The following is a 228,343-nucleotide window of genomic DNA, read 5'->3' on the forward strand; positions in this document are numbered from 1 at the left end:
TCCACCCGGGCCGCGGGCGCTGCCGCAATACAGGTACCGCCCCGGCGGCAGAATGGCCTTGGCCCGGCCGGGCAGGGCGACGTCCACCGCCTCCGCCAGCCTGACGAGCAGAACGTAGGCGCCGGCGATGGGAGGGACCGTTTCCGCCGTGCGGTGGAACCGGGAAGTCTGCCTGGACATCATCACCGTCACTTCAGCGCGGCTGGCGTGAGGCGTCAACGGGAAGCCGCCGGTTTCTCCCTCGATCGGGGAATGCCGCGTCCCGATGACCTCCTTCATCTCCAGCTTTACCGACCGGGTGCGCTGCATTCGGCCGGTACTCCAGATAGGTTGGGCCCACCCCCTTCACCGCGGTATCGATTTCGTCGGTGGCGGCTGAAGGCCCTTCCGCTTCACACCGCGAACGGCCCGGCGTCAGCGTCGGCCGTTTCGTCTGGCGGTTGGGGCAGGCGCCCGGAGGAGAGGGAGAGGGCTTGACGGTGTTCGCGACGGGTTTCGGGGCTGGGGGGACAGGCTTCCGGCCTGCCCGTCGCGGAGACCCGCCATGCCCGACACCGTGCGAACCGTCCGTTCCGGCGCCGACCAGACCAGCCTCTACGCCGAGATCACCGCCCGAATCATCGCCGAACTGGAGGCCGGCCGACTGCCCTGGGTACAGCCCTGGGGAACCCCGGCCGCTGCCGCCCCGCTCGGCCTGCCCCGCAACGCCGCCACCGGCCGCGCCTACACGGGCGTGAATGTGCTCATCCTGTGGGGCGCTGTCGTCGCCCGGGGCTTCTCCGGCCAGAGCTGGCTTACCTTCCGTCAGGCCCTGGCTCGGGGCGGCCACGTCCGCAAAGGCGAACGCGGCACCACCGTCGTCTATGCCGACCGCTTCATCCCCGACGACGAACGCCGGCGCGCGCGGGATACCGGGGAAGAGCCACAGGCGATCACCTTCCTCAAGCGCTTCACGGTCTTCAATTGCGCCCAATGCGAGGACCTGCCCGACGGCATCGCCGTGGTGCCGCCGCCGATCCCGGAGGGGCTGATCCTGCCGCGGGCCGCGGCGCTGATCCAGGCCAGCGGCGTCGATGTCCGCATCGGCGGCACCCGCGCCTTCTATAGCCCCCAGCACGATTACGTGCAGGTGCCGCCTCCGCAGGCCTTCTTCGAGCCTGTCAACTGGCATCGCACCGTGCTGCACGAACTTGGTCACAGCACCGGTCACGCATCGCGGCTGAACCGTGACCTGTCTGGGGCCTTCGGCTCCCGCAAATACGCCTTCGAGGAGCTGGTTGCCGAAATTTCAGCCGCCTATCTCTGCGCTGCACTCGGCATCGTCCCTACCGTCCGTCACGCCGATTACGTTGGTGCGTGGTTGGACGTGCTGCGCGGGGACAATCACGCCATCGTCCGCGCCGCCAGCCAAGCCAGCAAGGTGGCCGACTACCTCCTCGGCTTCCTGCCCAAAACTGCTCCTGTGGCCGGTGACGAGCGGGAGTCCGTGTGATGGGCGCGCGCTCCTTATAGTGCCCGCCGCCCGAGCCGGCGTCGTCGTCGATCCGGTTGAGCGCCCTCAGCCACGGCTTCGGCGTCCAGTCCACCACCCTGGCCCTGATTGCGGCCCATGGCGCCGTTGGCCCGATGCCCGATTGCGCCGTCTTCGCTGACACCGGCTGGGAGCCACAGGCGGTCGACCGCCACCTCGCCCGGCTGATAGTCCTGGGGCGTGTTGCCCTTTCCGGTCCATGTCGTCTCGGCCGGCGACCTACGGGCCGACCTCCTGGCCGGACCGCGGGGGCAACGCCGGGCGTCCATCCCCGCCTACACCCGCACTGTCACCCCGCCCGGGACCGTGGTCCCGTTCGTCGGCGAGGACGGGTAGGGCGGAACCATTGTCGGCACGTGCGTTCTGCCGGCCGGCCGCGTCACCATCGGCATGATCCGCAGACAGTGCACCAGCACCTGCAAGGTCGTGCCGGTCCAGCGCAAGGTGCGCGAACTGGCCAGGATTGCCGGCTGGTGCTCGCCCACGATTCCGGTGGTGGAGGCGTGGCTGGGGATTTCGCTCGAGGAGGCGGCGCGCATGAAGCCGTCCACCGAGGGCTGGCAGGTCAACCGCTGGCCGCTGGTCGAACGGCGGATGACCCGGCGCGACTGCCTGCTCTGGCTGGCCCGGCACGGCTATCCGGAGCCGCCCCGCAGCGCCTGCATCGGCTGTCCCTTCCACTCCGACGCCCAATGGCGGCGGCTGCGCAACGGCGATCCCGACGCCTGGGCCGACGCCGTGGCGGTGGACCGCGCCATCTGCACCGGCTTTTGCGGCATCCGTGGCGAGGTCTATCTCCACCGCTCTGCCGTGCCGCTCGACGAGGCGGACCTGATGACCGAAGCCGACCGTGGCCAGCTCGATCTCTGGTCCAACGAATGCGAGGGCTTGTGTGGTGTGTAAGCTGCGCCGGTGCAGCGCCCTAATTGCCAATTCAGCGTGTCGATGAGAGGAGGCGGTAGCCGTAGGAGGTTTGCCGTGCGTTGCGGTTCGGCTATACCAGCGGCGGCTAGGAGGCTGAGAGGTCACATTCATGAATCCGATCATTGAAAAACTGGCACGCGAACACGCCGCGAGCTTTCGGCGCAACTTTCTCGAACTCTCTCGGGATTTGTTCGAGAATGGTACCACAGGTAAATTATATCATCCGGGAGAATTTGGCGGTTATAGGGAGCGCCTTCTTAAGCGCATGCTCCTATCGTTCCTGCCGTCTCACTTCGCATGCTCTGAGGGGGGTCGTGATCGGCCACACGTCGAAAGTTGATCCTGCGAGCCGCAGCACTCAATGCGATGTCATCGTCTACGATGAGAACGAAACGCCAAAGCTCGAAACTGGCGATCTGCGGCGGTTTTTCCCTGTAGAAACTGTCTACGGTGTCGGAGAGATAAAATCCGTTGTGGAGGCCAAGCGGTTTGAAGAAACTCTGGACAAGCTAAGTAAAGTTAAGCGCATGAGGGTCGACCCTCCTCCTATCGTCTATCCGACAAAGCCCACTCACATGGTTATGCAGTTCTTTCAGCTGCATCAGGCTTTTGTGGATGAGGGCTTTGACCGAAGGGCGGCGGCGCGCATGGCGTATGACGTGTTTGAGCATTCAACTCAAAATATCGTGACGTTCCTAGTGTGTGAGCGGATTGAATTTAATGGTGGCGATAACCTTAGCAGCTTGATGAAGCGGATTGTTTCAGCTTCGCCTGGAGGTGATGAGCAGTTCGCTATGAGGCACAATATGATTCTCAGTATTGAGGACGGCTATCAAAGTTATTTCCATGGCCATGGAATACCTACCACCTATCCGCGCGTTCTCAATGAAAAACTTGGAATGTCTGCGGCAACTGGAGTGCGCATCGTAGATGCGAATGACCGCAATGACCACATTATCGCATTCTTGGGGGACATCGCTTCCGCCCTTGGAAATGCGATGATTTTCCCATTCAATGTCAGCTCTTATATCAACGTTGAAGCGACCAACATTGGTTGGTAAAAGGCAGCTCGGCCGCGGTGGCATTGACCTGTTGGGCCATCGCGTCCTCAAAGCGACTCCAACGGCGGTGGTCTAGCCTTCCGCTGCACCAAGAATGTGGACGGACCGCTGTTTCTCCCCAAACGCTTCTGCCGCCCTGGGCGGGGTGATGCGTGTGGCGGTGCTCCCCGGCAAGTGGCCGTTCGAGGAGGACGGGGGAGCGCTGGTCGGTTGCAGAACCGTGCCCGGCATAAAGGGAAAGGGCGGTGGGGATCGGGCGACGGATGAGGAGGTTGGGAGAAAGGCTCCCAGCCGTCCGTCGCGGAGAACCCGACCATGGCCATGCCCAAGATCGTCCTCAACGCCTCGCGCGACATCCCCTTCAACAAGCTGGTGCTGTCCCAGGCCAACGTCCGCAAGGTCAAGGCCGGCGTCTCCATCGAGGAGCTCGCCGAGGACATCGCGCGGCGCACCCTGCTGCACAGCCTCGCCGTCCGCCCGGTGCTCGACGCCGAGGGCGCCGAGACCGGCGTCTTCGAGGTGCCGGTCGGTGGCCGCCGCTTCCGGGCGCTGGAGCTGCTGGTCAAGCAGAAGCGCATGAGCAAGACCCAGCCGGTGCCCTGCGTCGTGCGCACCGCCGGCCTCGCCGAGGAGGACTCGCTGGCCGAGAACGTCCAGCGGGCACCGCTGCACCCGCTCGACCAGTTCCGCGCCTTCCAGACCCTGCGCGAGGCCGGGCTGGGCGAGGAGGAGATCGCCGCCCGCTTCTTCGTCGCCCCCGCCGTGGTGAAGCAGCGCCTCAAGCTGGCCGCCGTCGCGCCGGCGCTGCTCGACGCCTATGCCGAGGACCGCATGACGCTGGAGCAGTTGATGGCCTTCACCGTCAGCGGCGACCATGCCCGCCAGGAGCAGGTGTGGGAGGCGTTGTCGCGAGCCTACAGCCGCGAACCCTACCAGATCCGCCGGCTGCTCACCGAGGGGGCGGTGCGGGCGTCGGACAAGCGGGCGCTGTTCGTCGGGGTGGAGGCCTACGAGGCGGCCGGCGGGGCGGTGATGCGCGACCTGTTCCAGCTCCAGCACGACGACGGCGGCTGGCTGCAGGACCCGGCGCTGCTCGACCGGCTGGTGGCGGAGAAGCTGGAGGCCGAAGCCGCCACGGTGCGGGCGGAGGGCTGGACGTGGGTGGAGGTGGCGCTGGCCTTCCCCTACGGCCACAGCCGTGGGCTGCGCCGTCTGACCGGTGAGCCGGTGCCGCTGAGCGAAGCGGAGCAGGCGACCTACGACGCGCTGCACGCCGAGTACGAGCGGCTGGAGGGGAGCGAGCCGGCACAAGCCGAGGAGCTGGACGCGGTGGCGCGGCGCCTCGCCGAGATTGACACGGAATTGCGGGCGCTGGAGGAGCGGCCGCTGGTCTACGAGACCGCTGAGGTGGCGCGGGCCGGAGTGTTCGTCAGCGTCGATGTCGAGGGTGGGCTCCAGGTGGATCGCGGCTACGTGCGGCCGGAGGACGATGCGCCGGTCGAGCCGGTGGTTCCGGCCGGTGGCGAGGAGACGTCCGCCGTCCCGGCCGGCGGCGGGGGCGGGGCGGTGGCCGCCCAGCCGGCCGCCATCGCCGGCGGTGCCAGCGTGTCGGGCCCGGTGCCGGTCGCCGATGCCGCGGCGTCGGAGGACGACGAGGGGCTGCGGCCCTTGCCCGAGCGGCTGCTGATCGAACTGAGCGTGCACCGCACGCTCGCCCTGCGCGACGCGCTGGCCAACGACCCCGACACCGCCTTCCTGGCGGCGCTGCACGCGTTGTGCCTGCGCACCTTCACCCAGCGCCCCGGCGCCTCCTGCCTGGAGCTGGAGCTGAAGAGCGCCGGCTTCGGGGTGCAGCCGCCCGACCTCGCCGCCAGCGCCGCGGCCCGGGCGATCGACGCCCGCCATCGCGCCTGGAGCGCCCAGCTGCCGAGCGAACCTGCCGCTCTGTGGGAGGCGCTGGTGGGGTTCGACGGCGACAGCCGGGCCGCCCTGTTCGCCCACTGCGTCTCTTTCGGCGTCAATGCCGTGCACGAGCCGTGGAACCGGGCGCCGCAGCGCGCCGCCCACGCCGACTTGCTGGCCGGGGCGGTCGGCCTCGACATGGCGGCGGCCGGCTGGACGGCGACGGTGGACAGCTACCTCGGCCGGGTGCCGAAGGCGCGCATCCTGGAGGCGGTGCGCGAGGCCCGCGGTCCGGAGCCGGCGCAGCTGATCGACCACCTGCGCAAGCCGGACATGGCCAAGGAGGCCGAGCGTCTGCTGGCCGGCAGCGGCTGGCTGCCCGAGCCGCTGCGCCGGCCGCTGGAGCCGGCGGTCGACGGCGATGCTGGTGCGGAGGGCGATGCGGAGGGCGGCGACGCCTCCCTGCCGGCCTTCCTGACCGGTGACGGGGAGAGCCCGGACGCCGGGGACGACGCGGACCGCACCGAGGCGGCGGCCGCGTGACGCGCAAACCGCGGAGCGGCTCCAGCCGCTCCGCCCCCGTCCCCGTCCCCGTTGCAGGAGGTTCGTCATGACCGAGCCCTTCGTTACAGCCCTGGCCGCCGATGTCCCGGTCCTGGTGATCACCGCCGAGGCCGTCGTCATCGTGATGCCGGCCGGCCAGGGAGCCGTTCTCTTCGACCCGGATGTCCCGCGGGAGCATGTCCTGTTGCGTCTGGCCGAGGAGGAGGTCCGGCAGGAGATCCGCACCGTGATCGAAGCCGACGGCACGCTGACCCGGCTGAGCCCGGAGATGGTCGGCGACGCCGAAATCCACGCCGCCTGCCGGGCTGTGGCTTCGAGCACCGACCTCGGCGAGGAGCGTGGCACCGCGCGGTTCCGGGCGGCGCTGGCCGCGATCCGCGTGGCGGAGCGCCGCCTCGGCGTTGCCCCCTGAGCCGGGCCCTCCGGACGGTCCGCCGTCTTGTCCACTGTCGAGCCCGGCCGTCGCGCCGGGCTCCTGTCTTATGGGAGACCCTCATGTCGATTCCCGATTTCGTGAAGGCGAATTTCGCGACGTTGCTGCGCGCCGCGGCGGCGGGCGATCTGGCGCTGGTGCAGGGCACCGACGCCCGCACCGGCGAGACCCGCTTCATTCTGTGCGCTGTCGGTCGGGACGGCGGACAGGTGGTGCTCACCCCCTTCGGGCATCTGGCCGATGGGAACCCCTACGAGCTTTACCACCCGCCGTTCGATCCCGGCGGCGGGGAGAGGGCGAGGGGGGCGGGGGCGGGCTGAGCCGGAGCGGATCGAGAGAGCGTCCGCCGGCCGCTGGTCTCCCCGCTCTCCCGGATACTCCGCCATGACCCTGACCGCCGATCTCCGAACCGATGCCGTCGCCCTCTGTCCTCCGGCCCCGGTGGACACCGCGGCGGCCCTGCTCGCCGCCGCGGAGCGGCTGCTGCCCGGCCTCGAACACGGCCGGGCCATCGACGCCGGCACGCTGCGCGCCGCGATGACCGCGGCGTTCGGCGGCTCCGACGCCGAGGGCGCCTGGAGCTGGAAGCTGGCCTACGACGCCGGCGAAGCGGCGCAGGTGCTGTTCCTGCGCCGCTTCGGCCCGACCATGCAGGCCCGCGCCGCCAGCCCGGCGGCGTTCCTGACCATGCTGGACCGGGTGGCGGCGCTGCTGCCCAGCCAGACACGCCGCTCCGAGGAGAGCCAAGCCCGGCAGCAGTTCTCCACGCCGCTGCCGCTGGCCGGCGTGGTGGCCGCCGCCGCTGCCCTCACCCCGGCCGACCGGGTGCTGGAGCCGTCCGCCGGCACGGGCCTGCTCGCCGTCTTCGCCGAACAGGCGGGGGCGGGTCTCGTCCTCAACGAACTGGCCGGGACCCGCGCCGGCCTGCTGGAGCGCCTGTTCCCCGGCGTGCCGGTGACCCGCCATGACGCGGCCAACATCCACGACCATCTCGACCCTGCGGTCCGGCCGACGGTGGTGCTGATGAACCCGCCCTTCTCGGCGCTGGCGGCGGTGGATGGCCGGGTGGCCGACGCCGCCCTCCGCCACCTCGCCTCGGCCTTGGCCCGCTTGGCCGAGGGCGGGCGCCTCGTCGCCGTTACCGGCGCCGGGCTGGCGCCCGGGCATCCGGCGTGGCGCGACGTCTTCGTGCGGTTGCAGGAGCGGGGCCGCGTCGTCTTCTCCGCCGTCATCGACGGGAAGGTCTACGCCCGCCACGGCACCACGGTGGACACCCGGCTGATCGTGATCGATCACGTGCCGGCGAATGACCCGGCGGTCTTCCCGGTTTCGCCGGGCACGGCCTCCGACGTTGCCACGCTGCTGGATTGGGTCCGGCGTGACGTTCCCCCGCGCGCTTCCGTTCCCGCCTCGGCAACGGCTCTGTTGCCCGTTCTGCCACGCACGGCGCTGGCGAGGCCGGCGCACCGGGTGGTCTCTGTGCCGACGGTGTGCACACCCGTGTCCGACCCGGCGGCCGTCGAACTGGCCTACGAACCGCTCGACTGGACGCCGGAGGCGGGAGCCCGCCTCACCGCCGCGCTCTACGAGCCCTACGCGCTCCAGTCCATCATGATCCCCGGCGCCCAGCCGCACCCGACGCCGCTGGTGCAGTCCGCCGCCATGGCCGCGGTCGCCCCGCCCAAGCCCCGCTACCGCCCGCACCTCCCCACCGCCCTGGTCACCGGCGGCGTGCTCTCCGACGCCCAGCTGGAAAGCGTCATCCTCGCCGGGGAGGCGCACGCCGGTCATCTCGCCGGCAGCTGGACCGTGGACGAGACCTTCGACGTCGTCTCGGCCGCCCCGGACGATGCCGCGGACGCGGTGTGCTTCCGCCGCGGCTGGTTCCTCGGCGACGGCACCGGCGCCGGCAAAGGCCGGCAGGTCGCCGGCATCCTGCTCGACAACTGGCTCAAGGGCCGCCAGCGGGCGCTGTGGATTTCCAAGTCTGACACTCTGATCGAGGACGCCCGGCGCGACTGGTCGGCCCTGGGCCAGGAGCCCCTGCTGGTCACCCCGCTGTCGCGCTTCCGTCCCGGAACGCCGATCACCCTGGAGCGCGGCGTTCTCTTCACCACCTACGCCACCATGCGCGGCGACGGCGGCGAAGGGGCCGTGCCGCGCGTCCGGCAGATCGTCGACTGGCTAGGCCGGGAGTTCGACGGGGTGATCGTCTTCGACGAGTCCCACGCCCTGCGCAACGCCGGTGGCACCGCCGGCTTCGGCCGCGATGGCGGTCCCGTCACCCCCTCGCAGCAGGGCCGTGCCGGCCTGCGCCTCCAGCACGCCTTGCCGGACGCCCGCGTGCTCTACGTCTCCGCCACCGGCGCCACCACCGTGCACAACCTCGCCTACGCCCAGCGCCTCGGCCTGTGGGGCGGGGCCGACTTCCCCTTCGCCAGCCGCGCCGAGTTCGTCCAGGCCATCGAGGCCGGCGGTGTGGCTGCCATGGAGGTGCTGGCCCGCGACCTCAAGGCCCTCGGCCTCTACGCCGCCCGCTCGCTGTCCTTCGAGGGGGTCCGCTACGAGATGGTCGCGCACCGGCTGACGCCGGGGCAGGTGGCGATCTACGACGCCTACGCCGCTGCTTTTCAAGTGATTCATACCAACTTGACCGCGGCGCTGGAAGCCGCCAACGTCACCGGGGCCGGTGGCACTCTGAACCGCGCTGCCAAGGCCGCTGCCCGCTCGGCCTTCGAGAGTGCCAAGCAAAGATTTTTCAACCATCTGATCTCGGCGATGAAAACGCCGACCGTGCTCAAGTCCATCGAACGTGACCTTGCCGCTGGTCACGCCGTGGTGGTGCAGATTGTCTCCACCGGCGAGGCATTGATGGAACGTCGTCTGTCCGACATCCCCATCGTGGAGTGGGGTGATTTGTCGATCGACGTCACACCGCGCGATCTCGTCCTCGAGTACCTCGCCCACTCCTTTCCGACCCAGCTGCACGAACCCTTCACCGATGCCGACGGCACCCTGTCGTCGCGTCCGGTGTGGCGGGACGGCCAGCCGGTGCCGTGCCGGGAAGCGGTGGAGCGGCGCGACCGCATGATCGAGCGGCTGGCGGCGCTGGAGCCGGTGCCGGGGGCGCTCGACCAGATCGTCCAGCGCTTCGGCGCCGCCATGGTGGCGGAGGTCACCGGCCGCTCGCGGCGCATCGTGCGCAAGACCGATCCCGGTGGGGACGAGCGGCTGGCGGTGGAGAGCCGCCCCGGCTCGGCCAACCTTGCCGAGACCCAAGCCTTCCTGGATGACGAGAAGCGCATCCTGGTCTTCTCCGACGCCGGCGGCACCGGCCGCAGCTACCACGCCGATCTCGGTGCCAAGAACCAGCGCTTGCGGGTGCACTACCTGCTGGAGGCGGGCTGGAAGGCCGACGCCGCCATCCAGGGGCTGGGCCGTTCCAATCGCACCAACCAGGCGCAGCCGCCGCTGTTCCGCCCGGTCGCCACCGACGTGCGGGCGGAGAAGCGCTTCCTGTCGACCATCGCCCGCCGGCTCGACACGCTGGGCGCCATCACCCGCGGCCAGCGCCAGACCGGCGGGCAGGGGCTGTTCCGCGCCGACGACAACCTGGAGTCCGTCTACGCCCGCGCCGCCCTGCGCCAGCTCTACGGTCTGCTGCACGCTGGCAAGGTCGAGGGCTGCACACTGGGCGAGTTCGAGGCGGCGACCGGCTTGGCGCTGTGTGACCGCGACGGCGGCCTGCGCGAGGAGTTGCCGCCGATCACCACCTTCCTCAACCGGCTGCTGGCGCTGACCATCGGCTTGCAGAACACGCTGTTCACCGTGTTCGAGCAGCTGCTTGCCGCGAAGATCGAAGGCGCTATCGCGTCCGGCACCTACGACCGCGGTGTCGAGACGCTGGTGGCCGACAGCTTCACGGTGACGAACCGGCGCACCCTCTACACCCACCCGGCGACCGGAGCGGAGACCCGGCTGTTCACCCTGGCGCGGCGCGATCGCAACCAGCCGCTGGGCCTGGAGGAGGCGCTGGAGAAAGGGGCCGGACCGCAAGCGCGGCTGCTGGTGAATGCCCTCTCCGGCCGGGCGGCGGTGGCGGTGCCCGCCGCCGGGTTGATGCTGGACGACGGCACGGTGGAGCGCCGGGTGCGGCTGCTGCGCCCGCTGGAACGTCTGACGGTGACGGTGGCCGAACTGGCGCAGAGCCACTGGTGCCCGGCCGAGCCGGAGGCCTTCGCTGCTGTCTGGGAGACGGAGGCCGCCGCGGTGCCGGAGTTCTCTACCACCACTCTGCACCTGGTGACCGGGCTGCTGCTGCCGGTGTGGCAGCGTCTGTCGGACACGAACCTGCGGGTGGTGCGGTTGCAGACCGACGATGGCGAGCGGATCATCGGCCGGGTGGTGGCGCCCGAGTCCCTGCCCGCGGTCGAGCGCAACTTCGGCGCCGGCGCCAGTGCCGTGCCGGTGCCGTCGGCGGAGCAGGCCTGGGCCTTGGTGCTGGAGGGGCGGGCGGTGCTGCATCTGGCCGACGGACTGCGGCTGCGCCGGGTCACGGTGATGGGCACCCACCGGATCGAGCTGTCGGGTTTCACCGAGGGCATGGTGGAGCGGCTGAAGGCGTTGGGGCTGATGTCCGAGATCATCGCCTGGACGCTGCGGCTGTTCGTGCCGGTGGGCGAGCGCGGACCGGCGGTGTTCGCCGCCCTGCTGGCCCGCCACCCGCTGCTGCGCGTCGTCGATCGGACGGTTCCGTGAGCGGCTAGTGTCGTGTCCGTGGCATCGGAGATGGCGCAACGCCTCGCGCGGGAGGCCGAGGCGGTGTGCCGCCACTACCTGCCGCACGGACGGCGGGAGGGGCGTTACTGGCGGGTCGGCGACGTCCACGGCACGCCGGGGGAGAGCCTCTACGTCCGGCTGCACGGGACCGCCGCGGGCCGATGGGCCGATCCCGCCGCCGGCGAACACGGCGACCTGCTCGACCTCATCGGGCTCAACCGCGGTCTCGGCCGGCTGGCTGAAGTCCTCGATGAGGCGCGGGCTTTTCTTAGCCTGCCGCGGGCGCCGCCGGTGTGGTACCGGGAACCCGCGGCCCCGGTGGGATCGCTGGAGGCCGCCTGCCGCCTGTTCGCCCGGTCTCGGCCGCTCGCCGGCACGCTGGCCGAGGCGTATCTGCGCAACCGCGGCATTCCGGATGTCCGGAAAGACGGCTCCCTGCGCTTCCAGCCGCGCTGCTGGTACCGCGACGCCGACGACCGGCTCGCCCGGGGGCCGGCGCTGATCGCCGCGGTCACCGCTCTGGACGGCCGCTTCACCGGCGTGCAGCGCACCTGGCTCGACCCGTCCGGCCGCGGCAAGGCGGCGATGCCGTCGCCGCGCCGGGCGCTGGGCCACCTGCTCGGCAACGGCGTCCGCTTCGGCGTGGCCCGCGACGTCCTGGCGGCGGGGGAGGGCGTCGAGACCGTGCTGGCGCTGCGCACCGCCCTGCCGGCCCTGCCCATGGTCGCCGCGCTGTCGGCCGGCCACCTCGCCGCCCTGCGCCTGCCGCCGACGCTGCGCCGCCTCTACGTCGCCCGCGACAACGACGCCGCCGGACGCCGGGCGGCCGAGCGCCTGGGGAGCCGCGCCGAGGCCCTCGGCATCGAGGCGCTGGTCCTGGCACCGGTGCTGGGCGACCTCAACGACGACCTGCTGGCGCACGGCGTGACGGCCCTGCGGGCGCACCTGCGGGCTCAGCTCGCCCCGGAGGATGTGGCGCGCTTCTGGGCCGGCCGTGACCGGTCATGGGGAGCCTGAGCCTTGGCGGATGGGCGCCGGTCGAGCCAGATCGGAGCCGCCTTTGACCGGCGGGAGGCCGCGGCCCCGGCCTTCCAGCGGGCGATCGGGCGGCAGCCGGGCCGGTTCCGCAACGGCGGCGGTCAACTTTCTTCCCCGGCCGGCAGAGCCGGCCTTCCTCGCGGGACAAGAAAGCCGCCCGCCGCCGTCCTCCGCTAACGCTGCGGCCCAAGAGGGTGCGGACCCGCCCCGTCCGCCGCTGGGGGATCGCCACGAAGGCCGCGGTGGGCGCGGCCGATCCTCCAGCCGAAGGGCAACCGCCATGATCACCGACGCTGCCGGGCTCCGCTACGCCTCCTCCCCCACCGACCACGCCCTGACCGAACTCCAGCTCTACGGCCACCGGCCCTTCGAGGACGATCCCGATCCCCGGCCGCTGCCCGACGAGACCGCCATCCGCGCTGCCCTGGCCGATGTCTTCGACGCCCTGGTCTCCACCCTGACCGACACCCGCCTCGAACCCGACCTGGCCGACCTGCTGTGGTCCACCGTCAACCTGTTCCACCGCGCCGCCGATCGCGTGCAGCGCGAGCTCGACGACAACGAGGACGCCCAGAAGCGCAGCCAGCGCGAACAGGACGGCTCGGAGATCCACTCGGTCGAACTCGAGCGCCTGCTGGCCGAGGGGCTGACGCTGATCGAGCGCCGCACCGCCATGGAGGCCTTCCGCGACCACGCCGCCGACCTGTTCGAGGTCCACACCGGCTCCGGCTGGCGACCGCGCGCCGGCTCGCTGGTCAGCCACCGCACCCTGACCGCGGCGCTGATCGACAGCCGCGACTTCCTCGCCGCCAGGCGGCGGGCCGAAACCGAGCCGCTGCTGCCGGCCGGCCCCCGCATCGCCTTCACCGGCGGGGCGGAGTGCAACGACCACCACCGCATCTGGGCGGTGCTCGACAAGGTGCGGGCCAAGCACCCCGACATGGTGCTGCTGCACGGCGGCAGCCCGAAGGGCGCCGAACGCATCGCCGCCTGCTGGGCCGAGCACCGCAAGGTGGTGCAGGTGCTGTTCCGTCCCGATTGGGCGCGCCACGCCAAGGCGGCCCCGTTCAAGCGCAACGACCGCCTGCTGGAGGCGCTGCCGATCGGCATCGTCGCCTTCCCCGGCTCGGGCATCGCCGCCAACCTCGCCGACAAGGCCCGGCACCTTGGCATCCCGGTCTGGCGCTTCGGCGATGGCGGCGCCTGAGCGCCGCCGTTCCGGCGATCCGCTTCGGCGGATCGCCGGCTTTCCGTAAATCCACCGTGTTTTACAGCTGGATCGGTGACTTCATACCGACAGTTTTCTTTGCCCCTCTTGCCGGAGAGCGACCGTCCGAAGGGCTATGGGCTAAGCGGAACAAGCGTGCTACGAACGGGGGGAAGCATGGCATTTCTTCGAATTTTGTACTTGTTCTGTTCGGTGCGGCGGATCAGACTCGCGATCCAGAGCTGAAGGGAGTGGATTAAACAATCATGGCGCGTCCATACGCGAGCGAGATGGCAAAACTGGCTGAGACGTTCACCTGGGCAGCCGGCGCCGATCTCCATCCGTTGCGTCAAGCGGTCCGCCTCGCTGGCTTGGCGCCGCTTCGTGCAATCGGTTCTGGCGGTTCTCTCACTGCTGCCCATGCGCTTGCTGGCCTGCATCAACGCTTTACGGGGCGCATTGCCGCGGTGGCCACGCCGCTCGAAGCCGCTGACGAGCCGCTCGATACGGGCGTGGCGACTTGGCTGTTGAGCGCTGGTGGCGGCAATGTTGACATCATCGCGGCGGCAAAGGCGCTCATCCAGCGTGAACCCCGCCAGATTGGAGTGCTATGCGGTCGCGACGACAGCCCGTTGGCAGAGCTCTGCCGTCAGCATCCCTTCGTCGATCTCCTGACTTACTCGCCTCCAGCCGGCAAAGACGGCTTTCTCGCCACCAATTCGCTTCTAGGCTTCGTGGCTCTCCTCACGCGGGCCTACGCTCTCGAGTTCGGCGCGGAAGCAGACTGGGAGGACACGGCCAAGCGTTTGCAAACATTGCTTCTGGAAGGCTCCGCTACACTCAAGTCGTGGGAGGCGGCCACGGCGCCATTGTGGGCGCGGCCCACGACATTGGTGCTATACGGCCCTACCGCCCGTGTCGGCGCCGTAGACCTGGAATCGAAGTTCACCGAGGCGGCAATCGGCAATTTGCAACTCGCCGATTACCGCAACTTCGCACATGGCCGGCACCATTGGCTGGCCAAACGGGGTGAGACGAGCGGCGTGCTTGCGTTTGTTACCGACTCCGACCGTGCGCTCGCCGAACGCACCCTCGACCTGATCCCGCCGGACATCCCTCTGGCGCGGATCGAACTGGCGGGTGGCCCCGGCGCGACGGCCTTGGCTTCGCTCGTGGCGGCCCTCCGGATCACCGGCTGGGCTGGGTTCACGCGCGGCATCGACCCCGGACGTCCCGGCGTTCCCGAATTTGGACGCAAGCTCTACAATCTTCCCTTGCCGCGTTCAGGGCGCAGCTCGGCAACGGCGCGTCTTACACCGAGGGAGTCGGCTGCCATTGTCCGGAAAGCGGGCGTCGATCTTGGCCAACTCGTCACCTCGGGTGAACTCGACCGGTGGCGTAGCGCGATCGTTACCTTCCGCTCCCGCTTGTGCGAAGCCAGCTTCGGCGGCATCGTTCTCGACTACGACGGCACCATCGTTGACACGCGCCATCGATTTGAGCCTGCGTCGGCGGAAATGTCCGCCGAACTTGTGCGCTTGGCAGAGGCAGGTGTCCGGATCGCCGTTGCGACCGGGCGCGGACGATCAGTCCGACATGATTTGCAACGCATTCTGCCACGCCCGCTCTGGTCTCAAATCCTCATCGGGTACTACAACGGAGCAGAGGTGGCGCCGCTGGACGACGACGAGGCGCCGAATGGGGCGGAGACCTCCTGTGCCTCGCTCCAGCCGCTTGTTGACGCTCTGCGCAGTCATCCGGAACTCGCCAAATGTGCCCGCCAAGAGAATCGGCCTTTCCAGATCACACTGGAGGCACTTCGAGTAATGCCAGAAAGCCGGCTTTGGGACTTGGCTCAACAGGTCATTCTTCTCGCCGATGCGAAAGGCGTCACCGTCACCCGCTCCAGCCATTCGATCGACATCGTCGCTGCGGGCGTTTCCAAGCAGAACGTTGTCCGGCGACTCCGCGAGGCGGTCGGGGATTCGCACATTCTCGCCATTGGTGACCGGGGCCGCTGGCCGGGGAACGATTACGAATTGCTGCGCGAACCGTTCGCGCTGAGCGTCGACGAAATCAGCGTCGATCCGGTTACGTGCTGGCACCTGGGTGAAGCGGGACAGCGTGGTCCTGCCGTAACGTTGGATTATCTGTCCGCGCTTGAGGTCGACGGTGGACATCTGCGGTTCGGTGAGGGGGCGTTGCGATGAATCAAGATCTCGGCCTCAAGGTGCTTGGCCAGATCATGAACTGGACCGACGACGTTGCGCGCCAGGAATTTCAGTGGCTGAGGCTGATGGCGCGTCTGAAGTACGACGGCTACCGTGACTTTCAGGCTGGTATGCGTTTCATTGAGAGTCTGGCCACTTGGCTCCAGCAATTCGCAGCGGATGAGCGCGATACGGCTTATGCTTTCGTACGCCAAACGCTGGTTTATATTGGTCCAGGTGAGATGCAGCGGCTGGTGGAACAATTCTATCCGCGTACGGTGCGCGATCGCATCATCCGCACCGTGGCCGCTGAACGCCGCATGCCGCACTACCGGGTTCTTGCCGATACGGATGCCCGTGCTGCGAGTGAACGCCTGCGTCGCCAAACTCTGTTTATGGGTTTGAGTGACGGCGCGCGGATCGACACCATCCGCCACGCTAATGCGGGTCTTCTCAGCAATGAGCAGCTTGTCCAAGGCACGCAGGTCGACACGGAGAAATGGAAGGATCTTCTAGACAACCTTCGCAAAGATCTTGCTGATGCGGAGGCAAGATTTCGGCTAATATATCTGGTTGATGATTTTGCTGGCACCGGAACTTCGTTTATCCGATATGACGAAGAAAAGTCAAAATGGAAAGGGAAACTGCTTCGTTTCAAAGATTCGGTTGAGAGCGCGACGGCAGCTTTGGGTGGAGAAAAGCTGTTCGAAGATGGTTGGGAGCTCTGTATTCATCACTATGTTGCTTCTTCGGCGGCCGAGGCGGCGATTGAAGAACGGTTGACCAAGACAATGGAGGTGTTCGGTACGGGGTGGGCGCGCGCCATGCATGCTTCCTTCGGCATGGTCCTTCCGCGGGATCTGCCGATCGATGCTGTGCCAGACCGTTACGCCGATTTCCTGAAGCTGACACAAAGCTATTACGATCCGAAAATTCGTACCAAGCACACCGACGTAGGGGGGGTGACCCACCTCGGCCTGGGGTACGGCGGTTGCGCACTTCCGCTCGTGCTCGACCACAACACGCCCAACAACGCCGTCGCACTGCTTTGGGCGGAGACGGATGGCGGCGACCGTGACGGCGTGATGGCTCCGGCGATGCGCCCGCTTTTTCGCCGTCGCCAACGGCACGCCTGAGGGGGAGATAGATGGTCAACCCTTTCGAAAAACGCGCGACCGAATATCTTCGCGACGACGAGGCCTTCCTCGCCGTGGTCACGCCCGAGCCCCTTTCGACCTTCTTCCAGAAGCCTGCGAAGGAGGGACGTCTTTACGACCGCTTGGCGATGGTGATCGGCACGCCCGGTAGCGGGAAAACCACCCTCGCACGGCTCTTCCAATTCACGACACTTCGAACCCTGCTGCGTAACCGCGGCATGACCAGCTACAAGCCTCTAATCGACACGCTGACCACCTGTGGGGCGATCGAAGACGAACGTCCGACGCTTATTGGTGGCCGGCTTCCGCTTGAGACCGAGTACCGGGAGTTTTGGGAATTTCCCTATCCCGAGGATCTCAAGACGGGCTTGATGATCGCGCTCCTCCAGGCACGCACCGTTCTGGCTTGGCTTCGTAACATTCAAGCCTCAGGTGTTCCGCTCGACCAAGTCAACATCGTGCCGCGCGCCGATTCGGACGCAGCCCTCACGGCCATCGGGGGCAAGGCGGGACCGGCACTTCTCGCCCGCGCTCGCGAGGTTGAACTCGCAATTTACCAAATCTCAGCAGCGTTGGTGCCGCCCGATGTCGAAGACATCGACAGTGAAGCAGCGGCGGTCTACCGTCCGTTCGACGTGATCGAGGCATTCCAGATCACCGACGGTGAGGATGAACTGCGGCTCCGCCCGCTTGTCATTTTCGACGACGCTCACAGCTTGCATCCAACCCAACTCAATGAGCTGCGGCGCTGGCTCGCGCGCCGCGAGCTGAAGGTTGCACGCTGGGTGCTGACCCGCCTCGATGCTCTGACGCCCAGTGATGTGCTCTTGGATCGGGTAGCCGGCGCTGAGGAACCTGGCCTCAAGCGTACCCGCGAAATTACCGTCATCCGGATGCAGAGCAACGAGGATCGTGCCAACCAGCGGCGGGCGTTCCGCAAGATGGCCAAAGATATGGCAGGCCGCTACCTGAGCCAAATGGAGGTGTTCAACCGGCGGCGCCTTCATAGCCTCGGTGATCTGTTGTCAACGACGCCCGAAGTGATCGCGCCGGGAAAGCGTGCGAAACTTGCCGAGTACGTTAACGTGCTCCAACGTCGATACAGCATTTCGGTGGAGCGTCGTCGTAGCCTTGAAAAAGAGGTCGATGACTATTTGGCCTCGGCTGATGAGAACGGCGAGGATCTGCGGCTCGGTATGCTGGCAATCCTATTCGAGCGCTACGCCAAGAGAATTCCGCAACGTAGCCTTTTCGAGGACAGCACGGATGACGTCGAACCCAACCGGCCACTGACAGCCGACGCCGGGGTTGCCGACGGTGCTCGCATTCACCTGCTGCACAAACATGATCGCCCCTACTTCTTCGGCATTGATGCCCTGTGCGACGCGAGCTCTGAGAATGCTGAACAGTTCCTTCAGCTTGCGGCTCGCCTCGTCTTGCAATCGGAAACTCAACTCGTCCGTCGTGGCAAGGACGCGATGTTGACCAGCGGCGTCCAGCACAAGCTCTTGCGCGAGCGAGCTTCTGAGATGGTGCTGCGGGATTGGGATTTCCCGCAGTCCCAACTCGTCCGGCGGCTGGCGAATGGGATCGCGGAAGAGTGCCTGAAAAAAAGTATGGAAGGAAACGCGTCGCTCGGCGGCGGGGCAACGGCTTTCGGCATTCCCCAGGAGGATTTCGACGCCATTCCCGAAACTCATCCGCATCTGGCGCGCGTGCTCCACTTCGGAGTCGCCTACAACGCCTTTGGACTGGTGCCCAACCATGGTACCAAGAAGCGCGTCTGGTGCCTGATCGAACTTGGTGGCGCTCTTCTGCTCCATCACGGGTTGACGCTGAAGCGAGGGGGTTTTCTCGAGCGTCGCAGTGAGGATCTTGTCCGCTTGCTCGGCGAGGTCTGAAATGGCACGCGATCGCCGCTGGGATCCCTGCGTTGCCCACCGTGGCAAAGAGGTGGACAGCTTCCTGTCGGATTATTTCACCCAACCGGAGCGGCTGGCGTTCCTCGTCGCGGGCGCTGGCTTCGACCCGCGCTCACGCGCCGTCGCGACCCGGCTGGCTGCGGCCGGTGCGCCGGTGCGCGCGCTATGGGTCCAGGAAAATCGGCCCAACCCGCACCAAGGGCAGGTGGAGCGAGCCACCACGAATACGGCAGAGTTGCTCGCCGCCTTCGCGGAACGGGAACTTGTCCCGGTTGAGATTTTTGGGTCGGACGGCGCCGTCGTTGGAGGGCGAAACATCATCAACGTCCTCAATCGGCAGAGCTTCGACAGCGTGACGGACGTGGTGGTTGATATAAGCGCACTGTCGGTTGGGACGAGCTTCCCGATCATCCGCTATTTCGTCGAACGGATCGGCCGCCGCAAGGGGCCGGCCAATCTCCATGTGTTTGTCGCCCATGACCCGCGCCTTGATTCGGACATTCGCTCCATCCCGAGTGATGCTCCCGGTTATGTCCATGGCTTCAAGGGCGGTTCAACGCTGTTCGCCGCCGCCGCCGCTGCACGACTTTGGCTGCCGCAGCTGGCGGCTGGACGCCGCAGCGCGCTCGGACGGCTCTACGACTTTGTCGAACCGCACGACACCTGCCCCATTCTTCCCTTTCCGGCGAGCGACCCTCGTCTGGGCGACGCTCTGGCAGCGGAATACCTGACCGAACTTGAAAGCACTTGGGCGGTGGACACGCGCAACATCGTGTACGCGGACGAGAGTGATCCGCTTGACCTTTACCGTACGATTCTCCGCCTGGACGACCTGCGCCAGCCTGTCTTCGCCGAAACCGGTGGCTCGATGCTGGTCCTTTCACCGCTCGGCAGCAAGGTGATGGCGCTCGGTGCGCTCATGGCAGCGCTGGAGCGCGATTTGCCCGTTGCTCACCTTGAACCGATCGGCTACGAAGTGGGGCCGGCGGTTCCGGTTGAGATTGTCGAACCAAATCTAGTTCATATTTGGCTAGAGGGTGATGTCTATCCCCAACCCCGGCCGTCGTTGGTGGCAGAAGGGAGGCCAAAACCATGACTTCTGTCGTGCAGCCTAAGATTTTCGGAGCCGGCCTCATCGCACTTGATTTGGTCATGGGGCCCGACCCTGAAACTCCTGTGCGCTCTTGGGCGGGTGGTACTTGCGGAAACGTGCTCTCTATCTTGGCTTACCTCGGCTGGGGCGCCTATCCGATTGCCCGGATGAACGGTGACCCGGCATCTGACCGCGTGCGTGCGGACATGGCGAGGTGGGGTGTTCACCTCGATTGGGCGAGCTGCGCACCGACGACCCACACCCCCATCATCGTCCAGCAGATTTCGCGCGGGCGGGATGGACGTCCCAAGCACCGTTTTTCGTGGTCCTGCCCCCATTGCGGTCAATGGTTGCCGGCTTTCAAGGCAATTACCTTAGCTGCGGTGGAAGCGGTCAAACCAGCACTCACTGGTGCGTCGGTGTTCTTCCTGGACCGCCTCTCTCGTGCCACCCTCACGCTCGCGGCTGAAGCATCTGCCCGTGGTGCAGTTGTGGTCTTCGAGCCTTCGGGTAAAGCGACTGACAAGCTCATGGTAGAGGCGATCGCATTGGCTCATGTCGTCAAATATGCCGACGAGCGGCTTGCGGGCGTTGACGGTGTTATGGCGGAGGGTTCGGCTACCCTGCTCGAGGTTCAGACGCTTGGAGAGCGTGGATTGAAATATCGCCACCGGCTCGGCGGGGAGCTCTCGAACTGGATCCACCTTGGGGCGGTTCGCGCGCCACGGCTCGCTGACACCTGCGGTTCTGGCGACTGGTGCACGGCTGGCCTCATCGCCAAGGCGGCCGTCGGGGGACAAGCAGGCCTCCGGCACGCAGGGCCGAGTGGCGTCGAGGCAGCGCTCCGTTACGGTCAAGCCCTCGCGGCCTGGAACTGTGGATTCGAAGGCGCTCGAGGGGGTATGTACATTGTCGAGCGGGATACATTTGAAGCGCAGATCTCCCGGCTGCTCAGAGGTGAAATCGATAGCCTTACAGACACGCCGGTGATGGTGGAGTCTACCCAGCCTATCGCTTGTCCCGCTTGCCCACCCATGCCATCCAAACCTCGTGCGTTAAAGGGGCTACGACCAGAACAAGCGGCCTGACGCAAACAGCTTGCTCCGTTAAACTCGTTTCCGTGCCATGGAGCGAGCTGTTTCCCCATTGCTATTCCTATATCGTCCGTGGCGCCGCTGGGGGCCTGACCGCTGTAAACGGTGTTTTCAAGCTAAAGCGGGTCCCGTCTGCCGAGTATCGTGGCAGGGCAGGAGTTCGCCGACCGGTAGGTCATGTCGCCGATATTAAATCGGCGCTGATGGGCACAAAAGTTCAAGTGAATCGTCAAGATAGCTGACGAAATATGGTGCCTCTTCACCATTCCAAGCGCCATCGGGGTGGGATGGCATCGAGTCCACCATGGCTTGAGCCAATGGTGACAGCTTCAATCGAGCGGTGCCCGCCGGCGCGTCGAGTAAGCCGACTTGCTCCTCGATCAAGGTCGGTACTTCGATCTGGAGATCGATTGGGCGCCGCACGCTTGTAAGCGTCGTCTAGAGGCTGCCTTGCGGGATCGGCGGGCTCTGTGCTGAAAGCTGGGTGTCGGCTGTGCGGGAGGGCATAGCCGGTTTGGCATCGTGGCAAGCAGCGTGGTTTGCACCGTGGCGGTCCAGCGTATTGAAGTCATCACCGGCGCCGGCGGACGGCGCGCCTACTCGGCCGAGGAGAAGATCCGCCTGGTCGGTGAAGCCCATGGCGGCCGCGGCGCGGTGGCGGCGGTGGCGCGCCGTCACGGCGTGTGCACCAGCCTGATCTACCGGTGGCGCCGGCAGCTCAAGAGCGGCGCACTGTCGGTCGAAGCGCCGGCGTTCGTGCCGGTGCGCATACTCGAGGCGCCGCCGTCCGCCAGCATCGTCGCTCCCACTCCTACGGCCGTGGCGGAACCAGCGCCCTCGGTCGAGCGCCGAACCGCGTTGGCCGAGGTGGTGCTCGCCAACGGTCGCGTGCTGCGCGTTGCCGAGGACATCGCCCCGGCCACGCTGCGCCGACTGGTCGGCGCGCTGGACGGCCTGTGATCTCGGTTCCCGCCGGTGTGCGGGTCTACCTGGCGATGGGCCCCACCGACATGCGCAAGGGCATGGACGGACTGGCCATGCTTGCCCAGGAAATCCTCAAGCAGGACCCGTTCGCCGGCCATTTGTTCGTCTTTCGCGGCCGGCAAGGTCACGTGGTGAAGGTTCTGTACTGGGATGGCCAGGGCTTCTGCCTGTTCACCAAGCGCCTGGAGAGGGGTCGCTTCGTATGGCCGATCAGCCGCGAGGGTGTGGCGGTGCTCACTCCGGCCCAACTGGCGATGCTCATCGAGGGCATGGATTGGCGCGCCCCGCAACGCACGTGGCGCCCGGAGATGGCGGGGTGAGTCCCGGCCGCCACGCTCGCCGCCGATCAGCACCGGGGCGGTGATCGATGCTCCGCCGTGGACCGCCGATCGGGTAGACTTCGGCCATGCCCGCCACCACCGAGCCGCCGCCCACCGACATCGAGACGCTGCGCGCGATCATCGCGGCGCAGGCCGCGGAGTTGGCGGCCGAGCGTCGGCGTCGCGAGGCCAGCGAGGCCGAATTGGCCGCCGCCAAGGCCGGCCTGGTGGCCAAGGCGCTGGAGGTGGAGAAGCTCAAGATCCAACTGGCCCGGCTGCGACGGATGCAATTCGGGCGTTCCTCCGAGAAGATCGACCGCGAGATCGACCAGCTCGAACTGGCGCTGGAGGATCTGGAGGCAGCCGCGGCGGCCGAAGGGATGCCGGCCGATCCCGCCGAGCCGCGGGCGCCCTCGCCGGAGAGCCGTGCCCAAGCCGGCCGGCGCAAGCTGCCGGAGCATCTGCCGCGCACCGAGATCGTGCACGCCCCGTTTGATGCCTGCCCATCCTGTGGCGGCGCCCTGCGCCAAGTGGGCGAGGATGTTCGCGAGGTTCTCATCGCCCGTCCATTGTGCCCATGCCGGGCAGGATGTTGACGTCCATTACCGCTGGCATCCGCTGCATGGCCGTCGCGTCCGGGTGATGTGGAGCGAGGCGCGCGCCATCGGCCGTCTGGTTTTCGTCGAGGCGGCACCCGGCATCATCACGGTGCTGCCGGAATGGATGCTGGACCCTGTCATCTGCGCTGGCATGGAACTCGGTACGCCGCGGATCGCGGTGGAAGCGCTCATCAACCTTCAGCGTCAGCTGAGCGACGGCGGATTCAGGCGAAGCTCTCCAGGCGATCCGATCATCGTCCCGGAGGAGCGACATGAAAATGCCGTCAGCATCAACACGACGGGTCAAGACCCGGCGCCAGTTCAGCATGGCCTTCGACACCGCAAGGCTGCGGACGATCAGCCCGGCCGACCGCGCCGCGGCGGTGGTGCAATTGGCCCTTCTCCTAATGGAAGCCGCAGGTGCCGGAACCGGGGAGCGTGACGATGGCGAACCCTGATCTCCTGCCGCCGTCGGTGCTCAAGCGCAAGGCCGTGGTCTACGTCCGCCAGTCCTCCCCGGCGCAGGTCCAGACCAACCTGGAGAGCAAGCGCCGGCAGTACGAACTCGTCGACGCGGCCAAGCGCCGTGGGTTCCTCCGGGTCGAGGTGATCGACGACGATCTGGGACGCTCGGCCAGCGGTACCACGGCGCGGCCCGGGTTCGAGCGGCTGGTGGCGTCGCTCTGTGCCGGTGAGATCGGCGCCGTGCTGTGCCTCGACGCCTCCCGGCTCGCCCGCAACGGCCGGGACTGGCACCACCTGCTCGAACTCTGCGGGCTCGTCGAGGCCAGGGTGATCGACCTCGACGGCGTCTACGATCCGGGGCGGCCGAACGATCGGCTGCTGCTGGGCATGAAGGGCAGCATGAGCGAGTTCGAGCTGGGAGTGCTGCGGACCCGGATGCTCGATGCCGCCCGCAGCAAGGCGCGGCGGGGCGAACTGCGCATCAGCGTGCCGATCGGCTATGTCTGGCACCGGGAGATCGGTCTGGGCTTCGATCCCGATCTGCGGGTCCAGGAAGCGATCCGCCTCGTCTTCGCCCGCTTCCGGGAGCTGGGCAGCGCGCGCCAGGTCCTGCTGTCGCTGGCAGCGGAAGGAGTCTGCTTTCCGCGGCCGTCCGACGGGAAGAGACTGATCAGCTTCGACTGGACGCCGATCCGCTACCGCAACGTCATCAGCGTGCTCAAGAACCCCTTCTATGCCGGCGCCTACGTTTACGGAAAGAGCCAGCACCGCACCGAAATCGTCGAAGGGCGGGCGCGGAAGAGCTATGGCCACGGCAAGCCGCTTGAAGAGTGGGAGGTTCTGCTGAAGGATCACCACGAGGCCTACGTGGACTGGGACGAGTTTGAGCGCAACCAGACGCTGCTCGCCGCCAACGCCTACGGCCGGGTCGGCGGCGCGAAGTCGGGACGCGGCGGGCGCGCCTTGCTGGTCGGCGTCCTGAACTGTGCGCGGTGCGGGCGGCGGCTGACGGTGTACTACCGTGGCCGCAGCCCGAGCCAAGCCGGCTATCGCTGCGACCGCCCGAACCAGATGCTCGGGCTGCCACGATGCCTTGGGTTCGGAAGTTCCCGGGTGGACGAGGCGGTCGCCGGCGAACTTTTGCGAGCCGTCGAGCCGATGGCGATCGAGGCCGCGCTGGAAGCTGAGCGGAGGCATATGGAGCACCAGACCGAACGACGGCGGATGGCGGAGCTGGATCTTCAGAAGGCGCGCTATGAGGCGACGCTTGCGGAACGGCGCTATGCCGCCTGCGATCCCGACAACCGGCTGATCGCCGCGCAGCTGGAAAAGAACTGGGAGGCGGCGCTTCAGCGTGTCGAGGCGTGCGAAGCGCGGATCGCGTCCGTGTCAGCTCCCGTTCCGGCTCCCGCGGCGCCGGACTTCGCCGGGCTGGCGGACGACCTGCAGGCCGCCTGGAACGCGCCGGGGGTGACCACCAGGGCGCGTCAACGGCTACTGCGGACGTTGATCGTCAACATCATCGCCGACGTCGACGAGGCGGCGCGCGAGGTCATCCTCACCATCCATTGGCGCGGGGGCCAACACTCGCAGCTGCGTCTCATCAAGCCGCAAACCGGGGAGCACGGTTGCCGAACGCCGGAGGAAGCGATGGCGGTGATCCGCAGCATGGCGACGCGCTGGTCGGATGCGGACATCGCCGCGCAGCTGAACCGGATGGGCATGCGCACCGGGCAGGGGAAATCCTGGACTGGGCACCGTGTCAGCTCGTTGCGCCGGGTCCATGGCATCCGCGCCTACCGGTCGGCCGAGAAGGATGGCGAATGGCTGACCCAGTACGAGGCCGCCGCAGCGCTCGGCATCTCGCGCCACCGCCTTGTCCGGCTCATCAATGCCGGGCTGATCGTCGCCGAGCAGGTCGTGCCCGGCGCTCCCTACCAGATCCGCGCCTCCGACCTTCGGGAGCAACGGGTTCTTACCGCTATCGGGCGGAAGGGAGAACCGTGTCGCCTCGCTTCCGAGGATCAACTTTCAATGTTTCCAGACACTTGAAGAAGAGGGGCATAATGAACGCATCATCGCCCTCACGCGCAAGAATGCTCTGTTCGCCGGCAGCGACGGTGGCGGCGAACACTGGGCGACCATCGCGTCGCTGGTGGAAACCTGCAAGCTCAGCGGTGTCGATCCGCAGGCCTGGTTCGCCGATGTCCTGACCAAACTCGCCAGCGGGCATCCGATCACCAGGCTCAATGAGCTGCTGCCCTGGAGCTATGCCCAGCAGGCCGAAACTGCTGTGGCCTGAAAACACCGCTTACCCTTCACCCGCAATGAGGACGGTTCTTTCGCGGGCACTATCAAGACGCTCACCCTCAACATCAAGGCCCGCTTCGTTCCTGTCGAAAGGGACAGCGAGAAATCTCCCGACCTGCGGGTGCTCTACGGCGGGATCGAAATCGGCGCTGGCTGGCGGAAGGCGGCCAAGGAGACCGGCCGGCCCTACCACTCGGTCAAGCTGGACGATCCGAGCTTCCCCGCCCCGATCTATGCCAGCTTGGTCGAGGTCGACGGCGCATACGCCCTCATCTGGTCCCGTTGAGGATTCAAGTGGATTGCAGCGCTCCGGTCTGGGCGCTGCAATCCCGTCTCAGATCGGTTCTTGGAGGACGTTGAAGGGAAAGGGCGACGCCATCCCCAACACGTCTATCCGTCTCTTCCGACCTCCCATCTTACCATGCCGGAGCGGCCCGCCTCGAGGACGAGCGGTCCCCCCAAAATGCTGGCGCATTTCGGCTCCCCCGCTCGCCGGCCCGGCCGGTCGCCTGGGGCGATCCTCGACCCGGCCCGATCCGGCATCGTCGGCGGCCTGCTGTCTTTCATTGACAGGAGGGAGCGATGCTGACCGTTGACCGCCAAATCCGCGAACTGCGTGCCGAACTGGAGGGCTGCGCCTTGACCCATCGGGAACGGACCCAGGCCCTGCTGGAGCTGAATGCGCTGATGGCTCGGCAGACGCAAATGGCCGCCGCCCTCGCGATTCGGGCTTCTGAGAGAGCAGCGCCCGACTGAGGCGCTGTTTCCATCCGAGTCAGCCGACCGGCGCGACACGCCGATAAACAACGTTTTCGGAAATCCGGATGTCCGCCATTGCGGATTTCCGGATCGGCCGGCTTCCGGCCGGGCACTATTGGTGGCGCCAACCGTTCAGATCCGAAGCGATGATGGTCCGGATGCGAAGGCATACCCATGTATGCTAAGGCTTGATATCATCATCGGGGCGCGGGATTGCGGCCAGTTCGGAGAGGTACGGGTGACCGGAAGGCAACGTCAGCAGATCGCCCGGCAGGACCGCCAGCGCCTTGGCCACCTTGCCGAGCGTGACCACCGTCGCCTTGTGCTCGGCTCGTTCGATCTGGCCGAGATAGCTGCGGTCGATGCCCGAACGGTGTGCGAGCTCCTCCTGCGAAAAGCCGCGTTCCCGCCGCAGGCGCCGGATGTTCGCGGCCAGTATGTCGGGCAGATCCTCCATCGCCAGGATGGAGCCTTATTGCGGGAAAGGTCTCCACGGGGTAGATCTCCCATTCGACCGCGCTCCCGTCTGCAGTCCGCAGCCGGTGCCGGACGCAGTGCTGGAGGAGCAGCATGAGCAAGCCGCGCATCGACGCGCCGGTGTTCGACGAGGCGCCGACCGGGGCGGACCTCACCGACTATGACCGCCTCCATCTGGTCACTTATCTGCGCCTGCTCGACGCGGCCGCCGACGGCGCCGATCCGGATGAAGTCGCCCGGATCGTGCTGCGCATCGACCCCGACGAGGAGCCCGAGCGCGCCCGGCGCGCCTATGACAGCCATCTCGACCGCGCCCGTTGGATGACCGAAAACGGCTACCGCCACTTGCTTGGTCCGAGTTAACCCGTCTTTGCCGTTCGGCCCGGTTGGGCTACAACGTCGTCTGCAACGTGCGGTTTCGCCAAAAAGATCAGCCATTTAAACACTCCAGCCGATCGGGGTGGTCTGGTGCCGCTTATCCCCTGATCGGCGCCACCAGCCTAGCGTTGGCGGGAACGATCCGCAACGTTGGCGCGTGGATGTGCATCCGTCCCTTCCCCTGTGATGAGACGGTTCGATGACGAACATGCGAGATTGGCGATCCGCTGCCGACTATGCCGACACGGTGACGCTGTCGGCGTCGGGCTGGGCCTGGGAGTTCCTGCGCCGCAACCCGGAGTACCGGGGCGAGGTGGGCAAGCCGTCCCCCAAGCCGAAGGACCGGGCCTCGCGCGGCCGGCGCTGGGGGTTGTTTTGTTGCCGAGGAGCCCGACCGGGAGGCCCATGAGGCCGCCTTGTTCTGGCTGCCCGACCTGCTGCCGGGCCTGGTGCGGCTGATTCCGGCTCCGTCCGGCTATCTGTCAGCACCCCAGGACGCCGACCCGATGGCCGGGCCGGGGCGCCGGTCGATGTTGCCGACGCCGGACGGCCTCTATGTGGTGATCGCCGACGGGCCGCGGGAGCGCCGGTTCCTGGTGCTGGCACCGGACCTGCCGGCGCCGGGCGTGCCGCTGTTGGCCACCGTCGCCTTCGACGCGCCGCTGGCGCCGCAGGTCGCCGGCATCGAGCGGCTGGGCCGAGCCTTGTCCGGTCCCGAGCCGCCGGCCGATCTCACCGCCTATCAGGCCGCCATGCTGCGCCAGGTTCTGCAGGGGCTCGACGCCGCGCTGGCCGGCGCCAGCCTGCGCGACACGGCGGCCGCCCTGTTTGGTGAGCGGCGGATGAGCGAGGACTGGTTCCGCTCCAGTCCGCTGCGCGATCGGGTCCGCTACCTGATCCGCCGCGGCCGGCAGCTGATGACCGGCGGTTACCGGGACCTGCTGGCCGGCCGGATCGGCCGTCTGCCGGGCGTGCCACCGCCAAGGGAAGGGCCGGGGGAATAACCGCACCCCGGCCTTTCCCCTCCTTGGCCCCGTCTTTCTTTCGCGAGCCTTCCGCCATCCTGCGCCGCCGTTCCCGGCGATGCGCTTGCGATCACGGAGGCCCGCCCATGTCCGATTCCGCCGGCGCTCTGCCGCCCCGCTTTCTGCGCACGCCCGAGGCCGGGCGGTTCCTTGGCCTGTCCGGCCGGACGCTGGAAAAGCACCGCGTCTACGGCACCGGGCCGCGCTACCGCAAGATCGGCGGACGCGTCGTCTATGCGCTGGACGATCTGAAGGCCTGGGCCGACCAGGGCCTGCGCACCTCGACCTCCGATCCCGGCGCCGGCACCGTGCGGCCGGCCCGCCGCTCGTGAGGGAGGCCGCCATGGACCGGCATTTCCTGTCGCCGCCCAAACCTCCGGCGCTGCGCGACATGGCCGACCTGATGGTCTGGCCGTGGTTCAGCCTGGCCAAGACGCCGCGCCGTCTGCCCATCGTCTTCGAACAGGGCGATGTCGCCATCCACGTCGAGCCCACCGGAGAGCTCGGCCTCGCCACCATCTGGGACGCCGACCTCCTGCTCTGGGCGGCCAGCCGCTGGACCGATACCCTCGACGCCGGGCGGACGCCGGACCGGCGACTGGAGGTGTCCCCTTATCGGCTTCTGCGCGACCTCGGCCGCGGCACCGGGCGTCACGACTACGCCTTGCTGCGCGCCGCTCTCAACCGGTTGGCGGCGACGCGGGTGGAAACCACGCTGCGTGCGGGCGATCCGAAGCGGCCGGCCCGCTTCCGCTGGCTGGAATGCTGGGAGCCGGGCAAGGACGGTGTCGTCCTGACCTTGCCGGACTGGCTGTTCGCCGCGGTGTGCGAGCGGCGGGTGCTGACGCTCGACCCCGGCTACCTCGGCCTCACTGGAGGGCTGGCGCGCTGGCTCTACCGGCTGGTACGCAAGATGGGCGGCCGCCAGCAGGGCGGCGGCGCCATCGGCCTGCGCCGGCTGCACGCCCGCAGCGGCAGTCCGGCCCGCTACGCCAACTTCGTCGTGGGCGTCCGGCGCATCGTCGCCGCCGGTCTGCCGGGCTACCGGCTGTCGATCGTGCGCACCGGCGGCGAGGACCGGCTGCTGTTCTCCCGGGAGTGCACCGCGGCGAACCTGTCCACGCCCGCCTGTGGACAAGGTGTGAACGCGGTCGGGACATCGCCTTCGGATCGTCTCGGGACATCGGCCCCCCCAGTCGCGGGAGAACGCGCACCCGACTCGGAGTCAACCCCTTGGCCCGCCTTGCCGATTCGCCCCTATAACATCTATAACTTAAACAATAACAGAATCATGGCAGCTGACTCCAAGACTCCTCTCCCTGTGGATAAGTCGCTGCGGGAAGGGGAGGCGGGGTCATGATCGTGGCTCTGCTGAACCAGAAGGGCGGCGTCGGCAAGACGACGCTCGCCACCCATCTCGCCGGGGAACTGGCCCGGCAGGGCTCCCGTGTGCTGCTGATCGACGCCGACCCTCAGGGCTCGGCACTGGACTGGGCCGAGCAGCGCAATCGCGAGGGGCTGCCCCGGCTGTTCGCGATGATCGGCCTGGCGCGGGAAACCTTGCACCGCGAGGTGCCCGACCTGGCCTCCGGCGTCGAGCATGTGGTGATCGACGGACCGCCGCGGGTGACGGCGCTGGTGCGCTCGGCGATCCTGGCGGCCGAGCAGGTGCTGATCCCGGTTCAGCCCAGTTCGTTCGACGCCTGGGCCTCAGCCGAGCTGCTGCGGCTGCTCGAGGAGGCCCGCGGCTGGAAGCCCGGCCTGTCGGCCCGTTTCGTCCTGAACCGCTGCATCGCCCGCACCCGGCTGCTGGCCGATGCGCGGCGTGAACTGGCCGCAGTGGTGCCGCCGGCGATGGCGGCCTCGGTCGGTCAGCGGGTCGCCTTCGCCCGTTGCGTCCGCTCCGGCCGGCTGGTCTTCGAGAGCGAACCGCAGTCCACCGCGGCCCGCGAGATCGCGGCGCTGGCCGCCGAGCTGCTCGAGCCCGTACAGCCGGAGACCGGGCGATGAGCGGCGGGCGGATCGGCTTCGGCGCTCGTCCCGTCGTGCCCGAGCCCACGCCGGACGCCTGGGTGCGGCGGGGCGAGGCGTCGCCGGCCAAGGCGGAACTCTACACCGCACGGCTGACGGTGGACATCACACCGGAGCTGCGCGGGCGGATCAAGATCGCCGCCTTCCGCCGCGGCGTGACCATGGCGGTGCTGTTGCGCGAGCTGCTGGAAACCAGCTTCGCCGGGGAGGAGCGGCCATGATCGCCGCCCTGGTCAACCTGATGCCCGGCGTCGGCAGGACCACGCTGGCGCTCAATCTGGCCGGCGAACTGGCGCTGCAGGGCAGGCGGGTGGTGGTGCTCGACGTCGATGGCGTTTCCGGCACCGGGGACTGGATCGCGCGGCGCCGGGCCAACGGGATGCCGGCCCTGTTCGACAGCGCCACGATTGCCGGCACCCAGCTGCGACATGGACTGGGAGGCTTTGCTGCCAGTTTCGACCATGTCCTGCTCGACACCCCGTCCCGTTCACCGGCTGCGCTGCGGTCCGTCCTGTCGGTCATCGAGACGGTGCTGATCCCGACGTGGCCAGACCGGAGGTCCCTCGGGCGCTGTGCCGCGACGATGCAGCTGGTCATCGAGGCGCTGGCGATGGAGCCGGCTCTCACGGCGTCGCTGGTGCTGAGCAAAGTACCCGATGGGCTGCGGGTCGAACCGGGCAGCGAGGCCACCGTGATGGGGCTGCGCCTGCCGGTCTCGGCGGCGGTGATCCGGCAGCGGCGGGTGTTCGCCGACAGCATGGACACTGGGCTGCTGGTGCCGGAACTCGAGATGGCGGGGCAGGCCGAGGCCGACATCCGCCACCTCGTCTCGGAAATTTTCGGGCTGGCGACGGCCGCAGTGACCGGCTGATCAAGGGGCCGACCGTCCTCTTGCGGCGGTCGGCGACCCTCTTCGCTCATCCGCGCGCAATGACAGGAAGACGGCCAAAGCCGGAAAGCTCCGGCGGGACTGCGTGGTGGTCTGGGAAGGGAAGGAAATCAACGGCCAGCAAGATAAAGGGGCGGTTCGTCGTCGGTCATGATCGTTGATGTTCTTCATGTTTCCCTGTGGACGCGCATCCTGAAACGAACATGGGCGAACACAGTCTCTGTTCTCCCGTCACTCCTTTGAAAACTGTCATGGAGGCCGCGTCCTGGCCCATCGTCGGCTCCAGTTTTGGTGGAGGAGCAGCGGCATGCGGGGACGCGGGTCCATCTTCGACGGCCTCTCGGCGGACGACGGCTTCCAGGCGCGGATGAAGGCGCTGGTCGACCGTGGCCGCGCGCTGGCCCGCGGCTACGTTCGCCGCTCCGAGCGCCGGGTCAAGGTCCGCGCCGCCTCGGCCGAGCACGGCGCCTATGCCCGCCCGGTCAACGTCAAGCTGCTCTACCACGACCGCGCCCGCGGCGCCTTTCCCAACTCGGTCGCCGTGCTGGCCAACTACCTCGCCAAGGACGGCCCGCTGTTCGATCGCGACCGCCCCGGCATCGACAAGGGCGAGGTGGCCGCCGCCTGGTCGGACGATCGCCGTGTCTTCCATGTCATCGTCAGCCCAAACGACGGCCACCGCATCGACGACATGGTCGCCTATGGCCGGGAGATCATGACCGCCTGGGAACGCCGGGTCGGCGAGCTGGAATGGGTGGCGGCGGTCGAGCGCAAGCCTGACATGGCTCACCCGGACGGCAACCGGCACCTGCACGTCATGATCCGCGGCGTGCAGGACGAGCGCGACCTCTACTTCGAGCGCGAGGTCGTCACCCACTGGTTCCGCCACGATGCGGTCGAGGTCACCACCCGGACGCTGGGCTGGATGGACGAGCGCGAGCGGCAGGCCTACGAGCGCCAGCTGGTCGAGATGCAGCGCTTGCGCGAGGAGCGTGGCCGTGAGGCCGGGCGCGACGGCCTGGACGAGCTGGGAGGGCGCGAGCTGTGACCCGCCTTTCCCGCGTCGCTGTTGCCTACGGCCTCGCCGTCTGGCTGTTGACCGTCCAGGCGGTCACTGAGCTGGTCGGTTGGCTCTTCGCCTGGCCGGCGGTCTTCGGCGGCCTGCGCATCGGCACCGTCGCGCTCTATTGGCCCGGCCAGTTCCTGACTTGGAGTGCCCTGCTGGCCCCCGGCCACCGCTGGATCGTCACCGTCGCCATCCTGGTCTGCATCGCCGGGGCCCTGGCGCTGGCGGTGCGCGCTGGGATCGTCTTGCGCGGCCACCAGGATCCTCGCTTCGGCGCCGGCCGTTGGGCCGGGGACGCCGACGTCCGCCGCAGCGGCCTGCTGTGACGGGGGCGGCGATGACAGACTCCTGCATCGTCCTCGGCGCCTGGAACGGCCGGCCCCTGCGCGAACGCACCCTTCAGCCGGTCCTGGTGATCGGCCCCACCGGCTCGGGGAAAACCACCACCACGGTGCTGCCCACCCTGTTCGCCGGCTGGCGGGAGAGCGCCGTCGTCTGGGACTTCAAGGGCGCCATGGCCGGCGATACGGGCGCGGCGCGCGAGCGCTTCGGCGACGTCATCGTGCTCGACATCGCCCGGCCCGGCGGCCCTCGCTACAACCCGTTGATGGCGGTGCGGCCGGGTGCGCATCTGGTGCCGGACTGCCAGCATGCTGCCCGCATCCTCACCGAGGGCGAAAAGGAGGGGCATTGGCGCAACGCCGCCTTCTCCTACCTCACCGGCGTCTTCGTCTATCTGCTGACCGCCGCGGCGGATGGCGAGAAATCGTTGGCCGGCGCCCGCCGGCACATCCTGCTCGGCGACGATGGGTTGACCCTGATGTTGGCCGAGGGGGTCCACCCCACCGCCCAGCGCGCCGCCCAGGAACTGTGGGACAAAAGCGTCGCCGCCGACGCCGAGCCGCCGGCGTCAGGGTTGGACGAGGAGGGCAGGAAGGACGCGCCGGCCCGGAAGGGCGGGCGGGGTGGGGCGGTCGACAAGAGCCTGCATTACCGCAAGTCGGTCTATGTCACCGCCTCGGTGCTGCTCGCCGAGTTCGAGGACTCTGTTCTCGACGTCCAGACCGCCGCCAGCGACTTCTCGATCTCCGACCTCGTGGCCGGCGAGCGGCCGGTGACGCTTTACATCGTCGCTCGGCCGATGGACGCCCGCCGCCTGCGCCGGGTCTTCACCCTGATCCTTACCCAGATGATCGATTTCCTCACCGTCGACCGGTCTCTGGCCGACGATGGACGGGCGCGGCGCTGGAGGCTGCTGGTGGCGTTGGACGAGTTCCTCCAGTTCCGCATGGCCGAGGCAGCGGAGTGGATCCGCTACGTCCGCGAATACGGCATCCGTCTGCTGCTGCTCGCCCAGAGCCTGGGCGAGGTGGAGGAGCGCTACGGCAAGGGCCTGACCGCCAACACACGGCTTGTCGTGTTCCGGCCGAATTCGTCGGACGAGGCGGAACGGATCAGCCGGATGGTGGGCGAGGCGATCGAGGAGGTGCCGACGCGCTCGACCTCGAAGGGCCTGCTCGACTTGGTGCCGACCGTCAGCCGCGGTGTGCGGGTGGACCGCCGGCCGGTGCTGCCGATGCACGCAGCGCTGGAGATGGACGGCAACGACCTGATCATCTTCGGCTACGGCAAGCCGATCCGCGGCATCCGTCTGCACCCCTACAGCGATCCGCAGTGGCGCGGCTTTTACGGGCCGCCGGTCCGAGGCTGGACGGCCCGGCCGGAGGCGAACCGCTGGTTCGGTGCGCTGGGCGGGCAGGGGGATGGAGCAACCGTCCCCTGGAAGCCGGAGCGTCCCGCCCGTCCGGCCCGTCGCAAGACCATCGTGTGAAGGGACGATCGCCATGAGCCGCGACACGGGCAACGCCCTAAATTCCGACGAGCTGCGCAAGCTCCGCCACGTCTCCGCCCGCATTCCCGAGGTGCTGGCCCGGCAGGTGGACATCATTCAGGAGCGCCACCGGCTCCGTCATTTCTCCGAGGCTATTACCCTGGTGATCGACCACGGCCTGTCGGCGCTCGCCCGCGCCCGGGTCGAAGAGGACCAGATCGAGGCCACCATCCTGCGCATCGAGGACATGATGGTGACCCAGCTCGCCCTGCTCAATGTCGGGCTCGAGGTCGATGCCGAGGCCGTGGCCGAGACCCGGACGGCGATCCTGGAGGAGTGGTCGCGCCGGGGTCGCCGCGGTGGGCCGACGTCATGAACGGGCCGGTCATCACCGAGGAAAGCCTCGACCGGCCGGCGCTGCTTCTGGCCTCGCTAGCGCGGCTGCGCGCGGCGCTGTTCGGCGACCTGCTGGCCCGCGACGACGTCGCCAACGTCCTGGTGCTGCCGCCGACCGGCGGGTCCAACCTGTGCCGGGTGGTGGTGAAGAACGGCCCGGTGCCGGAGTTTGTCCGCACCGTCGAGCCGGCCCAGGTGATGCGCTTCCTCGCCACGGTCGCCGGCTTTGCCCGCCGCGAGCTGCGCCGCGACCGTCCGACGCTGGACGCCGTGCTGCCGGTCACCGGCGAGCGCATCCACGCCGACATCCCGCCGGTGACGCCGGGACCGTCCTGCTCGATCCGCAAGCCCTACCGCGGCCGCATCACGCTCGACGAGTGGGCTGCGACCGGCGGCGCGACAACACTCCAGGTCGCCCTGATCCGCAAGCTGATCGCTGCCCGCCGCACGATGGTGATCGCCGGCGACGTCGACACCGGCAAGACGACGCTGCTGCGTGCCTGCCTGGAGGAGCCTGCCTTCCAGCAGGGTCTGCCCGCCGTCCTGCAGGATCCCTTCGAGTTCGAGCCGCCCTGTCCCTTCGCCTACGCGATGGTCGCCGATCCGCTGGCCGACCCGCCGGTGACGCTGGAGGCCCTGGTGGCCGGCGCGCTCCGGGTACCGATGACGCATCTGGTGCTGGGCGAGGTCCGCCGGGCCGAGGCGCACGCCATGGTGGTCGGCTGGACCACCGGGCATCCGGGGCTCTGCACTGTGCATGCCGGCTCGGCCTGGGACGCGCTCGACCGCGTCGCCCAGATGGTGGGCTTGGGCGGCATCGCGATGGACGCTCTGCAGATGCGCTGGATCGCCAAGGCTGTCCATGCCGTGGTGCATCTCGCCCGCCGTCCCGACGGGCGCCGCTTCGTGAACGAGATCGTCCGGGTCGAGGGCTACGACTCCGCCCGCGGCTTCCTCCTCCGCCCGCTGGGGGCGGGGGATTTCACCGGTGGAGGTGATGATGACGAGCAAGGGTACGTCATACCGGGCGCTCGCTCTGACGTTAACGTTGGCCGCGGTGAGCGGTCCGGCGCGGGCGCAGGTGATCGCCAACCTCGGCGCCGAGCTGCTGTCCTGGCAGGCGGTGTTTGACACCAACTTCGTGCCGATCGCGGTGACCGCCGGGCTGCTGCTGGCGCTGGTCGCCGCGATGTTCTCCCGCATCGCCGGGGTGGTGGTGTTCGTCTTCACCGTCGCCGGCGCCGCCGCCTACGGCGCGCGAGACGCCATCATCGCGTTGGCGGGAGGGTGAGCTGGACACCCTGCCGCCGGATGGCTGGGAGAAGCCGGTACGCCGCACCTCGGTGCGGCCGAACAAGATGCCGTTCGGCGTGCCGATCGAGCTGCTGGCGATCGCCCTCTGGCTGGCCGCCGAGCTGTGGCTGGCGCTCGGCGCCCTCCCCCAAGCGGTGGCGGGGTTCTTCGCCATCTTCCTCACCGCGCGCCACCTGACCCGCCGCGATCCCTGGTGGCTGGAGATCGTCCGCCAGGGCACCGCTGCCTGGCTGGCGCGCGTCCTCCGCACCCGCAGCGGATCGTTGGGCCGGTCCGCCTACAAAGCTCCCCGCTGATTGGAAAGCGCCGATCATGCTCGACCTGACCGCCTTCGACGACGGCTTCGACGCGTTGTCGCGCCACCTGCCCTGGGACTGCTTCGTCTGGCCGGGTGTCGTGCTGCTGGAGGAGGACGGGGCACTGATGGCCGTCGTCGAATATGGCGGCCGCGACCAGAGCGTGCAGGATCCGGTCGAGATCCAGCAGACCGCCATGGCCGCCGCCAATGTCCTGTTCCCCTTCACTGGCGGCTGGACCTTCCATTTCGAGATGCAGCGCCGCTGGGGCCGCGGCTACCCGTGCGGCACTGGCGTCCATTCGGTGGCCAGCCTGATCGACGCCGAACGCCGCGCGAGGCTCGACGCCGCTGGACGCCAACTGCGCTCGCGCACGTTTATCACCATCACCTTCACCCCCACCCACCGGCAGGCCCGCCGGTTGGCCGGCTGGTTCACCCGCAATCCGCCGGAGCGGTCCCGGCCGGACGTAATGCGCGACCATGTCGAGCCCTTCCGCCAGCTGGTGCTGCAGTTCGCCGGCCTGCTCGGCCGCGCGGTCGGCTGGGCCCGCATGCTCGACGACGATGCGGTGATGGCCTTCCTCCATTCCTGCGTCTCGCCGATCGAGCAGCCCCATGTCTCTGCCCCCGACATTCCCGGTTTCCCGATCAAGGCCAACCTCGTCGATGTCGGATTCCTCCCTGGCTCTTTCCCGGCCTGGACCAATGGCGCGGAACGCTGGCATGTCCGGGTCGTCGGCATCGGTGGCTATCCCAAGGCCAGCCACCCCGGCCTGCTCAACGCGCTCGACGCGCTGCCCTTTCCGGTCCGCTGGTCGGTGCGCTTCGAGGCGATGGACCATGTCCAGGCCCGCGGTGTCTTCGCCGCCCTGTGGCGCAAGCACGACGACACCTCCTACGACTGGCGCTCGGTGCTGCTGCGGGCCGTCGGCGGCTTCACCGCGCTGCGTCACGATCCGGTCGGTGTACTGGAAGCGCTGGAAGCCGAGGCCGCCCGGCTGGAGGCCGAGCAGGCCGGCACCAGCTCCGGCTGGATGACGCCCACCGCCATACTGTGGGGTTCATCCGTCGAGGAGGCCGAGGGCCGGAAGGAGGAGTTCGTCAAGACGCTGCGCTCGCTGGGCTTCACCGCGATTGAGGAGAGCTGGGGAGCCGAGCGCGCTTGGTACGGCACCTTGCCCGGCCATGTCCGCCCCAATCCGCGCAAGGTGCCGCTGACCCAGGTCCAGCTCGCCGACTTCCTGGTGCTGTCCGCGGTCTGGGGTGGGCCGGAACGCAACGCGCATCTGCGCTGCGACCCGCTGGCCCAACTGGAGGCCGAGGGCGGCACACCCTTGAGGATCGACCTGCACCAGGGGCCGGACGGGGCGGCGCTGGTGATCGGACCGCCGCGGACCGGCAAGTCCACCGTGCTGGCGTTCCTTGGCCACCAGTTCCTCGCCCGGGTGCCGGAGGGTCGGGTGGTGTGGATCGACGTCGACGCCACCGAGAGCACCAGCCTCGCCGCCACCTGGGCGGCCGGCGGCGAGTTCCTTTCTATGGGCTCGGGCGACCTTGCCTATGCCGATCTGGCGCTGCAGCCACTGGCCGATGTCGACACACCAGGCGGCTTTGCCTGGGGCCATGGCTTCATCATGGAGCTGCTTCGCATCCAGGGACTGCTGGTGCCGGGCGGGATCTCGGCGGCCGAGGCCGGCGACGCGGTGGATTCGGCGCTGCATTTGCTGGCGGCCTCGCCACCGGGGGAACGCACCTTGTCGCACCTCGCCCATCTGGTGCCCGACAATCTGGTGCGGGTGGCGCTGGAGCCCTATTGCCGCGGCGGCCCCTACGGCGATCTGGTCGATGCCGGCGAGGACCGGCTGCTGGGATCCTGTTGGACCACGGTGGACATCGGCGCGCTGATCGACCGCGGCGTTGGCGCCACCCCGGTGATCCAGGCGCTGTTCCGCCGCTTCTACCGGCTCTTCGCCGACGGCCGGCCGACCCTGTTCCTGGTCGACGAGGCCTTCAAGGCGCTGAAACACCAGCCGGCGGAGCTGGACGAACTGCGTCGGCGCGGGCCGAAGAAGAACGTCACGCTGGTGCTGGCCACCCACCAGCTCGACGACATCGAGGGCTCGGCCATCGCGGCGCTGCTGAAGACGATCCGCGTCCTGCTGCTGCTCGCCGATCCCAACGCCGCCAAGCGGGCGCTCTACCGTGACTGGGGGCTGAACCGGGCCGAGGCGGCGCTGGTGGCCGGGGCGATGCCGCGGCGCGACGTCTTCTTCAAGACGCCGGACGGCAGCCGGCTCGGCCAGCTCACCCTCGATCCGGTGGCGCTGGCGGTGTGTGGCTGTGGCGGGGCCACCCACCGCCGGGCCGCCTTCGAGACCATCGCCGAAGCCGGGCCTGCGGGTTTCGCCGCAGCTTGGCTGCGCCAGCACCGGCTGCATGAGGCGGCAGCCATCCTGGACCGCGCTGCAACCTGCGCTTCCCTGGGAGAAGCATCATGATCCTGCGTTTCCGAGCTGGCGCTTGTTCGGCCCTTGCCGCCCTTGCCCTGTTGGCCTCGACGGCGCTCACCATCACCCCATCGCCGGCCGCCGCCCAGATGTTCGGCGGTAGTGGGCTGGGAGGTTTGTTCGGTGGCAGTGGCGGCGGCTGCGGTGGAGAGAGCGACGGGCTGTTCGGCCTGATCGTGTCCGCGGCGGTCGGCTATTTCACCGGCGGGGTGGGCGGGGCCGCGATGGGCGCCGGCTCCAGTCTTGCCGGTGGCGGTCAGGGGCAGAGTCCGGGCTGCCCGATCGTCGAGAGCAAGCCGCTGATGGTCGAAGGGATGGTCCAGCGCCAGGAGGTCGAGATCATCGCCCAGACCGCGCATATGCTCACCCAGATCGACAACATGATCCGTATGCGCGCCCTGTCCGATCTCGACAGCGGTGGAGCGGTGGCTGCCCGTCTGGGCGAGACCCGCCGGGCCGCCGACGGCGTTGGCCGGGTCCAGTGGAGCCTCGACGGCGTCGACCGCCAGTTCACCGCCCTCTACCCGGACGTGTTGCCCAACGGTCTGGATGCGGAGGGGGTGGTTGCGCATCAGGCCGAGCAGGCCCGCCTCGCCCGCGATGCCAGCCGGGCCAGCAAGCGGGTGTCGGCCGATGTCGTCACCGGCATCGAAGCCTATCCGGAGCGGGCGCGCGACCTGATGGCGGCGCTGAAGGCCTGCGACGGCCAGACCTGTGCCATCGATGCCGGGGCTCAGGCGACCCTGCTCAACGCCGAGATGGCCGGCCAACTCCTCATGCTGCAGGCCGCTCATGGCCGCGCCCTCGAGGCTCAACTCGATTACGAGCAGGCCGCCGTCGAGCGCGCCCGTCAGCAGGCCATCCTCAGCTGGCGCGGCCTCGACACCTACGGTGCCCCTGGAAGCTGACCCCGGACATTGAACAGGGAGAGCTGAACCATGAGCCTCGCACGCATCGCTCTGATCTTCGCCGGCCTACTCCTGCTCAGCATTCTCGGCGCCGCCGTGCTGGTCGGGATGATGCTGACCGACGACGGCGCCTGGACCCGCGAGCGGCTGGAGCGCCTGTCGGACTGGCGCGGCATCGAGCGCTATCGCGCCGTGCCGCCCGGCCGGGAGTGACCGGCCATGGACGTCAGCGGCCTGTCGATCGCCCTGCACCAGCTGACCGCCATGGTGGTGACCGCTCTCGGTCTGCTCGGGCCGGACGCCCACCAAGCGCTCCGCCTGCTGATGATGCTATCCTACACCCTTGCCCTCTTGCTCTGGCTGTTCGAGGGCAAGCCGGCGGTGCACGGCCCCTTCCTGCGCATGCTGCTGAAATTCACCGTCATCGGTGCGCTGGTGGAGTGGTTTCCTGCGGGCTCGGCCGCCTTGATGCAGGCGGCGGCCCGGCAGGGTCTCAGCCTCGGCCCCGGTGCCCCCTTCGCCCTCGACGATCCCGGCTACATCGCCCATCTCGGCATCCAGGCGGTGATCCCGCTGATGCTGCGCGTCAAGGAGATGCTGGGGCCGGTCGATTTCTTCCTGAACTTCGTTGAGATCGTCATCTTCCTGCTGGCGGGCTTGGTGGTGATCGTCAGCTTCTGCATCCTGGCGATTCAGGTCTTCCTCGCCTTCCTGGAATACCGGCTGCTGTCGCTGGCCGCTTATCTCGCCATTCCCTTCGCGGTGCTGGGGCCGACCAGCTTCGTCGCCGAGCGCGCCATCGGCTACATCGCGGCGTCGGCCATGAAGCTGCTGGTGCTGGGCGCCATCATTGCCGTCTGTGGCGCCACCCTGACCAGCCTGACCTTCCAGGGCACGCCGACCCTGGCCCAGGCCTTCGGCGTGGCGGTGCTGGCCGCCGCCATCTTCGTGCTGGCGATCAAGGCACCGCGCGCCGCCGCCGGCCTGGTGAATGGCGGGCCGGTGATGGACGGCATGACGGCGCTGGCCGCCTTGTGGACCGCCGGCTGGCTCGGCGCCCGTAGCGTCGCCGGTGGAGCCGCCGCATCGAGCGGTGCTGCCGGCAGCGTACTGGCTGGGAGCACCACGGCCCTCGGCCTGCTGCGCACAGTGGCTGGTGGCGCTACCGCTTCGGTCGGCACCATGCCAGGCAGCCGATCCGGCTCGGTGGGCGGATCGGGCGGATCGGGCGGATCGGGGCGGCATTATCCGGCCGGGCACTTCGGTGGGGCAGGGGGAGGCGCCGGGCAGGGGAGCGCTCAGCGGTCAGGCGGCGGCTGGGACAAGCCGATGACCGAGGCCCAGCGCGGGCAGCTCGACCGTCTCTCTGCCGGCCGGACCTATCCTGCCGACCTCACCCGTGGGCAGGCCAGCCGCCTGATCGAGGAGTGGGGCGGTGAGGACTCCTGGCTTCGCGCTGGCGCCCGCAAGCCCAAACCCGACGCTCCGGAGAAGGGAGATCCATCATGAGGGAGCGCATCGTCAACGCCTACGATCCGCCGCCGGCCGGGGTGCCGGACAGCGCCCGCTACCTGGAGGCCATGACCTACCGCGCCAGCCGCGAGGCCAAGGCGCTGCGGCTGAAGCGCTGGTACCTTGGCCTGACCATCCTGAGCCTCGGCTGGGGCGGGCTGATGACCTGGGACAATCTGCGCGTCGCCGGCCAGTTGGTGGAGATCGCCCGGACAAAGCCGGTCTACCGGGTCGAGCAGGCGCTCGACGGTCACCAGAGCCTGCTGCTGCTCGACAGCACGCTCAGCGTCAGCAAGGGCGCGCGGATCAATGCGGTCAGTTGGTTCATCCGCTGGCAGCGCCAGATCGGCACCGACCCGGTGATGCTGGCCAGGGACCGCGCCGCGGCCCGCGCCCGCCTGACCGCCGGGGCCGAGAAGAAATGGGATGCCCTGGTGGCGGCCGATCTCGACCCGGCCGAGGGCTGGAGCCGCGACGTCGCCGACATCCGCGTGCAGGAGCGCGAGGCCGATCCGAAGACCGGCGCCTCCTCCTTCTATGTGGTGTGGACCGAGACGGTCTATCGCCGCTTCAAGCCGGAGAGCCGGGCGCTGATGAGCGCCGCGGTGGTGACGATGGATGGTGCGCCTCGTGACGGCGCACTCGACGGCGTGTCGATCTCCGGCTTTTCCCAGCCCAGCGGAACCCCGCTGGCGCTGGAGCCGCGCGACGCTGCGAAGGCGGCCCGGTCCGATCCGGCCGCGGCACCATCGACGCCGACCATTCCGCCCCTTCCGAGCCCTCCGACCCCATCGACGGAGTCCCGGCCATGACCCGCCTGTTTCCCTGGCTGGCCCTGCCGCTGCTGGCGGCCTGTGCCACCGAGCCGCCCTCGGTGCCGATTGCCGGGCCGCCCGATCCGCCTCGCATCTACACGATGGCCGATCTGCACGTCCCGCCGACGCAGATGCAGCGGGAACCGAAGGAGACGCTCGGCGCGCGGCCATCGCGGGCGCAGACCCGCAGTTGGGTGGGGCAGGCCAACGAAGCGGCCCTCGACCTGCCGACCGTGACCTGCTTCAAGGGCAAGAGCTGCGAATACTGGTACCAGCCCGACCAGCAATATCTCGTCTACATGGCCGAGGCGAACCAGACCTTGGTCTGCCTGAAGCCGGGCGAGGTGGTGCGCGACATCGTGGCGCCGGGCGCCCAGGTGTGGATTCCGCACCAGCCCTACAGCTTCGGCAAAGGCCGGCAGCGCACCGAATGCATCGCCTTCATGCCGCGGCGCGCCGGGATGAATCAGCAGATCTCGGTCTTCACCAACGAGCGCAAATACGACCTCAACGTCGAGACCCACAAGCGGGTTCATCACGTCGAGGTCCGGTGGCGCTATCCCGAGGACTGGCTGGCGGCGCTCAACGGTTCGCCGACCTTGGCCGGCGGCGCGGCCATGGAAGGGCGCGACCGGACCACCGAGCTGGCCTATCGCGACCGCCGCTGCACCTACACACTGGACGGCGACACGCCGCAATGGCGCCCGGTGCCGACGGCGGACGGGCAGCCGCCGGTGTGCGACGACAGCGAGGTGACGGTCATCAACTTCACACCCGGCGTACTCGGCGCCTACGGCGCTCCGGCGCTATGGCGTGTTGCCGAGGATGGCACTCGAACGCCTGTGCAGTATGGCAGGATGAACGCGACGTACCGCGTCGCCGGCATCCACGATCATCTTCTGCTGAGCCTCGGCGCCCAGGAGGTTCATATCCGGAGGAACCGGCCATGAGTGCGCCCGGTACCACGCCGTTGACGCCCGACCCACTGGAGCGCCGCCGGGTCATCGTCTCCGGCCCGCACCTCGTCCGCATCCTGCTGGTAAGCACCGCGGTGATTGGGGTGGGGCTGGTGGCCTACATGGTTGGCCGCGGCCAGGGAGAGGAGCCGGTGTCGAAGCAGCCGATCCTGTTCGACCATCGTCCGCCCAAGAGCATGCTGCCGAGCTACGCCGATCTGGCGCCACCCCCGCCGCCGGCTCCCCGCGTCGAGGTTCCGAAACCGGCCCCGGCACAACCAAAGCCGCAAATGCGTGGGCCGGCCAAGGAGGACGAGCTGCGCAAGAAAGCGCTTGAGGCTGGGGTAGGCGGATGGAGCCGCAAGGAACCAGGGGAGAGCGCCCCTGCCGGACGCCGGGAAGGGAGGGATTTTGCAGCCGCCGGTGGGGACTGCACCGTGCCGGCGGGAACGCCGTTCCCGCTGCAGACCATCAGCCGGGTCGTGACGGAGCAGGGCGGCGTGCTGACCGCCCAGGTGACGCAGGATGTTTGGGACGCCGGCTTCGCCTGCCTGGCGGTGCCCGCCGGATCGCTGGTGACGATGGAGGTTGGCAGCAGCGTCACCAAAGGTCAAAAGCGCATCGTGGTCGCTAAACCGATGATCACCCGGCCGTGGCCGCGCAATGACACCGTTCAACCGGCCGCCGCGGTAGTCGATGCGACCGGTGCCGGAGGCCTGCCGGGCTCGGTGGAGGTGCCCTGGGTTCAGACGGGTCTGCTGATCGGTGCCAGCGTAGCGGTGGACCTTGCCTCGGCGGCACTGACCGGAGGCGGCAGCCTGCTGGGCACCATCCTCGGTCGCAGCATGGAAAGTCCGCTGGATCGCGCGGCCAAGGACATGCTGGAGAGGGCGCCGGTGATCATGCTGGAGGCTGGCGAGCCGCTGCTGCTGGTGCTGCGCGGGGCCTTGCGGGCGGATGATTTCAGATCGTAACCAGGCGATCAGGAGGGATTGCTCGAGGCATCGTCAGTTCCGATTTCCTTGAGGGAGCGGGCGATGGTGAGAAAACGTTGCGCTGCCGGCGTAAGCCCCGAGGTTGGCCAGGTCGCGACAGTGGTCACCTTCAATGGGGGCGACAGAGGCCGGCTTACGATGCCTGGAATGGCGGCGAGAGCCGAGCTCAAGGCGGGTAGGGCCGTAATACCGAAGCCGGCAGCGACCAGCATAAGCCGGGTTTCCAGAAAGAAAACCGGTGAGGTGATGCTGATCGTGAGGCCGGCAATTCGACTGGCATTCAATAATGCGTGGCCGATCCCATCGTCGTCGTTGCAGCTGTCCAGGATCAGGGGAACATTCGCCAGCCGGCGGATGTCGATGATAGCGTCTGTGACGAGGGGATGGGTTGTTGGCAGCACGAGATGGATGTCTTCATCCCACAGGATCTCGGCATGCTCGACGTCAGCCGTCAGGGTGGAGGGCAACAAAGCGAGGTCGAGCAAGCCGTTGTTCAGCATCCATTGGTGACGTGGTCGCGGCACGTCGCTGACAGTCGCTTGGCCGGAGGTGGAAATTTTCCGAAAGCGGCTCAACGCATCTGTAAGCCTGATAGTGACGATGTCACGCGTGATCCCGAGACGCAGTGGAATGGCCGTACCGTCTTGAGCTTGTCGGGCGATTTGCACCGCTCGGTCGAGTGATGAGAGGATGTTCTGGGCTTCATTCAGGAACATCTCCCCAGCCTGGGTCAGGCGCGTTCCCGATGGACTCCGATCGACCAGAGATGTGCCGACATCGGCTTCCAACGAGCGGATCGACTGGCTGAGCGCTGGTTGTCGAAGCCGAAGCTGGCGTGCAGCCCGGTGAAGGCTGCCTGTCTCGGCCAACGTGATGAAGTGACGAAGATGACGTAGGTCCATTTTAGATCTTTGATTATTGAATGATTAACAAAAATCCGATATTCAGGGACTCCGTGGTGAAGATGAGGAGTATTTATTTCAGTCATTTTTCAGAAACGCGGGATGATGGAATGATATTCAAGCTTCCGTGATTTGGTCATATCGGCTTTCCAATCACCTGTTTTCTGGACCGAAACAACCCCTTCATCAGCAGTGCAGGAAGTTGTGCGGTCAGCGATAGTCCCAAAAGCTTGGCTGCTTGCCAACAGTCTTCGGGCTTGATGACCATAACGGCCGACATGGCTCCCATGATCTTGCCCTTAATGATTATGGCATCTCCCTCACGATGAATGGATTTGATGTCGATCATCTCCATTCCTTCCTTGCTGAATACCTTCATGATGCCCGCTCGCCTTATGAAATATTGCTGTTTGGAAAGAGTGGCGGTTGCTGGTGAACCGCCCCGCAACCGCCGTTTCGTCAGGCGGCGACGACCTTGTCGAAGTCGATGCCGAACTCTTCCATCAACAGCCGTGCGACGTTTCGGCCGGAAGCGGCGGTGACGCCGCCGCCGGGATGGGTGCTGGCTCCGCACAGGAAGAGCTGATCAACCGGCGACCGGTATTGGCCCCAGCCGGCCACGGGGCGGTTGCCGCCAATCTGCCAGGAATAGGAACCAAAATGAAGGATATCGGCGCCAATCATCGCGTTGTTGTGGCGCTCGATGTCCAGCGGCGTCATGAACGAGAAGCCGAGGATGTTGTCCTCGTCCATGTTGGTGGTCAGCGCCTTCAGATCGTTCAGAAAGCCCTGGGCGACCTCGTTGCCGATGTCGTCCCAGCGCTGCGGACCACCATCCTTCAGGTTGTACGGGCAGAAGGCGTACATGTTCAGCACCCGCTTGCCCTCTGGCGCGCGTCCGCCCTTATCGACCGAGTCCTGCGTCACATAGGCGACGAAGTCCCGCCGGGGATAGCCCCGCTCGAGATCTCGGAACGCTTTCTCGAATTCCTCGGCGTTGGAATGCGACCGCTCGACCCAGAAGAAATCATCGACCGCCGGTCCCACCTTGTACTTCGGAGCTTCCTTGAGGGCGACGTGCATGTTGAAGGGCTGGAAGCTGCTGGGCTTCAGCCCGCGGATCCGTGTCTCGAACCCATCGGGCAGCGCGACGCCGGGCACCATGTGCGGGAAGATCTGCTTGGCGTGGAGGTTCGTGACCACCGCGCGGGTTGCCAGGATTTCCTCGCCGCTCTCCAGAATGACGCCGGTCGCTTTCTGGCCGTCGAGCTTGATTTGCTTGATCGGGCTGCTGGTCCTGACCACGCCGCCGTGCGATTCGAGGCAGGCGCGCAAGGCGTCGGCGAACGCGCCCGACCCGCCGGCCGGCACACCCACTCCGTAGCGGTGCATAAAGGGCAGGATGATGTAAAAGCCGAAGCCGGTGCCGTTGTCGAACGGGTTGATCATGGCTTCCGATGCGTAGCGCGCCAAGGCGATCTTGACCTTGTCGTTCTCGAACCACTCGCCGATCAGATCCCAGGAACTGATGGACATGGTGCGCAGCAGTTCACGCCCCTCCGGGCTGCTGTCCATCAGCATGGTCTGGTGCCCGTAGCTGGGCGGCGTGTTGAACATCCCCGTGACCATCAGGTCGAGCGTCCTGAACACATGTTCGTTGAAGCGGCGATACGCGTCGGCGTCCTTGGCCGAGAATTTGGCGATGGACTGCGCCGTCTTCTCCAGGTCGGTGTAGAATTCGAGCGTGGAGCCGTCGTCATAGAAGATCGACGTCATCTTGTCCGGATTGAGATAATTCAACCCGAACGTCGACAACAGCTTCAGTTCGTCGTTCCGCAGCAGGGGGTTGGCCTGCAACAGCGTATGGGCGACGGAGCAGACGTCGTGCTTGAAGCCGGGGATGGTCAGTTCGCGGGTCATCACCCCGCCGCCGACCTTGTCGTTCTTCTCGACGACGCAGACCGTCAGGCCCGCCTTGGCCAGATAGCTGGCGGCGACCAAGCCGTTGTGCCCGCCGCCGGCAACGACGATGTCGTAGGTTTCAACCATCGGAATTTCCTCAGGAAAAATGTGTTCCGGACGTCCATGGCCGGACCGTCACGCTGGAAAGGGTTGGCGGCCTGTTCGAAGAACCCCGAACGGAGGCGCCGTTTCGGTCTTTACTGGAAATCCTCCAGCGGACGGACGCTCGGCCCCAGGATCGGGCCGGTCACCTCGTGCCCCCACAGGCTCAACCGCTCCGGGTTCAGTTCGAAGGGATCGCCCGGCCATGGCTCGAATTCATGGATGGCTTCCACCACGAAACCCGACGGCGTGAAATGATAGAAGGAGAGGTGCGGATCCTGGGTGTGCTGGCCCAGCGTCATCTGCATTTGGATCCCGCGCTTCTGCACGATGTCGTAGGTTTCGCCGAGATCGCGCAAGGTGGCGAAAAAAATGCCGATGTGCTGCAATCCCATAGAGCCCGGCCGCAGACCATAGGCGATGTCGTGGCTGGTCTTGTTGTTCAGCTTCGAGCGGAAGAAGCCGGTCTTGCCCTTGCCGGCACCCGCCCCATACCAGTGGAAGCCCATGACGTCGATCAGGAAGCTTTCCAGAGCGGGCGTGTATTCGGGGGTGATCACGACGATGTGACCGAGACCGCGCTCGTCGGCGACGAATCTGCGGTTGGGCAGGCCGGACACGAAGGAGTGCGGATCCCACTTCTGCCCGTAGAACAACTCGTGCTGGAAACCGACCGGATCCTTGAAGCGGATCAGTTCGCGCACACCGCGGAGTTTGCGGAGCGCCTCGTCGCCAACGGTGATCTCGACGCCGGCCGCCCGGAATTTTTCGACCGCGGCGTTGAACGCCACCCGGCCGACGGCTTCCCAGCCGATGTAGCTCACGCGATCGATCGGACCGGGGTGGATGGCGATGCGGTGACGGCGGTCGTCCATGCGCAGATACAGGGATTGCTCGTCCCCTTCCGGCGCGACGCCGACCCCCATGCCCAGCACGTTCGGCCCGTAATCCCGCCAGGCATCGATGTTCGGCGACTCGATGCCGATGTAGCCAACGCCGATGATGTCCATGTTTCGCCCCCTGGGATAGCTTTGACGTATTGGTTCGGGCGCGTTCCGCCGAGGGCACGGGCCGCGGCAGGCCGAAACGTCCGGCGGCCCGTGTCTGGTTCCGCAAGCCGAAGGCTCGCGGTTTCGGTGGAGTCCGGGAACCGCCGGTTCCCGAATGCGCGGGCTTCGGTCAGAGCGCCGATTCGGCGGCGGCGGCGGCGAACATCTTGTTGATGTCGCCGGAGGTGACCGGACCGTCCTTTCGGACCTGGGGAACCGCACCGCCAAGGCCGAGCATCGGCTCGGTCTTCACATGCTTGGCGCGGGCCTTGAGGGCGCCGACCGTGCAGTTCTCGCGCCCCAGGACGGAGAACGGGTCGTAGGAGAACTCCCGCATGACGTTCAGGTGGGTCACCTTGTCGATCGTGTCCTTGGACAGGTGCTTGAGGTCTTCCCACAGCAGTTCGGCGGAGTCCGGCCAGGTGCAGTCGGAATGCGGATAGTCGCATTCCCAGGCCACCATGTCCTCGCCGACGTCCTTCAGGTTGGCGAGGCCGAAGCGGTCCTCGATGAAGCAGGTGATGATGTGCTTGCGGAAGATGTCGCTCGGCATCTGCCCTTCGAAGTTCGACCCGGTCCAGGCGTTGTGATGGCGGTGGGTGAAGTCGGCGCGTTCGAGCAGGTAGGGGATCCAGCCGATGCCGCCCTCCGACAGGGCCATCTTCAGGTCCGGGTATTTCTTCCACATCGGCGCCCAGATCCAGTCGGCGGCGCTGTTGGCGATGGAGATCGGCATCGACGTGATCCAGGCGTCGATCGGCGACAGGTCCGAGGCGTGCTCCGCATGGTTGCCGGTGCCGATGTGGCAGCTGATGACCACCTGGTTGTCGGCGCAGACCTTCCACAGCGGGTCCCAGTAGTCGTCGTGGATCGACGGATAGCCGAGCTGGGCGGGGTTGTCGGAGAAGCTGATGGTGTGGACGCCCTGGGCGCTCAGGCGCTTGACCTCGGCGACGGCGGCCGGGATGTCCCACATCGGGACCAGGCACAGGGGGATGAAGCGTCCGGGCGCAGCGTTCGCCCAGTCGTGCAGGTGCCAGTCGTTGTAGGCCTGGATGGCGGCCAGCGCGACGTCGCGGTCGGGGTGGGCCTGGAACTTCTGGCCGGCGAAGCCGGGGAAGGTCGGGAAGCAGATCGAGCCGAGCACGCCGTTGGCGTCCATGTCCTCGACGCGTGCCTTGATGTCCCAGGTGCCGCGCCGCATGTGGTCGTAGCTCAGCGGTTCCATGCCGTATTCGGTCTTGGGGCGGCCGACCACGGCGTTGAGGCCCATGTAGCCCCATTTCTTGCCTTCGAACACCCAGACGTCGCGCTCGCCGATCCGCTCGATCTTCGGCTCGCGGCCCTTGAAGCGGGCCGGCATGTGGGGAGCGAAGGCGTTGGGCGGTTCGATCACATGGTCATCGACGCTGACGAGAATCATGTCTTCACGATTCATCGTGACGGTCCTTCCGACGGAGATTTTAAAAAATGGGAGGAGGCGTGAGCCGATCAGAGGAAGACGCCGAGATTCGGCATGCCGAGCGCGCTCTGGTCGAGGATGATCTCGCGGCGGGCCAGCTTGAAGCTTCCATCGACGCGGCGGACGAGGTCGCGGCGTTCGGCGCTCATCAGGTCGAACTGGTCGGCGTCGTAGCGGCTGCGGGTCATCAGGATGTAGCTCGACACCTCGAACTCGTCCGGGTTGGCCGTGCCGCTGACCAGAAGGTTGGTGATCAGGCGGCGGCAGCGTGAGGGCGGGTCTTCGGCATAGGCGCTCCGGGTGTTCATCAGACGCGCCACCCGCAGCTTGAGCGAGCCGATATCCTCTTCGAAGTGGAACATCGTGCGGACGATGGTCTTGTCGAATTCATGGGTCGGCCGGGTTTGCCGGAGCGGGGCGGTGTAGAGGATATCCTCGGCCAGCAGACCCACCCAGTCGTTCAGGCGGATCTGGTCGAGCAGCGCCGCTTCCTTGAACAGGAAGGTCTGCACCTCGTTGTAGACGGGGGAACCGATGGCGACGGGGTTGTCGAACCCCGCGATCGTGACGGTGGCGGAAGCGGTCATGGAGCCCATCCTTGATGGTCGGTCGATGCATGGGGCGGGAAGGCGGAGAGGGTCACCCGGCGTTCAGCATCAGGTCCCGCCATTGCAGCCACCAGTTCCACTGGGTGTCGTCCTTGGTGAAGCCTTCGTAGACTTCGGCCGGGCCGACCCACCAGGACGGGCGTTCCGGGTTGTGAATCGCCTGATACTTCAGCGTGATGTTGCGCGCCTGGGCGCCCTTGGCCAGGACCGCCTGATCGAGCCAGGGATCGGAATCGTCCTGTTCGATCATGCCCGACGTGCCGAGCATGCGGACGCCCATCTTCCGCATGGCGTCCTTCATCTCCTGCGGCGTGTCCTTTTCCGCCAGCAGCCAGTTGACGAACTCCATCTTGTCGACGCCGCGCGGCATGTAGGTGTGCACCGCGAACAGGCCGAGTGGCTTGCCGCCGGGCTGTGGCACATAGACATGTTCGATGATCAGGTTCGGGAAGATGTTGCCGACCTGGGGCGGCTGAAGCAGCAGCTGCTCGATCTGCTCCGTGCTCAGATGCCGCTCAAGCTCGGGGGCCATCGACGGGATGATGCCCGGCGGGGCGAGAATCTCCAGCCGTTCCGCCAGCGACAGGCTGGTGTCCTTGAGGGCGGCGCCGCGCTCGAACTTCTGCGCCATCGGCATGCAGCGCAGCGAATGGCCCAGCTTCGAGGTGACTTCGACGCCCAGCATGGAGGAGGTCAGGTCGCCGCTGCCGAACCCGGCGAGCTGGCCGAGCCACTCGTGCAGGGTGTAGGCGTGGAAGCCGTCCGACGCCGACTGTTCGGAGGCCGACTTCCAGTTGGCGCGCAGGACGAAGCGCTGCGGCGGACCCAGCGCCTCCAGCCCCTTGTCGGTGCGGTCGAACAGCATGTCGAAGTACCATTTCATCTCGCCGAGGAACTCGTCGAGCGAGGGGCCGTCGATGTTCCAGGTCGCGAAGATGAGGCCGCCATAGAGGGTGACGCGGGCCTTCTTCAGGCTCAGCTGCTTCTTGTCCAGAAGTTTGCCGTGCATCGTCTCGCCGCCGACCGGCGAGCCGATGAACGCGCCGTCCGGGCGGAAGGCCCAGCCATGATACGGGCAGCGGTGCGTCGGAGCGTTGCCGGCATCGGAACGGCACACCCGCATGGCACGGTGCGGACAGACGTTGAGGGTGACATGGATCTCACCGTCGCGGTCGCGCGCCACCAGGACCGAATCCTCGCCCAGCGCGCGGATCATGAAATCGTTGGGGTTCGGAATCTCGCTTTCATGGCCGAGGAGCTGCCACACCTTGCCGAAGATCCGCTCCATTTCGATCTGGTGGAGTTCCGCATCGGCCAGGGTTCGGACACGGACTTCCCGCGTGTCGACATCGATCAGGTCTTCGATGCGGGTGCCGTCCGACAGGCGCCTCTCAAAACTGCTCATTGACGTTCCTCCAGAATGTTCGATTTTCTCGTTGCCTGTCCCGGTTCTCAATCGACGGGCCGGGGCCTGTGGCCGGCAAAACGGCACCCCCGACAGGCATGGGGACGCAGCGCGCCGAACCCCTTGATCCAGGTGCGCAAACCGTCGGGCAGCCGATGCCCCGGCCCGAGGACAGGCGATCTCCGCTGCTGGTTTTTGATGCCCTGCCCACGCGGAAGCGCAGCCCCTGTGGCGCTCGACGTTTCCGCAAGGGAATTCAGTCAGGCACGAGGATCATCACCGTCCACGCGCCGTCTCCCTGGCTCGCCCCCGTTTTCCGTGCCGGATGGGGATCGATTTATTGAACACATTTCGATATTATGTTCAAAATGTTGGCGCGGTCAACAATGACCACAGCGGATGAAGAGGAGTTTCCTGCGACATTCTGGCGCATCCAGGCACGTGCGCCCACTGCCCCGCGCGTTGACGGAATCCCCGGCGACGGCGTTCCGCCTTGTCTTCTTGGACCCAGTCCAAAGGAGGCGTGATTTTCTGGCGTTCTTCAGGACGATGGGATAACCGATTGCATGGGAAGCGAATCAATGCCGGCGGTGGATGTGACGCACTCTCGCCCGGAACACGGCAAGCGGGAAACCCTCAAGCGGCTTTTGGCCGTGTCACGGCGGGAGTTCGCCGCCAAAGGCCTTGCGGGCGCGCGCGTCGATGTGATCGCGCAACAGGCTGGTGTCACCAAACAGCTCGTCTACCATTATTTCGGATCGAAGGAGGCGCTGTTCGCCAACGTCCTCGACGAGTCGTCCTTCGATGTCATGTCGGAGCTTCTTGCGCTGAACATCGATGACCTGCAACCGCCGGACGCCATTCTGTTTTTTCTGGACGCGATCTTCACGCGGTACAAGACCGACAAATGTCTCGGCTCTCTCGCCCAGGAGGGCATCCGCTATCACGAGAACCACAGCACACCCGCAAACAAGTTCATCGGGATGGCTCCGGCGCTGGTCGCCAAGCTGGACCTCGTTCTCAAGCGAGGGGCTCGACGGGGCGATTTCCAGCCCGGCATCGATGCCCGCCTGTTCCTTGCAACGGCGGCGCTGATCACGTCGGGCGGCTTCACCAACCGCTATTCGGTTTCATCCATCGTCGGATTCTGCACGACCTCCGAGGAGGGAATGGCGGCGTGGCACCGTCACGCCGCCGACTTCATCATGGCGGCGATCCGCGCCCGTTAACGGCGTGCCGCGCGACACATCGACAGGAGACAACATGAGTGGTCGTTTGACAGGGAAAGTCGCGCTGATCACCGGAACCGGTGGCGGTCAGGGACGGGAGGCGGCGCTGCGCTTCGCGGCGGAAGGGGCGATGGTGGTCGGCTGCGACATCGACGCCGCGGCGAACGAACGGACGATCGCGCTCGTCCGCGACGCCGGCGGGCGGATGGGCGGAACGGCGCCGGTCGATCTCGGCGATCCGGACGACGCGCGGCACTGGGTCGAGCGGGCGGCCGACGAGCATGGCCGGATCGACATCCTCTACAACAACGCCTCGGCCGCCCGATTCGGCACGGTCGCCGAGCTTTCGGTCGAGGATTGGCGTTTCACCATCCGCAACGAGTTGGACCTTGTCTTCCACACCACCAAATTCGCTTGGCCATTCCTGGCGGGGCAGGGCGGCGTGATCATCAACATCGCCTCGGTCGCCGGGTGGGGCGGCAGCGCCCATGCCGGCCTCGTCGCGCATGCCGCGACCAAGGGAGCGGTGGTGGCGCTCACCCGGCAGCTTGCGCTCGAAGGGGCGCCCAAGGGCATCCGCGCCGTCAGCATCAGCCCCGGCTTCATCCTGACGCCCGGAACGGCCAAGGTGCTGGAAAATCCGGCCGTCCTGAAGGGGATCCTCGACCACATCCCGTTGAACCGGCCTGGCCAGCCGGTCGAGGTCGTCGGGTTGGCGCTGTTTCTCGCGTCCGACGATGCGTCCTACATCACGGGGGCCGATTTCGTCGTGGATGGCGGAATGATGGCGTCCTGACCGTCGGCGCGCCCCGGCCAGGCCGGGGCGTCCGTTCCCGCTCAGAACAGCCCGCTGTAGGCGCCGCCGTCCATCTGGAGGCTCTGGCCGGTGATGTAGCCGGCGTGGACGGAGCATAGAAACGCACAGGCCGCGCCGAATTCTTCCGGTCTGCCGAGGCGCCGGGCCGGGATCTCGCGGATGATGCGCTCCCTTGCCTCGCCGTCCGTGATGGACTTGGCGCGGGCGAGCCGTTGCGTCATGAAGCGGATGCGGTCGGTGTCGAATTTTTCCGGCATCAGGCTGTTGATGGTCACGTTGTCGCGCGCCACGTCGCGGGACAACGCCTTGCTGAAGGCGGTCAGCCCGGTGCGTGCCGCCGCCGACAGGCCCATCGCCGCCTGGGGCGATTTGACCATCGCCGACGTGATGTTGACGATCCGCCCGAAACCCCGCGCCCGCATGCCGGGCAGCACGGCGCGGATCAGCAGCGTTCCAGCCAGCATGTTGCTTTCCAGCGCCGCCATCCAGGCGGCGTGATCCCAATCCTCGAGCGTGCCCGGCGCGGGGCCGGCGTTGTTGTTGACGAGGATGTCCGGCTCCGGACAGGCGGCCAGCAGCGCCGCGCGCCCGGCGTCGGTCGCGACGTCGGCCAGGACGGTGCGGGGGCGCTGGCCGGTGGCGGCGCAAATCTCGTCCTCGGCGCTGGACAGGTGGGCTTCGGTCAGGCCGTTGATCACGAGCTGGACGCCTTCCCGGGCCAACGCCAGCGCGCACGCCCGGCCGAGACCGCGGGAGGAGGCGCAGACGATCGCCCGTCGTCCGGACAGGCCAAGATCCATGGGGTCGAACCTCTCTATCTTGCGGGTGCCGGTTCCGAAGGATCGAAATCGATCTCCACCTCGACACCGTTCGGATCTAGGAAAAAAAGCTGCCACGTGCGGAAGGGCTTCGGCGCGCGGACGAGCCGGTGAGCGATGCCTCGGGAGCCGATCCACTCAACCGTACCGATCAGATCCTGTCCCCAAAACGCCATGTGGTCCAGCACGCCCCTGCGGGGGGTCGGCATGTCCGCCTCGCGAACTTCGATCACGTGGAGCAGCGCCTTGCCGTTGGCGTAGAGCCACAGGCCGGGGACCGGAAAGTCGGGCCGAGGGCCGGAAACCAGTCCCAGGCCTTGATAGAAATAGCGTGTCGCGGGCAGGTCCGCGGTCACGATCGTGAAGTGGTCCATGGTCTGGATGATGGACATGTCCAAACCCTCTTGTCCGTTGATGTCGGGATTTTTCCCGGTTTTCAGGGCGAAAGCGGAGGCCGGCGCCCGTCGGTCGGCTTAACCATTCCGAGAACGTCGCGGAAAAAACGAGCGGCATGGCACAGCGTCAGGCTGCATCGGCGAAGCAGGGTGCCCCCCTGTTCATCGCCTCGATCGACAACGTGACGATGGAGACGAACCGTAGTCAGCGGCTTTGGTCGTGTCAATGTCAGACTGTTGTTCTGATTATAGAATTCTTTGATGCCCCTGGGAGAGTTCGATGACGACGGAGCAGCCTGTCACGCCGCTCGTCCGGCTGCGACCGGGGCATGCAACCACACTTCGCGCGTGGTCATTGCTCAAGTCCTGAATGTTTACCGCACAAACTAAACGGTTGACGGCGACGCAGCCTAATGTTAGACATCAATGCACTTTGTGTCTAAAAAACCTCCCACCCAAAAATCAGGCAGGCAGGAAACTATGCCCACGCAGAATCTGGAAAAACGGACAAACGTATCATCCGACGTCAGCGCCGCGTTTTCCAGCGTGAGCGCCAGTTTCGCGGTCGGGCTGGACGACCCCTATCCCTTGTATCGGGAGCTTCGGCGGACCTCTCCGGTCATGGAGGGGGATCTGATGGCGAAATTCGGCGTTCCCTCTGTCCATGGCGGAATGGAGGATCGCCCGGCCTTCACCCTGTTCCGCTACGCGGACGCCATGGCCGTCTTGCGCGATTCCGCGACCTATTCGAATTCCCTGATCGGGAAAGGGCTGGCGCCGCTCGTCGGCGACTTCGCACTCACCGCCATGGATGGGGAGGAGCACCGCAAGATGCGGGGGCTGCTTCAGCCCTGTTTTTCCCACGACATTCTGAAAAAGTGGAAGGAGGAGCTTCTCGCTCCGGTCATCCGCAACCAGCTCGTCGCTCCGCTGGCCAAGCGCGCCGGCTGTGACCTGATCGACGATTTCGGCATCGCCTTCCCGATCCGTGTGGTCTACGAGGTTCTCGGCGTGATGACGGATCCCGAGACGGCCGAACAATATTCCTCCTGGGGCCTCCAGATCCTGGCATCCCTGCGGAATTTGAAAGATCCCGAGGTCCGCAGGAACGCGATGGAGCTGTCGCAGAAGCTCTACGACGCGATCCGGGCGACTGTGGAACACCGCCGCGCCGCCGGGGCCACCGGTCACGATCTCATCAGCAGCCTGATCCGGGCCGAGTTCGAGGGGCGTCGGCTGAACGACCACGAGGTCACGAATTTCGTCCGCATGCTGATGCCGGCGGCGACCGAAACCACGACGCGGACCTTCGGCAGCCTGATGGTTCTGCTTCTGGAGCGTCCGGCGCTTCTGGAGCGGGTTCGCCGCGACCGCAGCCTGTTGATGCGCGCCATCGACGAAGCGGTGCGTTTCGAGCCGGTCGCCTCCTGGAAGAACCGGCTGGTGACGCGCGACGTCGAGATTCGCGGCGTCAAGATTCCCGCCGGCTCCTTCCTGTCGATCGCGGTCGGTTCGGCCAACCGCGACGAGGACGTCTTCACCGACAGCGAGACCTTCAATATCGACCGGCCGACCAAGCTGTCCTTCGGCTTCGGCTTCGGGCCGCACATGTGCCTGGGCCTGTTCCTGGCGAAGGCCGAGATCGAGGTCGCCGTGAACGCCATCCTGGATATGTGCCCGGACATCCGCTTTGATCCGGACAAGCCGGCCGCCAAGATCCGCGGCATGCATCTGCGCGGTCCGGACAGCGTTCATGTGACCTGGGGCTGATCACTTTCAGGGCTTCGCCGCCGCCGGCCGACCGGCGCGACCGTGCGAAAGACAGGATCGTGGCGATGACGCCGGCCGCCTTCGGGACGGTCCAGGCGCGCCATGCCTGAGGAAACCACCAAAGAAAGAGGCAAGGAGAGTTGGTTATGACGACCGATGTTGCTGCGCAGAAATCCACCCTTCGCGTGGTTGCCGATCGCGGCTCGTGCTGCGGCTATGGGGTGTGCGCGGAGATCTGCCCGGAGGTCTACAAGTTGGACGAGGCCGGCCTGATCGTTCTCGACAGCGATCTGGTGCCGCCCGGACTGGAGGAGAAGGCGAGGGAAGGGGCTGAATCCTGCCCGCAGGCCGCGCTGCGTCTCGAACTGATCGAGGTTTGACAGCACCGCCGCTTCTGACCGGGGACGCAAAGGCCGGGGCTGCAAGCGTCCCGTCCTTTGTTGCCCTTCCTTCGTTGGATGCCCCATTCCCGACCGAACGCAACCGAGGGCTGTTTCCAAGCCCCGGAAGGAGCCGTTCCATGGCCGCCACATCCCGTGCCGAACGCTGGAAACTGGCCTGTCTGGCAAGCCTCAGCCTGCCGCTGGCGATGCTCGGATTGCCGCTGGTCGTGACCCTGCCGGAATACTACAGCAACGCCTTGGGCCTCGACCTTGCCGGCGTCGGCATGATCGTCATGGCGGGCCGCATCTTCGACATCATCCTGGATCCGTTTCTCGGTGGCTTGATGGACCGCACGCGCTCGCGCTGGGGCCGGTTCAAGCCTTGGCTGTTCGTCGGCGCTCCCCTGTTGATTCTGTCCACGGCGATGCTGTTCTTCGCCCGGCCCGGGGTCGGGCTTCTCTATCTGGGCGTCTGGCTGTTCCTCGTGTATGTCGGCTGGTCGATCCTGTCCCTCGTGCAACTCGCCATGGCCGCCGGCCTGGGCAGCGGAGTCGCGGATCGTGCCCGGGTTTACGGGTCCTTGCAGGCCGCCTTCTTTCTCGGCATCACCCTGGTGCTGACGCTGCCGCTGTTCCTTGGCAAGAACCACGCGAACGACGCGGCGGCCACGGTGACGTCGATGGGCTGGCTGATCATCGGCGTCACCATCCCGGCAAGCGTCCTGGTCGCGACGCTGCTTCCCAACGGCTTGCCGCGGTCCGCGCCGCATTCCGGCATCCAGGCCATCGGGGCGGTGATCGGACGGAAGTCGGTCTTCCGGCTGGTCGCCGCCGACCTGCTGTTCGGGCTGGGCTTCGGGTTGGCATCGACGCTGATGATCTTCTATTTCACCGGCGTGAAGCACATCGACCGCAGCGCCATCGGCCTTTTGTTGATCGGTCAGATGCTGACGGGCATCGCGGCGACGCCGCTGATCACCCGGCTGGCGCGCGCGGTGGGCAAACGGGTGGCGCTGTCCTTGTGCGGCGTGGTCGCGGCGGCGGTCTGTCCGTTCCTGCTGCTGCTGCCGGAAGGCGACGTGACGGTCGCGGCGCTGGCGATGGCGGCCTGGGGCGTCCCCTATGGCGGGGTGGTGCTGCTGCCGCGCGCCATGATGGCCGATGCGGCGGACGAGGTCCGCCTGAGCACGAACGCCGACCACACCGGCATGCTGTTCGCGCTGCTCATCAGCAGTTGGAAGATGGGGGCGGCGCTGTCGGTCGGGCTGTCCTTCGTGGCCCTGGACCTGATCGGCTTCAGACCGGCGCTGGGGACGGGGAATACTGCGGAGGCCCTGCTGGGGTTAAAGGGGCTGTTCGCCGGCCTTCCGGCCTTCCTGTTCCTCGCCGGAACGCTCTTCGCCTGGGCCAATCCGCTGACCGAAGCCGCCTATCTCGAAATCCGCGGCCTGCTGGAAGCGCGCGAGCGTGCCGAACGGACCGCCGCGTCGGCGTGAGGCACGGCGCACCGGGGCGCCGCTTGAGAAAAACACTCCGATCAAGGGAGCTGAAAACATGGACATCATCGGTATCGGCTATGTCGGGCTTGAATCGCCGAACATCGACGCTTGGCGCGACTACGGGCCGAACGTGCTGGGGTTGGGCGTCCGCCCGGCCCGCGACGAGGATTCGCAGTCGCTTTATCTGCGGATGGACGACCGCTGCCACCGGATCGCCATCCACCCCGGTCCCATCGATCGCCTGACCTATATCGGCTGGGAAGCGCAGGGGCGCCTGGCCTTCAACGCGGCAGTCGACAAGCTTCAGGCAGAGGGCGTGGAGTTCAGCCGCGGCGACGACGCGCTGTGCAAGCTGCGGGGCGTCCGCGAGCTGGTGCGCTTCATGGATCCGGTCGGTTTCCAGCACGAGCTGTTCTACGCGCAGAAATGGGACCCCCATTCCTTCGTGCCGGGCATCCACGGCCGGCGCTTCATCGCAGACGAGCGCGGCCTCGGCCATGTCGTTCTGATCACACCGGAATACACAGCCGAACTGGAGGATTTCCTGATCCGGATCATGGGATTCCATTGGTACGGGTCGGGCGCCGGCAAGGGCAGGACTGGGTTCTTCCGCTCGAAACTGAACAGCAAGACCAGCCACGACATCGCCTATGGGTTGCGGCCGGGCTACAGGGGCCTGCAGCACATCGGCATGTTCATGGCGACGCTGCGGGACGTCGGCCAGACGTATGACATCGTGCGCAAGCGGAACCTTCCGATGCAGATGACGCTGGGCCAGCACACCCAGGATCCCCACGTGTCTTTCTATCACTTCACGCCGTCGGGCTTCGCCGTCGAATGCATCGCGGAGTTCGAGCCGTGGCCCGGCGACCCGTTCGAGCTGAACTGCGACCGGTTGAGCCTGTGGGGGCACGAGATGGTCGGCCCTATCCTCGGTCCCAGCGTCCGCCCGGTCGAGGATTTCGTCTGAGTCGGGACGCGGGCCAATACCAGGAATTGCTGGTGCTTTCAGCAGTTGTGAGCTTGCATATTTTGAACATTTATGGCATTTATGCCTAGCAATAGACGGGGCGCACAGCGTGGTGCGCGAATGCCAACCGGTTGGAGGAGCGCGAAAGTGACAGACGTGATGACGCGAACGAAGGATCGTCTTGCCGATGGAACGCGGATCGACGAACTGATCGACGTGGAAAGGCGGGAGGTCCAGATCCGAACGCTGTCCGATCACGAGCTTTACGACCTGGAAATGGAGCGCATCTTCGGCAAGGCTTGGCTGCTGCTGGGCCATGAGACCGAAATTCCCAATCCCAACGACTTCGTGCTGCGGTCGATGGGCGAGGATCAGGTCATCGTCGCCCGTGCCCGCGACGGTGAGATCCATGTCTCGCTGAACGTCTGTCCGCACCGCGGCATGCGGGTCTGCCGTTCCGATTCCGGCAACCTGCCGGTCCACCGCTGCGTCTATCACGGCTGGGCCTTCCGCCCGGACGGTGCGTTCATCGGCTCGCCGGTGGAACGCGAGAAGATGCACGGCGAGATCCGGACCAAGGCCGAACTGTCGTTGAAGAAGGCGCGGGTGACGGTCTATGGCGGTCTGATCTTCGCGACCTGGGACCAGGACGGCCCGTCGTTCGAGGAGTTCCTCGGCGACATGAAGTGGTATTACGACATGCTGTTCTGCCGCACCGACAGGGGGTTGGAGGTGCTGGGGCCGCCGCAGCGCTTCGTCCTCGACGCGAACTGGAAGGCGGCCTCGGAACAATCGGCGTCGGACGGCTTCCACACGCTGACCCTGCACCAGTGGCTGGGCGAGATCGCCGGCTTCGGTAATGGCGACCTGACCACCTCGATGTATGGGGTGGAGGTGACGTCGCGGCTCGGTCACTCGCTGCGCTGCACGCATCTGGCCAAGAAGTTCGAGCAGGTCGCCGGCGCCCGCGCGTCGGAGCTGACGGTCGAGGAGCGTCTGGCGATGTTCCCGCCGCCTGGCATCAGCAAGGAGATGGTTCCGGAGCTGATGCGCAATCTGAAGCCCGACCAGCTGAAGCTGCTGACCACCACCCCGCCGCAGGTCGGCAACCTCTTCCCCAACATGCTGATCGCCTTCGTCTATGTTCCGCAGGCGGACGGCACGGTGCTGGGGCTGATCGCGGTCCACGCCTATGTGCCGCGCGGTCCGGGCCGGATGGAGTTCGTCAACTGGCTCCTGGCCGAGAAGGACACGCCGGAGCCTCTCAAGCAGGCCATGCTGCGCGAGTCGATCCACATGTTCGGCACCTCGGGGATGATCGAGCAGGACGATTCCGACACGTGGCCGGAAATGACCCAGGTGGCGCGCGGATCGCAGAGCCGGAAGGTCACGCTGAAATATCAGGCGATCAACACGGTCGGTCGACCGGCCGATTGGCCCGGCCCGGCGGAAGCCTATGACGGCTTCACCAAGGACGACACCCAGTGGAACTGGTGGCTGGCCTACCGCGACCACATGGTCAGCGCCGACTGACGCCGCTCGAGCCTGTCAACGGACAGGCCGCTCAAGGGAGAACCGCTTATGACTGGGAACACCGCCGTCGCCACGGCGACGGCCGATGCCGGAACGGCCCGCCGCGTTCCGGTCGGCTCCGCCATCTACAACGGGATCGTCGAATTCCTGTACGACGAGGCGTGGTTGCTCGACCAGATCGATCTGGTCGCGTGGGGCAGGATGCTGGCAACCGATCTGATCTACACGGTGCCGCTGCGGCAGACGATGCCGCTGTCGCAGCAGGCGGCGACCATCGTCCGCACCACCGCGCATTACCACGACGATTACCGGTCGATCAGCACGCGCATCGCCCGCCTGACCCGGACCAAAAGCGCCTGGGCGGAGGACCCCCCCTCGCGCACCCGCCGTCTGGTGACGAACATCCGCGTGACCGAAACCGCGCAGGCGGATGAATTTGCGGTCTCCAGCTACCTGCTGATGACCCGCAGCCGCTGCGAGAGTCCGGATTATCACCTGCTCAGCGGCGAGCGCCGCGACGTGGTGCGCAAGACTGACGATGGTTTCAAGCTGGCGCGGCGCGAGGTGATCCTGGAACAGTCCGTGCTCGGCATGCCGAACCTCGCCGTCTTTCTCTGAGGCGCAAGCCGGCTTTCGAAAGCGGCTTTTGAAAGCACAGGCGGAAGCGCGTCCGGAACCGCCTCCCGCCGCACCAGCGGTGCGCTCGACCTGCCGACGGTTCGGCCGGGCTGCCCCGCCGTTACGATCCGGCGATTGTCCATATCCAGGCGAAACGCCTGCCCCATACCCTGCTTCGAGGAGCGCCCAATGACTCGCGATGACATGATTCTTGTCAGCGTCGATGACCACGTGATCGAGCCGCCCAACGCCTTTGCCCGCCACATGCCGGCCCGCTTCAAGGGACGCGAGCCGAAGACGCAGCAAATCGGCGGCCGCGACGTCTGGATGTTCGAAGGCAAGGCCTGGGGCTATATGGGCCTGAATTCGGTCGTCGGCCGGCCGAAGGAAGAATACGGCATGGAGCCGCTGAGCTACGAGCACATGCGGCGCGGCACCTGGGACATCAAGGCGCGCGTCGAGGACATGGACGCCAACGGCGTGCTCGGCTCGATCTGTTTCCCGACCTTCCCCGGCTTCGCCGGCCAGAAGTTCCAGGCTCATCCCGACCGTGACATCGCGCTGGCCGCCATCCAGGCCTACAACGACTGGCACCTGCACGACTGGGCGAACGCCGCGCCCGGACGCTTCATCCCGCTGTGCCTGGTCCCGATGTGGGACATCCCGGCCGCCGTCGCCGAAGTCAAGCGGCTGAGCGCACAGGGCGTTCATGCCATGAGCTTTTCCGACAACCCGGCACTGCTCGGCTATCCGTCGATCCACGACGACTACTGGGATCCTCTGTGGAAGGTCTGCGCCGACAACCAGGTGGTCATCTGCTGCCACATCGGCACCGGCGCCCATGCGGAGCACGCCTCGGATCTGTCGCCGATCGACGCCTGGATCACGTCGATGCCGATCTCCATTTCCAACAGCGCCGCCGACTGGATCTGGGCGCCGATGTGGAAGAAGTATCCGGACCTGAAGATGGCCCTGTCGGAGGGCGGCATCGGCTGGATCCCCTACCTGCTCGAACGCGCCGACTTCACCCACCGCCATCACAACGCCTGGACCGGGTCGAACTTCGAAGGGCAGATGCCGAGCGACATCTTCCGCAAACACATCATCACCTGCTTCATCGAGGACCGCTTCGGGCTCGACAACCTGAAATACATCGGCGAGGACATGGTGACGTGGGAATGCGACTATCCGCATTCCGACTGCACCTGGCCGGAATCGGCGGACATCCTGTGGAACGACGTCAAGCATCTCCCGGAGGAGACGATCCACAAGATCACGCATCTGAACACGATGCGGGAGTTCTCCTACGACCCGTTCTCCATCCTGGGGCGCGAGAACTGCACGGTCGGTGCGCTCAAGGCCCGCGCCAAGCATGTGAACACCCTGCCGCTGCTCGGTCTCGGCGGCGCCAAGCCGGTGACGTCGGGCAAGGGGCCGGTGACGTCGGGGGACATCCAGAAGATGTTCCAGGCCGCCGCTGCGGAGTCGGCGCTCTGATCCGATAACGCTCCGGGCTGTGCGCGGTGGCGGCTTTTCCGGGCGATCAGGAAAGCCGGCGCCGCGCGGCCGTTGGCCCGTTTCCAGGAAGCGAGACGTGACGTTGCGCACCGTTCTCATCACCGGCGGGGCCCTGCGGGTCGGCCGGGAACTGTCTCTGCAACTGGCCGCCGATGGATGGCATGTGCTTGTCCACTGCCGGCGGTCCCGTGCCGAGGCCGACGCGGTCGTCCGCCTGATCGAACAGGGCGGCGGTGTCGCCGACGTGTTGTGCGCGGACCTGGAGCGGTTGGACGAGGTCGAGCGCTTGGCCGTCGATGCCGGGGAGGCGGCCACGCGGCGCGGGTCGCGCCTGACGGCGCTCATCAACAACGCGTCCCTGTTCGACTACGACACGCTGGATCGCATGACGGCCGACAGTTGGGGCCGCCACATCGACGTGAATCTGCGCGCCCCGATCTTCCTGACCCGGTGTTTCGCCGCCGCCGTGGCCGATGGCGACGACGGCTGCGTCATCAACATTCTCGACAACCGCATCGCGGCGCCGAACCCGGATTATTTTTCCTACGGCGTCGCCAAGCTCGGGCTGTCCGCCGCGACGGGAACCTTGGCGTTGGCGCTGGCGCCCAGGCTGCGGGTGTGCGGAATCGCTCCCGGCATCACGTTGGTCAGCGGCGGCCAGACCGCCGAGGAGTTCAGGATGGCGCACCGGGCCAACCCGATGCGGCGTGGCTGCACGGTGGACCAGATCGCCATGGCCGTGCGCTTCATTCTCGGCGCGCCGTCGCTGACCGGCCAGACCATCGTGATCGACGGTGGGCAATCGCTGGCGAATCCCGGCCGGGACGTCGCGTTCCTCGCCGACTGACGACAAGGATGACGAGGCTATGGACCAAATTCCCGGAACCCGGCGCATGGCATCGGCGGAACCCTTCGCGATCCGGCGCCATACCCTGTCCCTGGTCGATTTCGAACTGTTGGCGTCGATCGGCGTCCACCCGTTCGAGAAGCGGAACCCGCAAAGGCTTTTGATCTCGGTGAGCCTCACCCTCGATCCGGCGCATCAGGTCCGCAACGACGACATCGTCACCGCCGTCGACTACGACTTTCTGCGGACCGGCATCCGTGCGCTGATCGAGAGCCGGCATTACCATCTTCAGGAAACCCTGGTTCACGACATTCTGGTGCTGTGTTCCGGCCGCCCGGAAATCACCGGCGCGGTCGTGTCGTCGCGGAAACCCGACGTCTATCCCGACTGCGCCAGCGTCGGATACGAGGCGGCGGCGGAATACCGCAGGGCAGGGGCTTAAGAAATTCTGAAATAAGAAGATAATTCCGAATACAGAAAATCTGTTGACAGACTGCTGGCATTCCAAGCATCTTGACGACACTGAACACCCCCCGTCCCCCATTCGTCCTACCGAGATGAGGGTGGACGTGGCGCAGCGCGCGTCTCCGCGCCCGCCTCTGGAAAGCCCCTCCATTCAAAGGACCGAAAGCCGCTCATGGGACCGATCGAAACCTGGAGCGTTGGAGAGCAGGACACGGTCATCGCCGCTCTCGACCGCGCCGTCGCCAAGCATCCGGACCGTATCCTTCTGGATTTCGGCGGGGAGATGCACAGCTATGGCGCGGTGGACCGGCTCAGCACCCGGTTCGCGCACGCGCTGGCCGGGCTGGGTGTGCGGGACGGTGATACGGTCGTCACCATGCTCGACAACAACATCGACGCGGTCGTCGCGTGGCTGGCGATCAACAAGCTCCGCGCCGTCAGCGTGCCGATCAACACGGCGCTGCGCGGCGCCTTCCTGCGCCACCAGATCCACGACGCCGGCGCCGCCATCGTCCTGTGCGAACCCGATTACCTGCCTCGCATCGCGGCGGTGGCCGGAGAACTGCCGGACGTCAAACTCATCCTGCAACGCGGAGCCGTGGACTCCGGCGTTCCCTGCGCGAAGCCGGTGCTGCCGCTCGACGCCCATCGGGGGACGGACGACACGCCCTTGGACCGGAAGCCGGAGCCAGGGGATCTCGCTTGCCTGATCTACACCTCCGGCACCACCGGCCCGTCCAAGGGCTGCATGCTCAGCTACAATTACATGTGCAACCTCGCGCGTCTCCAACTGCGGGCGGGGCCGGCGACGGCCGAGGACATCACCTTCACGCCGCTGCCGCTGTTCCATCTGAACGCGATTTCCGTCGGCATCATCTCCAACATCCTGGTCGGCGCGCGGGTCGCCATCGCGCCGCGCTTCTCGGTGTCGAACTTCTGGCCGGAAATCCGGCGGTCGGGCGCCACCATCGCGTCGATCCTGGGGTCGATGGGGCAGTTGATCGCGCAGGCCGACGACAGCGACGACATGCGCGCCTGTTTCGGCCAGATCCATACGGTGCGTGGCAACCCCTTCACCGAGGAGGTCAAGGAGATCTGGCGCACGCGTTTCGGCGCGCGACAGGTCGGCGGCAATGGGTACGGCCTTACGGAAGCCTCCGTGGTGACGTCGCTGCCTGGCGGGGCCTACGCGGCTCCCGGTTCGTCGGGCACCCGCATTCCCGATTTCGACGTCCGCATCGTCGATGACCAGGACCGCGAACTGCCGCCCGGCGTTCCGGGCGAGGTCATCATCAGGCCGCTGCGCCCCAACATCATGTTCATGGGGTATTGGCGCCGTCCGGAAGACACGCTGAAGATCATGCGGAACCTGTGGCTGCATTCCGGCGACATCGGCAAGTTCGACGCGGACGGCTTCTTCTACTTCGTCGATCGCAAGAAGGATTACCTGCGGCGGCGCGGCGAGAACATCTCCAGCTTCGAGATGGAAGCGGCCTTCTCCGCCCACCCCGACCTGCTGGAGGTGGCGGTGCATGCCGTCCCGTCGCCCAAGGGCGAGGACGACGTCAAGGTCACCGCGATCCGCCGACCAGACTCGGCGCTGACCGAAGAGGCGTTGTTCCACTGGTGCGTGGACAAGATCCCCTATTACGCCATCCCGCGCTACATCGAGTTCCGCAACGCGCTGCCGAAGAACCCGCAGGGGCGCGTGCTGAAATATGAACTGCGCGACGATGGCAAGACGCCGGCAACCTGGGATTTGGAAGAGACCAACATCAAGGTCGCCAAGCGCTGAAGACGATCATTGACACCATGTCCGACGAACAGGGGCTGCACCCATGCGTCTGGTAACCTACACCCACAGCGGCATGAAGCCCCGCGCCGGCGCGCTGGTAGATGGGGACCGTTTCGTCCTCGACCTCGCTGGCGCCGACCGCGCCCTTTACGGCGGGGACAATGCTGATTTCTTGAGCCTGCTGGCACTGATCGAAGCCGGCGACGACGCGTTCGACCGCGCCGCCGACATCGTGAAGCGGGCCCCCGACGCCGCGTTGACGCCCCGTGCCGCCGTGGCGCTGCTGGCGCCGCTGCAACCGCCGCCGCAGATGCGCGACTGCATGTGCTTCGAAACCCATATCCGCCAGAGCTACGCGGCGGCCCGCCAGATTCGTGCGCGGGCCAAAGGCCAGGCACCGATGGAGACCGGAGAAAGCCCGCTGGAACAGCGGATTTTGAAGCTGTTCGACCAGCAGCCGCTGTACTACAAGGGCAACCGCTTCTCGGTCATCGGCACCGACCAGGACGTGTTGTGGCCATCCTATTCCAATGCACTCGATTTCGAGCTGGAGTTCGGCTGCTACATCAAGAGGGCCGCAAAGGACGTGCCGAAGGACAAGGCGCGTGACTTCATCTTCGGTTACACGATCTTCAACGATTTCAGCGCCCGCGACACCCAGTCGGTCGAAATGGCCGGGCAACTCGGCCCGGCGAAGAGCAAGGATTTCGACACCGGCAGCGCCATGGGGCCGTGTCTGGTGACGGCCGACGAGCTTTCCGACCCCTACGCGCTGGAGATGATTGCGCGGGTCGACGGTGAGGAATGGGGTCGCGGCAACAGCGCCTCCATGCGCTGGACCTTCGAGGATCTCATCGCCTTCATCTCGCGCTCCGAAACCCTGCATCCGGGCGAATTCCTCGGGTCTGGAACGGTCGGCAACGGCTGCGGGCTGGAGCACCTGCGCTTCCTGAAACCCGGTAACATCGTGGAGCTCGAGGTCGAGGGCATCGGCCTCCTGCGCAACCGTGTTGTCCGGCCCTGAGGCGGGCGCCCGTCAGCGAACAGCACAAGGAACAGGTCATGTTTGAAATGCTTCTCAGCGGCGACCTGATGGTCCACGACCCGGACGACATGGCCGCGCGCATCGTCTCCAAGCTAGGTGTCCACGGCCATCCGAACTGGCGCCAAGGCTTCGGCAACCATCCCTATGTCGCCCATTTCCTGCGAGTCCACAAATCGTTGGCGGTGTCGCCTACACGAATCGAGCCGCAGGGCCATCTCGACCGGCCGAACCAGGGTGACCCCTTCTTCCCGGTGTTCCTGAAGAGCCTGGAGGAGTTCCAAGGGCCGTTCCGCCCGATCAAGACCCACGCGACGGTGCTCGTCGCCCGCGATTTCGGCGCGGTGGTCGAGCGGCTGGCGCGGCGCAAGGCGCCCTTCCGTCTGGCCCAGATCACTCCGGAAATGCCCTTCGACCGGCTCTGGGTCGGCTGCACGCCGGAGCGTCCCGGCTACGAACCATCGGTCGATGGCGGGCTGTGCATCGAGGTGATGCCGCTGGAGCCGTTGCAGATGCCGGCCGACACCTTTCTGACGCCGCCGCCGCTGCCGCGCGATCCCAAGCCGGGCGACATGGTGCGGGTTGTCAATCGGGGTTTCCTGGTGCGCGACCTTGACGACACGCTGCGCCGTCTGTCGGCCAATTTGAATTGGGAACCGATGGGGCCGGTCGAGACCCTGACGGCCAGCGGCTACCGTCGCGCCCGAATGGGATTCGCCCTTACGCACAGCGCGACATTCGATATCATCGAGCCGACCCGCTGGGACAGCGAAACCGGCCGCTACCTGCACAATTGGGGACCGGGCCCCTACCACATCCGCGTGTCGGTCACCGGGCTGGACGCCAAGGCCGAGGATTTGCGGGCGCGTGACACCCGCTTCACGCTGGATGAACATTCCGACGCGGTCGACGGCCCGCTGCTGCGCGTCGATCCGGCCGAGTTCGGCGGGGCGATCTTCGAATTCGTCGAGCACCGGAACTGAGCGCGCCGCCGAGGCGGCGCGCATCATTCCCTCCTATCAATCCCTCATCGGGGGCGGGGCCAGAGCGCGGTCACCATCCGTGTCGTCCGTTCCAGGAAGTCCTGATAATTGCCGGTGGACGGCACGATCAGTTCGCTCAGCATGTAGCGGATCAGCAACTCCGACAGCAGGTCGCGGTCCAGCGTCACGCCGGTTGCTGCCTCCCAGTCGGTGAAGGTGCTGTCCAACACATGCTGGGTGCGCTTGATCGACTGTTCGAAGTTCTGCCGGAAATCCTTGACCGAGAAGACCGGCTCGATCTCGAACAGGCGGCGGGCGTTGTCGGCGTTCAGATACACCCAGACGCAGCGCAGATAGGCGGCGAAGCGCTCGGACGGATCGACTGAGGATTCCAGGACCTCGCCGACCTTGCGTTCGAATTTCTCGCGCATGTGGCGGCTGAAGCCTTCGAGCAGTTCCTCCTTCGAACTGAAATAGCGATAGAAGGTGCCGCGCGCGATGTCCGCTTCCTCGCAGACAGCGCGCACCGAGAGTTCCGTCGAGCCTTCGCGCAAGACCATCTGTTCGATGGTTTCAAGAATCTTCTGAATGGTTTCGGCTGGTCTCGGGTCCCAGCGCTTTCCTCGAATGACCGGCATGCAATCGCCCTTTGGATTGAGACCTGACGCGGCGCGTGGCTGGCTGGCGCATCCGATGTCCGATGCGCCTAGCGAATGACGAGCGGCGACATCGATATCACCGCGCGAAGGGTATTGACAATCGGCTTGACGGATCGTCGGCATGCGACTTCACGACATGATAATTCTGAAATTAGAATATCATTCTTCCATCAAAAAAAGATTGTGAACGTTTTCGCCTCTGTTGTACAACATTGCTGATAGAACGGATTGTAGGTCTCTGGCAACAGTATCGACGCCGACGATTTCAAAAGCGTGAGCGGCGCGAGGCGCGAGGCGCGCACGACGCCGGGGACCTGGGTCAACAAGCAACAATGACTCGAAACCGACGGGGGGAACGTGACACATCCACAACGGTCCTGCACCTATGCCGGGCGGACAGCCGCCGGCCTTGGCGTTGCCATGCTGCTTCTGGGGGCGGCGAGCGCGAGTGCCTTTGAAATTCCCACCGACAACTCTGATCTGCGGATCCGCTTCGACAACACGGTCCGCTATAATCTGGGTGTCCGCGCCGAAGGCATCGATTCCCGCATCGCCAACAACCCGAACTACGACGAATCCGATCGCAAGTTCGGCCGTGGCGACGTCATCACCAACCGCCTGGACATCTTGTCGGAGTTCGACGTCGCCTTTCGCGAACGCTACGGCCTGCGGGTGACGGGGGCCTTCTGGTACGACAACGCCTATCATGACACCGACGTCAATCCGAATCCGGCCCTGCGCGGCTATGTCAGCGGTTACAACGGCAATCGCTACAACAGCGACGTGCGCCGTTATTATCGCGGCCCGTCGGGCGAACTGCTGGATGCCTTTGTGTATGGCCGCGTCGATGCCGGGACGGTGCCGGTCGATGTGAAGATCGGCCGCCACGTCATCTATTGGGGCGAAGGATTGTTGTTCGGCGCCCATGCCATCAGCTATTCCCAGGCGCCGCTCGACGGTCGCAAGGCAGTGTCCAGCCCCGGTATCGAGACCAAGGAGGTCTTCCTGCCGGTCGGCCAAGTGTCGGCCAAGGCGCAGTTGTCGCCAAACCTGTCGATCGCCGGCCAGTTCTTCCTGGAATGGGATCCGACCCGCGTTCCGGCGGGCGGAACCTATCTGGCGCCGGCCGACTTTCTGCTCGGCGACCGGCTGGCCGTCGGCGGGAATCGATCGATTCCCCGGATCGGCGATCTGGAGCCGCACAACATCGGCAATTGGGGCGTTAACGCCCGCTACAACATCGAATCCATCGATTCGACGGTCGGTGCCTATTACCGAGCGTTCGACGACTACACGCCGTGGGGACCGCAAACGCTGCCCACCGGCTACCGGTTCGTCTACGCCAAGGACACCAAGCTGATCGGCCTCAGCTTCAACACCATCGGCCTGGGCGGTGCCAGCATCGGTACGGAGGTGTCGTACCGTCACAATGCCGCGCTCAACAGCGCGTCGATCAGCGCGGTGGACAACCAGGGTGCGCGTGGAAACACGTGGCACGCGGTGGCCAACGCTGTTTGGCTGCTCGACAGCAGCCCGGTCTACGACACCGGCAACCTCGTCGTCGAACTAGCCTACAGCCGCCTGGGCGAGGTCACCCACAATGCCAGCCTATACAAGGGCAGGGGATATGGCGGCTGTGTCGGGCTGAGCGCTGCCGACGGCTGTTCGACGCGCGATTACGTGGGCATCGCGGCGAACTTCACGCCGCAATGGCTCCAGGTCTTTCCGTCCACCGATCTCGACCTGCCGATGACGATCAATTACGGCCTGCGCGGGAACGCGCCCACCGCCGGCGGCGGCAACGAGGGCGTGCTGACCTGGTCGGTTGGCGCCAAGCTGACCTACCAACAACGTCACGAAGTGACCCTGCGCTACACCGATCAGCACGCTGACGGCAAATACGCCAACAACGCGCTGATTGGCGGCAACGGAAGCCCGCAGTTGAACGATCGCGGCTACGTGTCGCTCACCTACAAGACGTCCTTCTGAGAACGTGCGCGGACGCGCGTCGATATGGACCGGCAACGGTGGAGGTTGGGAATGAAATCGGCACGAGCACGGGCCTTGTCATGGACGCTCGGCATGACCCTTGCGGCGATGCTTCCGCAGGCGGCCGTGTCGGCAGCCTTCCAGGATCCCCTCGACGTTCCGGCGGCGGTCGACGTCGCGAGCCTGACATCACGAATCTTCGCGGTGGCCGGCGGACCGGAGCGGCTGTTCGCGGTGGGTGCGCAGGGGACGATCCTGGCGTCGGACGACCAGGGTGCGCGATGGGAGCAAATCCCGTCTCCTGTCAGCTCCGATCTGACCGCCATCACCTTCGCGACCAAGGCCGATGGGTTCATCGTCGGTCATGACAGCGTGTTGATGCGCAGCCGCGACGCCGGCCGGAGCTGGACCCGGCAGTTCGATGTCCGGACGCTGAACCAAGCCATGCTCGACCACTACCGCAAGCTTCCGGCCGGGGAAGCGGACGGCGAGGCGATCCGCCAATGGATCGCGGAGCTGGAACAGCGCGTCGCCAGCGGTGCGCCGCTTCCCTTCTTCGACGTGTGGTTCGCCGATTCCCGGCTGGGTTTCGCAATCGGGGCCTTCAACCTGCTGCTCGTCACTGAAGATGGCGGCGAGCACTGGACCCCCTGGATGGAACGGACGGAAAACCCGCGTGGCGCCCATCTCTACGCGGTGCGCGGAACGCCTGGACCGGACGGCGAGGTCTACATCGCCGGTGAACTCGGTCTTCTGATGCGGTTTGACCGGGCGTCGCGGCGCTTCGTCGCGGTCCCGACGCCCTATGAGGGCACGTATTTCTCGATGGCGGTCGATGGCGACACGCTGGTGGTGGCGGGGCTGCGCGGCAACGCATTCCTCAGCCGCGACCGGGGACGGGCCTGGACCCGACTCGACACTCGCACGACGGCGTCCATCGCGGCGGTCTCCCGGATGGAGGGCGGACGCTTCGCCCTGCTGGCGCAGAACGGCGGTGTTCTGGTGGCCGACCGCGACGGCAGGATCACTCCGGCGGGGGCGCCCCTAGGGCGATCGTCCTATGCGCTGGCGGTCGCCGCCGGCGGAGCGGTCGCCATCGGCACCGACGCCGGCGTGAAGCGGGTCGCCGTCGCGGCACCGACTCCCTGAACGGGGCATCGGCCCTCCGCACCAAATTCGCAAAGGAAAGCCTGTGGCAGCGCAAGCACAAGACATGGCACCGATGCCGGTGATCGGCGATCCGGCCCAGTTCGACCGCCGGTCGGGAAATCTGGTCGAGCGCGCGGTGTTCAATAACCGCGCCCTGTTCGTCGCGCTGTGCGCCCTGGTGACGGCGCTGTTCGCGTGGCAAGCCTACGGCCTGCGCCTGAACGCCAGCTACGAGAAGGTCATCCCTACCGCGCATCCCTACATCGGGAACTACCAGACCTACCGCGCGGACCTGCCAAACCTCGGCAATACGGTCCGCATTGTGGTGGAGAACACGCGCGGCGATATCTTTGACCCGGCCTATCTCAAGGATCTGCAACGGATCAACGACACCGTCTATCTGATGCCGGGCGTTGATCGATCCTGGATGAAATCGCTGTGGATGCCAATCGTCCGCTGGCGCGAGGTGACGGAAACCGGGATCAACGGCGGGCCGGTGATGCCCGCCGACTACAGCGGTTCGCCCGAGAGCATCGCCAAGCTGCGCCAGAACCTGGCGCGCGCTGGCGTGATGGGTTCGCTGGTCGCCAACGACCTGAAATCGACGATGATCGTGGTGCCGCTGCTCGGCGACGACCCGAAGACCGGCGAGCAGCTCGACTACCGCGCCTTCTCGCGCGCGCTGGAGGACAAGGTCCGGGCCCTGCAGAACGACGGAACGCGGGTCCACATCGTCGGCTTCGCCAAGCTGATCGGCGATCTGATCGACGGCGTCGCCGAAGTGATGGGCTATTTCGCTGTCTCGGTCGCCATCGCGGCGGTTATCATCTTCCTCTACAACCGCTGCATCCGCAGCACGGTGGTCGTGCTGGCCTGTTCGATGGTCGCGGTGGTGTGGCAACTGGGGGCGATCACCGCGCTCGGTTATTCGCTGAACCCTTACTCGGTGCTGGTGCCGTTCCTGGTCTTCGCCATCGGCGTTTCGCATGGCGCGCAGAAGATGAACGGCATCATGCAGGATGTCGGGCGGGGCACGCACCGCTATGTCGCCGCGCGCTTCACCTTCCGGCGGCTGTTCCTGGCCGGGTTCACCGCCCTGCTCGCCGACGTCGTCGGCTTCGCGGTGCTGCTGGTGATCGATATTCCGGTTATCAAGGAACTGGCCCTGATGGCGAGCCTCGGCGTCGGCATGCTGATCATGACCAACCTGCTGCTGCTGCCGGTGATCCTGTCCTATTCCGGTGTCGGCGCCGCTGCCGCCCAGCGCAGCCTGCGCGAGGATTCGAAGGTCGATGAAAGCAGCGGCAAGGGGTTCTGGGAGTGGCTGGTGCGCTTCACCGACCGGCGCTGGGCGGCAGGCACGCTGGCGGCCGCGCTGGCGCTGACCGTCGCCGGCTACGCCGTCAGCCTGAACCTGAAGATCGGCGATCTCGATCCCGGCGCTCCGGAACTGCGCGCCAATTCCCGCTACAACAAAGACAACGCCTACATCACGTCCCACTACAACCTGTCCAGCGATCAGTTGGCGGTCATTGTGGTGACGCCGGTGGAGGGCTGCCGGATGTTCCCGACCTTGGTCGACATTGGCCGGCTGGAGCGCAAGCTCGCCCAGTTGCCGGGCGTCCAGCGGGTCGAATCGCTGGCGGGAACGACGGCGATGATCACCTCGGCGTTGTTCGAGGCCGGCGGCAAATGGACGACCATCAGCCGCGACCAGACCATCACCGACAATGCGATGAGCGCCGCAATCGCGGTCGACCCCTCGGCGGTCAACGCCAACTGCTCGGTGACGCCGGTCGTCGCCTATCTGTCCGACCACAAGGCCGAAACGCTGGAGCGCGCGATCAAGGCGGTCGAGGACTTCGCCGCCACCCACAATCGCGACGGCGTATCGTTCCTGCCGGTGGCCGGCAGCGCCGGCATCGAGGCGGTAACCAACATCGTCGTGCACGACGCCAACCGGATCATGCTGCTCTACGTCTACGCGGCCGTGCTGGTGCTGTGCTTCGTCACCTTCCGCAGCTGGCGGGCGGTGGTCGTGGCGGTGGTGCCGCTGGTGATGACCTCGGTGCTGTGCGAGGCGCTGATGGTCGTGCTGGGCATCGGGGTGAAGGTGGCGACGTTGCCAGTGGTGGCGCTCGGCGTCGGCATCGGCGTCGATTACGCGCTGTATTTGCTGAGCGTCCAGATTGCTCTTCAGCGCGCCGGGCTGCCCTTGGCCGAGGCGTACCGCCGGGCGTTGCGCTTCACCGGTCGGGTGGTCGGGCTGATCGGCGTGACTCTGGCCGCCGGGGTCGGCGTCTGGGCTTTGTCGCCGATCAAATTCCAGGCCGACATGGGCATCCTGCTGACCTTCATGTTCCTGTGGAACATGGTCGGGGCGCTGGTGCTGATCCCGGCGCTCTCGCATTTCCTGATGCGTGGGAAGAAGGAGCGGGACGAGACCGCGCGCCGGGCGGCTGCCGCCAAGACCACCAAGACCGAAGGCGCCGCCGTGTTGCGCTCGGACGAAGCATCCGCCGGAGCCGACTGATCGGTCGGCGGCGCTATGAAACGGGCATCGCGGGGTGAGGAAAGCAAGGCTGACGGACAACGATCTCGCCGGACCGGCGGCCACGCACCAACCGCGCCAGAACAATCAAGACATGGGAGAAATGGTGATGACGATGAAGCATTGGCTGGCCGGAGCGTCGCTCCTGGTCCTCGCGGGTTCGCCGGCCCTGGCGGCGGTCACGCCCCAGGAGGCCGCCAAGCTCGGCGGTGAACTGACCGAGTTCGGCGCAACGAAGGCGGGCAACGCCGACGGCTCGATCCCCGCCTACACTGGCGGATTGACCAAGGCGCCGGCCTCCTACGCCAAAGGGAGCTTCAAGTGGACCGACCCTTTCGCGTCCGACAAGCCGATCCTGCGCATCGATGCCAAGAACGTCGATCAATACGCCGGCAAGCTGTCCGCCGGTACGGTCAAGATGATCAAGGACAACGCCGACTATTTTCTGAATGTGTTCCAGAGCCGACGCACGGTGGCCTATCCCGACACGGTGCTGAAGGCGACGGTGCGCAACGCCACCAGTTGCAAGACGCTGAACAATGGCTTGGCATTGGACGTCAAATGCCGGGGCGGCATCCCGTTCCCGATCCCGAAGGACGGCTACGAGGTGATGTGGAACAAGTCATTGGCCTATCATCCGCCAATGACCCAGCGTGCGCAGGCCTATGTCATGGACCGTTCGGGCAGCAAGTTCATGACGTCGGAGGTGCAGACCTACGTCGAACTCGCCTATTACAATGACGAGCGGTCGGACCCCAACGCCTATCAGATCCTATTCTCTCGCACGATGGCCCCGGCGCGCAAGGCCGGAGAGGCGACGGGCTACACCGATTACCTCGACCCGATGGAGAGGAGCCGTCGAGCCTGGAGCTACACGGTCGGCCAGCGTCGTGTTCGTCTTGCGCCTGAATTCGCTTATGATACGCCGGTGTCGACGCTAGGCGGCGTGATGCTGTACGACGAAATCTTTCTGTTCAACGGTGCGATGGACCGTTTCGACTACAAACTGGTCGGCAAGAAGGAGATGTACGTCCCTTACAACGCCTACAAGACGGCGTTCGACTGCCCGGCCGACACGTTGATCCAGCCCGGTCACCTGAACCCCGCCTGCGAGCGGTGGGAACTGCACCGCATGTGGGTGGTGGAGGCGACGTTGAAGCCCAGCTACCGCCACGCCTACAGTAAACGCACCTACTACATCGACGAAGACACCTATCAAGCCGGGATGTTCGACGCCTACGACCAGAGCGGTACCCTGTACCGGGGCGGCTACAATTACGCGCTCCAGTTCTACGACCCGGTGGCGCCCGGTTCGCCGGGCTATTCGGTGTTCGACTTCGTCAAGGGAACCTACATGTTCCAGGGCATGTCCACCGGCTTCAACGAGCCGTTCAAGTTCATCGCCCCGATCCCCGAGAACCAGATCTCGCCGGAAGCCATCGCCGCCTCCAACGCCCGCTGACCGGCTGGGCGGGCCGGGGGCGGGAACCCTCCGTTCCGGCCCGGCACCGCCTTTCGGGGAAGGACCGAAGACAGATGAAGATTGATCTTGCCGGCAAACGCGTGCTGGTCACCGGCGCCTCGCGCGGCATCGGGCGGGCCATCGCCACCGGCTTCGCCGCCGAGGGCGCGCGGGTCGCCATCTGCGCCCGCACCGATACCGCGATCCAGGCGGCAGCGGACGATCTGCGCGGCCGGACCGACCATGTGCTGGCGCGTTCCGTCGATGTCGGCGACACCGCGCAGGTTCAGGATTTCGTCCGCGCGATCGCCGACGCCTGGGGCGGCGTTGACGTGCTGGTCAACAACGCCGGCCAGGGGCGCGGCGGCAACATCGACACGCTGGCCCCGGAAGGGATCCTCGAGCACGCCAACCTGCTTCAGGTCGCCCATTTCCGTGTCGCCCAGGCCGTCGTGCCGTACATGCGCAAGCAGCGCTGGGGCCGCATCATCGACATCAGCGCCGTCGCCGGCACCGTGCCGACGCCCGACGGCATTCCGTCGGTCGTCAACCGCGCTGCCTGCATCGCGCTGTCGCGCTCGCTCGGCATGGCGCTGGCCAAGGACAACATCCTGGTCAACAGTCTCAACATGGGATGGATCGACACCGGGCAGTGGGACCGCCATCACAAGGAGATGGGGCCGGGCGTCAGCCGCGCCGAGTTCGACGCGATGGTGACCAAGGTCGTTCCGATTGGCCGTTTCGGCAAACCGGAGGACGTCGTCGGCATCGCCCTGTTCCTTGCGAGCGACCATGCCGGCTTCATCACCGGCGCGTCCATCGACATCGCTGGCGGGATGTCCGGGCAGATCGCCTATTACCCCACTTTGAAGCGCGACATGATCGAGATGGGACGCCAGCGCATGGATGCCCAGGGGGTGGATGCCCAGGGCATGGCTCCGGGCGCTTGAGCCGACCGGTCATCGTAGCTTAGTTAGAAAGGAGCACCATTCATGGCACTCAATCTGAAGGGCGCCAACGTCGTCGTCACGGGCGGCACCGGAGCCTTGGGCCGCGCCGTGGTTGCGCGGCTGGTCGAATCCGGCGCGGTCTGCCACATCCCCAATCTGGTGGCCGAGGAACTGACCGGCTTCACCGGATCGGAAAGCGGCCCGATCCGCATCGTCGAAGGGGTAGATCTGACCGATGAGGACGCCGTCACCCGCTTCTACGCCGGGCTGCCGCCGCTGTGGGCGTCGGTTCATGTCGCCGGCGGCTTCGACATGTCGTCCCTGCTGGACACGTCGGCGGCGGCCTTTGAGCAGCAAATCCGCATGAACACGCTGACCTGCTTCCTGTGCACGCGCGAGGCCGTCCGTTCGATCCGCCGCCGGTCCGGCGCGCCGGGAGGCCGCATCGTCAACGTCGCGGCACGGCCGGCGCTGGAGCCGCGCAGCGGCGCCGGCATGGCCGCCTACACCGTGTCCAAGGCGGGGGTCGCCGCCCTGACGCAGGCGTTGGGTGAGGAACTGGCCGCCGATGCCATCCTGGTCAACGCGGTGGCTCCGTCGATCATCGACACCCCCGCCAACCGCGCCGCCATGCCGGATGCCGACCACGACCGCTGGCCCAAGTCGGAGGACATCGCCGCGGTCATCGCCTTCCTCGCGTCGCCGGAGAATCGCACGGCGCGCAGCGGTGTCGTCTCGGTCTACGGACGATCCTGAGGGACGGGGATTCGCTTGTTTACAAGGCTGTGACCGCTTCGCATAATCCCGCCGAGAACAGCGAAGGGCGATGAGCCACCGATTATGGCGGATAAAAAGAACAAAACGATCAATGATCGGGATGAGGATCGCCAGGGCACGAAGTCCGGAACAGAAGACGCCGACAGTTCCTCCCGAAGCAAGCAGGTCATCGTTCGGCCTGTCGTCAACGCGATCCGAATTCTGAAATACTTGAGCGACAGCGGGCAGCCGCGCCGCGCGGCGCAGGTCGCCAAAGACCTGTCGATCAACACCAGCACCTGCTTCAACATCCTGCGCACGCTGGTGGCGGAGGATGTGCTCGAGTTCGATCCCCTGTCCAAAAGCTACACGGTCGGCTTCGGCATCGTCAAAATAGCCGAGCGCGTGATGTCGGAGGGCGAGCGGGTGTCCGCCGCGCGTCCCCACCTGAAGGAACTGGCCGAGCGGTTCGGCGTGACCGTAACGCTGTGGCGCCGGATCGGCGGCGATCGCATTGCCCAGGTCGCCGTTGAATACTGCACTCGCGACACCCGCATCCAGGTGTCGCCGGGGCGTCGCGGTCCGATGCTGATGGGGGCGACCGGGCGGTTGCTGGCGACCCAGATCGGCAAGAGCAAGGCCGAGGTGGAAAGCGCCTTCGCGTCCATCCGTTGGGCGCGGCCCCTCGACTTCGACCGCTATTGGGACGAGGCTGAGACCGCCGCGAAACGCGGCTGGGCGCTGGACGACGGTTTCTTCTATGGCGGCACGACGAACATCGCGGCGGCCGTACTCGACCCATCGGGCGCCTTCGCCTTCTCGATCGTCGCCACCATGTTCCGGGGTCAGTACGACGACCCCACCATCGCCCGGATGGGCGATGAGCTGAAAGCGTTGGGGCAGCGTTTGACCTCGGTACTCTACTGAGTTTCGGGTGGCGGTCCCCCCAGGGCACCGCCACCGTTTCCTTCAACAATCCGCTTGATCCCCTTGTCCAACCACGAGGCTGTGCGGCGCGCCGAGCGCGCGGCGTGGCGGCGGTTGCCCTTTGTCCGGTCGATCCGCCCTTGGATTTTCCGCATTCAGAATTTCATTCTGATAGAAGAAAAACTCTTGCGCCGTGCTTTCGGTTCGAATTACCGTGATGCTGACAATCAACAGGCCGAGCGACTCCCGCCGAGGAGCCGACGCCGTGGATCCCGGCCGCCATCCAGTGCCGCGCCCGGCATTCCCGCGTCGCTCGGGACCGTGACTTTTCCGGAGATCCACCCATGGGGGCCGAACAGACTTTGACCAGCGAAGACGCGGTTACCATCGAGCGAAAGGGCGCGGTCGCCATCGTCACGCTGAATCGGCCCGACGCCATCAACGCGCTGAACGACGCACTGCGGGCCGGGCTGACACGGGCCTTCCGGGACGCCGAGACCGATCCGGAAATCCGTGTCGTCCTGCTGCGCGCGGCGGGCGACCGGGGTTTTTGCGTGGGCGCCGACATCAAGGAATTCCGTGCGCCGGCCTCGCTGGTGGCGGCACGGCGCGGCGACAGCGAGCGGGCCTACATCGACGCCATCGGCCGCACCACCAAGCCGACCATCGCCGCCATTCATGGCTTCTGCCTGGGCGGCGGCTTCGAAATTGCGCTGGCCTGCGATGTGCGGATCGCCTGCGACGACGCGGTGTTCGGCCTGCCGGAACTCAACCTCGCCCTCATTCCCGGATCCGGTGGAACCCAGCGTCTGCCACGCCTGATCGGGGTTGGGCGGGCGCTCGACCTCATGCTGACCGGCCGGCGCTTCGCCGCTGCCGAGGCGTTGCAATTGGGCGTCGTCACCCGGCTGGCTCCGTCGCGGGACGCTCTGTTCGAGCAGGCGCTGGCATTGGCCGAGGACATTGCCGGCAAGTCGCCGACCGCCGCCGCCTATCTCAAGGAGGCCGTCCTGTCCGGCGCCGATCTGGATTTGCGGGACGGCCTGATTCTGGAACGCAACCTCTTCACGCTGCTGATGTCCACCGAGGACCGGCTCCAGGCCGCCGCCGCCTTCCGCGAAAAGCGCAAGCCCGTCTTCACCGGCCAATAAACCCAGGTACACAATCCAATGAACGCAAACAAGATCCTCGTCGTCGGCGCCGGGCTGATGGGCCGTGGCATCGTCCACGCCTTTGCGGTGCGCGGCCATCCGGTCACCCTGTTCGACGTCAGCCGGGAGGCCATCGACGCCACGCTGGCCGACATCCGCACGGTCACCGGCGAGGCCGTCAAGATCGGCAAGCTGACCGAAGAGGCCGCCGCCCGCACGCTGGACCTGATCACTCCCGGCACCGACCTCGTCGAAAGCGCCCGTGGCGCCGATCTGGTGGTGGAAACCGCGTCGGAGCGGCTGTCGGTCAAGATCGACATCATCCAGGCCATCGACCCGGTGTTGGCGGGGGATGCCATCATCACCACCAACACCTCGGCGCTCAGCATCACCGAGATCGCGGCGGCCTCCGCCAACCCGGCCCGCGTCGCCGGCATGCATTTCTTCAACCCCGTCCACAAGATGAAACTGGTCGAGATCGTCCGTGGGATCGCCACCGCCGACAGCGTCGTCGAGCGGCTGAAGGCATGGTCGGACGCCATCGGCAAGACCTCCATCGTCGTCAACGAGGCCCCCGGCTTCACCACCAGCCGCATGTCGGCGATGCTCGGCAACGAGGCCATGCACATGCTGGAATCCGGCGTGGCGACCGCCGAGGACATCGACACCGCGCTGCGTCTGGGGCTTGGCCACCCGATGGGGCCGCTGGAACTGGGCGACATGACCGGCTGGGATACCCGGCTGGCCGTGCTGCAATACTTGCATCAGTCGCTGGGCGAGAAGTTCCGCCCCTGTCCGCTGATCACCAAGATGGTCAAGTCGGGCCGCACCGGCCGCAAGGTCGGCCATGGCGTCTACCGATACGAGAACGGGGTGAAGATCCCCGGTTCCGGCCTGAGGAGCGCCTGATCATGCGGGATGTCGTGATCGTCGAGGCCGTCCGCACGCCGATGGGACGTTTTCGCGGGGCGCTGGCCCCCGTGCGCGCCGACCATCTGGGCGCGGTGATTCTCCAGGCGCTGGTCGAGCGCGCCGGCATCGGACCGGAGCTGGTGGACGACGTGGTGTTCGGCTGCGTCACCCAGGTCGGCGAGCAATCGACCAACCCAGCGCGCACCGCGCTGCTGTCCGCCGGCTGGCCGGCCCGCATTCCCGGCATGACTGTGGACCGCAAATGCGGCTCGTCGGAGGCCGCCGTCCACGCGGCCGTCGGCTCCATCGCGTCGGGCGAATTCGACGTCGTCGTGGCCGGCGGCGTCGAGAGCATGAGCCGGGTGCCGATGGGCGGCAACCGCGACGTCCATGGCGAGCCGTTCGGCTGGAAGCTGCTGGACGCGTATCCGCAGGTGCCGCAGGGCGAAGCCGCCGAGCGCATTAGCGACACCTGGGATCTGACGCGCGACGAACTCGACGATTACGCCATCTCCAGCCACCGCCGCGCCGCCGCCGCCGCCGATGCGGGGTGGTTCGACCGCGAGATTGTCCCCGTTGCCGTGGACGCATGGCGCGAGCGTTCCACCCCCGAGGGTTTCCCGCTGTTCAGCCGCGACGAGACGATCCGCCGCGACACCAGTCGTGACAAGCTCGGTACGCTGAAGACGGTGTTCCGGCCCGAGGGCCGCGTCACCGCCGGCAACTCCTCGCAGATCGCCGATGGCGCGGCGGCGCTGCTGCTGATGGCGGCGGAGGTCGCCAAGGCGCATGGGTTGAAGCCGCGCGCCCGGCTGCGGGCGATGACCACGGTCGGGGCGGACCCGACGCTGATGCTGACCGGTCCCATCCCGGCGACCCGGCGCCTGCTCGACCGCAGCGGGTTGTCGCTGTCCGACATCGCCCTGTTCGAGGTGAACGAGGCCTTCGCTCCGGTGCCGCTGGTCTGGATGCGCGAGTTCGGGATCGGGCATGACCGGGTCAACGTGAACGGCGGGGCCATCGCGCTCGGCCATCCGCTGGGCGGCAGCGGCGCCCGGCTGCTAACCACACTGTTGCACGAGTTGGAGCGGCGCGACGCCCGCTTCGGCTTGCAGACCATGTGCTGCGCCGGCGGCCTGGGCACCGGGACCATCCTGGAACGGCTCGGCTGAACGAGACGACCACTTATTGGGGGACGGCATGACGAGCGACACCAGCCGCATTCTGGTCGACACCGCGCAGCGTTTCTTCGCCGACCGCATCACGCCCGAGGCGTTGCACCGCGCCGACACGGGCGAGTGGCTGGCCGACATCTGGGCGGCGGCCGACGACCTTGGCCTGCCGCTGGCCCTGGTGCCCGAGGAGGCCGGCGGCTTCGGCGTGGACATGGTGGACGCGCTGGGGCTGATCCGCATCGCGGGCGCCGCCGCCGCGCCGCTTCCGCTGGCCGAGACGATGCTGGCCTCCTGGCTGCTCGCCAAGGCCGGGCTGGAACTGATCGCCGGACCGGCGAGCGTCGCGCCGGTGCTGGCGGACGACCGGCTGGATCTGACCCGTGAGGGCAGCGGCTGGCGGCTGACCGGCAGCGCGCACCGCGTTCCCTGGGGCCGCGTCGCCGCCGGGATTGCGGTGATCGCCGAGCATGACGGCGTACCGCACGTTGCGCGCATCGATGCCGGAGGTTGGACCATGGAAAACGCCACCAACCTTGCCGGAGAGCCACGCGACACCCTGTGTTTCGACGTCCGGCTCGACGCCGCGAGCGTCGCGCCCGCGCCCGACGGCATCGACGGCGCGGCCCTGCGCGCCGTTGGCGCCACGATGCGCAGCCTTGCCTTGGCCGGAGCCATCGACCGGGTGCTGGCGCTGACCACGCGCTACGCGGGCGAACGCGTGCAGTTCGGCCGGACGCTCGGCAAGTTCCAGGCGGTCCAGCAGTCGCTGGCCGTGCTGGCCGGGCAGGCCGCCGCCGCCGGGGCGGCTGCGGACGCCGCCGCCGAGGTGGTCGCCGAAGGTTTCCGCCCCTTGCCCATCGCCGCCGCCAAGGTCCGCTGCGGCGAGGCGGCAGGCATCGCCGCGTCCATCGCCCACCAGGTGCATGGCGCCATCGGCTTCACGCAGGAGCATAGCCTGCATCACCTCACCCGCCGCCTGTGGGCGTGGCGCGAGGAGTTCGGCAACGAGGCGGTCTGGAGCCGGATCATCGGCCGCCACGTCGCGGCTGCGGGCGCCGACGGTCTGTGGCCGCTCGTCACCGCCGCCTGAGAAGCGAGACCATCATGCACAACATCGTGTTTCCCCCGCCGCCCGTCACCGCCCGCACCGAGGCGTTGCGCGCGGAGGTCCGCGACTTCCTGAAAACCGAACTGGCCGACCGGCCGCCGCGCCTGCGCGCCGATTCCTGGAACGGCTTCGACGCCGGCTTCAGCCGTAAGATGGGGGAGCGCGGCTGGATCGGCATGACCTGGCCCACGCGTTACGGCGGTCACGAGCGCAGCGCATTGGAACGCTACGTGGTGTTGGAGGAGGTGCTGGCCGCCGGCGCGCCGGTGGCGGCCCACTGGATCGCCGACCGCCAGAGCGGCCCGCTGCTGCTGAAGAACGGCACCGAGGAGCAGCGCCAGCGTATCCTGCCACGCATCGCCGCCGGCGACTGCACCTTCTGCATCGGCATGAGCGAGCCGGACTCGGGGTCGGACCTCGCCGCCGTGCGCACCCGCGCGGTGCCGGTCCAAGGGGGCGGGGGTGGCGGCTGGCGGGTCAACGGCACCAAGCTGTGGACGACCTACGCCCACCATGCCCATTACATGATCCTGTTCTGCCGCACCGATGGCGGAACCGAGGACCGGCAGGGCGGCACCAGCCAGTTCCTGGTCGATCTCAAGACCCCCGGCATCACCATCCGCCCGGTTCTCGACATGACCGGCGCGCATCACTTCAACGAGGTGGTCTTCGAGGACGCGCTCCTGCCGGACGACGCCCTGATCGGCCAGCGTGGCGAAGGCTGGGCGCAGGTGATGGGCGAACTCGCCTACGAGCGCAGCGGGCCGGAGCGTTTCCTGTCTTCGATGACGCTGCTGACCGAATTGGTGCGGGCGCTGGGCGACGCGCCGTCCGATCAGGCGGCGATGGCGGTGGGGCGGCTCACCGCGCATCTGCTGGTGCTGCGGCGGCTGTCGCGCTCGGTGGCGGGAATGCTGGAAAACGGCGAGAACCCCGCGTTGCAGGCGGCGTTGGTCAAGGATTTGGGGGCGCTGTTCGAGCAGGAGATCCCCGAGATCGCCCGCCAACTGGTCAATGCTGAACCAGATCTCCAGGCGACGCGGGAATTCTCCGCCGTGTTGGCCAAGCTGGTGATGAACGCCCCGTCCTTTTCGTTGCGCGGCGGCACGCGGGAAATCCTGCGCGGCATCATCGCGCGGGGCTTGGGCCTGCGCTGATCCGACGAAACATCCCGAAAATGGCCCAAGGATTGGGAGACACACAAACCATGACCGACCCGGTTCTGTACGAACAGGACGGCGGCATCGTCACGCTGACGCTGAACCGGCCCGACCTGCGCAATCCCATTTCGGAACCCGAGATGGTGGATGCGCTGGAGGTGGCCCTGATCCGGCTCGACCGCGATCCCGACGTGCGCGTCGCCATCCTCACCGGGGCGGGCAGCGCCTTTTCCTCCGGTGGCAATCTGAAGACGATGCGGGTGGGCGGCGGCCTGAACGATGCGCTGCCGGCCCGCACCCGGTCGAATTACCGTCACGGCATCCAGCGGCTGCCGCTGGTCTTCGAACGGTTGGAGGTGCCGGTCATCGCCGCCGTCAATGGTCCGGCCATAGGCGCCGGCTGTGATTTGGCCTGCATGTGCGACCTGCGCATCGCCGCCGAAAGCGCCCGCTTCGCGGAGAGCTTCGTCAAGGTCGGGCTGGTGCCGGGCGATGGCGGGGCGTGGCTGTTACCGCGTGTCGTCGGCTTTTCCAAGGCGTGCGAGATGGCGCTGACGGGCGACGTGATCGACGCCGCCGAAGCGCTGGCCTGCGGGCTGGTGTCGAAACTGGTTCCCGACGACGACCTGCTGGCCGCCGCCCGTGCGCTGGCCGACCGCATAGCCGTGAATCCGCGCCACGCGGTGCGGATGACCAAGCGCCTGATGACCGAGGGCCGCACCGTCGGGTTGGCGACGCTGCTGGAGATGTCGGCGGCGATGCAGGCGCTGGCCCATGCCACCGCCGACCATGCCGAGGCCGTCGAGGCGCTCCTGCGCAAGCGTAAGCCGGTCTTTACCGGCGCGTGACAACACCGGGACGTGACTATAGCTTGGTCGATTTTTAAGACACAAATTGGCATATTGACTAACAATTGGAATTAGAACAATCTGTGTGGGTGACGGTCTTACGCTGGCCCCACCGGCGGTGAAGTCCCCCCGTTCCAATCGATGCGTTCGTGCAACGCCGGATCGCACACGCCCGACGCCGTGACAGCGCCTTTGTGCGGGCGGCGTCGGTGACCCACGACACACGCAGGGAAGACACTGATGCTGATCGATCTTCATGCCCATGCGCCGCTGCCGGGCTATTACAACCAGCACCCGCATTGGGGGCCGTTCTTCGAGCCGTGCGACGACGGCGACATCCGGTTGCGCGTGGGCAAATGGGTCCTGACCCTCGGCTCGCCCGAGCGCCGCGCCGCCGTCCGGGCCGGCAAGAAGCTGGATCTGCAAGAGTATTTCGCGCGCTGGGCCGATCCGAACGTCCGCCTTGCCGGGATGGACGCCGCCGGCCAGGACGCGCAGGTGCTGTCGGTACCGTCGCACTGCTACATGTACTGGACCGAGCCGGAATTCTCGGTGTCTTACGCCCGCAAGGTGAACGACACGCTGGCCGAATACTGTGCCGGTGCGCCGGGCCGCCTATTCTTCTGGGCGCACGCCCCGCTGAACGCGCCCGAGGCCGCCGCCGTCGAAATCCGCCGCGCTGTCACCGAACTGGGGGCCGTCGGCATCAGCGCCGGTGGTTCGAACTTTGGCGGGCTGGAGTTCGACTCGCCGGAGCTCGACGTGGTGTGGAAGACCATGGTCGACCTCGACCTGCCGATCTTCGTCCATGGCTACAACCAGTCTGTGACCTGGGGCGACAAGGCCAACGAGGACCGCTACGAGACGACAGCCATCGTCGGCATGAACTACGATGAAACCAAATGCTTCTGGTATCTGGTCTGCGGCGGCGTACTCGACCGCTTCCCCGATCTGAAGATCTACATTACCCACGCGGGCGGCTTCGTGCCGTTCCAGCTCGGCCGTTTGGAGCAGACGATCCAGAACCTGGACGTCGTCCACAACAAGAAGCCGATGCGCGAATACATGAAGAATTTCTGGTTCGATCCTGAACTGCACGAACTGCCGATGCGTCAGGCGCTGATCGACGTCGTCGGTGCCGACCAGCTCGTCTACGGCACCAATTTCGGCGGCAGCGACGCGATCCGCCACGACCTGACCCAAGGTCTACGGGTATCGCCGGAGGATCTGGACAAGATCCGCTACAAGAACGCCTGCAAGCTGCTGCACCTCGACCCGGCCAAGCTCGGCCGCGCCAAGGTCGCCGCCTGATGCGGATCGCCCGGTGCACCGACGGGGGCGCCCCGTTCTGGGCCGTCGTCGATAGGACGGGAGACACTGTCCGCCCGTTCCTTGGGGCCTTCGCCGAATGGGCGCCCGCCGTGACCCGTGGCGAGGGCGAGGCGACGCTCCGTTTCACCGGTGAGGTCCGCAAGCTGTCGGATGTGCGGCTGCTGCCGCCCATTGAGAAGACCAACAAGGTCGTGGTGGCCGGAGCCAATTACCGCAAGCATCTGGTTGAGTTCGGCGTCGCCCCGCCGGCGCGCCCGGTGGCCTTCCTGAAGGCCTACGGCGCGCTGATCGGCGCGGCGGACCCCATACGCTACCCGCCGGTGACCCGCGAACTCGATTACGAGGTCGAGCTGGTCGCGGTGGTCGGCGCCGAGCGCATCGACCCGGCCGACCCGTTCGCCGGTCTTCTGGGCTACACGGTGGGCAACGACGTCAGCGCCCGTGATGAGCAGAGGGCCGGACCACCCGGCATTGGCATGGATCTGTTCTCGGCGAAGAGCCAGGACCAGACCACCGGGCTTGGCCCCTGGATCGTCACCCGCGACGAGTTTCCCGCCGGTCAGCCCAGGCTGCGGCTTGGGCTGACGGTCAACGGCGCGGTGCGGCAGGACGGCACGACCGCCGACATGACGTGGACGGTGGGCGAGCTGCTGGCCTTCATCGACGCGCGGGTCGGCTTCGACTGCGGCGACGTCCTGTTCACCGGCACGCCCGAAGGCGTCGCGCAAGGAACCGGCAACTACCTTCAGCCAGGCGACGTGGTCGAGGCAACGGTGGAGGGGATCGGCACCCTCCGCAATGTGGTGGGTGACCGTCCGGTGTGAGGCGCGTCCCGCGCCGGTCCGCGGTTCGGGGAACGACTGGCAGCAAACTTGTCACCGCTCCCGGCGTCCGGTCCCCAGTCCGGACGCCCCCGGCTCCGTTCGGCGCCACGGGGGCATGACCGGGCGTCCCAGGTGCGGGTCTTCGGAAACGCGGCCTGGGACGCCCATCCTTTTTGCGCCGAACCGGATATTGGAGACGGATCATGCTTCAGGACGACAAGACGATCGTGATCGTCGGGGCCGGGCAGGCCGGCGGCACCGCCGCCGCGACGCTGCGGCAATACGGATTCAAGGGCAAAGTCGTTTTGATCGGGGACGAGCCGCTGCTTCCCTACCAGCGCCCCCCGCTGTCCAAGACCTATTTGAAGACCGATCTGTCGCCCGATGCGCTGAAACTGCGCGCGCAGAGCTTCTACGACGAGGCCGGGATCGAACTGCGGCTGGGCCGATCGGTCACCGCCATCGACGCCAAGGCCAGGACGGTCGCGCTGGCTGATGGCGAAACGCTGGCCTACGACATCCTGATACTGGCGACGGGGTCTCTGGTCCGCAAGCTCGACGTGCCGGGCGCCGGTCTCGCCGGGCTGTTCGAACTGCGCAGCCAGGCCGACGCGGATCGGCTGAAGCCGGCGGTGCGCAGCGCCAAACGCATCGCCATCGTCGGCGCCGGCTATGTCGGGTTGGAGGTTGCCGCGTCCGCCCGCGCGCTTGGCGCCGAGGTGGTGGTGGTGGAGCGTGAAAGCCGAGTGCTCGCTCGCGTCGCCAGCGCCGCGTTGTCCGGCTTCGTCGATGCCTATCACCGAGGCCGGGGCGTCGAGATCCTGACCGGCGCGTCGGTCGCCGCCTTCCTGGGCGACGGGCAAGGCCAGGGGGAGGGCAAAGAGGAGGGGAAGGTGCGGGCGCTGCAACTCGCCGATGGCCGCATCGTCGCGTGTGACGCGGTGGTGGTCGGCGTCGGCGCGCTGCCCTGCGACGCGCTGGCCCGGTCGGCTGGTCTGGTCTGCGACGACGGCGTGCGCGTCGATGAGCAGGCCCGCACCTCCGATCCGGCGATCTATGCCATCGGCGACATGACCTCGCGTCCGCTGGCGCTGTATGACGGGCGGCGCGTGCGGTTGGAAAGCGTGCCGAACGCGCTGGAGCAGGCCAAGCAAGCCGCCGCGTCGATCACCGGCGCGGCAGCGCCGCCGCCCGAAATTCCGTGGTTCTGGTCCGATCAGTACGATCTGAAGCTCCAGATGGCCGGGCTCGGCGTTGGCATCGACCGCACGATCACGCGCGGCTCGCCCGAGACGGGGAAATTCGCGCTCTATCACATGTCCGGCGACCGGGTGGCGGTGGTGGAATCGGTCAACCTGCCTATCGAGTTCATCACCGCGAAGACGCTGCTGACGACCAAGCGCCGCATCGACACCGACGCGCTGGCCGACATCGCGGTTCCGATCAAGTCGGACCGGATCTTCGTCGCGGACGCCCCGGTTGTCTGAGGGCGGCGATCCTTGCGTGATCGCGCTGTGCGGCGGCTGCCGGCCGTCCGGTCGTTGCCGTCTCGGCATCACGCGGATGACGATGGGCGACGACGGCGTCGCGTCGGCGGCGCTGCGCTGCGACGCGGCCAATCAGGGCGGCCCGATGGTCGCGCATGGCGGCTGGACCGCCGCCGTGTTCGACGACGTGCTGGGCCGGATTCCCGGCTTTCTCGGCACCATGGCGGTGACCGCGAGCCTGACCGTCGATTTCCTCAAGCCCGTGCCGGTCGAGCGCGATCTGGTGGCGCGCGCCTGGATGGAGGCGCGGGACGGCCGACGTCTGCGTCTGGCCGGGGTGCTGCACCTTGCCGCCGGCATGGCCGAACTCGCCAGGGCTCAAGGGGTCTGGATCGAGCGGCGCCCCGATCACTTCGACCGCCATCGGCGCTGGCTGCGGGATCAGACCGGCTGACCCGGCCTTGAAAAAAACCGGTAGGGAGAAGACGAGATGAGTTTCGGCCGGTATCTCCCATCGCTTCACATGGGAATTCGCGGAAAGCTGTTCATCGCCTTCAGCGTGGTGGCGGTCCTGACGACATTGGCCAGCGGCGTCGGTCTGTGGACGATGACCGCCATTCACGGGCGCATGCTGCAAATCAGCGAGCAGGATCTTCCCTCGGTGGTCCTGGCTCAGCAGCTTCAGGCCGACGCCAGCGCCGTGGTCGCCCAGGCCCCGGTGCTCGACAGCGTCACTAACCCGAACGAACTGTCCGATCGGGCCGAGGATCTCAAGGCGCAGATGGGGCTGCTGTCGCAGACGGTGCAGGAGCTGACGCCGCTGCGCCCCGGCGATGAGAGTCTCGCCTTTCTGAAGGAGGTCAGCGCCAAGATGACCACGCTTCAGAACGCCCAGATCCAGGCGGTGTCGGAACGATTGGCGATCCGCAAGACGCGCGACGCGGCGCTCCGCGACATCGACCTGGAGCAGGCGGCCTTCGCTGTCCTGTGCCAGCCCATCGTCGATGGCCTGCGCGCCACCGTCGAGCGCCGGGGCGCCGGGTCGGGCGAGGCGGGTGGAACGGTGGCCGGCGAGTTGGTCGCGTTGATGGCCGGTCTGGAACTGATGCAGGCCGGCAACCGCATGGGAAGCTTGGCAGCGGAGGCGTCGAAAGCGTCGAGCCTGCCCCAGCTCGACGCGTTGCGGATGGATTTCACGCGGCTGGTCGAGCGGCTGCCCTCCCTTGTCGCCCGGCTTCCCGTGGACGACGCGGCGCTGCTGGATCCGCATCTGCGGATTCTGGCCGAACTCGGCCTCGGTCCCCAGGGGCTGTTCGCGCGATCGGGGGAGGAGCTTGCGGCGGCGACCGCCAGTTGGACCGCGTTGAACGACAACCGGTCGCTGTCGGACGAGCTTCGCCGCGAGGCCTCCCGTCTGGTCCACAAGGTCCGGGCGGAAAGCGCCGAGCTGGTGGAGGAGGCCAGCACCGGAATTGAGCGCGGCCGTCGCACGCTGATCGCCATCGGGGCGGCGAGCGTCATCGGCACGATCCTGATGACATGGCTGTATGTCGGGCATGTCGTGGTCAACCGGCTGTCGCGGCTGTCGCAGGCGATGCGGTCGGTTGCGGAGGGCGATCTGAACGCCGCCATCCCAGTCGATGGCCATGACGAGATCACCGAGATGGGGCGTGCGCTGGAGGTATTTCAGATGAACGCGCGCGCCGCGGCCGAAACCGACCAGCGCGCCGAGCAGGAGCGCGCGCGTCTGGCCGGCGAACGCCGTCAAGCCTTTATCGGCCTTGCCGGACAGTTCGAGACGACCTTCAAGGCGGCAGTGGACCGTTTCGCGCGTTCAGCCTCGAACATGCATTCGACGGCGGAGATCATGGCCCAGTTCGCCGGGCAGGCGAAGCGGGAAGCCGCGTCGGCGTCGGTGGCCACGCACAGCGCCACGCACAGCGTCCAGACGGTGGCCTCGGCGGCCGAGCAGCTCACGTCCTCGATTTCCGAGATCACCCGTCAGGTTCGGGAGTCCGCGCGCATCGCCGGGGAGGCGGTGAGCGACGCGCGCGCGACCGACGCGACCGCGCGCAGCCTGAACGACGCCGCCGGCCGCATCGGCGAGGTGGTACGCTTGATCGGCGAGATCGCCGCCCAGACCAATCTGCTGGCGCTGAACGCCACCATCGAGGCGGCGCGCGCCGGGGAGGCGGGCAAGAGCTTCGCCGTCGTGGCGCATGAGGTGAAGCTGCTGGCGACCCAGACCGCGCAGGCGACCGACGAGATCGGGACGCAGATCGCCGCGATGCAACTCGTCACCGCCAAGACGGTGGAAGCCATTCGCAAGATCGGCGGCACCATCGCGTCGATCGACGGCATCACCGGTTCCATCGCGTCCGCGGTCGAACAGCAGGGCGCGGCGACGCAGGAGATCGCCCGCAACATCGTCCAGGCGGCTGATGGAACGTACCGCATGTTGTCCAGCATAGATGCGATCACCACCGCCGCGACTGAAACCGGCGAAGCGGCGGGACGGGTGGTCGATGCGTCGGCCGAGATGTCCAGCGAAGCCAGGGCGCTGTCCGCGGAGGTCTCGAACTTCCTCGGCGTGGTGCGGGCGGGCTGACGCCGCGAACCGCCGGGCATCACGGGCCGGACGCCACCGGAGAGACCCCGTGTGGCGTCCGGGACTTTCAGTGGGAGACCAGCAACGGCACGGTCGAGCGGGTCAGCAGATTTCCGGTGGTGCTGCCGACCATCGCTTCGCGCAGGCGCGACCGGCCGAAACCACCCATGACGATCAAATCGGCGCCCGTCGCCTCGACCCGCGCCAGGATGGATCCGCTGACGCCATAGGCATCCTCCAGCACCAGAAGCTTCACCGTCGCCGCCACCCCGTGCTGGGCGAGGAAATCGACCAGCTCGCGGCCCGGCCCTGATTCGGCGGTCGGAGCCGGTGCTTTCACCACGATGATCACTACCTCGACCGCCGAGGCGGTCCGCAGGATCGGCAAGGCGTCGTGGACGGCGCGGACCGCTTCCCGGCTGGCGTTCCAGGCGACCACGACGCGTTGTCCCAGGGTTTCCACCGATGGCCGTTCCGGCACCATCAGCACGGGCACGCCGGCCTCCAGCACGATCTGGCCGCTGATCCGTCGTCCGCCGGGTTGGCCGATGTCGGACGGGCCGACCACCGCCAGATCGGTGCAGCGGGCGTGGGCGATCACGGTCTGCGCGGCGTCTCCGCCAGCGTCCAGCCAACGTTGCCGGGCCTCGGCAGGCTGGCCGTGGCGGATGAACAGGTTCTTGGCCAGTGCGGCGGACTCGTCGGCGGCCTTGGTCAACGCATCGTTCAGGGCGGGCCCGGCGAAGGATTGCGCCAGGACGGGAATATCCAGGGCCGGCCGCACATGAAGGCCGGTCAACCGCGCGCCGTGGGCGGCGGCCAGTCGGGCGGCCATCGCGATGCGGCCGGCGGTACCGTCCCCGCCATCGACGTGAACCAGGATGTCGTTGAAGGGCATGGCGTGTCTCCCGAGCGCGGCCGTCAGGCCTTTGCCAGTTCCGTTTCGATCGCGGTGATGACCAGCGTATCGTCCGGCGTCACGTCGGGGGCGAAGCGGCCCGCCACCGTGCCGTCGCGGGCGATCAGGAACTTCTCGAAATTCCAGAGGATGCCGGGTTCGGGGTTGGTCTTGATGCCGTAGCCTTCCAGCTTCTGGCGAAAGCCGCTTTCGGGCTTGGAGATCGCCGTCGGATGGGCGGCGATCAGGGCGCGGTACAACGGGTGCTGCTCCTCGCCGGTCACCGCGACCTTGGCGAACATCGGGAAATCGACGCTGAAGTTGGTCCGGCAGAACTGCTCGATCTCCGCGTTCGTGCCGGGTTCCTGCGCGCCGAAGTCGTTGGCGGGGAAACCGAGTACGGCGAAGCCACGGTCACGGTAGCGTTCGTGCAGAGCCTCCAGCGCGGCGTATTGCGGCGTCAGTCCGCATTTGGAGGCGACGTTGACGATCAGCAGCACCGAATCCTTGTGGTCAGCGAGTGTTGCGCTCTCGCCGGTGATGCGGGTCAGCGGAATGTCCTGGAGGGGCGTGGTCATGGGTGTCTCCGGTCAGGGGGAGGTTCCCGGCGGCTCGTAAATGTGGCCGTCATCGGGCGATGGACGAAAGGGTCGGGGGATGAGAAGTCGGCCGGACTATCGACCGATGGATCGGCATCGCCCGTGGATGGCGGCGTGCCGATGAGGCGATCATCCGATCAATCGGTGGGAAACGCAATCGTCGGATTTGGTTTGTGCGCTTCAGCCGGTTTCCCGTGCCGTTGCGTCGAAGTCCCGGCGCGCGTCCTCGATCGCCGGACGGTGCGCCTGCGCCCATTGTGACAGGGCGCGCAACGGCGCGATCAATGAGTGCCCCAACGCGGTCAGCTCATACTCGACGCGTGGTGGAACCGTGGGGAAGACCGTTCGCTTGACCAATCCGTCGCGCTCCAGCCCGCGCAGCGTCAAGGTCAGCATCCGTTGCGACACGCCGCCTCCCCGGCGGAGCAGGGCGTTGAACCGCATCGGCCCGTCGGACAGGATGCCCACCACCATCACCGTCCATTTGTCGCCGACCCGGTCGAGGATTTCGGCCAGCGCGCGGCAGTCGCCGTGGTTGTCGGTTCCGGCAGGCACAGACGTGTTCCCTGGTGACAAAGTCATGCCTCCTTGCGGGGGATCCACCGCCTTCCCATGATGGCGGCAGGCACAAAAAGTGCCCTTGGCGGCAGTGTGCGCCGCCGGTTGGCGCACGGCACCGGGAAAACGCCTCTCCCACTGAAACCCACCCGCCAAAACTCCCCTTTGAAAGGATGTCATCGTGAAGATCGGCGTCAGCGGCGCAAGCGGCAAACTCGGCTCGGCGACCATCGCCGCGTTGCAAGGTCTGGCCTCCGGACACGGCATCGTCGGCATTTCGCGAACCCCCGAAGCGCTTCCTTCAACGGTCGAGGCGCGGTTCGGCGACTACGACCAGCCCGATTCTCTGGCCTCGGCCTACGCCGGGCTCGATCGGCTGCTGATCATTCCGACGACCGACATGCGGCCCGGACAGCGGACCATCCAGCATCTCGCCGCCGTCGATGCGGCGGTCGCCGCCGGGGTCGGGCATGTGAGCCTGATGTCGTCGGCCGGCACCCGGCGGGCGAAGGAGCCGGACATCTGGGGCTGCTATTTCCCGGCGGAGCAGCGCCTGATGCGGACGGCCGGCGCCTGGAGCATCCTGCGCATGAATTTCTACGCCGAAGCCTTCGTCCAGGAGGTTCGTTCGGCGCTCGACCGTGGAGCCATCGCCGGCATCGGCGACGGGCGGGTGGGCTATGTCTCGCGCGACGATCTCGCACGGGCCGCCGCCGGCCTGTTGACCGGGGACGGGCATGACGGCGCCATCTACACCGGCACCGGCCCGGAGAGCCTGTCGGGGACGGAGCGGGCGGCCATCGCCGGCGCGGTGGCCGGGCGGTCCCTGCGTTATGTCGAACTGACGGAAGAGGCGTTCCGTTCCACGATGGCGCAGGCCGGGTTGCCGCCGCCCATCGTCGCGGTGGTAGTCAGCATCCGAACCCGTTTTGCCATGGGCGGTTTCGACATCGTCACCGGGGACATCGAGCGTTTATCGGGTCGGCGACCCCGATCGTTGCGGGATGTGTTGAGCGACGCGTTCTCCGAGACGGACAAAAATTCTGAATAAAGAAATTAGTTCTGATATCGGAAAGTCCTTGACCTCAGCGATGGGATCGGCACAATCGGGGTCCATCCTGCGGCGCGTGGCGGCGGCTCTCTGTCCGCTTCCACCCGCGCCATGATTGGGGATCCCCATGCCAAGGAAGCTTCCGCTTCTCAATCCTGAGAACACGGCGTTCTGGACGGGCGGTGCCGACGGGGAATTGCGCATCGCTCATTGCGACGCCTGCGGCACCCTGTTCCATCCGCCGACGCCGGTCTGTCCCGCCTGCGCCAGCCTCGACGTCGGGCACAAGCCGGTGTCGGGACGCGCGCGCGTCGTCACCTTCACGGTCAACCATCAGGCCTGGACGCCTGAGCTGGCGGAACCCTACGTCATCGCCATCGTCGAGATCGTGGAACAGGCGGGGGTCCGTTTCCTGACCAACATCGTTGGTTGCCCGGTGGACCGGGTGCGCATCGGCATGCCGGTGCGCGTCACCTTCGAACCGATCGATGACGTATGGATTCCTCTGTTCGTGGCGGACGAATGATGTTTGACCGTGTCTTCGAAAAGGATGTCGCCATCACCGGCATCGGCCAGTCGGAGGTCGCCCGCCCCTCGTCCAAATCGGCCATGCGGCTGACGGTCGAGGCGTGCATGGAAGCGATCGGCGACGCCGGCCTGACCCGCGACGACATCGATGGCGTGGCCTGCTGGCCCGGCGACAACAACAACGGCGACAGTTTCTCGCCGGTCGGCACGGCGGCGATCAAGAGTGCGCTCGGGCTGAAGCTCAACTGGTATGGCGCCGGGTACGAAGGCCCCGGCCCGCTCGCCGGGGTGATCCAGGGGGCGATGGCCATCGCCACCGGGTTGGCGCGGCATGTCCTGGTCTTCCGCACGATCACCGAGGCGACCGGCCGCGCCAGGTCGCGCACGGCGAATGCCCTGACGAACAAGTCGGCCGGGCGCGACGGAACCTATTATTGGCAGTGGTACACGCCCTTCAACGTGCTGTCGGCGATCAACCTCGCGGCCATGTACGCCCAGCGCCATTTTCACGATTACGGCACGACGGCGGAACAGTTGGCGCAGATCGCACTGACCTGTCGCCGGCACGCCGCGCTGAATCCCAAAGCCGTCTACCGCGCGCCGATGACGATGGACGATTACTTCGCGTCGCGTCTGGTGTCGACGCCGTTGCGGGTCTTCGACTGCGATGTCCATTGCGACGCGTCGACCGCGCTGGTTCTGTCCCGCCGCGACGCGGCGAAGGACCAGCCGAACCCGCCGATCCGCATCGATGCCATCGGTTCCGCCATCCACAGCCCGCACGCCTGGGATCAGGTCGATCTGTCCGCCATGATCACGCAGGAGGTCGGCCGGATGATGTGGAACCGCACCGACCTGACGCCCGCCGATGTGGACACCGCGCAGCTTTACGACGGCTTCAGCATCCTGACCCTGATGTGGTTGGAAGGGCTGGGGTTCTGTCCGCGCGGCGAGGGCGGGCGCTTCATCGAGAACGGAACCTGCATCGGTCTGGACGGCGACTTGCCGCTCAACACCAATGGCGGCCAGCTGTCGGGCGGGCGCACCCATGGCCTGGGTTATGTCCACGAAGCCTGTGCGCAGCTGTGGGGCCGGGCGGGTGGTCGCCAGTTGGCCGATCCCCGCGTCGCCGTCGCGGCGGCGGGCGGGGGTCCGCTGGGCGGAAGCCTGCTGCTGGTGCGGGACTGAGTCGCGCGGCGGATCCGGCGGCGATTGCTGGGGTCTAATATTGTACGTTATGCGGAAAAGTGTTGATTTTTTCGCGGCGGACTGACGTCATTCAAGAAAGATTTCCTGGGAGGACGTGGTGGCTGAAACCATGCGGCAGAGCGGCGGTTCCCTTCTCAACGGCAAGGTCGCCTTGGTCACCGGGGCGGGTGGCGGCATCGGCCGCGGTGTGGCGCGGCGCCTCGTGCGCGAAGGCGCCGTCGTCGTGGTGGCCGAGATCGACGAGGCCAGCGGCGCCCGCACCGCCGGGGAATTGCGCGCGGAGTTGGGTGGCGACGCGGTCTTTATCCGCACCGACGTCACCCGAAAAGAGGATGTGCTGGCGGCGGTGCAGACGGCGGTCGACCGCTTCGGCGGTCTCGACGTGCTGGTCAACAACGCCTTCGCTCCGACACCGGAAGTCCTGTTCGAGCAGAAAACCGACGAGATGCTGCAAAGCTGCCTGAATTCGGGCATCTGGGCGGCGTGGTGGGCGATGCGCGCGGCCCTGCCGCATTTCAAGGCGCGCGGCGGCGGGCAGGTGGTCAACTTCTATTCGATCGACGCCCAGGTCGGCGCCTGGATGCACGCGGACTACAACATCGTCAAATCCGCGCTGCTCGGCCTGACCCGCAGCGCCGCCGCCGAATGGGGGCGCTTCAACATCCGCGTCAATGCCATCGCGCCGACCGCCGCCGGGGCGGTGTTCGAACGGATGTGCCGGGAAATCCCCGGCTTCCGCGAGGCTTCGGCCGCGCGCAAACCCCTGGGGCGGCCCGGCGATCCCGAGGACGACATCGGCCCCGTCGTCGTCTTCCTGGCGTCGGAGATGTCGCGCTACGTCACCGGCGAACTCATCAACGTCGATGGCGGTCTTCATCTTCCCGGCTACCAGTCGCGGCCGGGCAACCTCGCCGAACTCGAACAGCAGCAACGCTAACGGCCCAGCGGCCTGGATGCCGGGAATCCGCCGCACCTTGCGGCGGAGACGCCCGGATTTTACCCGGGTTCCGCCGACCTATCCGCGCCGGCCCAGTGGAGAGCACGCATGCGCACGATCTTCCGCGACGACCACGAGATCTTCCGCGATCAGGTCCGCCGCTTCATCGACAAGGAAGTCGTCCCCCATCACGCCGCGTGGGAAGCCGATGGCATCGTTCCCAAGGATCTGTGGCGCAAGGCCGGGGCCGAGGGCCTGCTCTGCGTAACGATCCCGGAGGAGTATGGTGGTCCGGGCGGCGATTTCGGCCACTCCGCCGTTCTCATCGAGGAGTTGGCGCGGGCGAACGCCACCGCAGTCGGCTTCACCACCCATTCCGACATCACCGCCCCCTACATCCTGGCCTACGGCACCGAGGAGCAGAAACGGCGCTGGCTGCCGCGCATGGCGAGCGGCGACTTGATCGCCGCCATCGGCATGTCCGAACCGGGCACCGGCAGCGACCTGCGCGCGATGCGCACCAGCGCGGCCCGGTCCGGCGACGACTACATCGTCAACGGCCAGAAGACCTTCATCACCAACGGAATGAACGCCGGGCTCGTGGTGACGGCGGCCAAGCTGTCGTCTAACAGCAAGGATCTGACCCTGCTGTGCGTCGAGGAGGGCATGGTCGGCTTTGCCAAGGGGCGGAAGCTGGAAAAGATCGGCCTGCGCGGTCAGGACACCTGCGAGCTGTTCTACGACGGGGTCAGGGTTCCGGCGGCGAACCGGCTGGGTGAGGACAATCAGGGCTTCACATACCTGACCCACCAGCTTGCCAAGGAGCGGCTGATCATCGCCATCCGCGCGGCGGCCTCGGTGGAGGCGCTGCTGGAGGAGACCGTCGCCTACACCCGTGACCGCAAGGCGTTCGGCAAAACGGTGTTCGATTTCCAGAACACGCGCTTCAAGCTGGCCGAGGTCAAGGCCAACGCCACCATGCTGCGGGTCTTCGTCGATCATTGCCTGGGCCTGCTGCTGAACGGCGACTTGACTGCCGACCTGGCGGCGATGGCGAAGCTGCTGGGCGCCGAGATGCAGAACCGCCTGCTGGACGAGATGCTCCAGCTGCACGGCGGCTACGGCTTCATGAGCGAGTACAAGGTCAGCCGCGCCTGGGTCGATGCCCGCGTCGCCCGCATCTACGGCGGCACGTCCGAAATCATGAAGGAAATCATCGCGCGCACGCTGTGAGGCGGGCCAAGCGCGCGGTGGCGACGGAGGGGATGAAAAGATGACGACTGGCAAGCTTGACGGCAGGGTGGCGATCGTCACCGGCTCGGGCGGCGGCTTGGGCGCGGAATGCGCGCGGGTCCTGGCCGGCCACGGCGCCCGCGTCGCCGTCGCGGACATCAACGCGGACGCGGCCGAGCGGGTCGCCGGAGAAATCGTGCAAGCGGGCGGGCAGGCGATGGCCGTGCGTGTCGACGTGTCGTTGGAAGACGACGTGTCGGCGATGGCCGCTACAGTCATCGATCGGTTCGGCCGTATCGACATCCTGCACAACAACGCGGCCGCGCTCGATGTCCAACAGCGCCAGCGCGACCGCGACATCTGCAACCTGGACATGGCCGCCTTCGACCGGGCCATCGCCGTCAATCTGCGCGGCGCCGTGCTGTGCAGCAAGCACTGCATCCCGGACATGCTGACGCGGAGCCGCGGCTCCGTAATATTCGCGACCTCCGGGCTGGGAGTGCAGGGCGATCTGTCACTGACCGGCTACGCCGCGTCGAAGGCGGCGCTCATCATGCTGCCGCGCGTCATCGCGGCCCAATACGGCAAGCAGGGGATCCGCGCCAACGCCGTGCAGATCGGTCTTGCTCCGGCGGAGAACGCCCATGGGTCGATGCCGGCCGAGCTGCTCGACATCCTGCGCGACAACCATATGACGCCGGAGTTGGGAACGCCACGGCAGATCGCTGACGTCGTCGCCTTCCTGGCGTCGGATGAGTCCTCTTTCGTCACCGGCACCACGCTGGTCGCCGACGGTGGCTTCGGTTGCCACACGCCGTCGCTGGTCGCCATGCGCTCCTTCTTTCAGAAGGCTGGCAAGACCGGCATGTGATCGGACCGGATTCGGGCGGTCGGCCGAACAGTTCATCTCGGACGGACGCATCCTCCCGCGACCGTCTTCCTTGGGCGGCCCGGTCCTGCGGGCCGGTCCGCCCATTTTTCGAGACCATCACGCCATGACCCAAGATTCCCTGTCGCTGCCCTCCCTGACGTTGGAAGACAAATACGCCGTGGAAAGCGGCCGGGTGTACCTGACCGGCACCCAGGCCCTGGTGCGCCTGCCGATGATGCAGCGCCAGCGCGACACGGCATCCGGTCTGGACACCGCCTGTTTCATCTCAGGCTATCGCGGGTCGCCGCTGGGCGGTCTCGACCAGAATTTGTGGAGCGCCCGCAAGTTTCTGGACAAGAACCACATTCACTTCCAGCCGGGTGTCAACGAGGAACTCGGTGCCACGGCCGTCTGGGGCAGCCAGCAGGTCGGGCTGTTCGAGGGGGCCAGGCACGACGGCGTCTTTGCGATGTGGTACGGCAAGGGGCCGGGGGTTGATCGTTCCGGCGACGCGTTGCGCCACGGCAATTTCGCCGGCTCGTCTCGCCATGGCGGGGTGCTGGTGCTGGCCGGCGACGATCACGCCTGCAAATCCTCCTCGGTGCCGCACCAGTCCGAGCACGCTTTCGTCCACGCGATGATTCCCGTGCTGAATCCCGCCGGCGTGCAGGAGATCCTGGATTACGGCCTGATCGGCTGGGCGATGAGCCGCTGGTCCGGCTGCTGGGTCGCCATGAAGACCATCGCCGAGACGGTGGACAGCTCGGCGTCCGTGCATGTCGATCCGCATCGGATCGACCCGGTCATCCCCACCGATTTTCCGCTTCCGCCCGGCGGGTTGAACATCCGTTGGCCCGATCCGCCGCTGGAGCAGGAACACCGGCTGATGAAGCACAAGCTGTACGCCGCCCTGGCGTTCGCCCGTGCCAACAATCTGGATCGTGTGGTGATCGACAGCCCGCGCCCGCGATTCGGCATCGTCACCACCGGGAAAAGCTATCTCGACGTTCGCCAGGCTCTTGATGAGCTGGGCATCTCGGAGGCGATGGCCGCCGACTGGGGCATCACCGTCTACAAGGTGGGCATGCCCTGGCCGCTGGAGCGCGAGGGCGTGCGCCGCTTCGCCGAAGGGCTAGAGGAGATCGTTGTCGTCGAGGAAAAGCGTGCGCTGATCGAGAACCAGCTGAAGGAACAGCTCTACAACTGGAACCCCGACGTCCGTCCGCGCGTGGTCGGCAAGTTCGACGAAGGCGCCGACTGGATTCTTCCCTCGGCCGGTGAACTCTCACCCGCGCGGATCGCCGTGGTGATCGGACGCCGTCTGCTGCGTTTCCTGGACCATGACGGGATCCGACAGCGTGTCGATTTCCTCGACGCCCGCGAAACGCAAGGGGTGCAACGGGCACGCGTCGATCGCAAGCCGACCTTCTGCTCCGGCTGTCCGCACAACAGCTCCACCGTGGTACCTGAGGGCAGCCGGGCGCTGGCCGGCATCGGTTGCCATTATCTGGCAATGGGGCTGGACCGCAAGACGGACACCTTCACCCAGATGGGGGGCGAGGGGGTGCCGTGGGTGGGCCAAGCCCCCTTCACCGAGGAAACGCATGTCTTCGCCAACCTCGGTGACGGCACCTATTACCACTCCGGCAGCCTGGCGGTGCGGCAGGCCATCGCCGCCGGAGTCAACATCACCTACAAGATCCTGTTCAACGACGCCGTCGCCATGACCGGCGGGCAGCCGATCGACGGCACGCTGACCGTGTCGATGATCGCCAGGGAGCTTGCGGCGGAGGGTGCCGCGCGCATCGTGGTGGTCTCCGACGAGCCGGAAAAATACGGCAACGGCGGTGATCTGCCTCCCTTCACCGGGGTGCGGCATCGTGACGATCTCGACGCGGTGCAGCGCGAGCTGCGGGGGGTGCCCGGCGTCTCCATCCTGATCTACGACCAGACCTGCGCCACGGAGAAACGCCGCCGGCGCAAGCGTGGCACGATGGCCGACCCGCCCAAGCGCGTCGTCATCAACGAACTGGTTTGCGAAGCGTGCGGCGACTGCTCGGTGCAATCGAACTGCATGTCGGTGGTGCCGGTGGAGACCGAGTTCGGCCGCAAGCGCCAGATCGACCAATCCACCTGCAACAAGGATTTCTCCTGCGTGAAGGGATTCTGCCCCAGCTTCGTTACAATCCATGGGGGCACGCTGCGCAAGCCCCAACCGCTGGCGAAGGATGCGGTCGATATCTCCGCCTTGCCCGAACCGGTCCTGCCCTCCGTTGATCGGCCCTGGGGGATCTACGTCACCGGCGTCGGCGGCACCGGGGTGGTGACGCTGGGCGCGCTGCTGGGCCTGGCCGCCCACATCGAGGGCAAGGGCGTCAGCGTTCTCGACATCACCGGCATGGCGCAGAAGGGCGGGGCAGTCACCAGTCACATTCGCATCGGCCACACGCCGGAAGATTTGCACGCCGTCCGCATCGCCGCCGGTGGCGCCGACGCGATCATCGGCTGCGACATCGTGGTGGCCGCCGCCGGGGATTGCCTATCGAAGATTCGGCCGGGACGGACCCGCGCGGTCATCAACAGCCACGAGGCCGTCACCGCCGAGTTCGCGCGGCAGCGCGATTTCAAGGTTCCGGTGCAGGACCTCGTCGGTGACATCGATATGGCGATGGCGGGCGGCTCGCTCGCCCTGGTCGATGCGACGCGGCTCGCCACCGCCCTGCTGGGCGACAGCATCGCCGCCAACCCGTTCATGCTCGGCTTCGCGTGGCAGAGTGGGCTGGTTCCGCTGTCGGCCGCGGCGCTTCTGAAGGCCATCGCGGTCAACGGCGTCGCCGTGTCGATGAACACCACCGCCTTTCACCTGGGCCGGTTCGCCGCGCATGACCCGGCGGCGGTGGAGGCTCTCGCCCATCGGCCGCAAGCGGTCGGAACGCCGACGGCCATTGCCGATCTGCGCCGCCGCTCGGGCGGGTTGGAAGAGGTGATCCAGCGGCGCGCCCGTTTCCTCACCGATTATCAAGACGCCGCCTACGCCGCGCGATATTCCGCGTTCGTCGACCGGGTCCGCGACGCCGAACGCCGCGCCGCACCGGGAAAAACCAGCCTGACCGAGGCGGTCGCGCGCAACCTCGTCACGCTGCTCGCCTACAAGGACGAGTACGAGGTGGCGCGCCTTTACGCCCACTCCGGGTTCGTCGAGCGCATCGCCGAGATGTTCGAAGGCGACTACCGGCTGGAGTTCAACCTCGCGCCGCCGTTCCTCGATCATGGCGTGCCGGCGGGCGAGAGACCGAGGAAGCGGACCTATGGACCGTGGATGCTGAGCGTCTTCAAACTGCTGGCGCGGATGAAGGGGCTGCGTGGCACGCCCTTCGACCCGTTCGGCTGGACGCCGGAGCGGCGGATGGAGCGCCGGTTGATCGCCGAATACGAGACGACGATCCGCGACGTGCTGCGCACCCTAACCCGTGACAACCACGCGATTGCGGTGGAGATCGCCTCCCTGCCGTCGGACATGCGCGGCTATGGCCCGGTCAAGGACGCGAGCGTTGCCAAGGCCAGGGAACGCCTGTCCGAACTGATCCAGTCCTACCGGGACGGCGACGTCAGCGTCATTGCGGCGGAATAAGAGAGCGTTGGAGATCGCATCATGAAGATCCTCGTGCCCGTGAAGCGGGTGATCGACTATAACGTCAAGATCCTTTTGAAGGCGGATGGAACGGGCGTCGAGACCGCCAACGTGAAGATGAGCATGAACCCCTTCGACGAGATCGCCGTCGAGGAAGCGGTTCGTCTCAAGGAAGCCGGCAAGGCGACCGAGATCGTCGCCGTGTCGGTCGGCCCGTCCGGGTGCCAGGAAACGCTGCGTACCGCTCTGGCGATGGGCGCCGACCGCGCCATCCTGGTGCAGACCGACACCGAAACCCAGCCGTTGGCGGTTGCCAAGATTCTCAAGGCGCTGGTCGATAAGGAAGGCCCGACGCTGGTCATCCTGGGCAAGCAGGCGATCGATGACGACTGCAACCAGACCGGCCAGATGCTGGCGGCGTTGCTGGGCTGGGGCCAGGGCACCTTCGCCTCCGACGTTGCGTTGGGCGATGGCTCGGTCACCGTGATCCGCGAGATCGACGGCGGGTTGGAGACGGTGGAGCTGAAACTGCCGGCCATCGTCACCGCCGACCTGCGGCTGAACGAGCCGCGCTACGCCTCGCTGCCCAACATCATGAAGGCGAAGAAGAAGCCGCTGGAGACCGTCACTCCGGCCGCGCTCGGCGTCGACGTGGCACCGCGGCTGACGACGCTGAAGGTGGTCGAACCGGCCAAGCGCAAGGCCGGCGTCAAGGTGCCGGATGTCGCCACACTGGTGGACAAGCTGAAAAACGAAGCGCGGGTGATCTGACCATGACGATCCTCATTCTGGCCGAACATGACAACGCCATACTGAAGCCGGCGACGTTGAACACCGTCACCGCCGCCGCCAAGATCGGTGGCGACATCCATGTGCTGGTCGCCGGCAAGGGCGCGCAGGGCGTCGCGGAGGCCGCATCGAAAATCGTCGGTGTGTCGAAGGTGCTGCTGGTCGACGATGCGGCCTACGAGCATGCGCTGGCCGAACCGCTGGCGGCCTTTCTGGTCGAGATCGGCCGGAATTACAGCCATATCCTCGCTCCGGCGACCTCGGTCGGCAAGAATGTGCTGCCACGCGTTGCGGCCCTGCTGGACGTGGCGGCGGTCTCGGACATCACCGGCGTGGTCTCGGAGGATATCTTCGAGCGGCCGATCTACGCCGGCAACGCCATCGCTACCGTCCAGTCGCGGGACGGGGTCAAGGTTGTCACCGTCCGCACTACCGCCTTCGAAGCGGCGGGTCCGGGTGGCTCCGCCCCGGTGGAGACGGTGAGTGCGACGGGGAACCCCGGCCTGTCCTCCTTCGTTTCGGCCGAGCTGTCCAAGTCGGAACGTCCGGAACTGACCTCGGCCCGCATTGTCATTTCCGGCGGGCGTGGCATGCAGTCGGGCGACAACTTCCACCTGCTGGAAGCCATCGCCGACAAGCTGGGCGCCGCCGTCGGAGCGAGTCGAGCGGCGGTAGACGCCGGTTTCGTGCCGAACGACTACCAGGTCGGCCAGACCGGCAAGATCGTCGCGCCGGAGCTGTATATCGCCGTCGGCATCTCCGGTGCCATCCAGCATCTGGCGGGCATGAAGGACAGCAAGGTCATCGTCGCGATCAACAAGGACGAGGAGGCAGCGATCTTTCAGGTCGCGGATTACGGCCTCGTCACCGACCTGTTCAAAGCCCTGCCGGAGTTGGCGGAGGCGCTGTAAGGCACGTCTGCGTAAGGCACGTCTGCCGCTCCGGCGCTTCCCGGCCGGCGCGGACCCTGGGCCGGGCGATCGTGATGGCGCCCGGCCCTTTTTCGACCAAGGATGATGTTTGTCATGCTGACCTTCGACGATTGCGTGGCCCTTGCCGACGGCGATTTCGCTTCCACCCCCGCGTTGCGCGAGATCGGGACCATTCCCGCCCTGCGCCTTATCGCGCGCGCCGACGTCGACGCCGGCGCACGGCCGTTCCGCGCATCGGGGCCGAGCCGTTGGGCGGATGACGAGACCTGATGCCGTGATGCCGCCGATGGTTCCGTTCCTTTCGGCCGGCTTTGCGCGCCTCACGCCAAACCTTCGGGGGGCGGTGTGGATGATCGCGTCGGCCGTCTGCTTCACGGTCATGACGGTTCTGGTGAAGCGGCTGGCCGGCTATTCGCCGCCGCTCCAGCTGTTCTTCAGCCAGCTTGCCGTCGTGATCGGGTTGACGCCGACGTTGATCCGTAAGCCGGGAGTCCTGGGATCAGGGCAATTTATGCTGCTGTTCGGGCGGGCGATGACGGCGGTCGCCGGGGTTCTGCTCTCCTACTATTCCTTTCAGGAATTGCCGCTCGCCGACGCCAACGCATTGTCCTTCACCCGCGCCTTGTGGATGGCGCCGCTCGGCGTCGTCCTGCTGGGGGAGCGGGTCGGGCCGGGGCGGGCCGCCGCCTTGATCGCCGGATTCATCGGGGTTCTGGTGGTCGTCAACCCGTCCGCCCAGACTGAGGTCGGTTGGCCCCACGCCGCCGCCATCGGGTCGGCCCTGCTCTTCGCGTTGACGGTCGTCAGCATCAAGCTGCTGGCCAAGCAGCACGGCACCTTCAGCCTTCTGTGCTGGTCGTCGATCCTCGGTTTCCTGCTGTCGATCCCGCCGGCCATCCTGGTCTGGACATGGCCGACGCCGGGCGACGCGGCTCTCTTCGTCGTCATGGGCGCGGCCAGCGTCGGGGCGCAGGCCTGTTACATCAAGGGGATGACCTGCGGCAACTCCGTGGCCCTGGCGCCGCTCGACTATCTGCGCCTGATCTTCGCGGTGATCATCGGCGTCTGCTTCTTCAACGAGGTGCCGACCCTGTCGATGGTGGCGGGTGGCGCTCTCATCATCGTGTCGACCGTCTCCATCACGCTGTGGGAAGCGCGGACGCGCTCCGGCCATCCTTAAGGGACGGTCAAGGAATGCCGAGACGCCCGTTCCGCCGCTGAGGCAGCAGGATGCGCTGCGGCCCCACGCTGTTCCGCAGGACGCCGATCCCCTCGATCTCGGCCTCGATGCAATCGCCCGGCCGCAGGAAGCGCCCGTCCTCCAGCCCCACGCCGCAGGTCGAACCGGTAAACAGCAGATCGCCGGAGCGCAACGCGACCCTGGCGTCCACGAAGTTCAGCAGTTCCGCCAACGGAAAGATCATGTTGCGGGTGTTGTCGCGCTGCCGGGTTTCCCCGTTGATGCGCAGGGTCATGTCGCGCTCCGGCTGGCCTGGGCCGCCGAACGTGTCGAGCGTCGCGATCCAGGGGCCGATCGGCGCGGTGCGGTCGAGCGCCTTCTGGGTGAACAGATCCAGGCTGCCGAGCGCCTTTCCGGCATCCCGCGCGCTGACGTCATTCCCGATGGTGTAGCCGAGCAGGCATTCCGTCGCGTCCTCCTCGTCGGCGAGGCGGCGGGCGACCACCGCGACCAGTTCGATCTCATAATCGAGCTGACGGGTGACCGCCGGATACTGGATGACGCCGCCGGGATCCACCAGCGCGGAGTCCGGCTTGAGATAGGCGATAGTGTGGGGTGGAGCCTCCTTGCGGCCAAGGCGGGTCAGATGGGTCAGGTAGTTCAGCCCGACGCCGAACACGCGGGCCGAGGGATCGACCGGAGCCAGCAACTGCACGTCGGCTAGATCGATGCCTGCGGTGTCGAGGTCGAGAGCGTCGATGCCGTCGCTGGTCAGCCTGGGCGCCCAGCGTGAGAATGGAGCGCGGATGCGCCGGACCCGACCTTCGTCGGCATCGACCAACGCCCAGCCACAGCGCTCGTCGGCCTCGCGAATGCGTGCGATCTTCATGCATTGCCTCTGGTCCGGGGGGAGGTCCAAGCTCGTGGACGGTCCGGCAAAGGGCTTCGACTACCGGTCAAAGGGATGCGGACGCCATAATTTAGCAAAGCGAAGACATGTCCGTCAGCAGTCGATGCGCTGGAAAGCGTCCCTTCGTTTGACTCCAGGTCAAACGAAGGGACGCGCCAGAATTTGCGGGGTTGTGCGACAGTCGGTGGGTTCCAGGATTCGGCGGTGATCGCGGAAAACCGATCCTTCACCGTGCCGGTTCCGGTGATCCGGGGCCGCCGCCACCCGCTTGCACAACCATCCCCGCAGGGCTTTCTTGGGAGGAGCCGGTTCGATGAAACGGTTCGATGCCGCGCCGGAGCGCGGTGATTTCGCTTTCCAGCAACTGGTCGGGCCACAAAAGGTGACGGGGGCCTCGCTGAACGGCCTGCGTGGCTTCTTCGGCCTCGCTCTCAGCAAGAGCATGCCGTTCGGATCGGTCCGCGACGCCGACGGCACGATCTTCTCCTTCGTCCGCTCGGTCATGGCGCCGACCGGGACGCCGAACCCGACCCGTTTCTTCTACCTTTCGACCGAGATCGACGGGCGGAACATCCGCCTCGATCGCGAGCGGATGGCCCGGCAGGCGCTGACCCCGACGCCGGTGCAGTCCTTCGACGGCGAGACCGTGACCTGGACCAGCCAGCCGGGCGAGGCCGGCAACCCATGGACGCTCAACGCGTCCGGCACCGAATTGTCCTGGCGCGAGGAGGGGCTGTTCGACCTGCGCGGGCCGCTGCTCGGCACCGGGATGCAATGGTATCTGCCCGGCGTCGATTGGGGAACCTTCTACGCCTCGCAGCTCTACGACCTCGCCGGGACCTGCCAGGGGCGGCCGGTCAAGGGGATCGTGGCGCTCGATCAGGTCTACATGGCCGAGGGCGGCGCCATCCACCTCCAAAAGGATTTGATCGTCAACAACAAGAAGCACGTCCTCTGGTGGACCTTCGCGACGGTCTACAAGGACGGCAGCTTCGACGCCGGGTCGCTGATGGTCGGCCATGACCACCTCGGCTACGCCATTCTGATGGACCAGACGGGCAGGGTTCGCTGCACCACGGACATCGAGGGGTCGGTCACCCACAGGCCCGGCAGCTACTTCGCCGAAACGGTGCGCGTCACCGTCGACGGGTCGGAGGAGTGGGAATTCCTGCCCGACCCGAAGGGCGAGATGATCGATTTCGTCGGTGGCTTCCCGATCACGGCCCAGCAGGAGGGGCGCTGGCGCCGGGTCGGCGACACCCGCGAGCCCGACCGCTGGGTCGCCTGGGGCGAGTCCGATCGGCGCAACGGCAGCGCCCGCAACGTGCCGGGCCTGGATCTGTAAAAACAAGACGAGCGACGAAGGGATTGGAACGGTTATGGATGCCGACGAACGCGATGTCATCGCGCATTTCCTGCATGGGCAGATCGCTTGCTGGAACGCCAAGGACCGGGATGGCTTCTTCGCGCATTACCGCGCGGTGGCGCCGAACGGCCTGACCATTGAGTATGCCGGCCAGCCGCCGCGCGACGATGCGTGGCAAGCGCTCGACGCGATGTGGACCAGCCAGAGCGCCCGGATCGACATCGAGGTCGTGGCCACCATCGTCAACGGCCGCGAAGCGGCGTGCCATCACCGCAACCGGGTGATCGGCGGCGATGTCGCGATTCCGACGATCGAACTGTACCGGTTCGGCAGCGGAACGCTGTCCATCCGCTATTTCATCGGGGTCTGACGGAATGTTTTCTTTCATGGAATTGTGCGACGGGTGGAAGCGATGACGGCTTACGGTGCAGGTATCGATTACGACGTGATCATCGTCGGTGGGGGGCACAACGGTCTTTCGGCGGGGTGCTACCTGGCGGCGGACGGCAAGAGGGTGCTGGTGGTGGAGGCGCTGCCCAACATCGGCGGCATGGCCTCGTCCTCCTACGCCATTCCCGAGGCGCCGAACCATCTGGTGCACCCTTGCGCTCTGGATTTGCTGTCCTGGCGGGCGCACACGGTCGGCGACGAACTGGAGCTGGAGCGTTACGGCTTCAAGCAGAAGGAGCTGTCACCCTCCTACGTCTATCTGCATCCGGACGGCCAGTCCCTGGTGCTGTGGCGCGACTACAAGAAGACGGTGGAGGAAATCCGCCGCTATTCGCCGCACGACGCGGACGCCTATCTGGAGTTCATGGAGGTCGTCAACGCCCTGCTCGACATCGTGCATCCGATGATGCGGGTCGATCCGGCGCAACCGAACCTGCTGACCAAGCTGGGCGCCCTCCGGGCGCTGCGCCGCCATCGCAGGCTGAAGCCGGACATCGTCGCGCTGGCGACCGGCTCGGCCTATCAGGTGGCCAGGGAGCGTTTCGAGCATCCGGTGACCATCTCGGCGCTGACCTGCCTGACCGGCGCCGCCGGGCCGGTGCTGGCGGACGGCAGCGGGCTGTATTATTCGATTCTGGGGTTCCTGCACCGTTTCGGCATCGGCCGCTCGATGGGCGGCATGCAGATGCTGACCAACGCCATGCTGGCCCGCTTCAAGGATTTTAAGGGTGAGGTGATGACCAGCGCGCCCGTCGAGGAGATCATCGTCCGCGACGGGCGCGCCACGGGCGTTCGCCTGAAGGATGGCCGGACCGTCACCGCCCGCGCGGTGGTGTCCACCTGCCATCCGAAGATGACGTTCGACATGGTCACCCCCGGCTCCATCGCGCGCAAGCTGATGACCCGCGTCGCGATGGTGCCGTCGAACGCCCATGGCGCGTCGCCCCTGCGGGTCGATCTGGCGCTGAACGGCGAGATTTCCCTGCCCAGGCATCAGGCAATGCGGAGCGACGGGCTGAACCTGCGCGGGCCGGTTCTGCTGGTCGGCACCGACGAGGCGGTGCTGGAGAATTTCGCCGCGGCCGCCCGCGGTCAGGTTCCCAAGCTTCCCTACATGTGGATCGCCACCCCCAGCGCCGCCGATCCGTCGCAGGCACCGGCTGGTCAGGACGTCGTGTATCTTTACCCGCCGGCGATGCCGGTGTCCCCGGACGGAGGGTGGGACGCCGTGCGCGAAACGGCGGTATCGCGGACCATCGCCCATGCGGGTGATTATATCGACGGGTTGGAGCGCATGGAGATCGGCCGCCGGGTCGAAACCTCGCCGGAGTTGGCCAAGCGGCTGAACGTCCTGAACGGTTGCGTCCTGCACCTTGACGTTTCGATCCTCCGATCCAGCGTCTTGCGTCCGGCCGCCGGGCTGGGGGGCGAGACTCTTCCGGTGGCGGGCCTGTTCTTCGGCGGTGCCGGAATCCATCCGGGCGGCGGCGTCACTGGGATGCCGGGCAAGATCGCCGCCGGTCGGGTCAAGCGCTTCCTCGGCCGGTGACATCGCCGTTGACGTGGCCGGGACAATGGCTTGGCGGGATCGGCTGTCCTTCCTGGGAAAAGTGACGGCACTGGACATGCCGAGGATCGGCTCCTCGGCATTCTTCCCGTCAGCGAATTTTTACCGGCGAAGCCGGCGTTGCCGGGGCCAGCGTTACCGGGGAATGGCGGCGGTGATCTTTGCGTGCGGCCCGGCGGTCTGCGCAGCCCAGGCTTCGTTGGCCTGGTCGAAGCGGTAATCGGCGTAATCGACGGTTATGGCCTGTTCACGGGCGATGACCAGCAGGCGTTCCCATATCGCGCGCCGGTCGGCGGGGGGACGCTGTCCCGTGCCGATGCAGGACAGGGAGCGGAACAGCAGATCCGCGATGTCCAGCTTGACCTCCCGCCCGGCTCCGGTGCCGATGGTGAAGATCCGCGCACCCCAGCGTGTCGCCTTCAGAGCGGCCAGCATGGGTGTCCCGCAGACGAGGTCGAGCACCACGTCGAAGCCTTCCCCCGCCTCGGCCTTCAGCGCGGCGACGTCATCCTCGCCGCCCAGACGGACGGCCGCGTCGGCGATTCCGCGCTCCACCAGCCGGGCCAGCGCCCGCTCGTTGCGGGCGGCGGCGACCACGCGCCCGGCGCCAAGGTGGCGAGCCAGTTGCAAGGCGATCTGCCCCAGCGTGCCGGTGGCCCCCAGGACGAGGACGCGCTCGCCCTTTTGGATGTTTGCCTGTTCCAGGGGAACCAGCGCGCCGGTTCCGGCGATGCCCATCACGATCGCCAGCTTGTCGTCGACCCCGTCGGGAACCTCCCACACCTCCTCGGTCGGAACGAGGGTGCGCTCCGCCCAGGCGCCATAGGGCTGCACCGACCGCTCACCGAAATAGACCCGCCGGCCATCGGCGGTGCGGCCGACCCCCTCGCCACGGATGACGCAGGGATATTGGATGCCGAGGCGGTAGGCGCCCAGCACGTCCCAGCCGCCAAGCCCGACGGTATCGACGTCGATCAGGACCGCACCGTCGCGGGGCTGGGGTTCCGGGAACTCGGCGATGACAGGGGCGACGCCCCGCTCCGTGATGACGGCTGCGCGCATTTGGCGACTCCTCTGTTGGATGCCCCGGCGTGGTTCGAGAGGCGCGTCGGTCAGAGTCAGATCGGGGCCTGTTCGGCTCCAGACACGTGGCTCCAGCCTGCGAGGCTAATTTTTTGAACAATATTTTTATATATGTACAATATTGTGCCTCATGTCAAGCGAATGGAGGAGCGTTGGAGCTGATCTTGCCCCGGATCGGTGGTTCTTGCGCACTTTTCGTGATGCCGGTGGCACCCAACGCCAGGGATGATCACATGAGGTGAACATCGCACCAGATTCAGTTCACCGTGACCAAGCGCCTCCTCCCAATGATCCCCAATGGTCTCTGTGTCGAGCATGTTCTGCCGGAGCCGGACCGCATCACCATCTTCGTCCGCCCCCGACACTCATCAAGTCCCTTGCCCGCGTTGCCACGCGCCTTCGTCGCGGGTGCACAGCCGCTATGAGCGCCGGTTGGCCGATTTGCCATGGCAAGGCCGGCCGGCAATTCGGTTCTTCAAAGTTTTGTGTGGATGATCGGAGCGTGTTTCACCTTTTGATGTTCGCGTCAGGCGTAACCGAGGACGCGAGCGCGCAGCAGATCGAAGCCGGCCCGGCCATACATCGTGCGCTTGATCGCCTTCAGCCGGTTGACTTGGCCCTCGACCTGACCGCTGCTCCACGGCTCGCTCAGGGCGGCGCACACCGCGTTCTCGTCGCGGCGGATCCCGGCGGCCAACGATGACAGCGCGCTGATCTCTGCCTCGCGCAGCCAGCCATCGAATGGGGCGGGCACCTTGCCCTTCACCTTCTCGCAGAAGCGGGTGATGAGATCGGCGGCCGTCGTGATCGACGGCGAGCGCTCCCGCAACGCCTGGACAAAGCGGCAGTCCTCGTCGGTCATCCTGTCGGGATCGCCCGCCTGGAGGCGCCGACGCTGGACCACGCCAACATCCGCGGTTCGCGGTACTTTCATTAGGAGCCCACCATACTTTCCCATCCCACCTTCGACCAGCTCAGCGACCTGGGTCTGCACGGCATGGCCAAGGCGCTGCGCGAGATGCAGGCCAACCGCGAGGCCAGCACCCTCAGCCATGAGGAATGGCTGGGTGTGCTGCTCGATCACGAGGTGACGCTGCGCCGGCAGAAACGTTTCGAAGCACGCGCCAAGAGCGCCCGGCTGCGCCATCCCGCCGTGATCGAGGATGTTGATTTCCGAGCGCCGCGTGGGTTGGACCGCGCGCTGTTCCAGAAGCTGGCGGCCTGCCGATGGATCCACGATCACCAGAACGTGATCATCACCGGGCCGACCGGCATCGGCAAATCCTGGCTGGCCTGCGCGCTTGGCCACCGTGCCTACTGCGAGAACCTATCGGTACTCTACCAGCGGATGCCTCGGCTGTTCGAGAGCCTGGCCCTGGCACACGGCGACGGCCGTTATGCCCGCCTGATGCGCGGCTTCGCCCGAGTGCGGCTTCTCATCCTGGACGATTGGGGACCAGAGCCACTGAACGCAGAGCAACGCCGCGACCTGCTCGAGATCGTAGAGGACCGCTACAACGCCGGCTCTGTGCTGATCACCAGCCAAATCCCCGCGGACCGCTGGCACGAACTCGTCGGGGACCCAACCGTTTCATAATGCCTTCCTCCTTGACGGGGTGGTGCGTCGAACCAGAGTACGGAGTTCCGGGATGCGCTCCTCCTCGAGCATAATCTGCCAGGGCAGGCCCTTGGCGAGCTGATGCCCGGACAGACGGCCACACTTCAGCCACTTCAAGATAGTCTGGGCCGTTACTCCGAGCACTTTGGCTGCGCCCTGGATTGAGTAGCTGCCATCCGGCCAACGGACGGGATTGGCCTCGGCCCCATTGATCTTCACCGTCGCGATGCCCCACCGCTTGCGCAGCAGGAAAACGAGCCCATGGTCGAACGTCGTTCCACGGCTCGACAGGAACCCTTCTGCATTCAAAGTCTCGGCGATTTCTCCGTCCATCTTACCCGCGGCGTTCAAAGCGCGTACGCGGCCTTCCAACTCCTCGATCTCGGCATAGCAGTCGTAGGAGTGCACGGTCCGCCGCAGATCATGTTCGCTGACGGCCCCGGTTTGCCAAACGAGGCGGATCAACACTCGGCCGGGAACCTGTTTCTGGTCGAGGATGGCTTCCTGGATGATCAAGCGCACGATACGCTTGCGGTCCGCAGCCGTGGTCGTCTGCGCGTGCCATACGGCCGAGAGATTCGCCCCGACCGCCAGGATCTCGGTGCGTTCGGCATCGCTCAGGGCCAAGGGTTGCTCCCGGTACCAGTGCTCGTACTCCGTCTCTACCTGCTCAACGGCGCGCAGCCGCTCCTCCCAGGCCCGTTCCAAGGACCGGGCGACCAGCCGGTTTTCCGGTTCGACCGCGTCGTATTGTCGACGAGCACGCTCCGCCTCGTACCGAGCCCGTTCACGCCGGAGGGCCCATTGCCGCTCCAATAGACGGGCTTCCTCGTCAAGGGTGCTCAGCGCGGCAATGGCCAGGGCCACCCGGTCGGGCGTGAGCGCTTCCAGCACAAGACGTTCGATTTCGGCATCGACCGCCAGGGCACGGACTTCCTGACACATCGGAGCCCCACTCTGATGTTTGTCGGCGCCGCAGCGATACACCGGATACTCGCCGTGGGGGCCGGAGTATCCCAGTCCCATCCGACGCCCACACCGTCCGCACACGGCGATCCCTTGCAGCAGAGCCATGCCCTTGCGAGGCACGCCCCGGTGTCCAGCGCTGTAGCGGTTGATGTTGTCCGACAGCCGTTTCTGGTTGGCCATGAACTCCTCCCAACCGATGTAGCCGGGGTGAGCCTCCAACAGGCACACCGGCCATGCGTCCGGCGGCCGCGTCACCGTTCCACTGCGCGGCACTCCGGCCCGCCGACGGCCCGGGTCCTGGAAGTGGCGGCCGTAAACGTAGGCGCCGGCGTAAGACGGGTTCTTCAGGATGTTGAGCACCCGGCTGCTGTCAGCTGGCTGCCACACCACCGCGTGCGGCGCGGGGCCCCGCAACGGGCGTACCGGCACCAACAAGCCGGCGCGCTGCAGCGCCCGCATAACCGCATGGGCGCTCCCCAGATCACGGAAGAGATGAAACACCAAGTTCAGGCGCGCCTGAACCTCCTCGTCGGGATTGAGGACAATCATGCCGCCGCGGTCCTCGGCCAATCCGGCTGGCAGCGGCTGGCGCAACTCGCCACGTTCCGCCTTCTGGCGTTCACCTTGGTGGAGCCGGATCTTGATCTGGTGTAGTTCCGCCTCGCTCATGATACCGGACAGGCCCAGCAGCAGCCGGTCGTGGTAGGCGGCCGGGTCGAACAGCCGTTCGCCATCGGCGATCAGCACGCCGAAGAGGCCGCACAGTTCGATGAGCTGGTACCAGTCACGGTTATTGCGGGCCAAGCGAGAGGCGTCCAGGCTGAGCACGAGGCCGGCGTGGCCAAGGCCGATCTCGGCGATCAGCTTCTGAAAGCCCTGCCGACCGTCGCTGCTTGCGCCGGAACAGCCGAGATCCTCATCGATGACCTGGACCCGCTCCCGCGGCCAACCAAGATGAAGGGCGCGGTCGACCAACCGGTACTGCAGCTCAGTGCTCTCTTGGTGCTGGCGGACTTGCCCGACCGATGACTGCCGCACATAAATGAAGGCCAGCTTGGCACGATGCGCCGTGGTGACCAGGTCCTCATGGGGAAGCGTCGCGGTCAGCATGATGCACCTTTGGAACGCTGGGAGTATCCGGCCTGTGCATCCGAGCCATCATGCCGGCGTACACCGCAGCGATTGTCCGGCGCGTGTCCGGTGGCAGTGCCGACCACAGCGTCGTTGGTGTCGCCGAGGGCTTCGGCGGCAGATTGGCTTGGGGCCGGGGCGCCGAAGCGATGTGGCTCATCGGCGACCTCCTCTCTCGAAACCTTCAACAGCGCCCGCAGGCATTCGGCCAAGGGCAGCAGCGTCCGCACGGTGATGCGTGCATCACCCCGGTCGGCCGGCATGCACTCCACTGCTTCCAAGACCGAGACAAGATCGGTAGCCGCCCGGTGAACGTGCCGGTGTCGCCCGTCGGGGAGAACGACAGTTACCCAGTCCGGACCACGGGGCGACGGTTCCGCTACGACTTCAAGGCGTTGACCGTAAAGGGAATGTCGCCGATCCACGATCGTGACCTCAGTCACCAGCCGATCAACAACTGTGGCAGCCTGCGATGATTGGGGATCCGACTCTCGGGGACGCGATCTTGGACCGCATTCTTCACAACGCCTACCGCATCGACCTCACCGGAGACTCAATGCGCAAGCAGCGACGCCAGCCAGCCCTGGCCGACGGAGAGGAACGAGACCGCCGGGCGCCCCCCGGAGCTCCACAGGCACCTTCCAGGCAAGCCGGCCGCTCTCCAGCGTGATGAGGCGCGCTCACGACCGGCTTGCCCGGGGCCCTCCTGTGGATTGCGGGGACGCCCTCCACCTCGACATGAGCATGGCGGCTTGACCCGACGACATGCTCATGCGACACGAAAAACGCCTCGCGGGGATACGCCACCCCGGCCGCTTTCCTTCGGAACCCTGGCCGGCTTCAGTTTGGAACAGTGGCCGCCTTCAAATCGGAATACCCGGCCGGCGTCATCGGAATCTGCAGGCGGATCCTGCCGCCGGCGCCGGGTTCCCCAATCCCGCACGACGCTGTACTGTCTGGGAAACCCGCGCTCCTGGAGTTCCCGCCACGGCGCTCCGGCAACCCGCCTGCCAGCGATCCTCCAGATAACCATGGTACGGATTGAGAATGCTGGTGCCGCGGTCGGCATGCTGCCATGTCGGCGCCTCCGGGCGGGCGATCCCGACAGGATGACCGACGAGGACTGCCGCTTTGTCCAGGCGTTGCGGGAGCGCTCGCCGTCGATCGCGACGGCCGCCGATCTCATCACCCGCTTCTGCGAGATGGTAAAGGGCAAGGCGCCCGCCCCCTTCGATGGCTGGCTGCGTGAAGCAGAGATCAGCGCGCTGTCACCGTTCGCCGCCGGGATCCGCCGCGACGAGGACGCGGTGCGCGCCGCCCTGAGCGAGCCGTGGAGCAGCGGTCAGGTCGAGGGCCAAGTCAACCGGCTGAAGGTGATCAAGCGCACGATGTATGGCCGGGCCGGCTTTGATCTGCTGCGCGCTCGCGTTCTCGGTCACGCCTGACGCGAACATCAAAAGGTGAAACACGCTCCGGTCATCCACACAAAACTTGGAAGAGCCCAGCGTTGCAGGCCGATGCACACAATCACGACCTCAACCCACCCAAAGGTCCGCGATCGGTGCAGTCAAACCGGTGCATCAGCCAGGGACATGGGGCGATTTGGACGAAGGCGAAACTTGCGCCGGCGGTTTCGCTGCGAAGTGGATTGGTCCAGTGCGTCAGCGATGACGGCGGAGATTTGATTGGCTGCGGTTAAGACGGGATCATGTCCCAGATGGGCGTAACGCTGCGTGGTTGTTGGTTGGGTGTGCCCAAGAATCTTCCCAATGACCAGAAGACTGCTTCCGTTGGCGGCTCCGACGCTGGCGAAGCTATGTCGAAGATCATGCAATCGAACATCGGGCAGACCGGCTGCGGTGCGGATCTTCTCCCAGGTCCGGTCGATGTTGACCAACTGTCCATGTTGCCCTTTGCCAGAGATGACGTATTGAACGCCAGACCGGCGTTGGAGCTTGGTCAGGATATCGAGTGCGGCCCGTCCCAACGGTACAATCTTTGCGCCGGTTTTGCTGTCGGGCAGACGCAAGCAGGAGTGGGCGACATCCACGCAGTCCCAGGTCAGGCTCAGAATTTCGGATTTCCGGCAACCTGTCAGCAGCAGGAGGCGAATGGCGGCGATAAGATATGGGTTGGCCCCCTCCTGTTCGAACGCGATCAGTGTCTTGCCAAGTCGGCCTATTTCCTCGGCGGTCAGAAAACGTTCCAGCTTTCTGACATTGAATGTCTTGATTCCGGCCGCGGGATTGTCGGAGCGGAGCGCCCGAGCCATGGCGAAGGCGAACATCGCTCTCAGCAGGATCACGGTTTGCGACGCAGCGCCCTTTCCGCCGGTTGCGCGGCTGCCACCCTTGCTGGAGCGGTGTGGGCTGGCAGTCTTTCCAGCCGCCACGTCGCGCAACAGGCGCTCGATATCACCCCGGGTGATATCCCCGGCTTTTCTTTTTCCCAGCAGGGGCTTGATGTGCCACGTGATCCGTCCCTGGTCGGCCCGGATGGTCGAGGGCTTCTTTGTTGTGCATCCTTCCGCTATGTACAGATCGCACAGCTCTGACACCGTCAATTCCCGCCGCCTGTCCGCCTTCCGGGCGGCAGGATCGTCGCCGAGATCCACCGTGGCCAGCACGCGACGGGCTTCCTGGCGCGCCTGCTCAGGTGTCCAGGGTGATCCATGCCGCCCGATTGTGATGCGGCGGGTTGGCATGCCGCGTCCGCCGGCGCGGTATTGCACGAGATATGTCTTCGTCCCCGATGGCGTAACTTTCAATCCGAAGCCGCTCAGCTCGCTGTCCCACAGATAAAAATCCCGCGCTTCAGGCGTCGCATCGTCGACAGCCCGCTTGGTGATCCGTGTCGATGGCATGGTCGCCCCTCCCGGAATATCGTCCTATATAAATGGGACTCCAGTAAGCACCCAGTAAGCACGGTGGAGTGAATGGCGGGATATTCTGGCGATGATCAGCGCAAGCTGACAAGTGAAAATACGTGGTATTACAATGCGTTGTCGTGCCGTCGCGTATGGTGTCGCAGCAAAGCGCACGCAGTTCTTGCGGACTCTGACTCCGCCAGCCTAGGTTCGAATCCTAGTCCCCCAACCAACTCTTGATCTTCCTCGACAATCTCCGCCCGGCCGGGAAGCGGTGGACCAATGGTCCACAGTCCTGGTCCACATCCCTCTGGTTTCGGGGCTGGGGCGTGACGGCGAATCTGAGGCTCAAGGGCACCACCTACCACTACAGGCGGCGAGTTCCGCCACCGTTAACACAATATTTCGGACGCTCGGAAATACTGCTGACCCTGGGCACGGGCTCCGCGCGCGAGGCGGCGGCGCGGGCTCGGGCCGTCAACGTCGAGATCGACAAGGTTATCCGGGCCGTGACCACCAAGCCGAACTCCCTGGCCGTCGAGCACATTGCACTCATCCTCCGGCGTCTGCGGGCTGAACCGCCTTGGGCTTCGCCGACCCGTGCGGAGTTGCTCGCCGAGTACAGGACGGGCGACGCCGCGACCATCGACCGCGTGTTCGCCCTCGGAACCGACGCGATCTTCTCGCTACCGCCGGAAGATCGACAGCGTGTTCTCGACCATCTCGAGCGGCTGCTCGACGGCGTCGCGATCGTCTCCTCCGAGGCGGGGACGGCTGCGGCACGGCTCGGCGCTGACGTGGCGACGCTCCGCGCCGCGACCGCTGAGACGCTCGCGGCGCAAGCTCAGCGGCGCGCGGATCTCGCCACGATGGCGATGGCGTTGCAGCAGAGACCTGCGGCTGCACCAGCCGTCACCCCCGCCGCGTCCCAGTCCCCCGAGTTCTCGGAGCACGAGCGGGCCTTCCTCGATTGGAAGCGCACCCAGAAGGGATGGACCGCGCAGAGTGGCGCGCAAGCCGAAGCGACGTTCCGACTTGCGCGAGAACTCATTGGTGACAAGCCGGTGAAGAACTACACCCGGCAGGACGCTGGGTTGCTGTATGACGAATTGCTGCGCCTCCCGTCCTCCCATGGGAAGGGGGCGGCCAAGGGCAAAGCGATCCCCGCCCGAGATGCCATCGCTCGTGCCGACGCGATCGAAAAGGGGGGAACGGCAGTACCGCGCGTTCAACTCAAGACGGTCAAACGACACTTTTCTGCACTCCTCCAATATTGGAAGTGGCTGCACCAGCGCGGCCATGTAGATGAACTGATTTGGAGCGGATTTGATTTCCCAGGAACCAAATCATCTAAAAAGAAACGTGATATATGGTCACCGGATGATATGAAGAAGTTGTTTTCTTCCACGTGGTGGGCGGTCGATCAGCCACGTGATACAGCGCGATGGTGGGCGCCTTTGATAGCGCTCTACAGCGGCATGCGGCTCGAGGAGATCTGCCGCCTGCGGCCCATCGACGTCGAGACGATGAAAGGCGCGGCGTGCTTCCTACTGCGTGAGCACCCCGACGGCTGGTCGCCGAAGACGGAGGCGGGCGAGCGAACGGTGCCAGTGCACCCCTTCTTGGTCGAACTTGGCTTTCTGCGATTGGTGGAGCAGCGGCGCCGGGAGGATGCTCCGCGGCTGTTCCCCGAACTCCGTGCTACGGGGCGCGACGGCAAGCTCGGGCAGGCTCTCGGCCGAGACTTTGGTCGCCTGAAGACCGGCCTCGGTGTAGGACCGAAGACGGTCTTCCACAGCTTCAGACACACGTTCAGGACGGTCTTGGAGTCCGCCGACCTTGAGGAAAGGTGGATCGACTCTGTCATGGGGCATGAGGATTCCCGGCGGTCGGAAGGAGGCCGGACGTATGCCAAGGGCGTGACCCTGGAGCGGCTGGCTCAGGTCGTCGCGGCCTTCGAAGCGCCGGTGGACCTGAGCCATATGCGGGGGAGCCGCCGCACTTGAGCTCCCCAGCCTGGAACCTGTAGCTCACCGGCGTCCACCCAGGTGCGTCGATGGGCGAGGACCAGCCGCAGGCGCTCCGCCGCCCTCCGGCCTCGGCTCCGCTTCCGGCTCGTCCGGCGGCGGCACCAACAGCCCCAACGGAGGCCCCGAAGCAACGCGCCCGGCGCCGGGCCATGACTGGAGCGCGTCCGCCCCGGCTCGACGGTAGCGTGCCAGCAGGCCGCGCCGATCCACCTCTGTCACCCCCTCCAGCGCCCTCGCCATAAGCTCGGCCTCTTCCGGCAATACGACGTTGGTGAGGGCTATCAGGCGGCGATCTAGATTCCACCCCTCAGCCAGCCCGGCGCCCCCACCGAGCTTCCAATTGAGGTAGGACAACAGGTCCTCCGTCTCCGCCCGCAGCGACGGGCCAAACTTCACCTCTCGCGGCAGGGCAGCGGCCAGCCGCGGGACTTCCGCCGCCAGCCGGAGCACCGTCTCAGGCTGCGTGAGCCAAGCGTCATGCGGGCGCGCCATGGCTCGGGAGGACAGGCTCCCGACGAGCCACGCCGCAGCCGTCCAGAAGGGCTGCATTTCTGGACCGGCCAAGACCTCCCGCACGATCGAGTCCGGCAAAGGCTCCCCGTCGCCACGTTTGGAGGGCCACCGGATACGCTGCTTCCCTGACCGGCGGCGTGCCCGCTTCGCTTGCGCGAACCTGATGGCTGCCAGATCCTCCAGTGTAGGAGGACGCACGAGCCGCAGCCGCAGCCACGCTATGAGTTCGCCGACCGGCATGTGATCGGGAGGCAGATCGTCGTCGTCATCGTACATGTTCAGCCCTCGTGCGTGATTTGGATCCCGACGGTGCCCCTGGCCGTGGCAAGGGAGAGCCCGTGTTCGGCCCGCCGGAGCGGCGGCCCATAGGGGGCCGTCCTTGACGCCGACCGAGGACCGTGGCGCCCGCATTGGCAGACGAGATCAACGCGGGCGAGGCGCGGCCTTGCCGCGTTGACGCCTGCCGACGCGCAGCGGCGAGCAGCAAGGCCGCCCTGGGGGCCGCGCCTGAGTAGTGGGGGGGGGTCACCGTCGTCCGAGAGCAGGCCCCGGCCGGGGCGAGACGCCGATCTTGGCGTCGTGGTTCAGGTCGGTGGCGTTCGCTTTCGCCTGCCGCTCGAGGCGCTCGCGCTCCTCCCGGCGCCGCTGCTCCTCGAGCTTGCGCTGCCCCTCGCGGACGAGGCGCTCGACGTCGCCTCGGCGGGCAGCGTCTTGCGCGGCCGGGTCGCCCGACCTTGCCGCCCGCAGCCCGGCCTCGAGGGCGTCGAGGCGCTGCTGGTCGCGCCGGTTGGCCTCGCGGTTCGCCTGCGCCCGGCGCGGCGCGACCGTCTCGGCCTGGTGGCAGGCGTCGCAGTAGTCCTCGCGCGCGGCGTCGTACCGGTCGATGGCCTCCCCCAACTGGCGCTCGAGATCGCGGCGCTCGTGGGCACCTCGGCCCACGCCGAGCCGGTCCAGCAGGCCGCGCGGCCGCTCGTCAAGCGTGCGCCGGAGCTCCTCGACGCGGCGCTGCGCTAGGTCGAGGACCTGCCCAGGGCCATCGAGCATGCTTGATGCGACATGGCGCGGGTCCGGCGGCCGTGACGCGATCTGCGCGCGCAGCCGCGCGAACTCTGCGGCGAACCGCTCCCGGGACGACGGGCCAACTGGCCACGTCGGGATCTGCGCCGGTGCGGGCGGCGCCGTGAGCCGCTGCGCGCGCCGGGTCAGCGCGGCGAGGCGGGCGGGCGGGTCGGGGCGGCCAGTAGCTCCTTGAGCTTCTCCACCGTTCACGACTTCCGGCCGCCGGTGTTGCTCGTGCCCGTGCCCGCCATGCTGTCCTCCTGCCTTGTGCTCCGGGTTCGCGGCAGCCTCCTTGGCCCGGTGGCGCTTTTCCGCAGCCGCCCACGCCCGCATGAATTTCCCGGCGGCGTCCATGTCGTTCGGGTCGAAATCGAGCACCTCGGCCTCGACCGCCGACGTATCAGCCTTAGCCTCGCCGCCGCCCGCGCCACCGGCTGGACGCTTCGGCGCCGCCGGGGCCGGAGCGGTACCCTCGCCACCGGCGGGATTTGCCGTCATCGCCTGCGCGGGCATTTCGCCAGTGCCATTTTCGACCGGCGATACCGGCTCCGGGGCGCTGGCATCCTGAACTGGTGCCTGTACTGCCTCGGGCGCGGCCTTTGTGTCTGGCGTCTCTGGCCTGTCTGCACTGTCGATGGCCGGTGCGCTTGCGCTGGCGTCCTGACGGGCTTTGACGCTGGCGATGGGCTCAGCCGGAGCCTCCGGGAGGTTCGCCAGCCGGTCCTCGGCATGGCGGCCGCCGAGGCGGGGCAGGTCGAGGCCCTCGAGGCGCTTCGCAACCTCGTCCGCCCGGATCCGCTCGCCGGTCTCCTCTTTCGCGGCCTTGCCGAGGACGCGACCGAAGGCATGGACGTTGCCGGTGGCGTCAACGAGGATTGCCGCGCGGTCGCCCTGGGCGAGGCGCAGCCCGCGCTCCTCGAGGGCCGCGCGCAGGCTGCGGCCGTCGTCCGAGGCCCGCCAAGCCGCAAGCGCGGCCGCGCCGACGGCCCGAGGGTCCACGCCGGTGCGCTCTGCCTGCTGACGCTGCTCGGGCGTGGTCTTGGCCTCGGGGCGCCGTCGGTCGAGCAGGCCCGCCTCGCGCATGGCCTCGGCGATGTCGGCCCGGCCCTCGCGCTCCAGCGCGGCCGCTACGGCGCGGTTGTGGGCGCCGGGGACGAAGGGCAGCCCGGCCTCGTGCTCGGCGATCCGGCCGAGCTTCTCGCGCCGGGCGAAGTCGTGGTCGAGCCGGATCGCGGTGCCGTCCGGGCGCACCCGCAGGTACTCGCGGTGCTCGTGGGTGCGCCCGCCCTTGGTGTGGAACTGCGACGCGAAGGGCGCCCGCTCGAGGCCGAACTCCCGCTCGAACCGCTGCCAATAGCGCTCGCGCTGCGCGTCGGTCCACTCGTGGTCGGGGTGCGGGTCGAGGTGGACATGATAGAGCGGCTGCCGGGTCCGGGCGTGGCTGCCGAGCTCGGTGAGCTCCGCGACTTGGTCGCGGATCGTGTCGGTCACGAGTCCGCGCGACGGCCCCATGCGGACCTCCTCGTTGGCCTCGGCGTTCGCGACGTGCGCACCGAGAGCGCGGCCGCCCGCTCCTCTGGTGGCGCCCGAGATCATCCGCGGTCCTCCTCGAGGAGCGCCTTCTTCAGGGCGTCGAGGTCAAGTGCGGCCGCGCGGACGCCGGGGAGCACGGCCTCGACGGCGGCATGCAGGTCCGCGTGACCGGCCTCGCGGGTGCGGACGGCCGCCTGCACAAGCCCCCCGGCGAGCTCACCGACGGCCTCACGCAGGCGGACGACCTCGACGACATGCTGCGGCGCTGGGGGTCGGGCCTTGCGGTAGGCCCGCACCGGCGCGGCCAACTCCGGCCGGGCGCGCGTGGCCTCGGCCGCCAGCCGCCGCAGGTAGGCGGCCGCCGTGAGGTCGGCCTCCTCGGCGGCGTTGGCAACGCGCATGGCGAGATCCGCAGGCAGGCGCACCAGCACCGCTCCCGCCATCTTCCGCCGCTCGCTGCCACGCTGCCCCGGCATGTGCCGTCCTCCGAAGGTGGGTCGCAGGGAGGCGCCAGCCTCCCCGTGGGGTCCACGGGGCGAAGCCCCTGGCCAGCTACCCGTGGAGCGCCTGGCGGGCGCGGATACGGGTATGGCTGGCTTCTTCCGAGAGTAGGCTCGAAGAATGCAAGACAGCGGGATATCAGCAGCGGGAGTGGGACCACCCCCCTTGGTGCGGACGGTCAGATGGCGGCGAGGAAATCACCTGCCGTTTGGCATCTCATCCCAGGTTCTTCCATCAATGATGCGACCGCTACGTTTCTTGACGACTCCGCCCCACTGCTTGAAATGGAAAGCAACTCTTGCGGCTATGCACTGGTCACGAATGGAGCGCACCCAATCTGGATCCATGGGCCGGGCGCCGGGGCCGCTCTCGCCTCCCACAATCACCCAGTCGATGCCATCGAGATTCAGATCGTGAAAGGGACCAAGGAGTGGCTCCAGGCTGAGGAACCGCGTCTTGGCGCCCGTCCTTCGTAGCCGGTCAACCCGCCAAGCATAGTCCGCATTCTCTACGCTGACCCCCATCCAGACGTTCCGGGGCCAAGGAAGCTCCGATGACAGTTCTAGCAGCCGGTCTGCGCGTTTGGTGAGCACTTGGTACGTATGCTGGGGCGTGGCGGACATCGTGGCAAACACGCGCCGGATCGCCTCGGGCGGCACGTCCTCATGAAAGAGGTCCGACATGCTGTTCACGAAGACCAGCCGCCCGGCCTTCCAAGTCCGTGGTTCGTCTAGGGCGGCATCTACAACGTTGATCCGGCCGGTCCACTTCGCCCGGCCGCCGGATTTTCGAGTTGTTCCTTGGTACTTGTCCTGGCCCATGGCGGCAAGCCGCGCGGCCATGCGCATGGCGTAGCAGTTTGTGCAACCGGGTGACAGGATCGTGCACCCCGCGATCGGATTCCATGTCACCTCGGTCCACTCAATGGACGACCTGCTCGCCACTCGCATCCTCCTCAGGGGAACTTCACCTTCACGTGTTCGGGGAAGGTGACCTCCCCCTTGATGACCCGCCGATTCTTCGCCGGGGGGTCCGCAGTGATGCGACCGTCCGCCTCAAGGCGCCGAAGGGCTGCCTTGTAATTCTTCGGAACGAACGGCGTGTCAACATGATGCTCGGCATGCACCTCCCCCATGGTCAGCGTCCGACCCGCGAACCTCTTCACGAGGTCGTCTGCCAAACCGTCGAGCGGGCGCGACAACGAGAACAGAAGAGGATATTTGGCGTCGGCCGGAGCGTACGTGAACGACGGTACACCTTGATCCGCGGTCGAGCTTTCCCCTGCCATGATGTCCTTCATGATCTCGTACCCGCGGATGTTCTTCGACACGAACACGAGGTAGTGAGAGGTCCGGTCGCCCGCCTCTCGCTTGAACCGGAAGGGCAGCACGTACCTGCCGCCCATTTCCTTCAAGGCGCTCGAGAGTTCGTTCAGGATGAACGCATCGCGTTCGCCCGGCTCCATCTCGGCCAGTGCCTTCCGCAACTTGTCGGCCCTCTCCTGACCGAAGAGTGCATCCATGTGGTGGGCGACCTTGTCGTTGGCCAGCCCCATGTTGATTCGGTTGTAATTGAAGAAGAATACACAATCGCAACCCCAGTCCTTGATGACTGCGTTCACGATCTTCAGGGAAAGCCCCTTGTAGCCGAAGGGGTCGATGAATGAGAAGGTAGGGGCAAGGCGGACCCCGCTCAGCGCCTTCTCTAGCTCCTCGCCGACGACAGCGTTGAGCACGGTTGGCAACTTCTTCAGCTTCTCGACACCGGACAGGACGGCGATTTCGTTTCTGAGCGTATCGGTGTTGTTGCTGTCCCCATCGTTGAAGATCGCCACCAGCTTCGGACCGATCTTGGGGTTCGCGATCGCCTTCTCCAGGATGAGCAGGGGCGTTGATGCGGAGCCGTCGCGGTAACGCCCTGGGCCAGCGTAGAGGTCGATGTAGACGATCTTGTCGCCGCCATACCGGGCTTGGGTGGCAACGATGACGTTGCTCCAGGCGTCGAAGTACTTCTGGACGATGCGAGCCTTGACTTCGGACTGATCCGACCGCTCCTCAAAAAACTTCTGTGCGAGCATCTGCCACCATGGAAGTTGGAGTCAGGGCGCCGCATACTAACGTATGCGTGTAGCAATGCGACGATAGATAGGGTTTTAATTGTATTCGAGCAACAATGCTGCGTAAAGGTCGTTCCTCATGGCCATCGCGCCGGAGCGCCCCTCGCGCCTCTCCGTCACCACGTTGCAAAACGATTTCCTTCTGCAACAGAACCTTGACCCAGGCGGATCAACGGGTTCATCGTTGCAGAAGGCTGTTGCAAAATTGGGGGGCGGAATGGGTCGGCTGCTGGGGTACGCGCGCGTCTCGACCGACGATCAGGACATGGCCTTGCAGACGGACGCGCTGCGTGCGGCTGGCGTCACCGACGAGGACATGTTCACGGACCATGGCGTCAGCGGCGCCCAAGCCGCCCGGCCGGGGTTGGACCGGTTGCTGTCGGCCGCCAGGACCGGGGACACCATTGTGTGCTGGCGCTTGGATCGCGTCGGGCGCTCCGTCGTCCACCTCGCGACGTTGGCCGAGGATCTGAGGGCGCGTGGGGTGGGTCTGCGGAGCTTGACCGACGGCGTGGACACCTCTACGGCAACCGGGAGGTTGGTCTACGGGCTGTTGTCAACATTGGCCGAGTTCGAGCGCGAGACGATCCGCGAACGGGTCAAGGCGGGCATGCAGGCCGCCAAGAAGCGCGGTGTCAGCGTTGGCCGGAGGAAGGCTTTGACCTCGACGCAAGCGGAGCACGCCCGCGCGCTCCGGGCCGAAGGGCGGTCGTGCGCCGAGGTTGCAGCCCTGCTCGGCGTGGATCGCACCACCGTGTGGAGGGCGACAAAGTCGTGACCCGTCCTTCCCTTCGCCTACTGAAGGGAATTTACCGACATCCCGTTGTGGTTTCGATGGTATTGCGACGGCTACCAGGGCACCGCGTCGTCGTCATGCGATGGCGGCGGGTGCCTCGGCGGGCTGATGGTCAGGGTCGGCCGGGGCTGGACCGGCTGATGGACGAACGAGGATTCGGGAGTAGCCGTCGTAAACGATGATGTCGCCAGCGCGGCGCGGGCTGCCGTTACGGCCGCGTCCAGATCGTAACGGCGGGCAAGTTCTTGCCATGAGCCGCGCCACCCACGCACAACAGCGACGGGCCGAAGCTCGTCGCCGATCCAGGCCGTCCGGAGGGCGAGGACACACGGTCCGGCCGCAGCCCAAGCGGCGTCTCGGCGGCGCTGCGGGCGCGCAGACACGACGGGGCGCAGGGCCACCCGACCATCTTCGTCGGCGTGGGGACGAACTCCGTTGAGCCGGAGTTCGGCTGCGAACCGGCGGAGTGGCCCGAGAGGCTGCCAACGGTGCAGCGGGGAAGGCCGGTAGACCTGCCGAACATACTCCGCGAGGTGATCGTCATCGAACGCCTCGACGTAGCGCTCCGTCGACTCCCGGAGGTAGGCCGCCAACGCTGCGGCGCTCCCCTCCGTCTCCGTTGGCGCCGGATCCTGCATGGCCTCGCGCTCTTCATCATCCGAGATCCAGGCGGACCAGCCCGCACGCACGAAATACCGGATGAGACGGGCGGTGACCTCGGACACGTCGTCGCCGTCGATCTGGACGGCGACATGAAAATGCAGGTCGATAGTCGATCCGCGTTCAGTCGGCCGATGGTGCGTCGCGCGGGCGAGCGGGATCACCCCAGGCCACCGCGCAACATACTCGAGAGCACGAGCGACGCGGCGGCCGTGGTCAAGGTGAGCCTCGCGCAGGCTGTTCACCGGGACCGGACCACCCAGCGGTCGAAGGCGGAGTTGCATCACCCGCCGGGGCCGGTGCTCCACGACGTAGGCGGCGAGCAGACCGTGGGCCTCCGCCTGCTCCTTGGCTACATGGGACCGAAACACGCACCAACGCGGGAGCTCGTCACGGGTCGCGACATGCTCGCCCTGCGTCGCGAGATCAACCAGCATGACCGGCGGCCGGTTCATGGTCGCGAGGCCATGGGCCTGAAGACGGCGCCGCGTTTCCCGGTCACGCTCGCGCGTCTCCTGCGCCTGCGCCGTCTGTGCGGACGAACGACGGCGCCCTGCCCCCAGGAAGTCGAGAGGGCTGACGGAAGGGATTTGCGAGTAACAGGCAAATTTGTTGACAGACTGGCCCGAGTGATCCCGGCGGCTGCTGATTGGCAGGTTCCGCCGGGCGGGCAACGCGGGCCTATCCCGTCATGGGACGGCCCTTGAACATTTCGCGTGCGTGCGTCATGATTCTTGGGCGAATGAATGAGAACCGCCCCGGAGGCCCTGCAAGGCCGATGATGGGGCGGTTTTCATTGTGCGCATGCCGAGTCTGGTCCCGTCAAGCGCAGCCGCGACGCGGTCCTCGGCAGTCACTCGGCGGGCGCCGCCTGATCCTCCGCTTCCCGATCGTGTTGGCCACGGCTCCCGTGCGGGAGGCCGTGACCGCGCCGTTCATGGCGTCCTCACCCGGCGAGCGACGGGGTCTTGACTGGTCCACCGCCTTGGTCCACAAACTTGCCCCAGGCGGCGGTTGTCAACTTTCAAGCTGTTGATTTAGTTGGGGTGCCTCGGGCGGGTACCGTATCCTAGTCCCCCAACCAACCTTTCCAAACGGCCAGCACTTTCAGGAACTTACGGGCAGCGCGCACCCCGCAACGCCGGGCGTGTGCGAAACTGACTCGCAATGCTGTCGCACATCGCGCACCCCGGCCGACCTGGAGTGACCGAGCGTGGCGAAGCTGGCCCACCTCTCTCTGCGTTCCAGAATCTGGTATTGGCGGCGACGCTGCCCGCGCGCTCTTCCCTGCGGTGATCATCGGACGACATACGAGATGTCGCTCAGGACGGGCGACCGACGCACGGCCATTCGACGGGCTCTTGCGCTCGATCTCGCGTTGGAAGAGGTCATGCTTATGGAAGCGCCGCCGTCTGCTCTCACCGTCCGCACGCTGCTGGTCAACCTGCGCAACGAGCTGGTGCTTGAGGGCGAGATGGAGCGCGCGTCGCGCCCGACGGCACCCAGCGCCGCATTGGGAGCGCTCCCGGCGGCACTGGTGGCAGGCGCGGGTGACACTTCCCTTTCCGAGTTGATGGCCGCCAGTGAGTTGCCTCATGTACCGGACGAGGATCTCGTCGAGGATCATCCTCTCGGTCGGCACTCTCCCATCGACGCACAAGCGAACTGCGTAGCCTTCGCATCGCGCAGCACTCCTCCGGCTGATCTCGCCACCCCGGCCCTGCGCGCTGTCTACTTCAAAGGATTGTCCCGTTACATGGCCCGGGCGGCCCAGCGGAACGACCTCGACTTGGAGGGCCTAACAAAACGGGATTTGGGCTGTTGGGAGGGGCATGGCTGGACCTCTCGTCTCCGACGCCCTGTGGGCGCTGATTGAACCGCTGCTCCCTCCGGAGCCGCCCAAGCCGAAGGGCGGGCGACCCCGGCTGGACAACCGCGCGGCGCTGACCGGCATCCTGTTTGTACTGCGCTCCGGCATTCCCTGGGAATTGCTGCCGGTGGAGATGGGCTGCGGCTCAGGCATGACATGCTGGCGCCGGCTGCACGAATGGCACCAAGCCGGTGTCTGGGAACGCCTGCACCGTGTCCTCTTGGATCGGCTGGGCTATGCCAACGCCATCAACTGGGAGCGAGCCGCCGTGGACAGCGCCGCGGTCCCGGCAAAAAGCAACCGTGTCGCCAAATGGCGGGACATGAACCGGCCGTGCTCCGGGTCAAGGCTCACGCTGGCGCGTGCCCGCCCTTCGGGCGGCGGTGGCCTTGACCCGTCCGCGCGTCCGGTTCCTTTGGCTTGGCATACGGTCGGCGCCGGGCGCCGACCATCGGCAGCTTAGGTGGGCGCCTCCTTCCAGGGCTGATTGTGGGCGAGCATGGCATTGAGGCGAACGATCAGCTTGCGCATACAGGCCGTCAGAGCAACTTTAGGCGGCTTTCCCCTGGCAACCATCTGCGAATAGAAGCGGGCCAGAACGCCCTTTGACCGACCTGTGGTCGCTTGCAAAGCGGCCATGTATAGGACCCGGCGCACGTCCGACCGACCGCCGGCAATCCGGCGTTTCCCGTGCCGCTGACCGCTATCATCAGGATAAGGAGCGACGCCGAGCAGGGCGGCAGCTTGACGGCCCGAGATCCGCCCCAACTCGGGCAGCAGCGTGGCAACGGCGACAGCGGTGATGGGACCGACACCAGGAGCGGACGCCAACACCTGTACACTCTGTGCCAGACCGCTATGCGCCTGGACGCGTTGCGCAATCTGGGCGTCAAGATCGGCAATGGCCACCCGCAAGGCCTCCACGGCCGGATAGACAAGTGCTCTGGCCTCGTCTGGAAGCCGAACCAAAGCTTTTTCGATATCGGCCCGCTTATCGACAAGAAGGCGCCGCGTCCGGACCAGATCGGCTACAGCTTCGCGTTCCGGTTCAACTGGTTGAGGCGGAAGGCTATGCAGCTGAGCTGTGAATTCTGCGATCATCGCGGCATCGATAGCATCGGTCTTTGCCCGCTGTCCGACTGCCTTGGCAAAATGGCGGACCCGCGCTGGATCGAGCACATGAACGCTTGCTCCGGCCGCTCTGAGCTCATTGCGGAGCGGTCGTTCATACCCACCAGTGGCTTCAAGCCCGACGATCCTCACATCGTGCGCCCCAAACCACGCGATCAACTCCTGCCGCCCCTCCGGATGGTTTCCTCCGTGCCATCGGGCTCCACCAGGAAACACGGCAGCATCAAGACAGGCTTTGCCCACATCGACACCGCCAAAGGCGTGGATCTGTGTCATCCTTGTCTTCCTTCCTTGTGGTACGGGCTGACGAGCCCATGCAACCGTTCGGACTTCAAGGAAGGCTGGTCGCCCACATGCTTTTTGCCGGCCTTTTCGCCTGGGGGGCATCGGGGTCGACCAACCCGGACGGCCGTAGCCAGCGTGCCGTCCGGGTTCCATTCTAACGGCTTCACAAGACACAAGGGGGGCGAAGCGACCGGGCCGAACCCGACGGACCGTGGCAAGCCGGGTTCCAAGCGCCACATCCTCGTTGATGCCAACGGCATCCCGCTGGCCGTGAGGATTTCTCCAGCCAACCGGCATGACAGCAAGTTGTTGGAGGAAGTCGTCGATGCCGTGCCGGCAATCCGGCAATGCGCGGGTCGCCCACGACGACGCCCAACCAAGTTGCACGCCGACAAGGGCTATGATTTCGCCTTCTGCCGGCGGGCGTTGCGACGGCGGGCCATCATTCCGCGCATCGCCCGCCGCGGCATCGAGAACAGCGAGCGCCTGGGCCGACACCGTTGGGTCGTCGAAATAGTCTTTACGCAATAAGCAAAAGCGGACGTGCTCGCTGTCGGGGCTGGTGGGCAGCACATAGCGGATTTCGATGTCGGCATCGGTGACGACGACGCGGTCGATCAGCAGCATCACCAGCTGCCGGCGCTGTTCGAAAGTGGCCCCTGCAAGCCCATGCTGCACGCGCATGCGGAACGCCTCCAGTGAAGTCGCCACGCCGGCAAGGTGTTGCTGGCGCTCCGCGTCGTTGCGCAGCAGTTCCTCCTGGCCGGCCAGGGCGTGCATGCGCTGCTCGAGGTCGCGCCGCCGCCGCTCATACTCATCGAGTGGGATGACCGCCCGCAGATAGGCGTCGGTAAGCCGCTCGACTTGCTGGCCGAGATGCCCTTGGGCTCGGCGCAGCGTCTCGCGACGGGCCAGCAGTTCCTGGGGCAGCCACGCCCCGCCGTGGGCACGCGCGACGGCCGCGGCGAGAGGCTCCGGCTCCCCCATCAGGGCGCACAGATCGGTCCAAACCAATTCGTCGAGTTGGCCTGCGGGGATATGGCGTGCCGGGCAGCCTGTGGCCCGGTGGGAATAGACGCTGTGTGCTTTGCCGTTGCAGAGGTAGTAGAAGTTCCGTCCGTTGGCCGCACGCGCGGTGCAGGCAAGACCGCAATGCCCGCAGCTCACCAGCGCGCGCAGAAGGTACTGATGAACGGTGTTGTTGCGCCGCGAGAAGGCGCGGTTGGTCGCCAACTTCGCCTGTACTTCGTCGAAGTGCGTTTGGCTCACCACGGCGGGCACCTGCCCGACCAGAAGCCACGTGTCGGCCGGTTGCGGCACCGCCGTGCCGTGCGGCCGGCCCAGCGGATGCGTGGCCGAGCGGCGGTGCGTGGGCGAGCGATAATGGGTGCGTTGCGCATAGACCTGCCCCGTGTAAGTCGGGTTGCGCAGGATTCCCCGGATCGTCGGGCATGACCAACGTGGCTTGCCCGAGGGAGTGGGCACGCCGCGCGCATTGAGATGCAAGGCGAGCTGCATCAGCGAGGTGCCCGGTTCGCGGTACATGGCGAACAGCTCGGCCACAACGGCGACCTCGGCCGGATCTGTTGTGACGCCATGCGGGTCACGCGGTCGATCCGGATCCATGCGATAGCCGTAGGGTGCATACGTCCAGGGCAGCAGCAGGCCGGCGCGCAGCTTGGCCAGCCGGCCGCGCCGCATACGCTCGGCAATCAGCGTCCGCTCGTATTCGGCCACCGCTCCCCGGATTTGCAGCAGCAAATGGTCATGCGGGTCGTCGCTCATCGGCCGGTCCAGGAACTCAGCGGCGCAGCCAAGACGCGCCCATTCCTCCAACAGCACCATCTGGTGCACGTAATTGCGCGCCAGCCGGTCCGGCGCGGTGACGAGCACACGGTCACACTCGCGGCTCTTCACGGCATCGCGCAGACGATCGAGCCCTGGACGCGCCAATGTGGCCCCGCTGTAGCCATCGTCGCGGAACACATGGGCTGGGTCGAGAACCCAGCCCTCAGCCGTGTTCGCGTGCACATGCGCCCTCAGACGCTCGAGTTGCTGCTCAATGGTCTGGTGGTCGACTTGGTGGCTGGTCGACACACGGCCGTAGATCGCTACCCGCATGACACACCTCCGGCAGGATTGGGGACGCCGGCGCCGACGTCGGCGCGGTCGTAGTCGTCGCCCACTGCAGGAGGAGCCGGTAGGCCCGGTCCCAGCGCTGCTGCCCGCTGGGCAGCGACACACCGGTGCGCCGGACATTCCAAGGACGCTGCCTTTGCCGCTGCATCCGTCCCTCCCTGGTGAGTGACCTCACCGAAGAGTTGGGACACGCCGGCTTCCCGTAGCCTACCCCGTGCGCGCGGCCAGCTCAGCTGAAGCCGCTCCGTGCGCGTCAGGCAAAACTTGTCATTTGTGATTAGACCATTGAGCGTACCTTGGCCTGGTTTGCCCGCTTCCGCCGCCTCGCCGTCCGATACGAGCGGCGCGCCGACATCTTCACCGCCTTCCACCAAATCGCCGCCAGCCTCATCTGCTGGCGCTTCGTCCAGAGATGGTTCTGTTAGGCGCTCTTGGCCGATGGTGTCGTGGAACGCCTGCTTGCCGAGCACGCCCCTGGCGCGCTGGTTGACGACGCCGTGAAGAGGCTGCTTCGGCGGTGTGCGCTGCGCACCTTGTCCGAAGTGCATGCAATCAACGCCTGCCACGAACGCGGCGAATACCAACTCTCTCCCTGTGCCGATCCAGCCTTGGACATTCCGCTGGGACCGGTTCCCAATTTCCCTTCCCCGACGCCGAGCGTTCAGGCGCCTGAGGTGAGCGCGCGCCCCGAAAAGCCGGTCAAGTTGCTGTCGGAGGCCTACGCCGATTATGAGCGATTTATGATGTCCGGCCTTGCCGAAGGAGGCCGTTGGAGGAACCAGACGCAGCGCCAGAACGCGATGACGATACGTCTGTTTACGGAGCTTGTCGGAGACCGTCCCATTCACACCTACAAAAAAGGCGACGCGAAGTCGTTCAAAGCTGCGTTGCAGCTTCTTCCGGCCATGCATGGCCGTTCACCACAATGGCGCATGTCCACGTCCGAAGCGGTGGAACGCGTGAAAGCCCTTATGGCTGCTGGACAGGCTCTGCCCAACTGTTTGAGTGTAAAGACAATCAAACGACATATGTCGGCACTCTCTGGTCTTTACGCTTGGCTTGACGAGAATGCCGACGAGTACGGCTTCGAAGGAGATAATCCCGTCCAGGGGCACACTTACGGCAAGTCGAAGACCAAGCGCGGCATGTGGGATAGCAGCGATCTGCAGGAACTGTTCGCGACGCCGATCTGGACCGGCTGCGATCCGTCGCGGCGCGCCAAACCAGGGGCAGCGATCATTTTCAGCGCCTACTACTGGTTCCCACTGATCGCCACCTACCACGGCCTGCGCCAAGAGGAAATCGCTCAACTCCGCGCTGTCGACATCCAGCAAGAGGACGGCGTTTGGATCATGAATATTCATGATGAGAGAGACAACAAGGTCAAGAACGAGGCGGCAGAACGCCACGTGCCAATCCATAAGAAGCTGATTGATTTGGGATTTCTGGAATACGTCGCCGCCTTTCGCGCCAAGAGCGACGATCATCTTTGGCCCACTTTGAAGCGGAGCGGCCCTGATGGAAAGTACGCCCACTACTATACGCAACGCTTCACATCCTACTGCCGCCAGACGAAAATGTACGACCCGACGCGTCCGTTTCATGCCATGCGCGCCTCCTTCCGGACGTTCCTTGAGGAAACGGAAGCGAAGTCAGCCCATATCTCAAAGCTGATCGGCCACAGCCTGAACGGGACGCTTAGGCGCGAGGTCGTGTCCCATTGGGTGGTGTAGCAACCGTGTTCAGCGAGGAAAGTTCGTGAACCGGGCGTGCTCCGCGTCAAGGCTCGCGCTGGCGCGCGCCCGCCCTTTGGGCGGCGGCGGCCTTGACCCGTCCGCGCTCCCGGTTCGTTTGGTTTGGCATGCGGTCGGCGACGAGCGCCGACCTTCGGCACTCTCAGGCGGGGTTGGCCTCCCAGGTTGCGCCTTTGGCCAGCATGGCGTTGAGGCGGACGACCAGTTTGCGTGCGCAGGCGGTCAAGGCGAGCTTGGATGGCTTTTTGCGCTGGATCAGGCTGTTGTAGAAATCCGCGATGGCGCCCTTTGTGTTGGTGGCGGCGGAAAGCGCCGCCAGATAGAGGGCGCGCCGAACATCGGCACGCCCGCCAGCGATATGGCGGTGTCCCCGCATCTTTCCGCTGTCGTGATCGAAGGGCGCAACACCGACGAGGGCTGCAATCTTTCGACCCGACGTCCTTCCCAATTCAGGCAGCAGGGCGGCTAGAGTTGCCGCCGTCACGGGACCAACCCCTGGCGCGGTCTGGAGGGCCTGGATCGTCTGTGAGAGGACCGGCTGAGCTTTGGCCGCCTGACAAATGGCCGCGTCCAATGCATCAACCTCGCGAGCCAGATATTCGACGGCACGGGATAGCGCCTCCTGCGCCGCAACCGGGGCATGAGCGATGCTCTTGTGCAGATCGGCCCGCTTGTCGACGAGTAGGCGACGCGCCTTGATCAGGCCGGCCAATTCCTCGCGAACGGGATCGTCGGGAAGCGAGGGAACACTCGTCTGGCTGGCGGTAAACTCAGCGATTACTGCGGCGTCGAGGCTATCGTTCTTGGCCCGCCGCCCCTTCGCTTTAGCGAAAAAGCGTACCCGCGCCGGATCAAAAACCCGGACCGAGACACCAGCCGTCCGCAGGGCATCACGGATCGGCCGCTCATAGCCGCCGCTGGCTTCCAGGCCGGCCACGGTTACATTTCGTTCAGTGAACCATGCCACCACCTCCTGGTGCCCCTGGGGAGAATTGACCACCCGGAGCGGGGCCACGCCAGGAAAGATGTCAATATCCAGAAAGTCCTTGCCGCAATCGATGCCGGCCACCCGCGTTTGTTCAGACATCCTCGTGATCCTTCCTTGTGGTGCGAGCTCAGGCTCACGCAACCGTTCGGACTTCAAGGAAGGTTGGTCGCCCTCAAGCTACACCACGGCTTTCCTGCCAAGGAGCTGGCGGGGTCGGCCAACCTGGGCGGTTGGTCGTCGCCAGCCGCCCAGGTCTCAATATGGAATCGCGCGACACACAAGGAGCTGTGGGGAACCGGCCCGCCGTAGCGCCCTTTCCTGGCTGGGGTAGGCGGGCCGGTTATCCACAGCGGGCGGTCATCGTGGTTCTTCGGTAAAGTCTGGTCACCACAACACAACCTTGAACGGGAATGACCACGATGACCGATGAGATGATGGCGCTTCGCGCGATGCTTGAAAAGGGCGCGGATGCCGATGTTCTGCGGGAGATGATCGGCTTTGCCGCTGAGCGCTTGATGGAACTGGAGGTGCAGGGCCTGACCGGCGCCGGACATGGCGAACGCTCGGCCGAGCGGCTGTTCCAGCGCAACGGCGATCGGGATCGCGACTGGGAAACCCGGGCCGGCACCGTCGAGCTGCGCATTCCCAAGCTGCGCAAAGGTTCCTACTTCCCCGGCTTTCTGGAGCCGCGGCGGATGGCCGAGAAGGCGCTCACCGCGGTGATCCAGGAGGCCTGCATCCAGGGCATCTCGACCCGCTCGGTGGACGATCTGGTCCAGGCCATGGGGATGTCGGGTATCTCCAAGAGCCAGGTCAGCCGGCTGTGCGAGGAGATGGGCATGGACATCGGCCCGTCGGAGGCCGAGACCTTCTGGATCGAGTTCCTGCGTAAGCTGAAACGCCGGGGGCTGAATGGCGTCAAGCTGGTGATCTCCGACGCCTATGGCGGCATCAAGGCCGCCGTCACCCGTGTTTTCCAGGCGACGTGGCAACGCTGCCGGGTGCATTTCTCCGGGACCGCGCTTGCCCATGCCGGCAAGAGCGGCCGGCGCGTCGTCGCCGCCTTCATCGCCACTGCTTTCGCGCAGGATGATGCGGCATCTGCACGCACACAGTGGCGGCAAATGGCCGATCAAGTCCGGGCCAAGCTGCCGAAGCTGGCCGCCCTGATGGACGAGGCGGAAGAAGACGTTCTGGCTTACATGACCTTTGCCAAGGAGCATCGGGCCAAGCTCCACTCGACCAACCCGATTGAACGACTCAACGGCGAGATCAAGCGGCGCACCGAGGTCGTGGGTATATTTCCCAACGAGGAAGCGATTACACGCCTCATTGGTGCCATCCTCTTGGAACAGAACGACGAATGGGCTGTCCAGAGGGCACGCTATATGACGCTGGAAACCATCGCACCTCTCGGCGATGATCCCCTCGTCAGCCTGCCCGCCGTGGCCGCCTGACAATCCCGGCCAGACCAGCCGGAGACCATGTAGTCGCCGCCACGCCCAGTACCGCGCCCTTCCTTGTGGAAGAGGGCGATCCTGTCCTCGTCGAACGCATAACGGCGGCGAGCCATGGCACCTCCGGGGTACGGCTACCTCTTTCGATGGTGCGCCGAATCCCCAGACGGTGCAAGGTCATTCAGGATGACACTTTGTTCTCAAGTATGACGGTTTATTCTTCAGTATGAGACATTATTCTCCGTGAACAACCGGCATTGCGAACGGCTGTCCCTTTACTCCACCGTCACGCTCTTCGCCAAATTCCGCGGCTGGTCAACGTCGGTCCCCTTCAGCACCGCGGTGTGATAGGCCAGCAGCTGCACCGGGATGGCGTACAGCAGCGGCGCCACCAGCGGGTCGCAGGCCGGCAGTTCGACCGACCAGCGGACCTTGTCCTTCAGCTTGTCGATGCCCTTGCGGTCGGCCAGCAGCAGCACCTTGCCGGAGCGGGCGCAGACCTCCTGCACGTTCGACACCACCTTCTCGAACAGGGCGTCGGACGGCACCAGCACGATCACCGGGACATTGTCGTCGATCAGCGCGATGGGGCCGTGCTTCAGTTCGCCGGCAGCGTAGCCTTCGGCGTGGATGTAGCTGATCTCCTTCAGCTTCAGCGCGCCTTCCAGGGCCAGCGGGTACATGGCGCCGCGGCCGAGATAGAGCACGTCGCGCGCCTCCGACACCTCCTGCGCCAGCTCCTTCAGCCGCTCGTCATGGGCCAGCACGTCGGCGGCGCGGGCGGGGACTTCGCGCAGGGCGTGGGCGATCTGCTGCATCCGCTCCTGGTCGATGGCGCCGCGGGCGCGGCCGACGGTGACGGCAAGGCAGGCCAGCGTGGTCAGCTGGGTGGTGAAGGCCTTGGTCGAGGCGACGCCGATCTCCGGACCCGCCATGGTGTAGAGAACGGCGTCGGATTCGCGCGCGATGGTGCTTTCCGGCGCATTGACGATCGACAGGATCTTCTGGCCCTGGCGCTTGCAGTACCGCAGCGCCTCCAGCGTATCCAGCGTCTCGCCCGACTGCGAGATGAACAGCGCGATGCCGCCCGGCGGCAGCGGCGCCTCGCGATAGCGGAACTCCGAGGCGATGTCGACCTCGACCGGGATGCGGGCCAGCGTCTCGAACCAGTATTTGGCGACGAAGCCGGCGTAATAGGCGGTGCCGCAGGCGACGATGGTCAGCTTGGATGCGCCGGCCAGATCGAAGGGGAAGTCCGGCAGCGAGAAGGCGCCGGTTTCCGGGTTGATGTAGGCGTTCAGCGTGTCGCCGATGACCTGCGGCTGCTCGTAGATTTCCTTGAGCATGTAGTGCCGGTAGCCGTCCTTGCCGATCAGGGCGCCGGACACCGCCGTGGTCTTCACCGGACGCTCCACCACCGCATCCGAAGCGTCGTGGACGATGGCGGCGGTGCGGCTGACCTCGACCCAGTCGCCGTCCTCCAGATAGCAGATGCGGTTGGTCAGCGGCGCCAGGGCGAAAGCGTCGGAGGCCAGATACATCTCGCCGTCGCCATAGCCGACGGCCAGCGGCGTGCCGTGGCGGGCGCCGATCATCAGCTCATGTTCGCCGGCGAAGATCAGCACCAGGGCGAAGGCGCCGGTGAAGCGCTTGAAGGCGGCGGCCGACGCCTGGACCGGCGTCATGCCGTGCTGGTCCAGGTAATAGGTGACGAGGTGGACGATCACCTCGGTGTCGGTGGCGCTTTCGAAGACGTAGCCGTGGCCGGTCAGTTCGTCCTTCAGCTCCTGGTAATTCTCGATGATACCGTTGTGGACGACGGCAACGCGCTTGGTGGCGTGCGGGTGGGCGTTGTTCTCCGTCGGGCCGCCATGGGTGGCCCAGCGGGTGTGGCCGATGCCGACGGTGCCGGACAGCGGCTGGTCGCGCAGCTTCATGTCCAGATTGCTCAGCTTGCCCTCGGCGCGGCGGCGCTCGATGTGGCCGTTCACCAGGGTGGCGACGCCCGCGCTGTCATAGCCGCGGTATTCCAGCCGGCGCAGGCCTTCCACCAGCCGGGGGGACGCGTCGTGAATGCCGTTGATGCCGATGATGCCGCACATGGACCTGATGCTCCTGAAAAGATGCCGACCGGAGAGAAGACCCGAACCGACCTTACGCCTTTTTCGCTTTCTCGTTTTGCTTCCGTTCGCGGAAGCGCTTTGCCCAGCCGGCGTACAGCTTCTGGCTGCCGCGGGCGACGGCCAGGGCGTCGGCCTCCACCGCCATCGTCACCACGCTGCCGGCGCCGACGATGGCGCCGTCGCCGATGACGACCGGAGCGACCAGCGCGCTGTTGGAGCCGATGAAGGCCCCGGCGCCGATCTCCGTCCGGCTCTTGGTGAAGCCGTCGTAATTGCAGGTGATGGTGCCGGCGCCGATGTTGGCCTTGGCGCCGACGCGGGCGTCGCCGATGTAGGTCAGGTGGTTGGCCTTGGCCCCGGCCTCGATCACCGCGTTCTTCACCTCGACGAAGTTGCCGATGTGGACGTCCGGACCGATCTCCGCACCCGGACGCAGGCGGGCATAGGGGCCGATGACGGCGCCGCTGTCGATGCGCACGCCTTCCAGATGGCAGTAGGGCTTGATCTCCACCCGGTCGCCAACCGTCACGCCGGCGCCGAAGAAGCAGCCGGGCCCCACCACCACGTCGCGGCCCAGTTTGGTGTCGACGCTGAGGAAGGTGCTGTCGGGGTCGATCAGGGTGGCGCCATTGTCCATCGCCGCCTTGCGCAGGCGGCGCTGCAGCAGCTTCTCCACCTCCGCCAGTTCGGCGCGGGAATTGACGCCGACCACCTCGGCCGGGGCGGCCTCCACCACGGCGCAGGCCATGCCGGCGCGCCGCGCGATCTGGACCACGTCGGTCAGGTAATATTCCGACTTGGCGTTGTCGTTGCCGACGCTGCCGATCAGGTCGAACATGCGGGCACCGTCGAACGCCATCAGCCCGGCGTTGCACAGGGTGACCGCGCGCTCCTCCTCGCTGGCGTCGAGATACTCGACGATCTTCTCCAGACCGCCGCGGGCGTTCAGGATCAGCCGGCCATAGGCGCCGGGGTCGTCGGGGCGCATGCCCAGCACGACCACCGCCGGGTCGGCCGCCTGCCGGCGCGCCTGGACCAGCGCGCGCAGCGTGTCCGGCGTGACCAGCGGCGTGTCGCCGTACAGCACGATGACGTCGCCGGTGAAGCCTTCCAGCAGGCCGAAGGCGGCGCGCACGGCATCGGCGGTGCCGCGCTGCTCATGCTGGACCGCGGTGGGGTAGGGGGCGACGGCGGCGGCCACGCTGTCCATGCCGGGGCCGACCACGACCACCACATGGTCGGGATCGAGCGTCTTCACCGCGGCCAGCACATGCCCGACCATCGGCCGGCCGGCAACCCGGTGCAGCACCTTGGGCAGATCGGATTTCATGCGCGTGCCCTTGCCGGCGGCGAGGATCACGCAGGCGAGCGGACGATTGGCCATGGTGGTGTTCCTGGTCGGACCTTGTGTGGAGGGGGAAACCGGTCGCAAAAGGCGTTGTACTTGAGCCGGGAAAGGTTAAGACATCACTGCCGGAATGGACGAGGCTTCTTCCGGAGTGGGCGCCGCACCATCGGCAATTCCGAAGGTGGTGTGCCACAGCACGCCGGAAAATCCCAAGTCAACTTTTGTTTCAATCTGCAATAAACGAATGTTTCCAAAGGGTTGCCTGCCCAACATCCTATGTTTTCCGTCGGTGGTCATCCAGCGTCGCGATGGCGTCATTCGTCCTTTGCCAGCGGTTCGCCCGACATGTGCAGATTTCGAGTTTTTTCAGTGACATGTGTCCGGTGATGGCCGCGATCTCCAGAGCCGGACAGCCGGCCTCCGCCGGCAGTGAGGCAGAGGCTTTCCGCAAGCCATGGAGAACCTAAGCCTTCACCTCCAGATGAGCTTTGATGGCCAGACATGCGGCGATGAAAAATCCAGTTCTGTTCCAGGGATGTCCGGAAGCGGGGGTTGACCAGTATTGTTACGGAGGTAGCGTTTCTCTTCCACTCCGTCAACTCGACCTTTAGGTCCGCTTGGCACGGTACCCACAGCCGGGTACCGGTCTTATTCTGGGTAACCTGGATCGCCGAGCCGTCATAATCATCCCACCGCATCGTAACGAGGTCCAATGACCTCTGGCCGGTGTGAAGCGCCGGAACCACGGCGCGGCGCATAAGCTCCTCGACGTTGGCGATGGCGAAATCGACCGCCCGGTCCGGGCACCATTCCCATTCGCCGAACTGCAGCCGTTCGGCACCGGCCGAGTTCTCTTCGCCCGGCCGGTAACCGGATGCCCCTCATTGGCGACCCTGCGCCTTTACCCGATGCGCCCCCGGGATGCGCGGGACTTGCTGAAATCCATGACGCCATCGTCCTTGCCGGACCCCGTGCTTCTGCCACCGCCTGCGACCAGATCAAGCTCGTGGTCGGACAACTCTCGACCATCTCCGGCGTCTGCGACCTCTGCCCGGAAGCCTTGGTCGTCTTCGATCAGCCGCATGGGCACCGGCAGGGCGACGCCGAAATGCTTCAGCACAGCGGCGTTCAGGTCGGCTTTGGCTTCGGCACGAAATTCCGGGTCCTGCTCCAGCTTCTGCAATGCCGCGCCAACCGCATCGGCACCGTACGTCTCGACCAGATCGATATTGTTCATGTCCGCTCCCAATACAGATACTTACATTAGAGAGGCCTATTGGAGGCTCATGTGTCACCGTGCCAATAAGACGGCGTAATTGCGGGAGAGCAAGATAAAATAGTTTGCTGTAGATGTCCCGCCATATTCATGCTTGAACCGACGCACGTTCTAGGCTCGGGTGGTGTGTGATTGCAGCGCTGCCGCCAAATATTTCAATCCGCTGCGCGATCAGCCATTCATGCCATCCCGGCTGCGGATTTTTCGCAATCGAAGGAAGGTCGCTACCCGTAGCTGTATGCTTCCGGTTCCCCATTCTCCGTCGGCCCACCTGCGTCGGATCGCTTTTTTCAATGGCGGTTTGTCTGTATCGGCGCAAATCGCCGAAGGACTGGCGGGATACCGGTCATGGGCAGCTTGACGTGAACGAAAGATTGGTGCGCCTGCTTTGCGAGCTGTTCTCATAAGCGGAAAATTAACTGAGGGCGGAGTAGAATAATCGCACCGTCCGGAATTTGGTAACCGCTGCGATGATCTCCGCACGAACTCCAGGAAACTTCGATCATGCCACGGGCGATGCTCGTCGCCTGAACGTGGTCGGCCTGCTTTTTTCCGCTATGGTTGTGTTGACCATTGCGTTCGTGCTGTTCATGGCGCTGGAGACGGCGCGCCGGATCGACATGACCACGGCGGAGCGGACGAAGGACGAGATCGCCGACGCCGTCGCGGATCTCGGTGCCGCAATGGGGAAGAAGGCCGAGGAATACAGCCTGTGGAACGACGCCGTCGACCATCTGGTCGTCGGCTACGACCCCGTCTGGGCCAACGCCAATGTCGGCCCCTATGCCGAGCGGCTGTGGGGTCTAGACCGTTCCTATGCCTGGAACGGCCGTGACGGGCTGATCTACGCGTCGAAGGACGGCGCCCTGCGCGACGACATGGACGCGGCGACCGGCGAGGCCGCCGATCTGCGGCCGGTGCTGGCGGCGGCGCGCGCCGCCGGAAAGCCGGTCAGCGGCATCGTCCATATCGGGCAAATCCCCTTCGTCTTCGGCGCGCGGGTGATCGCGTACGAAGACGGGCATGATCCCCTGCCGCCGAACCCAGACCGGCCGGTCCAGGTCTTCATGACCCGGCTCGAGTCGGAACTGGCGAAGCTGGCAAGCTCGCGCCGGATCGCCGATCTGCACGTGGCCGAGGCCGGCGGGCCGGCTCCGGCGGCTGTCGTCAGCCTGCCGCTGGAGAGCATCGCCGGGCAGCAGTTCGGCGTGCTGACCTGGACGCCGGAGCAGCCCGGCCGCACCCTGGTTCGCGAGACGGCGCCCTATGCCGGCGGCTTCGCGCTGGCGCTGCTGGCCCTGCTGTTCCTGTTCCAGCGCGTGCTGCAACGGTTGAAGCGGCAGGAACCGCTGCGCCTCAGCGAGGCCCGGCTGGCCCAGTCGCAGCGGGTCGCAAAGCTGGCCTACACGGTCCATCTGCCCGAAGACCTGCTGGAGGTCTCGGCCAATTTCCGCGAGCTGGTCGGGCTCGAACGGGTCGATCCGGGCGACGGAAGCGAGCGGCTCACCGTCGGTCAGCTTCTCGACCGGGTGGTGCCGGAACAGCGGCCGGACGTGCAGGACGCCTATCGCCGGGCCTGGGCCGAGAATGCGCGGTTCGACATCGAATACCGCGTCGCCCGGCCGGGCGGCGATCATCTGGACCTTCAGGAGGTCGGGGAGCCCTTCCACGACGCCGACGGTCGCGTGCTGGGGCTGATCACCGCCATCCAGGACGTCACCGCGCGCCGCCGTGCGGAGGAGACGATCCGCCATCAGGCCAATTACGACGCGCTGACCGGGCTTCCCAACCGGCCGCTGTTCTATGACCGGCTGCGCCATGCGCTGCGGCGGGCGGCGCGCGACCGGACCTGCATGGCGCTGCTGTTCATCGACCTGAACCGCTTCAAGTGGGTCAACGATACGCTGGGCCACCAGACCGGCGACGTGCTTCTGCGCGAGGCGGCGCAGCGGATGGCGGCCTGCGTCCGCGGGTCGGAGACCATCGCCCGGATCGGCGGCGACGAGTTCACCGTCATCCTGTCGCAGGTCGGCGACCGGGCGGAGGCGGAAACGGTGGCCCGCCGCCTGCTCGAATGCCTGGGCGAGCCCTTCCACATCGCCGGCCAGACGCTGCACATCTCGGCCAGCATCGGCGTCACCTTCGCACCGGAGCAGGGGAGCGACCCCGAACTTTTGGTGAAGAACGCCGATGTCGCCATGTACCACGCCAAGCGGCAGGGGACGGCCAACTGGACCTTCTACGATCAGGCGATGGACGCCGACGCGCTCGACCACCTGCGGATGGAGAACCAGCTGCATGAGGCGGTGGCCAAGGGCCAGCTGGGGCTGTTCCTCCAACCGGTGGTGGAGGTCGGCAGCGGCCTGCTGGCCGGCGCGCAGGCGGAGGTGCGCTGGAACCATCCCGACCGCGGCCTGCTGGCCCCCACCGACTACCTGCATCTGGCCGAGGCGAACGGTCTGATCCTGCAGATCGGCGCATGGCTGCTCGATGCCGGTTGCCGGCAATTGGCGGGCTGGCGCGACCGCGGCGCCGCGGGCTTGCGGCTGACCGTGCCGGTGTCCACCCTGCAGCTCAAGCATTCCGACTTCGGCGATCAGGTCGCCGGCTGCCTCGCCCGTCATGGGGCGTCGCCGGACCGGCTGATCCTGGAACTGCCGGAGGCCGCCATGCTGGCGCCGTCGGCGGAGATGACGCGGACCATGCAGTCGCTCAAGACGCTGGGTGTCACCTTCTCCGTCAGCGGCTTCGGCACCGGCTATGCGTCGCTCGGCCATCTGCGGCGGCTTCCGGTGGAATTCCTGAAGATCGACCGGGGCATCCTGCTGGACATGATCCGCAGCCCGGCCAACCGGGAGACGCTGCGCGCCATCGTGGCGCTGGCCCGCAGCATGAACCTGACGGTGATCGCCGAAGGCATGGAGACGGGAGAGCAGCAACTCCTGGCCGGCGAGGTCCGCTGCGGCTTCGCGCAGGGGGGCGTTCCTCGGCCGGCCCATCCCGGCCGAGGAGTTTGATCCGGTAACGGCGGTTCCCGCCGAAGCAACAGGCGAGTCGCTGTGTTCGGTGGTCGAGGAGAGCTGACAAGCCCCGAGGTGCCTGCTTTCGCGCCTTTCGGGCCGCTCCGCCGGGCGTCTTCGGCGCGTCGGCACCCGAAAGCCGGTTCCGATCAGGCAACCTCCCGAACAATACGCCGCATTTGCGACAAATCCTCGCGCATCCCGCTAGGATGTTCGCAATAAGCATATTAGGATAATCACACGAAGACAGATGCCTGAAGGTCGGCAACCCGACGGTTCGAAGGGGGGCGGCAGGTGGAGGAACCCAGCGCCACGGCGACGATCGCAACCGCCCTCGCGGGCGGTGTCGGGCTGCTGGCGCTGGTGACGCTCGTTTACGGGACGATCCTCTATCGGCTGGGGGAACGGCCCCGGATGCGGCAGCTTTGTCTGGGGCTGCTGTTCGGCATCGGCGGCGTGGCCGCCATGCTGCAGTCGGTTCCCATCTCTCCCGGGGTTTTTCTGGACGTGAAGGCGGTGCCGGTCGCGCTGGCCGCTCCCTTCGGTGGACCGCTGGCCGCCATGCTGGCCGCCGGGATGGTGTCGGCGGCGCGCATCGCGATCGGCGGCGCCGGAACGATTCCGGGGGTGGTCGGCATCCTGGTGGCCGGTTCCGTCGGGCTGCTGCTGCAGCGGCTGGTGCCTGCTGCGGAGTGGCGGAATTCACGGCCGCTGTTTATCCTCGGCCCGGTTGCGTCCCTCCACTCCCTCAGCATCTTCGTGCTGCCGTGGGAGGTTGCGCTGCCGGTCTTCGTCGATGGCGGGATCCCCATCGCGCTGTTCACGGCGGCGGGCATCCTGCTGCTGGGCACGATGCTGGCGCGCGAGCGCCGCCGCGTCGACACCGAGCATATGCTGCGCAACGCGGCCTTGAGCGACCCGCTGACCGGGCTGGCGAACCGACGCGCCTTCTTCGCCTCCATCGACCGGGCCGTGGCCAGCGCGCTGCGCCACGACACGCCCGTGTCGCTGCTGATGCTCGACATCGACCATTTCAAGCAGGTGAACGACAGCCGCGGCCACGATGCCGGTGACGCCGTGCTGGTGTCGCTCAGCCGCCTGCTCCAGTGCAGCGTGCGGCAGAGCGACCTCGTCGCCCGTTTCGGCGGCGAGGAATTCGCCATCCTGCTTCCCAACGCGCCGGGCGACGGGGCATTCCTGCTCGCCGAACGCCTGCGCCGCGCCGTTCGCGATATGAGCATCCCGCAGGACGGCGCGATCCTGCATGTGACCGTCAGCATCGGCCTGTCGACCCTGGCCCCCGACATCGGCCGGGCCGACGCCATGATCAAGGCGGCCGACATGGCGCTCTACCGTGCCCAGCAGGGCGGCCGGGACCGCGTCTGCCGCCATGCCGATGCCGGCGTGAAGAGGCCGGAACCGGTATCCTGAGCGGAGCTTTACAGCAGGGGGATGTCGCTGCCGCCGTTGACGATATCGACGGTGCCGGAGATCAGGTTCTCGGCGTAGAGCGCCTCGAGGTCGATGCCGCCGGTGGGGCGCACCGGGCGGATGGCGCGGATCCAGCCGGCGATCGCCTGTTCCTGGCGGCGGCGGATCGCTTCGGCCTCCTCCACCGTCACCGCCTGGAAGGACAGGCCGTCGCCGGGGCGCAGGCGGCCGGCGCGGGCCAAGTCGGCGGAGATCACCGTGGCGATCTTGGCATAGCCGCCGGCGGTCTGGTGGTCGTTCAGCAGTAGGATCGGCTGCCCGTTGCCCGGCACCTGGAGGGAGCCGGTGACCAGCCCGTCCGACGGGATGTCGGCGCTGCCCAGATGCGCCAGCGCCGGCCCCTCCAGTCGCAGGCCCATGCGGTCGGCCTGTTTGCCGACGCGGTAGGTTGCCGACAGGAAGGTCTCCACAGCGTCCTCGGTGAAGCGGTCCTCCTGCGGTCCAAGCACGACGCGCAACGGGCCGGCGCCGTAATCCGGCGGTTGCGGCACTTCGACGTCCGGCCCGTCCGGGGCGGCCTCAAAGGCCAGCGGCAGCCGGTCGCCCTCGGCCAGCGGCCGGCCGCCGAGCGGGCCGATGCCGGCGCGCACGTAGGTGGACAGGCTGTCCATCACCGGCGCCAGCGCGAAGCCGCCGGCCACAGCCAGATAGGCGACGGACGCCCCGTCCACCGCGCCCAGCCGCAGAACGTCGCCCTGCCGCAGGGTGTGGCTGCGGTGCGGGGCCAGCGGTTGCGGGGCGTCGCCCTCGCGCTCCAGCGTCAGGGCCAGCGGGCCGACGGCGGCGATGCGGACGGCGGGCGCATCCACCCGCAGGGCAGGGCCGAGCAGGGCGATCTCCAGCCCCGCCATGCCCTGCGGATTGCCGACCAGCGCATTGGCCAGCCGCAGAGCCACCGGGTCGAGCGCGCCGGCCACCGGCATGCCCAGCTCCTGATAGCCGAAGCGGCCCAGATCCTGGACTGTGGTGAAGGGGCAGGGGCGGATGACGGTGAGGAAGCCGCTCATCACGCGGCCCTCAGGCTTGCGGGGTCGAAGCGGCCGGCGCTTGCCGCCTCGGCAATCCGGTCGAAGGCCGCGCGGTCCACCGCCTCGAAGCGCACGCGGTCGCCGGCGGCCAGCAGCACCGGATCGGGCCGGCCGCCGTCATAGAGCGGCACCGGGCAGCGGCCGATCAGATGCCAGCCGCCGGGGCTTTCCCAAGGGTAGACAGTGGTCAGCCGCCCGGCGATGGCGACGGAGCCGGCCGGCACCCGCACCCGCGGTTCCGTCCGGCGCGGCCGTTCCAGCTCGGCCGGCAGGTCGCCCATGTAGCCGAAGCCCGGCATGAAACCCAGCATATAGACGAAATACTCCACCGAGCCGTGCAACGCCGCCACCTGCTCCGCCGTCAGACCGATCCCGTCGCACAGCTCCGCCAGATCGTGGCCGAGGTCGGGGTCGTAGCAGACCGGCAGGCGCCACAGCCGCCCCTCCGCCGGGGCGGCGTCGCTGCCGGCCAGCGCCGCCTCGACCGCCGCCTGCATCTCGCGCCGGCCGGTCGCGACGGGATCATAGACCACCAGCAGCGAGCGGAAGGTCGGCACCGTCTCCACCAGGCCCGGCGGCGGCGCGGCCTTCAGCCGGGCGTGCAGGGCCATGACGCGGGCGTTGGTCGCCCGGTCGATGGTCTCGCCGAACTCGACGTTGAAGGCGGTGTCGCCGCAACTGGTGAAGCGGACCTCCACGCTGTCGCTCCTCACCCGATCATTTTCGACGGCAGCCAGGTGACCAGCCCGGGGAACACCCACAGCAGGACCACCATCACCACCATCAGCAGGAAGAAGGGCAGGCTGGCCTTGCCGATGGTGAAGATGTCCTTGCCGGTCATCGACTGCAGCACGAACAGGTTGAAGCCCACCGGCGGGGTGATCTGCGCCATCTCCACCACGATGATGATGTAGATGCCGAACCACAGAAGGTCGATCCCCGCCTGCTGCACCATCGGTAGGATGACTGAGGTCGTCAGCACCACCATGGAAATGCCGTCGAGGAAGCAGCCCATCACGATGAAGAAGAGGGTCAGCGCCACAAGCAGCGCCGCCGGCGACAGCTGCATGGTGGTGATCCATTCCGCCAGCAGGCGCGGGATGCCGGTATAGCCCATCGCCACCGTCAGGAACGCCGCACCCGCCAGGATGAAACCGATCATGCAGGAGGTGTGGGCGGCGCCGAACAGGCTGTCGCGGAAGGTCGTCCAGTTCAGCGTGCCGGTCACCAGCGCCAGCACCAGGGAGCCCAGCACGCCGATGCCGGCCGCCTCCGTCGGGGTGGCGATGCCGACATAGATGGAGCCCAGAACCGCCGCGATCAGCAGCATGACCGGGATCAGTGCGCCGGTGTCGCGGATCTTCTCGGCAAAGCCCTGTGCGGCCTCCGGCGGCGGCACCCGGCCGGGATTCAGCAGCGACCAGCCGCCGACATAGGCCATGAACAGGCCGGTCAGCACGATGCCGGGAATGACGCCGGCGATGAACAGCCGGGCGATCGACACGTCGGCGGCGACGCCATAGACGATCATGATGATCGACGGCGGGATCAGCAGCCCCAGCGTGCCGGCCCCGGCCAGCGAGCCCAGCGTCATCATCGGGTCGTAGCCGCGCCGGTTCAGCTCCGGAATCGTCATGCGGCCGATGGTGGCGGCGGTGGCGGCCGAGGAGCCGGACACCGCGGCGAAGATCGAGCAGCCGATGATGTTCACATGCATCAGCCGGCCGGGCAGCCAGCCGGTCCAGGGCGCCAGCCCCTTGAACATGTCGGACGAGATGCGGGTGCGGAACAGGATCTCGCCCATCCAGATGAACAGCGGCAATGCCGTCAGCGTCCAGGAGGTGCTTGCGCCCCAGACATTGGTCGCCATCACCATGCCCACCGGCCGCGCGGTGAACAGCGCCATGGCGACGAAGCCGACGCCGGCCAGCGCCAGCGCCACCCAAACGCCGGCCCCCAGCATCAGGAACATCGTCACCACGACGACGATGGATGCGGTCGTCTCGTCCATCGCTCAGCCCTCGCTCTGCATGCCGGCATGCTGGTAGGAGGCGTCGCGCCCCTGCAGCACGGCCAGCAGATCGTCGATCAATGCTACGACCAGCACCACCAGGCCCGCCGCCATCAGCGCCTGCGGGATCCACAGCGGGATCGGCAGGACGCCCTGGCTGAGGTCGCCGAAATCATAGGAATCATAGGTCATGCGCACCCAGTACCAGGCGAAATAGGTGCTGAGCGCGGTGGCGAAGCCCAGGCACAGCAGTTCCAGCGCCCGGCGCGGGCCGCCGCGGAGCCGGTCCACCAGCACGCCGACGCGGATATGGGCGCCGCGGCGCAGCGCAGGTCCCAGCATCAGGAAGAAGGACGCGGCCATGCAGTAGCCCGCCAGTTCGTCGGCGCCCGGCACCATGCGGTCGAACAGGCGGCTCGCCACCTGGGTGACGATCAGGACGGCGATGGCGGCGAGCGAAACCGCGCCCAGAATCTCGGCGGTTCGGTAAAGGATGGACAGTGCGGTGCGCATGGCGCAACCACCTCCTGCGGTCGGTCTTGGCGGACGGGGGGCGGATGGGGGGCGGAACGGGCGTCGGAAAGCGGGATGCCCGGCCGGCCGCCCTTGCTGCTGGCTGCCGGCCGGGTCCCCTATGCTTTGCCTGCGGCCTTACTTGCGATAGGCGGCGACGATGGCCTCGCCGTCGGCGCCGGCGGCCTTGATCCATTCCTCGGTCATCGTCTTGCCGATGGCGGACAGGCCTTCCTTCAGCTTCTCGGATGGCGGCAGCACCTTCATGCCGTTGTCCGACATGGTCTTGTTCAGCTCGGCCGTCTTCTTCTCCCAATCGGCCCAACCCTTGGCCTCGGCCTTGGCCGCGGCGTCCTGGATCGCCTTCTGGGTGTTGGCGTCCAGACCCTTCCACACCTCGGAATTGATGAACACCATGTTGCGCGGCAGCCAGGCCTGGACGTCGTAATAGACCTTCACGAAGTCCCAGGCCTTGGTGTCGACGCCGGTGGCGGCGGAGGTGATCATGGCGGTGACGATGCCGGTGCCGAAGGCCTGCGCGACCTCCGCCGCCTCGATCTTCACCGGGATGGCGCCGGACAGCTCGGCGATGCGGGTGGTCGCCGGGTTGTAGGCGCGGAACTTCTGGCCCTTCAGCCCCTCGACCGACTGGATCTCGTCCTTCACATACAGGCCCTGCGGCGGCCACGGAATCGAATAGAGCAGTTTCAGGCGCTGGCGCTCCAGCTTCTTCTCAAGGAAGGTCTTGGAGACGTCGTACAGCTTGTGCGCGGCCTTGAAGTCGGTGGCGAGGAAGGGCACGGAATCGAGACCGTAGAGCGGATCCTCGTTCGCCCAGGAGCTGATCAGCACCTCGCCCAGCTGGGCCTGACCGGACTGGACCGCGCGCTTGATCTCCGGATGGCGGATCAGCGAGCCGTTGGTGTGGACGGTGATGTTGACCTTGCCGTTGGTGGCCGCCTTCACGTCGTCGGCGAACTGCTTCACCACGACGGTGTGCAGGTTCGTGTCCGGATAGGGGGTCGGCATGTCCCAGGTCTCGGCCGCGGCGGCCAGCGGCCCGGCGGCGACGACGCCCAGACCCAGCAGGCCGGCGACCACCGGACCGGCGATCCGGCGGGTGAGACGGGATTGCAGCGTGTCAGCGGTCATGATGTTCGGAAGCTCCCTGATTGTTGGCCGAAACGGCAGCCGCCGGCCTTCCGGCCGGTCGGGCGGGAGCGGAAAGCGCAATTCCGGAACGGTCATGTCCCGGAACGGTGGCCCCCCGATCCCGCCCTTATACGGAACCCAAAGGTTCACCGTTCCGCGCCGTCCGTCAAACGTCCTGTGAGGGAGGCGGAAAAATTCAGCTCTGTCCGCAGCTTATCGGCGAGAAAGCCCTTGCCGGTCAGTTGATGCCGGTCAGTAGATCAGCTCGTTCTCGCCGCTGCCTTCGGCCAGGACCAGCTCGCCGCGGGCGGCAAGGTCCTTCGCCAGCTGCACCATGTACATCTGCGCCTCGTCCACGTCGCGCACGCGCACCGGACCCATCGCCGCCATGTCCTCGCGCAGGATCTTCGCCGCACGCTCGGACATGTTGGAGAAGAACAGGTCCTTCAGCGACTCCGACGCGCCCTTCAGCGCGGTGCCCAGCTTCTGCTTGTCCACCGTGCGCAGCATGGTCTGGACGCCGGTGGGGTCGAGCTTCGACAGGTCTTCGAAGGTGAACATCAGCGACTTGATGCGCTCGGCGCTGTCGCGGTTGCGTTCCTCCAGCGCTGCCATGAAGCGGTGCTCGGTGGTGCGGTCCAGCCCGTTGAAGATCTCCGCCAGCATCTCGTGGCTGTCGCGCCGGCTGGTGCGGGCGAGGTTGGTCATGAACTCGGTGCGCAGCGTGCGCTCCACGTCATCCAGAACCTCCTTCTGCACCGCCTCCATGCGCAGCATGCGCATGATGACTTCCATCGCGAAGCTTTCCGGCAACTGCGCCAGCACGCGGCCGGCATGGTCGGAGCGGATCTTCGACAGGACGACTGCGACGGTCTGCGGATATTCGTTCTTCAGGTAGTTGGACAGCACCGATTCGTTCACGTTGGTCAGCTTGTCCCACATGGTGCGGCCGGCCGGACCACGGATGTCCTCCATGATCTGGTCGACCTTGTCCTTCGGCAGGGTCTTCAGCAGCAGCCGCTCGGTCGAATCGAAGGAGCCGACGACGGTGCCGCTCGACGACATCTGCTCGGCGAATTCGACGAACAGGCGCTCGATCAGGTTGGCCGACACCGTGCCCAGGTTCGCCATCACCTGGGACAGCTCCTTGATCTCCTCGTCGTCCATCAGCGAGAACAGCTTGGACGAATGCTCCTCGCCCAGCGCCAGCATCATGATGGCGGCCTTTTCCGGGCCGGTGAGGGTCCGGTAGTCCTCACGAACCTTCTGAGCCATTGCTACCCTTCATGATGCGCGGTTCCGATGATGCGCGATCATTGCGGCAAACATCGTTAACAAACGATAAGGAACACGCTAGGGACGTTGCGAAAGGGCAGGTCCGGAACCGAATCCGGGCGGGGCGGTTGGAGGGTGCAGCCCCAACCTCCCGCGCGAAAGGTGGCGTCCATGCCTGCCCGTGCCGCCCTTCTGCTGCCCTGTCTCGGGGCCGTCCTGTCGGCAATGCTGCCGGGCTCCGCCCTGGCGGAACGGGCGGTGACGACGGAGGGATCCGACTGCCGGGTGTGGGACCAGTATCCCGACCGGCGCAAGACGATCCGCTGGTCCGGGGCATGCCCCGGCGGCTGGGGGAATGGTCCCGGCGTGCTGAGCTGGTCCTACGACGGCCGCTATGACGGGCAGGTGGAGGGCACGCTGGTCGACGGTCGGCTGGAAGGGCGGGCGCGCGTGACCTGGCGCGACGGACGCCGCCTAGACGGAAACTTCCGCGACGGGCTGGTCTCCGGGCAGGCGACCCATGTCTGGCCCGACGGGCGCGTTTATGAGGGGGAGTGGAAGGACGACCGCCGCACCGGCTTCGGCACGCTCACCTTTCCCAGTGGAAACAAGTATGTCGGCCGCTTCCACCGCAACCGACCGACCGGGCCGGGCGAGTTCGTGACGGCCGATGGAGGGCGCTACCGGGCACGGATCGATGCCGGCGGCAAAGTCAGTGCCGACGCCCCGCTGGACCGCCGGCCGCAATCGGCCGAGGCCCCGTCTGCCGCGGAGCCCGACCCCGCTTCGCCGCCGTCCCGAGCGGGCCGGCCGCAGAAGCTGGAAGAGTGGCTGAACCAGCCGGATCAGGTCCTTCGAGAGCGGTCGCGGTAAGGGGCAATCTCCCTCTTCCCCCCCGGACTCCGGCCCACCGCATACGCCACTATGTGAAAATGGATTTACAGGAATATGCCGATCCTGTAACTCTATCGACATAGAAGGCGGCGCTGACGCTGCGAAGGGGGAGCGGGGGATGGAGCCACCCATTCAGACGGGATCGCTGCTGATCCGCATGCAGAATTGCCAGCAGCAGCTTCCGGCGGCGCTTGCCAAGGTCGGGGCCTGGGCGCTGGCCTATCCCTTCCGCACCGCGACGCTGAAGATCGGCGAACTGGCGGCGGCGGCCGAGGTCTCCGTCGCGTCGGTCAACCGCTATGCCCGCTTCCTCGGCTATGACGGCTATCCGGAATTCCGCGAGGATCTGCTGCGCGCCTTCGAATCCACCTTCGCGCCGGTGGAAAAGCTGCGCGTCGCCGTGCAGCGCGACACCTCGAATGCCGAGATCATGCGGGAATCGCTGGCCAGCGACGCCGTCAACATCACCCGCACCATGGATCTGCTGCAGCCGGAGCAGTGCGAGGCGGCGATCCGCCTGATCCGCGATGCCGGCCGCGTCGTGGCGCTTGGCCTCGGCGACAGCGCCTATCTCGCGCTGTTCCTGACCGACGTGCTGGAGCCCTATGTCGACAATGTCCACGAAGCCATCGAGTTCGCGGGCACCGAGCGCACCATCCGCCGGCTGATGACGATGAAGCCCGGCGATCTGGTGATCGCCATCACCTCGCCGCGCTATTCGCGCCGGACCATCGAGCATCTGCAGCTGTGCCGGGAGCGCGGGGCGAAGGCCATTGCGCTGACCGACGCGCCGGACAGCCCGATCGTTCCGCTGGCCGACGTCACCCTGCTGGCCGGGGCCGACCATGGCGTGCGCCACAGCTCCCCCACCGGGCTGATGGCGCTGATCGTGGCGCTGGGCACCGCGCTGTCGCGCTCCCGCCCCGACAGCGTCCATCAGGCCGCCGACATGGCCGAACGCATCCTGCCCTACTTGCACGTCGTGCCGAAAAGCAAGCAGCCGACGGATTGAGCCGGGCTTTCCCTTCCACGCGACAAAGAAGCCGAAAAGCGATGACGATCTCCTATTGGAACGGGCGTTACCTGCCGCTGGACGAGGTCCATGTGTCGCCGCTGGACCGCGGTTTCCTGTTCGCCGACGGCCTCTATGAGGTGACCGCCGCCTACAATGGCCGCCTGTTCGAGCCGGAGGCGCACGTCGCCCGCCTGCAGCGCGGCATGTCGGAACTGCGCATCGACTGCGCCCTGTCGGCCGGCGATTGGCTGGCGATCATGGAGCGGCTGGCCACGGAGTCCGGCATCGACGGCGACCTGACCGTCTACCTGCAGGTCACCCGCGGCGCAGCATCCAGCCGCGGCCATGCCTTCCCGGCCGGCGTCACCCCGTCGGTGTTCGGCATGGCCAGCCCGCTGAAGCGCCCGCCCGCCTCCTGGCGCGACCAGGGCGTCGCCGCCATCACCATCCCCGACATCCGCTGGGGCCGCTGCGACCTGAAGACGGTGGCGCTGCTCGGCAGCGTGCTGGCGCAGCAGGCGGCGACAGACGCCGGGGTGGTCGATGCGCTGCAACTGCGCGACGGCAAGGTGACCGAGGGCGCCGCCACCAACATCTTCGTGGTCAAGGACGGCGTCATCGCCACGCCGCTCAAGGACAACCGCATCCTGGAGGGCATCACCCGCATCGTCGTCCTACGGCTGGCCGCCGAGGCCGGCCTGCGGCTGGAGGAGCGCGACATCCCGGCGGCGGAGCTTGAGTCCGCCGACGAGATCTGGATCGCCAGCACCACCAAGGAGATCACCCCCGTCACCAGCCTGAACGGCAAGCCGGTCGGCAGCGGCGCGCCGGGCATGGTTTGGCGCCGCATCTTCGCGCTGTTCGCCGAAAGGCTCGGGCGATGAGCAGCGCTGCGGCTGCCGCAAAAGCGGTCGACACCGCGCCGGCCCTGCTGTCGGTGGAGGGGCTGAGCGTCGCCTTCGACGGCGAGCATGGCCCCGTGCGCGTGGTCGACGACGTCAGCTTCACCGTGGCGCCGGGCGAGACGGTTGCCATCGTCGGCGAGTCCGGCTCCGGCAAGTCGGTGACCTCGCTGGCGCTGATGCGGCTGGTCGATTATGCCGGTGGCCGCATCGTCGGCGGGCGCATCCGCTTCAAGGGCCGCGACGGGCGCGAACGCGACCTCGCCGGCCCGCCGGCCGAGGCGCTGACCGACATGCGCGGCAACGACATCGCCATGGTCTTCCAGGAGCCGATGACGTCGCTGAACCCGGTCTTCACCATCGGCGACCAGATCGCCGAGGCGGTGATGCTGCACCAGGGTCTCGACCGCAAGGCGGCGCGGGCGGAAGCCCTGCGCATGCTGGAGAAGGTCCGGATTCCCGAACCGGCCCGGCTGCTCGACCGTCACCCGCACCAACTGTCGGGCGGCATGCGCCAGCGCGTGATGATCGCCATGGCGCTGTCCTGCCGGCCGTCGCTGCTGATCGCCGACGAGCCGACCACGGCGCTGGACGTCACCATCCAGGCGCAGATCCTGCGGCTGATCCGCCTGCTGCAGGACGAGATGGGGATGGGCGTCATCTTCATCACCCACGACATGGGCGTGGTGGCGGAGGTGGCCGACCGGGTCGTCGTGATGTGGCGTGGCCGAAAGGTGGAGGAGGGGCCTGTCGAGCGCATCTTCCAGGCGCCCCAGCACCCCTACACCAAGGCGCTGCTGTCCGCCGTGCCGAAGCTGGGCGCGCTGCGCGGCCAGGATCTGCCGATCCGCTTTCCCCTGCTGGTCGTGGACGAGGCCAAGGCGGAGGCCACGCCGCCGGCCCCGCCGGTGCAGGACACCGTGCGCGCCACCGACGCGCCGCTCTTGGAGGTGCGCGATCTCACCACCCGCTTCGACGTGCGCAAGGGCATCTTCGGCTCGCTGAAGGCCCGCGTCCATGCGGTGGAGAAGGTCAGCTTCGCCGTCCGTCCGGGCGAGACGCTGGCCCTGGTCGGCGAGTCCGGCTGCGGCAAGTCGACCACCGGCCGCACCATCATGGGACTGCAATCGGCCACCTCCGGCACCATCCGCTTCGACGGCACCGACACCGCGACGCTGGATTCCAACGGACAGGCCAAGCTGAAGGAAAAGATCCAGTACATCTTCCAGGATCCCTTCGCCTCGCTGAACCCGCGCATGACCGTCGGCTTCAGCGTCGCCGAGCCGATGCTGGTCCATGACTATGTGCCGACGGCAAAGCCCGGCCTGTCGCGCCGCCGCGCCATCGAGGAGCGGGTCGCCGAACTGCTGACCCAGGTCGGCCTGAAGCCGGAACACGCGCGCCGCTATCCCCACGAATTCTCCGGCGGCCAGCGCCAGCGCATCTGCATCGCCCGCGCGTTGGCCTGCGACCCCAAGCTGATCATCGCCGACGAGGCGGTGGCGGCGCTCGACGTGTCGATCCAGGCGCAGATCGTCAATCTGCTGATGGAACTGCAGGCGAAACGCGGCCTGTCCTACCTGTTCATCAGCCACGACATGGCGGTGGTGGAGCGGGTCAGCCACCGCGTCGCGGTGATGTATCTCGGCCAGATCGTCGAACTCGGCCCCCGCCGGGCCGTGTTCGAGAACCCGCAGCACCCCTACACCCGCCGCCTGATGGCGGCGGTGCCGATCGCCGATCCCAGCCGCCGCACCCGCGACCTGCGGCTTCTGACCGGCGAGATCCCCAGCCCGATCCGCAACCTCGGCGACGAGCCGCTGGTCCAGCCCCTGGTGCCGGTCGGCGAAGATCATTTCGTCGCGCGCCACGCCGTGGGCGGCGATTTCTGAACCAAAAAACAGGGAGTTCTCACGTGAAGCGTTTTGCCCTTCCCCTGCTGGCCGGCCTGCTCGCCGGCACCGCGCTGGCCGGTCCGGCCTTCGCCGCCAAGGATCTGGTCGTCGGCATCCCCGACAACATCACCACGCTGGACCCGGCCGACATCAACGACACCCTGTCGCAGTCGGCCAGCCGCACGATGATGCAGGGCCTGTTCGGCTTCGACAAGGACATGAAGCTGGTGCCGCTGCTGGCCGAGAGCTTCGAAGTCAACGACACCGCCACCGAATACACCTATCACCTGCGCAAGGGCGTCACCTTCCATGACGGCACGCCCTTCAACGCCCAGGCGGTGAAGACCAATTTCGACCGCCTGTCCAACCCGGCCAACCGGCTGAAGCGCCAGAGCCTGCTGGCGATGCTGGCCGAGACGGTGGTGGTCGACGACTACACCGTCAAGCTGAAGCTGTCGCAGCCCTTCGGCGCGCTGAACAACAACCTCGCCCATCCCGGCGCCATGATCCACAGCCCGAAGGCGCTGGAGACCTTCGGGAAGGAGATCGGCCGCCATCCGGTCGGCACCGGCCCCTACAAGTTCGTCAGCTGGGAAGCGGATACGCTGAAGGTCGAGAAGAACGACAAGTACTGGAAGCAGGGCCTGCCGAAGATCGACCACGTCACGCTGAAGAGCGTGCCGGAGAACGGCAGCCGCATCGCCATGCTCCAGACCAACGAGGCGCAGTTCATCTATCCGCTGCCGCCCGAAATGGTGAAGATGGTGGAGGCCAACACCCAGTTGGAGGTCATCGACGCCCCGTCGATCATCGCCCGCTATGTGGCGATGAACACCATGAAGAAGCCGTTCAACGACCCGCGCGTCCGTCAGGCGCTGAACTACGCCATCGACAAGAACGCCTACGCGAAGGTGGTCTATCGCGGCTATGCCGGGCCGCTGGATTCGGCGATCCCGTCCAAGCTCGGCTTCCACGTCACCCAGCCGAACCAGTACACCTACGACCTCGCCAAGGCGAAGGCTCTGCTGGCCGAAGCCGGCTATCCGAACGGCTTCGAGGCCGAGATGTTCGGCCGCAACAGCACCAACTTCATCCGCGGCATGCAGTTCGTCCAGCAGCAGCTGTCGCAGATCGGCGTCAAGCTGACCGTCACCCCGCTGGAGGCCGGCGTCGAGACCGCCCGCGTCTGGGGCGTCGAGAAGCCGGAGGATGCCACGGTGCAGATGCAGTATGGCGGCTGGTCGGCCTCGACCGGCGACGCCGACTGGGGCCTGCGCCCGCTGCTGTGGGGCAAGGGCTTCCCGCCGAAGTTCTTCAACGTCGCATATTATAAGAACGACACGGTCGATGCGGCCATCGAGACCGGCATCGGCACCGCCGATACCGCCAAGCGCGCCGAGGCCTACCGCGTCGCCCAGGAACAGATCTGGAAGGACGCGCCGTGGATCTTCCTCGGCGTCGAGAACCTGCTGGCCGGCAAGTCGAAGAAGCTGACCGGCTTCTACTACGTCGCCGACGGCGGCCTGCAGATGGAAGAGGCCGATCTGCAGTGATGTGAGTGTGGCGCCAGTCGTCATTGCGGCTGGCGCCGCATTGCCCCCTCCCTAACCCTCCCCCACCTGCGGTGGGAGAGGGAACTTCGCCGCTCTACCACTTGCCCCCTCTCTCGCGATCGGACCGGCCTTCGGCCGGCCGAGAGCGGGGGAGGGTTGGGGAGGGGGCATTCGAAGCCGACACCCCACCCAGGCCCTCCACCAGGACCTCCGCCCCATGCTGAAATATCTCGTCGGCCGTCTTGCCGGCATCCTGCCGGTTCTGCTGGTGATTTCCGTCTTCGTCTTCGGCTTTGTCCATCTGCTGCCGGGCGATCCGGCGCGGCTGGTCGCCGGGCCGGATGCGACGCAGCGGGACGTCGAACTGGTGCGCCAGGATCTCGGCCTCGACCAGCCGCTGTGGGTGCAGTATGGCCGTTTCCTCGGCAATGCGGTGCAGGGCGAGTTCGGGCGGTCGATGAAGTCGAAGCGGCCGGTGTCGCAGGAGATCGGCGAACGCTTCATGCCGACCTTCTACCTCACCGTGGTCGCCATGGTCTGGGCGACGCTGGCCGGGCTGCTGATCGGCGTCGCATCGGCGACGAAGCGCGGGCGCTGGCAGGACCATGTCGGCATGGTGGTCGCCGTGTCGGGCATCGCCTTCCCGTCCTTCTGGCTCGGTCTGCTGATGATCGACCTGTTCTCGGTCAAGCTCGGCTGGCTGCCGACCAGCGGATACGGCACCTGGCAGCATTTCGTCATGCCGTCGCTGACGCTCGGCCTCGGCGTCGCCGCGGTGATGGCGCGCTTCACCCGCTCCGCCTTCATCGAGATCGCGCGCGAGGATTACGTCCGCACCGCGCGGGCCAAGGGCGTTCCGGCCCGGCTGGTGGTGTGGAAGCACACGCTGCGCAACGCGCTGATCCCGATCATCACCATGGTCGGCCTGCAGTTCGGCTTCCTGCTCGGCGGGTCGATCGTGGTGGAGACGGTGTTCTCCTGGCCGGGGCTGGGCCGGCTGCTGGTGGATAGCGTCAATTACCGCGACTACACCGTCATCCAGGCCGAGATCCTGCTGTTCTCGCTGGAGTTCATCATCATCAACCTGCTGGTCGACGTGCTGTACGCCCTCGCCAACCCCGAGATTCGCTACTCATGACCACGACAGACGCAACCGGCGTGGCCGCCGGCCAAGATACGGGCCACGAAGCCGTCCGTTCGCCGCTGCGCGAGTTCTGGCGCAAGTTCCGGCGCAACCGCACCGCCATGGCCGCCGGAATCTGTCTGCTGGCGCTGGCGCTGGCGGCGGCGGCGGCACCCTGGATCGCGCCGTTCGATCCGGCGGCCTTCGATTACGACCGCATCCTTGAAGGCCCGTCCATCGACCATTGGGCCGGCACCGACGCCTATGGCCGCGACATCTTCAGCCGCATCCTGTGGGGTGCGCGCATCTCGCTGTCGGTCGGTCTGCTGTCGGTGCTGCTGGGCGGGGCGGCCGGCGTGGCGCTGGGGCTGATCGCCGGCTTCCGCGGCGGCTGGATCGACAGCCTCATCATGCGCATCTGCGACGTGCTGCTGGCCTTCCCCGGAATCCTGCTCGCCATCGGCATCGTCGCCATCCTGGGGCCGGGCATCGAGAACGTCATCTATGCGGTGGCGATCTTCAGCGTGCCGGTCTTCGCCCGCCTCGTGCGCGGCAGCACGCTATCCTTGAAGCGCGCGGTCTATGTCGATGCCGCCCGCGCCATCGGCGTGCGCGACCGGCTGCTGATGGTCCGCCACATCCTGCCGGGCACGCTGCCCAGCGTGATCGTCTATGTCTCCATGCGCATCGGCACCTCGATCCTGACGGCGGCGAGCCTCAGCTTCATCGGTCTCGGCGCCCAGCCGCCCAGCCCGGAATGGGGCGCCATGCTGGCCGACGGGCGCAGCTACATCGGCGTCGCCAGCCATGTCACCTTCTATCCCGGCCTCGCCATCTTCCTGACGGTGCTGGCCTTCAACCTGCTCGGCGACGGACTGCGCGATGCCCTCGACCCCAAACTGCGCTGAGCCGGCCAAGCGCGCGCGGGCCTTCGGGCTCGCCTGCGGCCGGCTGACGCCGGGGCCGCGCAACGCCATCACCGATGTTCCGGGCGTGCGCGTCGGCCATGTCACATTGGATGAGGGCGCCGTCCAGACCGGCGTCACCGCCATCCTGCCCCATGCCGGCAACCTCTACCGCGACAAGCCCGTCGCGGCGGCGGAGGTGCTGAACGGCTTCGGCAAGAGCGTCGGGCTGATGCAGGTGGAGGAACTCGGCGCGCTGGAAACGCCGATCCTGCTGACCAACACCCTGTCGGTCGGCACCGTGTCCACCGCCCTGGTCCGCCACGCCATCGCGGCCAACCCCGACATCGGCCGCACCACCGCCACGGTCAATCCGGTGGTGATGGAGTGCAATGACGGCCCGCTGAACGACATCCAGGCGCTGGCGGTGACCGAGGCGCATGCCGCCGCCGCCCTTGCCGCTGCCCTTACCGAGCCCGACGGCGCTGAGGTCGCTGTCGGATCGGTCGGCGCCGGGCGCGGCATGTCCTGCTTCGGCTTCAAGGGCGGCATCGGCACCTCCTCGCGCCGCCTCAAGCTGGACGGCAAACGCCATCATCTGGGCGTGCTGGTGCTGGCGAATTTCGGCCGGCCGGGGGAGCTGCGCCTGCCCGACGGCCGCCGCATCGCCCCGCAGGTGAGGGACGATGCGCCGGAGAAGGGCTCCGTCATCGTCATCGCCGCCACCGACGTGCCGCTCGACCATCGCCAGCTGCGCCGGGTGATCCGCCGCGCCGGGGTGGGGCTGGCACGGGTGGGGTCCTTCTGGGGCCATGGCAGCGGCGACATCGCGCTGGGCTTCACCACCGCCAACCGCATCGACCATGACGAACGGGCCGACATCGTTGCCCTGCGCATGCTGAACGAGCGCCGCATCGACAGCCTGTTCGAGGCGATGGCCGACGCGACGCAGGAGGCCGTCCTCGACGCGCTGGCCGCCGCCACGCCGGTGATCGGCCGCGACGGCGCCACCCGGCCCTGCCTGTCGGAAGCACTCACCTCCGGGAGCACAGAGTGAAGATCTACATCTCCGCCGACATCGAAGGGGTGGCCGGCGTCGTCTCCCAGCAGCAGGTGACGCCGGGCAACCCCGAATACGAGCGCGCCCGCCGCCTGATGACCGCCGAGGTCAATGCCGCCATCGAAGGCGCGCTTGAAGCCGGGGCGAGCGAAATCCTGGTCAACGACAGCCACGGCCCGATGGTCAACCTGCTGCCGGACGAGCTTCACCCGGCCGCCGAGCTGATCCTGGGCCGCCCCAAGCCGATCGGCATGTTCGCCGGGCTGGAGCCCGACGCCGCGGGCGTCATGTGCGTCGGCTTCCACACCTCCGCGCGCCAATACGGCATCCTCGCCCACACCACCAACAGCTTCGCCTTCGGCCGCGTCCGGGTGAACGGGCTGGAGTTGGGGGAGGCCGGCAATTACGGCGCCTATGCCGGCGAGATCGGCGTGCCGGTGATCCTGCTGAGCGGCGACGACCGCTTCGCCGCCGAGATGGAACCGCTGTTCCCGGCGTCCGAGCGCGTGGTGGTCAAGAAGGCGCTCGGCCAGCGCGCCGCCCGCTCCGTCGCGCCCACGGTCGCCCGTGACCGCATCCGCGCGGCGGCAACCCACGCCGTCCGCCGGGCCTCCAACATCCCGCCTTTCCGCGTCCCGCCACAGAGCGAAGGCGCGCCTTACCGGCTGGAGATTGAGATGACCAGCCCGGCGCTGGCCGATCTGGCCTCGCTGATCCCGGTGTCGGACCGCCTCGACCCCGTCACCATCCGCCTGCCGGCCGCCAGCATGGCCGCCGTTCTCGGCTGGATCAACACCCTGTCGGCCATGTCGGCCACACTGCGCTGAGACCCGCAACCATGCCCTTCACCCACCCGCAGCCCTTCGCGCTGGCCGTCCATGGCGGCGCCGGCACCATCAAGCGCAGTGCCCTGACCCCGGCCCTGACCGAGGGCTATCACGCCGGCCTGCGCCGTGCGCTCGCCGCCGGGCACGAGGTGCTGGCCGACGGCGGCAGCGCGCTGGATGCCGTCACATCCGCCGTGATGGCGCTGGAGGACGAGCCGCTGTTCAACGCCGGCCGCGGCGCCGTCTTCACCGCCGAGGGCAAGCAGGAGATGGACGCTGCCATCATGGACGGCCGCGACCGCGCCGCCGGTGCGGTGGCCGGCCTGTTCGGCCCGCGCAACCCCATCCTGGCCGCCCGCGCGGTGATGGAGCACACGGAGCATGTCCTGCTGATCGGCGAGGGCGCGCTGGATCTCTGCCGCCGCCAGGGTCTGGCGATGGAGGACGCCCCCTATTTCTTCACCCAGCCGCGCTGGGACGCCCTCCAGGCCGAACTGGAACGCCGCCGCTCCGGCGCCCCCGACGATGGAGACGAGCAGCGCCGCCACGGCACCGTCGGCGCCGTTGCCCGCGACCGCGACGGCAACCTCGCCGCGGCGACCTCGACCGGCGGCATGACCGCCAAGGCCAAGGGCCGCGTCGGCGACAGCCCGGTGTTCGGCGCCGGCACCTTCGCCGACAACATCACCTGCGCCGTTTCCGCCACCGGCCACGGCGAGCATTTCATTCGCCGCTGCGCCGCCCACGAGATCGACGCCCGCATGCGCTGGGCCGGCCAGAGCCTGGAGCGCGCCGCCGGCGACGTGGTGGACGAACTGGGCGTGATCGGCGGCTCCGGCGGCCTGATCGCCATCGACCGCGACGGCCGGGTGGCGCTGCCCTTCAACTGCTCCGGCATGTACCGCGGCGCCATCGGGCCGGAGGGGCTGCCGATGACGGCGATCCACCGCGAGGAGTTCCGCATCGGCTGACATTCCGACGGGAAAGTCCCCTTTCCCCCGCTGGACAGCCGGGAGCCGGCGTCCCACGTTGCTGCTTCTCCAGTGCAAAGCCCGGAACGGAGGATGACGGCATGCGTGCGATGGTGATTTCGCGGTTCGGCGGTCCCGACGTGTTCGAACTCCAGGACCGGCCGCGTCCGGTCGCGGGACCGGGCGAGTTGCTGGTGCGGGTGGTGGCGTCGGGCACCAACCCGGTGGACGCCAAGATCAGGCAGGCCGGCAGCTGGGCCGGGATCCCCTTTCCGGCGGTGCTGGGCTACGACGTGTCGGGCGTGGTGGAGGAGGTCGGTCCCGGCGTGACCGGCTTCAAGGCCGGCGACGAGGTGTTCTACACGCCGGAGATCTTCGGCAACCCCAACGGCAGCTATGCCGAGTACACCGTCGCCGTCGCGTCCATCGTCGCGCACAAGCCGCCCGGCCTCAGCCACATCGAGGCGGCGGGCATCCCGCTGGCCGGCGGCACGGCGTGGGAGGCCATCGTCCGCCGTCTGGCGGTGCGGCCGGGCGAGACGGTGCTGATCCATGGCGGGGCCGGCGGAGTCGGCAGCTTCGCCATCCAGTTCGCCAAGGCGGCCGGCGCCCGCGTGCTCGCCACTGCCAGCAAGGCCAACCACGAGGCGATGCGCGATCTCGGCGCCGACGTGACGCTTGATTACCGCGACACGGACGTGATGGACCAGATCCTGCGCGAGGCGGGCGGGGCGGGGGTGGACGCCGCCTTCGACACCGCCGGCGGCAATGTGCCGATGAGCACCCATGTGACCCGCCCCTTCGGCCGCATCGCCACCATCCTGCCGCCGACCGGTGACCTCGACGCGCTCTATGTGAAGAACCAGACCCTCTACGGCACCTTCCTGACCCGCGAGGGCGCCCGCCTGCGCGAGATGGCGCCGCTGTTCGAGCGCGGGCAGGCCAGGGTGATCGTCGACGAAGTCCTGCCGCTGGAGCAGGTCGGCAAGGCGCATGAACGGCTCGATTCCGGCCACGGCCGCGGTAAGATCATCCTCCAACTGGGCGCCTGACGCCCGGACGAGGCAGTCGAGGGGCGGTGGCCGTGTATATCTGGCTGATCGGGCTGCATGTCGCCGCGGTGACGGTGTGGATCGCGGGCATGTCCGTCGCCGCCATCCTGATCAGCGCCCTGGATCCCGTGACCGCCGCCGAGCCGGGACCGGCCCGCGTCCTCCGCGCCGCCTTGCGCTGGGACCGCCGCGTGACCTCCCCGGCGATGGGGTTCGCCTGGATTCTCGGGCCCGCACTGGTGGTGATCGGCGGCTGGGGCTTCGAGCCGTGGCTGGTGGCGAAGGTCGCCATCGTCATCGCCCTCTCCGCTCTGCACGGCAAGCTCGCCGCCGCACTGCGCCGGATGGCCGAACAGGATCCCGCTTCCGCTGTCCACCCGGTTTCCCCGCTGCTGCGGTTCTCCCCGCTGGCGGTGATCGCCGGGGTCATCGCCATCGTGACGCTGGTGGTGGTGAAGCCTTATTGAACACGGTATGGTGTCGGACCGGGAGGATTCCAGCGCGAAAGGACACGCCATGGCCGTCGCCAAGACCACGATCTGCCTCTGGTACGACAAGGACGCCGAGTCCGCCGCCCGCTTCTACGCCGAGACCTTCCCCGACAGTGCCGTGCTCGCCGTCCACCGCGCCCCCGCCGACTACCCGTCCGGCAAGGCGGGCGACGTGCTGACGGTCGAGTTCACCGTCGCCGGCATCCCCTGCCTCGGCCTGAACGGCGGCCCGGCCTTCACCCACAGCGAGGCCTTCTCGTTCCAGATCGCCACCGACGACCAGGAAGAGACCGACCGCTATTGGACCGCCATCGTCGGCAACGGCGGCCAGGAGAGCGCCTGCGGCTGGTGCAAGGACCGCTGGGGCATCTCCTGGCAGATCACGCCGCGCGTGCTGACCGATGCGCTGGCGGCGGGTGGGGACGAGGCGAAGCGGGCGTTCGAGGCGATGATGGGGATGACGAAGATCGACGTGGCGGCGATCGAGGCGGCGCGGCGGGGGTGAGGGGGCTGTGGGGATGCGGTGGAGGTGTGTCGGTTTGTGACCCGAAGCGGACGGTTCACGACGGGTGGATGGGTTCGTCGAGAACAGAGGCGCTAACATGATCGCACTCGGTGTTCCGTGACTTTTTTCGACGTTGAACGGCTTCAATTTAAAGTCAGCCTGTCATTGAGCGCGTGTTGCTGTACCCGACCTATTCGAGATCGGGTACACCTTTTCAAAAGACCCTTAGACCTGCCGCAAGCCACCGTCGACGCACAGTTCAGCACCGGCGATGTAGCTTGCGTCATCGCTCAATAAGAACAAGGCGGCCGCAGCCACTTCTGAAGGCCGTGCCATACGACCCATCGGAATCGGAGCGACAATTGCCGCGCGGGTGTCTTCCGCAACAGCAGCCATCATCTCCGTATCCGTGGGGCCGGGTGCAACGACGTTGACCCGAATACCTTTGGGTGCGAGTTCTGCCGTCCAAGTTCTGGCGTAGGATCGAACGGCCGCTTTGGTTGCGCAGTAGGTTCCATAACCCGAGTAGCCCGCGCTCCCGGCTATGGACCCGACGAGGACGACCGAGCTGCCTTCTGTCATTGCGGGGAGCGCTGCCTGGAGGCCGAACACCATCCCTCGGACGTTGACGCCAAAATGGCGGTCGAAGTGGCCCGGAGTTATTTCGGCGATCTGCGAAGGCTCGGAAAGACCTGCATTCAGAACGAGCGCGTCAATACGACCGCATTCTTTTCGAACTTTCTCAACAGCCTCCACCAAATCTTCCGGAGAGCTTGCGTCAGCGGTAATGCCGACCGTGCCATTGCCGATGCCTCTGGCTGCCTTTTCAGCATCTTCACCTCTACGACTGGTGATGAAGACATTTGCTCCTTCGGCAGAAAGCCGCTCAGCAATCGCTAGGCCGATACCCTTTGCGCCACCGACGACCAAAGCCACTTTGTTATTCATTCGAGCCATCGTAAGTCCTTTCACTGAACGGTCTCGACATGATATGCGCTGTATACCTGATATCAATTACGCACCTGGAATAGCCTAGATATGGACCAGTATACCGACCTGGAGGCACTTTCTCATCGCGCGCTTTGCGACATGGCGCAGGTTCGTCCGGTGCTCGACAAGATCGCTGACAAATGGACGATCCTGATACTGACAGTGATCTGTCCGAAACCTGCGCGGTTCAACGAACTCAAGCGGCGTCTCGATGGGATCACTCACAAGGCTCTGGCCGATGCTTTGAAGAGGCTTGAGCGGAACGGCCTTGTGACGAGAACCGTACTCCCAACACAGCCAATTGGCGTGGAATATGCGATCACTCCACTAGGCCATTCACTGCGGGAGCCGTTTGAAGCGTTGTGCTTGTGGGCAAAGGCCAACGGCGACAAGATCGAGGCAGCCACGCTGAGCTATGACAACACGGCAAATCGTCGTTGACGGCTTCCCTGTGTCCGCTCCTGGCGCATAACAGACTCTCCCTCCGCTCCCATATCATCCCGAATGCACGCCACCGAGTGCTCCGGTGCTCTCTCCGGTAGCCTTTGCACCACCGGTTTCGCGCAGGGCAGCGTCGCAACCTTGCGCCCCACCTCCTGTTTGCTGGGTCTTCACCCAGACCCACAAGGAGTCCTTCATGCCCAGCACCCCCGAGTCCCGCACCCCGGAATCCACCACCGACCGCACCGAAGACCGCAAGTCCGGTCAGGCCCAGGTGCCGAAGCCGCCCTCCCGTGCCGAGGTCGAGGAGATCAGCCGTTCGCAGGAGTATCTAACCGACGACTGGACCGGCGACGGCGGCAAGCCGGACGGGTCCGGCCGCTCTCCGGCGTGAACGGCGGCGGGGCGGACCCTTCCGGGGCCCGAACGGCGTACATCCTCCGCCCTCAGGCTTACGCTGTCTGAGAGGTGGACGAATCAGGGAACTTGCCGTCCGCCCTCCTGTCGAAGGAAGTCCCCTTCCGAAGCCGGAGTGACCGGGATGCGCAATCTCCTTCCAGCCCTGATGCTCGCGACCGCTCTGATGCCCGCCGCCGCCGGCGCGCAGGTCATCGATGCCGGCGACGCCGCCTGCCGGCCGGGCGACAGCGGGTGTGCGCGGTTCGTCGGGGACGTGAAGGGGGGAACGCCGAAACGCGGCGGCGCCAAGCAGCCGGTCGTCATCGGCGCGTCGGTCTACATGCTGACGCCCTGGCAGGCGGAGCGGGAGCGCCGCTGTCTGGCCCTGGCCGGCTGGGCCGAGGCACGCGGGGAGGGGGCCGACGCCATGGCGGCGGTGATGTGGGTGGTCGCCAACCGCGCCTCCTCGGCCGACCAACCGTCGCTGCCCTGCCGGGTCGTCGTCGCCGCCGGCCAGTTCGAACCCTTCGCGGTGCCGCCGGTCGAGCCGAAGACGCGGGAAAAGCACGGCAAACAGGCGAAGCAGCGGGAGAAGGCCGCCGAACAGGCGAAGCTCGCCGCCGACCCGCGTGTCGAGGCGCGGCGCATCCTGGCGGAGATCCACCGGCAGGCCCGCGTCATCCGGGCGGGCGGCATGCCGTCCTGGCCGAAGCCGCGCCTCGCCCCCGACCAGGACGCTCTGCGCATCGCGCGGGGGCTGGCCTGGAGGCTGAACGACGACGATCTGCCCGATCCCACCGCCCGCGCCTCGCTGTTCTACAGCCCACCGACGCAGGCGGCGCTCCGCCGCCAGAAGCCGGACTGGGCCGAGGCGCGGCTGCACACCGCCTCCATCGGCGGCCATGCCTTCTACCGCTATCCCGCCCCGCCGGCCGATGCGCCCACCAACACGCCTGCCGATCCGATCGCCACGCTGGTGGCGGAAATCAGCGAATAATTGACGGAATTTTCCGGGTCTACGTAGAGTAAGGCGCCGCCCGTTCAGAAATACCGGAATGTCCGCTAACTCTCTGAAATTGCGGATAGGTTTCCGGTATTTTCCACCATACGGAAAGCCGCTTCGCGAATTGCTGCAGATCAATCGCCGTGGTCTGTCGATCTCCTAGGCTGTGCTTGTCGAACGACATCATAGCCAACGATTTCGAAGGGGAGAGAAACCATGAAGGCAGTCGATCTCATGACGCCGCGCGTCATCACCATCGGCCCGGATGCGACCATCGCCGATGCCGCCCGCAAGATGCTGGAAAACAACATCAGCGGCATGCCCGTAGTCGATGCGGCCGGCAAGGTGGTGGGGATCATCAGCGAAGGCGACCTGCTGCGCCGGGTGGAGCTGGGGACGGAGCGTCATCGCTCCTGGTGGCTCGGCATGGTGTCGGGCGGCACCCTTCCGGCGGAGGACTTCATCAAGTCGCACGCCCGCAAGGTCGCCGACGTGATGACCAGCCACGTCACCACGGTGGACGAGAACGCCACGCCGGAGGACGTCGTGCGCCTGATGGAGACGCGGCGGATCAAGCGCGTGCCGGTGGTGCGCCATGGCGCCCTGGTCGGCATCGTCAGCCGCGCCAACCTGCTGCGCGCGCTGGCCAGCGTCGCCCCGGACACCCCGGCCGCCGCGCCCGACGACCGCGCGCTGAGGGAGCGGGTTGCCGCCGCCGTCAGGGAGGTATCCTGGGATTCGCGCTCGCACGACGCCATCGTCGTCCGCAACGGGGTGGTCCAGCTCTGGGGTTTCGCCAGCAGCGGATCCCAGCGCGACGCCGTCCGCGTTGCGGCCGAAAGCGTCCCCGGCGTCAAGGCGGTGGAGAACAACATCCAGGTCGTCGACGCGGCGGAAAGCGGCGCCTGGGGGCTGTGATCCCGATGCCGGGGCGGGTTTCCGGCATTCAAATCCGCCCCGGCAGCCTCGCTCCGACCAGATGGGTCGCCTGCGCGCCATACTCATAGACGGCTTCCCGCATCGCCCGGCCCGACACCGTCTCGACGGGCGTGCCGGGAAGCGGCATCTCCGCCTCCGGCAGCTTGCCGGTGACATGCTCGGCGAGGCAGCGGCCGAGCACGGTGCCGGGGGCGATGCCGCGTCCGTTGTAGCCGCTGAAGGCGATGACGTTGCGGTCCAGCCGGTGGAAGCGGGGCAGGTTGTCGCTGGTCATGCCGATCTGCCCGTACCATTCCGCCTCGAACCGGACGGGTCCGAGCTGCGGGAACAATGCCGCCAGCGACCGCTGCGCCCAGGCCTGGTGCACCGCCGTCCCGGTCCCGCGCAACGCGCCGACGCTGCCGAACACCAGCCGGCCCTGCCGGTCGAAGCGGTAGGAACTCAATACCGACTTGGTGTCCCACACCCCCTGGCGTTCCGGCAGGATGGCCTTTTGCATGGCGTCGGACAGCGGCTCCGTCGCCAGGTTGAAATAGGGCAGGTGGACCTGCTCGGTGCGCAGTTGCGCCCAGGGGCCGGTGCTGTAGGCGTCGGTGGCGACCAGAACCCAGTCGGCGGTGACCGACCCGGTCTGCGTCTTCACCTCCCATTTGTCCCCGGTTTGGTTCGCCGAGTGGACGGGGCTGCCGGTGAAGATGCGCGCACCCGCGGCGATCGCCGCCGTCGCCAGCCCGCGCGCATAGGCCAGCGGCTGGATGGTGCCGGCGCGCAGATCCAGCAGAGAGCCGGTGTAGGCCCCGGTGCCGACCTTCGCCGCCGTTTCCTTCGCATCCAGCAGGCGGACGGGGGCGCCACGCTTCTGCCAGATCGCCGCCCGCTGTTCCAGTTCGCGCAGGCCCGCCGGTCCGACGCCGCAATGGAGCGTGCCGGCGCGCTCGTCCTCGCAGGCGATGCCGTGTCTGGTGATGAGGTCGAAGACATAACGGGGCGCATTGCCCAGCAGCTCGATCAACCGCTCGCCATAGACCGGGCCCAGGGTGCTGACCAGCTGGTCCGGCATCACCCACATGCCGGCATTGACCAGCCCGACATTGCGACCGGCACCGCCGAAGCCGATCTCCACCGCCTCCACCACCACGGCGTCGACGCCGCTTTCGGCCAGATGCAGCGCGGCCGACAGGCCGGTGTAGCCGGCACCGACGATCACCACGTCGGCCCGGACGCTGCCGGCCAGCGCCGTGGTCGGCGGTGCCGCCGGTGCGGTGCGTTCCCAAAGCCCGTGCGACCGCGGATCGTTCTGCATCCCCTGTGATCCTCTGTATGCGAGTTGCTTTTGCTTTTGTACGCCCGTCATTCCCGGCGGGAAACACCGTCCCCACCGCATCCATGGGCGGAATGGGCCGCCGCAGCCCCCGGACAGCTGGGATGATTGACTTCTCTACCTCCTTCGGCCAAGTGATGTTTGTTCAACCGGTCATTCCGCACGGGAATGAGATGCCCCGAGGCTGAGATGCAGAGCCCGCGCCGCTTCCTTCCCTCCCTTGCCCTGCTCTCGGCCTTCGAGGCGGCGGCGCGCACCGGCAGCATCACCGCCGCGGCCAGGGAGCTGTCCCTGACCCAGAGCGCGGTCAGCCGCCAGATCAAGGCGCTGGAGGAACTGCTGGAGGTCGAGCTGTTCCACCGCGAACGGCAGACCATCCGCCTGACCGCCGGCGGCGAGTATTACGTGCGCGAGGTCCGCGACGCGCTGCGCAAGATCAGCACCGCCTCGCTGAACCTGCGCGCCAACCCGTTCGGCGGCACGCTCAGCATCGCCATCCTGCCGACCTTCGGCACGCGCTGGCTGGCGCCGCGGCTGCCGAACTTCCTGGCCGACAATCCCGGCATCACCATCAATCTGGTGACGCGGATGGCGCCCTTCGACTTCCGGCTGGACCCGGTGGATGCGGCGATCCATTTCGGTCGGCCGGACTGGCCGGGCGGGGAGATGGCGCTGCTGCGCCGCGAGACCGTCATCCCCGCCTGCAGCCGGGGCTTGCGCGACCGCTTCGACTTCCGGCAGCCGGCAGACCTGCGGCTCGCCCCGCTGCTGCATCTGACCAGCCGCCCCGACGCGTGGGAACGCTGGCTGACCCTGCACGGCACCCCCGCCGACGGTGTGCACGGCATGCTGTTCGACCAGTTCGCCACGGCGTCCCAGGCGGCCGGCGCCGGGCTGGGCGTCGCCTTGCTGCCGCTGTTCCTGATCGAGGAGGAATTGCGGTCGGGACAGCTGGTGCCGGCGCTCGACCTGCCGATGGAGAGCGAATTCGCCTATTACCTCGTCTGGCCGGCGGAACGGGCCGGCTATCCGCCGCTCGCCGCCTTCCGCGACTGGATCCTGGCGGAGACGGCCGACTGCCGCAATTCTGCCGGATCATGAGCTTTGGTCATGAAGTCGGGAAAAACAATCGCAATCCAGCGCGGCAGATCGTTGCTATAGCAGAGGTTTGGAGGGGACCGCACGGGTCCGGCAAGCCAACGCGAGCGAGATTTGGAATGAGCGTCCAGACGATCACCAGTGCAGATGCGATCCGCACCCTGTTCTCTACCGCCATGTCGGAGATGTATCGGACCGAGGTTCCGGCCTATCAGACGCTCGTCGAACTGGTGGAGGAGGTGAACGCGGCGGTGCTGGCCGCCGACCCGACCGAACGCCACCGGCTGGAGTCCGCCGGCGGCCTTGCCCGCATCACGGAGGAGCGCCACGGCGCCATCCGCCTCGGCACCGCGGAAGAGCTTTCGACCATGCGCCGGCTGTTCGCGGTGATGGGCATGTACCCGGTCGGCTATTACGACCTGTCGGAGGCCGGCGTCCCCGTCCATTCCACCGCCTTCCGCCCGGTGGACGGGGAGGCGCTGAGCCGCAACCCCTTCCGCGTCTTCACCTCGCTGCTGCGCCTCGACCTGATCGCCGACGCCGATCTGCGGCGGGAGGCGGAACAGGTGCTGGCCGGCCGCAGCATCTTCACTCCCGGCTGCCTCGCTCTGATCGAAAAGGCCGAGGCCGAGGGCGGGCTTGACGAGGAGGATGCCGACCGCTTCGTCGCCGATGCGCTGGAGACCTTCCGCTGGCACAGCCGGGCCAACGTGCCGCTGGACCTCTACAACCGCCTGCACGACGCCCACCGGCTGATCGCCGACGTGGTGTCCTTCAAGGGACCGCACATCAACCACCTGACGCCGCGCACGCTGGATATCGACGCGGTCCAGCGCCTGATGCCGGAAAAGGGCATCGCGCCCAAGGCGGTGGTGGAAGGCCCGCCGACCCGCCGCTGCCCGATCCTGCTGCGCCAGACCTCCTTCAAGGCGCTGAGCGAGCCGGTCGATTTCCGCGACGGTGATGGAGACGGCTGGCGTTCGGGTGTCCACACCGCCCGCTTCGGCGAGATCGAACAGCGCGGTATCGCCCTGACGCCGAAGGGGCGGGCGCTGTACGACACGCTGCTGCAGGACTCCCGCCGTCTCGTCGCCCCGGCCGCCGACGGCTCCAACGCCGCGCAGTATATGGCGGCCCTGCAGGAGGTCTTCGCCCCCTTCCCCGACAGCTGGGACGAGATCCGCCGCCAGGGGCTCGGCTACTTCGCCTATTCGCTGACCGAGGCGGGGCGCAGCAACCCGCCGGCTCCGGGCGCCGATCTGGAAACGCTGATCGAAACCGGCCTCGTCCGTTTCGATCCGGTGGTCTACGAGGATTTCCTGCCGGTCAGTGCCGCCGGAATCTTCCAGTCCAACCTGGGCGACGAGGCGAAGCAGGACTTCACCGCCAGCCCGAACCAGCAGCGCTTCGAATCTGACCTCGGCGCCCCGGTGCTGAACCCGTTCGACCTCTATGCGGAGATCGAACGGGCCTCCATCGCTGCCTGCGTCGCGGCGAAATAGGTCAGGCGGACATGGCGGCGGGCCGGAAGGCGCCCGCCGCCAGCCAGTCCTCGAACGCCGCAGGCGCCAGCGGCCGGGAAATCAGATAGCCCTGGCCGAAATCGCAGCCGTGCAGGCGCAGCCAGTCGTAGGCCTCCGCCGTCTCCACCCCCTCGGCGACGACGAGATAGCCCAGGTCGTGGGCAAGCTCGATGGTGGAGCGGACCATGATCTGGTCGCTGCGCTCCGCGGCGATGGAGCGGATGAAGCGCTGGTCGATCTTCACCGCCGTCGCCGGTATGTCCTTCAGATAGGACAGGGCGCTCTGCCCCGTGCCGAAATCGTCGATCTCGACGGCGATGCCCAGATTGCGCAGCCGGTGGAGCTGGCGGTCGACCTCCGCCCGGTCGGTCATCAGGGCGCTTTCCGTCACCTCGAAATCGATCCAGTCCGCCCGCACGCCATGGCGGTCCAGCATCGCCGCCACCCGGTCGGCGAAATCGCCGGTGCCGAGATCCAGCATCGAGATGTTGATCGACACCGGCAGGGCGATGCCGCGCCGGCGCCAGTGCGAGACCTGCCCCAGCACCGCCGCGATCACCCATTCGGTCAGCGGGCGCACCAGCGCCGTGCGTTCGGCCAGCGGCACGAATTCGGCCGGCGAGATCGGCCCCAGTGCCGGATGGGTCCAGCGCAGCAGCGCTTCCGCCCCGATGCAGCGGTCGGTGCGCAGATCGACCTTGGGCTGATAGGCGATGTGCAACTGGTCCTGCGCGCCCATCGCCTCGGTCAGGCTGCGCAGCAGCAGGAAGGCGCGATGGGCGGCACGGTCCTGCTCCTCGTCATAGGCGCACCAGGGCTTCTGCTCCTCCAGCGACTGGTGGGCGGCGCTGGTGGCCGCGCGCAGCAACTCGACGCCGCCCGGCGGGCTGTCCGACCGGTGGACGAAGCCGATGCCGGAGGAGGTGGCGATCGGCACGCCCTGATACTGGAAAGGGCTGCGGATGGCCGTGCTGATGCGGTGGAGCGTGGAGGCAAGCTCGCCGTCCGCCGCGTCATGGCCCGCCAGGATGCAGGTGAAGCGGGCCGGCGACACATGGTAGAGCCGCGTCCGCTCCGGCAGGCTGGCGGCGATGCGGCGGGCGCAATCGACCTCGAACGCATCGGCGCAGACCTGCCCCAGCACGCGGGTCAGTTCGGCATATTGCTGGGACGCCGCGGTGTCGATCACCACCGCCGTTTCCCGGAAATCCGCCGGTTCGGCCATCGTGGCATCGGCCGGCAAGGCATCAACATCGGCCAGGAAGCGGAAGCGGTTCGACAGCGCGGTGACGGGATGCAGATAGCCCACCGCGCGCCGTGCCTCGATATGCGCCATCGTCATCGCCGACAGGTCGCGCAGCGCCTCCTCCTCCTCCGGAGTCAGGGCGGCGCGCGGCTGGTCATCGATGACGCAGATGGTGCCCAGCGCCAGCCCGTCGGCCGTCCGCAACGGCGCCCCGGCATAGAAGCGGATGTTGGGGTCGCCGGTGACCAGCGGGTTGCCGGCGAACCGCTCGTCCTGCCGGGCGTCGGTGACCACCAACAGCGAGTCGGACTCCAGCGCATGGGCGCAGAAGGCATGGTCGCGCGGGGTCTCCTGCACCGGCAGCCCGATCCGCGACTTGAACCACTGCCGGTCGCGGTCCACCAGCGAGATCAGCGCGACCGGCACCTTCAGCAGCTTTGCCGCCAGCCGGGTGATCTGGTCGAAGGCCGGTTCCGCCGGGGTGTCGAGCAGTTCGTACCGCTGCAACGCCGCAAGGCGGTCGTCCTCGCGGGCCGGGATCGGCGGCAGGGCCGAAGCGGGTGTCATGGGGAGGGTCATTCTGGTCCGGGCAATATCGTCTTCAATCAATTCCGGCACCGATCCTGCCGTCAAATCCGTCAATGAGCCAGTGAGAATGGTGCAACGCAGCATAAAGACAACCTGCCGTCCTCAATCTTCCTGTCTTTCGTTCTGGCGTCGCTCGATCGCCGCCAGTGCCGTCACCGTCAGCTGGGCCAGCACCATGCGGTCCACCATGCCGAAGCTGCGCGGCACCGTGTCGATCAGGCAGACGGAGCCGAGCGCCAGCCCGTCCCGGTTGATGATCGGCGCGCCGGCATAGAAGCGGATGTGCGGCTCGCCCAACACCAGCGGATTGTTCTGGAAACGCGGGTCGAGGGCGGCATCCTCCACCACCATCGGCAGGCTCTGGCGGATGGTGAAGCGGCAGAAGGCGACGTCGCGCGGGGTCTCCTGCACCTCCAGGCCGCGGCGCGCCTTGAACCATTGGCGGTCCGCATCCAGCAGCGACACCAGCGCGATGGGCACGCGGAAATGGTCGCAGGCCCAGCAGACCAGATCGTCGAAGGCCGGTTCCGGATCGCTGTCCAGCAATCCCGTGCGCCGCAGCGCCTCCAGCCTTGCCGCCTCGTCGTCGATGGGGACCGCGCCGCGCGGGATGGTGCCGGGAGCGACCTCCCGCGCGGTGCCGCCGGCGCCGGTCTCCGTCAGAAATGTCATGGGCTGGGGCTCCGCAAAGCGAATCTTGGTGCTGCCTTCTTTCTACGTATGGGGGCAGATTTGGATTTGCCGGTTGGGAATTATTTGCTGCCGCGTCGTCCTATGACGGAACGAAGAAAGCCGGCCGGACCCCCGTGGGATCCGGCCGGCTCCTGTCCATCCATCCTTGCAGGCTACGCGCTATTCCCCCGCCGGCGGCGACAGCGCACCATCCGCCGTCTCGTCCGCGGTCTTGGGCGTCCGCCGGCTCATGCCGCGCAGGACGGCGGCGACGCCCATCGCCAGCAGCGCCATCGCTCCCACCACGTTGGTTTGTACCGCCCCGCCATAGACATAGCTGGTGAGGTACAGCGCCGCGATGCCGACTGTCATGGCGGTGACCGGCAGGCCGAAGCGCAGGAACGAGACGAAGGGCATGTGGTGGCCGTCCTTTTCCAGCAGCCCGATGGTGGTGACGTTGGCGCTGGCGCCGATCAGGGTGCCGTTGCCGCCCAGGCAGGCGCCGAGCGCCAGAGACCACCACAGCACGTTGGTGGTCGTCTGCAGGTCCGTGCCGCCCAGCCCGGCCGCCGTGAACTCCGTGGCGAAGGAGGCGGCCAGCACCCGGACGATGGCGGCGGCGGCGATGGTGTAGGGGATGTTGTCGACCACCGCCGACACCACCGCGCTGAACACCAGGATCAGCAGGGCCGCGGTCAGCAGCTTCGCCTGCAGCCCCATGCCGAAGCCGACGGAGACCGCCTGCACCAGATCCTGCAGCTTGGCCGCGGCGGCGGCGATCAGGCCGGTATGCTCGGCCGAGCTGATGGCCATGAACAGGAAGATGAAGAAGCCCAGCGTCAGCCACTCGATCCCATGTTCGAAGCCGTGGGTGAACAGATGCTCCGCCTTCTTGGGCCCCAGTGGGCCGCGCAGGATGATGTGCCGTCCGGCCATGGTCAGCACCGCGCCGGCGAAGGCGACGACGCCGACCGGCAGATGGGTGATGCTGTGGGTGAAGAAGCCGAGGAAGGTCAGCCCGACCACGCCCAGGGTCCAGGACAGCACCTTCGGGTCCTGCAGTTCCACCGTTTCGGCATCTCCGTCGGACTCGGCATGGGCGCCGGCCAGATCCCTGCGGTACCAGAAGGCGCTGAAGGCGCAGAGCGCGACGATCATGAAGATCACCGGCACGGCCAGGAAATAGATGAAGTCCATGAAGGGCAGGCCGGCCGCCACCCCGACGATGACGTTGGGCGGGTCGCCGATCAGCGTCGCCGTACCGCCGATGTTGGCGGCCATCACCATCGGCATCGCCAGCGCCCACACCGACACCCGCAGGCTGCGCGCCGCCTTCGACACCACCGGCGCCATGAACAGCACGGTGGTGACATTGTCGGCGAAGGCCGACAGCACCGCCGTCGCCACGATGACCGTGTTCGCCAGCAGCTTCGACCGGCCGCGTGCCCAGGTCACCATGCGGGCGTTCAGCCAGTCGAAGACCCGCGTGCCGATCAGCACCGACACGATCGCCATCATGCTGCCCAGCAGGAAGATGACGTTCCAGTCGACCGCGCGCACCGCCGTGTCGAAATCCATGATGTGCAGCGGGGTCGCCGCCGAGACCATCAGCATCACGGCGACGACGGCGCCGGCCGCCAGCGTCTTGTGGAAGGTCTCGGCGATCAGCGTGGCGAACAGCGCCGCCAGCAGCAGCCCGACGGCGATCTGGGCGCCGCCGTCCGTCGAATAGGCGAAATGACCGTGACCGGTATCGGCCAGGGCGGCGGTCGCCGGCAGCAGGACCAGTGCCCCGGCCAGGGCTGCGGAGATCTTGTTCGGCATGATCTTGTCTCCTTGCCTGGATTTCTCCCCGAACTGGTGTCGGGGACCGGTATCCAGGAACCGGCAGTCGGGAAAAGAAGGGTGGAAAGCGGTTTCCGGAAATTTCACTGCGCGAACATACGCGGCAGGAACAGCGAGATCGAGGGGATGTAGGTGACAAGCGCCAGGGCGACGACGCAGGCGACGTAGAAGGGCCAGATCGTCCGCACCGCCTGCATGATCGGGATGCGCCCCACCGCGCAGCCGACGAACAGCACCGATCCCACCGGCGGCGTGCAGAGGCCGATGCCGAGGTTCAGCACCAGCACGACGCCGAAATGCACCGGGTCCATGCCGAAGGCGGTGATGACCGGCAGGAAGATCGGCGTGGTGATGATGATCAGCGGCGACATGTCCATGAAGCAGCCCAGAACCATCAGCACGACGTTGATCAGCAGGAAGATGACATAGGGATTGTCGCTGATCCCCTGCATCAGGTTGACCATGGCGGTCGGCACCTGCAGCAGGGCCAGCAGCCAGCCGAAGGAGGCGGCGGCGCCGATGACCAGCAGCACCATCGCCGTTGTGCGCACCGCGCCCATGGTGGCGGCGACGAAGTCCGACCAGCTCATGCTGCGGTAGATCACCAGCGTCACCAGCAGGGCGTAGCCGACCGCGATCATCGAGCTTTCGGTGGCGGTGAAGATGCCCGACCGCACGCCGCCGACGATGATGCCGATCAGGGCAAGGCCCGGCACCGCGTTGATGAAGATGTTGCGTACCGCGGCCCAGCCGGGGAAGGTCTCCGCCGGGTAGTTGCGTTTGCGCGCCACGTAATAGGCGGCGATCATCAGCATGGCAGCGAGCAGCAGGCCCGGCAGGATGCCGGCGGTGAACAGGTCGGCGATGGAGATCGAACCGCCGGCCGAGATCGAGTAGATGATCATGTTGTGGCTGGGCGGGATCATCAGCGCGATGATCGCCGAGGTGACGGTGATGTTGACCGCATAGTCCACATCATAGCCGCGCTTCTGCATCTGCGGGATCATCAGCCCGCCGACCGCCGAGGCGTCGGCCACCGCCGAACCGGACACGCCGCCGAAGAAGGTGGAGGCGGTGACGTTGACCAGCCCCAGCCCGCCGCGGAAATGGCCGACCATGGCCGCCGCCAGCCGCACCAGCTTTTCGGCGATGGCGCCGCGCACCATCAGCTCGCCGGCATAGATGAAGAAGGGGATGGCCATCAGGGCGAACACGTTCATGCCCGACGCCATGCGCTGGAAGACGATCAGCGGCGGCATGCCCATATAGACGATGGTCGCCAGCGACGAGATGCCGAGCACGAAGGCGATCGGCACGCCCAGGAACAGCAGCACCACGAAGGTGCCGAAGAGGACGGTGAGTTCCATGGCCGAATTCCTTGTACGAGCGGGACCGCCCGCCCGATTGCGTTCAGACGACCGGCGGCCTTAGTCGGCCGGCTGTTCCAGGGCGCAGACCGGCTCGGCAGCCTGCGAATGAGGCTGGGCATGCGCCTGGGCCAGCGCCTCGGCCCCGGCCTGGGACCGGCGCTCGACCAGCAGGTGCAGCGTGCGCTCAATCGAGAACAGGACGATCAGCCCGCCCGACAGCATCACCGGCAGGTAGTTAAAGCCTTCCGGCAGGTCCAGCACCGGGATGGTCGCCCCCCAGGTGCCGATCACCAGTTCCGATCCATACCAGGCCATGGCGGCGCCGAAGCAGCCGACGACGGCGAAGCTGGCGATGTCCATGCCGACGCGGACGATCTCCGGCACGATGTCGCGGATCAGGTCGAGCCCGAGGTGGAAGCGCTCGCGAACCCCCACGGCGGCGACCAGCAGGATGAACCAGAGCATCAGCAGCAGCGACAGCGGCTCGGTCCAGGACGGGCTGTCGTTCAGGATGAAGCGGCCCCAGACCTGCCAGCCGACGGCGGCGGTCATCAGGACCAGCCCCGTGCCGCCGACCCACAGGGCGATGCCGGCCAGGACGTCGAGAAGTCTGGAAAGGGCGTGGAGCGCGGTTTTCATGGTGGTCTCCGCACGAAAATTGCCGCGCCGGAACCGGTCCGGCGCGGCGGGTCAGGCGTTACTGGACGGCGCGGATGCGGGCGACGAGGTCCTTCATCTTCGGATCGGCGACATGCTTGGCATAGACCGGTTCGACCGCCTTCTGGAATTCGGCCTTGTCGACGGTCGTGACCTCGACGCCGGCCTTGCGGACGATCTCTTCCGATTCCTTCTCCTTGGCCTGCCACAGCTCGCGCATCTTGATGACCGAGGCCTTGGCCGCCTTGCGGACGACCTGTTGATCGTCCTTGGACAGCTTGTCGAAGCTGCGCTTGGACATCACCAGCGCTTCCGGCGTGATGGTGTGTTCGGTCAGCGACATGTATTTCGCGACCTCATAGTGGTGGCTGCTCTGATAGCTCGGCCAGTTGTTCTCCGCGCCATCGACGACGCCGGTCTGCAGGCCGCTGTAGACCTCGCCGTAGGGCATCGGGGTCGGGTTGCCGCCCATCGCCTTGACCAGATCGATGAACAGGTCGGACTGCTGGACGCGCAGCTTCAGACCCTTCAGGTCGGCCAGCGTCTTGATCGGGCGCTTGCTGTTGTAGAAGCTGCGTGCACCGGAGTCGTAGAAGGCCAGGCCGACCATGCCGTGCGCTTCGAAGGCCTTCAGGATCTCGTCGCCGATCGGGCCGTCCATCACCTTGTGCATGTGATCGACCGAGCGGAACAGGAAGGGCAGCCCGGCGATCCGGGTTTCCGGCACCACGTTGTTCAGCGGCGCCATGCTGATGCGGTTCATGTCGATGACGCCGAACTGCGTCTGCTGGATGGTGTCCTTCTCGTCGCCCAGCTGGCCCGAGGGGAAGATCTTGATGGCGATGCGGCCGTTGGTCTCCTTGGCGATCAGCTCTCCCATGTACTTCACCGCCTCGACCGTCGGATAGCCGTCGGGGTGGATTTCGGCCGAACGCAGCGTGACCTGCTGGGCGTTCGCGACCGCAAGGGTGGCGACGATCGCCACGGCGGTGGAGGCCAGGAGCTTGACGATGGACTTCATGGTCGATTCCTCGGTTCTTGATTCGCGGTGCCGCCGTCCGATGGCGGTGCGGGCGGCTCTCCCCTTGGGCCGGCTGCCCGGAGCGGCCGCTTCCGAAGCCGTCGAGGAATTATACTAATATATCAAGCGAGGGTGGCAAAACGGGAACTGGGGCGGAATTGCGCCGGTGCCAAAATGTCGCATGTGTTGTGAACAGATGGCGCGAGCGATGGCGATGAACGACCATGGCAGTATGGCTATAAAATAGCGCTGAGATAGCCAAGAGGATGGCGCCGTTCTCTGAGAGTTACTTACAACTCGTCATCAGACCTCTCTGATAAACACAGAGACTGGCGTCCCTATGTTTCCACAATGAATTTAAGGCCCCGACCCAATTGTCGCTCTGCACCATGCCGGCCTCGCTGTGCTGCGTGTTTGCCGGATCAAAGCCCCACCGGGGGCATGGCTGTTCTGCGGACGCTTCGGTCGGCTTTCTGCCGCTGCGGTGCAACGTAATGGGGGGATGCGGTGTTTCGCGCTGGGGAGCCGCGCCGCTCCCGCGCGACAACGACCGGGCCCCAACCGATTGCCCGGCATTTCGGTCAGGAGCGTCACACCATGCCGGATGACCAGCAGCAGAGGGACGTCGTCACACTTGCGGATCAGGATGCCGGCCGCAGCGAACGCAGGCAGCCGGCCGCCGATGACGGCGGCAATGGCAAGAAGCCCGGATTCATCCGGCGCCATCCGCTGGCGATCATCGTCGGGCTGGTGGTGATCGCCCTGCTGGCGGTCGCCGGCTATATCTACTGGCAGCGCAACATCCATCCCTATGAATCGACCGACGACGCCTTCATCGACACCCGCCAGTTCCCCATCGCGCCCAAGGTTTCCGGCTATGTGACGGAGGTGGCGGTCGGTGACAACCAGCATGTGAAGACCGGCGACCTGCTGTTCCGCATCGACCCGCGCGACTACCAGACCGCGCTGGAGCAGGCGCAGGCGCAGATCGCCTCCGCCCAGGCCGCGATCACCGGCTATGACGCGCAGATCGCCGCCCAGCGCGCCCAGATCGATCAGGCCAGGGCGGAGGTTTCGCAGGCGGAGGCGGCGGTCGGCTTCGCCAAGGAGGATGCGGCGCGCTATCGCGACCTGCAGTCCCGCGGCGCCGGGACGGTGCAGCAGGCGCAGCAGTCGACCGCCAACCTGCAGGAACAGCAGGCCAAGCTGACCAGCGCCAACGCCGCGGTGATCGCCGCCGAACGGCAGGTCGGCGCGCTCCAGGCCCAGCGCAGCAGCGCCGAAGCCGATCTGGTGCGCGCCAAGGCGCAGTTGGACCAGGCGAAGCTGAACCTGTCCTACACCACCGTCACCGCGGCGCAGCCGGGCCGGGTGGTGCAGCTGAGCGGGGCGGTCGGCCAGTTCGCCCAGGCCGGCCAGAGCCTCGCCATCTTCGTGCCCGACGACATCTGGGTCACCGCCAATTTCAAGGAAACCCAGATCACCGACATGCGCCCCGGCCAGCCGGTGGACATCCGCATCGACGCCTATCCCGACCAAAAGGTCACCGGCCATGTCGACAGCGTGCAGCCCGGCTCCGGCACCGCCTTCTCCCTGCTGCCGGCCCAGAACGCTACCGGCAATTATGTGAAGGTGGTGCAGCGCATCCCCGTGAAGATCGTCGTCGACCAATGGCCGGACGGCGTCTCCATCGGCCCCGGCATGTCGGTGGTGCCGCGGGTGACGGTGCGATGAGCGCCGCGGCGGAAGGCGCCGGTGCCGGCGGCTTCGATGCGTCGCAGAGTGCCGCCGGCGGACGCAATCCCTGGCTGATCGCCGTGGTGGTCTCCATCGCCACCTTCATGGAGGTGCTGGACACCACCATCGCCAACGTCGCCCTGCGCTACATCTCCGGCACGCTGGCGGTCAGCGCCGACGAGGCGTCGTGGGTCGTCACATCCTATCTGGTGGCGAACGCCATCGTGCTGACGGCCAGCAGCTTCATCGCCAAGCGATACGGCCGCAAGCGCTTCTACCTGACCTGCCTGGGGCTGTTCACCGCCAGTTCGATCGCCTGCGGCTTCGCCTGGAATCTGGAATCGCTGCTGCTGTTCCGGGTGCTCCAGGGCTTCGCCGGCGGCGGCATGGTGCCGATCTCGCAATCGATCCTGGCCGACAGTTTCCCGCCGGCCAAGCGCGGGCAGGCCTTCGCCATCTTCGGCATTGCCGTGGTGGTGGCGCCGGTGGTCGGGCCGACGCTGGGCGGCTGGCTGTCCGACAATCTGTCCTGGCACTGGTGCTTCCTGATCAACGGGCCGGTCGGTCTGTTCGCCTTCGCGCTGGTCAGCTTTCTGGTGCAGGAGCCGAAATCCGCCATCGAGGAGCGTCAGCGGATGAAGCGGCAGGGCATCCGGATGGATGTGGTCGGCTTCCTTCTGGTGGCGACCTTCCTCGGCTCGCTGGAGGTGGTCCTCGACCGCGGCCAGACCGACGACTGGTTCGCCTCCGGCTTCATCGTCACCTTCACCATCATCTGCGTCGCCGCCTTCTGCCTGATGATCCCGTGGGAGATGACGCGGGAGAACCCGATGCTCGACCTGCGGATGGTGGCGACGCGGCAGTTCGGCTCCTGCTTCCTGGTGATGCTGGCGACCGGCGCCATCCTGATCGCGACGACCCAGTTCCTGCCGGAGCTGCTGCAGGCCTATTACGGCTTCACCGCCACCTGGGCCGGTCTCGCCCTGTCGCCGGGCGGCATGGTGACGATGGTGATGATGATCGTCGTCGGCCGGCTGTCCGGGCGCGTCCAGCCGAAATACCTGATCGCCACCGGCGCCACCATCGTCGCGCTGGCGATGTGGGACCTGACGCGGCTGAACCCGGACTCGACCTTCTGGTTCTTCGCGTGGTCGCGCATCTATATCGGCATCGGCCTGCCGCTGATCTTCATTCCGATCACCACGGCCTCCTACGACGGCATCCCGCGCGACAAGACCGATCAGGCCTCCGCCCTCATCAACGTCGCGCGCAATGTCGGCGGCTCCATCGGCGTGTCCATCGCCCAGAATGTGCTGGCCATGCGCGAGCAGTTCCACCACAGCCGGCTGGTTGAAAGCATCGTGCCCTCCAACCCGGCCTATCAGCACACTCTGGAGCAGGCGACGACCTATTTCTCCACCGCCGGCGGGCAGGCGGCGGCGCGGGAACGGGCCATCGCCTATATCGGGCAGCAGGTGCAGATGCAGACCGCCTACTGGTCCTACATCGACGTGTTCTTCGCGCTGATGCTGATTTCCGCCTCGGCCGTGCCGCTGGCCCTGATCCTGCGGAATGTGAAGCATTGAACACGCAAAGGCCGCCCGCAGCGGCGGATTGCTGCGGGCGGCCCTTTGACGGAGACCGTATCGCTCAATAGTCGCCCAGCGACCGGTCCATCTCCGACACCAGCCGGTCGGCCGTGCGGATCGACCGCTGCAGGTCGGCCGGGCTCATGCCCAGGCCGGGGTCCTCGACCACTGGGAAACTCTCCGCGCGGTCGAGACCCAAGCCCTTGGCGCAGACCAGCACCTCGTAGCTGCGGTTGTCCTCATTGAACAGGCATTCGGTTTCGAAGCCGCGGGCATCGGTTTCGGCCCACATGATCGCTTTGCTCATGATCTCTGTCCTGGCATGGAGGGGTATTTACTTGACCGGCACCGTGTCCTTGCGGGCGGCTGATTTCGTGGCAGGCTTGACCTCGACCGGCGCCGCGTCCTGGGCGGACGCCTCGACATAGGCGCGGCCATAATAGCTGTCGATCAGCAGCTGCCTGATCTCGGCGACCAGCGGGTAGCGCGGGTTGGCGCCGGTGCACTGGTCGTCGAAGGCGGCTTCGGCAATCGCGTCGACCCGCGCCAGGAACGCCGCCTCCGGCACCCCCGCCGCCTGGATCGAGGCCGGGATCTCCAGCGCCCGCTTCATCTCCTCGACCCAGCCGATCAGCTTCTCCACCCGCTCATGGTCGCGGCTGCCGCCCAACTCCAGATGCCGGGCGATCTGCGCATAGCGCGCCACGCCCTTGGGACGGTCATACTGGCTGAACGCCGTCTGCTTGGTCGGGATGTCCGCCGCGTTGTAGCGGATCACGTTGGCGATCAGCAGCGCGTTGGCGATGCCGTGCGGAAGGTGGAACTCGGCCCCCAGCTTGTGCGCCATCGAATGGCAGACGCCGAGGAAGGCGTTGGCGAAGGCGATGCCGGCCAGCGTCGCCGCGTTGTGCACCAGCTCCCGCGCCTTCGGGTCCTGCGCCCCGTTGCGGTAGGCCGAGGGCAGATTCTCCTTCAGCAGCTTCAGCGCCTGCAAGGCCTGACCGTCGCTATACTCGTTCGCCACCACCGAGACATAGGCCTCCAGTGCATGGGTCACTGCGTCGATGCCGCCGGCCGCGGTCAGGCCCTTGGGCATGTCCATCACCAGATTGGCGTCGACGATCGCCAGCGTCGGCGTCAGCTCATAGTCGGCGATCGGGTATTTGGTGCCGGTGCGCTCGTCGGTCACCACCGCGAAGGGAGTCACCTCCGATCCGGTGCCGGACGTGGTCGGCACCGCCACCAGCTGCGCCTTCACCCCCAGCTTGGGGAAGGTGTAGATGCGCTTGCGGATGTCCATGAAGCGCAGGGCGAGATCCTCGAACGCCACTTCGGGCGCCTCATACATCACCCAGATGATCTTGGCCGCGTCCATCGGCGAGCCGCCGCCCAGCGCCAGGATCACGTCGGGCTGGAAGGCATTCGCCAGAGCCACGCCCTTGCGCACCACCGCCAAGGTCGGGTCGGCGCTGACCTCGAAGAAGGTTTCCACCTCAAGGCCCAGCGACTTCAGCACGCGGACGCTGTCGTTGACATGGCCGTTCTCGAACAGGAAGCGGTCGGTGACGATCAGGCAGCGCTTCTTGCCGCGCAGTTCCTCAAGCGCGAAGGGCAGGCAGCCGCGGCGGAAGTAGATCGACTTGGGCAGCTTGTGCCACAGCATGTTCTCCGCCCTCTTCGCCACCGTCTTCTTGTTGATCAGATGCTGCGGCCCGACATTCTCGGAGATCGAGTTGCCGCCCCACGACCCGCAGCCCAGCGTCAGCGACGGTGCGAGGCGGAAGTTGTAGAGGTCGCCGATGCCGCCATGCGAGGACGGCGTGTTGATCAGGATGCGGGCGGTTTTCATCTTGTCGCCGAAATGGCGGATGCGGTCGGCCTGTTGGTCCTGGTCGGTGTAGAGGGCGGAGGTGTGGCCGATGCCGCCCAGCGCCACCAGCGCGGCGGCCTTATCGCAGGCCTCCACGAAATCCTTGGCGCGGTAGAGCGCCAGGGTGGGCGAGAGCTTCTCGTGGGCGAAGGGTTCGCTGTCGTCGATGTCGGTGACCTCGGCGATCAGCACCTTGGTGGCGTGCGGGACATTCAGGCCGGCCATGGCGGCGATGGCGTGGGCGGGCTGGCCGACGATGTCGGCGTTGAGATGACCGTCGGTCAGCAGCACCTTGCGCACGGCGTCGGCCTCGATGCCTGAGAGGATGTAGCCGCCGTGATGGGCGAAGCGGTCGCGCACCGCGTCATAGACGGCATCGACCACCACCGCCGACTGTTCGGACGCGCAGACCACGCCGTTGTCGAAGGTCTTGGACATCAGGATGGAGGCCACGGCGCGCTTGATGTCGGCGAACTCGTCGATGACGGCGGGCGTGTTGCCGGCGCCGACGCCGATGGCGGGCTTGCCCGAGGAGTAGGCGGCCTTGACCATGCCCGGCCCGCCGGTGGCGAGGATCAGGTTGATGTCGGGATGGTGCATGACGGCGTTGGAGAGCTCGAGCGAGGGCTCGTCGATCCAGCCGATGATGTCGTCGGGGGCGCCGGCCTCGACCGCGGCGGCGAGCACCAGGCGGGCGGCCTCGCAGGTCGATTTGCGGGCGCGGGGATGGGGGGAGAGCACCAGGCCGTTGCGGGTCTTCAGCGCGATCAGCGCCTTGAAGATGGCGGTGGAGGTCGGGTTGGTGGTGGGGACGATGCCGCAGATCAGGCCGACCGGCTCGGCGATGGTGAGGATGCCGGCGTCATGGTCTTCGGAGAGGACGCCGCAGGTCTTGTCGTCCTTGTACTTGTTGTAGATGTATTCGGCGGCGAAGTGGTTCTTGATGACTTTGTCTTCCATCACGCCCATGCCGGTCTCCGCCACCGCCATCTTGGCGAGCGGGATGCGGGCGTTCGCCGCGGCCAGAGCGGCGCTGCGGAAGATCAGGTCGACCTTCTCCTGCGGGTAATCGGCGAAGCGCGCCTGCGCCGCCTTCACACGGGCGATCAGGGCGTTCAGGTCGGAAAGGGATTTGACAGTCGTAGCCATGATCGGGCCTCTCCCGTCGGGTGTCGCCATGCGGCCGGTTTCCCGGCCCGGAACCCCCGAATCTCGCGGTTCCATGCGGTATGTAGGAAACCTACATCTCGCCTATCTTCCGCGCAAGAGTGGTCCTACCACTTGCCGTTAGAATTGATCTGGATCAGGTTGATGGAAGCGGATGCAGGGGCGGCCTCCTCATGAGCGCGCCCCTGTTCCGCAGATTTCTAGGTAATCCTCTGAAGAAACAGAATGTAGTTTAACTACATACGTTTAATTCTTGAAAATGGTCCCATCATCTGCAGCAAAGCCCGACGCACTGATGGAAATCGCGCTCCCTCTCGTCCTTCGTACCACGGCTTGGTTGCTTCGACGATGCGCACCACCGACAGCATCACCGGCACTTCGACCAGAACGCCGACCATGGTGGCGAGTGCTGCGCCGGAGCCGAGCCCGAACAGGCTGATCGCGGCGGCGACCGCCAGTCCGAAGAAGTTGTCCGGTGATGGCGCGGAGCCCAAAAACCAAAGGCCTCCGCGGCGGTGCCGGCGGAGGCCTTGGTGTGTCGGGATCGTCAAAGCTGGGCGGATGGAGGCCAAGCCGGGCGACTTAGAAGCCGATGATGCCTGTCATCCAAAGAAGGATCACGATGATTCCCGGAACACCCAGAAGCCAGAGAAGAATGGGCATGCTACGCCTCCCTATTCGGATTAGCAGGTTGCAAGAGCAGAACTCTCAGTTGCTTCCGAATCAACGGGACGACTTGCGATTCTGTTCCAAGGATTTTTGCCATGCCCACGGTTCGCGCGAAATTTTTGCCATCGCCGGCAGCGGTACCCTCAATCCTCCAGCAGCGGCCGGCCGTCGGCGATGATCGACACCAGCGCATCCATCACCGCCCGCACCCGTGCCGACCGCCTGAGGTCGCCATGCACCAGAAGCCACAGTTCGCGCGGCTGCGGCGGCGGGGGAGCGGGGTCCGGCATCACCGCGACCAGCGAGGGATCGGACCGGCCGAGGAAATGCGGAATCGCCGCGATGCCGGCGCCGGCCGAGGCCGCACCGCGCAGGCTCATCAGGTCATTGGCGCGGAAGACAAAGGGGCGGCGGCCGGCGATCTGCCGCAGCCAGCGCTGTTGCGGCACATGGTCCAGGCTCTCGTCATAGCCGATGAATTCCCAACCGGCCTCGTCCCGGCCGTCGAGATAGCCCGGCGTGGCGTAGAGCCCGTAGCCCATGGCGCCGACGCGGCGGGCCACCAACCCTTCGTCCTCCGGCCGCTGCAGGCGCAGGGCGACATCGGCCTCCCGCCGGGTCAGGCTGACCGCGCGGGCATCGCCCACCAGCTCCACCACCAGCTTCGGCAAGGTCCGCCGCAGCCCGGCCAGCCGCGGGGCGAGGAAATGGCTGGCGAAGGCCGGCGGAGCCGACAGGCGCACCGTGCCGGCCGGCTCGCCCGGCTGGCCGCGGGCATGGCGTTCAACCGCCAGCACCCCATCCTCCACCCGGCGGGCCAGCGCCGCGAACTCCTCCCCCTCCGCCGTCGGGGCGTAGCCGCGCGGCAGCCGGTCGAACAGGCGCACGCCCAGATCGGCCTCCAGCGCCGCCACCCGGCGGGCGACGGTGGAATGGTCCACCCCCAACCTCCGCGCCGTCGCCGACAGGCTGCCGCTGTCCGCCAGCGCCAGGAAGACGCGCAGGTCATCCCAGTTCATCAGCCACCTACTCTGCGCAAAAACACCCAGGCAATGCGCGATCATGCCGAATTCCTGCGCGCAGCACCACAGATTAACCTCCGCTCCATCGCAACGATCGACGGAGACAGCCGATATGATCCGCTCCATTCAGATGACCGCGCCGGGCGGCGTCGAGGTGCTGAAGTCCGCCCTGCTCGACCTGCCGGCTCCGGGCGCCGGGGAAATCCGCCTGCGCCATGAGGCCGCCGGCGTCAATTTCGTCGACATCTATCACCGCACCGGCCTGTACCCGCTGCCCTCATATCCCGCCACGCTTGGTGTCGAGGGCGCGGGCGTGGTGGAGGCGGTCGGGCCGGGCGTCGAGGGGCTCGCCGTCGGCGACCGCGTCGCCTGGGCCGGTCTGCCGGCCGGCGGCTATGCCGAGGCGCGCCTGCTGGCCGCCGACCGCGCCGTGCGCCTGCCCGACGGCGTCGAGACGGTGACCGCCGCCTCGCTGATGCTGCGCGGGATCACCGTGCACATGCTGCTCAACCGCGTCTGTCCGGTGGGTCCCGGCAGCACGATCCTGGTGCATGCCGCTGCCGGTGGGTTGGGCCTGCTGCTGACCCAATGGGCGAAGAGCCTGGGCGCCACCGTCATCGGCACCGTCGGCAGCGCCGCCAAGGCGGAGACCGCCCGCGCCCATGGGCTCGACCACGCCATTCTTTATCAAGAGGAGGATTTCGTCGCCGCGGTGCGCGACCTGACCGGCGGACGCGGCGCCGACGTCGCGGTGGACGGCATCGGCGGCGACACGCTGCGCCGGACCTTCGACGCGGTGCGGCTGTTCGGCACGGTGGCCAGCGTCGGTCAGGCCGGCGGCCCGGTCTCTCCCATCGAGCTGTCCGAACTGGGCCCGCGCCGTTCGCTCTGCCTCGCCCGGCCCAGCGTGTTCGGCTACATGTCCGACCTCGCCGCCTACCGCGCCGCCGCCGAAGAGGTGCTGTCCCGCGTCGCCAAGGGCCTGAGCGCCGGCCCGGTGACCTGCCTGCCGCTGGACGCCGCCGCCGAGGCCCATCGCGCGCTGGAAGGGCGGGGCACCAGTGGCGCCCTGGTGCTGATGCCGGGCTGATGCCGAGCCGAAGCGCCGCCTATTGCGGCGTCAGCCACTTCTCCATCGCATAGTTGTGGATCGGCACGTCGCCGATCCGCAGCTCGCGGCGCTCCAGCAACGCGAAGCCGCGGCGCAGGAAGAAGGGGCGGGCGGCCTCGCTCGCCTCCACATGCAGGCGCGGGTGGCCAAGGGCGCGGGCGCGCGCCTCCAGCCTGTCGACCAGCGCCGACATCACGCCGCGGCCGGCGGCTTCAGGCGCGCAATAGAGGAAGTTGATGTGGCCGTCTGACTCTACGTCGCTGAAGGCCACCGGCCGGTCGGCCCCGTCCACCGCGACCAGGGCCACGCGGCCGTCGCCATAGGCCTCGCGCACCCGCTCTACCGTCGGCGCCTGCGCCGCCCAGGCCTCCACCTGCTCCGGGCCATAGAATCGCGAACCGATGCCGCGGACGGAGCGGGCATAGATCTCCGCCAGAACCGGGGCGTCCGACGGCCGGTAGTCTCTGATCCTCATCTGCCCCATCTTTCGGCCCAACTTCAGGCGGTCACTTCGCCGGCGCCAACCTCAGGACCGCGCCGTCGGCGGCATCGGTGATGACATAGAGGGCGTCGTCCGGTCCCTGTGCCACATCGCGGATACGCGCGTCGAGCGGAATGCGCTCCACCTCCCTCGCGCTGGTGCCGTCGATGGCCACGCGCACCAGCCCCTTGGCGCTGAGGCCGCCGAGCAGCGCGCTGCCCTGCCAGTCGCGGAACAGCCCGCCGGTGTAGAAGACCATGCCGGAGGGCGAGATCACCGGCGTCCAGTGGACCGCGGCGTCGGCGAACTCCTTGCGGGTCGGCGGGTCGGGGATGTCGCGGCCGTCGTAATGCTTGCCCCAGCTGACCACCGGCCAGCCATAGTTCCTGCCGGCTTCCGGCCGGTTCAGCTCGTCGCCGCCCAGCGGCCCCATCTCGCCGATCCAAAGCGAGCCGGTGCGCGGGTCGATGGCCGCCGCCTCGATGTTGCGGTGGCCGTAGGACCAGATGGCGCCGGCCGTCTTGCCCTCGCCGGCGAAGGGATTGTCCTTCGGCAGCGAGCCGTCGCGGTTCAGCCGGACCACCTTGCCCAGCGTGTTGTCGCGCTTCTGCGCCGGGTCGAATTTGAACCGCTCGCCCAGCGTCAGGAAGATGTGGCCGTCGGGGGCGAAGGCGATGCGGGTGCCGAAATGGTTGCCGCCGTCCATCTTGGGCGACTGGCGGAAGATGACCTGGAAATCCTCGATCCCCCGCTCGCCCAGCGTGCCGCGCCCCAGCGCCGTCCCGGCGGTGCCGTTCTCACCCGGCTCGGCATAGGCGAGGTAAACGGTGCGGTTGCGGGCGAAATCCGGATCGGCCGCCACGTCCATCAGCCCGCCCTGGCCTTGATTGAAGACCTTCGGCGTCCCGGCCAGCGGCGCGGACAGCGAGCCGTCGCGCGCCATGATCCGCAGCCGTCCGGGCTTCTCCGTCACCAGCGCCCGGCCGTCGGGGAGGAAATCGATGCCCCAGGGCCGCTCCAGCCCGTCGGCGAAGCGGCTGATCGCCACCGGCCCGGCGCTGGTAGCCACGGTCTTCACCGCCTGCGACTGTGCCAGGGCAGGGGCGGCGGCGAAAAGTCCCGTGGCAAGAAGAGCGGCAACGGGAATGGCGGCCGACAGGGTCAGGGTGCTGCGCATCACGATCCTCCGGTTTCGGGCGGTGGACTTCCAGATGGGGGTGTCCGCGGACCGGCCAAGGTCCGTTCGCCGAAAGAATCCCCTGCCGACCCCGTAACACCCTGGGGGTATTGTCCGTCCGCCGCCCCGGGCCTCACCCTCCGCAAGACAAATGGTGATGTCACGGACCTTCCGTCAGATGCGCGACCCCGGAAGACGTCACCGGAACAGGAGTGTTTCAGGAGGTGGAAATGAGGGATGACGTGACTCTGCACCGCAGGCTGGGCCTGTCGGCGGTCGTGCTGTTCGGGCTGGCCTATATGACGCCGATGATCGTGCTGGGCACCTTCGGCGCCCTGGCGACCGCCAGCGAGGGCACGACGGCGATGGCCTATGTGCTGGCTGCCGGGGCGATCCTGCTGACGGCGATCAGCTATGGCGTGATGGCCAGGGTCTATCCGGTGGCGGGTTCGGCTTACACCTATGCCCGCAAGTCCCTGAGCCCCAGCATCGGGTTCCTGGTCGGCTGGGCGGTTCTGCTCGATTACTTCTTCCTTCCCATGGTGATCTGGCTGATCGGCGGCGCCTATCTGTCGTCGGCATTCCCCGATGTTCCGGTCTGGGTCTGGATCCTGGGCTTCATCGGCTTCACCACCATGGTGAATCTGGCCGGCGTGCATTTCGCCGCCCGCGTCAATCTGGTGCTGATGGTGGTCCAGCTGGCCGTGCTGGTCGCCTTCATGCTGCTGGCGGCGCGCTTCGTCATGGCGGCGAGCGGGCCGGGCGGGCTGGCGTCGGTCACGCCCTTCTTCCGGGCGGACGTGCCCTTCGGCGCCTCGGTCGCCGGTGCGGCGATCGCGGCCTATTCGTTCCTGGGCTTCGACGCCATCTCCACCATGACGGAGGAGGTCCGCGACGCCCGGCGCACCATGCCGCGGGCGATCATGATCGTGGCGCTTGCCGGCGGCGCGATCTTCGTACTTGCCGCCTATGTGACGCAGCTGGCCCACCCCGGCACCGAGTTCGCCTCCGTGGACGCCGCCGCCTTCGAGATCGCCAAGACCATCGGCGGCGACCTGTTCGTCACCATCTTCCTCGCCACCCTGGTGGTCGCCCAATTCAGTTCCGGCCTTGCGGCGCAGGCCAGCGTCGGCCGGCTGCTGTTCGCCATGGGGCGCGACGGCGTGCTGCCGTCGGGGCTGTTCGGGCGGCTTCACCCGCGCTGGCGGACGCCGGTGTTCAATCTGGTGCTGGTCGGCTTCGTCGGGCTGGCCGCGCTGTGGATGGACGTGACGACCTCCACCTCCTTCATCAATTTCGGCGCCTTCCTGGCCTTCACCGCGGTCAACCTGTCGGTCATCGCGCTCTATCTCCGGCGGGAGCCGCAGGTGCGGTCGGTGGGGGCGCTGGTCGGGCTGGTGATCCCGGCGGCCGCCGCGCTGTGCGATCTCTATCTTCTCGCCAATCTGGACGGCAACGCCAAGCTGCTGGGTCTGGCCTGGCTGGCGCTGGGCGTGCTCTATCTCGCTTATCTGACCGCACTGTTCCGCAAGGCGCCGCCGGAGATCCACTTCGTGGAATCCGTCTCCTGAACGGGACTCCGCCGGCCGGCGGTCAGCGCGGGCCGGCGGAGATCAGCGGATCGGTCAGGAAGGTGCGGAAGAGTTCGCCCTGGCTGGAGATCCGCAGCTTTGCATAGATCCGGCGGCGATGGACCTTCACCGTGTCGGGGGAAAGCGACAGCACCGCGGCGATGGACTGGGTGGAATGGCCCTTCAGGATCAGCGTGACCACCTCCAGCTCCCGGTTGGTGAGCGCCGGGTGCTCGATCCGCCGCGGCGCGCCGGCTTTCGCGCCATCGGCCGCGGCGGTCGGCAGGCCACGCCAGTGCCGCTCCCCCAGAGCACGGACAAGGCCGGCCGCAGCCTCAAGCCTCGCCAACTCGCCGGGGGAGAATTGCAGCGCGTCTCCGATGCGGCACAGGGACAGGATGCCGACATGGCCGGCGTCCAGCGTCAGGCGGAAGCCGACCTCATCCACGATCCGGGTCGCCGCGTAATGGAGGCGGAAATACTCCGACTGTTCGAAGTCGTCGGGCGCCAGTTGGCGCATGACGATGAAGGACGGCCCGTCGGGCCGGCGGCTGGCGTCGTAGAAGGGGTCGAGCACATAGGTGCCGGCCAGATACTGGTCGACGATGATCCGGCGGTCGGCGCCAAGCCGGTCGTTGTGCAGGTCGAAGGCGCGGCCGTCGGGGGCGTAATGGAAGCCGTTCATCATCTGGTGGCTCACCAGCCGTTGCAGCGCCGCTTCCATCGCCGCCGGAAAGCCCGGCGTGCCGAGCGCCGCGACGGCCCGGGCGACGGCGTCGTTCCAGTCCGCGAAAGGAGGAGCGGCGCCGGGTTCGCCAGAGGGAGTTGCGGCGCGAGTTGCGGCGGGTTCGGCAGCGGGGGGCATGCGGAGGGTGACCTTTCCTCGTCCGATGCCGGCCATTCGCAACAGGCGGCACGGGACGGCATCGTGGCATGACGCCCGTAGCATTTCCAAATTTTTCCAAGGGCATGCAGGCCCGCCGTCGCCATCGACGGTTCATTTTGCACAGGGTAAGTCCATGACCTCTCCGACGCCGACCGAACTTCACCCGCTCGACCTGCCGGCAACCGCGATGGCCGCGGGCATCCGCGCCGGCCGCTTCCGTGCCGAGACGGTGGTGGGGGAGGCCATCGCCCGTGCCCGCGCCGTCTCCGAACCGCTCAACCCCTTCACCCTGCTGCGGGAGGAGCAGGCGATGGCCGCCGCATTGGCGGCCGACCGCGCGGTCGAGCGGGGGGAGGCGGTCGGCCCGCTGCACGGCGTGCCCTTCGCCGCCAAGGACATGACGCCGACCGCCGGGGACCTGACCACGCTCGGCTCCTGGACGGAGGATTTGCGGCCGGAGGAGAGCGCACTGTGCATCCGCCGGCTGACCGACGCCGGCGCCATCCTGATCAGCAAGACCACCACGCCGGAATTCGCCCATTCCAGCTTCACCTACAGCCCGCGCTGGGGCGTGACGCGCAACCCGTGGGACCCGGCGCGCACGTCCGGCGGCTCGTCGGGCGGATCGGCGGCGGCGGTGGCCGCCGGGGTGGTGCCCTTCGCCGAGGGGACCGACATGGGCGGATCGGTGCGCATCCCGGCGGCCCTGTGCGGCACGGTCGGGCTGAAGCCCAGCCTGGGGCGCATTCCCATGACGATCCTGCCCAGCGTGTTCGACGGCATTTCCCATTTCGGGCCATTGGCGCGGACGGTGGAGGACGCCATCGCCTTCATGGAGGCGGCGTCGGGACCGAGCGACGAGGACATCCAGTCGCTGCCGTTGACCTTCTCCGGCGGCCGGGCGCGGGCGGGGCTGCTGGAGGGGCGGCGCTTGGCCCTGTCCATCGACCTCGGCTATTACGAGGTGCAGCCGGGCGTGGAGGCGGCGATCCGTGCGGCGGTGGACCTGCTGCGCCGGGCCGGGGCGGTGGTGGACGAGGTGCCGATCTCCTGGACCCGGGCGGTGAACGACCAGTGGTTCGACCTGTGGTGCGTGTTCATGAGCGCCTATTTCGGCGACCGGCTGGAGACGCGGAGACAGCGCATGGACCCGGCCATCGTGGCGCTGATGGAGCGCGGTTTCGCCCTGGGCGCCACCGAGGTCAAGCGGGTGGAGCTGCTGCGCACCGCCATGTGGCGCGACATGGCCCGGCTGTTCGACCGCTACGACGCGCTGCTCTGCCCGACCTGCGCGGTGACGGCGCCCCCGGCCGACGCCGGTGACGACGACTTCATGGCGACGGCCGATGACGGGCGTTATCGCGGGTTGGACATGACCTGTCCGTTCAACCTGCTCCCGCAATGCCCGGCGCTGTCGCTTCCGGTCGGGCCGGCGGCGGATGGGCTGCCGGTCGGGCTGCAGATCGTCGGCCGCCGCTTCGCCGACGAAGACGTGCTGGGCATCGGCCGTGCCGCCGAGGCGCTGCTGGCCGCCGCTGGCCGTACCGGGGCGCTGCCTCCCTGGCATGGTGCCCGCCCGGGTCGCGGCTGAGGGCCGCGGTTGAGCGCACAGACGAATTTCGTCACATCATTGTGCGCATACCCGGGTCATCCGAATCCGCATTCCGGCTGTTATCCCTCCGTCGCGTCGCAGGTTGGGTTGCTGGGAGCAAAGTACGGAGGATGGAAAATTTCTTACGTCGGCTGAGTTCCAGCTTGCCGCAAGCGGCCTGGGCGCAATACGGGATCACGTTGCTGCTGGTCGGGCTGACCGCGCTGGTGCGCTATGCGCTCGACCCGCTGCTGTTCAAATACCCGTTCCTGGTCTTCATCCCGACCATCTTCGTCATCTCTCTGCTGTTCGACCGCGGGGCGGGCTATCTGGCCGTGGCCCTCTCGGGGCTGTGCTCCGCCTGGTTCTTCATGAAGCCGGAGGGGGTGCTGTGGATCGCCGATCCCGGCGACCGGCTGGCCTTCCTCATCTACATGGCCCTTGGCTTCGGCATCGCCGGCGGCGCCAATGCCCTGCGGCGGGCGAACGAACAGTTGCGCCTGTCCTGGGACCAGCTGTCCGCCGCCAATGCGGAAAAGGACCTGATGCTGCACGAGATCCACCACCGGATCCGCAACGACCTGCAACAGATCTGCGCCCAGCTGACGCTTGCCGCCCACCGGTCGGGGAACGGGCAGGACATCGTCAGCGGCACCATCGAGCGGATCGGCGTGCTGTCCCGCGTCTATGTCCGCCTGCGCCGGGTTGAGGGCGTCAACATCGTCAGCTCCAAGGACTTCCTGGAAAGCCTGGTGGAGGACATCCAGCTTGGCGTCGTCGGGGTTCGGCCGGTGGCGGTCGGCGCCGAGGTGGACGACGTCGACCTCGACATGGGTGTCGCCGTGGCGGTCGGCACCATCGCCAACGAACTGATCACCAACGCGCTGAAATACGCTTTCCCCGACGGCCGCTCCGGCCGCATCGACCTGACCTTCCGCAAGGAGGACACGCACTGCGTGCTGCGCGTCTGCGACAACGGCGTGGGCATCCTGAGCGACCGGCCGCAGGGCACCGGACTGGGCGGCCGGATCATGCGGCAGCTCGCCCTGCAGCTGCGCGGCAGCCTCGACATCGAGCCGCAGCCGGAGCATGGACTGAAGGCCACCCTGCGCTTTCCCTGCTGCAGGGAGGCATCACCGGACGACAGGCTCGCCGCGACATGAAAAGAGGGGCCGCGCCACGAGTGGCGCGACCCCGTCAAGAGAACGTCCGGGCGAAGCCGTCCGGCTTAGAAGTCCATGTCGGCGCCGGGGGCAGGCACCGCGGGCTTCTTCTCCGGCAGTTGGGCGACCATCGCCTCGGTGGTGATCAGCAGGCCGGCGACGGAGGCGGCGTCCTGCAGCGCGGTGCGCACCACCTTGGCCGGGTCGATGATGCCGGCCTTCACCAGATCGCACCACTCGCCCTTGGCCGCGTCATAGCCGACGGCGTAGTCGTTGCTGTCGTTCAGCTTGCCGACGATGATCGAGCCGTCGACGCCGGCGTTGGTGGCGATCTGGCGCACCGGGGCGGTCAGCGCCCGGCGCACGATCTCCACGCCGACGCGCTGGTCGTCGTTGGCCGGCTTGACGGACTCCAGCACCGCGACCGCGCGGGCCAGCGCCACGCCGCCGCCCGGCAGGATGCCTTCCTCCACCGCCGCGCGGGTGGCGTGCATGGCGTCGTCGACGCGGTCCTTGCGCTCCTTCACCTCGACCTCGGTGGCGCCGCCGACGCGGATCACCGCCACGCCGCCGGCCAGCTTGGCCAGCCGCTCCTGCAGCTTCTCGCGGTCGTAGTCGGAGGTCGTCTCCTCGATCTGCTGGCGGATCTGGCCGCAGCGGGCCTTGATGTCGTCCTTCGACCCGACGCCGTTGACGATGGTGGTGTTGTCCTTGGTGATGACCACCTTGCCGGCGCGGCCCAGCATGTCGATGGTGACGCCGTCCAGCTTGATGCCCAGCTCCTCGCTGACCACCTGGCCGCCGGTGAGGATGGCGATGTCCTCCAGCATGGCCTTGCGGCGGTCGCCGAAGCCGGGGGCCTTCACCGCCGCGACCTTCAGGCCGCCGCGCAGGCGGTTGACCACCAGGGTCGCCAGCGCCTCGCCTTCCACCTCCTCTGCGATGATCAGCAGCGGCTTGCCCGACTGCACCACCTTCTCCAGAACCGGGATGATGGCCTGGATGCCGGACAGCTTCTTGTCGTGGATCAGGATGTAGGGATCGTCCAGCTCCACCTGCATCTTGTCGGCGTTGGTGACGAAGTAGGGCGAGGTGTAGCCGCGGTCGAACTGCATGCCCTCGACGACATCCAGTTCGGTCTCCAGGCTCTTGGCTTCCTCGACCGTGATGACGCCCTCGTTGCCGACCTTCTCCATCGCGCGGGCCAGCATGTCGCCGATCTCGCGGTCGCCGTTGGCCGAGATGGTGCCGACCTGGGCGATCTCCTCGTTGGTGGTCACCTTCTTGGAGCGGGCCTTCAGCTCGGTCACCACGGCGTCGACCGCCATGTCGATGCCGCGCTTCAGGTCCATCGGGTTGATGCCGGCGGCGACCGACTTGGCGCCCTCGCGCACGATGGCCTGGGCCAGCACGGTGGCGGTGGTGGTGCCGTCGCCGGCCAGATCGGCGGTCTTCGACGCCACCTCGCGCAGCATCTGCGCGCCCATGTTCTCGAACTTGTCGGCCAGCTCGATTTCCTTGGCGACCGACACGCCGTCCTTGGTGATGCGCGGGGCGCCGAACGACTTTTCGATCACCACGTTGCGGCCCTTCGGCCCCAGCGTGACCTTCACGGCGTCGGCCAGGATGTCGACGCCGCGCAGCATCTTGTCGCGGGCGGTGGAGCCGAACTTCACGTCCTTCGCAGCCATGGTCCTGTTCCTCCCCTGATCACGCGGCCTTCTTGGCGGGTTCGGCGGCAGCCTCGATCACGCCGAGGATGTCGCTCTCCTTCATGATCAGGAGATCCTCGCCGTCGATCTTCACCTCGGTGCCGGACCATTTGCCGAACAGCACGCGGTCGCCGGGCTTCACGTCGAGGGCGATCAGCTTGCCGGCCTCGTCCCGCGCGCCCGCACCGACGGCGATGACCTCGCCCTCCTGCGGCTTTTCCTTGGCGGTGTCGGGGATGATGATGCCGCCCTTCGTCTTGGTGTCGGATTCGACGCGGCGGACCAGAACGCGGTCGTGAAGCGGTTTGAAATTCATGGCGTGACACTCCTTGAGCTTAAGCGAATGTCTTGAGTTTCCAAGCACGCCCGAATGGGCCGTGCTTGCGGTTGGAAAATTTACTCAGGCTTTTTTTATCGTCAAGGGGATTTTTGAAGAAGAAATTCGAGATTTTTTCTTGTTATGTTCGGCCAGCGACAAGTGCCCGTTGCCGCAAGTGCCGGCACGGGTCGAGGTGCTTGCTCAGTTTTTCTTGAAGTTTTCTCAGGCTGGCGCCGAATCCGGCCGGACCGGATGGGGTGGGGCGCGCAAGAGTCTTGTCGTCGGCATCGCACACATCCTCCGCAGAGCAACATGCAGGACACGGTCTTCGGGCTCGCCGGGATCCTGTGGGGTGAGGCACCCCGGCGCGGGCAAAATTTAGTCGGGCGCGAGCAGGCGTCAAGATGGAAGGGCGAGTCCGTCGGCAGCTTGCCCGTCGGTACCGCCGGTGATACTATACGAGCATGACTCAGATGGAAAAGATCCTCGCCCGCATGAGGAACAATCCGCGGGATTGGCGGATCGAGGATCTTGAGGCTGTCGCCCGTGCACAGGGTGTGAATATCCGCAAACCCTCCGGCAGCCACGTCATTTTCGACTACGCCGGTGTTGTCGAGGCGCCATCCGTTCCCGCTCATCGACCGATCAAGCCGGTCTATGTCAAAGCCTTCCTCGCCTTCATCGAAGCCGTCCGGGAACGGCAGGCGATGGAGTGGCGTGAAGCACAGGAGAATGACCGATGAAACTCGACTATCCTTTCACCATCCGCCCCCTCAGCGAAGAGGATGGCGGCGGATACCTGATCGAGTTTCCGGACCTTCCCGGCTGCATGTCCGACGGCGACTCCATTGAAGAGGCGCTTGCCAACGGTGCCGACGCCATGCACGGCTGGATCGAGGCGATGCGCGCCGCCGGGCGGGAGATCCCGCCGCCGTCGGTCGCCGATGACGGGGCCTTCAGCGGCAAGTGGCAGCAGAGGGTGCCGAAATCGCTGCATCGGCGGCTCACTGAACGGGCCGGACGGGAGGGCGTCAGCCTGAACACCCTGGTCGTCTCGCTGCTCTCCGAAGGGTTGGGGCGCCGTGACGGCGCGGGGCCCGACACCAAAGCTCCCACCAATTAATCTGCATCAACGCGGGTCCCTTCCCCGCCGTGCCAGACTGGGCGGCGTGAAGCACAGCGCCGGCCGCGGGCCGTTTGCGATGTTTGCGCGACGCAGCCCCTCGACCGGCGGCCACCATCAAGGGGAGGACGCCATGGTCATGATGAAAGCGGCGGTGTTCGTCGAACCGGGCCGCATCGTGCTGGACGACAAGCCGATTCCAGATGTCGGACCGCTCGACGCCCTGATCCGCATCACCACGACGACGATCTGCGGCACCGACATCCACATCCTGAAGGGCGAATATCCGGTCAATCGCGGCCTGACCATCGGCCACGAGCCGGTCGGCATCATCGAGAAGCTGGGTTCCGCCGTCACCGGCTACCGGGAGGGGCAGCGGGTGATCGCCGGGGCCATCACCCCCAGCGGCCACAGCAACGCCTGCCTGTGCGGCTGCCATTCCCAGGACGGCGCCGGCACCAGGCATGGCTGGAAGCCGCTGGGCGGCTGGCGGTTCGGCAACAGCATCGACGGCTCCCAGGCCGAATACCTGCTGGTGCCCGACGCGATGACCAACCTCGCCCCCGTCCCCGACGGGTTGACGGACGAGGAGGTGCTGATGTGTCCCGACATCATGTCCACCGGCTTCGCCGGGGCAGAGCGCGGCAACATCCGCATCGGCGACACGGTGGCGGTGTTCGCGCAGGGTCCCATCGGCCTGTGCGCCACCGCCGGGGCCAAGCTGAAGGGCGCCACCACCATCATCGGCGTCGACACCGTGCCGGCGCGGCTGGAGATGGCGCGGCGCATGGGCGCCGACCATGTGGTGGATTTCCGCAGTGTCGATCCGGTGGAGGAGATCATGCGCCTCACCGACGGCCGCGGCGTCGACGTCGCGATCGAGGCGCTGGGCACCCAGGCGACCTTCGAGGCGGCGCTGCGCGTCCTGCGGCCGGGCGGCACGCTGTCCAGCCTGGGCGTCTATTCCGGCGACCTGCGCCTGCCGCTGGGGCCGTTCGCCGCCGGGCTGGGCGACCACACCATCGTCACCTCGCTCTGCCCCGGCGGCAAGGAGCGGATGCGCCGGCTGATGGGCGTCGTCGCCTCCGGCCGCGTCGACCTGAAGCCGCTGGTCACCCACCGCTTCACGCTCGACCGGATCGAGGAGGCCTATGAGCTGTTCGGCCACCAGCGCGACGGCGTGCTGAAGGTGGCGATCACGCCGAACTGACCACCGTCGCGGCGCCGGGATCCTCCTACGCCCGCCCTCCTATGCCTCGCTTGTAGACGATCAGGAAGGCGACGGCGGCGAGGAAGGGCAACCCGGCGTCGCGCAGGTCGTTGTTGAGGTGCAGCATGGCGGCATAGAGAACGATGCCGGTCACCGCGATCGTCGGCAGCAGGGCGTCGGCGATGCCGAGGATGCCGCGCCCCTCCAGCCATGCTCCCACCGCCAGCGTCGCGCGGACCAGCGCGATCAGGATGAGGAAGGCGATCCCGGCCAGCAGGACATATTCCAGGGTGATCGCCGCCGGCAGATAGAGGGCGGGTACCGATCCGGCAAGGACCGGAGACAGCGCGCCATGCGCCGATTTCACCGCGGCGACGGCGATGTAATGCAGCGCGGTCGCCAGCAGCAGATTGCCGGACAGCAGATCCACGGTCCGCCAGGACAGGAAGGCCGGCCAGCGGATGCGGTCGAGAACGAAGAATGCCAACGCGGTCCCGCTGCCGAACAGCAGGGCATAGTCGGGCGACAGCGGCCATTTCGACAGCGTGTGCCCGAGGATCAGGATGTCGAACAGCGCCACCGACAGCCCCAGCAGGGCGACGGCGGCGGTGCGGGAGGAGTGCCGGTGATGGGCGAACAACCGTCCGGCGGCGACGAAGACGATCCAGGGAAAGACCGGGAACCAGCCCGGAAGGGGCGACGCGAACAGGTTGTAGACGTAGGGCAGCGGAAGGACGATCCAGGCGCCGCACAGCGCCAGAAGGAACAGGGCGATGAACACCCGGTTGGCGGCGCCGGCACTGGCGTGGATATCGAACAGAAGCCGGGCGGCGAACAGAAACATGAAGAAGTCGCTGGTGAACGGATTCTTCTCCTGGTACAGGCCGTGGATGGCCGCTAGGATGAACAGCTTCAGATGGCCTTCGATCCTCTTGCCAAGCGGCTTTCTCAGGAAGTGATCGAGCGTCATTCCGAAGGCGAAGAAGAACATCACCGGCGCCAGTTCGAAAACGAACTGCAGGATGTTGACCAGATGGTAGGTGTCCGGGATCGAGCGCCCCCAATGGGCCGCCACCATGAAGACGAGGGCGGTGACGCGGATGACGTCCAGGCTTCTGTCCCGGGCCGGCTGCGGGGTCGGCATCAGCATAGGGGCACTCCCAGGCAAGGGCGGAGCCGTGCTCCGGCCTGTCGCGGCGAGGGTTTCGATCGGGCTGGCTGGCATCTGATACTCCGTCACGACTGGCCCCTCATGACCGGTGGGCCCGGGCGATGCGCAGCCGTCCCGGCAGTGACGACATCCATGCGGCGACCGCCGCCCTCTCCCTCCGGCCGAGCATCCAGACCATGAAGAGGGTCGCCCCGGCATAGAGCGGCAGGGCGGTCAGCGTCTTGGTGTAGAAGGGATCGAATCCGTCTTCGTAGCGCCAGAAGGGCACGACCGCGAAGGGGGCCAGCGCCGCGACGCCGAAGATCCAGCGCGAGAACCACCAGGAGGGCGACAGTGCCGCCAACGCCAGCGGCCACAGCAGGAACCAGGGCCACAGGTGGGTCGACAGTCCGAACACCACCGCCGCCATCACCGCCGCGGCGGCCTTCCAGGCCTTCTCCACGGTCGGCCGGCGGTACAGCGCTGCGAGAGACCACAGGGCGAAGCCGGCGAAGGCGCCGCGCACCAGCCAGCGCAGGGGGGCCATATCGATGCCCAGCAACCGCTCCGCCACCCGGACGACGTCCACCGGCTGCAGCCACTGCCACCCGGACATGCCGCGGACGGCGTCGAAGAAGGCGGGCGAGCGGAAGAACAGGAACAGGACGGCCAGGAAGAAGGCGGCGGCCGGGATCCCGCGCAGGAGATAGGCGGTGAGCCTGCCCTTGAGATCCTGTTTCCTGGTTTTGCCGAGCCTGTAGAGCAGATCGACGGAAACCAGGGCGGCGCTGGTGTATTTGCAGGCGGCCGAGGCCGCCAGCGCCAGCGGGCCGGCGCGGTCGCCGGTGGACAGGCGCATCAGCCACAGCAGCATCAGGACGACCATCGCCATGTCGTTGTGCGCCTCGCCGGCTGAATAGATATGGCCGATGGGCAGCCATCCGAAGGCGACGAGCCCGGCGGCGGCGGTCGCCTCGTCACGGGTCCGGCCGATCTGCCGGATGATGGCGAGCCCGCCGATCCAGGCGCCCGCCAGCAGCAGCTTGAACAGAAGCGCGGTCACCCAGACATTCCCGCCGCTGAGCGCCATGACGCCGGCCGAGACCACCGCCCACAGCGGGCCGTAGGTCATCATCGCCGGCACCTCGTCGAACGGAAAGGCGGCGGCCTGTTCCGGCGTGAAGGGCACATAGTAGGGATTTTGGCCCCGGACGATCTGCTCGCCCCACAGCGCGGAAAACCAGATGTCCTGCGTCATCACCGGAAAGGCGGGGAGGCTGACGGCGGTGAAGACGACCGGCCACCGGAAAAGCCGGTCCGTCACCGCCTTGGGAACCGGCCCGTCGGCGTCCGACAGCCAGCGGAACAGCCATGCGGCCAAGGCGACCGGCAGGGCGAGCGGCAGGCAATAGGCCAGGAAATACAGGCCGTCATGGGTGAAGACGGTGCCGGCGGTCAATGCGTGGGCCAGCGGGATGGGAAAGTCGGCGATGGAGTCCGCCAGGCGGTCGAAGAACGCCGCCTGATTGGGCAGGCCGACCTCTCCATAATGGGTGTTCGATGCGGCGAGGAAGTAGCTCAACACCGAAAAGGACAACAGGCACAGGGTTGTCGTCAGTCCAAGGCGGTCGAGGATCCTGATCGATCCGTTGCCCAATCCACCAGCTGATTGGGCGTCCGCAGGCGGCATTTGTCTTTGAATCGGCATCCGCATTTCGCCCACCAATGATGTTCCCGACGGCAAGGCCGGTAAACACGTTAGCGGAAGTCGGTGGAACCGATAAATTTCTAAAGAGATTCTAGAGAGATTGCTCCGGCGCTAATGCCGGGATTTCCGGTCGGGCGGCGATCATTTGCCTTGCGTGCGCGCCGGTTTCTTTCGCTTCCGCGCGAACAGGGTAAGCGGACCGCAAGTCGGCGGCAAATGTCCGGTCTATCGGACCCATTCAGGTCCCATCGGAGACAGCTGCAACGGCTGCCGGGTTGCCGCGGCGAACGTCCGGCTGCCCGGCCTCATCCTGTTTCGCCGCCGGAACCGCGGTGCTCGCGCAATGCGCGGGGCAAAAGAAGAAAGCCCCTCTCCCATGGTGGAAGGGGGGCTTCAAGGTCACGCGCAACACCAGAGAAGGAGAGACGACACCACAGAGAAAAGGAGACTTACTTCGCCAGATCGACCGCCTCGGCCAGACGTTTCACCGCCTCCTGCGAGGTCATGGTGGAGTTGAAGTGGGCGGTGACGACATCCAGGAAGGCGCCGCGCACGGCACCGGGCACCGCCATTTCGTGGGCCATGGAGGGCACCGCGCTGTTGCTGTCGATGGCGGCCTTCAGATCGTCCATCGACTTCACGGCGCATTCGTCGAAACTGTCGCGCGCCATGTCTTGGCGGGCGGGGATCGAGCCCTTCAGCAGGTTGAAGGTCTCCTGGAACTTTTTGCCCAGGATCAGCTTGGCCAGCAGCTTCTGACCCGCCGCGCGGTCGGGGTCGGCCGAGCTGAACATGACGAAGCTGTCGGAATTGACGATGTAGCCGGACTTGCCCGGCACATGGGCGCAGACGAAATCCTTGCCCGGCACCTTGCCGGCGGCGGTCAGCTCGCCCTTTTCCCAGTCGCCCATGATCTGCATGGCGGCCTGTCCGTTCATCAGCAGCCCGGCGGCGAGGTTCCATTCACGGCCGGGGAAGCCGTCGTCGACATAGCCGCGCAGCTTGCGCATCTGGTCGAACACCTTGACCATCGTGTCGCTGGTCAGCGCCTTCTCGTCCAGCTCCACCAGAGCCTTGCGGTAGAAATCGGCACCGCCGAGGCCCAGCACCACATCCTCGAACAGCGCGCCTTCCTGCCAGGGCTGGCCGCCATGGGCGAGCGGGATGATGCCGGCAGCCTTCAGCTTCTCGGCGGCGGCGTTGAACTCGTCCCAGGTCTTGGGGATCTCGACGCCGGCCTTCTTCATCGCCTGCGGGTTGACCCACATCCAGTTGACGCGGTGGATGTTCACGGGAACGGCGTAGTAATGGCCCTTGTAGGTCACCACGTCGCGGATCTGCGGCGGCAGGATGGCGTCCCAGTTCTCCGCCTTGGCGACATCGTCCAGCGTCGCCAGCTTGCCCTGCGCCGCCCATTCCTTGATGTTCGGGCCCTTCAGCTGCACCGCGTTCGGCGGATCGCCGGCCAGCACGCGGGAGCGCAGGACGGTGCTGGCCGCGTCGCCGCCGCCGCCCGCCACCGGCGCGTCGATCCACTTGCCGCCCGCCGCTTCGAAGTCCTGGCGCAGCGCGCCCGCCGCCTTCGATTCGCCGCCGGAGGTCCAGTAATGCAGCACCTCCACCTTCGGCTCGGCCCGGGCCGGCGCGGCCAGCAGGGCGCCGGCCATCACGGTCGCGACCGCGGTCATGCCGAGGATGGATGTGCTGAGAGACGGCATCTTGGACATTTCCCCCTGTTCCCTTCTTCGTTCGGTCTTGCTGTTGGCCCTGGCCGCAGGCCGTCCGGCCGCTGGAGGAACTCTATCCTGCACGCAATTCGACGCCCGGATTATTTGGTAACAACGCCTTTTCACGGCGGCGGCGCTGTTACGCAACCGTTACAAACCGGCCCTGGCGGCGCACTGTACCCGGACCGGCCGGGGAGGCTACACTCGGCGCCAACCAAGAAGAAACATCCATATGGAATAGGGAAGGGAAACCATGGAGCGCGCGCGCCATCTGCTGGTCGTGGACGACGATCCCGAGATTCGGGACATGCTGCATGATTTCCTGGTGAAGAGCGGTTTCCGCGTCTCCACCGCCGGCGATGGGCGCGAGATGGCGCGGGTGCTGGCGCAATGGCCGGTCGATCTCATCGTCCTCGACGTCATGCTGCCGGGGGAGGACGGGACCAGCCTGTGCCGCTCGCTACGTGCCAAGTCGGAAACCCCGGTCATCATGCTGACCGCCATGGGCAGCGAGGTCGACCGCATCGTCGGGCTGGAGGTCGGCGCCGACGACTATCTGGTGAAGCCCTTCAGCGCCCGCGAACTGCTGGCCCGCATCCGCGCAATCCTGCGCCGCTGCGGCGGGCCGGAGCCGGTGCGCGAACGGCCGCGCGTGCTGGGCTTCGCCGGCTGGTCGCTCGACCAGGGGCGGCGGGAGCTGCGCACGCCGGACCGGGTGGTGGTGCATCTCAGCCAGGGCGAATACGCCCTGCTCGGCACGCTGCTGGAACGCGCGCCGCAGGTGGTGGAGCGCACCGAACTGCTGGAGAAGCACCGCGGCGACACCTCGATTCCCTTCGACCGCAGCATCGACATCCAGATCAGCCGCCTGCGCCGCAAGCTGGAGGAAGGGCCGGGCGGCTCGGTGCTGATCAAGACGGTGCGCGGCATCGGCTACCAGTTCACCGCGACGGTGGTGGACCAGGGCGAATCCGTCAGCTCCGGGACCAACTCCGGAAGCGGCCGTGGCGCTTGAGCGTCTGTTGCCGACCCGACTGCGCGCCGCCCGGCTGCGCCACCGTATCCTGTTGGCGATGGTCGCGCTGCTGGCGCTGACCCATGGCGGGGCGCTGGTCGGCATGCGGCTGGTCGACGACCGCGCGCGGGAGCTGCTGACCGCTCATCGGCTGGGGCCGGCGATGGCCGCGGCGGTGGAGGCGGCCGACCGCGCGGTGCTGGACGGCGTCGCCGCCGGGCCGGCGCTGGCGCTGCACGGCCTGCCCGACCTGTCGGTGTCCTGGCAGGCGCCCGGCACCCCCACCGTGCCGTCCGGCTGGGTGCTCGACGGCGTCGTCGACGCGCCGCGCCCCGTGTTCGTCGCCGCCGCGCGCGCCCTGCTGCCGCTCCGCTCCGCCCATGCCCAGACGCTCGCCGAATCGCTGTCCCTGGTGGCGGAGGACACGGCGGCCCAACTGCGCGACGCCCGTGTCTATGTCCAGCTTGCCGGCGGCGGCTGGCTGGAGTTCGCCAGCCCACGCTTCTGGCGGCCGCGCAGCACGCCGTTCGAGATCGTGCTGGCCGGGCTGGCCGCCTTCGGTCTGGCGCTGGCGGTTCTGCTCTGGCTGCCCGGCCGGCTGGTCCGCCCGCTGGAGGCTCTGGCGGAGCAGGCGACCCGTCCGCACGACCGCTTGCATCCCCGCCCGCTGCCGGAGGACGGGCCGGAGGAGGTCGCTTCGCTCGCCCGCGCTTTCAATCAGGCGCGCAACGCGCTGCGCGACCTGATGGAGGGGCGTACCCATCTGCTGGCGGCGATCAGCCACGACCTGCGCACCCCGGCGACGCGGCTGCGGCTGCGCGCCGAATATGTCGATGACGACGCCCTGCGTGCCAAGATGATGGCGGACATCGACGAGATGGCGGCGATGGTCAGCGCGACGCTGGAGTTCCTCGGCGACGACGTGCTGCGCGAAGAGGTGGAGGTGGTCGCCTTCGCCAGCCTTCTGCAGAGCCTGTGCGACGACTATGCCGACACCGGCGCCCCGGTAACCTACCACGAGCCACCGCCGCTGCAGTTCGCCGCCGTCCGCACCATTTTCGGCGGCGGGGTGGAGCGCAACGACCGCTTCGACCAGCCGCGCCAGCTCCGCCTTGCCGGCCGCCCGTCCAGCCTGCGCCGCGCCTTCGCCAACCTGATCGACAACGCCATCAAATACGGCGAGCGCGCCACCGTCTCCGTCGACGCCGACGCCGCCGAGATCGTGGTCGACGTCTGCGACGACGGGCCGGGCATCCCGGAGGCGGAGATCGCCAACGTCTTCAAGCCCTTCGTCCGGCTGGAAGGCTCCCGCAACCGCAAGACCGGCGGCAGCGGGCTGGGCCTGTCCATCGTGAAGTCGATCGTCGAGGCGCACCAGGGACGGATCGAGCTGAGCAACCGCGCCAGCGGCGGGTTGCGCGTGCGCGTGACGTTGCCGCGGATGTTGTGAGGATAGGGCGATCAGGGGGAAACCCCCCTCTCCCCCGGGGGAGAGGGGGGATTAAGCGCCGAGTAAGCGTTCGCTCACTTGTCCCAAACCGGCGCCAACCCCGCCGGGCTGACGATCCGCCCATCCGGCCGCGCCAGCTTTGCAATGGCGGCCATGTCGCCGTCGTCCAGCGTGAAGTCGAACACCGCGAAATTCTCCGGCACCCGTTCCGGCTTGGCGGTCTTGGACAGCACGATGTGCCCCAGTTGGATCAGCCAGCGCAGCGTCACCTGGGCCGCGGTCTTGCCGTACTTGGCGCCGATCCGCTGCAACTCCGGGTCGCGCGGCACCTTGCCGTCGGCCATGGCGTAATAGGCGGTGATCGCCACGCCCAGTTCCCTGGCCGCCGCAGCCATCGCGCTCTGGTCGAGATAGGGGTGCACCTCGATCTGATTGGTGACGATGGGGGCCTTGCTGCGCTTCACCGATTCCCGCAGCTGGGCGATGTTCTGGTTGCTGACGCCGATGAAGCGGGTCTTGCCGGCCGCCTGCACCGCGTTCAGCATCTCGATCTGGTCGGCGATGGCGACCTGATCGGCCGGCCAATGCAGCAGCAGCAGGTCGACCCGGTCGACCTTCAGCTTCTCCAGGCTTTCGTCGACCGACGCGGCGAACAGGTCGGGGCTGTACTTGTCGACCCAGACCTTGGTGGTCAGGAACAGCTCGTCGCGCCGCGCGCCCGCGGCTTGCAGGGCGCGGCCCAGCGCCGCCTCGTTGCGGTAGATCTGTGCGGTGTCGAAATGGCGGAAGCCGGCTTCGAGCGCCGCCGGAACCACCCGCTCGACCTCCTCGTCCGACATGCGGAACACGCCAAATCCCAGCGCGGGGATTTCGGCGCCATTCGCTTTCACGGTCTGCATCCTGCTTTCTCTCCTAACCAGCGCCGTGGCGCGTCAATTCGGTTGCATGCAGACATATGGCGGGAAGGGCGGTCTGCAAACCGCCTTTCCCGCCATATCACCTGTGAATTCAATTCACAGATCGCACGCTGCGAAGCATCACATCAGCTTGTCGAGCGTGATCGGCAGGTCGCGGATGCGCTTGCCGGTGGCGTTGTAGACGGCGTTGGCGACGGCGGCGCCGACGCCGGTGATGCCGATCTCGCCGATGCCGCGGGCACCCATCGGCGCCTGCGGGTCGGGGATGTCGGTGTAGAGAATCTCGATGGCGGGAACGTCCATCTGCACCGGCACGTGATAGTCGGCCAGCGAGGCGTTGACGATGCGGCCGCTGCGCGGATCGAAGTTGGCTTCCTCGGTCAGCGCCAGCCCGATCCCCATGATGATGCCGCCCTTGAACTGGCTCGTCGCCGTCTTGGCGTTCAGGATGCGGCCGGCGTCGAAGGAGCCGAGGAAGCGGGAGACACGGACCTCCCCGGTGATCTCGCTGACCCGGACCTCGCAGAACTGCGCGCCGTAGGAGTGCATGGAGAAGGCCTCCATCTCCGCCGGCGGCGGGGCTTCGGCCTCGCAGACCAGTTCGTCCCGTCCCGACCGGCGCAGGATCGACTCGTAGCTTTCGAAGCGCGAGGCATCCTCGCGGTGGCCGATGCCGCCGTCCCGCGTTTCGACCTCGGCGAGCGACAGGCCGGCCAGCGGCGAATCGTTGCCGGCGAGCTTCAGCAACTCCTCGACGAAGACCTCCGCCGCGGCGATGACGGCGCCACCGATCGAGGCCGTCTGCGTCGAGCCGCCGGCGATCACCCCGCGCGGCAGGGTTGTGTCGCCATACTCGAAGGTGACGTTGCCGATCGGAACGCCGAGCCGGGCGGCGATGTGCTGGGCCTGCGCCGTCGCCGTGCCCATGCCCATGTCGTGCACAGCCGTCGAGACGGTGACCTGCCCGCCGGCCGTCAGCCTGATCCGCGCCGCACCGCCGGGGAAGCGGTGATAGGGGTATGTGGCTGTCGCGCAGCCCATGCCGATCAGCCACTCGCCGTCCCGCCGCTGGCGCGGTTTCGGGTTGCGGCGGTCCCAGCCGAACCTCGCCGCGCCCTTGTCATAGGCGTCGATCAGGTGGCGGGAGGAGAAGGGCTTGCCGCTGGTCGGGTCCGTTTCCGGCTCGATGCGCCGACGCAGCTCGATGGGGTCGAGGCTGAGCTTTTCCGCCAGTTCGTCGATGGCGCATTCCAGCGCGAAGGTGCCGACGGATTCGCCGGGCGCCCGCATGAAGGTGTTCGCCAGCATGTCCATGTCGGCCACCTCCTGGGCCAGCCGGATGGACTTGGCGGCATAGAGGTGACGGGCGGGAAAGGTGAACTGCTCCGGACAGGAGTTGTGGGTGGTCATCGCCACGATGCCGGTGTGGATCAGCGCATCCAGCCGGCCGTCGGTGCCGGCGCCCAGCGCCACCCGCTGTTCCGTCAGCGTCCGGCCGCCGACGATCCGGAACACGCCTTCGCGCGACAGCATGATGCGCACCGGCCTGCCGGCGAGCTTCGCGGCGGCGCAGGCGAGGATCTGGTGGTCCCACAGGCATTTGCCGCCGAAGCCGCCGCCGACGAAGGGGGAGGAGACGCGGACCTTGTCGGGCTCCAGGCCGAAGATGTCGGCCAGCTGTCCCGCCGTCAGATCGAGAAGTTGGTTGGCGTCATGCACCCGCAGCTCGTCGCCGGTCCAGGCGACGGTCGCCGCATGCAGTTCGATGGCATTGTGGTTGTGGCGCGGCGTCCGGTAGATCTGGTCCACCTGTACCGCGGCGGCTTTCAGGGCGGCTTCGGCATCGCCGATCTCCACGACCGGCGGCTGCCCCAAGATGTTGTCCAACTGGCGCGGCGTCTTCTTCGCCTCGTCGAAGGACGTGACGGCCGGCAATGGCGCGTAGTCGGCCCTCACCAGCGAGGCGGCATGGTCGGCCTGTTCCAGCGTCTCGGCGAGGACGACGGCGATGGGCTGGCCGTTCCAGTGGATCTCGTCATCCTGCATGACCGGCAGGTCGCTCGCCCCGGCGGCGGTCGGCGACGACATCATCAGCGACGGCGCCTTCATCCGCGGCGCGTTGCGGTGGGTCATGACCAGCACGACGCCGGGGGCCGCCTCGGCCGCCGCGGTGTCGAGCGCCGTGATCCGCCCGCGCGCGACGGTGCTGAAGGCGAGTGCGGCGTAGCAGAGCCCTTCATAGGGAAACTCGGCGGCGAACTGAGCCTTCCCCTGAACCTTCAACGGCCCGTCGATGCGCGAGACCGGCTGGCCCAGCGCCCCATGCTTGTGGAGCATCGGATCCTGGGTGACCGCCGGCTGCCAGCGGCCGGGCAGAGTGTTTGCGGATGTGTTTGCGGAGTCGGATTGCATGCTCATGCGTCGTCTCCCGTCAGCTCGCCGAGGACGGCGACGATCGTCCGTTTCGCCAGCTCGATCTTGAAGGCGTTGTCGCGAAGACCGGTCGCGGCGGCGAGTTCCGCCTCCGCGGCGGCGCGGAAGCTCTCCGGGCCGGCCGGCCGTCCCTTCAGCGCGGCTTCGGCCGCCGAGGCCCGCCACGGCTTGTGGGCGACGCCGCCGAGCGCCAGCCTTACGTCGCGCACCACGCCGCTGTCGTCGATATCGAGGGCGGCGGCGACTGAGACCAGCGCGAAGGCGTAGCTCGCGCGGTCGCGCACCTTGCGGTAGGTGGAGCGGCGGGCGAAGAGCAGGGGCGGGAGCTCGACTGCGGTGATCAGTTCACCCGCTTTCAACTCGGTCTCGATGTCCGGCCGGTCGCCGGGCAGGCGGTGCAGGTCGGAAAGCGCGATGCTGCGCGGTCCCGCGGGGCCGTCCAGATGCACCGTGGCGTCGAGTGCGGCGAGCGCCACGCACATGTCGGACGGATGGGTGGCGACGCAGGCCGGCGACGCGCCGAGGATGGCGTGATAGCGGTTGAAGCCGTCGCGGGCGTCGCAGCCGGCCCCCGGCTGCCGTTTGTTGCAGGCCGCAGCAGTGTCGTAGAAGTAGCGGCAGCGCGTCCGCTGCAGGATGTTGCCGCCGACCGTCGCCATGTTGCGGATCTGGGCGCTGGCCCCGGCAAGGATCGCGCGGGCGAGGAGCGGATAGTGGGCGCGCACATGGCCATCGGCGGCCAGCGCGGTGTTGGTCGCCGCCGCCCCGATCAGCAATCCACCGTCGGCGCGCGGCTCGATCCCGCGCGGCAGGCCGGTGACATCGACCAACATCTCCGGCCGTTCGACCGTCTCGCGCATCAGATCGACCAGATTGGTGCCGCCGCCGAGATAGCGCGCCGCGGCGTTGCCCTTTGCCAGTTCGATGGCGGCGGACGTGTCGGACGCCCGTTCATAGGTGAAGGGGTTCATGCCCGCGCCCTCTCCTGCGTTGAGGCCGGCATTTTTTCCAGCGTTTCGGAGATGGCCTCGATGATGCCGTTGTAGGCGCCGCAGCGGCAGAGATTGCCGCTCATGCGTTCGCGCAGTTCCCGCTCGTCGACGGTGACGCTGACCGCCATAAAGTCGGCGGTGACGACGCTCGGGATGTTGCGCTCGATCTCGCGCGCCATGCCGATGGCTGAACAGAGCTGTCCGGGCGTGCAGTATCCGCACTGGAAGCCGTCATGGTCGACGAAGGCCTGCTGCAGCGGATGCAGGTTGCCGTCGCTGCCCAGCCCTTCGACGGTGGTGATGCTGCGGCCCTGATATTGGACCGCCAGCGCCAGACAGGAATTGATGCGTTCGCCGTCGACCAGCACGGTGCAGGCGCCGCAGGCGCCCTGGTCGCAGCCCTTCTTGGTCCCGGTGAATCCCAGGCTGTTGCGGAGGAGGTCGAGCAGCGAACTGCGGATATCCGCCTCGACCTCGACGCTTTGTCCATTGATCGTGAAGTTCATCAGCGCATTCCCCAATTCGGAACGGGTTCTGGCCGACGGCAGCCCGCGGCCTGCCCTCCGCCATCCGGACGGATTGGGCCGGCCTGTTAACCGTCAGCGGCGCTGGAAATCACGCTGGGTGGTGAGAAAAACCCTCTCCCGGGACGGGAGAGGGCTATCAGCCGTTCAAATCCGCTGTTCGGTCTTCGGGTCGAACAGGTTGGCGCGGGCCATGTCGATCATGAAGTCGGCGGTCTCGCCCTCCGCCACCCGGTCGCTCGGCTTGATGCGGGCGACCACCTCGTGGCCGTTCAGCTCGACATAGGTGATGGTGTCGGCGCCGGTCGGCTCCAGCACGTTGACGCCGCAGGCGACCTTCACCAGCGCCGGGTTGCCGGCGGCGATCGCCGGGTCGTAGCAGGTGATGGCCTCGGGACGGATGCCCAGGATCACCTCCTGACCCAGCCAGTGGCCGGCCTGCTCCGGCGCCTGGAACAGTGGCAGGAAGCCGCTGCGCTCGCGCCCGACGCTGACGCCCAGCCGGTCGCCCTCGGCCGACAGGGTGCCGCGCACGAAGTTCATGGTGGGGGAGCCGATGAAGCTCGCCACATACATGTTGGCCGGCCGCTCGTAGACCTCCTGCGGCGGGGCGAACTGCTGGACGACGCCCTCCTTCATGATGGCGATGCGGCTGGCCAGCGTCATCGCCTCGATCTGGTCGTGGGTGACATAGACCACGGTGGTGCCGAGCCGCTGGTGCAGCTTCTTGATCTCGGTGCGCATGTCGACGCGCAGCTTGGCGTCCAGGTTGGACAGCGGCTCGTCGAACAGGAACACCTTGGGGTCGCGGACCAGGGCGCGGCCCATGGCGACGCGCTGGCGCTGGCCGCCCGACAGCTGCGCCGGCTTGCGGTCCAGCAGATGCTCGATCTGCAACAGCCGGGCGACGCGGCGGATGGCGCCGTCGCGCTCCGTCTTCGACTGGCCGCGCATCTCCAGCGAGAAGCCGATGTTCCGCGCCACCGTCATGTTGGGATAGAGCGCGTAGGACTGGAACACCATGGCGATGTCGCGGTCCTTGGGATGGACCTCGTTGACCACGCGCTGGTCGATGCGGATCTCGCCGGCGCTGATCGTCTCCAGCCCGGCGATCATGTTGAGCAGGGTGGATTTCCCGCAGCCGGAGGGCCCGAGCAGGACAAGGAATTCGCCGTCCGTCAGGTCCAGGTCGATGCCCTTCAGGACCTCGACGCTGCCATACTGCTTGCGGACATTGTTGATGCTGAGAGTCGCCATCGGAAGATCACCCCTTGACGGAGCCGGCGGTCAGACCGCGGATGAAGTATTTCCCGGCAAGCACATAGACGACGAGGGTGGGCAGGCCGGCGATCATCGCCGCCGCCATGTCGACGTTGTACTGCTTCACGCCGGTGGTGGTGTTGACGAGGTTGTTCAGCGCGACCGTCACCGGCTGGGCGCCGCCCGCCGCGAAGGACGCCCCGTACAGGAAGTCGTTCCAGATCTGGGTGAACTGCCAGATGATCGTCACCACCAGGATCGGCAGCGACAGCGGCAGCATGATCTTGGTGAAGATCTGGAAGAAGCCGGCGCCGTCGATGGTCGCGGCCTTCACCAGATCGTCGGGGATGCTGACGTAATAATTGCGGAAGAACAGCGTGGTGAAGGCAAGGCCGTACACCACATGGACCAGGATCAGTCCGCCGGCGCTGCCGGCCAGCCCGAGCGCGCCCAGCGTCTGCGCCATCGGCAGCAGGATCACCTGAGACGGCAGGAAGCTGCCGAACAGGATCATGCCGAAGACGATGTTGGCGCCGCGGAACCGCCACTTGGTCAGGGCATAGCCGTTCAGCGCCCCGAAGATGGTGGAGATGACCACCGCCGGCACGACGATGACGATGGAGTTGAGGAAATAGGGCGCCATGCCGCGGCAATCGGCGCCGATGCAGGCGCGGTTCCAGGCATAGCTCCAGGCGTCCAGGCTAAAGTCGCGCGGCAGCGACAGCAGCGATCCGGTGCGGATCTCCTCCGGGCTCTTGAACGAAGTGGTGATCATCAGCAGCAGCGGCAGCAGGTAATAGGCCGCGAACAGCAGGAGGATCAGGTACAGGCCCCAGCGGGCGATGCGGGCGCCGGTGCCCTGCGCCGGCGGCAGGGCGGAGGTCAGGCTAGACACGCTTGCCTCCCTTCAGTTCGGAATAGAGGTAGGGCACGATGATCGCCACCACGGTCGCCAGCATCATCAGCGCGCTGGCCGATCCGATGGCGATCTGGTTGCGGCGGAAGGTCATCTCGTACATGAAGGTCGCCGGCAGGTCGGACGCATAGCCGGGACCGCCGCCGGTCAGCGCCACCACGAGGTCGTAGCTCTTGACCGCGAGGTGGGCGAGGATGACGAAGGCGCTCATGAACACCGGCCGGATCGACGGCAGGACGATGCCCCAATAGATGCGCGGCAGGCTGGCGCCGTCCAGATAGGCCGCCTTGATGATCTCCTGATCGACGCCGCGCAGCGCCGCCAGGAACAGCGCCATGACGAAGCCGGAGCTTTGCCAGACCGCGGCGATCACCAGCGTGTAGACGGCGGTGTCCTGCTGGACGATCCAGTCGAAGGTGAAGGCGGGGAATCCCAGGTCGCGCACGAATTGCTGGATGCCGATGCCCGGATTCAGGATCCATTTCCAGGCTGTGCCGGTGACGATGAAGCTGAGCGCCATCGGGTAGAGATAGATCGTGCGCAACGCCCCTTCGCCGCGGATGCGCTGGTCGAGCAGCACCGCCAGCAGGATGCCGATGACCAGGCTGATGCCGATGAACAGCCCGCCGAAGATCAGCAGATTCTCGATGGCGACATACCAGCGCTCGATCCGCCACAGCTTCGAAAAGGCTTCGGCCCCGACCAGATCGTAGGACGGCAGCATCTTCGAATTGGTGAAGCTGATATAGACCGTCCAGGCGATGAAGCCGTAGACGAACAGCAGGATCGCCGCGAAGGACGGGGCGACCACCAGCTTCGACAGATGCCGCTGCGCCACCGCGCGCAGCCCGCCTGCCTTTTGTGGGGTTGCGCTGCCGGGAACGGCCCCGGCGTCCTCTCCGGCGGCCGGTCGCAAGGATGGGGTCTGCATGGTCATGGTGCGAGCCCTGCCGGCTTTTGAGCCAGTGTTCGGGCCGGCGCTGCACACGGATGCAGGTCGCGCATGTCGGTTCCCTCCCGTGACGGGTTGCTGTTGGACCGTCCGGATGAGGTCTTGTCCGGCGGTCGTTCGCTTGGCGGTCACTGTACGCTGCCGATGATGCGCGGGGCGGACAATTTGGTAACGCGGCGCTTTCCCGGGACCGGCGTTGTTACGCAAGCGTTACACAGATACGCGCGCCCCTGCGGGGCGGGCGGATTATGGTCTGCGCCAACGAACAAGATCAGTCGGGGAGCTTCCATCATGACCGCGCGCCTTCGTGTGTTCCGCGATGCCCAGGACCTTGCCGAAACCCTGGCCGACGAGACGGCGGCCCTGCTGACCGACGCCATCGCGGCGCGCGGGCGGGCCACCATGGCACTGCCGGGCGGGCGGACGCCGACGCCTTTCCTGACGGCGCTGGGCCGGCGCGACGTGGATTGGAGCCGGGTGACGGCGACGCTGGTGGACGACCGCTGGCTGCCGCCCGAAAGCCCGGACAGCAATGCCGCCACCCTGCACGCGACGCTTCTCGCCGCCGCTCCGGCGATCCGCTTCGTCCCGCTCTACACCGGTGCCGCGACGCCGGAGGAGGGGGAGGCCGCCTGCGCCGAGGCTTTGCGCGTCCTCGACGGCCCGTTCGACCTGATGGTGACCGGCATGGGCGAGGACGGGCATGTCGCCTCACTGTTCCCCGATGCGCCGGGACTTGCCGCCGCCTGGGAGGGGCCTGCGCCCTGCCGGGCGATGCGCTCCCCCACCGCGCCGCATCCGCGCATGACGCTGACCCTGCCGCGCCTGCTCGACAGCCGGCGGATCGTCGTGCTGATCACCGGCGGCGCCAAGCGCGCGGTGCTGGAACAGGCCCGCGCCGCCGGCCCGGAAGACGCGATGCCGGTACGCGCCCTGTTGCGCCGGGGCGGCCCCGACACCATGGTCTGCTGGGCGCCATAAACCGACCGCTTTGCCGGTCACCACATCACGAAGGAGTTTTTGCGACGATGAAGAGCCTGTCGGTCGGCCTGCTGGGTTTCGGACTTGCCGGGTCGGTGTTCCACGCGCCGCTGATCCTCAGCGAACCGCACCTGCGCCTGACGGCCATCGCCAGTTCGCGCACCGACGACATCCGCCGCAGCGCGCCGGGGGCCGTTGCGACCACGGCCGAGGCGGTGATCGCCGACCCCGCCATCGACCTGGTGGTGATCGCCACCCCCAACACCAGCCACGCCCCCTTGGCGCGCGAGGCGCTGCTGGCCGGCAAGCATGTGGTGATCGACAAGCCGATGGCGACCACCGCCGCCGAGGCCGACGAACTGATCGACCTCGCCAGGCGGCAGGGCCGGCTGCTGACCGTCTTCCACAACCGGCGCTGGGACAACGACTTCCTGACCCTGCGCTCGTGTCTTGAGAACGGCGACATCGGTCGCCCCTATCACTACGAGGCGCACTTCGACCGCTTCCGGCCGCAGATCAAGAAGGGCTGGCGCGAGCAGACGCTGGCAGGCTCCGGCGTGCTGTTCGACCTCGGCGCCCATCTGATCGATCAGGCGCTGACCCTGTTCGGCATGCCCGACCGCATTCTCGCCGATGTGGGATCCCAGCGGCCGGATGCGCAGGTCGACGACTGGTTCCATATCGTGCTCGGCTATGGGCCCATGCGGGCGATCCTGCATTGCGGAACCGTGGTCTGCCGGCCGGGTCCGCGCTTCCAGCTGCATGGCGATGGCGGCAGCTTCCTCAAGCACGGCATGGACGGGCAGGAGGCGGCCCTGCGCGCCGGCCGCCTGCCGACCGAAGCCGGCTGGGGCGTCGACGATCCCGAAAACTTCGCCCTGCTGGTCCAGGCCGACGGCAAGGAACGGCGGGTGGAGACCATCCCCGGCGACTATCCCGCCTTCTATCGCGGCGTGGCGGCATCCATCCTCGACGGCGCCCCGCCGCCGGTGACCGCCGAGCAGGCGCGCGACGTGCTGGCGGTGCTGGAGGCGGTGCGCAAGGCGGCGGAACTGCCGGCCTGACTCCTACCCCCGCCAGGGCACCACGCCCGGCGGCAAGCGGCGGCCCAGTGCCCCGGCGGCGAGCATCGCCGCCAGCACGACGAGGATGGCGATAACACCGAGGGCGGCGCCCAACGTCGGGCTGCCGCCTTCCTCCAGCGCATAGACGACGACGCCCAGCGTCTCCCGTCCCTGCGACCACAGCAGGATGGAGACGGTCAGCTCGTTGAAGGCGGTCAGGAAGACCAGCAGCCCGCCGGCGGCAGCCGCCGGCGCCACCAGCGGCGCCACCACCGTCACCAGCCGCCGTAGCGGCCCGGCGCCCAGCGCGCGGGCGGCCTCCTCCACCGTCGGGTCGAGCGCGGCGCAGGCCGCCTGCACCGGCCGCAGCGCCAGCGGCAGGAAGCGGACCAGATAGGCGGCCAGGATGATCCACAGCGTGCCGTACAGGCTGACACCCAGCCCGGGCAACGGCTTCAGGAACAGCAGGATACAGCCGATGCCCAGCACCACGCCCGGCACGGCATGCGGCAGCTCCACCAGCACGCCGACCGCCCGCGCGATCCGCCCGGCTCCGCCGCCCAGCGCCATGGCATGGGCCAGCGGCACCGCAAGCAGCGCGAGCAGCCCCGCCGCCGACCCCGACAGCAGCACCGAATTGGCGAAGGCGCGCCCGACCTGATCGAGCGCCAGCACCTCGCGGTAATGGGCCAGCGTCAGCGTGCCGAAGCCGATGGGCAAGCCATAAACGCTGACGAGGCTGGTGGCCAGCAACGCCATCAGCGGCGCCGCGACCATCAGCGCCAGCACGCCCCAGGCGATCCCCTCCACCGCCATGCGGGCGCGCCCGAGCGGCAGCGGCGCCAGCGGCCGGGCGCCGCCGGGCAGACGGCTGGCGATGTGGGCCTGCAGGATGGTCTGGGTGGCGATGCCCAGGCAGGCGACGATGCCGATCAGGGCGGCCAGCACCGCCACCTCCGGCAGGGCGGACGGCCCGAAACCGGCCAGCCGCCGGTAGATCAGCGTCGGCAGCATCGGAATGCCCGCCGGAATGCCCAGCAGCGCCGGCACCCCGAAATTCCCCAGCGCCGCGACGAAGGCCATCGCCAGTCCCGCGACCAGCCCCGGCAGGCAGAGCGGCAGCACCACGCCGCGCACCGCCCGCCACGGCCCGGCCCCCGACGCCCGCGCCGCCTCCAGCACGTCGCCGGGGATGGCGCGCAACGCCGCGCGCAGGGCGAGGAAGACCAGCGGCGCATGCTCGATCCCCATCACCAGCACCATGCCCGCCGCCGACTGCACCGGGTTCGCCGTGCCGACCGGCGGCGCCAGCCCCAGCGGCTTCAGGATCGGACTGCCGGACCCGGCCAGATGGGTCCAGGCCATCGCCACGATCTGCGGCGGGATCATCAGCGGCAGGATCAGCGCGAAGGTCATGGCGGTGCGGGCGCGCAGGTCCGTCAGCCCGACCAGCAGCGCGAACGGCCCGCCGATCATCGCGGCGGCCAGCGTGGCGCCGGCGGCGATGGCGATGCTGTTGGTGGCGGTGCGCCAAGTGGCGGGGGAGTCGAGCACGCGCGCCAGCACCGTCGCGTCGCCTGCCTCCCACAGCAGGCGCAGGACGGGGAGAAGGACAAGGAGGGCGAGGAGCAAAAAAACACCCTCTCCCGCCCCGGGAGAGGGAGGGGACCCGCGCCAGAGGCGTGGGGAGGGTGAGGGGTGTTCCAAGGAACCGGAAGCGCATGGTTCCTTGCGCCACCCCTCACCCTTCCCATGCTGCGCATGGGTCCCGCAGTCGTTCGCAAGTCTCACGACAGCGCTCCGCCTACGATCACCTTCGGTGCTCGTCCGGCCTGCGGCCGTCGGCTACACGCCCTCTCCCGGGGCGGGAGAGGGATATGCCGTTGAAGCACCCTCACCCGCCGAACAGATCGGCGAAGGCGCGCTTGTTGGCGTCGTCCTCGGCCAGCGCCTTGGCGGGGTCGTAGGGCAGCAGGGTGATCGTTGCCGGATCGGGGAAGCCCGCCGGCGGCTTCACCCCCGGCAGCGCCGGCAGGAAGCCCTGGGCCGAGGCCAGCTCCTGCCCCTCGCGGCTCAGCAGGAAGTCGATGAAGGCCTTGGCCGCCGTCGGGTTCTTCGCGGTGCTGAGGGTCGCCACCGGCTCGCTGACCGCGCTGACGCCCTCCTTGGGGAAGACGAAGGCGACGGGCGCGCCCTTCAGCTGTTCGCGGATCGGCAGGTAATCGACGACCATGCCGTAGAGCTTCGCCCCGCCGGCCACATCCTTCAGGATGCCGCCGTTGCCCTTCGCCGCGGTGACGCCGTTGCGCTGCAACGCCTCGTAATAGGCCATGCCCAGCGACGGCTGCGCCTTGATCGACGCCATATGGATGGCGGCGGCGCCGGAATAGAGCGGGCTCGGCATCACCGTCGTGCCCTTGGCCTCCGGCTTCAGCAGGTCCTGCCAGGAGGCCGGCTTCATCGGCGCTGCGGTGTTGTAGACGATGCCGGTGGTGATCAGCTTGGTGCCGAACCAATAGCCCTGCGGGTCGTGCGTGCCGGGCCGATAGCCGGCCACCGGCGCGCCCTGGTAGGGCTGCAGCCGCTTCTCCGCCTTCAGCGATTCCATCGTCACCGCGTCGGCGATCAGCAGCAGGTCGGGCTGCGGCGCCCCGGCGGTGAACTCGGCGCGCAGCTTGTTCATCAGCTCGGTCGTGCCGCTGCGGATCCACTCCACCTCGACGCCGGGATTCTTCGCCTTGAAGGCCTCCACCGTCTGGCGGGCGTCCGGCTCCAGCTGCGAGGTGTAGAGCACCAGCTTGCCGGTGGCGCCGTCGGCCTGCGCCGGCTGGGAAATGGCAGTGTGGCCGAGCGCCAGCGTCAGCACCGTGGCGAGGGTGGCGAGAAACGCCTTCATCTCTGTCGTCTCCGTTGGATCGGCGGTGAGCAGTGTCTTACGCCAAGCCCATGACAGGCATGTGACGGCCGGTCGAATGACCCAGTCAGTCGATCAGCTTCCCGTCCTTGAAGAAGGGATAGGGGCCGTCATAGTCGCCGATCACCGCGGTGTGGCTGACCACCCCGGTGTCGGCGCGCCACATGTGGATCTGATAGCCCGGCGGCTCCATCACGAAGGCCGACGGCGCATCGTCGCGCAGGTCGAGCGCCACCTGATGCGCGGTGGAGGGCGCCGTCGAGGCGATGGTGCCGGCCCAGCGCACCTGGATCGGCCGGTGCAGATGGCCGCACAGCACCCGCTCCACCTGGCGATGGCGGCGGACCACGTCGGCCATCGCCTCGGCGCCGCTCAGCCCCAGCCGGTCCATATGGCCGATGCCGGTGGCGAAGGGCGGGTGGTGCTGGAAGACGATGGTCGGCCGGTCGGGCTGCTCCGCCAGCCGCGCATCGAGCCAGGAAAGCCGCTCGGCACAGACCTCTCCCGCGCCGGAGCCGGGCAGCACGGTATCCATGGCGATCAGCCGCACCGGCCAGTCCTCCACCGTGTAGTGGAAGAAGCGGTTGTCGCCGACGCGGGACTTGAGGTCGGGAAAGGCCTGGGCCAACCCGGCACGTTCGTCATGGTTGCCAGGCACCGCGAACAGCGGAATGTCGAGCGGGCGCAGCAGGCCGAGCAGCCACTCATACTCATCCGCATGGCCGGCATCGACGAGGTCGCCGGTGGCGAGGATCACGTCCGGGCGCGGGGTGAGTGCCAGGATGGCGGCAACGGCGCGCTCCAGGAATGGCGCGGTGTCGACGCGACGGTAGGCGAGGCGGCCGGGGGGCTTGATGTGGGTGTCGGTGATCTGGACGATGATCATGGTGTGCCTTGGGCTTAAGTGTTTGATTTCGAGGCGTATGCCCCCTCCCTAACCCTCCCCCGCTAACGCAGGAGAGGGAACTGCCGCCGCTTCGCAATCCGGTTCACTCGCACAAGCATCCTGCCCCCTCTCCCGCCGAAGGCGGGGGAGGGATGGGGAGGGGGCAAAGCGTTGCGATCGCCGAAACTCACGGCACCGCCAGCACCCGTGCCGGATCAACCCGCAGCCAAACCCGGTCGCCGCGCCCCAGTTCGCTCCGCCCCAGTGTGTCCACCGTCAGCGCCGGCCCGTCCGCCGGCTCCACCACCAGCCGGGTGCGGTCGCCCAGGAACACCGCGGCGGCGACGGTGCCGCCGAAATGCCCGTCGGCCTCCGATGCCAGCGCCAGATCCTCCGGCCGCACCAGCAGCTCGACCGCGCCGTCCGGCCCGCTCCAGGGCAGCGACGCCACGCCAATGCTCAGCATCCCGCCGCGCGCCAAACCGCCCAGCCGGTTCATCGTGCCGATGAAGTCGGCGACGAAACCATCCGCCGGCTGATAATAGATCTCGCGCGGCGTCCCGACCTGCGCCACCCGCCCCTTGGCCATCACCACGATGCGGTCGCCCAGCGCCATCGCCTCGCCCTGGTCGTGGGTGACATAGACGGCGGTGATGCCCAGCCCGCGCAGCAGCCGGTCGATCTCCAGCCGCAGGCTGTCGCGCAGCTTGGCGTCGAGCGCCGTCAGCGGCTCGTCCAGCAGCAGCACGCGCGGGCGCACCACCAGCGCGCGGGCCAGCGCCACCCGCTGCCGCTGCCCGCCGGACAGCTGGTCGATCCGCCGCCCGGCGAACTCGCCGAGATGCATCAGGTCCAGCATCTCCTCCACCCGGCGGGCGCGCTCGGGCCGGGGCAGTTTGCGCACCTTCAGGCCATAGGCGACATTCTCCGCCACCGTCATGTTGGGGAACAGGGCATAGCTCTGGAACACCATGCCGACATTGCGCCGCTCGATGGGAAGCGCGGTGACGTCCTCCTCGCCGAACAGCACCCGGCCGCCCGGATCGGGGCTTTCCAGCCCGGCGATGATACGCAGCGTCGTGGTCTTGCCGCAGCCGCTGGGGCCCAGGAAGACGATGGTCTCGCCGCCGCGGATGGTCAGGTCCAGCGGCTCCAGCGCGCGGGCGCCGCCGGCGAAGGTCTTGCCGCAGCGCTCCAGGCGGATCGGCACGGCGTCGAGGTGGAAGCTGTCGGGCATCTGGGGAAGGCCTCAAACGGACGGACGGCCGCGCTTTGCCAGACCCTGCAGCAGGATCAGGCTGGGCACGATCATCACGAAGAAGACGAGGGTGTAGGCGCTGCCGATCTCGATCCGCAGCGAGGCATAGCTGTCGGCCAACCCGACCGGCAGCGTCTTGGTCAGCGGCGTGTGCAGCAGCCAGGTCAGGTTGAACTCGCCCACCGACAGGGTCAGCACCATCAGCGACCCGGCCAGGATGCCGGAGCGGCAATTGGGCAGCACCACGGTGAAGAAGCGGCGCAGGAAGCCGGCGCCGAGGCTGGCCGCCCCCTCCTCCAGCGTCGTCAGGTCGATGGCGCCCATCACCGCCAGCACGGCGCGGACCATGAAGGGCAGGGTGAACAGCACATGGCCGATCAGGATGAACAGCCAGCTGCTGCGCAGATCGCCGACACCGCCATAAGTGACGATCAGCGCCAGCGCGGTGGCGAGGCCGGGGATGGCGACCGGCATCATCAGCATCTCCTCGACCATCCGGGCGAAGCGGCCGGGCCGCCGCGCCAGCGCATAGGCCGCCGGCACGCCCAGCAGCAGCGTGCAGGCCAGACAGGCGAAGGCGATCTGCAAGGACAGCAGGATGGTGCCGGAATAGACCCGCAGCACCTCATCGACCCAGCGCAGGGTCAGGCCGCTCTTCAAGCCGACGAAATAGTTGGCGGTCAGCCCGGCCAGCATCGACATCACCATCGGCACGGTCAGCAGCGCGCAGACCAGCAGGGTGAAGCCCAACTGCAGCCAGAACCCCCAGCCCCGGCGATTCGAGAGACTCTGCATCGTCCGTCACCCCGCCGCCGCGACGGAGGTGCCGGCGACGCTGCGCGCGACTGCCAAAGCCGCCCAGGTGATGACGCCGAGCAGGACGCTGAGCGTCGCCGCCGCCGCGATGTTCGCCTGCAGCGTAAATTCCGTATAGATCGTCATCGGCAACACATTGATCCGGGTGGCGAGCGTGAAGGCGGTGCCGAACGCGCCCATCGAGGTCGCGAAGCACAGGGCGCCGGCCGAGATCAGCGCCGGTTTCAGCGCCGGCAGGATCACGTCGGCGACCACCCGCCAGGGGGCCGCCCCCAGCGAGCGCGCCGCTTCCTCCAGCCGGGGATCCAGCTTCTCCGCCGCCGCCATCACCGTCAGGATCACGCGCGGGATCGAGAAATAGACGTAGCCCAGGAACAGCCCGGCCATCGAATAGGCGAAGACCAGCTTCCCCCCGGTCAGCGCCTGGGTGATGGTGCCGATCAACCCCTGGCGCCCGGCGAGCATGATGACCATGAAGCCGATCACCACGCCGGGAAAGGCCAGCGGGAAGGTCAGCAGCGCCACCAGCAGGGCATGGCCGGGAAAGCGGTGCCGCACCAGGAACAGCCCGGCGACGGTGGACACCGCCAGCGTCACCAGGGTCACCCCCGCCGACAGCGCCAGCGTGGAGATCAGGCTGTCGAAATGGCCGGGATCGGCCAGCGTGGTCACATAGGCGCTCCACCCCTCCGCCCCGCCGGCGCCGATCAGGATCAGGCGGACCAGCGGCAGCAGGAAGAAGGCCGCGAACACCGCTGCCGCCGGCGCCAGCAGGGCCGCCAGCCGCAGCGGCTCGCCCATCCACCCCGGCCCGGCCGGCGGACGCGCCGCCGGCCGGTGGGGGAGGGGAGCGTCCTGCACGCAGGCGCTCACTTCACCTCCGCCTGATAGCGGTCCATGAAGCCCTTCTGCGCCTCGGCCATGCGCACCATGTCCACCGGCTTGGCGCGGGCGTAATCGGCGGCCGGCAGGAACTTGGCGGCGGTTTCCGGCGACATCGCCTCGGCCCGGACCGGGCGCATGAAGGCGTTGGCCCACAGGGTCTGACCCTTGTCCGACAGGACATAGTCCAGCACCTTCCTGCCGTTCTCCGGGTTCGGGCCGTTCTTGACCAGCGCCATCACATAGGGGACCGACACCGTGCCTTCCTTCGGGATGACGAAGGCGACCGGCGCCTTGTCGGTGTATTTGGCGCGGTAGGCGTTGAAGTCGTAATCGATCAGGATCGGAATCTCGCCCGACAGCACGCGGGCGTAGGAGGTCTGCTTCGGCACGATGGGCTGGTTCTTCTGCAGGTCCTTGAACCAGCCGATGGCCTTGTCGAAGCTGCCGTAATCGCCGCCCAGCGCCTGGTTGACCGCCACCGCGCCGACATAGCCGACGGCGGCGCTGGTCGGGTCGAGATAGCCGACCATGCCCGAATAGTCGGGCTTCAACAGGTCGGCCCAGCTCTGCGGCACCGGCTTGCCGCCCAGCGCCTCGGTGTTGACGAAGAAGCCCAGCGTGCCGCTGTGGATGGCGAACCAGTTGCCGTCGGCGTCCTTCATCCCGTCGGGGATTTCGGCCCAGCCCGCCGGCTTGTAGGGGGTGACGACGCCGGCCGCCTTCGCCTGGATGCCGACCGGCCCGCCGAGATAGACGACGTCGGCCACCGGCTTGTCCTTTTCCGCCAGCATGGCGGCGAGCGACTGGCCGGAATTCTTGTTGTCGAACGGTACGGCGATGCCGAGATCGGCCTTGATCGCCTTCAGCTGGGACGCCCAGTCGGCCCATTCCGGCGGGCAGTTGTAGCAGATGGCGGTCTGCTCCGCCGCCACGGCGGGAGCGGCCGTGGCGGTGAGGGCGGCAGCCAGGGCGGCGGCACCAAAAAGGAACGGCTTGAACATGATGGCGTGTGTCTCCGTTCGGAAAGCGCTTAGGTCGATTCTGACGGTGCGGCCCCGAGCGATTCGCCCGGACGCAGGGTGAAGGGCATCATCACGGCGCGGCCTTGCAGCTCGCCGGAAAAGCCGGTGCGCAGACATTCGAAGGCGGTGGCGCCCATGGCGCGGGCCGGCTGCACCAGGGTGGCGAGGCTGGGCGCCATCAGCCGTCCGACCTCGATCCCGTCGAATCCGCAGACCGACACGTCGTCGGGCACCCTCAGGCCGAGGTCGCGCAGCGCCCGGATGGTGGCGAGCGCCAGCATGTCGTTGGAGGCGAACAGCGCGGTCGGCCGCTCCGGCCCCTCGAAATGGGGAGTCAGCCGGTGGGCCAGCCGCAATTCGTTGAAATCGACCTCCACCACCGGTCCCGGCGGCAGCCCGGCATCGGCCAGCGCCGCCTGCCAGCCGGCATGGCGCCGGCGCGAGCGGTCGGACTGGCGGAAGCGCCCGGCGATCATGCCGATGCGCCGGTGGCCCAGCGCTGCCATCCGCTCCACCACCGCGCGGGAGGCGGCGACATTGTCGACCGACACATGTGCACGCGGCGCCCGTTCCGGCTGGTTGTATGCCAGCACATAGGGCAGCCGCACCTCGTCCAGCGTGTCGAGCGAACCGCTGCGGTCGGCATCGGCGACGGTCAGCACCAGCCCCTCGACCCGGTTGGACAGCAGCCCTTCGATGGCGCGCGATTCGCGGGCCGGATCATAGTCGGTGGAGGCGATCAGCACGCTGTATCCGACCTCCGCCGCCGCATCCTGGATGCCGGCGACGCTTTCGGCGAAGACGGGATTGGTCAGCGACGGCACCAGCACGCCGACGGTGCGGGTGCGCGCCGCCTTCAGATTGCGGCCGATGGTGCTGGGCCGGAAGGACAGGTCGGAGGCGGCGGCGCGCACCTTCTCCATGGTCTCCGGCGTGGCGTTGCCGCTGCCGTTGAGGACGCGCGACACGGTGGCGATCGACACCCCGGCCCGCGCCGCCACATCGCGGATCGTCGCCACGCGGTCCAGTGCCACCCGATCCATGGCCCGCCTGTCCGTCATCCCGCCATCCATCTGCCGCCCATCATCCCTGTTCCCGCACCCGTCGATCCGGTGCGGGTGCAGAGTGGCGACGGCGTGTTGCAATCGCGTGACGCCGTGAAAACGGTTTCGTGAAGAATGGAAACGTTTCCATCCGCCCTTGCGGCGGGAGCGCGGCCCTGCGAAGGCAGCGGTCATGGGGTTGGAAGCGGCCTCTGCAAGCCGCCGAAAAAACAGCGATTTTAGTGTTTGCGTCCCCGCAAGCCTTGGGCTATGTTGCGCCTCCACCAGCGATGGACCCGTAGCTCAGCTGGATAGAGCGCTGCCCTCCGAAGGCAGAGGTCATGAGTTCGAATCTCGTCGGGTCCGCCACGAATTCAAGGGCTTAGCCGTTTTAGCGGCTAGGTCCTTTTCGTTTCGGTACTCCTCATCCCCCCTCACTGGTCCTGCCGCACCTGCGCGTGGTTGATCAGCGCCACCATTCCGACTCCGCCCAGCACGTTGCCGATCAGCGACGGCAGCAGGAAGCCGAAGGCGTAGCGGTCCCAGCCGATCTCGCCGGACATGGCGGCGAAGGACACCTCGACCGAGCCGGCGATGACGTGGGCGAACTTGCCCAGCGCGATCAGCCAGGTCAGGGCGACGATCACGAAAAAGCGCGCCTGCCCGACCGACGGCGTGATCCACACCAGCAGCGCGATCAGCCAGCCGGCCAGAATCCCGTGCAGCAGCGTCGTCGTGAATCCCGACCGCGCCGCCGTCGTGCCCAGCTCCACGAAGGCGGCGTGCATCGGCGGGGCGAAGGCATCCGTCCCGATGGCGAAGGCGGAGAACAGCAGGGTGCCGACGATGTTCGCGGCGAAGACCAACCCCCACAGCCGCGCCACCCGCAGAAGCGTTCCCGTCGACCAGCGGTGCAGCAGGGGCAGGATCACGGTCAGCGTGTTCTCGGTGAACAGCTGCTGCCGCCCCAGGATGACGATCAGGAAGCCGAAGCAATAGCCGAAGCTGGCGATCAGCGGCCGCCAGGGCTCGTCCGGCAGATGGGTCGTCATCAGCGCCTCGCCCACCATCGAGAAGCCCATCGACAGCCCGGCCGCCAGACCCGACCACAGCAGGGAGGAGGTCGGGCGCTTCAGCTCCTCCTGCCCTTCCAGGCGGATGGCCTCGTGCAGGATCAGCGCCGGCGGGTTGGAGCGTTCCTTGACCTCGTCCCGCTCGTCCTGGTTCAGACGGGTATCGCTGGCGTCGGGCACGGGCGGAGCCTCCGATGAAGGGTTGGCAAAAGAGAAAAGGGAACGTCCCGCAGGGCGTTCCCTTCCACAGTCGTTACGGGATCGGGCGGGAGACCGCCCATGCGGTCGGCAAACCGGTCAATCTCACACCGGTCAATCTCACACCGATCAATGGCGCGCCGCCTTGTGGTCGCCATGCTCCCGCTTCTCGGCGGTGTCGCGGCCGATCAGCTTGTTGAAGTTGGAGCCCTCCTCGTAGAGCAGCGCCAGTTTGGAATCCTCGAACTGCCGGAAGAACTCGTTCCAGTCGATTTCCTCCAGCTCGCCATGGTCGGACTGTCGGGCTTTGGGGAACATCAGGCGCAGCAGGCCGACGCCGGTCTTGCGGCTTTTGCCGCCGCCATGCGCCTCGTCATGGGTGCTGCGGACGACGGCCGGCTTGCCGCCGTGGCTTTCGGCCCAGCGGCGGATCTCGTCGTGGTCGGTGGTGGTCTTGGCCATGTGGTCCTCCGGGTCTTTGTCCTGGCAGGATGCGTTCCCGTACCAGAACAGCCGCCACCGGAAGGCGTTGCGGTCCGCCTGTACTCGCAAGCGGCTAAGCCGACCTTTCTCAGCCGCCGTCCCGCAGCCGCGCGATCAGCGCCGGCACCTCCGCCGCCGGGACCGGACGCGAGAACAGATAGCCCTGCGCCTCGTGGCAGCCCAGCCGGCGGACGCTGTCGAGCTGGGATTGCTCCTCCACCCCCTCGGCGGTGATGACGATGCCCAGGTTGCGGCCCATGCCGGCCACCGCCTGCACCACGGCGGTGGAGCCGTCGCAGCGCGGCAGGTCGGCGACGAAGCTGCGGTCGATCTTCACCTTGTCGAAACGGAAGCGGCAGAGATAGCCCAGCGCCGAATAGCCGGTGCCGAAATCGTCCATGACGATCCGCGCGCCCAGCGCCCGCAATTCGCGCAGGGTGCCGAGATTGGCGTCGTCGTCCTGCAGCAGGACGGACTCGGTGATCTCCAACTCCAGCCGCTCCGGCGCCAGCCCGGTGTCGGCCAGCGCCTGGCGCACCGACTCCACCAGCCCCTTG

Annotated in this window: 208 protein-coding genes, 1 tRNA gene and 8 pseudogenes (2 of these 217 only partly in view); 137 read left to right on the forward strand and 80 right to left on the reverse strand. The window is 67.2% G+C overall.

Annotated elements, in window-relative coordinates:
• Nucleotides 1-309, reverse strand: the 5' portion of a protein-coding gene (locus tag B9N97_RS05860; RefSeq protein WP_244560570.1) for a GIY-YIG nuclease family protein. Its footprint begins 645 nt before the window's first position; 309 of the gene's 954 nt are visible here — the first part of the coding sequence; it begins with the start codon at nt 307-309; its stop codon lies beyond the left edge, outside the window.
• A gap of 235 nt (nt 310-544) precedes the next feature.
• On the opposite strand from B9N97_RS05860, the gene B9N97_RS05865 reads away from it, so the two are divergent.
• From B9N97_RS05865 to B9N97_RS05945, 17 genes are all read left to right on the forward strand, one after another.
• Entirely contained in the window at nt 545-1,492 is a 948-nt protein-coding gene (locus tag B9N97_RS05865; RefSeq protein WP_085084266.1) for an ArdC family protein, read from the forward strand.
• A 429-nt stretch (nt 1,493-1,921) separates the two neighbouring features.
• Complete coding sequence (locus tag B9N97_RS35895; protein ID WP_208621148.1) at nt 1,922-2,434, forward strand: hypothetical protein; 513 nt, start codon at nt 1,922-1,924, stop codon at nt 2,432-2,434.
• A gap of 335 nt (nt 2,435-2,769) precedes the next feature.
• Entirely contained in the window at nt 2,770-3,516 is a 747-nt protein-coding gene (locus B9N97_RS05875; protein ID WP_143266366.1) for a DUF6602 domain-containing protein, read from the forward strand.
• A gap of 315 nt (nt 3,517-3,831) precedes the next feature.
• Nucleotides 3,832-5,961 carry a ParB/RepB/Spo0J family partition protein gene (locus B9N97_RS05880; protein WP_085084270.1) on the forward strand — a complete coding sequence of 710 codons (2,130 nt, stop codon included), beginning with the start codon at nt 3,832-3,834 and terminating at the stop codon, nt 5,959-5,961.
• A 67-nt stretch (nt 5,962-6,028) separates the two neighbouring features.
• Complete coding sequence (locus B9N97_RS05885; protein WP_085084272.1) at nt 6,029-6,394, forward strand: hypothetical protein; 366 nt, start codon at nt 6,029-6,031, stop codon at nt 6,392-6,394.
• An 83-nt stretch (nt 6,395-6,477) separates the two neighbouring features.
• Nucleotides 6,478-6,735, forward strand: coding sequence for a DUF6117 family protein (locus tag B9N97_RS05890; RefSeq protein WP_085084274.1), 258 nt, complete (start codon nt 6,478-6,480; stop codon nt 6,733-6,735).
• Nucleotides 6,736-6,799: 64 nt separating this feature from the next.
• A complete protein-coding gene (locus B9N97_RS05895; RefSeq protein ID WP_085084276.1) occupies nt 6,800-11,173 on the forward strand; it encodes a strawberry notch family protein in 4,374 nt (1,457 codons plus the stop codon).
• Between the two features lie 30 nt (nt 11,174-11,203).
• The gene (locus B9N97_RS05900) at nt 11,204-12,211 is read left to right on the forward strand and encodes a DUF7146 domain-containing protein (protein WP_167393194.1); all 1,008 of its coding nucleotides are present in this window, start codon (nt 11,204-11,206) and stop codon (nt 12,209-12,211) included.
• Nucleotides 12,212-12,512: 301 nt separating this feature from the next.
• The gene (locus B9N97_RS05905; protein ID WP_085084280.1) at nt 12,513-13,439 is read left to right on the forward strand and encodes a DUF2493 domain-containing protein; all 927 of its coding nucleotides are present in this window, start codon (nt 12,513-12,515) and stop codon (nt 13,437-13,439) included.
• Between the two features lie 266 nt (nt 13,440-13,705).
• Complete coding sequence (locus B9N97_RS05910; protein ID WP_085084282.1) at nt 13,706-15,649, forward strand: trehalose-phosphatase; 1,944 nt, start codon at nt 13,706-13,708, stop codon at nt 15,647-15,649.
• Nucleotides 15,646-16,785 (forward strand): phosphoribosyltransferase-like protein, encoded by a 1,140-nt coding sequence (locus B9N97_RS05915; protein ID WP_085084284.1) that lies wholly within the window; start codon nt 15,646-15,648, stop codon nt 16,783-16,785. The genes B9N97_RS05910 and B9N97_RS05915 overlap by 4 nt, the downstream gene beginning before the upstream one ends.
• 11 nt (nt 16,786-16,796) lie before the next feature.
• Nucleotides 16,797-18,707 carry a hypothetical protein gene (locus B9N97_RS05920; RefSeq protein WP_085084286.1) on the forward strand — a complete coding sequence of 637 codons (1,911 nt, stop codon included), beginning with the start codon at nt 16,797-16,799 and terminating at the stop codon, nt 18,705-18,707.
• Between the two features lies 1 nt (nt 18,708).
• A complete protein-coding gene (locus tag B9N97_RS05925; protein WP_167393195.1) occupies nt 18,709-19,824 on the forward strand; it encodes a hypothetical protein in 1,116 nt (371 codons plus the stop codon).
• Entirely contained in the window at nt 19,821-20,909 is a 1,089-nt protein-coding gene (locus tag B9N97_RS05930; protein ID WP_085084288.1) for a PfkB family carbohydrate kinase, read from the forward strand. The genes B9N97_RS05925 and B9N97_RS05930 overlap by 4 nt, the downstream gene beginning before the upstream one ends.
• Nucleotides 20,910-21,437: 528 nt before the next feature.
• Nucleotides 21,438-21,875: an IS66-like element accessory protein TnpA gene (gene tnpA / locus B9N97_RS05935; protein WP_085084290.1), complete on the forward strand. Its 438-nt coding sequence runs from the start codon at nt 21,438-21,440 to the stop codon at nt 21,873-21,875.
• Complete coding sequence (gene tnpB / locus B9N97_RS05940) at nt 21,872-22,219, forward strand: IS66 family insertion sequence element accessory protein TnpB (RefSeq protein ID WP_085084292.1); 348 nt, start codon at nt 21,872-21,874, stop codon at nt 22,217-22,219. The genes tnpA and tnpB overlap by 4 nt, the downstream gene beginning before the upstream one ends.
• 86 nt (nt 22,220-22,305) lie before the next feature.
• Entirely contained in the window at nt 22,306-22,815 is a 510-nt protein-coding gene (locus tag B9N97_RS05945; RefSeq protein ID WP_244560571.1) for an IS66 family transposase, read from the forward strand.
• Here B9N97_RS05945 and B9N97_RS05950 read toward each other — a convergent pair.
• The gene (locus tag B9N97_RS05950) at nt 22,775-23,146 is read right to left on the reverse strand and encodes a hypothetical protein (protein ID WP_085084295.1); all 372 of its coding nucleotides are present in this window, start codon (nt 23,144-23,146) and stop codon (nt 22,775-22,777) included. The two genes, B9N97_RS05945 and B9N97_RS05950, sit on opposite strands and share 41 nt — an antisense overlap.
• Here B9N97_RS05950 and B9N97_RS36650 point away from each other — a divergent pair.
• The 5 genes and pseudogenes from B9N97_RS36650 to B9N97_RS35505 all read left to right on the forward strand — a co-directional run bounded on the left by B9N97_RS36650 (nt 23,145) and on the right by B9N97_RS35505 (nt 26,349).
• Nucleotides 23,145-23,276, forward strand: coding sequence for a hypothetical protein (locus tag B9N97_RS36650; RefSeq protein WP_280174737.1), 132 nt, complete (start codon nt 23,145-23,147; stop codon nt 23,274-23,276). The genes B9N97_RS05950 and B9N97_RS36650 overlap by 2 nt on opposite strands.
• A complete protein-coding gene (locus B9N97_RS05955; RefSeq protein WP_085084297.1) occupies nt 23,263-25,335 on the forward strand; it encodes a recombinase family protein in 2,073 nt (690 codons plus the stop codon). Before B9N97_RS36650 ends, B9N97_RS05955 begins: the two co-directional genes overlap by 14 nt.
• Nucleotides 25,336-25,354: 19 nt before the next feature.
• Nucleotides 25,355-25,585, forward strand: a pseudogene (locus tag B9N97_RS05960) (transposase domain-containing protein); the annotation flags it as partial.
• A gap of 27 nt (nt 25,586-25,612) precedes the next feature.
• Nucleotides 25,613-25,879, forward strand: a pseudogene (locus B9N97_RS05965) (DUF736 domain-containing protein); the annotation flags it as partial.
• Between the two features lie 296 nt (nt 25,880-26,175).
• Nucleotides 26,176-26,349 (forward strand): hypothetical protein, encoded by a 174-nt coding sequence (locus B9N97_RS35505; protein ID WP_167393196.1) that lies wholly within the window; start codon nt 26,176-26,178, stop codon nt 26,347-26,349.
• 184 nt (nt 26,350-26,533) lie between these two features.
• Here B9N97_RS35505 and B9N97_RS05970 read toward each other — a convergent pair whose 3' ends face one another.
• A complete protein-coding gene (locus B9N97_RS05970) occupies nt 26,534-26,809 on the reverse strand; it encodes a helix-turn-helix domain-containing protein (protein WP_085084301.1) in 276 nt (91 codons plus the stop codon).
• A gap of 113 nt (nt 26,810-26,922) precedes the next feature.
• Here B9N97_RS05970 and B9N97_RS05975 point away from each other — a divergent pair, with 113 nt between their 5' ends.
• The 22 genes from B9N97_RS05975 (at nt 26,923) to B9N97_RS06075 (ending at nt 43,729) form a co-directional block, all read left to right on the forward strand.
• Entirely contained in the window at nt 26,923-27,192 is a 270-nt protein-coding gene (locus B9N97_RS05975) for a DNA -binding domain-containing protein (protein ID WP_085084303.1), read from the forward strand.
• A 214-nt stretch (nt 27,193-27,406) separates the two neighbouring features.
• Nucleotides 27,407-27,616 (forward strand): transcriptional regulator domain-containing protein, encoded by a 210-nt coding sequence (locus B9N97_RS34735; RefSeq protein WP_143266368.1) that lies wholly within the window; start codon nt 27,407-27,409, stop codon nt 27,614-27,616.
• A gap of 7 nt (nt 27,617-27,623) precedes the next feature.
• Nucleotides 27,624-28,211 (forward strand): DUF2285 domain-containing protein, encoded by a 588-nt coding sequence (locus B9N97_RS05980; RefSeq protein ID WP_244560572.1) that lies wholly within the window; start codon nt 27,624-27,626, stop codon nt 28,209-28,211.
• 107 nt (nt 28,212-28,318) lie between these two features.
• On the forward strand, nt 28,319-28,564 hold the full coding sequence (locus tag B9N97_RS05985) for a helix-turn-helix transcriptional regulator (protein ID WP_085084305.1): 246 nt from the start codon (nt 28,319-28,321) through the stop codon (nt 28,562-28,564).
• 11 nt (nt 28,565-28,575) lie between these two features.
• A complete protein-coding gene (locus B9N97_RS05990) occupies nt 28,576-29,592 on the forward strand; it encodes a replication initiator protein A (protein WP_085084307.1) in 1,017 nt (338 codons plus the stop codon).
• A complete protein-coding gene (parA, locus tag B9N97_RS05995) occupies nt 29,589-30,242 on the forward strand; it encodes a ParA family partition ATPase (protein ID WP_085084309.1) in 654 nt (217 codons plus the stop codon). Before B9N97_RS05990 ends, parA begins: the two co-directional genes overlap by 4 nt.
• Nucleotides 30,239-30,484 carry a chromosome partitioning protein ParB gene (locus tag B9N97_RS06000; protein WP_085084311.1) on the forward strand — a complete coding sequence of 82 codons (246 nt, stop codon included), beginning with the start codon at nt 30,239-30,241 and terminating at the stop codon, nt 30,482-30,484. The genes parA and B9N97_RS06000 overlap by 4 nt, the downstream gene beginning before the upstream one ends.
• Nucleotides 30,481-31,134, forward strand: coding sequence for a nucleotide-binding protein (locus B9N97_RS06005; RefSeq protein WP_085084313.1), 654 nt, complete (start codon nt 30,481-30,483; stop codon nt 31,132-31,134). The genes B9N97_RS06000 and B9N97_RS06005 overlap by 4 nt, the downstream gene beginning before the upstream one ends.
• Before the next feature lie 325 nt (nt 31,135-31,459).
• Entirely contained in the window at nt 31,460-32,200 is a 741-nt protein-coding gene (locus tag B9N97_RS06010) for a hypothetical protein (RefSeq protein ID WP_085084315.1), read from the forward strand.
• Nucleotides 32,197-32,544: a hypothetical protein gene (locus tag B9N97_RS06015; protein ID WP_085084317.1), complete on the forward strand. Its 348-nt coding sequence runs from the start codon at nt 32,197-32,199 to the stop codon at nt 32,542-32,544. Before B9N97_RS06010 ends, B9N97_RS06015 begins: the two co-directional genes overlap by 4 nt.
• 11 nt (nt 32,545-32,555) lie before the next feature.
• Complete coding sequence (locus B9N97_RS06020; RefSeq protein WP_085084319.1) at nt 32,556-34,049, forward strand: type IV secretory system conjugative DNA transfer family protein; 1,494 nt, start codon at nt 32,556-32,558, stop codon at nt 34,047-34,049.
• Nucleotides 34,050-34,062: 13 nt separating this feature from the next.
• On the forward strand, nt 34,063-34,425 hold the full coding sequence (locus tag B9N97_RS06025) for a hypothetical protein (RefSeq protein WP_085084321.1): 363 nt from the start codon (nt 34,063-34,065) through the stop codon (nt 34,423-34,425).
• On the forward strand, nt 34,422-35,576 hold the full coding sequence (locus B9N97_RS06030; protein WP_085084725.1) for an ATPase, T2SS/T4P/T4SS family: 1,155 nt from the start codon (nt 34,422-34,424) through the stop codon (nt 35,574-35,576). The genes B9N97_RS06025 and B9N97_RS06030 overlap by 4 nt, the downstream gene beginning before the upstream one ends.
• Nucleotides 35,527-35,736, forward strand: coding sequence for a hypothetical protein (locus B9N97_RS06035; RefSeq protein WP_085084323.1), 210 nt, complete (start codon nt 35,527-35,529; stop codon nt 35,734-35,736). The genes B9N97_RS06030 and B9N97_RS06035 overlap by 50 nt, the downstream gene beginning before the upstream one ends.
• A gap of 67 nt (nt 35,737-35,803) precedes the next feature.
• Entirely contained in the window at nt 35,804-36,055 is a 252-nt protein-coding gene (locus B9N97_RS06040; RefSeq protein WP_143266369.1) for a hypothetical protein, read from the forward strand.
• 16 nt (nt 36,056-36,071) lie between these two features.
• Nucleotides 36,072-38,555: a conjugal transfer protein TrbE gene (locus B9N97_RS06045; protein WP_085084327.1), complete on the forward strand. Its 2,484-nt coding sequence runs from the start codon at nt 36,072-36,074 to the stop codon at nt 38,553-38,555.
• Nucleotides 38,552-39,472, forward strand: a complete 921-nt coding sequence (locus B9N97_RS06050; RefSeq protein WP_244560573.1) for a TrbJ/VirB5 family protein — start codon at nt 38,552-38,554, stop codon at nt 39,470-39,472. The genes B9N97_RS06045 and B9N97_RS06050 overlap by 4 nt, the downstream gene beginning before the upstream one ends.
• Nucleotides 39,473-39,502: 30 nt before the next feature.
• Nucleotides 39,503-39,685 (forward strand): hypothetical protein, encoded by a 183-nt coding sequence (locus B9N97_RS06055; RefSeq protein WP_085084329.1) that lies wholly within the window; start codon nt 39,503-39,505, stop codon nt 39,683-39,685.
• Nucleotides 39,686-39,691: 6 nt separating this feature from the next.
• On the forward strand, nt 39,692-40,981 hold the full coding sequence (locus tag B9N97_RS06060; protein ID WP_085084331.1) for a type IV secretion system protein: 1,290 nt from the start codon (nt 39,692-39,694) through the stop codon (nt 40,979-40,981).
• Nucleotides 40,978-41,796, forward strand: a complete 819-nt coding sequence (locus tag B9N97_RS06065) for a hypothetical protein (protein WP_244560574.1) — start codon at nt 40,978-40,980, stop codon at nt 41,794-41,796. Before B9N97_RS06060 ends, B9N97_RS06065 begins: the two co-directional genes overlap by 4 nt.
• Nucleotides 41,793-42,749 carry a TrbG/VirB9 family P-type conjugative transfer protein gene (locus B9N97_RS06070; protein ID WP_085084333.1) on the forward strand — a complete coding sequence of 319 codons (957 nt, stop codon included), beginning with the start codon at nt 41,793-41,795 and terminating at the stop codon, nt 42,747-42,749. The genes B9N97_RS06065 and B9N97_RS06070 overlap by 4 nt, the downstream gene beginning before the upstream one ends.
• Nucleotides 42,746-43,729: a TrbI/VirB10 family protein gene (locus B9N97_RS06075; RefSeq protein WP_085084335.1), complete on the forward strand. Its 984-nt coding sequence runs from the start codon at nt 42,746-42,748 to the stop codon at nt 43,727-43,729. The genes B9N97_RS06070 and B9N97_RS06075 overlap by 4 nt, the downstream gene beginning before the upstream one ends.
• A gap of 8 nt (nt 43,730-43,737) precedes the next feature.
• Here B9N97_RS06075 and B9N97_RS06080 read toward each other — a convergent pair whose 3' ends face one another.
• From B9N97_RS06080 to B9N97_RS06110, 7 genes are all read right to left on the reverse strand, one after another.
• Entirely contained in the window at nt 43,738-44,652 is a 915-nt protein-coding gene (locus B9N97_RS06080; RefSeq protein ID WP_085084337.1) for a LysR family transcriptional regulator, read from the reverse strand.
• Between the two features lie 136 nt (nt 44,653-44,788).
• The gene (locus B9N97_RS06085; RefSeq protein ID WP_085084339.1) at nt 44,789-45,031 is read right to left on the reverse strand and encodes a hypothetical protein; all 243 of its coding nucleotides are present in this window, start codon (nt 45,029-45,031) and stop codon (nt 44,789-44,791) included.
• An 80-nt stretch (nt 45,032-45,111) separates the two neighbouring features.
• Entirely contained in the window at nt 45,112-46,701 is a 1,590-nt protein-coding gene (locus B9N97_RS06090) for a phytoene desaturase family protein (RefSeq protein ID WP_085084341.1), read from the reverse strand.
• A 110-nt stretch (nt 46,702-46,811) separates the two neighbouring features.
• Entirely contained in the window at nt 46,812-47,726 is a 915-nt protein-coding gene (locus tag B9N97_RS06095) for a VOC family protein (RefSeq protein ID WP_085084343.1), read from the reverse strand.
• Nucleotides 47,727-47,895: 169 nt separating this feature from the next.
• On the reverse strand, nt 47,896-49,203 hold the full coding sequence (locus B9N97_RS06100) for an amidohydrolase family protein (RefSeq protein WP_085084345.1): 1,308 nt from the start codon (nt 49,201-49,203) through the stop codon (nt 47,896-47,898).
• A gap of 53 nt (nt 49,204-49,256) precedes the next feature.
• Nucleotides 49,257-49,814, reverse strand: coding sequence for a 3-phenylpropionate/cinnamic acid dioxygenase subunit beta (locus tag B9N97_RS06105; RefSeq protein ID WP_136703600.1), 558 nt, complete (start codon nt 49,812-49,814; stop codon nt 49,257-49,259).
• 52 nt (nt 49,815-49,866) lie between these two features.
• Complete coding sequence (locus tag B9N97_RS06110; protein WP_085084346.1) at nt 49,867-51,240, reverse strand: aromatic ring-hydroxylating dioxygenase subunit alpha; 1,374 nt, start codon at nt 51,238-51,240, stop codon at nt 49,867-49,869.
• 581 nt (nt 51,241-51,821) lie between these two features.
• Between B9N97_RS06110 and B9N97_RS06115 the strand changes: the two genes are divergently transcribed.
• Nucleotides 51,822-52,469, forward strand: a complete 648-nt coding sequence (locus B9N97_RS06115; RefSeq protein ID WP_085084348.1) for a TetR/AcrR family transcriptional regulator — start codon at nt 51,822-51,824, stop codon at nt 52,467-52,469.
• Nucleotides 52,470-52,503: 34 nt separating this feature from the next.
• Entirely contained in the window at nt 52,504-53,265 is a 762-nt protein-coding gene (locus B9N97_RS06120; protein WP_085084350.1) for an SDR family NAD(P)-dependent oxidoreductase, read from the forward strand.
• A 41-nt stretch (nt 53,266-53,306) separates the two neighbouring features.
• On the opposite strand, the gene B9N97_RS06125 is transcribed toward B9N97_RS06120, so the two are convergent.
• A complete protein-coding gene (locus tag B9N97_RS06125; RefSeq protein ID WP_085084352.1) occupies nt 53,307-54,086 on the reverse strand; it encodes an SDR family oxidoreductase in 780 nt (259 codons plus the stop codon).
• Nucleotides 54,087-54,100: 14 nt separating this feature from the next.
• Nucleotides 54,101-54,496, reverse strand: coding sequence for a VOC family protein (locus B9N97_RS06130; RefSeq protein ID WP_208621149.1), 396 nt, complete (start codon nt 54,494-54,496; stop codon nt 54,101-54,103).
• 549 nt (nt 54,497-55,045) lie between these two features.
• Between B9N97_RS06130 and B9N97_RS06135 the strand changes: the two genes are divergently transcribed.
• From B9N97_RS06135 to B9N97_RS06190, 12 genes are all read left to right on the forward strand, one after another.
• A complete protein-coding gene (locus B9N97_RS06135; protein WP_208621150.1) occupies nt 55,046-56,269 on the forward strand; it encodes a cytochrome P450 in 1,224 nt (407 codons plus the stop codon).
• A gap of 146 nt (nt 56,270-56,415) precedes the next feature.
• Complete coding sequence (locus B9N97_RS06140) at nt 56,416-56,649, forward strand: ferredoxin (RefSeq protein ID WP_085084356.1); 234 nt, start codon at nt 56,416-56,418, stop codon at nt 56,647-56,649.
• Between the two features lie 140 nt (nt 56,650-56,789).
• Nucleotides 56,790-58,148 carry an MFS transporter gene (locus B9N97_RS06145; RefSeq protein ID WP_085084358.1) on the forward strand — a complete coding sequence of 453 codons (1,359 nt, stop codon included), beginning with the start codon at nt 56,790-56,792 and terminating at the stop codon, nt 58,146-58,148.
• Between the two features lie 58 nt (nt 58,149-58,206).
• Nucleotides 58,207-59,121 carry a VOC family protein gene (locus B9N97_RS06150; RefSeq protein WP_085084360.1) on the forward strand — a complete coding sequence of 305 codons (915 nt, stop codon included), beginning with the start codon at nt 58,207-58,209 and terminating at the stop codon, nt 59,119-59,121.
• A gap of 147 nt (nt 59,122-59,268) precedes the next feature.
• A complete protein-coding gene (locus tag B9N97_RS06155; RefSeq protein WP_208621151.1) occupies nt 59,269-60,654 on the forward strand; it encodes an aromatic ring-hydroxylating dioxygenase subunit alpha in 1,386 nt (461 codons plus the stop codon).
• Between the two features lie 48 nt (nt 60,655-60,702).
• Nucleotides 60,703-61,272, forward strand: coding sequence for a 3-phenylpropionate/cinnamic acid dioxygenase subunit beta (locus B9N97_RS06160; protein ID WP_085084364.1), 570 nt, complete (start codon nt 60,703-60,705; stop codon nt 61,270-61,272).
• Nucleotides 61,273-61,461: 189 nt separating this feature from the next.
• The gene (locus tag B9N97_RS06165; protein ID WP_085084366.1) at nt 61,462-62,769 is read left to right on the forward strand and encodes an amidohydrolase family protein; all 1,308 of its coding nucleotides are present in this window, start codon (nt 61,462-61,464) and stop codon (nt 62,767-62,769) included.
• A gap of 97 nt (nt 62,770-62,866) precedes the next feature.
• A complete protein-coding gene (locus B9N97_RS06170) occupies nt 62,867-63,637 on the forward strand; it encodes an SDR family oxidoreductase (protein WP_167393197.1) in 771 nt (256 codons plus the stop codon).
• A 46-nt stretch (nt 63,638-63,683) separates the two neighbouring features.
• Nucleotides 63,684-64,079: a dihydroneopterin aldolase gene (locus tag B9N97_RS06175; RefSeq protein WP_167393198.1), complete on the forward strand. Its 396-nt coding sequence runs from the start codon at nt 63,684-63,686 to the stop codon at nt 64,077-64,079.
• A gap of 195 nt (nt 64,080-64,274) precedes the next feature.
• On the forward strand, nt 64,275-65,897 hold the full coding sequence (locus B9N97_RS06180) for an ATP-dependent acyl-CoA ligase (RefSeq protein ID WP_085084371.1): 1,623 nt from the start codon (nt 64,275-64,277) through the stop codon (nt 65,895-65,897).
• Between the two features lie 73 nt (nt 65,898-65,970).
• Nucleotides 65,971-66,921: a fumarylacetoacetate hydrolase family protein gene (locus B9N97_RS06185; RefSeq protein ID WP_208621152.1), complete on the forward strand. Its 951-nt coding sequence runs from the start codon at nt 65,971-65,973 to the stop codon at nt 66,919-66,921.
• Nucleotides 66,922-66,959: 38 nt separating this feature from the next.
• A complete protein-coding gene (locus B9N97_RS06190) occupies nt 66,960-67,922 on the forward strand; it encodes a VOC family protein (RefSeq protein ID WP_085084375.1) in 963 nt (320 codons plus the stop codon).
• Nucleotides 67,923-67,966: 44 nt separating this feature from the next.
• Here B9N97_RS06190 and B9N97_RS06195 read toward each other — a convergent pair whose 3' ends face one another.
• Entirely contained in the window at nt 67,967-68,704 is a 738-nt protein-coding gene (locus B9N97_RS06195) for a TetR/AcrR family transcriptional regulator (protein WP_085084377.1), read from the reverse strand.
• A gap of 234 nt (nt 68,705-68,938) precedes the next feature.
• On the opposite strand from B9N97_RS06195, the gene B9N97_RS06200 reads away from it, so the two are divergent.
• The 7 genes from B9N97_RS06200 to B9N97_RS06230 all read left to right on the forward strand — a co-directional run bounded on the left by B9N97_RS06200 (nt 68,939) and on the right by B9N97_RS06230 (nt 78,365).
• Complete coding sequence (locus tag B9N97_RS06200) at nt 68,939-70,570, forward strand: DUF1302 domain-containing protein (RefSeq protein ID WP_208621153.1); 1,632 nt, start codon at nt 68,939-68,941, stop codon at nt 70,568-70,570.
• Nucleotides 70,571-70,621: 51 nt separating this feature from the next.
• A complete protein-coding gene (locus B9N97_RS06205) occupies nt 70,622-71,719 on the forward strand; it encodes a WD40/YVTN/BNR-like repeat-containing protein (protein ID WP_208621154.1) in 1,098 nt (365 codons plus the stop codon).
• Nucleotides 71,720-71,783: 64 nt separating this feature from the next.
• Entirely contained in the window at nt 71,784-74,252 is a 2,469-nt protein-coding gene (locus B9N97_RS06210; protein WP_211099109.1) for an efflux RND transporter permease subunit, read from the forward strand.
• A gap of 127 nt (nt 74,253-74,379) precedes the next feature.
• Complete coding sequence (locus B9N97_RS06215) at nt 74,380-75,732, forward strand: DUF1329 domain-containing protein (RefSeq protein ID WP_208621155.1); 1,353 nt, start codon at nt 74,380-74,382, stop codon at nt 75,730-75,732.
• A gap of 74 nt (nt 75,733-75,806) precedes the next feature.
• Nucleotides 75,807-76,682, forward strand: a complete 876-nt coding sequence (locus B9N97_RS06220) for an SDR family oxidoreductase (RefSeq protein WP_085084384.1) — start codon at nt 75,807-75,809, stop codon at nt 76,680-76,682.
• Nucleotides 76,683-76,724: 42 nt separating this feature from the next.
• A complete protein-coding gene (locus tag B9N97_RS06225) occupies nt 76,725-77,438 on the forward strand; it encodes an SDR family NAD(P)-dependent oxidoreductase (protein WP_085084386.1) in 714 nt (237 codons plus the stop codon).
• A gap of 84 nt (nt 77,439-77,522) precedes the next feature.
• The gene (locus tag B9N97_RS06230; RefSeq protein ID WP_085084388.1) at nt 77,523-78,365 is read left to right on the forward strand and encodes an IclR family transcriptional regulator; all 843 of its coding nucleotides are present in this window, start codon (nt 77,523-77,525) and stop codon (nt 78,363-78,365) included.
• Nucleotides 78,366-78,407: 42 nt separating this feature from the next.
• On the opposite strand, the gene B9N97_RS34740 is transcribed toward B9N97_RS06230, so the two are convergent.
• Nucleotides 78,408-78,596 (reverse strand): hypothetical protein, encoded by a 189-nt coding sequence (locus tag B9N97_RS34740; RefSeq protein ID WP_143266370.1) that lies wholly within the window; start codon nt 78,594-78,596, stop codon nt 78,408-78,410.
• Between the two features lie 113 nt (nt 78,597-78,709).
• Between B9N97_RS34740 and B9N97_RS06235 the strand changes: the two genes are divergently transcribed.
• The 11 genes from B9N97_RS06235 (at nt 78,710) to B9N97_RS06285 (ending at nt 90,970) form a co-directional block, all read left to right on the forward strand.
• Nucleotides 78,710-79,516 (forward strand): enoyl-CoA hydratase/isomerase family protein, encoded by an 807-nt coding sequence (locus B9N97_RS06235; RefSeq protein ID WP_085084390.1) that lies wholly within the window; start codon nt 78,710-78,712, stop codon nt 79,514-79,516.
• An 18-nt stretch (nt 79,517-79,534) separates the two neighbouring features.
• A complete protein-coding gene (locus B9N97_RS06240) occupies nt 79,535-80,425 on the forward strand; it encodes a 3-hydroxyacyl-CoA dehydrogenase NAD-binding domain-containing protein (RefSeq protein ID WP_085084392.1) in 891 nt (296 codons plus the stop codon).
• 2 nt (nt 80,426-80,427) lie between these two features.
• The gene (locus B9N97_RS06245; protein WP_085084394.1) at nt 80,428-81,600 is read left to right on the forward strand and encodes a thiolase family protein; all 1,173 of its coding nucleotides are present in this window, start codon (nt 80,428-80,430) and stop codon (nt 81,598-81,600) included.
• Between the two features lie 28 nt (nt 81,601-81,628).
• Entirely contained in the window at nt 81,629-82,693 is a 1,065-nt protein-coding gene (locus B9N97_RS06250) for an acyl-CoA dehydrogenase family protein (RefSeq protein ID WP_085084396.1), read from the forward strand.
• 14 nt (nt 82,694-82,707) lie between these two features.
• A complete protein-coding gene (locus B9N97_RS06255) occupies nt 82,708-83,868 on the forward strand; it encodes an acyl-CoA dehydrogenase family protein (RefSeq protein ID WP_085084398.1) in 1,161 nt (386 codons plus the stop codon).
• A gap of 50 nt (nt 83,869-83,918) precedes the next feature.
• A complete protein-coding gene (locus B9N97_RS06260) occupies nt 83,919-84,719 on the forward strand; it encodes a crotonase/enoyl-CoA hydratase family protein (protein ID WP_136703611.1) in 801 nt (266 codons plus the stop codon).
• 240 nt (nt 84,720-84,959) lie between these two features.
• Entirely contained in the window at nt 84,960-86,030 is a 1,071-nt protein-coding gene (locus B9N97_RS06265; RefSeq protein WP_085084402.1) for an amidohydrolase family protein, read from the forward strand.
• Nucleotides 86,030-86,875, forward strand: a complete 846-nt coding sequence (locus B9N97_RS06270) for a fumarylacetoacetate hydrolase family protein (RefSeq protein ID WP_085084404.1) — start codon at nt 86,030-86,032, stop codon at nt 86,873-86,875. Before B9N97_RS06265 ends, B9N97_RS06270 begins: the two co-directional genes overlap by 1 nt.
• Nucleotides 86,876-87,078: 203 nt before the next feature.
• Entirely contained in the window at nt 87,079-88,362 is a 1,284-nt protein-coding gene (locus tag B9N97_RS06275; protein ID WP_085084406.1) for an NAD(P)/FAD-dependent oxidoreductase, read from the forward strand.
• A gap of 16 nt (nt 88,363-88,378) precedes the next feature.
• A complete protein-coding gene (locus B9N97_RS06280; RefSeq protein ID WP_208621156.1) occupies nt 88,379-88,816 on the forward strand; it encodes a PaaI family thioesterase in 438 nt (145 codons plus the stop codon).
• 36 nt (nt 88,817-88,852) lie between these two features.
• Nucleotides 88,853-90,970, forward strand: a complete 2,118-nt coding sequence (locus B9N97_RS06285) for a methyl-accepting chemotaxis protein (RefSeq protein ID WP_085084410.1) — start codon at nt 88,853-88,855, stop codon at nt 90,968-90,970.
• A gap of 67 nt (nt 90,971-91,037) precedes the next feature.
• Here the strand turns inward: B9N97_RS06285 and B9N97_RS06290 are convergent, their stop codons facing one another.
• From B9N97_RS06290 to B9N97_RS06300, 3 genes are all read right to left on the reverse strand, one after another.
• The gene (locus B9N97_RS06290) at nt 91,038-91,868 is read right to left on the reverse strand and encodes a universal stress protein (RefSeq protein WP_085084412.1); all 831 of its coding nucleotides are present in this window, start codon (nt 91,866-91,868) and stop codon (nt 91,038-91,040) included.
• A gap of 23 nt (nt 91,869-91,891) precedes the next feature.
• Complete coding sequence (locus tag B9N97_RS06295) at nt 91,892-92,446, reverse strand: glutathione peroxidase (RefSeq protein ID WP_085084414.1); 555 nt, start codon at nt 92,444-92,446, stop codon at nt 91,892-91,894.
• Between the two features lie 201 nt (nt 92,447-92,647).
• Nucleotides 92,648-93,022 (reverse strand): winged helix-turn-helix transcriptional regulator, encoded by a 375-nt coding sequence (locus B9N97_RS06300; RefSeq protein ID WP_244560575.1) that lies wholly within the window; start codon nt 93,020-93,022, stop codon nt 92,648-92,650.
• A gap of 184 nt (nt 93,023-93,206) precedes the next feature.
• Here B9N97_RS06300 and B9N97_RS06305 point away from each other — a divergent pair, with 184 nt between their 5' ends.
• The 11 genes from B9N97_RS06305 to B9N97_RS06350 all read left to right on the forward strand — a co-directional run bounded on the left by B9N97_RS06305 (nt 93,207) and on the right by B9N97_RS06350 (nt 105,386).
• On the forward strand, nt 93,207-94,076 hold the full coding sequence (locus B9N97_RS06305; protein WP_085084418.1) for an NAD(P)H-binding protein: 870 nt from the start codon (nt 93,207-93,209) through the stop codon (nt 94,074-94,076).
• A 127-nt stretch (nt 94,077-94,203) separates the two neighbouring features.
• Nucleotides 94,204-94,602, forward strand: coding sequence for a Zn-ribbon domain-containing OB-fold protein (locus B9N97_RS06310; protein WP_085084420.1), 399 nt, complete (start codon nt 94,204-94,206; stop codon nt 94,600-94,602).
• Nucleotides 94,599-95,792, forward strand: coding sequence for a thiolase family protein (locus B9N97_RS06315; RefSeq protein WP_208621157.1), 1,194 nt, complete (start codon nt 94,599-94,601; stop codon nt 95,790-95,792). The genes B9N97_RS06310 and B9N97_RS06315 overlap by 4 nt, the downstream gene beginning before the upstream one ends.
• Before the next feature lie 118 nt (nt 95,793-95,910).
• Entirely contained in the window at nt 95,911-96,750 is an 840-nt protein-coding gene (locus B9N97_RS06320) for an SDR family NAD(P)-dependent oxidoreductase (RefSeq protein ID WP_208621158.1), read from the forward strand.
• A gap of 108 nt (nt 96,751-96,858) precedes the next feature.
• Nucleotides 96,859-97,983, forward strand: coding sequence for an acyl-CoA dehydrogenase family protein (locus B9N97_RS06325; protein WP_085084427.1), 1,125 nt, complete (start codon nt 96,859-96,861; stop codon nt 97,981-97,983).
• A gap of 40 nt (nt 97,984-98,023) precedes the next feature.
• On the forward strand, nt 98,024-98,854 hold the full coding sequence (locus B9N97_RS06330; protein WP_085084429.1) for an SDR family NAD(P)-dependent oxidoreductase: 831 nt from the start codon (nt 98,024-98,026) through the stop codon (nt 98,852-98,854).
• A 124-nt stretch (nt 98,855-98,978) separates the two neighbouring features.
• Complete coding sequence (locus B9N97_RS06335) at nt 98,979-102,485, forward strand: indolepyruvate ferredoxin oxidoreductase family protein (RefSeq protein ID WP_085084431.1); 3,507 nt, start codon at nt 98,979-98,981, stop codon at nt 102,483-102,485.
• Between the two features lie 21 nt (nt 102,486-102,506).
• Nucleotides 102,507-103,256 (forward strand): electron transfer flavoprotein subunit beta/FixA family protein, encoded by a 750-nt coding sequence (locus tag B9N97_RS06340; RefSeq protein ID WP_085084433.1) that lies wholly within the window; start codon nt 102,507-102,509, stop codon nt 103,254-103,256.
• A gap of 2 nt (nt 103,257-103,258) precedes the next feature.
• Complete coding sequence (locus B9N97_RS06345; protein WP_085084435.1) at nt 103,259-104,185, forward strand: electron transfer flavoprotein subunit alpha/FixB family protein; 927 nt, start codon at nt 103,259-103,261, stop codon at nt 104,183-104,185.
• A 114-nt stretch (nt 104,186-104,299) separates the two neighbouring features.
• Entirely contained in the window at nt 104,300-104,476 is a 177-nt protein-coding gene (locus B9N97_RS35510; RefSeq protein WP_167393200.1) for a hypothetical protein, read from the forward strand.
• 16 nt (nt 104,477-104,492) lie between these two features.
• Nucleotides 104,493-105,386 (forward strand): DMT family transporter, encoded by an 894-nt coding sequence (locus tag B9N97_RS06350; protein ID WP_280174738.1) that lies wholly within the window; start codon nt 104,493-104,495, stop codon nt 105,384-105,386.
• Between the two features lie 7 nt (nt 105,387-105,393).
• Here the strand turns inward: B9N97_RS06350 and B9N97_RS06355 are convergent, their stop codons facing one another.
• Nucleotides 105,394-106,275, reverse strand: a complete 882-nt coding sequence (locus B9N97_RS06355) for a fumarylacetoacetate hydrolase family protein (RefSeq protein WP_085084439.1) — start codon at nt 106,273-106,275, stop codon at nt 105,394-105,396.
• Nucleotides 106,276-106,609: 334 nt separating this feature from the next.
• Between B9N97_RS06355 and B9N97_RS06360 the strand changes: the two genes are divergently transcribed.
• The 3 genes from B9N97_RS06360 to B9N97_RS06370 are packed head-to-tail and all read left to right on the forward strand — an operon-like array spanning nt 106,610 to nt 109,661.
• The gene (locus B9N97_RS06360; protein WP_085084441.1) at nt 106,610-107,641 is read left to right on the forward strand and encodes a hypothetical protein; all 1,032 of its coding nucleotides are present in this window, start codon (nt 106,610-106,612) and stop codon (nt 107,639-107,641) included.
• Between the two features lie 34 nt (nt 107,642-107,675).
• Complete coding sequence (locus B9N97_RS06365; protein WP_085084443.1) at nt 107,676-108,032, forward strand: hypothetical protein; 357 nt, start codon at nt 107,676-107,678, stop codon at nt 108,030-108,032.
• A gap of 42 nt (nt 108,033-108,074) precedes the next feature.
• The gene (locus tag B9N97_RS06370; protein WP_085084445.1) at nt 108,075-109,661 is read left to right on the forward strand and encodes a phytoene desaturase family protein; all 1,587 of its coding nucleotides are present in this window, start codon (nt 108,075-108,077) and stop codon (nt 109,659-109,661) included.
• A 153-nt stretch (nt 109,662-109,814) separates the two neighbouring features.
• Here B9N97_RS06370 and B9N97_RS06375 read toward each other — a convergent pair whose 3' ends face one another.
• Entirely contained in the window at nt 109,815-110,741 is a 927-nt protein-coding gene (locus B9N97_RS06375) for a quinone oxidoreductase family protein (RefSeq protein ID WP_085084447.1), read from the reverse strand.
• A 336-nt stretch (nt 110,742-111,077) separates the two neighbouring features.
• Here B9N97_RS06375 and B9N97_RS36070 point away from each other — a divergent pair, with 336 nt between their 5' ends.
• Nucleotides 111,078-111,257, forward strand: coding sequence for a transposase family protein (locus B9N97_RS36070; RefSeq protein ID WP_244560591.1), 180 nt, complete (start codon nt 111,078-111,080; stop codon nt 111,255-111,257).
• A 31-nt stretch (nt 111,258-111,288) separates the two neighbouring features.
• Here B9N97_RS36070 and B9N97_RS06385 read toward each other — a convergent pair whose 3' ends face one another.
• Entirely contained in the window at nt 111,289-111,816 is a 528-nt protein-coding gene (locus B9N97_RS06385) for a transposase (protein ID WP_348520076.1), read from the reverse strand.
• Between B9N97_RS06385 and istB the strand changes: the two genes are divergently transcribed.
• Nucleotides 111,745-112,359 (forward strand): IS21-like element helper ATPase IstB, encoded by a 615-nt coding sequence (gene istB / locus B9N97_RS06390; protein WP_280174739.1) that lies wholly within the window; start codon nt 111,745-111,747, stop codon nt 112,357-112,359. The genes B9N97_RS06385 and istB overlap by 72 nt on opposite strands.
• On the opposite strand, the gene B9N97_RS06395 is transcribed toward istB, so the two are convergent.
• Together B9N97_RS06395 and B9N97_RS36945 are read right to left on the reverse strand one after the other, a co-directional pair.
• Entirely contained in the window at nt 112,354-114,459 is a 2,106-nt protein-coding gene (locus B9N97_RS06395; RefSeq protein ID WP_085084449.1) for a recombinase family protein, read from the reverse strand. The genes istB and B9N97_RS06395 overlap by 6 nt on opposite strands.
• Complete coding sequence (locus B9N97_RS36945; protein WP_432264184.1) at nt 114,453-114,743, reverse strand: hypothetical protein; 291 nt, start codon at nt 114,741-114,743, stop codon at nt 114,453-114,455. Before B9N97_RS36945 ends, B9N97_RS06395 begins: the two co-directional genes overlap by 7 nt.
• Before the next feature lie 151 nt (nt 114,744-114,894).
• Here B9N97_RS36945 and B9N97_RS36950 point away from each other — a divergent pair.
• Nucleotides 114,895-115,057: pseudogene (locus tag B9N97_RS36950) on the forward strand (ATP-binding protein); the annotation flags it as partial.
• 454 nt (nt 115,058-115,511) lie between these two features.
• Entirely contained in the window at nt 115,512-115,925 is a 414-nt protein-coding gene (locus tag B9N97_RS06410; protein ID WP_371307212.1) for a transposase, read from the forward strand.
• Nucleotides 115,926-116,047: 122 nt separating this feature from the next.
• Here the strand turns inward: B9N97_RS06410 and B9N97_RS06415 are convergent, their stop codons facing one another.
• A complete protein-coding gene (locus B9N97_RS06415; protein ID WP_085084453.1) occupies nt 116,048-117,343 on the reverse strand; it encodes a tyrosine-type recombinase/integrase in 1,296 nt (431 codons plus the stop codon).
• A gap of 332 nt (nt 117,344-117,675) precedes the next feature.
• Here B9N97_RS06415 and B9N97_RS06420 point away from each other — a divergent pair, with 332 nt between their 5' ends.
• Nucleotides 117,676-119,352 carry a site-specific integrase gene (locus tag B9N97_RS06420; RefSeq protein WP_143266372.1) on the forward strand — a complete coding sequence of 559 codons (1,677 nt, stop codon included), beginning with the start codon at nt 117,676-117,678 and terminating at the stop codon, nt 119,350-119,352.
• Between the two features lie 24 nt (nt 119,353-119,376).
• Here the strand turns inward: B9N97_RS06420 and B9N97_RS34745 are convergent, their stop codons facing one another.
• The 5 genes from B9N97_RS34745 to B9N97_RS06445 form a co-directional block, all read right to left on the reverse strand.
• Nucleotides 119,377-120,165, reverse strand: coding sequence for a hypothetical protein (locus tag B9N97_RS34745; RefSeq protein ID WP_143266373.1), 789 nt, complete (start codon nt 120,163-120,165; stop codon nt 119,377-119,379).
• 249 nt (nt 120,166-120,414) lie between these two features.
• Nucleotides 120,415-122,544, reverse strand: a complete 2,130-nt coding sequence (locus tag B9N97_RS06430) for a relaxase/mobilization nuclease domain-containing protein (protein WP_085084459.1) — start codon at nt 122,542-122,544, stop codon at nt 120,415-120,417.
• The gene (locus B9N97_RS06435) at nt 122,541-122,957 is read right to left on the reverse strand and encodes a hypothetical protein (RefSeq protein WP_085084461.1); all 417 of its coding nucleotides are present in this window, start codon (nt 122,955-122,957) and stop codon (nt 122,541-122,543) included. The genes B9N97_RS06430 and B9N97_RS06435 overlap by 4 nt, the downstream gene beginning before the upstream one ends.
• Nucleotides 122,958-123,179: 222 nt before the next feature.
• Nucleotides 123,180-123,926, reverse strand: coding sequence for a DUF5131 family protein (locus B9N97_RS06440; RefSeq protein WP_085084735.1), 747 nt, complete (start codon nt 123,924-123,926; stop codon nt 123,180-123,182).
• Between the two features lie 11 nt (nt 123,927-123,937).
• On the reverse strand, nt 123,938-125,059 hold the full coding sequence (locus B9N97_RS06445) for a three-Cys-motif partner protein TcmP (RefSeq protein ID WP_085084463.1): 1,122 nt from the start codon (nt 125,057-125,059) through the stop codon (nt 123,938-123,940).
• A 118-nt stretch (nt 125,060-125,177) separates the two neighbouring features.
• Between B9N97_RS06445 and B9N97_RS06450 the strand changes: the two genes are divergently transcribed.
• Nucleotides 125,178-125,876: a recombinase family protein gene (locus B9N97_RS06450; RefSeq protein ID WP_244560576.1), complete on the forward strand. Its 699-nt coding sequence runs from the start codon at nt 125,178-125,180 to the stop codon at nt 125,874-125,876.
• Between the two features lie 71 nt (nt 125,877-125,947).
• Here the strand turns inward: B9N97_RS06450 and B9N97_RS06455 are convergent, their stop codons facing one another.
• The gene (locus tag B9N97_RS06455; RefSeq protein WP_143266374.1) at nt 125,948-127,228 is read right to left on the reverse strand and encodes a hypothetical protein; all 1,281 of its coding nucleotides are present in this window, start codon (nt 127,226-127,228) and stop codon (nt 125,948-125,950) included.
• A gap of 539 nt (nt 127,229-127,767) precedes the next feature.
• Between B9N97_RS06455 and B9N97_RS35905 the strand changes: the two genes are divergently transcribed.
• Both B9N97_RS35905 and B9N97_RS06465 read left to right on the forward strand, forming a co-directional pair.
• Nucleotides 127,768-128,430: a DUF6538 domain-containing protein gene (locus tag B9N97_RS35905; RefSeq protein ID WP_348520074.1), complete on the forward strand. Its 663-nt coding sequence runs from the start codon at nt 127,768-127,770 to the stop codon at nt 128,428-128,430.
• Nucleotides 128,387-128,719 (forward strand): annotated as a pseudogene (locus B9N97_RS06465) (transposase); the annotation flags it as partial. The gene B9N97_RS35905 and the pseudogene B9N97_RS06465, both read left to right, overlap by 44 nt.
• 164 nt (nt 128,720-128,883) lie before the next feature.
• Here the strand turns inward: B9N97_RS06465 and B9N97_RS06470 are convergent.
• Nucleotides 128,884-129,993, reverse strand: coding sequence for an IS110 family RNA-guided transposase (locus B9N97_RS06470; RefSeq protein ID WP_348520077.1), 1,110 nt, complete (start codon nt 129,991-129,993; stop codon nt 128,884-128,886).
• A gap of 21 nt (nt 129,994-130,014) precedes the next feature.
• Here B9N97_RS06470 and B9N97_RS06475 point away from each other — a divergent pair.
• Nucleotides 130,015-130,353: pseudogene (locus B9N97_RS06475) on the forward strand (transposase); the annotation flags it as partial.
• A 495-nt stretch (nt 130,354-130,848) separates the two neighbouring features.
• On the opposite strand, the pseudogene B9N97_RS36085 reads toward B9N97_RS06475, so the two are convergent.
• A pseudogene (locus B9N97_RS36085) lies at nt 130,849-132,099 on the reverse strand (recombinase family protein); the annotation flags it as partial.
• Between the two features lie 164 nt (nt 132,100-132,263).
• On the opposite strand from B9N97_RS36085, the pseudogene B9N97_RS34750 reads away from it, so the two are divergent.
• Both B9N97_RS34750 and B9N97_RS06485 read left to right on the forward strand, forming a co-directional pair.
• Nucleotides 132,264-132,404: pseudogene (locus B9N97_RS34750) on the forward strand (IS5/IS1182 family transposase); the annotation flags it as partial.
• Between the two features lie 21 nt (nt 132,405-132,425).
• A complete protein-coding gene (locus tag B9N97_RS06485; RefSeq protein ID WP_143266375.1) occupies nt 132,426-133,712 on the forward strand; it encodes a site-specific integrase in 1,287 nt (428 codons plus the stop codon).
• A gap of 163 nt (nt 133,713-133,875) precedes the next feature.
• Here B9N97_RS06485 and B9N97_RS06490 read toward each other — a convergent pair whose 3' ends face one another.
• Nucleotides 133,876-134,820 carry a transposase gene (locus B9N97_RS06490; RefSeq protein WP_085084471.1) on the reverse strand — a complete coding sequence of 315 codons (945 nt, stop codon included), beginning with the start codon at nt 134,818-134,820 and terminating at the stop codon, nt 133,876-133,878.
• Between the two features lie 320 nt (nt 134,821-135,140).
• Between B9N97_RS06490 and B9N97_RS06495 the strand changes: the two genes are divergently transcribed.
• Complete coding sequence (locus B9N97_RS06495) at nt 135,141-136,178, forward strand: IS256 family transposase (RefSeq protein ID WP_085084739.1); 1,038 nt, start codon at nt 135,141-135,143, stop codon at nt 136,176-136,178.
• Between the two features lie 275 nt (nt 136,179-136,453).
• On the opposite strand, the gene glmS is transcribed toward B9N97_RS06495, so the two are convergent.
• From glmS to B9N97_RS06515, 4 genes are all read right to left on the reverse strand, one after another.
• Nucleotides 136,454-138,280: a glutamine--fructose-6-phosphate transaminase (isomerizing) gene (gene glmS / locus B9N97_RS06505; protein ID WP_085084473.1), complete on the reverse strand. Its 1,827-nt coding sequence runs from the start codon at nt 138,278-138,280 to the stop codon at nt 136,454-136,456.
• Between the two features lie 52 nt (nt 138,281-138,332).
• Nucleotides 138,333-139,685, reverse strand: coding sequence for a bifunctional UDP-N-acetylglucosamine diphosphorylase/glucosamine-1-phosphate N-acetyltransferase GlmU (gene glmU / locus B9N97_RS06510; protein WP_085084475.1), 1,353 nt, complete (start codon nt 139,683-139,685; stop codon nt 138,333-138,335).
• Nucleotides 139,686-139,760: 75 nt separating this feature from the next.
• On the reverse strand, nt 139,761-139,946 hold the full coding sequence (locus B9N97_RS34755) for a hypothetical protein (protein ID WP_143266376.1): 186 nt from the start codon (nt 139,944-139,946) through the stop codon (nt 139,761-139,763).
• Nucleotides 139,947-140,550: 604 nt separating this feature from the next.
• Nucleotides 140,551-140,886, reverse strand: a complete 336-nt coding sequence (locus B9N97_RS06515) for a hypothetical protein (RefSeq protein ID WP_085084477.1) — start codon at nt 140,884-140,886, stop codon at nt 140,551-140,553.
• A gap of 605 nt (nt 140,887-141,491) precedes the next feature.
• On the opposite strand from B9N97_RS06515, the gene B9N97_RS06520 reads away from it, so the two are divergent.
• The gene (locus B9N97_RS06520; RefSeq protein WP_167393202.1) at nt 141,492-143,942 is read left to right on the forward strand and encodes a bifunctional diguanylate cyclase/phosphodiesterase; all 2,451 of its coding nucleotides are present in this window, start codon (nt 141,492-141,494) and stop codon (nt 143,940-143,942) included.
• 297 nt (nt 143,943-144,239) lie between these two features.
• Entirely contained in the window at nt 144,240-145,376 is a 1,137-nt protein-coding gene (locus B9N97_RS06525) for a GGDEF domain-containing protein (protein WP_085084481.1), read from the forward strand.
• An 8-nt stretch (nt 145,377-145,384) separates the two neighbouring features.
• On the opposite strand, the gene B9N97_RS06530 is transcribed toward B9N97_RS06525, so the two are convergent.
• The 6 genes from B9N97_RS06530 to fliG form a co-directional block, all read right to left on the reverse strand.
• The gene (locus B9N97_RS06530; RefSeq protein ID WP_143266383.1) at nt 145,385-146,443 is read right to left on the reverse strand and encodes a 5-oxoprolinase subunit C family protein; all 1,059 of its coding nucleotides are present in this window, start codon (nt 146,441-146,443) and stop codon (nt 145,385-145,387) included.
• Nucleotides 146,443-147,177, reverse strand: a complete 735-nt coding sequence (gene pxpB, locus B9N97_RS06535; protein ID WP_244560577.1) for a 5-oxoprolinase subunit PxpB — start codon at nt 147,175-147,177, stop codon at nt 146,443-146,445. Before pxpB ends, B9N97_RS06530 begins: the two co-directional genes overlap by 1 nt.
• On the reverse strand, nt 147,174-148,475 hold the full coding sequence (locus tag B9N97_RS06540) for a TRAP transporter large permease (protein WP_085084485.1): 1,302 nt from the start codon (nt 148,473-148,475) through the stop codon (nt 147,174-147,176). The genes pxpB and B9N97_RS06540 overlap by 4 nt, the downstream gene beginning before the upstream one ends.
• Before the next feature lie 3 nt (nt 148,476-148,478).
• Complete coding sequence (locus B9N97_RS06545; RefSeq protein WP_085084487.1) at nt 148,479-148,988, reverse strand: TRAP transporter small permease; 510 nt, start codon at nt 148,986-148,988, stop codon at nt 148,479-148,481.
• Between the two features lie 138 nt (nt 148,989-149,126).
• Nucleotides 149,127-150,140: a TRAP transporter substrate-binding protein gene (locus B9N97_RS06550; protein ID WP_085084743.1), complete on the reverse strand. Its 1,014-nt coding sequence runs from the start codon at nt 150,138-150,140 to the stop codon at nt 149,127-149,129.
• 252 nt (nt 150,141-150,392) lie between these two features.
• Nucleotides 150,393-151,415, reverse strand: coding sequence for a flagellar motor switch protein FliG (gene fliG, locus B9N97_RS06555; protein ID WP_085084489.1), 1,023 nt, complete (start codon nt 151,413-151,415; stop codon nt 150,393-150,395).
• A 171-nt stretch (nt 151,416-151,586) separates the two neighbouring features.
• On the opposite strand from fliG, the gene B9N97_RS06560 reads away from it, so the two are divergent.
• From B9N97_RS06560 to B9N97_RS06620, 13 genes are all read left to right on the forward strand, one after another.
• Nucleotides 151,587-152,288 carry an MORN repeat-containing protein gene (locus B9N97_RS06560; RefSeq protein ID WP_085084491.1) on the forward strand — a complete coding sequence of 234 codons (702 nt, stop codon included), beginning with the start codon at nt 151,587-151,589 and terminating at the stop codon, nt 152,286-152,288.
• Between the two features lie 139 nt (nt 152,289-152,427).
• Entirely contained in the window at nt 152,428-153,321 is an 894-nt protein-coding gene (locus tag B9N97_RS06565; protein WP_085084493.1) for a MurR/RpiR family transcriptional regulator, read from the forward strand.
• A 41-nt stretch (nt 153,322-153,362) separates the two neighbouring features.
• On the forward strand, nt 153,363-154,208 hold the full coding sequence (locus B9N97_RS06570; RefSeq protein WP_085084495.1) for a D-amino acid aminotransferase: 846 nt from the start codon (nt 153,363-153,365) through the stop codon (nt 154,206-154,208).
• Entirely contained in the window at nt 154,205-156,118 is a 1,914-nt protein-coding gene (locus B9N97_RS06575) for an ABC transporter ATP-binding protein (protein ID WP_085084497.1), read from the forward strand. Before B9N97_RS06570 ends, B9N97_RS06575 begins: the two co-directional genes overlap by 4 nt.
• Before the next feature lie 23 nt (nt 156,119-156,141).
• The gene (locus B9N97_RS06580) at nt 156,142-157,674 is read left to right on the forward strand and encodes a glutathione ABC transporter substrate-binding protein (RefSeq protein ID WP_085084499.1); all 1,533 of its coding nucleotides are present in this window, start codon (nt 156,142-156,144) and stop codon (nt 157,672-157,674) included.
• Between the two features lie 217 nt (nt 157,675-157,891).
• Nucleotides 157,892-158,812 carry a glutathione ABC transporter permease GsiC gene (gene gsiC / locus B9N97_RS06585; protein WP_085084501.1) on the forward strand — a complete coding sequence of 307 codons (921 nt, stop codon included), beginning with the start codon at nt 157,892-157,894 and terminating at the stop codon, nt 158,810-158,812.
• On the forward strand, nt 158,809-159,705 hold the full coding sequence (locus B9N97_RS06590) for an ABC transporter permease subunit (protein ID WP_085084503.1): 897 nt from the start codon (nt 158,809-158,811) through the stop codon (nt 159,703-159,705). The genes gsiC and B9N97_RS06590 overlap by 4 nt, the downstream gene beginning before the upstream one ends.
• A complete protein-coding gene (locus B9N97_RS06595; protein WP_085084505.1) occupies nt 159,680-160,759 on the forward strand; it encodes a DmpA family aminopeptidase in 1,080 nt (359 codons plus the stop codon). Before B9N97_RS06590 ends, B9N97_RS06595 begins: the two co-directional genes overlap by 26 nt.
• Complete coding sequence (locus tag B9N97_RS06600) at nt 160,756-161,589, forward strand: M55 family metallopeptidase (protein WP_085084507.1); 834 nt, start codon at nt 160,756-160,758, stop codon at nt 161,587-161,589. Before B9N97_RS06595 ends, B9N97_RS06600 begins: the two co-directional genes overlap by 4 nt.
• Before the next feature lie 11 nt (nt 161,590-161,600).
• On the forward strand, nt 161,601-162,560 hold the full coding sequence (locus B9N97_RS06605) for an isoaspartyl peptidase/L-asparaginase family protein (protein WP_085084509.1): 960 nt from the start codon (nt 161,601-161,603) through the stop codon (nt 162,558-162,560).
• 101 nt (nt 162,561-162,661) lie between these two features.
• Nucleotides 162,662-163,612 carry a zinc-dependent alcohol dehydrogenase family protein gene (locus B9N97_RS06610; RefSeq protein WP_085084511.1) on the forward strand — a complete coding sequence of 317 codons (951 nt, stop codon included), beginning with the start codon at nt 162,662-162,664 and terminating at the stop codon, nt 163,610-163,612.
• Between the two features lie 26 nt (nt 163,613-163,638).
• Nucleotides 163,639-164,079 carry a CopD family protein gene (locus B9N97_RS06615; RefSeq protein ID WP_143266389.1) on the forward strand — a complete coding sequence of 147 codons (441 nt, stop codon included), beginning with the start codon at nt 163,639-163,641 and terminating at the stop codon, nt 164,077-164,079.
• Nucleotides 164,080-164,128: 49 nt separating this feature from the next.
• Complete coding sequence (locus B9N97_RS06620; RefSeq protein WP_085084747.1) at nt 164,129-164,608, forward strand: VOC family protein; 480 nt, start codon at nt 164,129-164,131, stop codon at nt 164,606-164,608.
• Nucleotides 164,609-164,833: 225 nt separating this feature from the next.
• Here B9N97_RS06620 and B9N97_RS06625 read toward each other — a convergent pair whose 3' ends face one another.
• Nucleotides 164,834-165,556 carry an SDR family NAD(P)-dependent oxidoreductase gene (locus B9N97_RS06625; protein WP_244560578.1) on the reverse strand — a complete coding sequence of 241 codons (723 nt, stop codon included), beginning with the start codon at nt 165,554-165,556 and terminating at the stop codon, nt 164,834-164,836.
• 90 nt (nt 165,557-165,646) lie between these two features.
• On the opposite strand from B9N97_RS06625, the gene B9N97_RS06630 reads away from it, so the two are divergent.
• The 4 genes from B9N97_RS06630 (at nt 165,647) to B9N97_RS06645 (ending at nt 168,359) form a co-directional block, all read left to right on the forward strand.
• Entirely contained in the window at nt 165,647-166,039 is a 393-nt protein-coding gene (locus B9N97_RS06630) for a winged helix-turn-helix transcriptional regulator (protein WP_085084515.1), read from the forward strand.
• A gap of 196 nt (nt 166,040-166,235) precedes the next feature.
• Complete coding sequence (locus B9N97_RS06635) at nt 166,236-166,433, forward strand: hypothetical protein (protein WP_085084517.1); 198 nt, start codon at nt 166,236-166,238, stop codon at nt 166,431-166,433.
• A 147-nt stretch (nt 166,434-166,580) separates the two neighbouring features.
• Entirely contained in the window at nt 166,581-167,435 is an 855-nt protein-coding gene (locus B9N97_RS06640; RefSeq protein WP_085084519.1) for a cell wall hydrolase, read from the forward strand.
• A gap of 222 nt (nt 167,436-167,657) precedes the next feature.
• Nucleotides 167,658-168,359 (forward strand): CBS domain-containing protein, encoded by a 702-nt coding sequence (locus B9N97_RS06645; protein ID WP_085084521.1) that lies wholly within the window; start codon nt 167,658-167,660, stop codon nt 168,357-168,359.
• 28 nt (nt 168,360-168,387) lie between these two features.
• On the opposite strand, the gene B9N97_RS06650 is transcribed toward B9N97_RS06645, so the two are convergent.
• Nucleotides 168,388-169,683 (reverse strand): NAD(P)/FAD-dependent oxidoreductase, encoded by a 1,296-nt coding sequence (locus tag B9N97_RS06650; protein ID WP_085084523.1) that lies wholly within the window; start codon nt 169,681-169,683, stop codon nt 168,388-168,390.
• A gap of 207 nt (nt 169,684-169,890) precedes the next feature.
• On the opposite strand from B9N97_RS06650, the gene B9N97_RS06655 reads away from it, so the two are divergent.
• The gene (locus tag B9N97_RS06655; RefSeq protein WP_085084525.1) at nt 169,891-170,802 is read left to right on the forward strand and encodes a LysR family transcriptional regulator; all 912 of its coding nucleotides are present in this window, start codon (nt 169,891-169,893) and stop codon (nt 170,800-170,802) included.
• A 116-nt stretch (nt 170,803-170,918) separates the two neighbouring features.
• The gene (gene hglS / locus B9N97_RS06660; protein WP_085084527.1) at nt 170,919-172,301 is read left to right on the forward strand and encodes a 2-oxoadipate dioxygenase/decarboxylase HglS; all 1,383 of its coding nucleotides are present in this window, start codon (nt 170,919-170,921) and stop codon (nt 172,299-172,301) included.
• A gap of 1 nt (nt 172,302) precedes the next feature.
• Here the strand turns inward: hglS and B9N97_RS06665 are convergent, their stop codons facing one another.
• From B9N97_RS06665 to B9N97_RS06690, 6 genes are all read right to left on the reverse strand, one after another.
• On the reverse strand, nt 172,303-174,135 hold the full coding sequence (locus tag B9N97_RS06665; protein ID WP_244560579.1) for a sensor domain-containing phosphodiesterase: 1,833 nt from the start codon (nt 174,133-174,135) through the stop codon (nt 172,303-172,305).
• Between the two features lie 123 nt (nt 174,136-174,258).
• The gene (locus B9N97_RS06670; protein ID WP_085084531.1) at nt 174,259-174,828 is read right to left on the reverse strand and encodes a GAF domain-containing protein; all 570 of its coding nucleotides are present in this window, start codon (nt 174,826-174,828) and stop codon (nt 174,259-174,261) included.
• Between the two features lie 180 nt (nt 174,829-175,008).
• A complete protein-coding gene (locus B9N97_RS06675; RefSeq protein ID WP_085084533.1) occupies nt 175,009-176,652 on the reverse strand; it encodes an ArsB/NhaD family transporter in 1,644 nt (547 codons plus the stop codon).
• A gap of 104 nt (nt 176,653-176,756) precedes the next feature.
• Nucleotides 176,757-178,040, reverse strand: coding sequence for a TRAP transporter large permease (locus tag B9N97_RS06680; protein WP_085084535.1), 1,284 nt, complete (start codon nt 178,038-178,040; stop codon nt 176,757-176,759).
• Nucleotides 178,041-178,100: 60 nt separating this feature from the next.
• Nucleotides 178,101-178,682, reverse strand: coding sequence for a TRAP transporter small permease (locus B9N97_RS06685; RefSeq protein WP_085084537.1), 582 nt, complete (start codon nt 178,680-178,682; stop codon nt 178,101-178,103).
• 58 nt (nt 178,683-178,740) lie between these two features.
• A complete protein-coding gene (locus tag B9N97_RS06690) occupies nt 178,741-179,721 on the reverse strand; it encodes a TRAP transporter substrate-binding protein (RefSeq protein WP_085084539.1) in 981 nt (326 codons plus the stop codon).
• 597 nt (nt 179,722-180,318) lie between these two features.
• Here B9N97_RS06690 and B9N97_RS06695 point away from each other — a divergent pair.
• Nucleotides 180,319-181,455 carry an HlyD family secretion protein gene (locus B9N97_RS06695; protein ID WP_085084541.1) on the forward strand — a complete coding sequence of 379 codons (1,137 nt, stop codon included), beginning with the start codon at nt 180,319-180,321 and terminating at the stop codon, nt 181,453-181,455.
• A complete protein-coding gene (locus tag B9N97_RS06700) occupies nt 181,452-183,044 on the forward strand; it encodes a DHA2 family efflux MFS transporter permease subunit (RefSeq protein ID WP_085084543.1) in 1,593 nt (530 codons plus the stop codon). The genes B9N97_RS06695 and B9N97_RS06700 overlap by 4 nt, the downstream gene beginning before the upstream one ends.
• A gap of 64 nt (nt 183,045-183,108) precedes the next feature.
• Here the strand turns inward: B9N97_RS06700 and B9N97_RS06705 are convergent, their stop codons facing one another.
• The 4 genes and pseudogenes from B9N97_RS06705 to B9N97_RS06720 form a co-directional block, all read right to left on the reverse strand.
• Complete coding sequence (locus B9N97_RS06705; RefSeq protein ID WP_085084545.1) at nt 183,109-183,354, reverse strand: hypothetical protein; 246 nt, start codon at nt 183,352-183,354, stop codon at nt 183,109-183,111.
• A gap of 27 nt (nt 183,355-183,381) precedes the next feature.
• Nucleotides 183,382-186,141, reverse strand: coding sequence for a bifunctional acetaldehyde-CoA/alcohol dehydrogenase (gene adhE / locus B9N97_RS06710; protein ID WP_432264185.1), 2,760 nt, complete (start codon nt 186,139-186,141; stop codon nt 183,382-183,384).
• Nucleotides 186,142-186,320: 179 nt separating this feature from the next.
• Nucleotides 186,321-186,557, reverse strand: a pseudogene (locus B9N97_RS36090) (arsenic resistance protein); the annotation flags it as partial.
• A 339-nt stretch (nt 186,558-186,896) separates the two neighbouring features.
• A complete protein-coding gene (locus B9N97_RS06720) occupies nt 186,897-187,772 on the reverse strand; it encodes a LysR family transcriptional regulator (RefSeq protein WP_085084549.1) in 876 nt (291 codons plus the stop codon).
• Between the two features lie 115 nt (nt 187,773-187,887).
• On the opposite strand from B9N97_RS06720, the gene B9N97_RS06725 reads away from it, so the two are divergent.
• Nucleotides 187,888-188,865 carry a quinone oxidoreductase family protein gene (locus tag B9N97_RS06725; protein ID WP_085084551.1) on the forward strand — a complete coding sequence of 326 codons (978 nt, stop codon included), beginning with the start codon at nt 187,888-187,890 and terminating at the stop codon, nt 188,863-188,865.
• Between the two features lie 19 nt (nt 188,866-188,884).
• Here the strand turns inward: B9N97_RS06725 and B9N97_RS06730 are convergent, their stop codons facing one another.
• Together B9N97_RS06730 and B9N97_RS06735 are read right to left on the reverse strand one after the other, a co-directional pair.
• A complete protein-coding gene (locus B9N97_RS06730) occupies nt 188,885-189,361 on the reverse strand; it encodes a GNAT family N-acetyltransferase (protein ID WP_085084554.1) in 477 nt (158 codons plus the stop codon).
• A 31-nt stretch (nt 189,362-189,392) separates the two neighbouring features.
• Nucleotides 189,393-190,544: a PQQ-dependent sugar dehydrogenase gene (locus B9N97_RS06735; RefSeq protein WP_085084556.1), complete on the reverse strand. Its 1,152-nt coding sequence runs from the start codon at nt 190,542-190,544 to the stop codon at nt 189,393-189,395.
• Between the two features lie 230 nt (nt 190,545-190,774).
• Between B9N97_RS06735 and B9N97_RS06740 the strand changes: the two genes are divergently transcribed.
• Nucleotides 190,775-192,115, forward strand: a complete 1,341-nt coding sequence (locus B9N97_RS06740) for an APC family permease (RefSeq protein ID WP_085084558.1) — start codon at nt 190,775-190,777, stop codon at nt 192,113-192,115.
• A gap of 22 nt (nt 192,116-192,137) precedes the next feature.
• Here the strand turns inward: B9N97_RS06740 and B9N97_RS06745 are convergent, their stop codons facing one another.
• A complete protein-coding gene (locus B9N97_RS06745) occupies nt 192,138-192,980 on the reverse strand; it encodes a helix-turn-helix transcriptional regulator (protein ID WP_085084560.1) in 843 nt (280 codons plus the stop codon).
• Nucleotides 192,981-193,134: 154 nt separating this feature from the next.
• On the opposite strand from B9N97_RS06745, the gene B9N97_RS06750 reads away from it, so the two are divergent.
• A complete protein-coding gene (locus B9N97_RS06750) occupies nt 193,135-194,592 on the forward strand; it encodes an amidase (protein WP_085084562.1) in 1,458 nt (485 codons plus the stop codon).
• 164 nt (nt 194,593-194,756) lie between these two features.
• Nucleotides 194,757-195,755, forward strand: coding sequence for a sensor histidine kinase (locus B9N97_RS06755; RefSeq protein ID WP_167393203.1), 999 nt, complete (start codon nt 194,757-194,759; stop codon nt 195,753-195,755).
• Nucleotides 195,756-195,820: 65 nt separating this feature from the next.
• Here B9N97_RS06755 and groL read toward each other — a convergent pair whose 3' ends face one another.
• Nucleotides 195,821-197,446, reverse strand: coding sequence for a chaperonin GroEL (groL, locus tag B9N97_RS06760; RefSeq protein WP_085084566.1), 1,626 nt, complete (start codon nt 197,444-197,446; stop codon nt 195,821-195,823).
• A 19-nt stretch (nt 197,447-197,465) separates the two neighbouring features.
• Nucleotides 197,466-197,783, reverse strand: coding sequence for a co-chaperone GroES (gene groES, locus B9N97_RS06765; RefSeq protein ID WP_085084568.1), 318 nt, complete (start codon nt 197,781-197,783; stop codon nt 197,466-197,468).
• Between the two features lie 476 nt (nt 197,784-198,259).
• On the opposite strand from groES, the gene B9N97_RS06770 reads away from it, so the two are divergent.
• The 3 genes from B9N97_RS06770 to B9N97_RS06780 all read left to right on the forward strand — a co-directional run bounded on the left by B9N97_RS06770 (nt 198,260) and on the right by B9N97_RS06780 (nt 200,119).
• Nucleotides 198,260-198,529: a hypothetical protein gene (locus B9N97_RS06770; RefSeq protein ID WP_208621161.1), complete on the forward strand. Its 270-nt coding sequence runs from the start codon at nt 198,260-198,262 to the stop codon at nt 198,527-198,529.
• Entirely contained in the window at nt 198,526-198,909 is a 384-nt protein-coding gene (locus B9N97_RS06775; protein WP_085084572.1) for a type II toxin-antitoxin system HicB family antitoxin, read from the forward strand. Before B9N97_RS06770 ends, B9N97_RS06775 begins: the two co-directional genes overlap by 4 nt.
• A gap of 133 nt (nt 198,910-199,042) precedes the next feature.
• Nucleotides 199,043-200,119, forward strand: a complete 1,077-nt coding sequence (locus B9N97_RS06780; protein WP_085084574.1) for an NAD(P)-dependent alcohol dehydrogenase — start codon at nt 199,043-199,045, stop codon at nt 200,117-200,119.
• Nucleotides 200,120-200,144: 25 nt separating this feature from the next.
• On the opposite strand, the gene B9N97_RS06785 is transcribed toward B9N97_RS06780, so the two are convergent.
• The 3 genes from B9N97_RS06785 to B9N97_RS06795 form a co-directional block, all read right to left on the reverse strand.
• Entirely contained in the window at nt 200,145-201,269 is a 1,125-nt protein-coding gene (locus B9N97_RS06785; RefSeq protein ID WP_208621162.1) for a hypothetical protein, read from the reverse strand.
• A gap of 100 nt (nt 201,270-201,369) precedes the next feature.
• Nucleotides 201,370-202,959, reverse strand: a complete 1,590-nt coding sequence (locus B9N97_RS35920) for a hypothetical protein (protein ID WP_208621163.1) — start codon at nt 202,957-202,959, stop codon at nt 201,370-201,372.
• A gap of 467 nt (nt 202,960-203,426) precedes the next feature.
• On the reverse strand, nt 203,427-204,695 hold the full coding sequence (locus B9N97_RS06795; RefSeq protein WP_244560581.1) for an ABC transporter substrate-binding protein: 1,269 nt from the start codon (nt 204,693-204,695) through the stop codon (nt 203,427-203,429).
• A 262-nt stretch (nt 204,696-204,957) separates the two neighbouring features.
• On the opposite strand from B9N97_RS06795, the gene B9N97_RS06800 reads away from it, so the two are divergent.
• Nucleotides 204,958-205,719: a response regulator gene (locus tag B9N97_RS06800; protein ID WP_085084576.1), complete on the forward strand. Its 762-nt coding sequence runs from the start codon at nt 204,958-204,960 to the stop codon at nt 205,717-205,719.
• The gene (locus B9N97_RS06805) at nt 205,709-207,169 is read left to right on the forward strand and encodes an ATP-binding protein (RefSeq protein ID WP_085084578.1); all 1,461 of its coding nucleotides are present in this window, start codon (nt 205,709-205,711) and stop codon (nt 207,167-207,169) included. The genes B9N97_RS06800 and B9N97_RS06805 overlap by 11 nt, the downstream gene beginning before the upstream one ends.
• A 74-nt stretch (nt 207,170-207,243) precedes the next feature.
• Here B9N97_RS06805 and B9N97_RS06810 read toward each other — a convergent pair whose 3' ends face one another.
• The 7 genes from B9N97_RS06810 to B9N97_RS06840 form a co-directional block, all read right to left on the reverse strand.
• Nucleotides 207,244-208,068, reverse strand: coding sequence for an aldo/keto reductase (locus tag B9N97_RS06810; protein ID WP_085084580.1), 825 nt, complete (start codon nt 208,066-208,068; stop codon nt 207,244-207,246).
• A 138-nt stretch (nt 208,069-208,206) separates the two neighbouring features.
• Nucleotides 208,207-210,504 carry a xanthine dehydrogenase family protein molybdopterin-binding subunit gene (locus B9N97_RS06815; protein ID WP_244560582.1) on the reverse strand — a complete coding sequence of 766 codons (2,298 nt, stop codon included), beginning with the start codon at nt 210,502-210,504 and terminating at the stop codon, nt 208,207-208,209.
• The gene (locus B9N97_RS06820; protein ID WP_085084582.1) at nt 210,501-211,490 is read right to left on the reverse strand and encodes an FAD binding domain-containing protein; all 990 of its coding nucleotides are present in this window, start codon (nt 211,488-211,490) and stop codon (nt 210,501-210,503) included. The genes B9N97_RS06815 and B9N97_RS06820 overlap by 4 nt, the downstream gene beginning before the upstream one ends.
• Nucleotides 211,487-212,017, reverse strand: a complete 531-nt coding sequence (locus tag B9N97_RS06825; protein WP_085084584.1) for a 2Fe-2S iron-sulfur cluster-binding protein — start codon at nt 212,015-212,017, stop codon at nt 211,487-211,489. The genes B9N97_RS06820 and B9N97_RS06825 overlap by 4 nt, the downstream gene beginning before the upstream one ends.
• Before the next feature lie 165 nt (nt 212,018-212,182).
• Complete coding sequence (locus B9N97_RS06830; protein ID WP_085084586.1) at nt 212,183-213,292, reverse strand: ABC transporter ATP-binding protein; 1,110 nt, start codon at nt 213,290-213,292, stop codon at nt 212,183-212,185.
• A gap of 7 nt (nt 213,293-213,299) precedes the next feature.
• Nucleotides 213,300-214,190, reverse strand: a complete 891-nt coding sequence (locus B9N97_RS06835) for a carbohydrate ABC transporter permease (protein WP_085084588.1) — start codon at nt 214,188-214,190, stop codon at nt 213,300-213,302.
• Nucleotides 214,183-215,148 (reverse strand): carbohydrate ABC transporter permease, encoded by a 966-nt coding sequence (locus tag B9N97_RS06840; RefSeq protein WP_244560583.1) that lies wholly within the window; start codon nt 215,146-215,148, stop codon nt 214,183-214,185. The genes B9N97_RS06835 and B9N97_RS06840 overlap by 8 nt, the downstream gene beginning before the upstream one ends.
• Before the next feature lie 306 nt (nt 215,149-215,454).
• Here B9N97_RS06840 and pgl point away from each other — a divergent pair, with 306 nt between their 5' ends.
• Together pgl and B9N97_RS06850 are read left to right on the forward strand one after the other, a co-directional pair.
• Nucleotides 215,455-216,144 (forward strand): 6-phosphogluconolactonase, encoded by a 690-nt coding sequence (pgl, locus tag B9N97_RS06845; protein ID WP_085084590.1) that lies wholly within the window; start codon nt 215,455-215,457, stop codon nt 216,142-216,144.
• Nucleotides 216,145-216,191: 47 nt separating this feature from the next.
• Nucleotides 216,192-217,208: an oxidoreductase gene (locus B9N97_RS06850; protein ID WP_085084592.1), complete on the forward strand. Its 1,017-nt coding sequence runs from the start codon at nt 216,192-216,194 to the stop codon at nt 217,206-217,208.
• A gap of 3 nt (nt 217,209-217,211) precedes the next feature.
• Here B9N97_RS06850 and B9N97_RS06855 read toward each other — a convergent pair whose 3' ends face one another.
• From B9N97_RS06855 to B9N97_RS06890, 8 genes are all read right to left on the reverse strand, one after another.
• Nucleotides 217,212-218,840, reverse strand: coding sequence for an ABC transporter permease (locus B9N97_RS06855; RefSeq protein ID WP_167393204.1), 1,629 nt, complete (start codon nt 218,838-218,840; stop codon nt 217,212-217,214).
• Nucleotides 218,841-219,102: 262 nt separating this feature from the next.
• Nucleotides 219,103-220,104 (reverse strand): ABC transporter substrate-binding protein, encoded by a 1,002-nt coding sequence (locus B9N97_RS06860; RefSeq protein WP_085084596.1) that lies wholly within the window; start codon nt 220,102-220,104, stop codon nt 219,103-219,105.
• 85 nt (nt 220,105-220,189) lie between these two features.
• A complete protein-coding gene (locus B9N97_RS06865) occupies nt 220,190-221,008 on the reverse strand; it encodes a phosphodiesterase (protein ID WP_085084598.1) in 819 nt (272 codons plus the stop codon).
• A 187-nt stretch (nt 221,009-221,195) separates the two neighbouring features.
• Nucleotides 221,196-222,245: an ABC transporter ATP-binding protein gene (locus B9N97_RS06870; protein WP_085084600.1), complete on the reverse strand. Its 1,050-nt coding sequence runs from the start codon at nt 222,243-222,245 to the stop codon at nt 221,196-221,198.
• Between the two features lie 12 nt (nt 222,246-222,257).
• Nucleotides 222,258-223,061 (reverse strand): ABC transporter permease, encoded by an 804-nt coding sequence (locus B9N97_RS06875; protein ID WP_085084602.1) that lies wholly within the window; start codon nt 223,059-223,061, stop codon nt 222,258-222,260.
• A 6-nt stretch (nt 223,062-223,067) separates the two neighbouring features.
• Nucleotides 223,068-223,955: an ABC transporter permease gene (locus B9N97_RS06880; RefSeq protein ID WP_348520075.1), complete on the reverse strand. Its 888-nt coding sequence runs from the start codon at nt 223,953-223,955 to the stop codon at nt 223,068-223,070.
• Nucleotides 223,952-224,968, reverse strand: coding sequence for an ABC transporter substrate-binding protein (locus tag B9N97_RS06885; RefSeq protein ID WP_085084607.1), 1,017 nt, complete (start codon nt 224,966-224,968; stop codon nt 223,952-223,954). Before B9N97_RS06885 ends, B9N97_RS06880 begins: the two co-directional genes overlap by 4 nt.
• Nucleotides 224,969-224,997: 29 nt before the next feature.
• Complete coding sequence (locus tag B9N97_RS06890; protein WP_244560584.1) at nt 224,998-226,050, reverse strand: LacI family DNA-binding transcriptional regulator; 1,053 nt, start codon at nt 226,048-226,050, stop codon at nt 224,998-225,000.
• A gap of 274 nt (nt 226,051-226,324) precedes the next feature.
• On the opposite strand from B9N97_RS06890, the gene B9N97_RS06895 reads away from it, so the two are divergent.
• A tRNA-Arg gene (locus B9N97_RS06895) sits at nt 226,325-226,401 on the forward strand.
• Nucleotides 226,402-226,466: 65 nt separating this feature from the next.
• Here B9N97_RS06895 and B9N97_RS06900 read toward each other — a convergent pair.
• The 3 genes from B9N97_RS06900 to B9N97_RS06910 all read right to left on the reverse strand — a co-directional run.
• Nucleotides 226,467-227,285: a formate/nitrite transporter family protein gene (locus B9N97_RS06900; RefSeq protein WP_085084609.1), complete on the reverse strand. Its 819-nt coding sequence runs from the start codon at nt 227,283-227,285 to the stop codon at nt 226,467-226,469.
• Nucleotides 227,286-227,432: 147 nt separating this feature from the next.
• Nucleotides 227,433-227,765, reverse strand: a complete 333-nt coding sequence (locus B9N97_RS06905) for a hypothetical protein (protein WP_085084611.1) — start codon at nt 227,763-227,765, stop codon at nt 227,433-227,435.
• 109 nt (nt 227,766-227,874) lie between these two features.
• Nucleotides 227,875-228,343, reverse strand: the 3' portion of a protein-coding gene (locus tag B9N97_RS06910) for an EAL domain-containing protein (RefSeq protein ID WP_085084613.1). It continues 2,360 nt past the right edge of the window; the window shows 469 of its 2,829 coding nt (coding positions 2,361-2,829); the start codon falls outside the window, past its right edge; it ends in the stop codon at nt 227,875-227,877.

It is taken from the genome of Azospirillum oryzae, assembly GCF_900177515.1.
GTDB lineage: Bacteria > Pseudomonadota > Alphaproteobacteria > Azospirillales > Azospirillaceae > Azospirillum > Azospirillum oryzae_A.

Coding starts and splice junctions, on each gene's coding strand:
- B9N97_RS06590 (WP_085084503.1), top strand. CDS start 158,809: ATGACCACGACAGACGCAACCGGCGTGGCCGCCGGCCAAGATACGGGC.
- B9N97_RS06315 (WP_208621157.1), top strand. CDS start 94,599: ATGATGTTTGACCGTGTCTTCGAAAAGGATGTCGCCATCACCGGCATC.
- B9N97_RS06820 (WP_085084582.1), bottom strand. CDS start 211,490: ATGAACCCCTTCACCTATGAACGGGCGTCCGACACGTCCGCCGCCATC.
- B9N97_RS06540 (WP_085084485.1), bottom strand. CDS start 148,475: ATGGACGAGACGACCGCATCCATCGTCGTCGTGGTGACGATGTTCCTG.
- B9N97_RS35505 (WP_167393196.1), top strand. CDS start 26,176: ATGCTGACCGTTGACCGCCAAATCCGCGAACTGCGTGCCGAACTGGAG.
- B9N97_RS06225 (WP_085084386.1), top strand. CDS start 76,725: ATGGCACTCAATCTGAAGGGCGCCAACGTCGTCGTCACGGGCGGCACC.
- B9N97_RS05945 (WP_244560571.1), top strand. CDS start 22,306: ATGCCCGCCACCACCGAGCCGCCGCCCACCGACATCGAGACGCTGCGC.
- B9N97_RS06195 (WP_085084377.1), bottom strand. CDS start 68,704: ATGCCGACGATCCGTCAAGCCGATTGTCAATACCCTTCGCGCGGTGAT.
- B9N97_RS06025 (WP_085084321.1), top strand. CDS start 34,063: ATGAGCCGCGACACGGGCAACGCCCTAAATTCCGACGAGCTGCGCAAG.
- B9N97_RS05895 (WP_085084276.1), top strand. CDS start 6,800: ATGACCCTGACCGCCGATCTCCGAACCGATGCCGTCGCCCTCTGTCCT.
- B9N97_RS06145 (WP_085084358.1), top strand. CDS start 56,790: ATGGCCGCCACATCCCGTGCCGAACGCTGGAAACTGGCCTGTCTGGCA.
- B9N97_RS06030 (WP_085084725.1), top strand. CDS start 34,422: ATGAACGGGCCGGTCATCACCGAGGAAAGCCTCGACCGGCCGGCGCTG.
- B9N97_RS06840 (WP_244560583.1), bottom strand. CDS start 215,148: ATGACCATGCAGACCCCATCCTTGCGACCGGCCGCCGGAGAGGACGCC.
- glmU (WP_085084475.1), bottom strand. CDS start 139,685: ATGGCCAATCGTCCGCTCGCCTGCGTGATCCTCGCCGCCGGCAAGGGC.
- hglS (WP_085084527.1), top strand. CDS start 170,919: ATGAGCGTCCAGACGATCACCAGTGCAGATGCGATCCGCACCCTGTTC.
- B9N97_RS05955 (WP_085084297.1), top strand. CDS start 23,263: ATGGCGAACCCTGATCTCCTGCCGCCGTCGGTGCTCAAGCGCAAGGCC.
- B9N97_RS06295 (WP_085084414.1), bottom strand. CDS start 92,446: ATGACCACGCCCCTCCAGGACATTCCGCTGACCCGCATCACCGGCGAG.
- B9N97_RS05910 (WP_085084282.1), top strand. CDS start 13,706: ATGGCGCGTCCATACGCGAGCGAGATGGCAAAACTGGCTGAGACGTTC.
- B9N97_RS06080 (WP_085084337.1), bottom strand. CDS start 44,652: ATGGACCTACGTCATCTTCGTCACTTCATCACGTTGGCCGAGACAGGC.
- B9N97_RS06640 (WP_085084519.1), top strand. CDS start 166,581: ATGCGCAATCTCCTTCCAGCCCTGATGCTCGCGACCGCTCTGATGCCC.
- B9N97_RS06415 (WP_085084453.1), bottom strand. CDS start 117,343: ATGCCATCGACACGGATCACCAAGCGGGCTGTCGACGATGCGACGCCT.
- B9N97_RS06550 (WP_085084743.1), bottom strand. CDS start 150,140: ATGACCGCTGACACGCTGCAATCCCGTCTCACCCGCCGGATCGCCGGT.
- B9N97_RS06245 (WP_085084394.1), top strand. CDS start 80,428: ATGCGGGATGTCGTGATCGTCGAGGCCGTCCGCACGCCGATGGGACGT.
- parA (WP_085084309.1), top strand. CDS start 29,589: ATGATCGTGGCTCTGCTGAACCAGAAGGGCGGCGTCGGCAAGACGACG.
- B9N97_RS06140 (WP_085084356.1), top strand. CDS start 56,416: ATGACGACCGATGTTGCTGCGCAGAAATCCACCCTTCGCGTGGTTGCC.
- B9N97_RS06860 (WP_085084596.1), bottom strand. CDS start 220,104: ATGAAGGCGTTTCTCGCCACCCTCGCCACGGTGCTGACGCTGGCGCTC.
- B9N97_RS06870 (WP_085084600.1), bottom strand. CDS start 222,245: ATGCCCGACAGCTTCCACCTCGACGCCGTGCCGATCCGCCTGGAGCGC.
- B9N97_RS06395 (WP_085084449.1), bottom strand. CDS start 114,459: ATGCTGACCGCGACGCTTCCCCATGAGGACCTGGTCACCACGGCGCAT.
- B9N97_RS06690 (WP_085084539.1), bottom strand. CDS start 179,721: ATGAAGTCCATCGTCAAGCTCCTGGCCTCCACCGCCGTGGCGATCGTC.
- B9N97_RS06040 (WP_143266369.1), top strand. CDS start 35,804: ATGCCGTTCGGCGTGCCGATCGAGCTGCTGGCGATCGCCCTCTGGCTG.
- B9N97_RS06595 (WP_085084505.1), top strand. CDS start 159,680: ATGCCCTCGACCCCAAACTGCGCTGAGCCGGCCAAGCGCGCGCGGGCC.
- B9N97_RS06775 (WP_085084572.1), top strand. CDS start 198,526: ATGAAACTCGACTATCCTTTCACCATCCGCCCCCTCAGCGAAGAGGAT.
- B9N97_RS35510 (WP_167393200.1), top strand. CDS start 104,300: ATGCTGACCTTCGACGATTGCGTGGCCCTTGCCGACGGCGATTTCGCT.
- B9N97_RS06335 (WP_085084431.1), top strand. CDS start 98,979: ATGACCCAAGATTCCCTGTCGCTGCCCTCCCTGACGTTGGAAGACAAA.
- B9N97_RS06340 (WP_085084433.1), top strand. CDS start 102,507: ATGAAGATCCTCGTGCCCGTGAAGCGGGTGATCGACTATAACGTCAAG.
- gsiC (WP_085084501.1), top strand. CDS start 157,892: ATGCTGAAATATCTCGTCGGCCGTCTTGCCGGCATCCTGCCGGTTCTG.
- B9N97_RS06625 (WP_244560578.1), bottom strand. CDS start 165,556: ATGAATAACAAAGTGGCTTTGGTCGTCGGTGGCGCAAAGGGTATCGGC.
- B9N97_RS05925 (WP_167393195.1), top strand. CDS start 18,709: ATGGCACGCGATCGCCGCTGGGATCCCTGCGTTGCCCACCGTGGCAAA.
- B9N97_RS05905 (WP_085084280.1), top strand. CDS start 12,513: ATGATCACCGACGCTGCCGGGCTCCGCTACGCCTCCTCCCCCACCGAC.
- B9N97_RS06365 (WP_085084443.1), top strand. CDS start 107,676: ATGGATGCCGACGAACGCGATGTCATCGCGCATTTCCTGCATGGGCAG.
- B9N97_RS06190 (WP_085084375.1), top strand. CDS start 66,960: ATGTTTGAAATGCTTCTCAGCGGCGACCTGATGGTCCACGACCCGGAC.
- B9N97_RS06205 (WP_208621154.1), top strand. CDS start 70,622: ATGAAATCGGCACGAGCACGGGCCTTGTCATGGACGCTCGGCATGACC.
- B9N97_RS06285 (WP_085084410.1), top strand. CDS start 88,853: ATGAGTTTCGGCCGGTATCTCCCATCGCTTCACATGGGAATTCGCGGA.
- B9N97_RS05990 (WP_085084307.1), top strand. CDS start 28,576: ATGGACCGGCATTTCCTGTCGCCGCCCAAACCTCCGGCGCTGCGCGAC.
- B9N97_RS06620 (WP_085084747.1), top strand. CDS start 164,129: ATGGCCGTCGCCAAGACCACGATCTGCCTCTGGTACGACAAGGACGCC.
- B9N97_RS06130 (WP_208621149.1), bottom strand. CDS start 54,496: ATGTCCATCATCCAGACCATGGACCACTTCACGATCGTGACCGCGGAC.
- B9N97_RS06545 (WP_085084487.1), bottom strand. CDS start 148,988: ATGCGCACCGCACTGTCCATCCTTTACCGAACCGCCGAGATTCTGGGC.
- B9N97_RS06780 (WP_085084574.1), top strand. CDS start 199,043: ATGGTCATGATGAAAGCGGCGGTGTTCGTCGAACCGGGCCGCATCGTG.
- B9N97_RS06470 (WP_348520077.1), bottom strand. CDS start 129,993: ATGGAACCCGGACGGCACGCTGGCTACGGCCGTCCGGGTTGGTCGACC.
- B9N97_RS06850 (WP_085084592.1), top strand. CDS start 216,192: ATGAAGAGCCTGTCGGTCGGCCTGCTGGGTTTCGGACTTGCCGGGTCG.
- B9N97_RS06560 (WP_085084491.1), top strand. CDS start 151,587: ATGCCTGCCCGTGCCGCCCTTCTGCTGCCCTGTCTCGGGGCCGTCCTG.
- B9N97_RS06235 (WP_085084390.1), top strand. CDS start 78,710: ATGGGGGCCGAACAGACTTTGACCAGCGAAGACGCGGTTACCATCGAG.
- B9N97_RS06810 (WP_085084580.1), bottom strand. CDS start 208,068: ATGCAGACCGTGAAAGCGAATGGCGCCGAAATCCCCGCGCTGGGATTT.
- B9N97_RS06695 (WP_085084541.1), top strand. CDS start 180,319: ATGCCGGATGACCAGCAGCAGAGGGACGTCGTCACACTTGCGGATCAG.
- B9N97_RS06385 (WP_348520076.1), bottom strand. CDS start 111,816: ATGGCTGAGGGTGCTGGCCTCGCGGTTGGCCTGCATCTCGCGCAGCGC.
- B9N97_RS05900 (WP_167393194.1), top strand. CDS start 11,204: ATGGCGCAACGCCTCGCGCGGGAGGCCGAGGCGGTGTGCCGCCACTAC.
- B9N97_RS06110 (WP_085084346.1), bottom strand. CDS start 51,240: ATGAGCAGTTTTGAGAGGCGCCTGTCGGACGGCACCCGCATCGAAGAC.
- B9N97_RS05920 (WP_085084286.1), top strand. CDS start 16,797: ATGGTCAACCCTTTCGAAAAACGCGCGACCGAATATCTTCGCGACGAC.
- B9N97_RS06370 (WP_085084445.1), top strand. CDS start 108,075: ATGACGGCTTACGGTGCAGGTATCGATTACGACGTGATCATCGTCGGT.
- B9N97_RS36070 (WP_244560591.1), top strand. CDS start 111,078: ATGTTCTGCCGGAGCCGGACCGCATCACCATCTTCGTCCGCCCCCGAC.
- B9N97_RS06375 (WP_085084447.1), bottom strand. CDS start 110,741: ATGCGCGCAGCCGTCATCACGGAGCGGGGCGTCGCCCCTGTCATCGCC.
- B9N97_RS06430 (WP_085084459.1), bottom strand. CDS start 122,544: ATGATCTCGGGCGCCACCAGAGGAGCGGGCGGCCGCGCTCTCGGTGCG.
- groL (WP_085084566.1), bottom strand. CDS start 197,446: ATGGCTGCGAAGGACGTGAAGTTCGGCTCCACCGCCCGCGACAAGATG.
- B9N97_RS06685 (WP_085084537.1), bottom strand. CDS start 178,682: ATGAAAACCGCGCTCCACGCCCTTTCCAGACTTCTCGACGTCCTGGCC.
- B9N97_RS05890 (WP_085084274.1), top strand. CDS start 6,478: ATGTCGATTCCCGATTTCGTGAAGGCGAATTTCGCGACGTTGCTGCGC.
- B9N97_RS06220 (WP_085084384.1), top strand. CDS start 75,807: ATGAAGATTGATCTTGCCGGCAAACGCGTGCTGGTCACCGGCGCCTCG.
- B9N97_RS06570 (WP_085084495.1), top strand. CDS start 153,363: ATGACGATCTCCTATTGGAACGGGCGTTACCTGCCGCTGGACGAGGTC.
- B9N97_RS06815 (WP_244560582.1), bottom strand. CDS start 210,504: ATGAGCATGCAATCCGACTCCGCAAACACATCCGCAAACACTCTGCCC.
- B9N97_RS06325 (WP_085084427.1), top strand. CDS start 96,859: ATGCGCACGATCTTCCGCGACGACCACGAGATCTTCCGCGATCAGGTC.
- B9N97_RS06905 (WP_085084611.1), bottom strand. CDS start 227,765: ATGGCCAAGACCACCACCGACCACGACGAGATCCGCCGCTGGGCCGAA.
- B9N97_RS06000 (WP_085084311.1), top strand. CDS start 30,239: ATGAGCGGCGGGCGGATCGGCTTCGGCGCTCGTCCCGTCGTGCCCGAG.
- B9N97_RS05880 (WP_085084270.1), top strand. CDS start 3,832: ATGGCCATGCCCAAGATCGTCCTCAACGCCTCGCGCGACATCCCCTTC.
- B9N97_RS06610 (WP_085084511.1), top strand. CDS start 162,662: ATGCGTGCGATGGTGATTTCGCGGTTCGGCGGTCCCGACGTGTTCGAA.
- B9N97_RS06890 (WP_244560584.1), bottom strand. CDS start 226,050: ATGACGGACAGGCGGGCCATGGATCGGGTGGCACTGGACCGCGTGGCG.
- B9N97_RS06090 (WP_085084341.1), bottom strand. CDS start 46,701: ATGGTTGAAACCTACGACATCGTCGTTGCCGGCGGCGGGCACAACGGC.
- pgl (WP_085084590.1), top strand. CDS start 215,455: ATGACCGCGCGCCTTCGTGTGTTCCGCGATGCCCAGGACCTTGCCGAA.
- B9N97_RS06800 (WP_085084576.1), top strand. CDS start 204,958: ATGGAGCGCGCGCGCCATCTGCTGGTCGTGGACGACGATCCCGAGATT.
- B9N97_RS06875 (WP_085084602.1), bottom strand. CDS start 223,061: ATGCAGAGTCTCTCGAATCGCCGGGGCTGGGGGTTCTGGCTGCAGTTG.
- B9N97_RS06785 (WP_208621162.1), bottom strand. CDS start 201,269: ATGCTGATGCCGACCCCGCAGCCGGCCCGGGACAGAAGCCTGGACGTC.
- B9N97_RS06725 (WP_085084551.1), top strand. CDS start 187,888: ATGATCCGCTCCATTCAGATGACCGCGCCGGGCGGCGTCGAGGTGCTG.
- B9N97_RS06635 (WP_085084517.1), top strand. CDS start 166,236: ATGCCCAGCACCCCCGAGTCCCGCACCCCGGAATCCACCACCGACCGC.
- B9N97_RS06020 (WP_085084319.1), top strand. CDS start 32,556: ATGACAGACTCCTGCATCGTCCTCGGCGCCTGGAACGGCCGGCCCCTG.
- B9N97_RS06700 (WP_085084543.1), top strand. CDS start 181,452: ATGAGCGCCGCGGCGGAAGGCGCCGGTGCCGGCGGCTTCGATGCGTCG.
- B9N97_RS36945 (WP_432264184.1), bottom strand. CDS start 114,743: ATGCCGGCCGACCGGGGTGATGCACGCATCACCGTGCGGACGCTGCTG.
- B9N97_RS06105 (WP_136703600.1), bottom strand. CDS start 49,814: ATGACCGCTTCCGCCACCGTCACGATCGCGGGGTTCGACAACCCCGTC.
- B9N97_RS06670 (WP_085084531.1), bottom strand. CDS start 174,828: ATGACATTTCTGACGGAGACCGGCGCCGGCGGCACCGCGCGGGAGGTC.
- B9N97_RS06255 (WP_085084398.1), top strand. CDS start 82,708: ATGCACAACATCGTGTTTCCCCCGCCGCCCGTCACCGCCCGCACCGAG.
- B9N97_RS06060 (WP_085084331.1), top strand. CDS start 39,692: ATGGACGTCAGCGGCCTGTCGATCGCCCTGCACCAGCTGACCGCCATG.
- B9N97_RS06125 (WP_085084352.1), bottom strand. CDS start 54,086: ATGGATCTTGGCCTGTCCGGACGACGGGCGATCGTCTGCGCCTCCTCC.
- B9N97_RS06100 (WP_085084345.1), bottom strand. CDS start 49,203: ATGAATCGTGAAGACATGATTCTCGTCAGCGTCGATGACCATGTGATC.
- B9N97_RS06065 (WP_244560574.1), top strand. CDS start 40,978: ATGAGGGAGCGCATCGTCAACGCCTACGATCCGCCGCCGGCCGGGGTG.
- B9N97_RS06655 (WP_085084525.1), top strand. CDS start 169,891: ATGCAGAGCCCGCGCCGCTTCCTTCCCTCCCTTGCCCTGCTCTCGGCC.
- B9N97_RS06330 (WP_085084429.1), top strand. CDS start 98,024: ATGACGACTGGCAAGCTTGACGGCAGGGTGGCGATCGTCACCGGCTCG.
- B9N97_RS06115 (WP_085084348.1), top strand. CDS start 51,822: ATGCCGGCGGTGGATGTGACGCACTCTCGCCCGGAACACGGCAAGCGG.
- B9N97_RS06050 (WP_244560573.1), top strand. CDS start 38,552: ATGATCCTGCGTTTCCGAGCTGGCGCTTGTTCGGCCCTTGCCGCCCTT.
- B9N97_RS06275 (WP_085084406.1), top strand. CDS start 87,079: ATGCTTCAGGACGACAAGACGATCGTGATCGTCGGGGCCGGGCAGGCC.
- B9N97_RS06055 (WP_085084329.1), top strand. CDS start 39,503: ATGAGCCTCGCACGCATCGCTCTGATCTTCGCCGGCCTACTCCTGCTC.
- B9N97_RS06795 (WP_244560581.1), bottom strand. CDS start 204,695: ATGCCGTCTCTCAGCACATCCATCCTCGGCATGACCGCGGTCGCGACC.
- B9N97_RS06250 (WP_085084396.1), top strand. CDS start 81,629: ATGACGAGCGACACCAGCCGCATTCTGGTCGACACCGCGCAGCGTTTC.
- B9N97_RS06680 (WP_085084535.1), bottom strand. CDS start 178,040: ATGGAACTCACCGTCCTCTTCGGCACCTTCGTGGTGCTGCTGTTCCTG.
- B9N97_RS06830 (WP_085084586.1), bottom strand. CDS start 213,292: ATGGCGACTCTCAGCATCAACAATGTCCGCAAGCAGTATGGCAGCGTC.
- B9N97_RS05950 (WP_085084295.1), bottom strand. CDS start 23,146: ATGCTGAACTGGCGCCGGGTCTTGACCCGTCGTGTTGATGCTGACGGC.
- B9N97_RS06260 (WP_136703611.1), top strand. CDS start 83,919: ATGACCGACCCGGTTCTGTACGAACAGGACGGCGGCATCGTCACGCTG.
- B9N97_RS06150 (WP_085084360.1), top strand. CDS start 58,207: ATGGACATCATCGGTATCGGCTATGTCGGGCTTGAATCGCCGAACATC.
- B9N97_RS34735 (WP_143266368.1), top strand. CDS start 27,407: ATGACGAACATGCGAGATTGGCGATCCGCTGCCGACTATGCCGACACG.
- B9N97_RS06240 (WP_085084392.1), top strand. CDS start 79,535: ATGAACGCAAACAAGATCCTCGTCGTCGGCGCCGGGCTGATGGGCCGT.
- B9N97_RS06495 (WP_085084739.1), top strand. CDS start 135,141: ATGACCGATGAGATGATGGCGCTTCGCGCGATGCTTGAAAAGGGCGCG.
- B9N97_RS06310 (WP_085084420.1), top strand. CDS start 94,204: ATGCCAAGGAAGCTTCCGCTTCTCAATCCTGAGAACACGGCGTTCTGG.
- B9N97_RS06010 (WP_085084315.1), top strand. CDS start 31,460: ATGCGGGGACGCGGGTCCATCTTCGACGGCCTCTCGGCGGACGACGGC.
- B9N97_RS06865 (WP_085084598.1), bottom strand. CDS start 221,008: ATGATCATCGTCCAGATCACCGACACCCACATCAAGCCCCCCGGCCGC.
- B9N97_RS06120 (WP_085084350.1), top strand. CDS start 52,504: ATGAGTGGTCGTTTGACAGGGAAAGTCGCGCTGATCACCGGAACCGGT.
- B9N97_RS06740 (WP_085084558.1), top strand. CDS start 190,775: ATGAGGGATGACGTGACTCTGCACCGCAGGCTGGGCCTGTCGGCGGTC.
- B9N97_RS06360 (WP_085084441.1), top strand. CDS start 106,610: ATGAAACGGTTCGATGCCGCGCCGGAGCGCGGTGATTTCGCTTTCCAG.
- B9N97_RS06720 (WP_085084549.1), bottom strand. CDS start 187,772: ATGAACTGGGATGACCTGCGCGTCTTCCTGGCGCTGGCGGACAGCGGC.
- B9N97_RS06645 (WP_085084521.1), top strand. CDS start 167,658: ATGAAGGCAGTCGATCTCATGACGCCGCGCGTCATCACCATCGGCCCG.
- B9N97_RS06175 (WP_167393198.1), top strand. CDS start 63,684: ATGGCATCGGCGGAACCCTTCGCGATCCGGCGCCATACCCTGTCCCTG.
- B9N97_RS05930 (WP_085084288.1), top strand. CDS start 19,821: ATGACTTCTGTCGTGCAGCCTAAGATTTTCGGAGCCGGCCTCATCGCA.
- B9N97_RS05970 (WP_085084301.1), bottom strand. CDS start 26,809: ATGGAGGATCTGCCCGACATACTGGCCGCGAACATCCGGCGCCTGCGG.
- B9N97_RS06265 (WP_085084402.1), top strand. CDS start 84,960: ATGCTGATCGATCTTCATGCCCATGCGCCGCTGCCGGGCTATTACAAC.
- B9N97_RS06075 (WP_085084335.1), top strand. CDS start 42,746: ATGAGTGCGCCCGGTACCACGCCGTTGACGCCCGACCCACTGGAGCGC.
- B9N97_RS06565 (WP_085084493.1), top strand. CDS start 152,428: ATGGAGCCACCCATTCAGACGGGATCGCTGCTGATCCGCATGCAGAAT.
- B9N97_RS06085 (WP_085084339.1), bottom strand. CDS start 45,031: ATGAAGGTATTCAGCAAGGAAGGAATGGAGATGATCGACATCAAATCC.
- B9N97_RS06750 (WP_085084562.1), top strand. CDS start 193,135: ATGACCTCTCCGACGCCGACCGAACTTCACCCGCTCGACCTGCCGGCA.
- B9N97_RS06070 (WP_085084333.1), top strand. CDS start 41,793: ATGACCCGCCTGTTTCCCTGGCTGGCCCTGCCGCTGCTGGCGGCCTGT.
- fliG (WP_085084489.1), bottom strand. CDS start 151,415: ATGGCTCAGAAGGTTCGTGAGGACTACCGGACCCTCACCGGCCCGGAA.
- B9N97_RS06435 (WP_085084461.1), bottom strand. CDS start 122,957: ATGCCGGGGCAGCGTGGCAGCGAGCGGCGGAAGATGGCGGGAGCGGTG.
- B9N97_RS06160 (WP_085084364.1), top strand. CDS start 60,703: ATGACTGGGAACACCGCCGTCGCCACGGCGACGGCCGATGCCGGAACG.
- B9N97_RS06650 (WP_085084523.1), bottom strand. CDS start 169,683: ATGCAGAACGATCCGCGGTCGCACGGGCTTTGGGAACGCACCGCACCG.
- B9N97_RS05885 (WP_085084272.1), top strand. CDS start 6,029: ATGACCGAGCCCTTCGTTACAGCCCTGGCCGCCGATGTCCCGGTCCTG.
- B9N97_RS06705 (WP_085084545.1), bottom strand. CDS start 183,354: ATGAGCAAAGCGATCATGTGGGCCGAAACCGATGCCCGCGGCTTCGAA.
- B9N97_RS06745 (WP_085084560.1), bottom strand. CDS start 192,980: ATGCCCCCCGCTGCCGAACCCGCCGCAACTCGCGCCGCAACTCCCTCT.
- B9N97_RS06770 (WP_208621161.1), top strand. CDS start 198,260: ATGGAAAAGATCCTCGCCCGCATGAGGAACAATCCGCGGGATTGGCGG.
- B9N97_RS06605 (WP_085084509.1), top strand. CDS start 161,601: ATGCCCTTCACCCACCCGCAGCCCTTCGCGCTGGCCGTCCATGGCGGC.
- B9N97_RS36650 (WP_280174737.1), top strand. CDS start 23,145: ATGGCCTTCGACACCGCAAGGCTGCGGACGATCAGCCCGGCCGACCGC.
- B9N97_RS05985 (WP_085084305.1), top strand. CDS start 28,319: ATGTCCGATTCCGCCGGCGCTCTGCCGCCCCGCTTTCTGCGCACGCCC.
- B9N97_RS05865 (WP_085084266.1), top strand. CDS start 545: ATGCCCGACACCGTGCGAACCGTCCGTTCCGGCGCCGACCAGACCAGC.
- B9N97_RS06630 (WP_085084515.1), top strand. CDS start 165,647: ATGGACCAGTATACCGACCTGGAGGCACTTTCTCATCGCGCGCTTTGC.
- B9N97_RS06345 (WP_085084435.1), top strand. CDS start 103,259: ATGACGATCCTCATTCTGGCCGAACATGACAACGCCATACTGAAGCCG.
- B9N97_RS35920 (WP_208621163.1), bottom strand. CDS start 202,959: ATGCCGCCTGCGGACGCCCAATCAGCTGGTGGATTGGGCAACGGATCG.
- B9N97_RS06350 (WP_280174738.1), top strand. CDS start 104,493: ATGGTTCCGTTCCTTTCGGCCGGCTTTGCGCGCCTCACGCCAAACCTT.
- B9N97_RS35895 (WP_208621148.1), top strand. CDS start 1,922: ATGATCCGCAGACAGTGCACCAGCACCTGCAAGGTCGTGCCGGTCCAG.
- B9N97_RS06355 (WP_085084439.1), bottom strand. CDS start 106,275: ATGAAGATCGCACGCATTCGCGAGGCCGACGAGCGCTGTGGCTGGGCG.
- B9N97_RS06165 (WP_085084366.1), top strand. CDS start 61,462: ATGACTCGCGATGACATGATTCTTGTCAGCGTCGATGACCACGTGATC.
- B9N97_RS34745 (WP_143266373.1), bottom strand. CDS start 120,165: ATGTACGATGACGACGACGATCTGCCTCCCGATCACATGCCGGTCGGC.
- B9N97_RS06230 (WP_085084388.1), top strand. CDS start 77,523: ATGGCGGATAAAAAGAACAAAACGATCAATGATCGGGATGAGGATCGC.
- B9N97_RS06005 (WP_085084313.1), top strand. CDS start 30,481: ATGATCGCCGCCCTGGTCAACCTGATGCCCGGCGTCGGCAGGACCACG.
- groES (WP_085084568.1), bottom strand. CDS start 197,783: ATGAATTTCAAACCGCTTCACGACCGCGTTCTGGTCCGCCGCGTCGAA.
- B9N97_RS06185 (WP_208621152.1), top strand. CDS start 65,971: ATGAAGCCCCGCGCCGGCGCGCTGGTAGATGGGGACCGTTTCGTCCTC.
- B9N97_RS06530 (WP_143266383.1), bottom strand. CDS start 146,443: ATGAGCGGCTTCCTCACCGTCATCCGCCCCTGCCCCTTCACCACAGTC.
- B9N97_RS05915 (WP_085084284.1), top strand. CDS start 15,646: ATGAATCAAGATCTCGGCCTCAAGGTGCTTGGCCAGATCATGAACTGG.
- B9N97_RS06095 (WP_085084343.1), bottom strand. CDS start 47,726: ATGGACATCATCGGCGTTGGCTACATCGGCATCGAGTCGCCGAACATC.
- B9N97_RS06180 (WP_085084371.1), top strand. CDS start 64,275: ATGGGACCGATCGAAACCTGGAGCGTTGGAGAGCAGGACACGGTCATC.
- B9N97_RS06665 (WP_244560579.1), bottom strand. CDS start 174,135: ATGACACCCGCTTCGGCCCTGCCGCCGATCCCGGCCCGCGAGGACGAC.
- B9N97_RS06885 (WP_085084607.1), bottom strand. CDS start 224,968: ATGTTCAAGCCGTTCCTTTTTGGTGCCGCCGCCCTGGCTGCCGCCCTC.
- B9N97_RS06450 (WP_244560576.1), top strand. CDS start 125,178: ATGGCCATCGCGCCGGAGCGCCCCTCGCGCCTCTCCGTCACCACGTTG.
- B9N97_RS06730 (WP_085084554.1), bottom strand. CDS start 189,361: ATGAGGATCAGAGACTACCGGCCGTCGGACGCCCCGGTTCTGGCGGAG.
- B9N97_RS06290 (WP_085084412.1), bottom strand. CDS start 91,868: ATGCCCTTCAACGACATCCTGGTTCACGTCGATGGCGGGGACGGTACC.
- glmS (WP_085084473.1), bottom strand. CDS start 138,280: ATGTGCGGCATCATCGGCATCAACGGCATTCACGACGCGTCCCCCCGG.
- B9N97_RS06515 (WP_085084477.1), bottom strand. CDS start 140,886: ATGAACAATATCGATCTGGTCGAGACGTACGGTGCCGATGCGGTTGGC.
- adhE (WP_432264185.1), bottom strand. CDS start 186,141: ATGGAACCGCGAGATTCGGGGGTTCCGGGCCGGGAAACCGGCCGCATG.
- B9N97_RS34755 (WP_143266376.1), bottom strand. CDS start 139,946: ATGACCACCGACGGAAAACATAGGATGTTGGGCAGGCAACCCTTTGGA.
- B9N97_RS06215 (WP_208621155.1), top strand. CDS start 74,380: ATGACGATGAAGCATTGGCTGGCCGGAGCGTCGCTCCTGGTCCTCGCG.
- B9N97_RS06045 (WP_085084327.1), top strand. CDS start 36,072: ATGCTCGACCTGACCGCCTTCGACGACGGCTTCGACGCGTTGTCGCGC.
- B9N97_RS06675 (WP_085084533.1), bottom strand. CDS start 176,652: ATGCCGAACAAGATCTCCGCAGCCCTGGCCGGGGCACTGGTCCTGCTG.
- B9N97_RS06210 (WP_211099109.1), top strand. CDS start 71,784: ATGGCACCGATGCCGGTGATCGGCGATCCGGCCCAGTTCGACCGCCGG.
- B9N97_RS06270 (WP_085084404.1), top strand. CDS start 86,030: ATGCGGATCGCCCGGTGCACCGACGGGGGCGCCCCGTTCTGGGCCGTC.
- B9N97_RS06410 (WP_371307212.1), top strand. CDS start 115,512: ATGGTACGGATTGAGAATGCTGGTGCCGCGGTCGGCATGCTGCCATGT.
- B9N97_RS05975 (WP_085084303.1), top strand. CDS start 26,923: ATGAGCAAGCCGCGCATCGACGCGCCGGTGTTCGACGAGGCGCCGACC.
- B9N97_RS06575 (WP_085084497.1), top strand. CDS start 154,205: ATGAGCAGCGCTGCGGCTGCCGCAAAAGCGGTCGACACCGCGCCGGCC.
- B9N97_RS06490 (WP_085084471.1), bottom strand. CDS start 134,820: ATGTCTGAACAAACGCGGGTGGCCGGCATCGATTGCGGCAAGGACTTT.
- B9N97_RS06825 (WP_085084584.1), bottom strand. CDS start 212,017: ATGAACTTCACGATCAATGGACAAAGCGTCGAGGTCGAGGCGGATATC.
- B9N97_RS06445 (WP_085084463.1), bottom strand. CDS start 125,059: ATGCTCGCACAGAAGTTTTTTGAGGAGCGGTCGGATCAGTCCGAAGTC.
- B9N97_RS06735 (WP_085084556.1), bottom strand. CDS start 190,544: ATGCGCAGCACCCTGACCCTGTCGGCCGCCATTCCCGTTGCCGCTCTT.